The sequence below is a fragment of the Streptomyces sp. NPDC051310 genome (assembly GCF_044455245.1).
Lineage (GTDB): Bacteria > Actinomycetota > Actinomycetes > Streptomycetales > Streptomycetaceae > Streptomyces.
This window is the reverse complement of the sequence record NZ_JBITEO010000003.1, coordinates 172,532-393,650: the sequence shown is the minus strand read 5'-3', so window position 1 is coordinate 393,650 and position 221,119 is coordinate 172,532. Positions and strand designations below refer to the sequence as shown.

The 221,119-nt window shown below is 73.6% G+C and carries 215 protein-coding genes, 1 tRNA gene, 2 pseudogenes and 1 riboswitch (2 of these 219 cut by a window edge); of the genes and pseudogenes, 112 read left to right on the top strand and 106 right to left on the bottom strand.

The window, feature by feature from the left end; translation table 11 throughout:
- Window positions 1–404: the start of a tRNA-dependent cyclodipeptide synthase gene (locus tag ACIA79_RS06780; protein ID WP_399427070.1), read on the bottom strand. 409 nt of this gene lie to the left of the window's left edge; the window shows 404 of its 813 coding nt (coding positions 1–404); the start codon lies at window positions 402–404; the stop codon falls past the left edge of the window.
- A 201-nt stretch (window positions 405–605) separates the two neighbouring features.
- On the opposite strand from ACIA79_RS06780, the gene ACIA79_RS06775 reads away from it, so the two are divergent.
- Complete coding sequence (locus ACIA79_RS06775) at window positions 606–2,666, top strand: HelD family protein (RefSeq protein WP_399427069.1); 2,061 nt, start codon at window positions 606–608, stop codon at window positions 2,664–2,666.
- Here the strand turns inward: ACIA79_RS06775 and ACIA79_RS06770 are convergent.
- Window positions 2,650–3,054: a PPOX class F420-dependent oxidoreductase gene (locus ACIA79_RS06770; protein WP_399427068.1), complete on the bottom strand. Its 405-nt coding sequence runs from the start codon at window positions 3,052–3,054 to the stop codon at window positions 2,650–2,652. The two genes, ACIA79_RS06775 and ACIA79_RS06770, sit on opposite strands and share 17 nt — an antisense overlap.
- Window positions 3,055–3,239: 185 nt before the next feature.
- On the opposite strand from ACIA79_RS06770, the gene ACIA79_RS06765 reads away from it, so the two are divergent.
- The 5 genes from ACIA79_RS06765 (at window position 3,240) to ACIA79_RS06745 (ending at window position 6,701) form a co-directional block, all read left to right on the top strand.
- Entirely contained in the window at window positions 3,240–4,433 is a 1,194-nt protein-coding gene (locus ACIA79_RS06765; protein ID WP_399427067.1) for a MalY/PatB family protein, read from the top strand.
- Window positions 4,434–4,525: 92 nt separating this feature from the next.
- Window positions 4,526–5,134 (top strand): flavodoxin family protein, encoded by a 609-nt coding sequence (locus tag ACIA79_RS06760; RefSeq protein WP_399427066.1) that lies wholly within the window; start codon window positions 4,526–4,528, stop codon window positions 5,132–5,134.
- 113 nt (window positions 5,135–5,247) lie between these two features.
- A complete protein-coding gene (locus tag ACIA79_RS06755; protein ID WP_399427065.1) occupies window positions 5,248–5,652 on the top strand; it encodes a helix-turn-helix domain-containing protein in 405 nt (134 codons plus the stop codon).
- Window positions 5,653–5,681: 29 nt separating this feature from the next.
- Complete coding sequence (locus tag ACIA79_RS06750; RefSeq protein ID WP_399427064.1) at window positions 5,682–6,254, top strand: hypothetical protein; 573 nt, start codon at window positions 5,682–5,684, stop codon at window positions 6,252–6,254.
- Window positions 6,255–6,371: 117 nt separating this feature from the next.
- A complete protein-coding gene (locus tag ACIA79_RS06745; RefSeq protein ID WP_399427063.1) occupies window positions 6,372–6,701 on the top strand; it encodes a DUF2516 family protein in 330 nt (109 codons plus the stop codon).
- 110 nt (window positions 6,702–6,811) lie between these two features.
- Here the strand turns inward: ACIA79_RS06745 and ACIA79_RS06740 are convergent.
- From ACIA79_RS06740 to ACIA79_RS06725, 4 genes and pseudogenes are all read right to left on the bottom strand, one after another.
- Window positions 6,812–7,342 (bottom strand): annotated as a pseudogene (locus ACIA79_RS06740) (IS5 family transposase); the annotation flags it as partial.
- A 231-nt stretch (window positions 7,343–7,573) separates the two neighbouring features.
- Window positions 7,574–7,813 (bottom strand): transposase, encoded by a 240-nt coding sequence (locus tag ACIA79_RS06735; protein ID WP_399427062.1) that lies wholly within the window; start codon window positions 7,811–7,813, stop codon window positions 7,574–7,576.
- 70 nt (window positions 7,814–7,883) lie between these two features.
- A complete protein-coding gene (locus ACIA79_RS06730) occupies window positions 7,884–8,309 on the bottom strand; it encodes a DUF4267 domain-containing protein (protein ID WP_399427061.1) in 426 nt (141 codons plus the stop codon).
- Between the two features lie 326 nt (window positions 8,310–8,635).
- A complete protein-coding gene (locus ACIA79_RS06725; protein ID WP_399427060.1) occupies window positions 8,636–9,082 on the bottom strand; it encodes an anthrone oxygenase family protein in 447 nt (148 codons plus the stop codon).
- Between the two features lie 91 nt (window positions 9,083–9,173).
- Here ACIA79_RS06725 and ACIA79_RS06720 point away from each other — a divergent pair, with 91 nt between their 5' ends.
- A complete protein-coding gene (locus tag ACIA79_RS06720; RefSeq protein WP_399427059.1) occupies window positions 9,174–9,752 on the top strand; it encodes a TetR/AcrR family transcriptional regulator in 579 nt (192 codons plus the stop codon).
- Window positions 9,753–10,105: 353 nt separating this feature from the next.
- Here the strand turns inward: ACIA79_RS06720 and ACIA79_RS06715 are convergent, their stop codons facing one another.
- The 3 genes from ACIA79_RS06715 to ACIA79_RS06705 form a co-directional block, all read right to left on the bottom strand.
- Window positions 10,106–11,365, bottom strand: coding sequence for a PP2C family protein-serine/threonine phosphatase (locus ACIA79_RS06715; RefSeq protein ID WP_399427058.1), 1,260 nt, complete (start codon window positions 11,363–11,365; stop codon window positions 10,106–10,108).
- A gap of 265 nt (window positions 11,366–11,630) precedes the next feature.
- The gene (locus ACIA79_RS06710; protein WP_399427057.1) at window positions 11,631–12,674 is read right to left on the bottom strand and encodes an NlpC/P60 family protein; all 1,044 of its coding nucleotides are present in this window, start codon (window positions 12,672–12,674) and stop codon (window positions 11,631–11,633) included.
- Between the two features lie 154 nt (window positions 12,675–12,828).
- Window positions 12,829–13,623, bottom strand: coding sequence for a class I SAM-dependent methyltransferase (locus ACIA79_RS06705; RefSeq protein WP_399427056.1), 795 nt, complete (start codon window positions 13,621–13,623; stop codon window positions 12,829–12,831).
- 155 nt (window positions 13,624–13,778) lie between these two features.
- Between ACIA79_RS06705 and mshA the strand changes: the two genes are divergently transcribed.
- Both mshA and ACIA79_RS06695 read left to right on the top strand, forming a co-directional pair.
- Window positions 13,779–15,125, top strand: a complete 1,347-nt coding sequence (gene mshA / locus ACIA79_RS06700) for a D-inositol-3-phosphate glycosyltransferase (protein ID WP_399427055.1) — start codon at window positions 13,779–13,781, stop codon at window positions 15,123–15,125.
- Window positions 15,118–15,621 (top strand): YbjN domain-containing protein, encoded by a 504-nt coding sequence (locus ACIA79_RS06695; RefSeq protein ID WP_399427054.1) that lies wholly within the window; start codon window positions 15,118–15,120, stop codon window positions 15,619–15,621. Before mshA ends, ACIA79_RS06695 begins: the two co-directional genes overlap by 8 nt.
- Here ACIA79_RS06695 and ACIA79_RS06690 read toward each other — a convergent pair.
- The gene (locus tag ACIA79_RS06690) at window positions 15,593–16,528 is read right to left on the bottom strand and encodes an NlpC/P60 family protein (protein ID WP_399427053.1); all 936 of its coding nucleotides are present in this window, start codon (window positions 16,526–16,528) and stop codon (window positions 15,593–15,595) included. The two genes, ACIA79_RS06695 and ACIA79_RS06690, sit on opposite strands and share 29 nt — an antisense overlap.
- Before the next feature lie 324 nt (window positions 16,529–16,852).
- Here ACIA79_RS06690 and ACIA79_RS06685 point away from each other — a divergent pair, with 324 nt between their 5' ends.
- On the top strand, window positions 16,853–17,476 hold the full coding sequence (locus ACIA79_RS06685) for a hypothetical protein (protein WP_399427052.1): 624 nt from the start codon (window positions 16,853–16,855) through the stop codon (window positions 17,474–17,476).
- Window positions 17,477–17,501: 25 nt separating this feature from the next.
- On the opposite strand, the gene ACIA79_RS06680 is transcribed toward ACIA79_RS06685, so the two are convergent.
- Complete coding sequence (locus ACIA79_RS06680; RefSeq protein WP_399427051.1) at window positions 17,502–18,896, bottom strand: hypothetical protein; 1,395 nt, start codon at window positions 18,894–18,896, stop codon at window positions 17,502–17,504.
- A 270-nt stretch (window positions 18,897–19,166) separates the two neighbouring features.
- A complete protein-coding gene (locus ACIA79_RS06675; protein WP_399427050.1) occupies window positions 19,167–20,462 on the bottom strand; it encodes an MDR family MFS transporter in 1,296 nt (431 codons plus the stop codon).
- Between the two features lie 120 nt (window positions 20,463–20,582).
- Here ACIA79_RS06675 and ACIA79_RS06670 point away from each other — a divergent pair, with 120 nt between their 5' ends.
- Window positions 20,583–21,341 (top strand): phosphoglyceromutase, encoded by a 759-nt coding sequence (locus tag ACIA79_RS06670; protein WP_399427049.1) that lies wholly within the window; start codon window positions 20,583–20,585, stop codon window positions 21,339–21,341.
- Window positions 21,342–21,424: 83 nt separating this feature from the next.
- On the opposite strand, the gene ACIA79_RS06665 is transcribed toward ACIA79_RS06670, so the two are convergent.
- Together ACIA79_RS06665 and phoU are read right to left on the bottom strand one after the other, a co-directional pair.
- Window positions 21,425–21,577, bottom strand: a complete 153-nt coding sequence (locus tag ACIA79_RS06665; protein ID WP_199819751.1) for a hypothetical protein — start codon at window positions 21,575–21,577, stop codon at window positions 21,425–21,427.
- A 265-nt stretch (window positions 21,578–21,842) separates the two neighbouring features.
- Window positions 21,843–22,523, bottom strand: coding sequence for a phosphate signaling complex protein PhoU (gene phoU, locus ACIA79_RS06660; protein ID WP_399427048.1), 681 nt, complete (start codon window positions 22,521–22,523; stop codon window positions 21,843–21,845).
- Window positions 22,524–22,724: 201 nt separating this feature from the next.
- Between phoU and ACIA79_RS06655 the strand changes: the two genes are divergently transcribed.
- Together ACIA79_RS06655 and ACIA79_RS06650 are read left to right on the top strand one after the other, a co-directional pair.
- Complete coding sequence (locus ACIA79_RS06655; RefSeq protein ID WP_399427047.1) at window positions 22,725–23,963, top strand: sensor histidine kinase; 1,239 nt, start codon at window positions 22,725–22,727, stop codon at window positions 23,961–23,963.
- Entirely contained in the window at window positions 23,960–24,640 is a 681-nt protein-coding gene (locus ACIA79_RS06650; protein ID WP_399427046.1) for a response regulator, read from the top strand. The genes ACIA79_RS06655 and ACIA79_RS06650 overlap by 4 nt, the downstream gene beginning before the upstream one ends.
- Before the next feature lie 82 nt (window positions 24,641–24,722).
- On the opposite strand, the gene ACIA79_RS06645 is transcribed toward ACIA79_RS06650, so the two are convergent.
- The gene (locus ACIA79_RS06645; protein ID WP_399427045.1) at window positions 24,723–25,394 is read right to left on the bottom strand and encodes a DUF461 domain-containing protein; all 672 of its coding nucleotides are present in this window, start codon (window positions 25,392–25,394) and stop codon (window positions 24,723–24,725) included.
- Between the two features lie 591 nt (window positions 25,395–25,985).
- Here ACIA79_RS06645 and ACIA79_RS06640 point away from each other — a divergent pair.
- From ACIA79_RS06640 to ACIA79_RS06615, 6 genes are all read left to right on the top strand, one after another.
- A complete protein-coding gene (locus tag ACIA79_RS06640) occupies window positions 25,986–26,468 on the top strand; it encodes a CarD family transcriptional regulator (RefSeq protein ID WP_003953493.1) in 483 nt (160 codons plus the stop codon).
- A 292-nt stretch (window positions 26,469–26,760) separates the two neighbouring features.
- Window positions 26,761–27,507 (top strand): 2-C-methyl-D-erythritol 4-phosphate cytidylyltransferase, encoded by a 747-nt coding sequence (ispD, locus tag ACIA79_RS06635; protein WP_399427044.1) that lies wholly within the window; start codon window positions 26,761–26,763, stop codon window positions 27,505–27,507.
- Window positions 27,497–27,985 (top strand): 2-C-methyl-D-erythritol 2,4-cyclodiphosphate synthase, encoded by a 489-nt coding sequence (gene ispF / locus ACIA79_RS06630; protein ID WP_399427043.1) that lies wholly within the window; start codon window positions 27,497–27,499, stop codon window positions 27,983–27,985. The genes ispD and ispF overlap by 11 nt, the downstream gene beginning before the upstream one ends.
- Window positions 27,986–28,042: 57 nt before the next feature.
- Window positions 28,043–29,443 carry a cysteine--tRNA ligase gene (cysS, locus tag ACIA79_RS06625; RefSeq protein WP_399427042.1) on the top strand — a complete coding sequence of 467 codons (1,401 nt, stop codon included), beginning with the start codon at window positions 28,043–28,045 and terminating at the stop codon, window positions 29,441–29,443.
- Window positions 29,444–29,516: 73 nt separating this feature from the next.
- Complete coding sequence (gene rlmB, locus ACIA79_RS06620; protein WP_031073304.1) at window positions 29,517–30,467, top strand: 23S rRNA (guanosine(2251)-2'-O)-methyltransferase RlmB; 951 nt, start codon at window positions 29,517–29,519, stop codon at window positions 30,465–30,467.
- Between the two features lie 94 nt (window positions 30,468–30,561).
- Window positions 30,562–32,157, top strand: coding sequence for a DoxX family protein (locus ACIA79_RS06615; protein WP_399427041.1), 1,596 nt, complete (start codon window positions 30,562–30,564; stop codon window positions 32,155–32,157).
- A gap of 91 nt (window positions 32,158–32,248) precedes the next feature.
- On the opposite strand, the gene ACIA79_RS06610 is transcribed toward ACIA79_RS06615, so the two are convergent.
- The 3 genes from ACIA79_RS06610 to ACIA79_RS06600 form a co-directional block, all read right to left on the bottom strand.
- Entirely contained in the window at window positions 32,249–32,968 is a 720-nt protein-coding gene (locus tag ACIA79_RS06610) for an NDP-sugar synthase (RefSeq protein ID WP_399427040.1), read from the bottom strand.
- A complete protein-coding gene (locus ACIA79_RS06605; protein WP_399427039.1) occupies window positions 32,968–33,381 on the bottom strand; it encodes a hypothetical protein in 414 nt (137 codons plus the stop codon). Before ACIA79_RS06605 ends, ACIA79_RS06610 begins: the two co-directional genes overlap by 1 nt.
- Window positions 33,382–33,600: 219 nt before the next feature.
- Complete coding sequence (locus tag ACIA79_RS06600) at window positions 33,601–34,701, bottom strand: ABC transporter ATP-binding protein (protein ID WP_399427038.1); 1,101 nt, start codon at window positions 34,699–34,701, stop codon at window positions 33,601–33,603.
- Between the two features lie 184 nt (window positions 34,702–34,885).
- On the opposite strand from ACIA79_RS06600, the gene ACIA79_RS06595 reads away from it, so the two are divergent.
- Window positions 34,886–34,959, top strand: a tRNA-Thr gene (locus tag ACIA79_RS06595).
- A gap of 83 nt (window positions 34,960–35,042) precedes the next feature.
- Window positions 35,043–36,026, top strand: coding sequence for a phosphotransferase family protein (locus ACIA79_RS06590; protein ID WP_399427037.1), 984 nt, complete (start codon window positions 35,043–35,045; stop codon window positions 36,024–36,026).
- A 74-nt stretch (window positions 36,027–36,100) separates the two neighbouring features.
- Here ACIA79_RS06590 and ACIA79_RS06585 read toward each other — a convergent pair whose 3' ends face one another.
- Entirely contained in the window at window positions 36,101–37,492 is a 1,392-nt protein-coding gene (locus tag ACIA79_RS06585) for an NAD(P)/FAD-dependent oxidoreductase (RefSeq protein ID WP_399427036.1), read from the bottom strand.
- Window positions 37,493–37,696: 204 nt separating this feature from the next.
- Between ACIA79_RS06585 and ACIA79_RS06580 the strand changes: the two genes are divergently transcribed.
- Window positions 37,697–38,170 carry a GNAT family N-acetyltransferase gene (locus ACIA79_RS06580; protein ID WP_399427035.1) on the top strand — a complete coding sequence of 158 codons (474 nt, stop codon included), beginning with the start codon at window positions 37,697–37,699 and terminating at the stop codon, window positions 38,168–38,170.
- A gap of 163 nt (window positions 38,171–38,333) precedes the next feature.
- Here the strand turns inward: ACIA79_RS06580 and ACIA79_RS06575 are convergent, their stop codons facing one another.
- The 5 genes from ACIA79_RS06575 to ACIA79_RS06555 all read right to left on the bottom strand — a co-directional run bounded on the left by ACIA79_RS06575 (window position 38,334) and on the right by ACIA79_RS06555 (window position 43,218).
- Complete coding sequence (locus tag ACIA79_RS06575) at window positions 38,334–39,332, bottom strand: zinc-binding dehydrogenase (protein ID WP_399427034.1); 999 nt, start codon at window positions 39,330–39,332, stop codon at window positions 38,334–38,336.
- Between the two features lie 50 nt (window positions 39,333–39,382).
- Window positions 39,383–40,645, bottom strand: a complete 1,263-nt coding sequence (locus tag ACIA79_RS06570; RefSeq protein WP_399427033.1) for a phytoene desaturase family protein — start codon at window positions 40,643–40,645, stop codon at window positions 39,383–39,385.
- Between the two features lie 100 nt (window positions 40,646–40,745).
- Complete coding sequence (locus ACIA79_RS06565) at window positions 40,746–41,246, bottom strand: hypothetical protein (protein ID WP_399427137.1); 501 nt, start codon at window positions 41,244–41,246, stop codon at window positions 40,746–40,748.
- 314 nt (window positions 41,247–41,560) lie between these two features.
- Entirely contained in the window at window positions 41,561–42,157 is a 597-nt protein-coding gene (locus ACIA79_RS06560; protein WP_399427032.1) for a response regulator, read from the bottom strand.
- Complete coding sequence (locus ACIA79_RS06555) at window positions 42,154–43,218, bottom strand: sensor histidine kinase (RefSeq protein WP_399427136.1); 1,065 nt, start codon at window positions 43,216–43,218, stop codon at window positions 42,154–42,156. Before ACIA79_RS06555 ends, ACIA79_RS06560 begins: the two co-directional genes overlap by 4 nt.
- Before the next feature lie 211 nt (window positions 43,219–43,429).
- On the opposite strand from ACIA79_RS06555, the gene ACIA79_RS06550 reads away from it, so the two are divergent.
- Together ACIA79_RS06550 and ACIA79_RS06545 are read left to right on the top strand one after the other, a co-directional pair.
- Entirely contained in the window at window positions 43,430–43,987 is a 558-nt protein-coding gene (locus ACIA79_RS06550) for a heme-binding protein (RefSeq protein ID WP_399427031.1), read from the top strand.
- Window positions 43,988–44,068: 81 nt separating this feature from the next.
- Complete coding sequence (locus tag ACIA79_RS06545; protein WP_399427030.1) at window positions 44,069–45,472, top strand: M1 family metallopeptidase; 1,404 nt, start codon at window positions 44,069–44,071, stop codon at window positions 45,470–45,472.
- 54 nt (window positions 45,473–45,526) lie between these two features.
- Here ACIA79_RS06545 and ACIA79_RS06540 read toward each other — a convergent pair whose 3' ends face one another.
- Together ACIA79_RS06540 and ACIA79_RS06535 are read right to left on the bottom strand one after the other, a co-directional pair.
- Window positions 45,527–46,042: a GNAT family N-acetyltransferase gene (locus tag ACIA79_RS06540; RefSeq protein WP_399427029.1), complete on the bottom strand. Its 516-nt coding sequence runs from the start codon at window positions 46,040–46,042 to the stop codon at window positions 45,527–45,529.
- Window positions 46,043–46,103: 61 nt separating this feature from the next.
- Entirely contained in the window at window positions 46,104–46,679 is a 576-nt protein-coding gene (locus ACIA79_RS06535) for a TerD family protein (protein WP_399427028.1), read from the bottom strand.
- A 132-nt stretch (window positions 46,680–46,811) separates the two neighbouring features.
- Here ACIA79_RS06535 and arfB point away from each other — a divergent pair, with 132 nt between their 5' ends.
- Window positions 46,812–47,240, top strand: coding sequence for an alternative ribosome rescue aminoacyl-tRNA hydrolase ArfB (gene arfB, locus ACIA79_RS06530; protein ID WP_399427027.1), 429 nt, complete (start codon window positions 46,812–46,814; stop codon window positions 47,238–47,240).
- A 440-nt stretch (window positions 47,241–47,680) separates the two neighbouring features.
- Here arfB and ACIA79_RS06525 read toward each other — a convergent pair whose 3' ends face one another.
- Window positions 47,681–48,163: a flavin reductase family protein gene (locus tag ACIA79_RS06525; RefSeq protein WP_399427135.1), complete on the bottom strand. Its 483-nt coding sequence runs from the start codon at window positions 48,161–48,163 to the stop codon at window positions 47,681–47,683.
- Window positions 48,164–48,622: 459 nt separating this feature from the next.
- Here ACIA79_RS06525 and cdgB point away from each other — a divergent pair, with 459 nt between their 5' ends.
- A complete protein-coding gene (cdgB, locus tag ACIA79_RS06520) occupies window positions 48,623–50,317 on the top strand; it encodes a diguanylate cyclase CdgB (protein WP_399427026.1) in 1,695 nt (564 codons plus the stop codon).
- A 65-nt stretch (window positions 50,318–50,382) separates the two neighbouring features.
- Window positions 50,383–51,330 carry a CBM35 domain-containing protein gene (locus ACIA79_RS06515; RefSeq protein WP_399427025.1) on the top strand — a complete coding sequence of 316 codons (948 nt, stop codon included), beginning with the start codon at window positions 50,383–50,385 and terminating at the stop codon, window positions 51,328–51,330.
- A 54-nt stretch (window positions 51,331–51,384) separates the two neighbouring features.
- Here the strand turns inward: ACIA79_RS06515 and ACIA79_RS06510 are convergent, their stop codons facing one another.
- From ACIA79_RS06510 to ACIA79_RS06490, 5 genes are all read right to left on the bottom strand, one after another.
- Window positions 51,385–52,248, bottom strand: a complete 864-nt coding sequence (locus ACIA79_RS06510; protein ID WP_399427024.1) for a ketose-bisphosphate aldolase — start codon at window positions 52,246–52,248, stop codon at window positions 51,385–51,387.
- A 56-nt stretch (window positions 52,249–52,304) separates the two neighbouring features.
- The gene (locus ACIA79_RS06505) at window positions 52,305–53,231 is read right to left on the bottom strand and encodes a 1-phosphofructokinase family hexose kinase (RefSeq protein ID WP_399427023.1); all 927 of its coding nucleotides are present in this window, start codon (window positions 53,229–53,231) and stop codon (window positions 52,305–52,307) included.
- Window positions 53,232–53,337: 106 nt separating this feature from the next.
- Entirely contained in the window at window positions 53,338–54,489 is a 1,152-nt protein-coding gene (gene nagA, locus ACIA79_RS06500) for an N-acetylglucosamine-6-phosphate deacetylase (RefSeq protein WP_399427022.1), read from the bottom strand.
- Complete coding sequence (locus ACIA79_RS06495) at window positions 54,489–55,424, bottom strand: ROK family protein (protein ID WP_399427021.1); 936 nt, start codon at window positions 55,422–55,424, stop codon at window positions 54,489–54,491. The genes nagA and ACIA79_RS06495 overlap by 1 nt, the downstream gene beginning before the upstream one ends.
- Window positions 55,425–55,533: 109 nt before the next feature.
- Window positions 55,534–56,430: an SIS domain-containing protein gene (locus ACIA79_RS06490; RefSeq protein WP_399427020.1), complete on the bottom strand. Its 897-nt coding sequence runs from the start codon at window positions 56,428–56,430 to the stop codon at window positions 55,534–55,536.
- A 177-nt stretch (window positions 56,431–56,607) separates the two neighbouring features.
- Here ACIA79_RS06490 and ACIA79_RS06485 point away from each other — a divergent pair, with 177 nt between their 5' ends.
- From ACIA79_RS06485 to otsB, 3 genes are read left to right on the top strand one after another with little or no spacing between them, the layout of a single operon-like run.
- Complete coding sequence (locus ACIA79_RS06485; protein WP_399427134.1) at window positions 56,608–57,825, top strand: extracellular solute-binding protein; 1,218 nt, start codon at window positions 56,608–56,610, stop codon at window positions 57,823–57,825.
- Window positions 57,826–57,838: 13 nt separating this feature from the next.
- Window positions 57,839–58,069, top strand: coding sequence for a DUF3263 domain-containing protein (locus tag ACIA79_RS06480; RefSeq protein WP_399427019.1), 231 nt, complete (start codon window positions 57,839–57,841; stop codon window positions 58,067–58,069).
- A gap of 36 nt (window positions 58,070–58,105) precedes the next feature.
- On the top strand, window positions 58,106–58,957 hold the full coding sequence (otsB, locus tag ACIA79_RS06475) for a trehalose-phosphatase (RefSeq protein ID WP_399427018.1): 852 nt from the start codon (window positions 58,106–58,108) through the stop codon (window positions 58,955–58,957).
- 55 nt (window positions 58,958–59,012) lie between these two features.
- Here otsB and ACIA79_RS06470 read toward each other — a convergent pair whose 3' ends face one another.
- The 3 genes from ACIA79_RS06470 to ACIA79_RS06460 all read right to left on the bottom strand — a co-directional run bounded on the left by ACIA79_RS06470 (window position 59,013) and on the right by ACIA79_RS06460 (window position 63,079).
- Window positions 59,013–60,407 (bottom strand): erythromycin esterase family protein, encoded by a 1,395-nt coding sequence (locus ACIA79_RS06470; RefSeq protein WP_399427017.1) that lies wholly within the window; start codon window positions 60,405–60,407, stop codon window positions 59,013–59,015.
- Window positions 60,408–60,640: 233 nt separating this feature from the next.
- Window positions 60,641–62,089 carry a trehalose-6-phosphate synthase gene (locus ACIA79_RS06465; RefSeq protein WP_399427016.1) on the bottom strand — a complete coding sequence of 483 codons (1,449 nt, stop codon included), beginning with the start codon at window positions 62,087–62,089 and terminating at the stop codon, window positions 60,641–60,643.
- A 45-nt stretch (window positions 62,090–62,134) separates the two neighbouring features.
- Window positions 62,135–63,079: a glucosyl-3-phosphoglycerate synthase gene (locus ACIA79_RS06460; protein WP_399427015.1), complete on the bottom strand. Its 945-nt coding sequence runs from the start codon at window positions 63,077–63,079 to the stop codon at window positions 62,135–62,137.
- 116 nt (window positions 63,080–63,195) lie between these two features.
- A riboswitch (SAM riboswitch) is annotated at window positions 63,196–63,342 on the top strand.
- On the opposite strand from ACIA79_RS06460, the gene thrC reads away from it, so the two are divergent.
- The 7 genes from thrC to ACIA79_RS06425 all read left to right on the top strand — a co-directional run bounded on the left by thrC (window position 63,327) and on the right by ACIA79_RS06425 (window position 68,825).
- On the top strand, window positions 63,327–64,643 hold the full coding sequence (gene thrC, locus ACIA79_RS06455) for a threonine synthase (RefSeq protein WP_399427014.1): 1,317 nt from the start codon (window positions 63,327–63,329) through the stop codon (window positions 64,641–64,643). (Overlaps the previous riboswitch by 16 nt.)
- Before the next feature lie 32 nt (window positions 64,644–64,675).
- Window positions 64,676–64,951 (top strand): ubiquitin-like small modifier protein 1, encoded by a 276-nt coding sequence (locus ACIA79_RS06450; protein ID WP_399427013.1) that lies wholly within the window; start codon window positions 64,676–64,678, stop codon window positions 64,949–64,951.
- A gap of 405 nt (window positions 64,952–65,356) precedes the next feature.
- Window positions 65,357–65,560 carry a cold-shock protein gene (locus tag ACIA79_RS06445; protein ID WP_031073244.1) on the top strand — a complete coding sequence of 68 codons (204 nt, stop codon included), beginning with the start codon at window positions 65,357–65,359 and terminating at the stop codon, window positions 65,558–65,560.
- A gap of 455 nt (window positions 65,561–66,015) precedes the next feature.
- Window positions 66,016–67,638, top strand: a complete 1,623-nt coding sequence (gene groL, locus ACIA79_RS06440; RefSeq protein WP_399427012.1) for a chaperonin GroEL — start codon at window positions 66,016–66,018, stop codon at window positions 67,636–67,638.
- A 154-nt stretch (window positions 67,639–67,792) separates the two neighbouring features.
- Window positions 67,793–68,236: an SRPBCC family protein gene (locus ACIA79_RS06435; RefSeq protein ID WP_399427011.1), complete on the top strand. Its 444-nt coding sequence runs from the start codon at window positions 67,793–67,795 to the stop codon at window positions 68,234–68,236.
- Window positions 68,237–68,397: 161 nt separating this feature from the next.
- The gene (locus ACIA79_RS06430; protein ID WP_399427010.1) at window positions 68,398–68,616 is read left to right on the top strand and encodes a hypothetical protein; all 219 of its coding nucleotides are present in this window, start codon (window positions 68,398–68,400) and stop codon (window positions 68,614–68,616) included.
- Window positions 68,613–68,825, top strand: a complete 213-nt coding sequence (locus ACIA79_RS06425) for a hypothetical protein (protein WP_399427009.1) — start codon at window positions 68,613–68,615, stop codon at window positions 68,823–68,825. The genes ACIA79_RS06430 and ACIA79_RS06425 overlap by 4 nt, the downstream gene beginning before the upstream one ends.
- An 80-nt stretch (window positions 68,826–68,905) precedes the next feature.
- Here ACIA79_RS06425 and ACIA79_RS06420 read toward each other — a convergent pair whose 3' ends face one another.
- From ACIA79_RS06420 to ACIA79_RS06405, 4 genes are all read right to left on the bottom strand, one after another.
- Complete coding sequence (locus ACIA79_RS06420) at window positions 68,906–69,163, bottom strand: WhiB family transcriptional regulator (RefSeq protein WP_399427008.1); 258 nt, start codon at window positions 69,161–69,163, stop codon at window positions 68,906–68,908.
- Between the two features lie 192 nt (window positions 69,164–69,355).
- The gene (locus tag ACIA79_RS06415) at window positions 69,356–70,756 is read right to left on the bottom strand and encodes a PTS transporter subunit EIIC (protein ID WP_399427007.1); all 1,401 of its coding nucleotides are present in this window, start codon (window positions 70,754–70,756) and stop codon (window positions 69,356–69,358) included.
- A gap of 122 nt (window positions 70,757–70,878) precedes the next feature.
- Window positions 70,879–71,787, bottom strand: a complete 909-nt coding sequence (murQ, locus tag ACIA79_RS06410; protein ID WP_399427006.1) for an N-acetylmuramic acid 6-phosphate etherase — start codon at window positions 71,785–71,787, stop codon at window positions 70,879–70,881.
- A 22-nt stretch (window positions 71,788–71,809) separates the two neighbouring features.
- On the bottom strand, window positions 71,810–72,745 hold the full coding sequence (locus ACIA79_RS06405; protein WP_399427005.1) for a MurR/RpiR family transcriptional regulator: 936 nt from the start codon (window positions 72,743–72,745) through the stop codon (window positions 71,810–71,812).
- Window positions 72,746–72,838: 93 nt separating this feature from the next.
- On the opposite strand from ACIA79_RS06405, the gene ACIA79_RS06400 reads away from it, so the two are divergent.
- Both ACIA79_RS06400 and ACIA79_RS06395 read left to right on the top strand, forming a co-directional pair.
- Window positions 72,839–73,195 (top strand): hypothetical protein, encoded by a 357-nt coding sequence (locus ACIA79_RS06400; protein WP_399427004.1) that lies wholly within the window; start codon window positions 72,839–72,841, stop codon window positions 73,193–73,195.
- Window positions 73,192–73,464, top strand: coding sequence for a DUF4031 domain-containing protein (locus ACIA79_RS06395; protein WP_399427003.1), 273 nt, complete (start codon window positions 73,192–73,194; stop codon window positions 73,462–73,464). The genes ACIA79_RS06400 and ACIA79_RS06395 overlap by 4 nt, the downstream gene beginning before the upstream one ends.
- Here ACIA79_RS06395 and ACIA79_RS06390 read toward each other — a convergent pair.
- Both ACIA79_RS06390 and ACIA79_RS06385 read right to left on the bottom strand, forming a co-directional pair.
- Complete coding sequence (locus tag ACIA79_RS06390; RefSeq protein ID WP_399427133.1) at window positions 73,415–74,707, bottom strand: Cmx/CmrA family chloramphenicol efflux MFS transporter; 1,293 nt, start codon at window positions 74,705–74,707, stop codon at window positions 73,415–73,417. The genes ACIA79_RS06395 and ACIA79_RS06390 overlap by 50 nt on opposite strands.
- Window positions 74,708–74,761: 54 nt before the next feature.
- Window positions 74,762–75,409 carry a hypothetical protein gene (locus tag ACIA79_RS06385; protein WP_399427002.1) on the bottom strand — a complete coding sequence of 216 codons (648 nt, stop codon included), beginning with the start codon at window positions 75,407–75,409 and terminating at the stop codon, window positions 74,762–74,764.
- Window positions 75,410–75,518: 109 nt separating this feature from the next.
- On the opposite strand from ACIA79_RS06385, the gene ACIA79_RS06380 reads away from it, so the two are divergent.
- Window positions 75,519–76,196 carry a maleylpyruvate isomerase family mycothiol-dependent enzyme gene (locus ACIA79_RS06380; RefSeq protein WP_399427001.1) on the top strand — a complete coding sequence of 226 codons (678 nt, stop codon included), beginning with the start codon at window positions 75,519–75,521 and terminating at the stop codon, window positions 76,194–76,196.
- Between the two features lie 179 nt (window positions 76,197–76,375).
- Window positions 76,376–77,080 carry a copper homeostasis protein CutC gene (locus tag ACIA79_RS06375; RefSeq protein WP_399427000.1) on the top strand — a complete coding sequence of 235 codons (705 nt, stop codon included), beginning with the start codon at window positions 76,376–76,378 and terminating at the stop codon, window positions 77,078–77,080.
- Window positions 77,081–77,175: 95 nt separating this feature from the next.
- Here the strand turns inward: ACIA79_RS06375 and ACIA79_RS06370 are convergent, their stop codons facing one another.
- Window positions 77,176–79,128 (bottom strand): HelD family protein, encoded by a 1,953-nt coding sequence (locus ACIA79_RS06370; protein WP_399426999.1) that lies wholly within the window; start codon window positions 79,126–79,128, stop codon window positions 77,176–77,178.
- Window positions 79,129–79,454: 326 nt separating this feature from the next.
- On the opposite strand from ACIA79_RS06370, the gene ACIA79_RS06365 reads away from it, so the two are divergent.
- Window positions 79,455–79,631, top strand: a complete 177-nt coding sequence (locus ACIA79_RS06365) for a hypothetical protein (protein ID WP_399426998.1) — start codon at window positions 79,455–79,457, stop codon at window positions 79,629–79,631.
- Between the two features lie 99 nt (window positions 79,632–79,730).
- Here the strand turns inward: ACIA79_RS06365 and ACIA79_RS06360 are convergent, their stop codons facing one another.
- The 3 genes from ACIA79_RS06360 to ACIA79_RS06350 all read right to left on the bottom strand — a co-directional run bounded on the left by ACIA79_RS06360 (window position 79,731) and on the right by ACIA79_RS06350 (window position 84,628).
- Window positions 79,731–81,398, bottom strand: a complete 1,668-nt coding sequence (locus tag ACIA79_RS06360; RefSeq protein WP_399426997.1) for a DNA repair helicase XPB — start codon at window positions 81,396–81,398, stop codon at window positions 79,731–79,733.
- A 127-nt stretch (window positions 81,399–81,525) separates the two neighbouring features.
- The gene (locus tag ACIA79_RS06355) at window positions 81,526–81,687 is read right to left on the bottom strand and encodes a hypothetical protein (RefSeq protein ID WP_399426996.1); all 162 of its coding nucleotides are present in this window, start codon (window positions 81,685–81,687) and stop codon (window positions 81,526–81,528) included.
- A 223-nt stretch (window positions 81,688–81,910) separates the two neighbouring features.
- Entirely contained in the window at window positions 81,911–84,628 is a 2,718-nt protein-coding gene (locus tag ACIA79_RS06350) for a helicase-associated domain-containing protein (RefSeq protein WP_399426995.1), read from the bottom strand.
- Window positions 84,629–84,669: 41 nt separating this feature from the next.
- On the opposite strand from ACIA79_RS06350, the gene ACIA79_RS06345 reads away from it, so the two are divergent.
- Both ACIA79_RS06345 and ACIA79_RS06340 read left to right on the top strand, forming a co-directional pair.
- Complete coding sequence (locus ACIA79_RS06345) at window positions 84,670–85,611, top strand: hypothetical protein (RefSeq protein ID WP_399426994.1); 942 nt, start codon at window positions 84,670–84,672, stop codon at window positions 85,609–85,611.
- Between the two features lie 253 nt (window positions 85,612–85,864).
- On the top strand, window positions 85,865–86,509 hold the full coding sequence (locus tag ACIA79_RS06340) for an HAD family hydrolase (RefSeq protein ID WP_399426993.1): 645 nt from the start codon (window positions 85,865–85,867) through the stop codon (window positions 86,507–86,509).
- Here ACIA79_RS06340 and ACIA79_RS06335 read toward each other — a convergent pair.
- Window positions 86,476–86,748, bottom strand: a complete 273-nt coding sequence (locus tag ACIA79_RS06335) for a hypothetical protein (protein WP_399426992.1) — start codon at window positions 86,746–86,748, stop codon at window positions 86,476–86,478. The genes ACIA79_RS06340 and ACIA79_RS06335 overlap by 34 nt on opposite strands.
- 195 nt (window positions 86,749–86,943) lie before the next feature.
- Between ACIA79_RS06335 and ACIA79_RS06330 the strand changes: the two genes are divergently transcribed.
- Complete coding sequence (locus ACIA79_RS06330) at window positions 86,944–87,327, top strand: cold-shock protein (RefSeq protein WP_399426991.1); 384 nt, start codon at window positions 86,944–86,946, stop codon at window positions 87,325–87,327.
- 81 nt (window positions 87,328–87,408) lie between these two features.
- Here ACIA79_RS06330 and ACIA79_RS06325 read toward each other — a convergent pair whose 3' ends face one another.
- The 4 genes from ACIA79_RS06325 to ACIA79_RS06310 are packed head-to-tail and all read right to left on the bottom strand — an operon-like array spanning window position 87,409 to window position 91,021.
- Window positions 87,409–88,296 carry a 1,4-dihydroxy-6-naphthoate synthase gene (locus ACIA79_RS06325; RefSeq protein ID WP_399426990.1) on the bottom strand — a complete coding sequence of 296 codons (888 nt, stop codon included), beginning with the start codon at window positions 88,294–88,296 and terminating at the stop codon, window positions 87,409–87,411.
- Window positions 88,293–89,159: a futalosine hydrolase gene (locus ACIA79_RS06320; protein WP_399427132.1), complete on the bottom strand. Its 867-nt coding sequence runs from the start codon at window positions 89,157–89,159 to the stop codon at window positions 88,293–88,295. Before ACIA79_RS06320 ends, ACIA79_RS06325 begins: the two co-directional genes overlap by 4 nt.
- Before the next feature lie 2 nt (window positions 89,160–89,161).
- Window positions 89,162–89,644, bottom strand: a complete 483-nt coding sequence (locus tag ACIA79_RS06315; protein ID WP_399426989.1) for a DUF2771 domain-containing protein — start codon at window positions 89,642–89,644, stop codon at window positions 89,162–89,164.
- A 27-nt stretch (window positions 89,645–89,671) separates the two neighbouring features.
- Entirely contained in the window at window positions 89,672–91,021 is a 1,350-nt protein-coding gene (locus tag ACIA79_RS06310) for an MFS transporter (RefSeq protein ID WP_399426988.1), read from the bottom strand.
- A 350-nt stretch (window positions 91,022–91,371) separates the two neighbouring features.
- Here ACIA79_RS06310 and ACIA79_RS06305 point away from each other — a divergent pair, with 350 nt between their 5' ends.
- A complete protein-coding gene (locus ACIA79_RS06305) occupies window positions 91,372–92,295 on the top strand; it encodes a DUF3027 domain-containing protein (RefSeq protein ID WP_399426987.1) in 924 nt (307 codons plus the stop codon).
- A 578-nt stretch (window positions 92,296–92,873) separates the two neighbouring features.
- Window positions 92,874–95,996: a sacsin N-terminal ATP-binding-like domain-containing protein gene (locus tag ACIA79_RS06300; RefSeq protein WP_399426986.1), complete on the top strand. Its 3,123-nt coding sequence runs from the start codon at window positions 92,874–92,876 to the stop codon at window positions 95,994–95,996.
- Between the two features lie 69 nt (window positions 95,997–96,065).
- On the opposite strand, the gene ACIA79_RS06295 is transcribed toward ACIA79_RS06300, so the two are convergent.
- Complete coding sequence (locus ACIA79_RS06295; protein WP_399426985.1) at window positions 96,066–98,540, bottom strand: HAD-IC family P-type ATPase; 2,475 nt, start codon at window positions 98,538–98,540, stop codon at window positions 96,066–96,068.
- Between the two features lie 176 nt (window positions 98,541–98,716).
- Window positions 98,717–99,019, bottom strand: a complete 303-nt coding sequence (locus tag ACIA79_RS06290) for a DUF2530 domain-containing protein (protein ID WP_399426984.1) — start codon at window positions 99,017–99,019, stop codon at window positions 98,717–98,719.
- Window positions 99,020–99,212: 193 nt separating this feature from the next.
- On the opposite strand from ACIA79_RS06290, the gene ACIA79_RS06285 reads away from it, so the two are divergent.
- Window positions 99,213–100,664: an NCS2 family permease gene (locus ACIA79_RS06285; protein ID WP_399426983.1), complete on the top strand. Its 1,452-nt coding sequence runs from the start codon at window positions 99,213–99,215 to the stop codon at window positions 100,662–100,664.
- 99 nt (window positions 100,665–100,763) lie between these two features.
- Here the strand turns inward: ACIA79_RS06285 and ACIA79_RS06280 are convergent, their stop codons facing one another.
- Window positions 100,764–100,946, bottom strand: a complete 183-nt coding sequence (locus ACIA79_RS06280) for a ribbon-helix-helix protein, CopG family (RefSeq protein ID WP_399426982.1) — start codon at window positions 100,944–100,946, stop codon at window positions 100,764–100,766.
- Window positions 100,947–101,058: 112 nt separating this feature from the next.
- Between ACIA79_RS06280 and ACIA79_RS06275 the strand changes: the two genes are divergently transcribed.
- Together ACIA79_RS06275 and ACIA79_RS06270 are read left to right on the top strand one after the other, a co-directional pair.
- A complete protein-coding gene (locus ACIA79_RS06275; RefSeq protein ID WP_399426981.1) occupies window positions 101,059–101,502 on the top strand; it encodes a MarR family winged helix-turn-helix transcriptional regulator in 444 nt (147 codons plus the stop codon).
- Between the two features lie 25 nt (window positions 101,503–101,527).
- Window positions 101,528–102,868, top strand: a complete 1,341-nt coding sequence (locus tag ACIA79_RS06270; RefSeq protein ID WP_399426980.1) for an MFS transporter — start codon at window positions 101,528–101,530, stop codon at window positions 102,866–102,868.
- 63 nt (window positions 102,869–102,931) lie between these two features.
- Here ACIA79_RS06270 and ACIA79_RS06265 read toward each other — a convergent pair whose 3' ends face one another.
- Window positions 102,932–103,423, bottom strand: a complete 492-nt coding sequence (locus tag ACIA79_RS06265; RefSeq protein ID WP_399426979.1) for a hypothetical protein — start codon at window positions 103,421–103,423, stop codon at window positions 102,932–102,934.
- Window positions 103,424–103,624: 201 nt separating this feature from the next.
- Between ACIA79_RS06265 and thpR the strand changes: the two genes are divergently transcribed.
- Complete coding sequence (thpR, locus tag ACIA79_RS06260) at window positions 103,625–104,191, top strand: RNA 2',3'-cyclic phosphodiesterase (protein ID WP_399426978.1); 567 nt, start codon at window positions 103,625–103,627, stop codon at window positions 104,189–104,191.
- Window positions 104,192–104,415: 224 nt separating this feature from the next.
- Here thpR and ACIA79_RS06255 read toward each other — a convergent pair whose 3' ends face one another.
- The 3 genes from ACIA79_RS06255 to ACIA79_RS06245 form a co-directional block, all read right to left on the bottom strand.
- Window positions 104,416–105,405, bottom strand: coding sequence for an aldo/keto reductase (locus tag ACIA79_RS06255; protein ID WP_399426977.1), 990 nt, complete (start codon window positions 105,403–105,405; stop codon window positions 104,416–104,418).
- A gap of 67 nt (window positions 105,406–105,472) precedes the next feature.
- Window positions 105,473–105,649, bottom strand: coding sequence for a hypothetical protein (locus tag ACIA79_RS06250; protein ID WP_399426976.1), 177 nt, complete (start codon window positions 105,647–105,649; stop codon window positions 105,473–105,475).
- A 111-nt stretch (window positions 105,650–105,760) separates the two neighbouring features.
- Window positions 105,761–106,276, bottom strand: coding sequence for a MarR family winged helix-turn-helix transcriptional regulator (locus ACIA79_RS06245; protein ID WP_399426975.1), 516 nt, complete (start codon window positions 106,274–106,276; stop codon window positions 105,761–105,763).
- 78 nt (window positions 106,277–106,354) lie between these two features.
- Here ACIA79_RS06245 and ACIA79_RS06240 point away from each other — a divergent pair, with 78 nt between their 5' ends.
- Entirely contained in the window at window positions 106,355–106,807 is a 453-nt protein-coding gene (locus ACIA79_RS06240; protein ID WP_399427131.1) for a carboxymuconolactone decarboxylase family protein, read from the top strand.
- A gap of 46 nt (window positions 106,808–106,853) precedes the next feature.
- Window positions 106,854–107,135, top strand: coding sequence for a ribosomal protein L7/L12 (locus ACIA79_RS06235; protein WP_399426974.1), 282 nt, complete (start codon window positions 106,854–106,856; stop codon window positions 107,133–107,135).
- A gap of 73 nt (window positions 107,136–107,208) precedes the next feature.
- Here the strand turns inward: ACIA79_RS06235 and ACIA79_RS06230 are convergent, their stop codons facing one another.
- Window positions 107,209–108,096 carry a LysR family transcriptional regulator gene (locus ACIA79_RS06230; protein ID WP_399426973.1) on the bottom strand — a complete coding sequence of 296 codons (888 nt, stop codon included), beginning with the start codon at window positions 108,094–108,096 and terminating at the stop codon, window positions 107,209–107,211.
- 76 nt (window positions 108,097–108,172) lie between these two features.
- Here ACIA79_RS06230 and ACIA79_RS06225 point away from each other — a divergent pair, with 76 nt between their 5' ends.
- Window positions 108,173–109,039, top strand: a complete 867-nt coding sequence (locus ACIA79_RS06225; RefSeq protein ID WP_399426972.1) for a PhzF family phenazine biosynthesis isomerase — start codon at window positions 108,173–108,175, stop codon at window positions 109,037–109,039.
- A 70-nt stretch (window positions 109,040–109,109) separates the two neighbouring features.
- Complete coding sequence (locus tag ACIA79_RS06220) at window positions 109,110–109,595, top strand: hypothetical protein (RefSeq protein WP_399426971.1); 486 nt, start codon at window positions 109,110–109,112, stop codon at window positions 109,593–109,595.
- Window positions 109,596–109,690: 95 nt separating this feature from the next.
- Here the strand turns inward: ACIA79_RS06220 and ACIA79_RS06215 are convergent, their stop codons facing one another.
- The 3 genes from ACIA79_RS06215 to ACIA79_RS06205 all read right to left on the bottom strand — a co-directional run bounded on the left by ACIA79_RS06215 (window position 109,691) and on the right by ACIA79_RS06205 (window position 112,257).
- Window positions 109,691–110,509 (bottom strand): alpha/beta fold hydrolase, encoded by an 819-nt coding sequence (locus ACIA79_RS06215; RefSeq protein WP_399426970.1) that lies wholly within the window; start codon window positions 110,507–110,509, stop codon window positions 109,691–109,693.
- Between the two features lie 75 nt (window positions 110,510–110,584).
- Window positions 110,585–111,250 carry a DUF4097 family beta strand repeat-containing protein gene (locus tag ACIA79_RS06210; RefSeq protein ID WP_399426969.1) on the bottom strand — a complete coding sequence of 222 codons (666 nt, stop codon included), beginning with the start codon at window positions 111,248–111,250 and terminating at the stop codon, window positions 110,585–110,587.
- A 272-nt stretch (window positions 111,251–111,522) separates the two neighbouring features.
- Window positions 111,523–112,257 carry a helix-turn-helix domain-containing protein gene (locus tag ACIA79_RS06205; protein ID WP_399426968.1) on the bottom strand — a complete coding sequence of 245 codons (735 nt, stop codon included), beginning with the start codon at window positions 112,255–112,257 and terminating at the stop codon, window positions 111,523–111,525.
- A gap of 254 nt (window positions 112,258–112,511) precedes the next feature.
- On the opposite strand from ACIA79_RS06205, the gene ACIA79_RS06200 reads away from it, so the two are divergent.
- Complete coding sequence (locus tag ACIA79_RS06200; RefSeq protein WP_399426967.1) at window positions 112,512–113,618, top strand: serine hydrolase domain-containing protein; 1,107 nt, start codon at window positions 112,512–112,514, stop codon at window positions 113,616–113,618.
- 15 nt (window positions 113,619–113,633) lie between these two features.
- Here ACIA79_RS06200 and ACIA79_RS06195 read toward each other — a convergent pair whose 3' ends face one another.
- On the bottom strand, window positions 113,634–113,870 hold the full coding sequence (locus ACIA79_RS06195) for a DUF397 domain-containing protein (protein ID WP_399426966.1): 237 nt from the start codon (window positions 113,868–113,870) through the stop codon (window positions 113,634–113,636).
- Entirely contained in the window at window positions 113,867–114,685 is an 819-nt protein-coding gene (locus tag ACIA79_RS06190) for a helix-turn-helix domain-containing protein (RefSeq protein WP_399426965.1), read from the bottom strand. Before ACIA79_RS06190 ends, ACIA79_RS06195 begins: the two co-directional genes overlap by 4 nt.
- An 82-nt stretch (window positions 114,686–114,767) precedes the next feature.
- On the opposite strand from ACIA79_RS06190, the gene ACIA79_RS06185 reads away from it, so the two are divergent.
- Window positions 114,768–115,178 carry a hypothetical protein gene (locus tag ACIA79_RS06185; RefSeq protein ID WP_399426964.1) on the top strand — a complete coding sequence of 137 codons (411 nt, stop codon included), beginning with the start codon at window positions 114,768–114,770 and terminating at the stop codon, window positions 115,176–115,178.
- A 100-nt stretch (window positions 115,179–115,278) separates the two neighbouring features.
- A complete protein-coding gene (locus ACIA79_RS06180; protein ID WP_399426963.1) occupies window positions 115,279–116,262 on the top strand; it encodes a hypothetical protein in 984 nt (327 codons plus the stop codon).
- 64 nt (window positions 116,263–116,326) lie between these two features.
- Here ACIA79_RS06180 and ACIA79_RS06175 read toward each other — a convergent pair whose 3' ends face one another.
- On the bottom strand, window positions 116,327–117,295 hold the full coding sequence (locus ACIA79_RS06175; protein WP_399426962.1) for a TIGR04222 domain-containing membrane protein: 969 nt from the start codon (window positions 117,293–117,295) through the stop codon (window positions 116,327–116,329).
- 183 nt (window positions 117,296–117,478) lie between these two features.
- On the opposite strand from ACIA79_RS06175, the gene ACIA79_RS06170 reads away from it, so the two are divergent.
- Entirely contained in the window at window positions 117,479–117,973 is a 495-nt protein-coding gene (locus ACIA79_RS06170) for an SgcJ/EcaC family oxidoreductase (protein WP_399426961.1), read from the top strand.
- Here ACIA79_RS06170 and ACIA79_RS06165 read toward each other — a convergent pair.
- Window positions 117,945–118,652 (bottom strand): GDSL-type esterase/lipase family protein, encoded by a 708-nt coding sequence (locus ACIA79_RS06165; protein ID WP_399426960.1) that lies wholly within the window; start codon window positions 118,650–118,652, stop codon window positions 117,945–117,947. The two genes, ACIA79_RS06170 and ACIA79_RS06165, sit on opposite strands and share 29 nt — an antisense overlap.
- Before the next feature lie 59 nt (window positions 118,653–118,711).
- Here ACIA79_RS06165 and ACIA79_RS06160 point away from each other — a divergent pair, with 59 nt between their 5' ends.
- Entirely contained in the window at window positions 118,712–119,725 is a 1,014-nt protein-coding gene (locus tag ACIA79_RS06160) for a WD40 repeat domain-containing protein (RefSeq protein WP_399426959.1), read from the top strand.
- Between the two features lie 4 nt (window positions 119,726–119,729).
- On the opposite strand, the gene ACIA79_RS06155 is transcribed toward ACIA79_RS06160, so the two are convergent.
- Entirely contained in the window at window positions 119,730–121,115 is a 1,386-nt protein-coding gene (locus tag ACIA79_RS06155; protein WP_399426958.1) for a PLP-dependent aminotransferase family protein, read from the bottom strand.
- A 48-nt stretch (window positions 121,116–121,163) separates the two neighbouring features.
- On the opposite strand from ACIA79_RS06155, the gene ACIA79_RS06150 reads away from it, so the two are divergent.
- Window positions 121,164–122,336: an MFS transporter gene (locus ACIA79_RS06150; protein ID WP_399426957.1), complete on the top strand. Its 1,173-nt coding sequence runs from the start codon at window positions 121,164–121,166 to the stop codon at window positions 122,334–122,336.
- A complete protein-coding gene (locus ACIA79_RS06145; protein WP_399426956.1) occupies window positions 122,333–122,989 on the top strand; it encodes an HAD family hydrolase in 657 nt (218 codons plus the stop codon). Before ACIA79_RS06150 ends, ACIA79_RS06145 begins: the two co-directional genes overlap by 4 nt.
- Before the next feature lie 245 nt (window positions 122,990–123,234).
- On the opposite strand, the pseudogene ACIA79_RS06140 reads toward ACIA79_RS06145, so the two are convergent.
- The 3 genes and pseudogenes from ACIA79_RS06140 to ACIA79_RS06130 all read right to left on the bottom strand — a co-directional run.
- Window positions 123,235–123,390, bottom strand: a pseudogene (locus ACIA79_RS06140) (transposase); the annotation flags it as partial.
- A 63-nt stretch (window positions 123,391–123,453) separates the two neighbouring features.
- The gene (locus ACIA79_RS06135) at window positions 123,454–123,864 is read right to left on the bottom strand and encodes a RidA family protein (protein WP_399426955.1); all 411 of its coding nucleotides are present in this window, start codon (window positions 123,862–123,864) and stop codon (window positions 123,454–123,456) included.
- Between the two features lie 89 nt (window positions 123,865–123,953).
- A complete protein-coding gene (locus ACIA79_RS06130; protein WP_399426954.1) occupies window positions 123,954–124,763 on the bottom strand; it encodes a TetR/AcrR family transcriptional regulator in 810 nt (269 codons plus the stop codon).
- Window positions 124,764–124,861: 98 nt separating this feature from the next.
- Here ACIA79_RS06130 and ACIA79_RS06125 point away from each other — a divergent pair, with 98 nt between their 5' ends.
- Both ACIA79_RS06125 and ACIA79_RS06120 read left to right on the top strand, forming a co-directional pair.
- The gene (locus tag ACIA79_RS06125; protein ID WP_399426953.1) at window positions 124,862–125,884 is read left to right on the top strand and encodes an ATP-binding cassette domain-containing protein; all 1,023 of its coding nucleotides are present in this window, start codon (window positions 124,862–124,864) and stop codon (window positions 125,882–125,884) included.
- A complete protein-coding gene (locus tag ACIA79_RS06120) occupies window positions 125,881–126,744 on the top strand; it encodes an ABC transporter permease (RefSeq protein ID WP_399426952.1) in 864 nt (287 codons plus the stop codon). The genes ACIA79_RS06125 and ACIA79_RS06120 overlap by 4 nt, the downstream gene beginning before the upstream one ends.
- Before the next feature lie 56 nt (window positions 126,745–126,800).
- Here ACIA79_RS06120 and ACIA79_RS06115 read toward each other — a convergent pair whose 3' ends face one another.
- On the bottom strand, window positions 126,801–127,469 hold the full coding sequence (locus ACIA79_RS06115; RefSeq protein WP_399426951.1) for a DUF4360 domain-containing protein: 669 nt from the start codon (window positions 127,467–127,469) through the stop codon (window positions 126,801–126,803).
- 242 nt (window positions 127,470–127,711) lie between these two features.
- Window positions 127,712–128,830 (bottom strand): phosphoserine transaminase, encoded by a 1,119-nt coding sequence (gene serC, locus ACIA79_RS06110; RefSeq protein WP_399426950.1) that lies wholly within the window; start codon window positions 128,828–128,830, stop codon window positions 127,712–127,714.
- 303 nt (window positions 128,831–129,133) lie between these two features.
- On the opposite strand from serC, the gene ACIA79_RS06105 reads away from it, so the two are divergent.
- The 9 genes from ACIA79_RS06105 to ACIA79_RS06065 all read left to right on the top strand — a co-directional run bounded on the left by ACIA79_RS06105 (window position 129,134) and on the right by ACIA79_RS06065 (window position 140,208).
- Window positions 129,134–130,093 (top strand): EamA family transporter, encoded by a 960-nt coding sequence (locus ACIA79_RS06105; protein WP_399426949.1) that lies wholly within the window; start codon window positions 129,134–129,136, stop codon window positions 130,091–130,093.
- Window positions 130,094–130,177: 84 nt separating this feature from the next.
- Window positions 130,178–130,966: a TIGR03084 family metal-binding protein gene (locus ACIA79_RS06100; RefSeq protein WP_399426948.1), complete on the top strand. Its 789-nt coding sequence runs from the start codon at window positions 130,178–130,180 to the stop codon at window positions 130,964–130,966.
- A complete protein-coding gene (locus ACIA79_RS06095) occupies window positions 130,963–132,636 on the top strand; it encodes an acyclic terpene utilization AtuA family protein (protein ID WP_399426947.1) in 1,674 nt (557 codons plus the stop codon). Before ACIA79_RS06100 ends, ACIA79_RS06095 begins: the two co-directional genes overlap by 4 nt.
- Entirely contained in the window at window positions 132,633–134,231 is a 1,599-nt protein-coding gene (locus ACIA79_RS06090) for an acyl-CoA carboxylase subunit beta (RefSeq protein WP_399426946.1), read from the top strand. The genes ACIA79_RS06095 and ACIA79_RS06090 overlap by 4 nt, the downstream gene beginning before the upstream one ends.
- Window positions 134,232–134,241: 10 nt before the next feature.
- Window positions 134,242–136,134, top strand: coding sequence for an acetyl/propionyl/methylcrotonyl-CoA carboxylase subunit alpha (locus tag ACIA79_RS06085; protein WP_399426945.1), 1,893 nt, complete (start codon window positions 134,242–134,244; stop codon window positions 136,132–136,134).
- The gene (locus tag ACIA79_RS06080) at window positions 136,131–137,273 is read left to right on the top strand and encodes an acyl-CoA dehydrogenase family protein (protein WP_399426944.1); all 1,143 of its coding nucleotides are present in this window, start codon (window positions 136,131–136,133) and stop codon (window positions 137,271–137,273) included. The genes ACIA79_RS06085 and ACIA79_RS06080 overlap by 4 nt, the downstream gene beginning before the upstream one ends.
- Window positions 137,274–137,315: 42 nt before the next feature.
- The gene (locus ACIA79_RS06075; protein ID WP_399426943.1) at window positions 137,316–138,893 is read left to right on the top strand and encodes a 4-coumarate--CoA ligase family protein; all 1,578 of its coding nucleotides are present in this window, start codon (window positions 137,316–137,318) and stop codon (window positions 138,891–138,893) included.
- On the top strand, window positions 138,890–139,627 hold the full coding sequence (locus tag ACIA79_RS06070) for an enoyl-CoA hydratase family protein (RefSeq protein ID WP_399426942.1): 738 nt from the start codon (window positions 138,890–138,892) through the stop codon (window positions 139,625–139,627). Before ACIA79_RS06075 ends, ACIA79_RS06070 begins: the two co-directional genes overlap by 4 nt.
- Window positions 139,615–140,208 carry a TetR/AcrR family transcriptional regulator gene (locus tag ACIA79_RS06065; protein ID WP_399426941.1) on the top strand — a complete coding sequence of 198 codons (594 nt, stop codon included), beginning with the start codon at window positions 139,615–139,617 and terminating at the stop codon, window positions 140,206–140,208. Before ACIA79_RS06070 ends, ACIA79_RS06065 begins: the two co-directional genes overlap by 13 nt.
- Before the next feature lie 88 nt (window positions 140,209–140,296).
- On the opposite strand, the gene ACIA79_RS06060 is transcribed toward ACIA79_RS06065, so the two are convergent.
- Window positions 140,297–141,397 (bottom strand): citrate synthase 2, encoded by a 1,101-nt coding sequence (locus ACIA79_RS06060; protein ID WP_399426940.1) that lies wholly within the window; start codon window positions 141,395–141,397, stop codon window positions 140,297–140,299.
- A 266-nt stretch (window positions 141,398–141,663) separates the two neighbouring features.
- Between ACIA79_RS06060 and pdxH the strand changes: the two genes are divergently transcribed.
- Window positions 141,664–142,332, top strand: a complete 669-nt coding sequence (gene pdxH / locus ACIA79_RS06055) for a pyridoxamine 5'-phosphate oxidase (protein ID WP_399426939.1) — start codon at window positions 141,664–141,666, stop codon at window positions 142,330–142,332.
- Window positions 142,333–142,368: 36 nt separating this feature from the next.
- On the opposite strand, the gene ACIA79_RS06050 is transcribed toward pdxH, so the two are convergent.
- A complete protein-coding gene (locus ACIA79_RS06050; RefSeq protein WP_399426938.1) occupies window positions 142,369–142,686 on the bottom strand; it encodes a hypothetical protein in 318 nt (105 codons plus the stop codon).
- Between the two features lie 476 nt (window positions 142,687–143,162).
- Here ACIA79_RS06050 and ACIA79_RS06045 point away from each other — a divergent pair, with 476 nt between their 5' ends.
- On the top strand, window positions 143,163–144,470 hold the full coding sequence (locus ACIA79_RS06045) for a PAS domain-containing protein (protein WP_399426937.1): 1,308 nt from the start codon (window positions 143,163–143,165) through the stop codon (window positions 144,468–144,470).
- Window positions 144,471–144,515: 45 nt separating this feature from the next.
- Here the strand turns inward: ACIA79_RS06045 and ACIA79_RS06040 are convergent, their stop codons facing one another.
- Window positions 144,516–145,271, bottom strand: coding sequence for an SIS domain-containing protein (locus ACIA79_RS06040; protein WP_399426936.1), 756 nt, complete (start codon window positions 145,269–145,271; stop codon window positions 144,516–144,518).
- Window positions 145,272–145,441: 170 nt separating this feature from the next.
- Between ACIA79_RS06040 and ACIA79_RS06035 the strand changes: the two genes are divergently transcribed.
- Both ACIA79_RS06035 and ACIA79_RS06030 read left to right on the top strand, forming a co-directional pair.
- Window positions 145,442–146,134, top strand: coding sequence for a metal-dependent transcriptional regulator (locus ACIA79_RS06035; protein WP_031073063.1), 693 nt, complete (start codon window positions 145,442–145,444; stop codon window positions 146,132–146,134).
- Window positions 146,135–146,738: 604 nt separating this feature from the next.
- On the top strand, window positions 146,739–147,608 hold the full coding sequence (locus tag ACIA79_RS06030; protein WP_399426935.1) for an alpha/beta fold hydrolase: 870 nt from the start codon (window positions 146,739–146,741) through the stop codon (window positions 147,606–147,608).
- Between the two features lie 6 nt (window positions 147,609–147,614).
- Here ACIA79_RS06030 and ACIA79_RS06025 read toward each other — a convergent pair whose 3' ends face one another.
- From ACIA79_RS06025 to ACIA79_RS06015, 3 genes are all read right to left on the bottom strand, one after another.
- Window positions 147,615–149,204, bottom strand: coding sequence for a transporter (locus ACIA79_RS06025; RefSeq protein ID WP_399426934.1), 1,590 nt, complete (start codon window positions 149,202–149,204; stop codon window positions 147,615–147,617).
- The gene (locus ACIA79_RS06020) at window positions 149,201–149,989 is read right to left on the bottom strand and encodes an ABC transporter ATP-binding protein (RefSeq protein WP_399426933.1); all 789 of its coding nucleotides are present in this window, start codon (window positions 149,987–149,989) and stop codon (window positions 149,201–149,203) included. The genes ACIA79_RS06025 and ACIA79_RS06020 overlap by 4 nt, the downstream gene beginning before the upstream one ends.
- A gap of 118 nt (window positions 149,990–150,107) precedes the next feature.
- The gene (locus ACIA79_RS06015; RefSeq protein ID WP_399426932.1) at window positions 150,108–150,803 is read right to left on the bottom strand and encodes a bifunctional DNA primase/polymerase; all 696 of its coding nucleotides are present in this window, start codon (window positions 150,801–150,803) and stop codon (window positions 150,108–150,110) included.
- Window positions 150,804–151,106: 303 nt separating this feature from the next.
- On the opposite strand from ACIA79_RS06015, the gene ACIA79_RS06010 reads away from it, so the two are divergent.
- Window positions 151,107–152,489 carry a transcriptional regulator gene (locus ACIA79_RS06010; RefSeq protein ID WP_399426931.1) on the top strand — a complete coding sequence of 461 codons (1,383 nt, stop codon included), beginning with the start codon at window positions 151,107–151,109 and terminating at the stop codon, window positions 152,487–152,489.
- Between the two features lie 136 nt (window positions 152,490–152,625).
- A complete protein-coding gene (locus ACIA79_RS06005; RefSeq protein ID WP_399426930.1) occupies window positions 152,626–154,029 on the top strand; it encodes a hypothetical protein in 1,404 nt (467 codons plus the stop codon).
- 60 nt (window positions 154,030–154,089) lie between these two features.
- On the opposite strand, the gene ACIA79_RS06000 is transcribed toward ACIA79_RS06005, so the two are convergent.
- A complete protein-coding gene (locus ACIA79_RS06000) occupies window positions 154,090–155,379 on the bottom strand; it encodes an ABC transporter substrate-binding protein (RefSeq protein WP_399426929.1) in 1,290 nt (429 codons plus the stop codon).
- A gap of 169 nt (window positions 155,380–155,548) precedes the next feature.
- Between ACIA79_RS06000 and ACIA79_RS05995 the strand changes: the two genes are divergently transcribed.
- A complete protein-coding gene (locus tag ACIA79_RS05995) occupies window positions 155,549–155,995 on the top strand; it encodes a hypothetical protein (RefSeq protein ID WP_031073047.1) in 447 nt (148 codons plus the stop codon).
- 46 nt (window positions 155,996–156,041) lie between these two features.
- The gene (purU, locus tag ACIA79_RS05990) at window positions 156,042–156,893 is read left to right on the top strand and encodes a formyltetrahydrofolate deformylase (protein WP_399426928.1); all 852 of its coding nucleotides are present in this window, start codon (window positions 156,042–156,044) and stop codon (window positions 156,891–156,893) included.
- Between the two features lie 83 nt (window positions 156,894–156,976).
- On the opposite strand, the gene ACIA79_RS05985 is transcribed toward purU, so the two are convergent.
- The gene (locus ACIA79_RS05985) at window positions 156,977–158,311 is read right to left on the bottom strand and encodes a zf-HC2 domain-containing protein (RefSeq protein ID WP_399426927.1); all 1,335 of its coding nucleotides are present in this window, start codon (window positions 158,309–158,311) and stop codon (window positions 156,977–156,979) included.
- Complete coding sequence (locus ACIA79_RS05980) at window positions 158,308–158,871, bottom strand: sigma-70 family RNA polymerase sigma factor (protein ID WP_399426926.1); 564 nt, start codon at window positions 158,869–158,871, stop codon at window positions 158,308–158,310. The genes ACIA79_RS05985 and ACIA79_RS05980 overlap by 4 nt, the downstream gene beginning before the upstream one ends.
- A 195-nt stretch (window positions 158,872–159,066) precedes the next feature.
- Between ACIA79_RS05980 and ACIA79_RS05975 the strand changes: the two genes are divergently transcribed.
- Both ACIA79_RS05975 and ACIA79_RS05970 read left to right on the top strand, forming a co-directional pair.
- On the top strand, window positions 159,067–159,450 hold the full coding sequence (locus ACIA79_RS05975; RefSeq protein ID WP_399426925.1) for an STAS domain-containing protein: 384 nt from the start codon (window positions 159,067–159,069) through the stop codon (window positions 159,448–159,450).
- 32 nt (window positions 159,451–159,482) lie between these two features.
- Window positions 159,483–160,010, top strand: a complete 528-nt coding sequence (locus ACIA79_RS05970) for an EF-hand domain-containing protein (RefSeq protein WP_399426924.1) — start codon at window positions 159,483–159,485, stop codon at window positions 160,008–160,010.
- Window positions 160,011–160,027: 17 nt separating this feature from the next.
- Here ACIA79_RS05970 and ACIA79_RS05965 read toward each other — a convergent pair whose 3' ends face one another.
- Window positions 160,028–161,536, bottom strand: coding sequence for a class I adenylate-forming enzyme family protein (locus ACIA79_RS05965; RefSeq protein ID WP_399426923.1), 1,509 nt, complete (start codon window positions 161,534–161,536; stop codon window positions 160,028–160,030).
- 122 nt (window positions 161,537–161,658) lie between these two features.
- On the opposite strand from ACIA79_RS05965, the gene ACIA79_RS05960 reads away from it, so the two are divergent.
- From ACIA79_RS05960 to ACIA79_RS05945, 4 genes are all read left to right on the top strand, one after another.
- Complete coding sequence (locus ACIA79_RS05960) at window positions 161,659–162,849, top strand: amidohydrolase family protein (protein ID WP_399426922.1); 1,191 nt, start codon at window positions 161,659–161,661, stop codon at window positions 162,847–162,849.
- Window positions 162,849–163,982, top strand: coding sequence for an acyl-CoA dehydrogenase family protein (locus ACIA79_RS05955; protein WP_399426921.1), 1,134 nt, complete (start codon window positions 162,849–162,851; stop codon window positions 163,980–163,982). Before ACIA79_RS05960 ends, ACIA79_RS05955 begins: the two co-directional genes overlap by 1 nt.
- Before the next feature lie 8 nt (window positions 163,983–163,990).
- Window positions 163,991–164,953, top strand: a complete 963-nt coding sequence (locus tag ACIA79_RS05950) for an acyl-CoA dehydrogenase family protein (protein WP_399427130.1) — start codon at window positions 163,991–163,993, stop codon at window positions 164,951–164,953.
- A 331-nt stretch (window positions 164,954–165,284) separates the two neighbouring features.
- Entirely contained in the window at window positions 165,285–165,758 is a 474-nt protein-coding gene (locus tag ACIA79_RS05945; protein ID WP_399426920.1) for an ATP-binding protein, read from the top strand.
- Window positions 165,759–165,977: 219 nt separating this feature from the next.
- Here ACIA79_RS05945 and ACIA79_RS05940 read toward each other — a convergent pair whose 3' ends face one another.
- Window positions 165,978–166,904 carry a cyclase family protein gene (locus ACIA79_RS05940; protein WP_399426919.1) on the bottom strand — a complete coding sequence of 309 codons (927 nt, stop codon included), beginning with the start codon at window positions 166,902–166,904 and terminating at the stop codon, window positions 165,978–165,980.
- 89 nt (window positions 166,905–166,993) lie between these two features.
- Here ACIA79_RS05940 and ACIA79_RS05935 point away from each other — a divergent pair, with 89 nt between their 5' ends.
- Genes ACIA79_RS05935 through ACIA79_RS05920 form a run of 4 tightly spaced genes read left to right on the top strand, consistent with a single transcriptional unit; the run spans window position 166,994 to window position 171,453 of the window.
- Window positions 166,994–167,905: an SDR family oxidoreductase gene (locus ACIA79_RS05935; RefSeq protein ID WP_399426918.1), complete on the top strand. Its 912-nt coding sequence runs from the start codon at window positions 166,994–166,996 to the stop codon at window positions 167,903–167,905.
- 13 nt (window positions 167,906–167,918) lie between these two features.
- The gene (locus ACIA79_RS05930; RefSeq protein ID WP_399426917.1) at window positions 167,919–169,070 is read left to right on the top strand and encodes an acyl-CoA dehydrogenase family protein; all 1,152 of its coding nucleotides are present in this window, start codon (window positions 167,919–167,921) and stop codon (window positions 169,068–169,070) included.
- Complete coding sequence (locus tag ACIA79_RS05925; protein ID WP_399426916.1) at window positions 169,067–170,149, top strand: Zn-dependent alcohol dehydrogenase; 1,083 nt, start codon at window positions 169,067–169,069, stop codon at window positions 170,147–170,149. Before ACIA79_RS05930 ends, ACIA79_RS05925 begins: the two co-directional genes overlap by 4 nt.
- A 50-nt stretch (window positions 170,150–170,199) precedes the next feature.
- A complete protein-coding gene (locus ACIA79_RS05920) occupies window positions 170,200–171,453 on the top strand; it encodes an MFS transporter (RefSeq protein ID WP_399426915.1) in 1,254 nt (417 codons plus the stop codon).
- On the opposite strand, the gene ACIA79_RS05915 is transcribed toward ACIA79_RS05920, so the two are convergent.
- The gene (locus tag ACIA79_RS05915; protein ID WP_399426914.1) at window positions 171,355–172,410 is read right to left on the bottom strand and encodes a GlxA family transcriptional regulator; all 1,056 of its coding nucleotides are present in this window, start codon (window positions 172,408–172,410) and stop codon (window positions 171,355–171,357) included. The genes ACIA79_RS05920 and ACIA79_RS05915 overlap by 99 nt on opposite strands.
- A gap of 70 nt (window positions 172,411–172,480) precedes the next feature.
- Here ACIA79_RS05915 and ACIA79_RS05910 point away from each other — a divergent pair, with 70 nt between their 5' ends.
- Complete coding sequence (locus ACIA79_RS05910; protein WP_399426913.1) at window positions 172,481–173,791, top strand: MFS transporter; 1,311 nt, start codon at window positions 172,481–172,483, stop codon at window positions 173,789–173,791.
- An 11-nt stretch (window positions 173,792–173,802) separates the two neighbouring features.
- On the opposite strand, the gene ACIA79_RS05905 is transcribed toward ACIA79_RS05910, so the two are convergent.
- From ACIA79_RS05905 to ACIA79_RS05895, 3 genes are all read right to left on the bottom strand, one after another.
- Window positions 173,803–174,393, bottom strand: a complete 591-nt coding sequence (locus ACIA79_RS05905; RefSeq protein ID WP_399427129.1) for a flavin reductase family protein — start codon at window positions 174,391–174,393, stop codon at window positions 173,803–173,805.
- Between the two features lie 19 nt (window positions 174,394–174,412).
- A complete protein-coding gene (locus ACIA79_RS05900) occupies window positions 174,413–175,135 on the bottom strand; it encodes an enoyl-CoA hydratase/isomerase family protein (RefSeq protein ID WP_399427128.1) in 723 nt (240 codons plus the stop codon).
- Window positions 175,136–175,200: 65 nt separating this feature from the next.
- Window positions 175,201–177,423 carry an acetate--CoA ligase family protein gene (locus ACIA79_RS05895; protein ID WP_399426912.1) on the bottom strand — a complete coding sequence of 741 codons (2,223 nt, stop codon included), beginning with the start codon at window positions 177,421–177,423 and terminating at the stop codon, window positions 175,201–175,203.
- A gap of 199 nt (window positions 177,424–177,622) precedes the next feature.
- Here ACIA79_RS05895 and ACIA79_RS05890 point away from each other — a divergent pair, with 199 nt between their 5' ends.
- Entirely contained in the window at window positions 177,623–178,981 is a 1,359-nt protein-coding gene (locus ACIA79_RS05890; RefSeq protein ID WP_399426911.1) for a hypothetical protein, read from the top strand.
- Between the two features lie 190 nt (window positions 178,982–179,171).
- A complete protein-coding gene (locus tag ACIA79_RS05885; protein WP_399426910.1) occupies window positions 179,172–179,630 on the top strand; it encodes a Zn-ribbon domain-containing OB-fold protein in 459 nt (152 codons plus the stop codon).
- Here the strand turns inward: ACIA79_RS05885 and ACIA79_RS05880 are convergent.
- Window positions 179,593–179,898, bottom strand: coding sequence for a hypothetical protein (locus ACIA79_RS05880; protein WP_399426909.1), 306 nt, complete (start codon window positions 179,896–179,898; stop codon window positions 179,593–179,595). The two genes, ACIA79_RS05885 and ACIA79_RS05880, sit on opposite strands and share 38 nt — an antisense overlap.
- Window positions 179,899–179,983: 85 nt before the next feature.
- A complete protein-coding gene (locus tag ACIA79_RS05875; RefSeq protein WP_399426908.1) occupies window positions 179,984–180,394 on the bottom strand; it encodes a hypothetical protein in 411 nt (136 codons plus the stop codon).
- Between the two features lie 123 nt (window positions 180,395–180,517).
- On the opposite strand from ACIA79_RS05875, the gene ACIA79_RS05870 reads away from it, so the two are divergent.
- Window positions 180,518–181,294, top strand: a complete 777-nt coding sequence (locus ACIA79_RS05870) for a helix-turn-helix domain-containing protein (RefSeq protein WP_399426907.1) — start codon at window positions 180,518–180,520, stop codon at window positions 181,292–181,294.
- A complete protein-coding gene (locus tag ACIA79_RS05865) occupies window positions 181,291–181,533 on the top strand; it encodes a DUF397 domain-containing protein (RefSeq protein ID WP_399426906.1) in 243 nt (80 codons plus the stop codon). Before ACIA79_RS05870 ends, ACIA79_RS05865 begins: the two co-directional genes overlap by 4 nt.
- A 1-nt stretch (window position 181,534) precedes the next feature.
- On the opposite strand, the gene ACIA79_RS05860 is transcribed toward ACIA79_RS05865, so the two are convergent.
- The 4 genes from ACIA79_RS05860 to ACIA79_RS05845 form a co-directional block, all read right to left on the bottom strand.
- Complete coding sequence (locus tag ACIA79_RS05860; RefSeq protein WP_399426905.1) at window positions 181,535–182,197, bottom strand: GPP34 family phosphoprotein; 663 nt, start codon at window positions 182,195–182,197, stop codon at window positions 181,535–181,537.
- Window positions 182,198–182,294: 97 nt separating this feature from the next.
- Window positions 182,295–182,969, bottom strand: coding sequence for a hypothetical protein (locus tag ACIA79_RS05855; RefSeq protein ID WP_399426904.1), 675 nt, complete (start codon window positions 182,967–182,969; stop codon window positions 182,295–182,297).
- Window positions 182,970–183,045: 76 nt separating this feature from the next.
- Complete coding sequence (locus tag ACIA79_RS05850) at window positions 183,046–183,714, bottom strand: pyridoxal 5'-phosphate synthase (RefSeq protein ID WP_399426903.1); 669 nt, start codon at window positions 183,712–183,714, stop codon at window positions 183,046–183,048.
- A 136-nt stretch (window positions 183,715–183,850) separates the two neighbouring features.
- Window positions 183,851–184,981, bottom strand: coding sequence for a thiolase C-terminal domain-containing protein (locus ACIA79_RS05845; protein ID WP_399426902.1), 1,131 nt, complete (start codon window positions 184,979–184,981; stop codon window positions 183,851–183,853).
- 85 nt (window positions 184,982–185,066) lie between these two features.
- Here ACIA79_RS05845 and ACIA79_RS05840 point away from each other — a divergent pair, with 85 nt between their 5' ends.
- The gene (locus tag ACIA79_RS05840) at window positions 185,067–186,254 is read left to right on the top strand and encodes an acyl-CoA dehydrogenase family protein (protein WP_399426901.1); all 1,188 of its coding nucleotides are present in this window, start codon (window positions 185,067–185,069) and stop codon (window positions 186,252–186,254) included.
- Window positions 186,251–186,733 (top strand): nitroreductase family deazaflavin-dependent oxidoreductase, encoded by a 483-nt coding sequence (locus tag ACIA79_RS05835; RefSeq protein ID WP_399426900.1) that lies wholly within the window; start codon window positions 186,251–186,253, stop codon window positions 186,731–186,733. Before ACIA79_RS05840 ends, ACIA79_RS05835 begins: the two co-directional genes overlap by 4 nt.
- A 75-nt stretch (window positions 186,734–186,808) precedes the next feature.
- On the opposite strand, the gene ACIA79_RS05830 is transcribed toward ACIA79_RS05835, so the two are convergent.
- Window positions 186,809–187,456 carry a TetR family transcriptional regulator gene (locus ACIA79_RS05830; protein ID WP_399426899.1) on the bottom strand — a complete coding sequence of 216 codons (648 nt, stop codon included), beginning with the start codon at window positions 187,454–187,456 and terminating at the stop codon, window positions 186,809–186,811.
- A gap of 287 nt (window positions 187,457–187,743) precedes the next feature.
- Here ACIA79_RS05830 and ACIA79_RS05825 point away from each other — a divergent pair, with 287 nt between their 5' ends.
- Window positions 187,744–188,526, top strand: a complete 783-nt coding sequence (locus ACIA79_RS05825; RefSeq protein WP_399426898.1) for a VOC family protein — start codon at window positions 187,744–187,746, stop codon at window positions 188,524–188,526.
- Between the two features lie 139 nt (window positions 188,527–188,665).
- Window positions 188,666–191,098: a PQQ-binding-like beta-propeller repeat protein gene (locus ACIA79_RS05820; protein ID WP_399426896.1), complete on the top strand. Its 2,433-nt coding sequence runs from the start codon at window positions 188,666–188,668 to the stop codon at window positions 191,096–191,098.
- A gap of 36 nt (window positions 191,099–191,134) precedes the next feature.
- Here ACIA79_RS05820 and ACIA79_RS05815 read toward each other — a convergent pair whose 3' ends face one another.
- The 4 genes from ACIA79_RS05815 to ACIA79_RS05800 form a co-directional block, all read right to left on the bottom strand.
- A complete protein-coding gene (locus ACIA79_RS05815) occupies window positions 191,135–191,770 on the bottom strand; it encodes a hypothetical protein (protein WP_399426895.1) in 636 nt (211 codons plus the stop codon).
- A 93-nt stretch (window positions 191,771–191,863) separates the two neighbouring features.
- Complete coding sequence (locus tag ACIA79_RS05810; RefSeq protein ID WP_399426894.1) at window positions 191,864–192,634, bottom strand: enoyl-CoA hydratase/isomerase family protein; 771 nt, start codon at window positions 192,632–192,634, stop codon at window positions 191,864–191,866.
- Window positions 192,631–193,050 (bottom strand): Zn-ribbon domain-containing OB-fold protein, encoded by a 420-nt coding sequence (locus ACIA79_RS05805; protein ID WP_399426893.1) that lies wholly within the window; start codon window positions 193,048–193,050, stop codon window positions 192,631–192,633. Before ACIA79_RS05805 ends, ACIA79_RS05810 begins: the two co-directional genes overlap by 4 nt.
- Before the next feature lie 4 nt (window positions 193,051–193,054).
- On the bottom strand, window positions 193,055–194,209 hold the full coding sequence (locus ACIA79_RS05800) for a lipid-transfer protein (protein WP_399426892.1): 1,155 nt from the start codon (window positions 194,207–194,209) through the stop codon (window positions 193,055–193,057).
- A 63-nt stretch (window positions 194,210–194,272) separates the two neighbouring features.
- Here ACIA79_RS05800 and ACIA79_RS05795 point away from each other — a divergent pair, with 63 nt between their 5' ends.
- Entirely contained in the window at window positions 194,273–195,820 is a 1,548-nt protein-coding gene (locus ACIA79_RS05795) for a FadD3 family acyl-CoA ligase (protein WP_399426891.1), read from the top strand.
- 141 nt (window positions 195,821–195,961) lie between these two features.
- On the opposite strand, the gene ACIA79_RS05790 is transcribed toward ACIA79_RS05795, so the two are convergent.
- Both ACIA79_RS05790 and ACIA79_RS05785 read right to left on the bottom strand, forming a co-directional pair.
- Window positions 195,962–196,189: a hypothetical protein gene (locus ACIA79_RS05790; protein WP_399426890.1), complete on the bottom strand. Its 228-nt coding sequence runs from the start codon at window positions 196,187–196,189 to the stop codon at window positions 195,962–195,964.
- 275 nt (window positions 196,190–196,464) lie between these two features.
- Window positions 196,465–199,422: an AfsR/SARP family transcriptional regulator gene (locus ACIA79_RS05785; protein ID WP_399426889.1), complete on the bottom strand. Its 2,958-nt coding sequence runs from the start codon at window positions 199,420–199,422 to the stop codon at window positions 196,465–196,467.
- Window positions 199,423–199,565: 143 nt separating this feature from the next.
- On the opposite strand from ACIA79_RS05785, the gene ACIA79_RS05780 reads away from it, so the two are divergent.
- A complete protein-coding gene (locus ACIA79_RS05780; protein ID WP_399426888.1) occupies window positions 199,566–200,795 on the top strand; it encodes an amidohydrolase family protein in 1,230 nt (409 codons plus the stop codon).
- A 51-nt stretch (window positions 200,796–200,846) separates the two neighbouring features.
- On the opposite strand, the gene ACIA79_RS05775 is transcribed toward ACIA79_RS05780, so the two are convergent.
- Together ACIA79_RS05775 and ACIA79_RS05770 are read right to left on the bottom strand one after the other, a co-directional pair.
- Complete coding sequence (locus tag ACIA79_RS05775; protein WP_399426887.1) at window positions 200,847–201,725, bottom strand: MBL fold metallo-hydrolase; 879 nt, start codon at window positions 201,723–201,725, stop codon at window positions 200,847–200,849.
- 85 nt (window positions 201,726–201,810) lie between these two features.
- On the bottom strand, window positions 201,811–202,404 hold the full coding sequence (locus tag ACIA79_RS05770) for a helix-turn-helix domain-containing protein (RefSeq protein ID WP_399426886.1): 594 nt from the start codon (window positions 202,402–202,404) through the stop codon (window positions 201,811–201,813).
- 226 nt (window positions 202,405–202,630) lie between these two features.
- Here ACIA79_RS05770 and ACIA79_RS05765 point away from each other — a divergent pair, with 226 nt between their 5' ends.
- The 7 genes from ACIA79_RS05765 to ACIA79_RS05735 all read left to right on the top strand — a co-directional run bounded on the left by ACIA79_RS05765 (window position 202,631) and on the right by ACIA79_RS05735 (window position 211,000).
- A complete protein-coding gene (locus ACIA79_RS05765) occupies window positions 202,631–203,044 on the top strand; it encodes a PaaI family thioesterase (protein ID WP_399426885.1) in 414 nt (137 codons plus the stop codon).
- A gap of 94 nt (window positions 203,045–203,138) precedes the next feature.
- Window positions 203,139–204,059 (top strand): LLM class F420-dependent oxidoreductase, encoded by a 921-nt coding sequence (locus ACIA79_RS05760; RefSeq protein WP_399427127.1) that lies wholly within the window; start codon window positions 203,139–203,141, stop codon window positions 204,057–204,059.
- A gap of 156 nt (window positions 204,060–204,215) precedes the next feature.
- Window positions 204,216–205,337 carry an LLM class flavin-dependent oxidoreductase gene (locus ACIA79_RS05755; protein WP_399427126.1) on the top strand — a complete coding sequence of 374 codons (1,122 nt, stop codon included), beginning with the start codon at window positions 204,216–204,218 and terminating at the stop codon, window positions 205,335–205,337.
- A 205-nt stretch (window positions 205,338–205,542) separates the two neighbouring features.
- Window positions 205,543–207,282, top strand: a complete 1,740-nt coding sequence (locus ACIA79_RS05750; protein ID WP_399426884.1) for an amidohydrolase family protein — start codon at window positions 205,543–205,545, stop codon at window positions 207,280–207,282.
- Window positions 207,279–208,733 carry an aldehyde dehydrogenase family protein gene (locus ACIA79_RS05745; RefSeq protein ID WP_399426883.1) on the top strand — a complete coding sequence of 485 codons (1,455 nt, stop codon included), beginning with the start codon at window positions 207,279–207,281 and terminating at the stop codon, window positions 208,731–208,733. The genes ACIA79_RS05750 and ACIA79_RS05745 overlap by 4 nt, the downstream gene beginning before the upstream one ends.
- 271 nt (window positions 208,734–209,004) lie before the next feature.
- Window positions 209,005–210,576 (top strand): APC family permease, encoded by a 1,572-nt coding sequence (locus ACIA79_RS05740; RefSeq protein ID WP_399426882.1) that lies wholly within the window; start codon window positions 209,005–209,007, stop codon window positions 210,574–210,576.
- 106 nt (window positions 210,577–210,682) lie between these two features.
- Window positions 210,683–211,000, top strand: a complete 318-nt coding sequence (locus ACIA79_RS05735) for a cupin (protein WP_391812223.1) — start codon at window positions 210,683–210,685, stop codon at window positions 210,998–211,000.
- A 36-nt stretch (window positions 211,001–211,036) separates the two neighbouring features.
- On the opposite strand, the gene ACIA79_RS05730 is transcribed toward ACIA79_RS05735, so the two are convergent.
- The gene (locus ACIA79_RS05730) at window positions 211,037–212,497 is read right to left on the bottom strand and encodes a CehA/McbA family metallohydrolase (protein ID WP_399426881.1); all 1,461 of its coding nucleotides are present in this window, start codon (window positions 212,495–212,497) and stop codon (window positions 211,037–211,039) included.
- 88 nt (window positions 212,498–212,585) lie between these two features.
- Here ACIA79_RS05730 and ACIA79_RS05725 point away from each other — a divergent pair, with 88 nt between their 5' ends.
- The 3 genes from ACIA79_RS05725 to ACIA79_RS05715 all read left to right on the top strand — a co-directional run bounded on the left by ACIA79_RS05725 (window position 212,586) and on the right by ACIA79_RS05715 (window position 217,274).
- Window positions 212,586–213,413, top strand: coding sequence for a TIGR03619 family F420-dependent LLM class oxidoreductase (locus tag ACIA79_RS05725; RefSeq protein WP_399426880.1), 828 nt, complete (start codon window positions 212,586–212,588; stop codon window positions 213,411–213,413).
- 26 nt (window positions 213,414–213,439) lie between these two features.
- A complete protein-coding gene (locus ACIA79_RS05720; protein WP_399426879.1) occupies window positions 213,440–216,028 on the top strand; it encodes a bifunctional FO biosynthesis protein CofGH in 2,589 nt (862 codons plus the stop codon).
- Between the two features lie 124 nt (window positions 216,029–216,152).
- On the top strand, window positions 216,153–217,274 hold the full coding sequence (locus ACIA79_RS05715) for an ADP-ribosylglycohydrolase family protein (RefSeq protein ID WP_399426878.1): 1,122 nt from the start codon (window positions 216,153–216,155) through the stop codon (window positions 217,272–217,274).
- Here ACIA79_RS05715 and ACIA79_RS05710 read toward each other — a convergent pair.
- The 4 genes from ACIA79_RS05710 to ACIA79_RS05695 form a co-directional block, all read right to left on the bottom strand.
- Entirely contained in the window at window positions 217,259–218,830 is a 1,572-nt protein-coding gene (locus ACIA79_RS05710) for a sodium:solute symporter family protein (RefSeq protein ID WP_399426877.1), read from the bottom strand. The genes ACIA79_RS05715 and ACIA79_RS05710 overlap by 16 nt on opposite strands.
- A 326-nt stretch (window positions 218,831–219,156) precedes the next feature.
- Entirely contained in the window at window positions 219,157–219,357 is a 201-nt protein-coding gene (locus ACIA79_RS05705; RefSeq protein WP_399426876.1) for a DUF397 domain-containing protein, read from the bottom strand.
- A 185-nt stretch (window positions 219,358–219,542) separates the two neighbouring features.
- Window positions 219,543–220,400 carry a helix-turn-helix domain-containing protein gene (locus ACIA79_RS05700; protein WP_399426875.1) on the bottom strand — a complete coding sequence of 286 codons (858 nt, stop codon included), beginning with the start codon at window positions 220,398–220,400 and terminating at the stop codon, window positions 219,543–219,545.
- 205 nt (window positions 220,401–220,605) lie between these two features.
- Window positions 220,606–221,119: the 3' portion of a GPP34 family phosphoprotein gene (locus tag ACIA79_RS05695; protein ID WP_399426874.1), read on the bottom strand. 227 nt of this gene lie beyond the right edge of the window; 514 of the gene's 741 nt are visible here — the last part of the coding sequence; its start codon lies beyond the right edge, outside the window; the stop codon is at window positions 220,606–220,608.

Below are 221,119 nucleotides of genomic sequence, written 5' to 3'. Positions count from 1 at the left end.
GACATGGGGTGGGCGCGCAGGCGCCGGCCCCCGGGGTCGACGGCCGCGACGGCTCCGGTGACCTTGGCGCGCACGCCGCGCAGGTTCTTGACGGCTTTGCGGCGGGCGTCGTCGGCGGTGTAGCCGGACGCCTCGTACATCTCCGCCACGTGGAGGTCGGTGTAGACGAAGTCCACCTGGTCGAAGCGGGCGACGCCCCAGCAGGCCAGATCGGTGACGCGCCGGGCGGAGAAGTAGCTGTTGCCGGGTGACACGCCGATCACGGCGTGGGCGCCCTCGGCGTGGATCACCCGGCAGTGGGCGGTGTAGGGCCGGACGGTGAAGAGTCCGGCAGCGGTGTCCCTGCCCGTGTCCGTGTCCGGGGGAGTGAAGGGCTGAATCGCGAAGACGGTCTCAGTCGTCAACTGGAAGGAAGTCCTTCGCGTCGCTAGTCCCTGAGGAGCCTCGTGCTCCCGGTGTGGCGACGACGCCGTGAAGTTAGCTTCCGACCACGGAGAGTGTCAACGAAGGCCGAGGCGCGTCGATTTCCGGACGCCTGGAATTCATGATTCCGCCATCTTGAGGCTCGGTTAAAAATGTTACTCGGTTGCGTTATCCTCGGTGGAATGACGTCACTCGACCATGAACTGAGCACGGAACGGACCTACCACGACACCTGCCGCGCAGCCCTGGCCCGCATGGTCGAGGGCGCCGCCCACCACGTCGTCACCGGTGAGGACGTCTCCGCGTCGGGCGCGGACGCCGAGGTCCTCGGCCACCGGCTGCGCAGCCGCGCCAAGGAGCTGCGCGAGGAGCGGCCGGGCCCGCTCTTCTTCGGCCGGCTCGAGCTGGCGGACGGCCGGCGCCACTACATCGGCCGCCGCCGTATCGGGGAGCACCCCGCGGCCCCGCCGCTCGTCGTCGACTGGCGCGCCCCCGTCGCGCGCACCTTCTACCAGGCGAGCACCCGCGACCCGCAGGGCGTGCGCGTACGGCGGCGGTTCGGCTGGGCGCCCCACAGCGACGGCGACCCGGCGGACCTGACGGGCCTGGAGGACGAGCACCTGGTCACGGCCGAGCCGGGGGCGGCCGGCCCGACGGGCGTCCGCGGCGCGAGCGCGATCCTCGCCGGGGAGATCGAGCGGCCCCGCGTGGGGCCCATGCGGGACATCGCCGCCACCCTCCAGCCCGAGCAGGACGACCTCGTACGGGCCGACCCGGCCGGCTCCGTCTGCGTGCAGGGGGCGCCCGGCACCGGCAAGACGGCCGTCGGACTGCACCGGGCCGCCTACCTGCTCTACACCTACCCGCACCGCATGCGCCGCGGCGGGCTGCTGTTCCTCGGGCCGAACCGCGCGTTCCTGTCGTACATCGCCGAAGTGCTGCCCGCGCTCGGCGAGTCGGAGGTCCGCCAGTCGACGGTCGAGGAGGAGGTCGCGCGGGGGCACGAGGTGAGGGCGTACGACTCCCCGGAGGCCGAGGCCCTCAAGCACGACGCCCGCATGGCGGACGTCCTGCGCCGGGCACTGTACGGACGCGTCACCCGCCCCGCCGAGCCGCTCGCCGTGCCGGACGGCTCGTACCGGTGGCGGGTGCCGGTGGCCGAGCTGGAGCGCATCGTCGGGGACGTACTGGCCGAGGCACCGCCGTACGCGGTGGGGCGCGAGCGGGTGCGCAGCCGGGTGGTGCGGGCGGTGCAGGCGCAGGCCGAGCGCCGCGCCGGGCCGCGGAGCGACGCGTGGGTGCGCAGGACCGGACGGACCCGGGCGGTGTCGGCGTTCGTCGACGCGTGCTGGCCCAGGGTGACGCCCGAGGAGGTGCTGGCGGAACTGCTGGCCGATCCGCGCGACGCGGCGCTGACCCCCGGCGAGCGGGCCGCTCTGCGCTGGGCGAAGCCGCCGCGCTCGTACCGCTCGGCGCGGTGGACGGCGGCGGACCTGGTGCTGCTGGACGAGCTCGCGGGGCTCGTCGAACGCCCCGAGGGCTACGGCCACATCGTCGTCGACGAGGCGCAGGACCTGTCGCCGATGCAGTGCCGCGCCATCGCCCGCCGGGCCCGCTCCGGATCGCTCACCGTGCTGGGCGACCTCGCGCAGGGCACCACGCCGTGGGCCGCCCGCGGGTGGGCCGCGCAACTGGCGCACCTGGGCAAGCCGTCGGCGCCCGTGGTGCCCCTGACCGCCGGGTACCGCGTCCCGGCGAACGTCATGGAGCTGGCCGGCGGGCTGCTCGCCACCCTGGACGTCGACGTGCCGCGGCCCCGGTCGCTGCGGGCCGGGGGCGAGGTGACCGTCCGCCGGGTGCCGTCCGCCGGTCTCGCGGCGGCGGCGGTCGGGGCGGTACGGGCCGCGCTCGCCCGGGAGGGCTCGATCGGCGTGATCGCCGCCGTTCCGACGGCCGCGCTGCTGCGCGAGGCGCTCACCCGGGCGGGGATCGGCACGGGCGCACCGGGTGAGGAGCCGGACGGGCCGGACGCCCGCGTCACCGTCGTGCCGGCGGTCCTGGCGACGGGCCTGGAGTACGACCACGTCGTGGTCGCCGAGCCCGCCGGCATCGTGGCGGCCGAACCGCGCGGCGCGCACCGCCTCTACGTCGTGCTCACCCGGGCGGTCTCCCGCCTGGACGTCCTGCACACCGGTGAGCTGCCGCCGGGACTCGCCCCGGCCGGCCTCAGAAGCGCCCGGTGATCCTGGCCGGGGTCACCCGCACGACGACGCGGTCGCCGTCCGCCCTGCCCTGCAGGTAGGAGGCGAAGTCCTGGCCCGTGTACTTGTACGACAGCTCGTCCGCGAGCTTCCCGTCCGGGTCCGGCGTGAGGGTGGCGGCGCCGCGGACGGCAGCGTACGTGTACGGGTCGTCGGGCGGATTGATCATCACGGTGATCCGCGGGTCGCGGGCGAGGTTCCTGCCCTGCAGGCGCTGCGCGGTGGTGGAGAACAGCAGGTCCTCGCCGTCGCGCTTGATCCAGACGACCGTCAGGTGCGGCTGCCCGTCGGGCAGGACCGTCGCCACGGTGGCGAACGCCTTGGCCTCGTCGATGAACTTCTTGAGCTGCTCCGGGAGGGTGGCTGCCACGGTCGCGGTCTCCGTTCGGGTCGCGGTGCACGGTTCTCCGTACGCCCCAACACACCGCCCCCGTACGGGAATTCCCGCTGCCTGCACCCGTCCCGGGCCGGGTTGCGCCCGCCTGCCCGCGGAGCCGCGGCCCGGACGGGGCAGGCGGGGGTGCTTCCCCGCGGTGCGCGGCCTACGGTGTGCCCATGGCCGACATACCGCAGGCGTACGCCGCACCCGGCGAACCGGTACCGAACCCGCTGCGTGTGCTCTCCCTCGACCGGCTCCGCCGGCGCACCAGCGTCAAGTGGCGCGCGCATCCCGAGGACGTGCTGCCACTGTGGGTCGCCGAGATGGACGTACCCCTGGCGGAGCCCGTCGCGCGGGCGCTCCACGAGGCGATCTCGCTCGGCGACACCGGCTATCCGGCCGGCACGGGGTACGCCGAGGCGCTCGCGGAGTTCGCCGTGAAGCGCTGGGGCTGGGACGGCGTGGCCGTGGAGCGTACGGCCCTGGTGCCCGACGTGATGCTCGGCGCCGTGGAGCTGCTGAAGCTCGTCACCGGCCCCGGCGACGCGGTCGTCGTCAACAACCCCGTCTACCCGCCGTTCTACCAGTTCGTGACGCACCTGGGCCGGCGCGTCGTCGAGGTGCCCCTCGGCGCCGGCCTGCGCATCGACCTCGCCGCGCTGGACGAGGCGTTCGGCCGGGTCACGGCGGGCGGGCGGCGGGCCGCGTACCTGCTGTGCAGCCCGCACAACCCGACCGGCACGCTGCACACCGCCGAGGAGCTCTCCGCGGTCGCCGCCCTGGCCGGCCGCCACGGCGTACGGGTCGTGGCGGACGAGATCCACGCCCCGATCGTGGCCGGCGGGTCGGCCTTCGTGCCGTACCTGAGCGTGCCGGGCGCGGAGAACGGCATGTCCCTCATGTCGGCGTCCAAGGCGTGGAACCTCGCCGGGCTCAAGGCGGCCCTCGCGGTCTTCGGACCGGCGGCCGCCGGCGACCTGGCACGCCTGCCGGAGGAGGTGAGCCACGGCCCGAGCCACCTGGGCGTGATGGCGCACACCGTCGCCCTGCGCGAGGGGACCGGCTGGCTCGACGCCCTGCTCGCGGGGCTCGACGCCAACCGGCGCCTGTTCGCGGACCTGTTGGCCCGGCACCTGCCCGGCGTCTCCCACCGCCCGGGCGAGGCGACGTACCTCGCCTGGCTGGACTGCCGCGCCCTCGACCTCGGCGGCGCCGACCCCGCCGCCTTCTTCCTCGAGCGCGGCCGGGTCGCGCTGGTCTCCGGCACGGCGTTCGGCACGGGCGGCGCCGGGCACGTCCGGCTCAACCTGGCGGCCTCGCCGGAGCTGCTCACCGAGGCGGTGCGGCGCATGGCGGCGGCACTGACCTGACCGGACGCGGAATAGCCGGGCCGGGCCCGGGAGTTGGAGCCGGTACCTCACCGACCGCCCCGGGTGACCCCGGGGCCGAGACCGGAGCACACATGACCAGCGACACCACCCCCGGCCCGGACCGCTCGTTCCTCTTCGTCCTCGGCAGCTCCCGCAGCGACGGCAACACGGAGATACTCGCCCGGGCCGCCGCCGAGCAGTTGCCGGCGGACGTCCCGCAGCGCTGGATCGACCTGGCCCGGGTGCCGCTGCCCGACTTCCAGGACGGGCGCCACGAGAGCGAGGCGTGGCAGGCGGCGGAGCCCGAGGAGACGCTGCGGCAGGCCACCCTGGAGGCCACCGACATCGTCATCGCCTCGCCCCTGTACTGGTACTCGCTGTCCGCGCACACCAAGCGCTACCTCGACTACTGGTCGGGCTGGCTGACGGTCCCCGGCTCCGACTTCAAGCAGCGCATGGCGGGCCGCACGCTGTGGGGCGTGACGGTCATGGCGGACCGCGGCGAGGCCCGGGCCGAGGGGCTGGTCACCACCCTGAACCACACGGCGGCCTACCTGGGGATGCGGTTCGGCGGGGTGCTCCTCGGCAACGGCTCCCGTCCGGGCCAGGTGCGGGCCGACGAGCGGGCGTTGATCCGCGCGAAGACCTTCTTCCAGCGCGACGCCCCGCTCGCGCGCTTCCCGCACGACGGGGAGGCGTGAGGCAGCGCGGCCGGGGAAGGGGCGGAAACGGGCACACCGGCGGGCGTGCGAGGTGCAACACACCAGCAAGCATTTGCTTGCAATAGTTAGCAGGGTGGTGCAGCATCGGTGGCATGGCATCACTCAACGTCGGCAATCTCGGTGAGTACCTCCGCGAGCAGCGGCGCACCGCGCAGCTGTCCCTGCGGCAGCTCGCCGATGCCGCCGGGGTGTCCAATCCGTATCTGAGCCAGATCGAGCGCGGGCTGCGCAAGCCCAGCGCGGAGGTGCTGCAGCAGGTCGCCAAGGCGCTGCGGATCTCCGCCGAGACGCTGTACGTACGAGCCGGGATCCTCGAGGAGCGGGAGCGCGAGGAGCTGGAGACGCGTGCCGTGATCGTCGCCGATCCGTCGATCAACGAGCGGCAGAAGCAGGTGCTGCTCCAGATCTACGACTCCTTCCGCAAGGAGAACGGGCTCGATGCGGAGACCAGAGGCGCCGATGACATCACCGAGGACGGCACCTCAACCGACGACTGACATCCGCGACCCCTCCCGGAGGACCCACAGTGGCCATCATCGAAGAACTGCGTACGCCCCTCTACTTCGCCGCCGGTACGGCGGACCTCGCCGTGCAGCAGGCCAAGAAGGTGCCCGGTCTGATCGAGCAGCTCAAGACGGAGGCGCCGGCGCGGATCGACGCGGTGCGCAACACCGACCCCAAGGTCGTGCAGGAGAAGGTGACCGCGCAGGCCAAGGAGGCGCAGGCCAAGGTCACCGAGGTGCTCGGGTCGCTGGACACGGACCTGAAGAAGCTGGGCGAGACCGCCCAGGACCTCGCCCTGCGCAGCGTCGGCGTGGCCGCCGAGTACGCGGTCAGGGCGCGGGAGACCTACGAGCGCGTCGCCGAGCACGGTGAGCAGGCCGTGCGGCAGTGGCGCGGCGAGGCCGCCGAGGAGCTGACCGAGATCGCGGTGGCGGTGGAGCCGGACTTCCCGGCCGGCCCGTCGTCCGCGTCGGCGTCCACGGCCGCTTCCCCGGCGGGCGCCGAGACCGGGGCGAAGAAGCCCGCCCCGGCGAAGAAGCCCCCGGTGGCCCGCAAGCCCGCGGCGAAGAAGCCCACCGCGCCGGCCGACCAGTAAGTCCCCGGCCCCCACACGCTCGCCCCGGGCACCTTCGGCGCGGGGCAGGCGTTGTGGGGGTACCTTGGCCGCGAGGGGCCCTCAGCGGCCTACGTCACTGGTGAGGCGGTGCTCAGCATGTTGCTCGAGGGATTCAGCTCCTTCCTGTCCCTGCTCTACCTGGCCATGCTCGCGATCGCGGTGGTCGCCTTCGTCGTCGCCATGACGGCCCGCGAGGACGCGTACCGCGCCGCCGACAAGCAGACCAAGACGTTCTGGCTGATCATCCTGGGCGTCACGATCGCGGTGAACCTGCTCGTCCCCATGCTGTTCCTCCAGCTCGCCGGACTCGTCGCGTCGATCGTGTTCATGGTCGACGTCCGTCCCGCGCTGCGGCACGTGTCGGGCGGCCGCCGCGGCGGCTCCAGCAGCGACGGACCCTACGGCCCCTACAACGGCGGGCGCTGACCCGCGGCCGTCGCACCGGCACGGATCCGCTCCCCGGGCTGCCCGCGGCTGTGCCGCACCGTCCGCGGCCCGGCGGCCCCACAGGGCCTAGGGCGCGTATCGGGTTGTGATCAGTGAGTCGCTCTGGTGAGGTCCTTGATCCAGATCATCGAGGCGCGCAGGTATAGGCCGGCGAGGTAGCTGTCCGGGGTCTTGTCGTATCGAGTGGCGACGCCCCGCCATGCCTTGAGCTTGTTGATCAGCCGCTCGACGGTGTTCCTCTCCTTGTAGAGGCCGGCGTCGTGGCCGACGGGCCGGCCACCCCCGGAACCCTTCCTCTTCCTGTTGGCGGCCTGGTCGGCCTTCTCCGGGATGACCGCCTTGATGTGGCGTTTGCGCAGGTGGGTGCGATTACCGCGGGAGGAGTAGGCCTTGTCCCCGGCGACGGCGTCCGGCCGGGTGCGGGGGCGGCCGACGGGCCCGCGGACCCGGATCTTCCGCAGGGCGGGGATGAACTGCGGGCTGTCGGCAGCCTGTCCGGCGGTCAGCACGAACGCCAGCGGGCGGCACCTGCGGTCGGTGGCGAGGTGGACCTTGCTGGTCTGCCCGCCCCGCGAGCGTCCCAAGAGGGCGGTCTTCAGGCGGAGCTTCGCCGGCGGCGGACCCGTCGTCGTTCCTCCCGCTCGGGGGCCGCTTCGGCCGCGTGTCCGCTTTGTTCTTCGGGGCTGCCCCCTTTGGCGGGGCCTTCTCCTCTTCGGCGGCGGTCTTCTCCAGGGCGGCGAGGACCTCCTGGCCCAGGTGCATCCAGGCGGCGTCGTGGTGGGCGCGTGTGATGGTGGAGTCGATGCTGACCAGGGACAGGTCCACCTCGCCCCGCTTCGCCGCCTCCGCGATCAGGTCCTCCAGCAGGGCTTGAACACTCCCGCGTCACGCCACTGGCGGAAGCGGTTGGAGACGGTTGACCAGGCACCGAACTCGCTCGGCATCTCCCGCCACTGCCCGCCGGTCCGGAACCGCCAGATCACGCCCTCGAACTGCTGCCGCAGGGTCTTGGGGTACGGGCCGTACTCGCCGATCGGCAGGTGCGGCTCGATGAACTGCCACTCTTCATCCGTCAGTTGCGCGCGCGTCACGCACGACGGTCTACCGGGCCAGGGCCTGGAACGGGGCGAAACCCACAGATTGATCACGACCCGATCCGCGCTAGGCGGGCTGCGGGGCGGGCGTTTCCGGAGCGGCCGCGACGTTGCGGGTCTCACGCATGATCAGCAGGCCGTTGACCACCATCAGTGTCGCGGTCAGGCCGTGGACGCCGAGCGCGGTGGCCACGGAGCCGTGGTGGGCCAGCACCGTAGTCATGTCGCCGTACGCGGCGAGGGCCTCCACCAGCAGCACCCAGCCCAGCGCCCGGCGGTGGCCCGTCACCAGCAGGATGCCCAGGACCAGGGCCAGGACGACGTCGCGGATTCCCTTGATGATCAGGAAGCCGTCGCCGTCGCCGGACGGCCAGCTCGGCAGGCCGAAGCCCGGCGCCGTCGTTTCCGGGCTCAGGATGAACTCCGTCCCGAACCAGAGGATGAAGAGGATGAAGGCGGCGGCCAGTACGGTATTGATCTTCTTCAGCGACACTGTTCTTCTCCTTGCGAGACTTCGTCAGCTTGGTGAGCTTCGTGGAGCTTGCTGTGTTGCATGGGGCCTGATCAGGCCGCGCGGACGCGGCTGATCGAGGGACGTGGCTTGCCGGGATCGCAGTTGTGGGATCTGAGCGGCAGCTGCATTTCCAGATGCCGGGATTTCGGTGGTCAGCAGCCGCCCGGGGAGTGGGGATTGTGCGGCCACCGGCGCGGCGTCGGCCCGCGGGGTCAGAAATCCGAAGCCCTCTCGGGCTCACGCCGACGGGGCAAAAGCCGTTGATATACAGGGGCGAACCAGTGCATACCGGGACAGCGGTGGTATCAGGCGAGGGCGGCGACCAGCAGGGCGAACGCGGTGATGATGACGGCGACGCGGACGTAGTGGTAGCGGCCCCAGCGGTGCAGCTGCTGCTTCCAGTCGGCGGGCCGGTTGTCGGGTGTCCAGGTCTTGTTTCGGTTGTTGATCGGGACGAGCAGCAGCATCGACATGATCACGCTGAGGATCAGCAGCGCGCCGGCGGTGGCGACGAGTCCGGCGCCGTCGTGGTGCCATCCGGCGACGGCCCAGATCGCGACGAGGACGAGCGAGCCGATGTACCAGAACGGCATCAGGGCGCCGAGCATCCGGCCGCCGTGGGCATGGCCGAGCTGGCCGCTGTCCTCGGGAAGCGCGTCCAGGATCCGGTTCATGATGAAGGCGACGGAGAACTCCACCCCCACCATCAGGCCGACGGCGACGGTGGTGACGACCTCGAGTGCGTTGAGCATGACGATCCCTCCGTTGAACTAGCATTGCTAGCTGGCGAGGCAACGCTAATGCTGCCACCGCCCGATTGTCTAGCGATGCTAGGATCGATTCATGTCGGTACAGGAACGCAAGCAGCGCGAACGGGCGGCCCGCGAGCGCCTCATCGTGGCGACAGCCCGCGAACTCGCCGAGCAGCAGGGCTGGGACGCTGTCACCACCCGCCGGCTCGCCGAGCGCATCGAATACAGCCAGCCCGTCCTCTACAGCCACTTCCGAGGCAAGCGCGAGATCATCGGCGCCGTCGCCCTTCAGGGGGCCGCCGAACTGGCCACGGCGGTGCGGGCCGCGACCTCCGCCGCGGACGGCCCGCGCGCCCGGGTCGCCGCCCTGGCCCGCGCTTACCTCGACTTCGCCGCACGCAACCCGGCGGTCTACGACGCCTTGTTCCAGCTCGACGGCGGCCTGGCGTACGCGCAGGAGGACACCCCGGAACCTCTCAAGGACGCCTTCGCCGCGCTGCTGGAGACTCTCGCCGAGGTCGCCGGCGACGGCGTCCACCCCGGGCTGTTCACCGAGACGTTCTGGGCGGCCCTGCACGGCCTGGCCACCCTGACCCGAGCGGGCCGCCTGCTGCCCGAGGACGCTGAGCCGAGGGTGGAGCTGTTGGTGGACCGGCTCGCCATGGTCTGACACACCGTCCCGGTGGGCACGTAGCCGGGGCCCTCGGGCCCCGCCGCCACCTGCCTGCGGCCACGCTTCCGGTCACCCGCGCCCGCACGGCGCAGCCGCAGACCGCCGGGCCCCGCACCCAGACGGGGCACCCACCCCGGAGGCTGCGATGCTCATTGATCACGACTCGATACGCGCCCCAGGCCCTGTCGTCACATTCCCGTCTGCCCCGCGACGCCATGCACGCACTCTCGCCGCACCGGGCCCGGACCCGAGTACATCCAGTACGAGGGTCAGGGCCCGGCACACCGAGAGCACGCACCAAACGCCGCAGGGCCGCCCTTCGGGCGACGACGGGAATGTGACGACAGGGCCTAGGCGCCGCGCGGGGCGCGGTCCAGCAGGAGGACCGCCACGTCGTCGGTCAGCTCGCCGCCGTTCAGCTCACGCACCTGCGTCACCGCGGCCTCCAGCAGCTCCTCGCCCTGCAGACCCCGCGCCAGCTGGTCGTTGATCATCGCGACCATGCCGTCCTGGCCGAGCCGCGGCGAGCCGGGGCCGGCCGAGCGGCCCTCGATCAGGCCGTCCGTGTACATCATCAGGCTCCATGAGCCACCCAGCTCCACCTGCCGGCGCGGCCAGCGGGCGCGCGGCAGCAGACCCAGCGCCGGGCCGCCGTCCTCGTACGGGAGCAGCTGCGCCGCGCGGCCCCGGCGGGCGATCAGCGGGGAGGGGTGGCCCGCCAGGCACAGCCCGGCACGGCGTCCGTCCGGCGCGATGTCCACCGTGCAGAGGGTCGCGAAGATCTCGTCGTTGGCGCGCTCGTGCTCCAGGACCTGCTGGAGGGTGGAGAGCAACTCGTCCCCGCAGAGCCCGGCGAACGTCAGCGCGCGCCACGCGATCCGCAGCTCCACGCCCAGCGCCGCCTCGTCCGGTCCGTGGCCGCACACGTCGCCGATCATGGCGTGCACGGTGCCGTCCGGTGTGCGCACCGTGTCGTAGAAGTCGCCGCCGAGCAGCGCGCGCGAGCGCCCGGGCCGGTAGCGGGCCGCGAAGCGCAGGTCGGAGCCCTGGAGCAGCGGCGTCGGCAGCAGGCCCCGCTCCAGGCGGGCGTTCTCCTGCGCGCGCAGCCGTGACTCGGCCAGCTTCACCTGCACCGAGTCGGCGCGCTTGCGCTCCACGGCGTACCGGATGGCCCGGCTGAGCAGCGGGCCGTCGAGCTCCTCGCGGAAGAGGTGGTCCTGGGCCCCGGCGCGTACCGCCTCGGCGGCCAGCTCGGGCTCGCCGGAGCCGGCCAGCACCAGGACGGCGTGGCGCGGCGCGATGCGCAGCACGTGGCGGAGAGCGGCGAGCGGGTCGTCGCCGCCGGACGGGCCGGTGGGCAGCGCGAGGTCCACGAGGACGCAGTGGACGTCGTCGGTGAGCAGCCGCTCGGCCTCGGTGAGGTTCCGGGCGGTCCGGATGCGGACCCGGGTGCCGGAGGCGTCCACCAGCTCCGGGACGGTGAAGGTGCCCGCCGGGTCGTCCTCGATCACCAGGAGCACGAGGTCCGTGGCCCCGGCGGTGTCCGCGACGGTGGTGGCGGCGGCCGGAGCGGGACTGCTCACCCTCTGTCGCGGTACGGGTACGGGCATCGGTCTGTTTCCTTCCCTCCCCCCGAGGGCGCGGTGGCGCGTCGGGCGACGCACCGCCAGACGGGGACCATAGCGGTCCCCGGCGGCCGAGCGGAATGGTGATCGGCGAAGAGCCGATGGCATATGCCGCGCAGCGGGAGGTAGTTGGGCAACGGCCCATGACGAACGTCACGCACGGTGTGTCAGCCGGGTCACACCGGGCCGGGCCCGGGGCGGCGGGGGCGCCGGGCGCGCACGGCGCCGGGGGCCCCTCGCCCGGGATGCGTTACTTGTCCGGGCGTACGACGCCGAGGATCCGCATCGAGCCGGCCCCCGCGATCGTCACGTTCCGTCCCGGCCGGGGGGCGTGCACGATCGCCCCGTCCCCGATGTACATGCCCACGTGACTGGCGTCCTCGTGGTAGATGATCAGGTCACCGGGGCGCATGTCCCTGATGTCGATCCGGGGCAGCAGCCGCCACTGCTCCTGCGAGGTGCGCGGGATCGCCTTCCCGGCCGAGCCCCACGAGCGCTGCGTGAGCCCCGAGCAGTCGTACGACCCGGGACCCTCCGCGCCCCACACGTACGGCTTGCCGATCTGCGCGGTGGCGAACTCGATGGCCTTGCGGCCCTGCTCGCTCGCGCTGCCGGCGATGTCCTTGAGCACGCCCGAGCCGATCCACGCCGTCTGGGCCTGGGTCTGCTCCTGCTGTTCGAGCTGGAGCAGCCGCTCGCGCTCCTCGGCCTCCAGCTGCGACTCCAGCTTCTCGGCCGCGGCGATCTTGGTCTCGATCTCCTTCTTGGCCTTCGCCTGCCGCACCCGGCTGGTCTCCAGCCGGGTCCACTCGCTGCTGGCGGTCCGGGTGTACGCCTCCAGGTCCGCCTGGGTGCGGTTGAGCTCGCCGAGCAGGTCCCGGGTCGCCTTCTGGCCCTGCTGGAGGCGCCCGGCGCCGTCGAGGAAGCGGCGGGGGTCGTCGGTGAGGACGAACTTGGCCTCGTCCGGTACGCCGCCGTTGCGGTACTGCGCGCGGGCGGCCGCCCCGGCCCGCTTCTTCAGGTCGTCGATGCGGGCCCGGCCGTCGACGATGGCCTGCGCGAGCCGGACGATCTCGGCCGACTGCTTCTCGGCCCGCTCCTCGGCGAGGTTGAACGCGTCGGTGGCGGACGCGGCCTGCCGGTACAGGCCGTCGATCTCCTTGCGCACCTCTTCGAGGCTCTTCTCCGGCCGCGGAGGGGCCGGGGGAGCGGGAGCGGCGTACGCGGGTGAGGCGAGCACCGTCAGGGCGCAGACCACCGTGATCGCGGCTGTGGCGCAACGGCGTCGGGTCACGAGCTCCCCCTCAACGGTCCATCCTTTTCACTCGACCTGATTTACCGTCAGTAACTTCCGGCCGACTCCGAGATGGTGCCATGCCGATCCGCAAAGTAACAGGGGTCGGGGAGCACGCCGGCCGCGCCCGCGGCGCGAGCGCCGCGCGTACCCCTCAGGCGCCCGGCGCGAGCGCCCGCCACGCCACCGTGAGCTCGCCCTGCCGCCACCGCCGCCGCCCGTCCGCCACCGGCCAGTCGGCCGCCAGCGCCGTCGCCGCCGCGATCCACCGCTGCCGGGCCCCCAGCGACGCGTACGGCGACGCCGCCGCCCACGCCCGGTCGAAGTCCCGCAGGAAGGCGTGCACCGGCTCCCCCGGCACATTGCGGTGGATCAGCGCCTTCGGCAGCCGCTCCGCCAGGTCCGAGGGACGCTCCAGCGACCCCAGCCGGGTGGCGAACGTCACGGTGCGCGGACCCTCCGGCCCGAGCGCCACCCACACGTGCCGCCGCCCGATCTCGTCGCAGGTCCCCTCCACCAGCAGCCCGTCCGGGGCGAGCCGCGCGCACAGCCGCCGCCACACGGCGGCGACCTCGTCCTCGTCGTACTGGCGCAGCACGTTCGCCGCCCGGATCAGCGCGGGCGCGCCGTCCACCGGTACCTCGAAGCCGCCGTGGACGAAGCGGAGCCCGTCGCGCTCGTACGGCCGGGCGGCCTCGACCCGCGCAAGCTCGATCTCCACGCCCACGACCCGGGTACGGGGGTCGGCCGTGCGCAGCCGCGCCAGGAGCTCGACGGCGGTCCACGGCGCGGCGCCGTACCCGAGGTCCACCGCGACCGGGGCCGCGGCACCGCGGCGCAGGGCCGGGCCGTGCACGGCGGCGATCCAGCGGTCCATGCGGCGCAGCCGGTTCGGGTGGGTGGTCCCGCGTGTCGTGGTGCCCACGGGGCGGGTGATGCGCGGGGCCATGCGGACGAGGGTAAATGATTTGGCAAAACGGAAATGAAGGGGCGCATTCCGCTGTTGTGGAGCGCTGGAGAGGATCGGCCAGCGCATCCTCCCTTCGGCATGCCGCAGCGCCCGGCGTGCACGAGGACCCCGAAGGACTGCGGAAGGACGCCGACGTGAGCCAGTACGTGTCCCGGTTCGCCGGCACCCTGGCGGCCACGCCGTCCCGGCTCCGGCTCCCCGGCCGGCCCCGGACGCCCCGCCGGGTCGCCATGCTCAGCGTCCACACCTCGCCGCTGCACCAGCCCGGCACGGGGGACGCGGGCGGCATGAACGTCTACATCGTCGAGCTCGCCAGGCGCCTCGCCGCGATCAACATCGACGTCGAGATCTTCACCCGGGCCACCGCCGGCGGCCTGCCCCCGGCCGTCGAGCTCGCCCCCGGCGTCCTCGTGCGCCACGTGGACGCCGGCCCCTACGAAGGGCTCGCCAAGGAGGAGCTGCCGGCCCAGCTGTGCGCCTTCACGCACGGCGTCATGCAGGCCTGGGCGCGCCACCGGCCCGGCCACTACGATCTGGTCCACTCCCACTACTGGCTGTCCGGCCACGTCGGCTGGCTCGCCGCCGAGCGCTGGGGCGTACCGCTCGTGCACGCCATGCACACCATGGCCAAGGTCAAGAACGCCGCCCTGGCGGAGGGGGACACCCCAGAGCCCGCGGCCCGCGTGATCGGCGAGACGCAGATCGTGCGCGCCGCCGACCGGCTGATCGCCAACACCGCGGAGGAGGCCGACGAGCTCGCCCGCTTCTACGACGCCGACCCGTCGAAGGTCGCCGTCGTGCACCCCGGCGTGAACCTGGACCGCTTCCGCCCCGCCGACGGCCGCGCCGCCGCCCGGGCCCGGCTCGGGCTGCCCGCCGACGCCTTCGTCCCCGTCTTCGCCGGGCGCATACAGCCCCTGAAGGCCCCCGACATCCTGCTGCGCGCCGCCGCCCTGATGCTGGAGCGGGACCCCTCGCTGCGTGCCCGCATGGTCGTCCCGGTCGTCGGCGGGCCGAGCGGCAGCGGTCTCGCCAAGCCGGAGGGGCTGCAGAAGCTCGCCGCGCGCCTCGGCATCGCCGACATCGTGCGGTTCCACCCGCCGGTGGTGCAGGAGCGGCTCGCGGACTGGTTCCGTGCGGCGTCGGTGCTCGTCATGCCCTCGTACAGCGAGTCCTTCGGGCTGGTCGCCATCGAGGCGCAGGCGGCCGGCACCCCGGTCGTCGCGGCGGCCGTCGGCGGATTGCCGGTGGCGGTGCGGGACGGCGAGACCGGCTTCCTCGTACCGGGCCACGACCCGGCCGCGTACGCCGCCGTGCTGCACCGCTTCGCCGGCGATCCCGCGCTCACCGCCCGCATGGGGGACGCTGCGGCGCGGCACGCCGGGTCCTTCGGATGGGACGCGGCGGCATCGGCGACGGCGGACGTCTACACCGCTGCGATGCACGAGCGACGGCGTCACGTACGCTCCCACCATGGCTGACGCAGGGCACGCAGACGCACGGCAGATCATCGAATCGACGCTGGACGACGCCGAACTGACCTGGGAGTCCCCGTCCCCCGGGACGTACGTCGTCACGCTCCCCGGCACCCGCAAGCTCTCGACCACCGTCTCGCTGAAGCTGGGCAACCACTCCCTCTCCGTCAACGCCTTCGTGATCCGCCACCCCGACGAGAACGAGGCGGGCGTCCACCGCTGGCTGCTGGAGCGCAACCTCAAGCTGTACGGGGTCGGTTACGCGATCGACGGACTCGGCGACATCTACCTGACCGGCAAGCTGCCCCTCTCCGCGGTCACCCCGGAGGAGCTGGACCGGCTGCTCGGCTCGGTCCTGGAGGCGGCGGACGGCGCGTTCAACACGCTGCTGGAGCTGGGCTTCGCGACGGCGATCCGCAAGGAGTACGAGTGGCGCGTCGCGCGCGGCGAGTCCACCCGGAACCTCGACGCGTTCACCCACCTGACCGCTCCGAAGCGCTGATGTGCCGGTAGGCGACCACCTGTGAGTGCGGCGGCAGCGGCGCGACCGTGATGTCGCTGCCCGTGCGCGGCGCGTGGATGACCGTGCCGCCGCCCGCGTACATCTGCACGTGGCCGCCCTTCGCCGTGATCAGCAGATCCCCCGGCACCAGCGCGGAGCGCGTCGTGGCCCGCCCCGAACGGACCTGGTCCCAGGTGGTGCGCGGCAGGCGGACGCCGGCCGCCTCCCACGCGCGCATCACCAGGCCCGAACAGTCGTAGCCGCGCGGCCCCGTGCCGCCCCAGACGTACGGCTTGCCCAGCTGCGCCCGGGCGTACGCGACCGCCTGCGCGGCGCCGACGGACCCGCCTCCGCCCCCGCCCCCGCCACCGTCCCCGTCTCCGCCGCCGGTTCCTCCCGGTGCTGCTGCGGCCCCCGCGACGCGGAAGCTCTCGCCGGCGTAGATGAGGGTCGAGGTGCCGAGGCCGTTGAGCCGCTGGAGCTCGCCCACGGTGGTGCGGTGGCGGGCGGCGAGCTCCGAGAGGGTGTCGCCGGGTACGAGGACGATGCTGCGCGCCGACGGCGCGGGCGTGCCCGGCTTCCGCGGCTGCCCGGGCTTCTGCGTCCCGGGTTTCCCCGGCTGCTCGGGTGCCGGCGACGGCCCCGGGGTCTGCGGCTGCGGGGTCCCGGGCGCCGCCGGCGGAGCGGCCGGGGGCCGCAGGACCGCCGGCGCGTCCGACGCGGGGCCGTGCACGGCCAGGACCGCGCCCAGCACGACGGCGAGCAGGGCGAGCACGCTGACGGCGGCGGTGCGCAGCGCGGTCGTCGCCACCGCCGCCGTACCCGGCCGCTGCCACCACGTGTGCGGCCGCGGCGCCCGGTGCACCCCGCGCGCACGCCACACATCGAGCCGTACCTGACCGAACATCGAAGCCTCCTTCACTCGCCCGGGAGTGGGCTTCCGAGGAGGCTGCTGCGACCCGCGGGTCTCCGGCAAGATCGTCGGCGGTCCGGTACAGTCCGAGACGTCTTCGCAGGTCAGGCGGGGTTCGCCGGACTGTCCCGGCCACCCGGAACCCTTGCCGGACGGTCCGCGGACCCGGCACGCTCATGCCATCGACCGGCCCGCCCGCCGCCTCGCAACGTCGAATGCGAGCGGTGGTGCCCGCCGGGGCGCTCCTCGCCTTTCCGCCGGTGTCGACGACCGGGGCGAGCCCTCGTTTCCTTCCTTCCGCGAGAAGAGGACACCCTGATGAGCAACGCCCGTTCAGCCCGCCGCCCCCGTACGACCCGCGCCCTCGTGGCCGCTGCGGCCGCCGGCGCCCTCCTGGCCGGCGGGGCCCTCGCCCTCCCCGGCGACCCGGAGGCGCCGTCCACGACCACCCTGGCCGGCTCGGCCCAGCGGAGCCTCGCCTGCCCCGACGCGGGGCAGACCTTCCACAGGTTCGGCAAGCCGACCACCAAGTGGGTGGCCACCGGTGTCCGCAGCGACTGGGCCAAGCCCAAGGTGACCATCAACTACACCAAGAGCAGGAGCGCGGCGGTCAGCGCGACGCTGAGCGCCTCGGCGTCGGCCGAGGCCGGCGTGATCTTCGCCAAGGCGAGCGTCGAGATCGGCGTCTCGGTGGGCTCGCAGTGGACCTGGACGGACCAGTGGTCCTACCAGGCCACCGTGCCCACCAAGGCGGGTGGCAAGAAGGTCAGGAAGGCACGGCTGGTGATGTTCCACGAGGCGAAGAAGTTCGGCGTCACCAAGAAGCGCTTCGCCACGGGGCCGCGCGGCGGCTGCGTGACGCGGACCGTCTGGAAGACCACCGTCACGGCCCCGGTGAAGAAGAACAGCAACACGTGGGGCCTGCAGTACCAGTACAAGTAGGCGGCCTCCGGCGGCCCTCCCGGCGTCACACGCAGTCGTTGGTGGCGTCCCAGCACGTCTCCTCCGGGAACGGGTCGCCACCGCCGCCGCCGCCGCTGCCGCCGCCGGACGGGCCCTCCGGCGTCGGCGACGGGGTCCAGGGCGGCGGCTCGTACGGCGTGGGGCCGGGTTCGTACGGCGGCGGCGCCGTGGGGGCCGGCCGCTCGGGCACGGGCCGCTTGCTGCTCCTGGCCGGCGTGGGCTTCGGGGACGGGGCCGTGGACACCTCCGGGGCCCGGGTGGCGGGCCGCGGGGAGCTCGCGGCCGCGGACGGCCGGGACACCGGGCGCGCGCCGGTGCCGGACGGGCTCGCGCCTGCCGGGGTCCGGACGGCCGGGCTTCCGCCGGGCGTCCCGGCGGGCGCCCGGCCCTCGCCGTCGGGCAGCAGCGCCACCCCGGTCACCCCGGCCGCGAGCAGCACCAGCACGGCGGCGGCCCCCGCCACGACCCGTCCGCGCCCCCGCTGCCGCTTCCCTTCGCCCGCGCGGCGCCGACCCTTGCGGTGCGCCGGCCGGCTCCGGTCGCCCGCCGACGGGTCGGTGGGTGCCTTCCCGGGTCCGGCGGGCTGCTCGGGTCCGGCGGGTTCTTCGGACGGCTGGTGCGGCTCGGGTCGGGCGAGCTCTTGGTGTCCGGCGGGCTCTTCGGACGGCTCGTGCGGCTCGGGTCCGGCGGGCTCTTGGTGTCCGGCGGGGTCGGAGGGGACGGCTCCCTGCGCCGGGGTGACGCCGACTGTGATGCCGGGCCTGTCCGGTGAGGCGTCCGACCGGCAAGGGGAGGCGGTGCACGGGTCGGTGTCCGGCCGGCAAGGCGGCTCGGTGTGCGGGTCGGTGTCCGACCGGGGCAGCGGCTCCACGTCGAACTGCTGCCTCTCCGGCGCCGGTTCGGTTCCGTCCGGAGAGGCCTCCGGCTCGTGGGGCCGGGCTTCCCCGGACGGGGTGTCCGGCCCGGAAGGTCCGGTCGCGTTTGAGCGAGACTCCGGCTGAGCCGACGGGACCCCGCCCAGCCGGTGCTCCCCTTCCGCCGGTTGGGCCCCACCGAACCGGGCCTCCGGCTCCGCCGGCCGGGCTCCGTCGAACCGGACGACGTCCGGCTCCCCCTCCGCCGGGGGCGCCGCTGTGGCGGCCCCGGGGCGGGGCGGGGGAGGCCCCTCCAGGGCGGCCGCGAGGCGCTTGCGCGTACGGATCCAGGCCGCGGTCGTCGCGTCGTCGCCCCCGCACGCGCGGACGAACGCCGCGAGGAGCTCCTCCCTGGGGAGCTCCTCGCGGTTCAGCGCGCCCGCGAGCGTCGCGCGGGGCAGTACGTCGCCGGCCTCCTGCGCGCGGCGCTCCAGCGCGCGGTAGCTCAGGTGCGCCCACTGGCGCAGCGCGCGCATCGCCGCCACGAACTCTCCCGGAGTCGTGGCCGCATCCGGCTGTGGTGCCCCGCTGTCCACTGTTCGCCCCCGTGCGGTTGTCGGTGCTCAGCCATGCTTCCCGGCAGCTTAGGAAGAGCCCGGCCCACGCGGGGCCGGAACCAGCCGATTCCCCGGTCGCCGGGGCCCGCACCCGCGCGGGGCCCGCCACGAGGCCACCGGCCACACCGGCCCGCTCGCGCACGACCGGGGGCGTACGGCACCCCCGTGGCCGTACGCCCCCAGCGGGTCTCTTGCCGATCAGGCGGCGGTGACCTTCTCCCCCTCGACGGGGGCCCGCGGGACCGCGATCTCTCCGGCCACGACCTCCCCGACCGGGGCGTCCTCCTCCGGCAGCGCCCGCATCAGCAGCCAGGAGCCGAGCGCGGCCACCGTGCCCAGCACCGCGCACATCCCCCACAGCCACGGTGCACCGAACCGGTCGATCACCCAGCCCGACAGCAGCGGGGCGACGAGCGCGGCGACGGACCACGACATCGTGTAGACGCCCTGGTAGCGCCCGCGCCCGTGCACCGGGGACAGCCGCACCACCAGACCGGTCTGGGTCGGCGCGTTGATCATCTCGCCGACCGTCCAGACGCAGACGGTCAGCGCGTACACGGCGACCGAACCGGCGAAGGCGGTGAGCCCGAAGCCGTACCCGGCGAGCAGCGCGGAGAGGACCAGCAGCGAACGCGGGTCGCGGTGCTCGATGTAGCGGGTCAGCGGTATCTGGAGGGCCACGATCAGCACACCGTTCACGGCGATGGCCGTGCCGAAGTCCGCGCTGGTGAAGCCGTCCGCGCCCATGGCGACCGGGAGGCCCACGTACCCCTGCTGGAAGATCAGCGAGATGAGGAAGGACAGGCCGACCACGCCCATGAACCGTCCGTCGCGCAGGACGGCCCCCAGGCCGACCTCCGGCCCGGCCGCCGCCTTCCCGGCCGTCCCCGAAGCCTGCTCGGGCCGCGACTCCGGGATCTTGACGAAGATCAGCACGGCGCAGGCCAGGGTCATCGCGGCCTCGGCCAGGAAGCCGGCGCGGTAGCTGTACTCGGCGAGGAAGCCGGCGCCGGCGGAGGAGATGGCGAAGCCCAGGTTGATGGCCCAGTAGTTGAGCGAGAAGGCCCGTACGCGGTCCTCGGGCGGTACGAGGTCGGCCAGCATCGCCTGCACCGCCGGGCGGGAGGCGTTCGACGCGGCACCGACGAGGAAGGCCACGGCGGCGATGGCGACCGGGTGCTCCATGAAGCCGAGGACGGCGACGGACAGCGCGGTCGACGACTGCGCGATCAGCATGGTGGGCCGCCGGCCCAGCCGGTCGGTCATGACGCCCGCGCCGAGCGAGGAGATGACGCCGCCGAGGCCGTGCAGGGTGGCGACGAGCCCGGCGTACGTCGCCGAGTACCCGCGGTCGAGGGTCAGGTAGAGCGCCATGAAGGTGGCGACGAACGCCCCGAGCCGGTTGACCAGCGTGCTGGTCCACAGCCACCAGAACTCCCGGGGCAGGCCCGAGACGCTCTCCCTCGCCGCGCGCCTGAGCGTGGCCATCGACATGAACCCATCCCCCTGTAAGTGGCGTTGCCAGCAGAGGGAACTTACAAGGGTTCTGCTCCCGGCGGCCAGTCAATTGACGGGAGCCGTCAAGCGTCAGCGGCGTCCATTAATCTCGTACGCATGGCCGACGCACCGTACAAGCTGATCCTCCTCCGCCACGGCGAGAGCGAATGGAACGCGAAGAACCTGTTCACCGGCTGGGTGGACGTCAACCTCACCGAGAAGGGCGAGAAGGAGGCGGTCCGCGGCGGTGAGCTGCTCAAGGACGCCGGTCTGCTCCCCGACGTCCTGCACACCTCCCTCCAGAAGCGCGCCATCCGCACCGCGCAGCTGGCCCTGGAGGCCGCCGACCGCCACTGGATCCCGGTCCACCGCTCGTGGCGCCTGAACGAGCGCCACTACGGTGCGCTGCAGGGCAAGGACAAGGCGCAGACGCTCGCCGAGTTCGGCGAGGAGCAGTTCATGCTGTGGCGCCGCTCGTACGACACCCCGCCGCCGGTCCTCGCCGACGACAACGAGTTCTCGCAGGCCGGCGACGCGCGCTACGCCACCATCCCGCCGGAGCTGCGCCCCCGTACGGAGTGCCTGAAGGACGTCGTCGTCCGCATGCTGCCGTACTGGTACGACGGCATCGTCCCGGACCTCCTGGCCGGCCGCACGGTCCTGGTCGCCGCCCACGGCAACAGCCTGCGCGCCCTGGTGAAGCACCTGGACGGCATCTCCGACGCCGACATCGCGGGCCTCAACATCCCGACGGGCATCCCGCTGGTGTACGAGCTCGACGCCGAGTTCAAGCCGCTGACCAAGGGCGGCCGGTACCTCGACGCGGAAGCGGCCAAGGCGGCCATCGAGGCGGTCAAGAACCAGGGCAAGAAGTAACCCTGCCCCGCGCATCCCGCGCGGAGAAGGGCCCCGCCCGGTCCGCCCGGGCGGGGCCCTTCCGCGTACGTACGGGGCGCCGGTCAGCCGCAGCAGCCGCCGCACTGGCAAGGGGCGCCCGACTGGCACCCGCAGCCGCAGCCCGAGCCGCATCCGCAGGCGCCGAGGACGGGCAGGTGGACCACTTCGACCGGTGCTGCTTCCTGCTGGACGTCGGTCACGGGGGAATCTGCCATGGGGTCCCTCCTCAAAGGCGTACGTTCGAAGGCGTACGTCACCTCTCCCCATTGCATGCCCAGCCGACAGGGCGCATCAACGGCGCACAGAGGCCCGCCCCGCCCGTCGGGCGCCGCCTTCCGTGGACGGGACCAGCGGGTGACGCCGTCAGGTCCTTCGACCGGGCCTCCGCCTGCCGGAGTTCGTCCGCGACCCCTTCTTTCCGGCGGCCCCCGCACTGTTGCGCAGGCTTCGGGCCGCGAGCCGGACTGCGTCCGGCACCCCTCAGGCCCCCTCGACCGGGGCCTCCGCCTGCTGGAGTTCGTCGGCGTGCTCGCCCGTCACCAGGTAGACCACGCGCTTGGCGACCGACACCGCGTGGTCGGCGAAGCGCTCGTAGTAGCGGCCCAGCAGCGTCACGTCGACCGCCGTCTCGATGCCGTGCTTCCAGCGGTCGTCCATCAGGTGCTGGAAGAGCGTGCGGTGCAGGCGGTCCATCTCGTCGTCGTCGTGCTCCAGCTGCAGCGCCAGGTCGACGTCCTTCGTGATGATGACCTCCGCCGCCTTCGCCATCAGGCGCTGCGCCAGCTGCCCCATCTCCAGGATCGTCGCGTGCAGGTCGTGCGGCACCGCGCGGTCCGGGAAGCGCAGCCGGGCCAGCTTGGCGACGTGCTGCGCCAGGTCGCCCGAGCGCTCCAGGTCGGCGCTCATGCGCAGCGAGGTCACCACGATCCGCAGGTCCGTCGCGACGGGCTGCTGGCGCGCCAGCAGGGCTATCGCCCGCGCCTCCAGGTCGTGCTGAAGGTCGTCGACCTTCTGGTCGGCCGCGATCACGGCCTCCGCCAGCTTCAGATCCGCGTCGAGCATCGCCGTCGTGGCGCGCCCGATCGCCGACCCGACCAGACGGGCCATCTCGACCAGGCCCTCGCCGATCGAGTCCAGTTCCTCGTGGTACGCGTCCCGCATGGATGTCCCTCTCTCAGTACGACCAACAGGGGTCCGGGTGGGGCTCGGACCCCCACGCTCCCACGGTCCGAGTCCAAAAAGTCCGGGGCCTCCCTCCCAAGTGAACCGTCACTATCCCCTCGGTGAACTCTGGGCGACGACTGTTCGAGCACCCACTCGGATGGCTGGGAGAGTGTCGGAGACCCCGCATAACCTGGATGCATGGACGTGAACGCGGCGGTCGCCGCATTGGCAGCGATCGCCGGGGCGTGCACCGGCGTGATCGCCATGCTGGCGTTCCGCTGGAGCGAGCGGGACCAGGCCAGGCCCACCCGTACCTCGCTGCACACGGACGCGGTGCTGCCGCCGGGCGTGGACACGGTCCTGTCGGTCCTGCGCTCCTCCGCCGTCGTGCTCGACGAGAGCGATTCCGTCGTCAAGGCAAGCTCCGCGGCATACGCGCTGGGCCTGGTCCGCGGCGGCAAGCTCGCCGTCGAGCCGATGCTCCACATGGCCCGCGACACCCGCCGCGACGGGGAGATACGCCAGGTCGAGCTCGACCTGCCCCGGCGCGGCACCGGCCGCGGCGAAGCCCTCGCCGTGTCCGCCCGCGTCGCCCCGCTCGGCTCCCGCCTCGTCCTGCTCCTCGTGGAGGACCTGACGGAGGCGCGCCGCATAGAGGCCGTGCGCCGCGACTTCGTCGCCAACGTCAGCCACGAGCTCAAGACACCCGTCGGCGCGCTCTCGCTGCTCTCCGAGGCCGTCATGGACGCCTCCGACGACCCCGAGGCGGTCACCCGCTTCGCCGGCCGCATGCAGATCGAGGCGACCCGGCTCACCAACCTCGTGCAGGAGCTCATCGACCTCTCCCGGGTGCAGAACGACGACCCGCTGGACGACGCCGAGCCGGTGCGGGTCGACGAGCTGGTCGCCGAGGCCGTCGACCGCTCCCGGCACACGGCCGGCACCAAGCAGATCACCATGGCCGCCGGAGGCACCCACGACCTGCACGTGTGGGGCCATCGCGGCCAGCTCGCCGCCGCCCTCGGCAACCTCGTCGAGAACGCCGTCAACTACTCACCCGCCCACACCCGCGTCGGCATCGCCGCCCGCCGCGTCTCCGCGCCCGGGGGCGACCTGATAGAGATCGCCGTCACCGACCAGGGCATCGGCATCCCCGACAAGGACAAGGAGCGCATCTTCGAGCGCTTCTACCGCGTCGACCCGGCGCGCTCCCGCGCCACCGGTGGTACGGGCCTGGGCCTGGCCATCGTCAAGCACGTGGCCGCCTCGCACGGCGGGGAGGTCACGGTGTGGAGCACCGAGGGTCAGGGCTCCACCTTCACACTCCGGCTGCCCGAGGCCGGCGCCGTACGGGACCGCTCCGCCGGGTCCCGCCCGCGGCACCACGACTCAGAGACCACCACAGAACCGCTCACCGCCCCGGAGGTCCTTCCGTGACCCGAGTCCTTGTCGTCGAGGATGAGGAATCCTTCAGCGACGCCCTGTCCTACATGCTCCGCAAGGAGGGCTTCGAAGTCGCCGTCGCGTCGACCGGGCCCGAGGGGCTGGACGAGTTCGAGCGCAACGGCGCCGACCTGGTCCTGCTCGACCTCATGCTGCCCGGCCTGCCCGGCACGGAGGTCTGCCGTCAGCTGCGCGGCCGCTCGAACGTCCCCGTCATCATGGTCACGGCCAAGGACAGCGAGATCGACAAGGTGGTCGGGCTGGAGATAGGAGCCGACGACTACGTCACCAAGCCGTTCTCCTCCCGCGAGCTGGTCGCCCGCATCCGCGCGGTGCTGCGCCGCCGCGGCGAGCCGGAGGAGGTCACGCCGGCGGCCCTGGAGGCCGGCCCGGTGCGGATGGACGTGGACCGCCACGTCGTCACGGTCTCGGGTGCCAAGGTCGACCTGCCGCTGAAGGAGTTCGACCTGCTGGAGATGCTCCTGCGCAACGCGGGCCGCGTGCTCACGCGCATGCAGCTCATCGACCGTGTGTGGGGCGCGGACTACGTCGGTGACACCAAGACCCTCGACGTCCACGTCAAGCGCCTGCGCGCGAAGATCGAGCCGGACCCGGGCGCGCCGCGCTACCTGGTGACGGTCCGGGGCCTGGGGTACAAGTTCGAGCCGTAGGCCGGCCCGCACGGGACGTGCGTGCGAACACGAGGGCGCCCCGCCGGAAAGCTCCGGCGGGGCGCCCTCGTGCGGCTGCGGGTCAGTGACCGGCGGCGTGCGACTGCTCGCCGCCCGTCGCCGGGGTGCCGCCGTCCTGGCCGTGCGTACCGGCCGGCGATCCCGAGGGGGAGCCGGTCGGCGAGCCGGAGGGCGACGCGGCCGGCGAGCCCGACGGCGAGGCGGCGGGCGCCTCGGGCGCGCCGGTGGGACCGAAGTCCGCGTAGTAGCCGTGCGCCGTGACGACGAACGCGTCGAGCTTCACGTCACCGGTCTCGCTGAGCTGGAAGACGACCTCGCGGGCGCTGCCGAGCTCGGCCTTGTCCACGCCCTGCTCCAGGACGGCCGAGGCGTTGCCCTTGCCGCCGATGACGACGGAGCCGAACGCGGGGACGGTGATGGCGCCGGAGCCGCCCGCGGGCGTGAGCTTCACGGTGGCGTCGGAGCCCGGGAGCTGGATGGCCTCCAGCTTCTCCTCCTTGTCGCCGGCGTTGAAGAGGGTCGCCGAGACGACGGCCGGGCCCTCGGCGCCGGGCTTCTCCTGCGCGATCACCGTGGCGTTCTGGATCTTGATGTCGCCGACGGTGGTGGCCGCGTTGTCCGGCCTGATCTGCAGCGTCTGGGCGTCATTGCCCGCGCCGCAGGCGGAGAGCGAGGCGATCGAGAACACGATGGCGGTGGCGGCGAGGACGCCGCGTCGAAGGCTGCGGCTCACGGCGGCGGCAACTCCTAGGACGTACGGACGGACGGGCGACGGACGACCGTTGACCGAAGACGGACGGCTAAGACCGAGCTAAGGATCACTCAGCGGGCTCAGGTTACCGACCCCTCGAGCCGCTCCCGCACCCGACCCGCCCCCTGCCACGTGTCGGCCTGCGCGGCACGCCTCCGGCGTGCGGCTTCGGACGCCGTTCACATAACCGCCCTTGATCAATTCCGCGGGCGCCATGCATTCCTCACCGAAAACACACCGGTGATCATCGGCGTGTCAATTCGGGAATCCTCCGGCGCGCGCGTCCGAGCGGGTGACCGACATCCGAACGGAGTACGGGAACTTCACCGCTTCGAACCAGACATAAGTGGATGTTTCACCCCCGCCGCGCCGTCGTCGGGTGGGTGTGGCGGGCCCGTTTCCTCCCGGCCGCGCAGCGGCTCCCACCTGCGAATACCTCGTTCCGCAAGCCCTCCGCAGCACGTTCCTGTCCGTGTTGTCAAGCCCCGAGATATGCCCTGACCTGCGAAAACGCCATTCAGAAGAAGCCGTTCTCGTGTTACCCTGGATAGCCACGGAAGGGGTACCTGTCACATGACGTTCAAGGTTGGCGACACCGTGGTCTATCCCCATCACGGGGCCGCGCTGATCGAGGCCATCGAAACTCGCCAGATCAAAGGCGTGGACAAGACCTACTTGGTGCTCAAGGTCGCCCAGGGCGACTTGACGGTTCGTGTGCCAGCGGACAATGCGGAGTTCGTCGGCGTGCGCGATGTGGTCGGACAGGACGGGCTGGACCGGGTCTTCGAGGTGCTTCGTGCACCGTACGCCGAAGAGCCGACGAACTGGTCCCGTCGCTACAAGGCAAATCTCGAGAAGCTCGCCTCCGGCGATGTCATCAAGGTCGCCGAAGTGGTGCGCGACCTGTGGCGCCGCGAGCGCGAGCGGGGTCTCTCCGCCGGAGAGAAGCGCATGCTGGCCAAGGCGCGCCAGATCCTGGTGAGCGAACTCGCACTCGCCGAGAACACCAACGAGGACAAGGCCGAGGCCCTGCTCGACGAGGTCCTCGCGTCCTGACGCTGACGCCAAGCGATGCCGCGGTGCCCGCTGACCTGCTGTGATCCACGCCGATCCACAGCTTCGTCGCCGGGCGCTGCGGCATGTCCGGCCCCCGGATCCCTCCCGGATACACCCGTACCCCACCGCGCATGGCTCATGCCGGGGGCACCACACCACGCGGGCGACACCGAAGGACCCGCGCGGTCCGGCCCGCTCGACCAGGGTCACGGAAGGGTCCGGTCAAGGCGTCGCCGTCGCTTGAGGCCATACCCAGAACGGCCGAGTCAACAAACCTGCCGGAGTGCAACCAATGTCAGACGAAGCACGCCCCGCACCCGTGGCCCGCACCGCCGCCGTGATCCCCGCGGCGGGCCGGGGCGTACGGCTCGGCCCCGGCGCGCCCAAAGCGCTGCGCGCGCTGAACGGCACCCCCATGCTCATCCACGCGGTCCGCGCCATGGCGGCCTCCCGCGCGGTCTCCCTCGTCGTCGTGGTCGCCCCGCCCGACGGGGCCGGCGAGGTCAAGAACCTCCTGGACACGCACGCGCTGCCCGAGAGGACCGACTACCTCGTCGTGCCCGGCGGGGAGACCCGCCGGGAATCGGTCAGCCTCGGCCTGGACGCCCTGCCCGACGGCATCACCACCGTCCTCGTCCACGACGCCGCCCGCCCCCTCGTGCCCGTGGACACCGTCGACGCCGTCATCGAGGCCGTACGGGACGGTGCCGTCGCCGTCGTGCCCGCGCTCCCGCTCGCCGACACCGTCAAGCAGGTCGAGCCGCGCGGGAAGGGCGAGCCGGAACCGGTCGTCGCCACCCCCGAGCGGGCCACCCTGCGCGCCGTGCAGACCCCGCAGGGCTTCGAGCGCGACACGCTCGTGCGCGCGCACGGGAGCGTCACCGGCGACGTCACCGACGACGCCGGCATGGTCGAGAAGCTCGGCCTGCCCGTCGTGGTCGTCCCCGGCCACGAGGAGGCGTTCAAGGTGACCCGCCCGCTCGACCTCGTCCTCGCCGAGGCCGTACTCGCCCGCAGGAGGGCCACCGATGGCTTCTAGCCTCCCCAGCGTCGGCATCGGCACCGACGTCCACGCCTTCGAGGAGGGCCGCGAGCTGTGGTGCGCGGGCCTGCTCTGGGAGGACTCCGACGGCTACGGGCTCGCCGGGCACTCCGACGGCGACGTCGCCGCCCACGCCGCCTGCGACGCCCTCTTCTCCGCCGCCGGCATCGGCGACCTCGGCGCCCACTTCGGCACCTCCCGCCCCGAGTGGTCCGGCGCCTCCGGCGTCACGCTGCTCGCCGAGGCCGCCCGGATCGTCCGCGCCGAGGGCTTCGAGATCGGCAACATCGCCGTCCAGGTCATCGGGGTACGCCCGAAGATCGGCAAGCGGCGCGACGAGGCGCAGAAGGCCCTGAGCGCGGCGGCCGGCGCCCCCGTGGCCGTCTCCGGCACGACGACCGACGGCCTCGGGCTGACCGGCCGCGCCGAAGGGCTCGCCGCCATCGCCACCGCACTCCTCGTGCGCAACGCCTGAGCCACCTGTTCGCCGTACGGGCACAGGGCACTGGCCCCGGCCCACTACCCTGGAGTGGTGACTATTCGTCTGTACGACACCAGCGCCCGGCAGATTCGCGACTTCACCCCGCTCACGCCGGGCCATGTCTCGATCTACCTCTGTGGCGCCACCGTGCAGGCGGCCCCCCACATCGGGCACATCCGGTCGGGGCTGAACTTCGACATCCTGCGCCGCTGGTTCGAGTACCGCGGGCACACCGTCACGTTCATCCGCAACGTCACGGACATCGACGACAAGATCATCGCCAAGTCGGCCGACCAGGGCCGCCCCTGGTGGGCGATCGGCTACGACAACGAGCGCGCGTTCAACGACGGCTACCAGGCCCTCGGATGCCTGCCGCCCACCTACGAACCGCGCGCCACGGGCCACGTCCCCGAGATGATCGAGATGATGCGCGGCCTCATCGAGCGCGGCCACGCCTACGTCGCCGACGGCAGCGTCTACTTCGACGTCCGCTCCTTCCCCGGCTACCTCGCGCTGTCCAACCAGGACATCGACGACCTGCGCCAGCCCACCGAGGAAGGCATCACCGGCAAGCGCGACCCGCGCGACTTCGCCATGTGGAAGGCGACCAAGCCCGGCGAGCCCGACTGGGAGACACCGTGGGGCCGCGGCCGCCCCGGCTGGCACCTGGAGTGCTCGGCCATGGCGCACAAGTACCTCGGCTCCGCCTTCGACATCCACGGCGGCGGACTCGACCTGGTCTTCCCGCACCACGAGAACGAGATCGCCCAGGCCAAGGCGTACGGCGACGACTTCGCCCGCTACTGGGTGCACAACGCCTGGGTGACCATGAGCGGCGAGAAGATGTCGAAGTCGCTCGGCAACTCCGTCCTCGTCGGCGAGATGGTCAAGCAGTGGCGCCCCATCGTGCTGCGCTACTACCTGGGCACCCCGCACTACCGGTCGATGATCGAGTACAGCGAGGAGGCCCTGCGCGAGGCCGAGTCCGCCTTCGCGCGCATCGAGGGCTTCATCCAGCGCGTCGTGGAGAAGACCGGCAAGTCCGTCGAGCCCGCCGCCGAGGTCCCGCCCGCCTTCGCCGAGGCGATGGACGACGACCTGGGCGTCCCGCAGGCGCTCGCCGTCATCCACACCACCGTCCGCCAGGGCAACAGCGCCCTGGCCGCCGACGACAAGGAAGCCGCCGTGGAGCGCCTCGCCGAGGTCCGCGCCATGCTCGGCGTCCTCGGCCTCGACCCGCTCGACCCGCACTGGGCCGGGGAGTCCGACCGCGGCGAGGACCTGCACGGCGTGGTCGACAGCCTCGTCCGCATGGTCCTCGACCAGCGTGAGTCCGCCCGGGCCCGCAAGGACTGGGCGACGGCCGACGCGATCCGCGACCAGCTCGGCCAGTCCGGGCTCGTCATCGAGGACGGCCCCGACGGCCCGCGGTGGACGCTCGGCACCCGCTGAGCCCACGCGGCACACTTCATAGAGACGTACGTACGCACCACCCGCACCCGCGGACACACGAAGTAGGTAGCTCATGGCCGGGAACAGCCAGCGCAGGAACCGCCGCACGTCCAACAAGAAGGGCGCGACGGTCGGCAGCGGTGGCCAGCGGCGCCGGGGCCTGGAAGGCAAGGGCCCCACGCCGCCCGCGTCCGCCCGCAAGGGCCATGTGAAGAACCGTGTCGCCAACGCCAAGGCCAAGCAGGCGCACCGCCGCCAGGTCGCCCGGCGCGGCGGCAAGGGCCTGTCCGAGATGGTCGTCGGCCGCAACCCGGTCTTCGAGGCCCTGCGCGACGGCGTCCCCGCGACGACCCTGTACGTCCAGCAGTTCATCGACAACGACGAGCGGGTGCGCGACGCGCTCAAGCTCGCGGCCGACCGCGGCGGGATCAACCTCATGGAGGCCCCCCGCGCCGAGCTCGACCGGATGACGAACGGCCTCAACCACCAGGGCCTCGTCCTCCAGGTCCCGCCGTACGAGTACGCCCACCCCGAGGACCTGGCCGCCGCGGCCTTCGACGACGGCGAGGACCCGCTGATCGTCGCCCTCGACGGCGTCACCGACCCGCGCAACCTCGGCGCCGTCGTCCGCTCCGTCTCCGCCTTCGGCGGCCACGGCGTGGTCGTCCCCGAGCGCCGCGCGGCCGGCATGACCGCCGGTGCCTGGAAGACCGCCGCGGGCACCGCCGCCCGCACCCCCGTCGCCCGCGCGACCAACCTCACCCGCGCCCTGGAGGCGTACCAGAAGGCCGGCATCACCGTCGTCGGCCTCGCCGCGGACGGCGACACCGAGGTCGGCGAGCTGGAGGCCCTCGGCGGCCCGGTCGTCATCGTCGTCGGCAGCGAGGGCAAGGGCCTGTCCCGCCTGGTCGGCGAGACCTGCGACTTCCTCGTCCGCATCCCGATGCCCGGTGGCGCCGAGTCCCTCAACGCGGGCGTCGCGGCCGGCGTCGTGCTCTACGAGGCGGCCCGCCGCCGCGCCTGATCCGAGCCATCCCCGGGACCCGTCATGATCTTGACGGGTCTCGGACATTTCTCCTGCGTCAAGGCAGTGTCCTAACCGCGCATCACTCGGTTAGATGAGTGTGGACACCAGAACGCCCCGGCCCGGGTTCGACGATCAGCCTGCGTTGAGCATGGTCAAGGTGGATTGCGATCCCGCGCAGGTCATCGTGAACCACGCCAGTTTCCGGGTGCAGCTCGCCCCGGCAAGGAAGCCTCGGTTCGCCGAAACCAGCCGCGTACCCGCCATGAGCACGGGCGGCGCGGGGGGACGACGGCGGGCGCCCGTCGTGTGGAGCGGCAAGTCCTCGCCCGGGGACCCCGGAGCGACCGGCCTGCTCCAAGCCGTACGCGACTCCGCCACCGTGGACACCCTCGAACCGTCGCTCGACGCCGGCTCCACCCAGGTCATCCCGCGCGTCGACCTCACCGACGACACCATGCCCACACCGCTCCTGCCGCCCATGCGGCGCGCCGAGAGCTCCTACGACGAGTACCACCGCGCCCCCTACGGCCGGCGCGACGAGGACCGCACCCCACCCCACGGCTACGCGCCGGAGCCGGAGCGCGACGTCCCGCCTCCCGTCACCCGCGCCGCGGCGCGCGCCGCCGAGTACGCCGACAGCGCCGCCACCCAGCGGCACGCGTACTACCCCGGCCGCCGCATGAACCTCGGTGTCGTCCTCCTGCCGCTGCGCGTCTTCCTCGGCTTCATCTCCATCTACGCCGGCATGGGCAAGCTCTGCGACCCGGTCTACTTCGACGGCGGCAAGCGCGGCTCCATGGTCAGCTGGCTGACCTCCCTCCACCCCTGGCCCGCCGCCGAACCGCTGCGCGACTTCGCCCTCGCCCACCCCGTCGGCGCCGGACTGACCGTGGCCTTCGCCCAGGTCGTCGTCGGCGTGCTGACCGTCCTCGGCCTCTGGCAGCGGGTGGCCGCCGTCTTCGGCGCGGCCCTGTCCGCCGCTCTCATCCTCACCGTCAGCTGGCGCACCGTCCCCGCGTACGACGCACCCGACATCGTCTACCTCGCCGCCTGGTCGCCGCTGATCATCGCGGGCGCGCCCGTCTACTCCATCGACGGCCGCCTCGCGGGCGAGGCATGGCGCACGCTGGGCCCGCGCTCCGCCCTGTGGGACCTGCGCCGGCGCGTCCTGCGGCGCGGCGCCGTCGTGGCGGCCGTCGTGGTCGGCCTGACCCTGCTCATCGGCTCGGTGCTCGGCGGAGCCGTCCGCTCCACGGAGATGGTCACCGTGCCCGGCCCGAACGACGACCCGACCAACCACCTCCCCGGCCAGCCCCTCCCGCAGGAGCCCGGCACCCGGTCCCCCTCCTCCCGCGAGAGTGCGAGCCGGCAGCCCGAGCCCTCGGCGTCGACCTCCACGAGCCCGTCGGCCGACGAGTCGTCACCGGCCGGGACCGTACGGGAGACCGAGCCGGTGGAAGAGCAGCGGCCGACCGCCACGCAGGGCACCGGCCAGCGGCCCCCACAGCAGCCCCAGCCCGTGGACCCGCCGTCCAGCAGCGCCGGCCCGTCCTCCAGCGGCAGCACCGGCAGCTCCGGCGGCGGCGGTGGCACCGGCGGCTCCGACGACAACGGCTCGGGTGGCTCCGACGACGGCGGCAGCTCGACCGGCGGGAACCGCAACCCGATCGGCGGCCTGCTCGGCTGAGCCGTACATACCCCCCCAGCAGGAGGGCCGGTCACCCCCCGGGTGACCGGCCCTCCCGCCGTACTGTGCGCCCCGCGCCGGGAGCGCGCTCTCACGAGCCGTACGAAGCCAGCTCCTTCGCCGCCTCCGCGAGGTCCTTCGCGGTGTCGATGGCCCGCCAGTACGCGCCCTGCGGCAGCGGAAAGCCCGCCAGGCGGCGGTCGCGCGCCAACCAAGGGAACGTGGTGCGCTCGTGGTCGCCCACCTCCGGCAACAGACCGGTGAAGGCGGGGGAGAAGACGTACACCCCCGCATTGATCAGATACGGGGACGGCGGCGACTCGATGAAGTCGGTGATGTGCCCGAAGGCGTCGGTCTCCACGGCTCCCCAGGGGATGCGGGGCCGTGCCAGCGCCAGTGTGGCGGTGGCGTCCCGCTCGGTGTGGAACGCGGCCATCTCACGCAGCGAGAAGCGTGTCCAGATGTCCCCGTTCGTCGCGTACCACGCCTCGTCGGGCAGCGGCAGGTGCGCGGCCGCGTACCTCAGGCCGCCGCCCCGGCCCAGCGGCTCGGGTTCGACGACCGTGGTGACGCGCAACGGCAGTTCGGCCGTCTCCAGCCACTGCTGGAGGACGGCCGCGAGATGGCCGCAGGAGACGACGGCGTGCGTGACGCCCTCGGCGGCCAGCCAGGAAAGCTGATGGCCGATGATCGGGGTCCCGGTTCCCGGGATCTCGACCATCGGCTTGGGGCGGTCATCGGTGTACGGGCGCAGGCGCGAGCCCTGACCTCCGGCCAGGATCACGGCCTGCGTCGGAGGAGCGTGGTCCATCAGCTCTCGCGCGCTACACCGGACGCGTACGACGTGTCACAGACGGGGCGGGAGAACGACTGGGCGCGTACGGGCCCGTAGTGCAGGACGGCGGCGCGGCCGAGCGCGCGGGCGATCGACATGCAGTGACGGGCGAGCGACGGGCGCTCCTCCACCGCGCGCTGCAGGCCGGTGAGCGCGACACCGGGGCTTTCCTCCTGAAGCTGTGCGAGGAGGCGGTCCCGCAGAATATCCTGCGGGGCACGGGACTTGGCCCGTACCGAGACGTTCTCCGAGGACGCGGTGAGCAACTGCGACTCGGGGCGGCTGCCGGCCCACGGGACACTGGTGACCGCGAGAGTTCCGGAGAGCACCAGGACGACGGGCAGGACGAGGGCGAGAGTGCGGCCGATGCGGCGTGCTGTGTGGGTCACGGACGTGAGCGTAGCGGCCAGTGATGATTTGGAGACATTTAGTCACCCTCCCGGGGGATGGTTCGATGCTCCTTTTCGAATCACCGGTTGACGAACGCGTCCGAATTGACCGAAGTGCCGGGGTATTTGTCGACACCGTGATCAAGGTACGGCCACGGCCCCGCACCGAAGTGCGGGGCCGTGTACGAGTTTTACCCGCGGCGGTGCCGCGGTGCGGCGTCAGTCGCTGAGGCGCTCGCCCGTCGAGGTCGAGAAGACGTGCATCTCGCTCGGGCGCGGCACGACGTGCAGCGTGGCGCCCTTCTCCGGGACGGAGCGGCCGCCGACGCGGACCACCAGCTCCTTGTCGTCCGCACCGCCGACGCGCGCCGAGCCGTACACGTAACCGTCGGCGCCGAGCTCCTCGACGACGTTCACGAGGACGGCGACACCCTGGTCGCTGTCGGCGCCGGACACGTCGAAGTGCTCGGGCCGGATGCCGACCGTCACCGTCTTGTCGCCCCGGGCGGAGGCGGCGGCCAGCGCCTCGCGGGACACCGGGACCACGCTGTTGCCGAACTTCACGCCGCCGTCGGTGATCGGCACCTCGACCAGGTTCATGGCGGGGGAGCCGATGAACCCGGCGACGAAGACGTTCGCCGGCCGGTCGTACATGTTGCGCGGGCTGTCGACCTGCTGGAGCAGGCCGTCCTTGAGCACGGCGACCCGGTCGCCCATGGTCAGGGCCTCGACCTGGTCGTGCGTGACGTACACCGTGGTGATGCCCAGACGGCGCTGGAGGCTCGCGATCTGCGTGCGGGTGGACACACGCAGCTTGGCGTCGAGGTTCGACAGCGGCTCGTCCATGAGGAATACCTGCGGCTCGCGCACGATGGCACGGCCCATCGCGACACGCTGCCGCTGACCGCCGGAGAGCGCCTTCGGCTTGCGGTCCAGGTACTCGGTCAGGTCGAGGATCTTCGCGGCCTCCTCGACCTTCTTGCGGATCTCCGCCTTGTTGACGCCGGCGATCTTGAGCGCGAAGCCCATGTTGTCGGCGACGGTCATGTGCGGGTACAGCGCGTAGTTCTGGAACACCATGGCGATGTCCCGGTCCTTCGGCGGCAGGTGCGTGACGTCCCGGTCCCCGATGCGGATGGCGCCGCCGTTGACGTCCTCCAGGCCGGCGAGCATGCGCAGCGAGGTGGACTTGCCGCAGCCGGACGGACCGACGAGGACGAGGAACTCGCCGTCCGCGATCTCGATCTCGAGCTGGTCGACGGCGGGCTTGGTGGACCCCGGGTAGATCCGGGTCGCCTTGTCGAACGTGACAGTGGCCATGGTGATGCGGTCCCTTCACCGGCAGGAACGTGCCGGACGATCCGAGTGGAAGGAATGGATGGGTCTAGTCCACGCGAGTGAACTCCGGGTGACGCTACCTGGCGGGATAGCGTCTGTCAGTAGTTCGAGGACGGCGAATTTCCCACCCGGAGGGTCGCGGTGTCCGGTTACACTCGTGCGGAGCGCCTCCTTAGCTCAGCTGGCCAGAGCACCGCTCTTGTAAAGCGGGGGTCGTCGGTTCGAACCCGACAGGGGGCTCCGGAAAGAAGGCCCCCCGCCGTTCATGGCGGGGGGCCTTCGGCTGTCCCAGCGGGGCTCGCGTCGCTCACTACGCTGCTCGCATGGCAGAGGGCGAGGGCGCCGCAGGCGTGAAGGCCGCCGCGAACGCGCGCAATTGGGGCAGGACCCGCGCATGGGTGGAGAGGAAACTGCCTCCCGGGGACCGCATCCGCGCGGTCGTGGCGCTGCGGGGCGGTTGGACGTCGCGGATGCGGCGTCTCGACATCGAGGGGCCGGGAGCGCCGTATTCGCTGGTGCTGCGGTCGTTCGTCAAGCCCTTCTACGTGAAGCACGCGGCCGGGCTGCTCACACGCGAGGCCGGGATCCTGGGGCTGCTCGCCGGTACGGACGTGCCGGTGGCGACCCTGTGGGGCGTGGACGCCACGGCGGAGCACTGTGATCATCCTTCGCTGCTGATGTCGCTGCTTCCGGGGAGCGTGCGGCTGGACGTGGACGACGTCGAGCGGAGGACCGGGTTGCTGGCCCGGCAGCTGGCGGCGTTGCACGCGATGCACGTACCGGAGCGCGACCGGCCGCGGGCGTACGAGGCGTGGACGAGTCCCGAGCGGGTGCGGGTCCCCGTCGGCACGGCGCGGCCGGAGCTGTGGTCGCGTGCCGTGGACGTCATCCGGCGGGAGCCGCCTGCCCACCGGCCCCGCTTCCTGCACCGCGACTTCCACCCCGGCAACGTGCTGTTCGGCGCGGACGGCGACCGCCCGGTGATCACCGGGGTCGTCGACTGGGTCGAGACGTCCTGGGGGCCCGCCGATCTGGACGTGGCCCACTGCGCCACCGCACTGGCGCTGCTGCATGGCGTCCCCGCCGGTATGCGGCTGGTGGACGACTACCTGGCGGCCGGAGGGGTGATCAGCGAAAACCCGGCCGATCACCTGTACTGGCGCCTGCTGGACGCGCTCGCCTTCGCGCCGGATGCGGAGAAGGTGGCCGGGCCCTGGCGGGAGCTGGGGCGGGAGGACCTGACCCCGGCCGTGCTCGCCCACCGCTTGGAGGAGTACCTGCAGGCGCTGTTCGGCCGGTACGGCTGAGGGCAGCGGGGCCGGCTGCCCGGGGTGGGGCCCCGGGCCCGTCGGGGTCGGGGCCCTTCGGGTGCCGGGCGGGGTCAGTGGCGGCCCGAGATGCGGTCGGCGAGGGTGCCCAGGCGGTGGGTGGCGGGGGTGTGGGCGGTGGCTTCGCGGTGGTCGGCGGCGCGGTAGGCGGCGTAGAGGGTGTGGACGCCGAGCCAGCGCAGCGGTTCGGGTTCCCAGGCGCGGACCTTGTGGTTCACCCAGGGGAGAGTGGTCAGGTCGGTGGGGCCCGACTGGCCGGAGTCCTGCTGTATCAGGTCGCGCAGGGTGCGGGCGGCGAGGTTGGCGGTGGCGACGCCCGAGCCGACGTAGCCGCCGGCCCAGCCGAGGCCGGTGGAGCGGTCGAGGGTGACGGTGGCGCACCAGTCGCGGGGGACGCCGAGGACGCCGGACCAGGCGTGGGCGATCCCGACGCCGGCGAGCCGGGGGAAGAAGCGGACGAGGATCTCGCGCAGGGCTTCGACCGTGGCGGGCTGGGTGCGGCCGTCGTTGTCGGTCTTCGATCCGTAGCGGTACGGGATGCCGCGGCCGCCGAGGGCGATGCGGTCGTCGGCGGTGCGCTGGGCGTACATGTAGGCGTGGGCCATGTCGCCGAGGGTCTCGCGGCCGCTCCAGCCGATCTCGTCCCAGACGGCGGCGGGGAGGGGCTCGGTGGCGATCATGGAGGAGTTCATGGGGAGCCAGGTGCGCTTGTGGCCCTTGATGTTCGCGGTGAAGCCTTCGGTGCAGCGCAGGACGTAGGGGGCGCGCACGGTGCCGTAGGGGGTGATGGCGTGCTTGGGCTTGATCTCGGTGACGGGCGTCGACTCGTGGACGGTGACCCCGAGGGCTTCGACGGCCGCGGCGAGGCCCTTGACCAGCTTGACGGGGTGGATGCGGGCGCCGTGCGGGGTCCAGCCGGAGCCGACGGCACCGGTGACGCGGACGCGCTCGGCGGTTTCCCGGGCGCCGAGCAGCCGGCGGTCGGTCTCGCCGAAGGCCACCTCGACGGAGTGGTGGGCCTTGAGCCGGGCCAGCTGGGCGGGGGTGTACGCGATCTCGAGGACGCCGCCCTGGTGGATGTCGGCGTCGATGTGTTCGTCGGCGGCGACCCTGACGACCTCGGTGACGGTGTCGTTCATGGCCTGCTGGAGGCGTACGGCGGCGTCGTGGCCGTGGCGCCGGGCGTAGCGGGCGCGGCCGGCGATGCCGTTGTAGAGCCAGCCGCCGTTGCGGCCCGATGCGCCGTAGCCGCAGAACTTCCCCTCCAGGACGACGATGTTGAGGAAGGGGACGGCTTTCTTCAGGTAGTACGCGGTCCACAGGCCGGTGTATCCGCCGCCGACGATGCAGACGTCTGCCGTGGTGTCGCCGGGCAGTGGCTCCCGGGGTGCGGGGGTGCCCTCCTGTGCGTACCAGAACGATATGCCGCCGTTGACGGTGTTCATGTGGTTCCTTGGGTGCTTCCGGTGGGTGGGGACCGTGTGGCGGGACGTTACTGGATGCGGTGTGCGGTGATCGAGGTCCGTGCGGGGCGGTGCGGATCCGCAGGTTCCGCCGGGGTGACAGCGGCCCCCGGGGAGCGTTCGCGGCGTCGCGTGGACGGGCGGACGGGCGGATGGGACTGCGCGGGCACGACCTAGGCTGCGCTCATGATTCGTACAGCTGTGGTCGACGACGTCCCCGTCATTCATGCGATGGTCCGCGAGCTCGCCGAGTACGAGAAGGCGCTCGACGAGGTGCGGGCGAGTGAGGATCACCTGCGGGAGGCGCTGTTCGGCGAGCGCCCGGCGGCGTACGCGCACATCGCCGAGAACGAGGAGGGCGAGGTCGTCGGCTTCGTGCTGTGGTTCCTCAACTTCTCGACGTGGCGCGGGGTGCACGGCATCTACCTGGAGGACCTGTACGTGCGGCCCGAGGCGCGGGGCGGCGGGCACGGCAAGGCGCTGCTGCGGGAGCTGGCGCGGATCTGTGTGGAGCGGGGGTACGAGCGGCTGGAGTGGGCCGTACTGAACTGGAACGCGCCGTCGATCGCCTTCTACGAGTCGCTGGGCGCGCGGCCGCAGGACGAGTGGACGGTGTACCGGCTGACCGACGGGGCGCTGGCGCGGCTGGGTGCCGCGTAGGCGCCGTCGGCTCCGTCGGTCGTCGTGAGGCGGTCGGCGCCGGCCGGCCTTCCTGCTCGGTCGCCTTCCTGTCCGGTCGGTTCGGAGCCGGTCCGGTCGGCTCCGTACCGGTCCGGCCGGCCGGTGCGTCAGGTGTGACGTCCCGCGGGTGCCGTCCCGGTCGTCACGGGACGAGGACGACCTTGCCCATCGTCGCCCTGCTCTCCAGGGCGCGGTGGGCGGCCGCCGCTTCGGCGAGCGGGAAGCGCTGGACGGCGGGGCGCAGCCTGCCCGCGGCGGCCTCGGCGAGGGAGCGCAGCTCCAGGGTGCGGATGTCGCCGCCGGCCCGGGCGAGCATCGCGGGGCCGAGCACGGACTCGGAGGTGATGCGGCGTTCGGCGAGCTCCTCGTCGGTGAAGGTGAGCGGCTCGCCGTCGTGCGGGCCGCGGCCGGCCCAGCCGTACACGAGGTGCTGTCCGCCCGGGCCGAGGAGACCGACGGCGGCGCGGCCGGTGGGGCCGCCGACGCCGTCGAAGACGACCGTGGCCGCGCGGTCCCCGAGGTACGCGCGGACCTGCTCCGGCCAGTCGGGGCGCGTGTAGTCGACGGCGAGGTCGGCGCCCTCGGCCGTGACCCGGGCGGTCTTCCGGGGGCCGCCGGCGAGGCCGATGGCGGTGGCGCCGGCGTTCTTGGCGTACTGGACGAGGAGCGTGCCGATGCCGCCCGCGGCCGCGGTGATCAGGGCGACGCTGTCCGGGCCCAGGTCGGTGAACCCGAGGATGCCCAGGGTGGTGCGGCCCGTGCCGATCATGGCGACCGCCGCCGCGTCGTCGAGGGCCGGGGGTATCTCGTGGAGCCGGGCGGCGTCGGTGACGGCGAGTTCGGCGTAGCCCCCGGGTGCCATGCCGAGGTGGACCACGACGCGCTTGCCGAGCCAGGCGGGGGCGGTGCCCTCGCCGAGGGCGTCGACGGTGCCGGCGACCTCGCGGCCGGGGATGGTCGGCAGGTCGGGGAGTGCCGGGAAGGGGCCCGGCATCCCCTGCCGCAGCGCGGTGTCGAGGAGGTGCACGCCGGCAGCCGTGACGGCGATCCGGACCTGCCCGGGTCCGGGGGCGGGATCGCCGGTCTCCTCGTACACGAGGTTCTCGGCGGGGCCGTAGGCGTGGAGGCGGATGGCGTGCATGGCTCTCTCCTGTGTCTCCTGCGGTGGAACGACACGGTGATGCTTCAGCCTCAAGCGCGCTTGAGGTCAAGGCCGGGAGCGGGCGCGAGGGAGGGGGAGGGAGCGGACGTGGGATCGGGCGCGGGGGAGGGGGCGCCGGCGCGGGCGGGCCGGGTGGTCCTGCTGTCCCTGAGCGCGAGGGTCACGGCTTCGATGGCGCTGGTGAAGGACACCTCGGCGAGCACGCCGGGTGCGGCGACCCGGTCGCCTGCCAGGTAGACGCCGTCGCCGCGGGCGATGGCGGGGCGGTCGCGCCACGTGGTGCCGGGGTGGTCGACCGCGCCGGTACGCCCCTGGGCGAGCGCTTCGCGGCGCCAGGTCGTGCGCTCGCGCCAGTCCGGGAAGCCGGCGTCCAGGAGGCGCTCGGCGTGGGCGACGCCGTCGGCCTTCGACCGGTCCGGGGCGAGGGGGAACTGGCCCTGGAGGAGCTGCTCGCCGGCGGGGGCGAGGGTGGGGTCCTGCGCGGTGAAGCGCTCGAGCCAGCCGGGTGCGTCGAGGTCGGAGACGATGAACGGGTCCTTGCGGTGGGTGCGCAGGGCCAGGTCGAACAGGACCGTGCGGCCGCTGGGCCAGTCGAGGGCCGGGTCCTTCAGGAGCCGGCGGGCCGCGTCGAGGGAGGTGGCGACGATGACGGGTCCCGCGCGGTCCGGGAGGGCGTCGACGCGGGCGGAGGTCTCGATGCGGACGCCGAGGTTCCAGGCGCGGGCGACCATGCGGTCGATGACCTCGCCCCAGCCGCCGCGCGGGTAGTGCGCCTCGGGCGGCAGGGCGGTGGCCCGGCGCAGCCGCTCCTGCACGAACCGGGCGGACAGGGATCCGGGGTCGTGGTGGAAAAGCGCGACGGCCGCGTAGTGGGCGGCGGCGCGGGCGGCGGCGGGCCCGGCGTGGGCGGTCGCCCAGGTGGTGAAGTCGCTGTCGACGGGGGCCTGTTCCGGGGTGCGGCGGGCCAGGCGCAGCAGGGCCGGGGGCGGGGTGCGGCGCAGGGCGCCGTCCCGGTGGAACCGGAACCGGGCTGCTGCGCCGAGGGGGACGGCGGCCATCGGCCCGAGCAGGCCCCGCTGCTTCAGCCAGGCCCAGTGCGGCCCGCGACAGTACAGCGCGTGGGGGCCTTCGTTCGTCCGGTACGGCCCTGCGGCGGTCCGGGCCCGGCCGCCGGGGGTGCGGTGCGCCTCGTACAGCGTGACCTGGGCGCCGGACTCGGCGGCGGTGATGGCGGCGGTGAGTCCGGCGAATCCGGCGCCGATGACGGTGATGGTGGTGGTGGTGCTGGACATGTACGCGTCCCTCCGGGCTTCCGATGCTCTCGGAAGGTCGACGGACGGGGGCTGCCGATGTGTGACATCGGTGCGGACGCGCCGGTGCCCGACGCGCCCGTCAGGGCAGCCGGGGGAAGCGGGACTGGAGCGTCCAGATCGCGGGGTTGTCCGCCAGGCCCTCGTGCATGTCCGCGAGGTCGGCGATCAGGTCGTGGAGGAAGTCCCGGGCCTCGCGGCGCAGGGTGGCGTGGCTGAAGGTGAGCGGGGGTTCGTCGGCCGGCATCCAGTCGGCCTCGACGTCCACCCAGCCGAAGCGGCGCTCGAAGAGCATGCGGTCCGAGGACTCGGTGAAGTCGAGCTCGGCCTGCTGGGGCCGTGCGGAGCGGCTGCCGAGCGGGTCGCGGTCGAGCTGCTCGACGATGTCGCACAGCGCCCACGCGAAGTCGAGCACCGGGACCCATCCCCAGGCTGTGGACACCTCACGATCGGTCTTGGTGTCCGCGAGGTAGACGTCGCCGCAGAACAGGTCGTGCCGCAGGGCGTGGACGTCCGCGTGGCGGTAGTCCGTCTGCGGAGGGTCGGGGAAGCGGCGGGAGAGGGAGTAGCCGATGTCGAGCACGTGGTCGATGGTGTCACGCCCGGGGCGTGCGCTCACCCGTGCGAGTGCACGATGTGCGGTCCTCCGGGCTCCGCGGCGGCGCCCGCGGCGGCATCCCGGTCGATCTGCTCGCCGACGCGAGGCGCCTGTCGTTGCCGGTTCCGGCCTGCCGGTTCGGACGTGGCGGTCCGACCTGCTGGTTCCGGCCTGCCGGCCCCCGTCCGGTCCGGCCTGCCGGTTCGGACGTGCCGGTTCCGGCCTGCCCCTGACTGCCGGTTCCGGCCTGCCGGCCCCCGTCCGGTCCGGCCTGCCGGTTCCGGCGCCCGCGCGGGCGATCAGGGCAGCAGCCGCTGTTCCTTCGCCACCGCCACCGCTCCCGCGCGCGTGTCGACGCCGAGCTTGGCGTAGATGCGGCCCAGGTGCGTCTTGACGGTCGCCTCGCTGATGAACAGCGCCCGCGCGATCTCCCGGTTGCCCAGCCCGCGGGCCAGCTGGCCGAGGATGTCCAGCTCGCGGTCGGTCAGGGCCGGGGCGCGTCTGCGGTGGACGACACGGCTGAGGGCCGTGCGGCCCTCGGCGGCCGCGTGGATGGCGGCGAACAGCTCCTCGGGGCGCTCCGCCTTCAGCAGGTAGCCGGCGGCACCGGCGTCGACGGCCCGGGTGATGTCGGCGTCCGTGTCGTACGTGGTGAGGACCAGCACTTGTACGCCGGGCGCGGCGATCCGCCGCGTCGCCTCGGCGCCGTCGATGCCCGCGCCGAGCTGGAGGTCCATCAGGACGACGTCCGGCCGCAGTTTGGCGGCCATCGCGACCGCCTCCTCGCCGCTGCCCGCCTCGCCGACGACCTCGATGCCGGGGGCGCTGCCGAGCAGCGCGCGCAGCCCGGCGCGTACGACGGCGTGGTCGTCGCACAGCAGGAGCCGTACGGTCATGGCTGTTCCAGGGGGATCGACACGGACAGGACGGTGCCCTCGCCGGGCGCGGACTCGACGGTCAGGGTGCCGCCGAGCTGCTCCGCGCGGGCCCGGATCGCGCGCAGTCCGTGGCCGCGGCCGTCGCCGGGCGGCGGCGGGGCGGCCGGGTCGAAGCCGCGGCCGTCGTCGGCGATGTCCAGGACGACCTGGTCGTCCAGGTAGGTGAGGGTCAGCGCGGCCGAGGCGGCGTCGGCGTGCTCCCGTACGTTCGCCAGCGCGCCCTGCGCGATCCGGAGCAGCGCCGAGCGCACCCGGTCGGGCAGGGCGACCGGTGTGCCGTCGACCCGGAAGCCGACGGGCAGCCGGCCCGGTTCGCGGGCGGCGAGGGCGGCGAGCGCCTCCGCGAGTCCCGCGCCCTCCGCCAGGTCGGCCGGTGCCAGGTCGTGGACGAAGCGGCGCGCCTCGGCGAGGTTGCGCTCGGCGATCGACGCGGCCGTACGGACATGGCGGCGCGCGGTGGCGGGGTCGGCGTCCCAGGTGCGGTCGGCGGCCTGCAGCAGCATGCGCTGGCTGGACAGGCCCTGGGCGAGGGTGTCGTGGATCTCCATGGACAGCCGCTGCCGTTCCGCCAGCGTGCCTTCGCGCCGCTCGGTGGCGGCGAGCCGGTCCGCCTGCCGCTGCGCGTGCACGAACACGGCGGTGGCGACGGCCGCGACGGCGGGCGGCGCGACCAGCAGGTTCGGGTCGACGCCGCCGTCCGCGAGCTGGAGCTGCGCGGCCATGACGAACGCCGTGAGCAGGGCCACCAGCACGAGCGCGGCGCGGGGCGGCAGCGTCCGCAGCCCCGTGTAGAACAGCGGCACCGCGCACCACGCGAAGCTCGGTGCCAGCACCACGAGCACCACCCACACGGCGACGACGGTGCTCAGCCAGGCGAGGCGGCGCGGTACGGGCGCCACGTACAGCGCGGCGAGCGCCACCGACAGGGCCACGACCCACGGGCCGAGCTCCGCCCACGGGTGGCGCAGCAGGAACCGCGCCAGCGAGGCGCCGAGCAGCGCGAAGAACGCGGCGTGCATCACCCGGGCCAGCCAGCGGGCGTCGGGGTCCTGGTCCACGGCGCTCCTCTCGACCGTCGTACGTCGTCTCCGTGTCCGTACGCGCACCTGCGTCCGTACGCCGCCATCCTCACCCGGGCGCGGGGGCGCGGCATCAACCGATCGGCTGACCCCGGGGCCCGGAGGGCGGCCCCAGGATCGGAAGCACAAGCCCCTTCGCCAAGGAGTCCCCGTGAAGAAGATGTCGCTGCGCGCCCGTGTCCTGACCGGTGGCGTGGCCGCCGCCGCCCTGTCCGCCGGTACGTTCGGCGCGATGTCGGCCACCGCCGCTCCGGCCGCCGCCCCTGCCGCTCCGGCGCGGACGGCCGACGCCTCCGGGCACCACCTGCGCACCACCTCCCACCTCACCGTCGACGCGGCCACCCGGGCCGCGCAGGCCGCCCTCAAGGCCGCCGAGAAGGACGGCCGGCACGTCACCGTCGCCGTCGTGGACCGCAACGGGACCCCGCTCGTCACGCTGCGCGGCGACGGCGCCGGCCCGCAGTCGTACGAGTCGGCCATCCGGAAGGGCTTCACCGCCGTCTCCTGGAACGCTCCGACGTCCGAGCTGGTCAAGCGCCTGCAGAGCGCGCCGAACCTGAAGGACATCCCCGGCACGCTGTTCCTGGGCGGCGGCGCCCCGGTCGCGGCCGACGGCGCGCCGGTCGCGGGCATCGGCGTGGCGGGTGCGCCCAGCGGCGACCTCGACGAGAAGTACGCGCAGGCGGGCGTTGCCTCCCTCGGCCACTGACCACCCCGGGCGGCACGCACGCCCCCCCCCGGGGCCGCCGGCTCCTCCCCCCGGGCCGCCGGCGGTCCCTAGGATCGGTGCGTGGACCACCGATCGTTTCGGCAGCGCCTGCGTGCCGTCGCCGCCCCGCTGCTCGCCTGCGTCCTCGCCGCCGGGTGCACGAGCGGCGACGGCCGTTCCGGATCCGGTGGGGCCGGGGCGGCGGGGCTGGACGACCCGTACTTCCCCCGGCTGGGCAACGGCGGCTACGACGTGCGCCACTACGACCTCGCCCTCGACTACGACCCGGCCACCGGGCGCCTGACCGGCACCGCGACCATCACCGCCCGTGCCACCCAGGAGCTCAGCGCCTTCAACCTGGACCTCACCGGGCTGACGGTCGACGCCGCGAGCGTGGACGGCGAGCCGGCGGCGGTGCGGCGCGCGGGCCCGGAGCTGACCGTGCGCCCCGCGGCCGGCGTCGCCGACGGCGCCACCTTTCGCACGGTCATCCGCTACTCGGGCACCCCGCGGACCCTGACCGGTGACGACGGCGCGCAGGAGGGCTGGCTCAGGACCTCCGACGGTGCGCTGGCGCTCGGCCAGCCGACCGGTTCGACGGCCTGGTTCCCGGGCAACCACCACCCGTCCGACAAGGCCTCGTACGCGGTGGCCGTCACCGTGCCGCAGGGTCTGCAGGCGGTGTCGAACGGCGAGTTGCGGGAGCAGCGGACCCGCGGCGGCCGCACCACGTTCGTGTGGCGGTCCGCCGAGCCGATGGCGAGCTACCTCGCGACGGTCGCGATCGGCCGGTACGACACGAAGGTCTCGCGCACGCCGTCCGGACTGCCCGTGCACACCGCGACCAAGGGGGCGGAGGCCGACCCGGAGCTGCTGGCCCGCATCCCGGAGCTACTGGCGTGGGAGGTGGAGAACTTCGGTCCGTACCCCTTCTCCTCCGTCGGCGCGATCGTCGACCCGACCGTCGACGTCCAGTACGCGCTGGAGACGCAGACGAGGCCCTTCTACGCCAAGGACACCTTCACCGTGGAGTTCGTCGTCCACGAGCTGGCCCACCAGTGGTACGGCAACTCGGTGTCGCCCGAGTCGTGGCGCGACATGTGGCTGAACGAGAGCTTCGCGCAGTACGCCGAGTGGCTGTACGCGGAGGACTTCGAGGACACCCCGGCGCAGAAGAGCTTCGAGGAGGCCTTCGCCGACCCGGACAACTGGGCATTCGCGCCGGCCGAGCCGCCGTCGGCGGCGGACATCTCCGCCGACCCCGTCTACTACCGGGGCGCGATGGTCCTCCACAAGGTGCGGCTGGCCGTCGGTGACGACACCTTCTGGGAGATCCTGCGGGGCTGGCCGGCGAAGTACCGGCACGCCAACGCCTCGACGGAGGACTTCACGCGGTACGTGGAGGAGGTGGCGGGGGAGGACCTGGACGCGCTGTGGGACACCTGGCTGTACGGCGAGGAGCGGCCCGCCGGCCCTTCCGCGTGAGGCCCGGCCGGCCGGACGGCCCCCGCGCGGTGACGCCCGGCCCCGCCGGCGGCCCTACAGGTCCTTGCGCATCACGACGCAGTCGCGGCCGAGCCGCTGGTCGGGGCGCCGGTCGATCTCCTCGTAGCCGAGGCTGCCCCAGAAAGCGAGGGCGTTGGTGTTGTTCTCCAGGACGGCCAGCTTGATGCCGCGCCGGCCCAGCCCCCTGTACCGCTTCTCGATGATCTCGGCGAGCTCGCGGCCGAAGCCGACCCGGTGGTCCCGGGCGTGCACCATCAGCAGCCCGATCCAGGGGTCCGGGTCGTCCGGGTCGGTGGGGTGGTGCGCCCGTGTCACCGAGATGCCGATGACGTGACCCGCCGAACGGGCCAGCAGCACCTCGGCGTCCGGGTGCGCCAGCTCCTCGGCGAGCGAGGCGGCCACCTGCTCGGGCCGGATGTCGTCGGGGTCCGGGAAGTCCCCGCTGAGCTGCTGGAACTCCCGGTTCGACGCGTACAGCTCGGTCAGCTCGGTGAGGAGCGGCCCGGGCAGGGCCGCTTCCCCGCCCACTTCCAGGGGTTCGACGATCATGCGCAGAACAGTAGGGCCCCGGCGCGGGGTTCGCCGCCGGGGCCGCCGCCGTGCGCGTACGTCAGATGTTGACGCCGAAGTCGCGGGCGATGCCCTCCAGGCCCGCGGCGTAGCCCTGGCCGACCGCGCGGAACTTCCACTCGGCGCCGTGGCGGTACAGCTCGCCGAAGACCATGGCGGTCTCGGTGGCGGCGTCCTCGCTGAGGTCGTAGCGGGCGATCTCGGTGCCGCCGGCCTGGTTCACGATGCGGATGTAGGCGTTGCGCACCTGGCCGAAGTTCTGCGAGCGATTGACCGCGTCGTAGATGGAGACCGGGAAGACGATCTTCTCGACGCCGGCGGGGAGGCCCGCGAGGTTGACGTTGATCTGCTCGTCGTCACCGCCGCCCTCGCCGGTGCGGTTGTCACCGGTGTGGACGATGGTCTGGTCCGGCGTCGACTTGTTGTTGAAGAAGACGAAGTGGCCGTCGGAGACGACCTTGCCGGAGGCGTCGACGCCGATGGCGGAGGCGTCGAGGTCGAAGTCGGTGCCGGTGGTCGTGCGGACGTCCCAGCCGAGGCCCACCGTCACGGCGGTCAGGCCCGGCGCCTCCTTGGTCAGCGAGACGTTGCCGCCCTTGGACAGGCTTACAGCCATGGGAAGTCCCCTTCGTCGATCTACGTCGTGTGACGTCATGGTGTCACTGCAGATAACGCGCCGGGCGGTGCGCTGGTTCCGCGCGGCGAAAAGCGGGTGACGTGAGCGCGCCAGGCGCGCGACCATGGGGGCATGTCCGGTCCCTATGTCATCCGTGGTGCGGTCTCCCTGCCGGAGGCCGAGCTCATGTGGCGTTTCTCCAGGTCGTCCGGGCCGGGCGGGCAGCACGTCAACACCAGCGACTCGCAGGTGGAGCTGCGTTTCGACCTGGCGCGGACGGTGGCGCTGCCGCCGGTGTGGAAGGAGCGGGCGCTGCAGCGGCTGGCGGGGCGGCTGGTGAGCGGTGTGATCACCGTTCGCGCTTCGGAGCACCGCTCGCAGTGGCGCAACCGCGAGACGGCGGCGGTCCGCCTGGCGTCCCTGCTGGCCGAGGCGACGGCGCCGCCGCCGAAGCCGCGGCGCCCGACGAAGATCCCTCGCGGGATCAACGAGCGCCGCCTCCGGGAGAAGAAGCAGCGCGCCGAGACCAAGCGTGGCCGCTCGCCCCGCGACTGGGCGTAGCGCCGCGCGACACCGCACGGCTCCGCACCGCGGGCCGTGCCGGGTGACGCCGCGGGGGGTACGGGGGTACCGCCGCGGCGTCGCCGCAGACTTCCGCCGCCGGGCGGGGCCGCGGCCTGCGCCGGGTGGCGGTACCGCGTACCGCCTGCGCCGGCGGGCGGTGGCGCGCGACCTGCGCCGGGTGGCGGTACCGCGTACCGCTTGCGTCAGCGGGAAGTAGCGCGCGACCTGCGCGCAGGTACCGCGTACCGCGTACCGCGTACCGCCCTGCGCCCGCGCGGGCGGCAGCGCGCGGCCTGCGCCCAGGTGGCCGTACCGCGTACCGCCTGCGCCCGCGCCCGGGTAGCGCGTACCGGGCCGCGCGAGCGGGGTAGCGCGTACCGGGCCGCGCGAGCGGGGTAGCGCGTACCGGGCCGCGCGAGCGGGGTAGCGCGTACCGCCTACGCCAGGTGGCGGTAGCGGCCGCGGAAGTACGTCAGGGGGCCGCCCTGCGGGCTGGGGAAGTCCGCCGTCAGGACGCGGCCGATCACCAGCGTGTGGTCGCCCGCCTCCACGCGCTGCTCCGTGCGGCACTCCAGGACCGCCAGGGCCCCGCCCACCAGCGGCGCGCCGCTCGCCTCGCCGCGCGTGTACGGGATGTCCGCGAACAGCAGCCGGTCGCTGATCCGGCCCTTCATCGCGAAGCGGCCCGCGATGTGCCGCTGGCTCTCGGCCAGCACCGACACCGCCCACAGCGGCTGCTCGGCGAGCAGGTCGTCCATGCGGGAGCCGTTGCGCAGGCTCACCAGGACCAGGGGCGGGTCCAGCGAGACGGACATGAAGGCGGTGGCCGTCATGCCGACGTCCTCGCCGCGCGGACCGCCCGCGCCCAGCGGCGGTTCGACGGCCGTCACCAGCACCACGCCCGCGGCCAGCCGGGACATGGCGGCGCGGAACTCGTCGTTGCTCACCCCCTCAGGATGGGGGACGGCAGGGGCTGAGGGCTGGGTCGTCGGCAACACACCGGGAACGCTAACCTTCCCGCCTGTCGCCCACATCGGGCCAGGGGACCAGCCAGGTCCTAGGACCATCCGCCCACCTGTCCGCCCGCCCGTCCGTCCCCGCCGGACCCGGACCGGCCGCCGGTCCGGCCCCGTGCCGGGCCCGGACGGACGTCGACACCATCGGTTTGCTGGACGTTGCCGGAAGCAAAGGGATACGGCGCCGCGGGGCCTTCCGCGCGGCCCAACATCATCTGTTGTGACTTGAGTCACAGAGCCGGGGAATTGTTGACCCTGTGTACCGAGTGCGCAGCTCGCTGTGATTCAGTGGCCGGTGACAGTGCAACACGAGCGCCGATGAGAACCCTGGAGTTGCTGTCGAGGTCTCGGGGAGAGCGAGCAATGGAGACCGAGTCGGAGCCGTACGTCCGTCTTGCGACCCTGCGGCAGCTGCATCAGGTCGTCGCCAATCTCAACACGGCCCGCAGTCTGGCCGACACGCTGCAGACCGTCGCCGACGGAGTCGTCCAAGGCCTCGGGTACGAGCTGGCCTGCGTCAATCTCGTACGCCCCGACGGTGACCTGGTCGTCGCCGCCTTCGCCGGCAGCCCCGCCGCCGAAGCCCTGATCACCGGCCGTGTCGGCTCCCGCTCCTCCTGGGAGCGCCGGCTGTCCATGGGCGAGTCGTGGGGCGACCTGCGCTTCATCCCGCACACCGAGGGCTGGGTCCTCATCGAGGACGACGTACCGCAGTGGCACACCGAAGGGCCCGAGCCGCGCTTCGAGGACGAGTGGCACCCCCGCGACCGGCTCTACGCCCCGATGTACGCCTCCGGCAACGGCCGCGAGCTCCTCGGCGTCATCTCCGTGGACCGGCCCCGCAACGGCCGCCGGCCCGGCCCCTGGGGCCAGGAGGCCCTGCAGATGTACGCCTCGCAGGCCGCGATTGCCATCAGCAACGCCCGGCTGCGAGCAAACATGCAGCGGGCGCTGGTGCGTCTGGAGCGCGAACAGCAGGCGCTGCGGGCCAGTGAAGAGTCGTTCCGCCAGGCCTTCGAGTACGCGCCCTCCGGCATGGCCATCGCCGAGATGGGCGGCGACCAGCACGGCCGGCTGCTGCGCGCCAACGACGCGCTGTGCCGGCTCCTCAACCGCCCGGCCTCCGTCATGCGCCGCTACTCCTTCGCCGACCTGGTCCACCCGGAGGACATCGGCACCCTGCTGCGCACCTCGGCGGAGGGGGGCCGCGCCGAGCTGCGCCTCGGCCGCCGCGACGGCACGTACGTGTGGGTGTCGCTGCGGAACTCGGTGGTGGCGGACACCGCCGACGGGCCGCGCTTCCTGCTGACCCACGTCGAGGACATCGAGGAGCGCAAGCGGCACGAGCTGCAGCTCGCGCACCGGGCCTCGCACGACGCGCTGACCGGCCTGCCGAACAGCGCCGAGCTGCGGGCCCGCCTCAGCGCCCGGCTCTGCGCGCGCCCGCAGGCGGTGCGCACCGCGGCCGGCCCCGACGCGTACGAGCCGGAGGCCACCGCCTACGAGTACGAGTACGAGTACGAATACGAGCAGGGGCACGCGCACACCCACCCCCACCCGCACGGGCACGGCTTCGACTTCGGCGCGGACGCCGCCGGGCCGTACGACCACCACGTCCACACCGTCGCGCCGCCGGCCGAGGGGGAGGCGGACGACGGGACGAAGGGGCTCGCGGTCCTCTTCTGCGATCTCGACGGCTTCAAGTCGATCAACGACCGGTTCGGGCACCACACCGGCGACGCCGTGCTCATCGAGGTGGCCCGCCGCCTGAGCGCCGGCGTGCGGGACGGGGACACGGTCGCGCGCCTCGGCGGTGACGAGTTCGTCGTTCTCGCCGACGGGCTGGGCGCGGCCGACGCCGCCGACCTCGCCGTACGGCTGCGCAACGCGATCATCCCGCCGATCCGCGTGGACGGGCGCGCGGTGCGCGTGGGGGCCAGTTTCGGCATCGGCTGGGCCGAATGCGGGATGTCCGTCGAAGAGGTCCTGAACTCCGCTGACCAGCGCATGTACATCGAGAAGCGCTCCCGTTCCAAGGTTCACCGCCGGGCGGGCTAGTCCGTTCGGGGTAGGCTCGCCCGGGTCGGTGACCGCTGGCGAGCAGGGATGAGGAGTGACCAGGGATGGCTGCCGGTAACCACGGCAACGGCGCGGGCACGCCCGAGGACGACGATCCGTTCGGCTACCTGTACGCGGACGGGCAGGCGACGGGCGCGCAGGCGCCCCGCCAGGGCGGCTACGGCTATCCGGGTCCGGTCGGCGCGGCGCAGCCCGGCGTGCCGAGAACGTCGTACAACCAGGTCCGCGCGGTCGGCGAACGCCAGTACGGCGGCGGCCAGCTGCCGCCGCAGCGGCCCGCCCCGCAGTACGCGGCCCCCGAGACGTACGGTTCGCCGCCCCAGGCGCACCCCGCCGTCCCGCCCCAGGCCCAGCAGCGCGGCGGCCGCGGTGGCGGGCCCAACACCAAGGGCCTGCTGATCGGGGCGATCGCGGTCGTGCTGGTCGTGGTGACCGGTATCACCGTCGCCCTGCTGACGAACAACGGCGACAAGGACAAGAACACCGGCGCGGTCCCGTCCGGCGCCGCCTCCCCGGTCCAGGAGTCCCCGGACCCCGGGGCCTCCGAGGGCGGCGGCGAGGGCGAGGAGCCGGCCGCGCTGCCCAAGCAGGACGCGGCAACGCTCCAGCTGGGCGCGCCCGCCGTCCTGGCCAAGGACGTGAAGGGCGCCGAGGGCGCCGACGGCGCGTACGTGACCGGGTTCAACGCGGTGGGCGCCGCTGTGACCTGGAAGGCGGACGTGCCGGAGGCGGGCGAGTACAAGCTGTACGTGCGCTACGCCATCCCGGCGCAGGACGCCAACGCCACGCTGACCGTGAACGGCAAGGCCAACTCCAACCCCATCGGTCTGAAGAACTTCATCCACTCCACGGACCCGAACTGGGAGAAGAACTGGCAGACCACCTGGGCGCCCATCACGCTGCAGAAGGGCGCGAACGAGATCAAGATCTCGTGCGAGCAGGGCAACCAGTGCAACGCCATCCTGGACTGGCTGGAGGTCAAGCCCGCCTGACCGGCGCGTGAGCGGCGGGTGAGGCCGCGGCCCCTGGGCCGCGGTCCCGCCGTGTCAGGTGTGCCGGCCGGCGGACACCGCCCGCAGGAACCGCACCACCGTCCCCGTCATCGCCTCGCGAGCGGGGGCGAGGTATTTCCGGGGGTCCACCACGTCCGGGTGGGCGGCCAGGAAGTCCCGTACGGCGGCGGTGAAGGCCGTGTTCAGGGCCGTGCCGATGTTGATCTTGGTCATGCCGGCGGCGATCGCGGCGCGCAGCTCGGCGTCCGGGACGCCCGAGGAGCCGTGGAGGACCAGCGGGACCGGGACGGCGTCGCGCAGGGCGGCGATCAGGGTGTGGTCGAGGGCCGCCGTGCGTGCGGTCATCGCGTGCGTGGAGCCGACCGCGACGGCCAGCGCGTCCACGCCGGTGTCGCCCACGAACGCGGCCGCCTCGGCCGGGTCGGTGCGTACGCCCGGGGCGTGGGCGTCGAGCGGCGGCTCGCCGTCCTTGCCGCCGACCCTGCCCAGCTCGGCCTCCACCCACATGCCGCGCTCGTGGCCCCACCGGACGGCCTCGGCGGTCGCCTTGACGTTGTCGCCGTAGGGCAGCTTCGACGCGTCGAACATCACCGAGCCGAAGCCCTCGGCGTACGCGGCGTGCAGCAGTGCGGGGGAGACCACGTGGTCGAGGTGGAGGCCGAGCGGGGCGGTCGAGGCGCGGGCGACGGCCGACGCGGCGGCGGCGACGGCGGACAGGTCGCCGCCGTGGAACCGTACGGCGTTCTCGGAGATCTGGAGGATCGCGGGTGTCCCGGCCCGCTCGGCCCCGGCCGCGATGGCCTCGGCGTGCTCCAGGGTGATGACGTTGAACGCGGCGATCGCCTGCCGCTCCGTCCTCGCCTGGGTGATCAGGTCTCCGGTGGGGACGAGCGGCATGTGCACTACCTCCGTTGCGGGGCCGGACTGGGGGGAGTCTTGCCGATCACGCCGGGCTAGGCGGCAGGTGCGAGCTCCGTCACCGTGATGCGGTCCAGGAGCTCCCGGTACGTGTGGTCGTCGAACTCGCCGGCCGTGGGCGCCGGCACGGTGGCCGCCGACAGGGCGGCGGCGCGGCGCAGGCGCTCGGGCCAGTCGAGGCCCTCGACCAGCCCGGACAGCAGGCCGGCCACCGCGGAGTCGCCGGCGCCCGTCGGGTTGCCCCTGACCGGCGCGGGCGGCGCGGCCCGCCAGGTGCCGTCGGGGGTGACGGCGAGCAGCCCGTCAGGGCCGAGGGAGGCGGCCACGGCGCGGGCGCCGCGGCGGCGGGCGTCGAGGGCGGCGCGCAGCGGCTCGCGGGACCCGGTGAGGTGGGCCAGCTCGTCGGCGTTGGGCTTGACGAGGTCGGGGCGGGCGGCGATGCCCCGGCGCAGCGCATCGCCGCTGGTGTCCAGCAGGACGGGTACGCCCGCGGCGCGGGCGCGGCGGATCAGCTCGGCGTACGTGCCGACGCGGATGCCCGGCGGCAGGCTGCCGCACAGGGCGACGGCCCTGGCCTGGTGCACGAGGGTGTCGTACGCGGTGAGGAAGGCCGCCCACTCGGCGGGGGTGACGAGGGGGCCGGGCTCGTTGAGCTGGGTGGTGCCGCCGGTGGAGGCGTCGACGACGGCGACCGTGCGGCGGGTGGGGCCGCCGACCGGGACGAGCGCGTCGCGTACCGGCAGCGGGGCGAGCAGCTCGCGGAGCATGTCGCCGGTGGCGCCGCCCGCGAAGCCGGTCACCACGGTCTCGTGGCCGAGCGCGGCCAGCACGCGGGCGACGTTGAGGCCCTTGCCGCCGGGGCGTTCGGCGACGTCGGTGACGCGGTGCGAGGTGTGCGGCACCAGAGCGCCGACCTGGTACGTGAGGTCGAGGGCGGTGTTCAGCGTGACCGTCAGGATCACTCGTCCACCACCCCCCGTCAGGTGACGCTCGTTCCGGTTGCCTGCGGGTTCTGATCATGCCAAACGGAAGGCGGTTGGCCCAGACCCCCTCGGGCGATCGGCGGTCTCAGCGCACGGGGGGCTCGATGACCCATTCGCCCTTGCGCATCACGCCCTTGAGGGCGAAGCCGGCGTCGAGGACCACCAGGTCGGCGTCCTTGCCCGGTTCGAGCGAGCCGACCTTGTCGTAGACCCCGAGGAGCTTGGCCGGGTTGGCGGAGATGGCCTGGACGATCGCCTCGACGGGGAGCTTGTCGACGGTCGCGGCGCGCTGGAAGGCGGTGTCGAGGGTGAGGGTGGAGCCGGCGATGGAGCCGCCCTCGACCAGTCGCGCGACGCCCTCGCGCACCTCGACCTCCAGCGGCCCGAGGTGGTACACGCCGTCGCCGAAGCCGGCCGCGTCCATCGCGTCCGTGATGAACGCGACCCGCTCGGGCCCGGCGTGATGGAACGCCAGTTCCAGGGCGGCGGGGTGCAGATGGGTGCCGTCGTTGATCAGCTCGACGGTGATCCGCTCGTCCTCCAGCAGCGCGGCGATCGGGCCGGGGGCGCGGTGGCCGAGCGCGGGCATGGCGTTGAAGAGGTGCGTGGCGACGGTGGCGCCCGCCTCGATGGCCTCGACCGTCTGCTCGTACGTGGCGTCGGTGTGCCCGATCGCGGCGATGACGCCGTGCTCGGCGAGCAGCCGTACGGAGTCGATGCCGCCGGGCAGTTCGGTGGCGAGGGTGACCATGCTGGCGTGGCCGCGGGCCGCGTCGATGAGCTTGCGGACCTCGGCCGGGTCCGGGTCGCGCAGCAGCTCCTCGCTGTGGGCGCCCTTGCGGCACGGCGAGATGAAGGGGCCCTCGAAGTGGATGCCCGCGATGTCGCCCTGTTCGGCCAGTTCCGACAGCTCCCCGGCGCGGTGCGCCAGGAAGTCCATGTCGCCGGTGACGGTGGAGGCGACGACGGTGGTGGTTCCGTGCAGCCGGTGGGTGTGGACGCCCTGGAGGACCTCCTCGACGGTGCCGGAGGTGAAGGAGGCGCCACCGCCGCCGTGGTTGTGCATGTCGACGAAGCCGGGGACGACCCAGTGCCCGGTCAGGTCGATCTCCAGCGCGGGCGCTCCGGAGGGGGTGCGGCCGGCGATCCGGCCGTCCTCGACGGTCACCCGCCCGCTGTCGACGATCCCGGTCGGCAGCACCACGCGGGCGCCGGCGAGAACCTTGCGATCGGCCATCAGGCGGATACCTCCGAACTGGCGAGTAGGTCCCAGGCGAGGAGGCCCGCGCCCAGGCATCCGGCGGTGTCCCCGAGGGCCGCCGGCACGATGGCGGGCAGCTTCTGGAACGTCACCCGCTCCTCGACGGCCGCCCGCAAAGGTGTGAACAACGTTTCCCCCGCCTCGGCGAGACCGCCACCGATGATGAGCGTGCGGGGGTCCAGCAGGGTGAGTGCGGTGACGAGCCCGTCGGCGAGTGCGTCGACGGCGTCCCGCCACACCCGTACGGCCCGCTCGTCGCCCGAGGCGACGGCCTCGGCGCAGTCCGCCGCGTCGGCGTCCGGGTCGCCGCTCGCCTCCGACCAGGCGCGGCTGACGGCGGCGGCCGAGGCGAGGGTCTCCAGGCAGCCGCGCTGCCCGCAGCCGCAGACGGGTCCGCCGGGGCGGACCACGATGTGGCCGATCTCGCCGGCGCAGCCGTGCGCGCCGGCCTCGATGGCGCCGCCGATGCCGATGGCGCCCGCGATGCCGGTGCCCAGCGGCACGAAGAGGAACCGGTCCGCGCCCCGGCCGGCCCCGACGCGGCCCTCGGCGAGCCCGCCGGTGCGCACGTCGTGCCCGAGGGCGACCGGCAGGCCGCCGAGGCGCTCGCCCAGCAGGGCGCGCAGCGGGACGTCGCGCCAGCCGAGGTTGGCGGCGTAGACGGCGGTGCCGCCGTCGGGGTCGACGATCCCGGGCACGGCGACGCCGGCGGCGACGGCTCCGGTGCCGTACCGCGCGCGGCCGTGGGCGTGCAGCTCGGCGGCGAAGCCGAGGATGGTCTCCACGACCGCGTCCGGTCCGCGCTCCCGGCCGGTGGGGCGGCGCGCCTCGTGCAGCAGCGCGCCGTCCTCCGCGACCAGGGCGGCCTTCATCCCGGTGCCGCCCACATCGAGGGCGATGACGTGTCTCACGGAGACAGTGTGGCTGGTGCACCCGTGAAAGGTCTAGTCCACTTCGAGGATTGTTGTTCACGCATACAAAATGCTTTTCCCGTGCGTCCCGGGGGTGCCTCGACACCCCCTACGACGACAGGATCACGCTCCGCGTCAGGTTGCGCGGCCGGTCCGGGTCGTACCCCTTCGCCTCCGCCAGCGCCACCGCGAGCCGCTGGGCGCGCACCAGGTCCGCCATCGGGTCCGCCGTCGCGTGCGCGTGCAGCGTGCCGCCGACCCGTGCCACATCGGCCGCCAGGCCCTCCGGCAGCGCGCCGAAGACCCAGGCGACCCGCCCGGGACCGGTGATCGAGATCGGCCCGTGGCGGTACTCCATCGCCGGGTACGCCTCCGTCCAGGCACCCGCCGCCTCGCGCATCTTCAAGCCCGCCTCCAGCGCCAGCCCGTACGTCCAGCCCGTCCCCAGGAACGTCCACTGCTCCGCCCCGACCACCGCCTCCGGCAGCGGCTCGGTCACCGCCAGCTCCGCGTCGACCGCCGCGGCGCCGACCGGCTTCACGCCCTCGACGTCCCCCAGCCCGGCCCGCAGGAACGCGAGCGCGGTCGTGGCGAACCGGGTCTGCACCACCGACTCCTCGTCGGCCCAGTCCAGCACCGCCACCGTGTCCGCCGCGTCCTTCACGGGCGTCGCCGGGTCGGCCGTGAGGGCCAGCGTCGGCACCCGGCCGCGCAGGGCGCCCAGCAGCCGCAGCACCTCCGTCGTCGTCCCCGACCGGGTGATCGCCACCACGCGGTCGTACGGGCGCGACAGCGGGAACTCCGACGAGGCGAAGGCGTCGGTCTCGCCCTGCCCCGCCGCCTCGCGCAGCGCGGCGTACGCGATCGCCATGAACCACGACGTGCCGCACCCGGTCACCGCCACCCGCTCCCCGGGCCTCGGCAGCCCCTCGGATCCGGCGGCGGCCTCGGCGGCACGGCGCCAGCAGGCCGGCTGGGTGGCGATCTCTGCTGCGGTACGGGACATGCGAGGAACTCCTACGGCGTCGTACGCGTACAGGACCAGGCCGGTCTAGCAGACCCGAGTTGGCGAAGCGAGACCAAGTGGTGTAGACCTCATGCTCTCCGTAGGAAGCGAAAGTGGGACGAGGCCGTGCAGCGACGCCGCACTCTGGGAACGACCGCGGCGGTGGCCGCACTGGGCATGCTGGCGACCCTGACCGCCTGCGGCAGCGGCGGCTCGGGGGACGTGACCCTCAAGCTGGTCGCCGCCGACTACGGCAGCTCCGGCAGCAACACGTCGAAGACGTACTGGGACAACGTTGCCAGGGCCTTCGAGAAGAGCCACCCCGGCGTCACGGTCGACGTCCGGGTGCTGTCCTGGAAGGACGTCGACCGCGAGGTCGCCGAGATGGTCGCCCGCGACGAGGCCCCGGACCTGGCGCAGATCGGCGCGTACGCCGACTACGCCAAGGCCGACAAGCTCTACGACGTCGACAGCCTGCTGTCCGTCCCCACCCAGGCCAACTTCCTGCCCCTGCTCAGCCAGGCCGGCGAGATGAACCGGGTCCAGTACGGGATGCCGTTCGCCGCCAGCACCCGGCTGCTCTTCTTCAACGAGGAGCTGTTCGACAAGGCCGGCGTGGAGCCGCCCCGGACGTGGGCCGAGCTCAAGAAGGCCGCCCAGGCGCTGAAGGCCGAGGGCGTGAAGTACCCCTTCGCGCTGCCCCTCGGCTCCGAGGAGGCCCAGGCCGAGACCATGCAGTGGCTGCTCAGCGGGGGCGGCGGATACCGCGACGCCGGCGGCTCCTCGTACGAGATCGACTCGGCCGCCAACGTCCGGACCTTCCAGTGGCTCAAGGACGAGCTGGTCACCCCCGGGCTGACCGGCCCCGTGGCGCCCGGCAAGCTCGACCGGCAGCAGGCGTTCGACGCCTTCGCGCGCGGTGAGGTCGGCATGCTCAACGGCCACCCCACGCTGATGGAGACCGCGGAGGAGGCGGGCGTGAAGGTCGGCAAGGTGCCGCTGCCCGGCATCGAGGGCAAGGCCAAGGCCACCATGGGCGTCGCCGACTGGATGATGGCGTTCAAGCAGAACGGCCACCGCAAGGAGGCCGGCGCCTTCCTGGACTTCGTGTACCAGGACAAGAACGTCCTGGACTTCTCCGACCGGTACGACATCCTCCCGGTCACCGTCACCGCCAGCAACGCCATGGCGGAGGACCGCAAGCACGCCGGCCTGAAGGAGTTCCTGGCGGCCCTGCCGTCGAGCGAGCTGTACCCGGTGGGCGAGACGTCCTGGGCGAAGGTCAGCGAGAGCGTCAAGAAGAACATCGGCAAGGCCGTCGCCCCCGACACCGACCCCGAGTCCGTGCTCCAGCAGATAGCGCAGGACGCCCGGGACGCCGAAGCGGCCGAGTAGCTATGTTCTTCATATGACCGCCGACCTCACCGCCCGGGACAAGGCCGTCCTCGCCATGGAGCGCCGCTCGTGGCCGGGCCCCGGCGCCAAGGAGCGCGCGATCAGGGAGCAGCTCGCCATGTCGCCGACGCGCTACTACCAGCTGCTCAACGCCCTGCTCGACGATCCGAGGGCCCTGGAGCACGACCCCGTCACGGTCAACCGCCTGCGCCGCGTGCGCGCGTCGCGGGAGGCGCGGCGGTAGGTGTGGGCGCCGAGCGGCCGGGATAGTGAAAACCCCATGGGTACCGAACCGAACGCACTGCCGCATCCGCGCACGCCCGCCGGCCGCGAGGGCCTGGACGCCTTCCTGGCCCACCCCGAGCGGGCGGTCGTGGGCCTCGACTTCGACGGCACCCTCGCCGAGATCGTCGACGACCCCGAGCAGGCCCGCGCCCACCGCGGCGCCGTCGCCGCCCTCGCCGCGCTCGCGCCGCGCGTCGCCTCCATCGCCGTGATCACCGGCCGCCCGGCCGGCGTGGCGGTGCGGTACGGCGGCTTCGCGGGCGTCCCGGGCCTGGAGCACCTCGTGGTCCTCGGCCACTACGGCGCCGAACGCTGGGACGCCGTCACCGGCGCGGTCCGCGCCGCCCCCGAGCACCCCGGCGTCGCCGCCGTCCGCGCGGAGCTGCCCGGGGTCCTGGACCGGGCGGGCGCCTGGCGCGGCACGTGGATCGAGGAGAAGGGCCGCGCGGTCGCCGTCCACACCCGCCGCGCCGAGGACCCGCAGGCCGCGTTCGACGCGCTGCGCGCCCCGCTGGCCGACCTCGCCACCCGGCACGGCCTGGTCCTGGAACCCGGCCGCATGGTCCTCGAACTGCGCCCCCCCGGCATCGACAAGGGCGTCGCCCTCACCGACCACGTCCGTGAGACCGGCGCCGGCACGGTGGTGTACGCGGGTGACGACCTCGGGGACCTGCCCGCTTTCGCGGCCGTCGACAAACTCCGCGCCGACGGCACGCCGGGCCTGCTGATCTGCAGCGCCAGCGCCGAGGTCCCCGACCTCGCCACCCGCGCCGACCTCGCCCTCCCGGGCCCGGCCGCGGTGGTGGACTTCCTCACGCGGCTGGCGGAGCGGGTCACTCCGGCGTAGATCGACACCGTCTGCGGACGGTGGGGCCCACGCGGTCGCCGCCGCCGGGTGGGGTTCAGAGCCTGTCGGCCGCCCGGACCCGGTGGAGGTGGACGAGGACGTCGTAGGCCCGGCCGATCGCGAGGGCGGGCAGGGGGTCGGGGGTGAAGGTCGAACCGGCGTCATACACCGGCCGGGGCCGGTTGAGCCAGGCCCGGGCCTCGGCGGGCGCCGCCCGCAGGTCCAGGTAGAAGTCCCGGTACCCGACCCGGTCCAGGGTGTGCTCGTGCATGCCGGGGCGCGCCGCCGGAACGGTGACCGGCTTCCAGTCGCCGTCGAGGGAGGCGTCCTTGGTGAGGAAGGAGCCGCCGGCGAAGGTGAGGCCGATCGCCGCGTAGTCGCGGCCCAGGCGGTCGCGCAGCACGGCGCCCTGGGTGCGCGGGTACATGTCGGGATGGGCGGACAGGTAGCCGACGTGGCCGTTGTGGGCGGACAGCAGCATCCTGTGGCCGGTCCGGCGCTGCCACCACAGCACGTTGTCGGCCATGGCCTGGTCGCGCAGGCGCTCCGCGGCCGTGACCGAGGCCGGGTCCGCGAGGTCGACGGTGGCGAAGGCGAAGGTCCGGGCGATGTTCCGGGCGTGCTGCACGGTCCACGCGTAGTCCTCGTCACCGGCCCCTTGGTGCCCGGCGACCAGGTCGAGGGCCTCCTGGGCCTGCGCGGCGTTCTCCCTGCGTTCCGACAGCGGCTTGCGCAGGTGGGCGAAGATGTCGTCGAAGGGGCGCAGCCCCGCGTACAACTCCTCGAGCCGGGGCAGTGCCTCCGGACTGGTCGTACCGACGGACGACAGGACGCGTTCGAAGATGTGGTCGCCGAGCTTCGGTGCCCCGAGGTCGTCGCCCATGAAGTGGACCCGGCGGTCGGGGTGGCGGCTGTTGTGCTCGCGCATCCAGCCGATCAGACGGACGAACTCCTCGCGCTCCCAGGGGGATCCGGCCAGCGTCTCCCGCGCGATCCGCCGCGGATCGCCGGGGCCGCCCTGGAGGTACTCGTCGATCCTGAGCCCGGCCGACCAGCTCATCTCCAGGGCGAAGGTGGTGAAGCCGCGTTTCTCGACGAGGTACTGGAAGACGCGGTGCTTCATGGCGAAGAACTCGTGCGAGCCGTGCGTGGCCTCGCCGAGGCCCACCACTGCCGCGCCTCCGACCATGGCGTCCAGCGCCCGCAGGTCCGCCGTCGAACCGCCGGGATCCGTGGAGCGCAGCGGGTGCGCGGCCCGCTCCAGGGAGCGTACGACGCCTGCGGGGGACGCGGGGGACGCGGGGGACGCGGGGGGTGCGCCGGGTGCGTCGGGTTGGAAGGGTGGGGACGGGCCCGCGGAAGCCACCGGGGCGGCCACCGCCGTGGCGGCGAGCGCCGCCGTGAGCGCGAGCAGTCCTCGCCGGCCGATCGACTTCCTGTACCCGTGCATGGTGATCACTCCTCGTGTGCGGCGGCTCCCCGAACCGATGCAGTGATCTTCATGCGCCGCGGCGCGGAGCGCACTGAGGCAGCCCACCGTCCCGGTCCGGGGGTCCTCCCCCGCAGCCGGCGGGGGTACGTCCCGCCGTTTCCGGTGCCGACCGGATGGTCCGGCCGGCACCGGAACGAACAGGGTCGAACCACCAAGAGGACCTCGGGTCCGGGAACCGCTGGTGAGAGGGGCTAGCCCTCCCGCAGCGCGTTCAGCTGGTCCAGGAACCAGCGCTGCGGCGGCAGGGCCGTGGCCGCCGCGGCGAGGCGCTTGGTGCGTTCGGTGCGTTCCGCGGGCGGCATGGTCAGGGCCTCGTGGAGCGCGGCGGCCGTGCCCGTCACGTCGTACGGGTTGACCGTCAGCGCCTCGTCGCGCAGCTCCTCGTACGCGCCCGCCTCCCGCGACAGCACCAGCGCGCAGCCCGCGTCGGAGACCACCGGGACCTCCTTGGCGACCAGGTTCATGCCGTCGCGGATGGGGTTGACCAGCGCCACGTCCGCCAGCCGGTACGCCGCGAGGGAGCGGGCGAAGTCGTCCTCCACGTGGAGGATCACCGGGGTCCAGCCGTCGGTGGCGAACTCCGCGTTGATCTCGTCGGCGAGCTGCGACACCCGCGCCGTGTACTCCCGGTACACCGGCAGGTCCTGCCGCGAGGGGTAGGCGAACGCCAGGTGCACCACCCGCTCGCGCCACTCCGGGCGCTCCTCCAGCAGCGCCCGGTACGCCAGCAGGCCGCGCACGATGTTCTTCGACAGCTCCGTGCGGTCCACCCGGACGATGACCTTCCGGTCCGTTCCGCCGATCTGCTCGCGCAGCGCCGCCATCCGGTCGTCCACGTCCGCGCGCCGCGACCGCTCCCGCAGGAAGTCCGCATCGGCGCCCAGCCCGTGCACGCCCAGGAAGGTCCGCCGCCGCTGGTGGCCCGGGATGCGGTACTCGAAGCTCGGCTCCTGGTCGCGCGGCCAGTACGCCATCCCGTCGAAGTGCCCCAGCACCGACTGGCAGCAGTTCTGGAAGGCGCGCAGCCATCGCTGCGTGAGGAACCCCAGGCGGTCCGCGCCCAGCATCCCGAGCAGCAGCTCCTCGGCGATGTCGTCCGGCAGCATCCGGAAGTACTCCGGCGGCGCCCACGGCGTGTGCGAGAAGTGCCCGATGCGCAGGTCGGGCCGCAGCTCCCGCAGCATGCCCGGGGCCAGCGCCAGGTGGTAGTCCTGGATCAGCACCGTCGCGTTCCGGTCCGCCTCGTCCGCCAGGGCCGCCGCGAACGCCCGGTTGTACAGCCGGTAGGCGTCCCACTCCCGGCGGAACTCCGCGTCGTAGACCGGCTCCAGCGGCGTCTGGTACAGCATGTGGTGCACGAACCACAGCACCGAGTTCGCGATCCCGTTGTACGCCGCCGAGTGGGTCGCCGCGTCGATGTCCAGCATCCGCACGCCCGGCTCGGCGATCCCGCGTCGCACGGCCTCGCGGTCGCCGTCGCCCAGCGCCGCGCAGACCCACAGGGCGCCCGCGTCCGGCCCGATCGCGGAGAGGCCGGAGACCAGACCGCCGCCTCCCCTGCGGGCGTCGAGCGTGCCGTCCGCGCGGGGCACGTAGCTGACCGGACCTCTGTTCGAAGCAACGAGAATCTGGGGCGCCATGGAGACGAACCTAGCCCGTACCGGAAACGCTCAAACGTACGGCCCTCACGCCGCGCGCCGGCGCCGCGCGTACTCGGCCACGCTCACCATCGGCGGCCGCTCCTCCGTGTCCACCGGGTAGGTACGCGGGACGAAGCCGTCCGCGCCCCGGTCGAACTGGGTCAGCTCCGGCCGCACCAGGTGCGCCCGCGACAGCCGCAGCTGCGCCGTCCGGTAGATCGCCGCCGCCATCCGCCCCAGCGCCCGGTCGTCCTGGTGCCGGTGCCTGCGTACGCCCACGTCCACCTGCGCCAGCGCGTCCAGCCCGGCCAGGTGCAGCGCGTCCACCAGGAGTCCCAGCTCCACCCCGTACCCCACCGGGAACGGCAGCCGCTCCAGCAGCGAGCGGCGCGCCGCGTACTCCCCGCCCAGCGGCTGCACGAACCCGGCGAGCTGCGGCCAGTGCAGGTTCAGCAGCGGCCGGGCCACCAGCTCGGTCACCCGCCCGCCCTGCCCGGCCGAGCCCGCCATCGGCCGGTCGTACATCGCCTTGACGAACTGCACGGACGGGTCCGTCAGCAGCGGGCCGACGATCCCCGACACGAAGTCGGCCGAGAAGTCCCGCAGGTCCGCGTCGACGAAGCACACCACGTCCCCGCGGGTCACCAGCAGCGACCGCCACAGCACCTCGCCCTTGCCGGGCAGCGCGGGTATCCGGGGCAGGATCGCGTCCCGGTGCACCACGCGCGCCCCGGCCGCGGCCGCCACCCGCGCCGTGCGGTCCGCCGACCCCGAGTCGACGACCACCAGCTCGTCCACGAGCGGCACGGACGGCGTCATCAGCTCGCGGCGGATGACGGTGACGATCTCGCCGACCGTCGCCTCCTCGTTCAGCGCGGGGAGCACCACACTCACGGTCGTACCCTGCTTCGCCGCGAGCAGCTGGTCGAGCGGTCGCTCCGTCACGGACCAGGACCGCCGGTCCAGCCAGCGCTCCACCTCTTCCAGCACGTGATCTCCATCTCGCGTATCGGACGACCATCTCAAGCGTCCGGGGGTTCGGTTACAGTCTTGAGCAACGCGGATGACCGTCGCATGTCGGGTCCCCCGCGATCACAATCGAATACCGCTCATCCAGAGGGGCAGAGGGACACGGCCCGTTGAAGCCCCGGCAACCCTCCAGTCGGCACTCGCAGACGCATGCGCGCGAGGCCCCGGCTAGGGAAGGTGCCAAATCCGTCTCATGGCGAAGTGCGCCATGAGGAAGATGAGGAGAAAGGGCCTCGCCTCCATGGCTGTACAGACTGTCGCCACCGCCAAGAACGTCGATCTCGGCCCCGCCGCCGCCCTCTCCTGTCGCGAATGCGGCGAGCGCTTCCCGCTCGGCCCGATCTTCGCCTGTGAGCTGTGTTTCGGCCCGCTCGAGATCGCCTACGACCTTCCGGCGGGTGACCCCGAGGCCCTGCGCAAGCGGATCGAGGCCGGGCCCGCCAACATCTGGCGCTACGCGCCGCTGCTGCCCGTCCCCGCGGACGTCGCGGACAAGCCGAACCTGAACCCGGGCTGGACCAAGCTCGTCCAGGCCGACAACCTCGCCCGCGAGCTCGGGGTCGAGCCGGGCAGGCTGTTCGTGAAGGACGACTCCGGCAACCCGACGCACTCCTTCAAGGACCGCGTCGTCGCCCAGGCACTGGAGGCCGCCCGCGCCTTCGGCTTCACCACCCTGTCCTGCTCCTCCACCGGCAACCTGGCCGGCGCGGTCGGCGCCGCCGCCGCCCGGGCCGGCTTCCGCTCCTGCGTGTTCATCCCGCACGACCTGGAGCAGGGCAAGGTCGTCATGGCCGCGGTCTACGGCGGCGACCTCGTGGGCATCGAGGGCACGTACGACGACGTCAACCGCTTCTGCTCCGAGCTCATCGGCGACCCGCTCGGCGAGGGCTGGGGCTTCGTCAACGTCAACCTCCGCCCCTACTACGCGGAGGGCTCCAAGACCCTCGCGTACGAGATCTGCGAGCAGCTCGGCTGGCGGCTGCCCGACCAGCTCGTCATCCCGATCGCGTCCGGCTCGCAGCTGACGAAGATCGACAAGGGGCTCCAGGAGCTCATCGAGCTGGGCCTGGTCGAGGACAAGCCGTACAAGATCTTCGGCGCCCAGGCGGAGGGCTGCTCCCCGGTGTCGGCCGCCTTCAAGGCCGGTCACGACGTCGTACGGCCCCAGAAGCCGAACACCATCGCCAAGTCGCTCGCCATCGGCAACCCGGCCGACGGCCCCTACGTCCTGGACATCGCCCGCCGCACGGGCGGCGCGGTGGAGGACGTCGACGACGAGCAGATCGTCGACGCGATCAAGCTGCTGGCCCGTACCGAGGGCATCTTCGCCGAGACGGCGGGCGGTGTGACCGTCGGCGTGACCAGGAAGCTGATCGAGGCGGGCCTCCTGGACCCGGCCCTCACCACCGTCGTGCTCAACACGGGCGACGGCCTGAAGACCCTCGACGCCGTCGCGCCGACCACCGGCCCGACCGCGACGATCCGCCCGAGCCTGGACGCGTTCCGCGACGCCGGCCTGGCCTGACCCGTACCGGCTGCACCGAAAGGCATCACGACATGAGCGTCAACGTGCGCATCCCCACCATCCTCCGCACGTACACGGGCGGCCAGGCCGAGGTCACGGCCGAGGGCGCGACCCTCTCCGAGGTCATCGAGTCGCTGGAGAAGAACCACCCGGGAATCGCCGCCCGCGTCCTGGACGACCAGGGCAAGCTGCGCCGCTTCGTCAACGTCTACGTCAACGACGACGACGTGCGTTTCGAGCAGGGCCTGCAGACCGCCACGCCGGACGGCGCGGGCGTCTCGATCATTCCGGCCGTCGCCGGCGGCTGACACCGATTTCTGGAATTGCCCCCTCCGCAGCACGAAGCGGAGGGGGCAATTCTGCATGGTTGAGCGCGGTAGAGTTGGGGAAGTCCCCGCCACCGTCCGTGCCACGCGCATATGAATTCGCGCCCGCGCACGACGAGATGCAGTCAAAGTGTCCGTGCATGTTGCGCCGAATGTGCGTTTTGCCGGGCCCGACTTGCCCGGGATTCTGGCCAATTCGGCCAACTTTTCCGTTCACGCCTGCTCGGAATTCTCGTCCGATTGACCTGTTGCAGACGGCAGTTGGACAGATACATTCAGCGGCGGTCGACGCGTTCCGGCGCACGCCCGCACCTGTCAGCGGGTGAGGTCTGACCCGGGTCCGCGAAGTGCGGTCTCGTGCAAGGGCCAGTAATAGGGGAGTTAGGCATGGCTCAGGGCACCGTCAAGTGGTTCAACGCGGAGAAGGGGTACGGCTTCATCGCGGTCGACGGTGGTGCGGATGTTTTCGTCCACTACAGCGCGATCCAGATGGACGGCTACCGCACCCTGGAAGAAGGTCAGCGAGTCGAGTTCGAGATCTCGCAGGGCCAGAAGGGTCCGCAGGCGGACATGGTCAAGCTCGCCGGCTAGCACTGAGCAGAACAGCCAGAGCGGCACGGCGCGTCCGGCCAGTGACTTCTGTGTGCCGAGGGGCTCGCATCCGAGGAGGGTGCGGGCCCCTCGCGCATGCCCGCGCCCGTGTCCCCGGGGCCGCCCCTCGGCCCGTCCCGCGCAGGCTCGCGTCCGTGTCGCCGGGGGTCTGTCGGCCCGTTCCGCGCATGCCCCGCGCACGCGCCGCGCGTACCCCCGGAGGCTGCCGCGCCCGGATCCGGGACCCGTGGCCCGAACCCCGAGAGGCGCTTGCACTCTCGGGGGTCGAGTGCTAATCATTGGCGTTAGCACTCTGCAGGTGAGAGTGACAACGTAGGACCGGGTCGGTGAGGTCTGCAGGCCGTGTGGGGCAAGGAACCACAAGGCTGCGGGCCGTCCGTCGCGGGCGCCAGCGCGGTCCGGCTTTTCCACCCCGTCCGGGAGGACCACTTCACATGGCCAAGATCATCGCGTTCGACGAGGAGGCACGGCGCGGCCTCGAGCGCGGCATGAACCAGCTCGCCGACGCCGTCAAGGTGACCCTGGGCCCCAAGGGTCGCAACGTCGTCCTCGAGAAGAAGTGGGGCGCCCCCACGATCACCAACGACGGTGTTTCCATCGCCAAGGAGATCGAGCTCGAGGACCCGTACGAGAAGATCGGCGCCGAGCTGGTCAAGGAAGTCGCCAAGAAGACGGACGACGTCGCCGGTGACGGTACGACCACCGCGACCGTCCTCGCCCAGGCGCTCGTCCGCGAGGGTCTGCGCAACGTCGCCGCCGGCGCCAACCCGATGGCCCTGAAGCGCGGCATCGAGAAGGCCGTCGAGGCCGTCTCCGGTGCGCTGCTCGACCAGGCGAAGGAGGTCGAGACCAAGGAGCAGATCGCCTCGACCGCCTCCATCTCCGCCGCCGACACCCAGATCGGCGAGCTCATCGCCGAGGCCATGGACAAGGTCGGCAAGGAAGGCGTCATCACCGTCGAGGAGTCCCAGACCTTCGGTCTGGAGCTGGAGCTCACCGAGGGTATGCGCTTCGACAAGGGCTACATCTCGGCGTACTTCGCGACCGACATGGAGCGTATGGAGGCCTCCCTGGAGGACCCGTACATCCTGATCGTGAACTCCAAGATCTCCTCGGTGAAGGACCTCCTCCCGCTGCTGGAGAAGGTCATGCAGTCCGGCAAGCCGCTGCTGATCATCGCCGAGGACGTCGAGGGCGAGGCCCTGTCGACCCTGGTGGTCAACAAGATCCGCGGCACCTTCAAGTCCGTCGCCGTCAAGGCCCCGGGCTTCGGCGACCGCCGCAAGGCCATGCTGAACGACATCGCCATCCTCACCGGTGGCCAGGTCATCTCCGAGGAGGTCGGCCTCAAGCTCGAGAACGCCGGCCTGGACCTCCTGGGCCGCGCCCGCAAGGTCGTCATCACCAAGGACGAGACCACGATCGTCGACGGTGCCGGTGACAGCGACCAGGTCCAGGGCCGCGTCAACCAGATCCGTGCCGAGATCGAGAACTCCGACTCGGACTACGACCGCGAGAAGCTCCAGGAGCGTCTGGCGAAGCTGGCCGGCGGCGTGGCCGTCATCAAGGCCGGCGCCGCCACCGAGGTGGAGCTCAAGGAGCGCAAGCACCGCATCGAGGACGCGGTGCGCAACGCCAAGGCCGCCGTCGAGGAGGGCATCGTCGCCGGTGGTGGCGTGGCCCTGCTCCAGGCCTCCCAGGTCTTCGAGAAGCTGGAGCTCGAGGGTGACGAGGCCACCGGCGCCAACGCCGTGCGCCTGGCCCTGGAGGCCCCGCTGAAGCAGATCGCCGCCAACGGTGGCCTCGAGGGTGGCGTCATCGTCGAGAAGGTGCGCAACCTGCCCGTGGGTCACGGCCTGAACGCCGCGACCGGCGAGTACGTCGACATGATCGCCGAGGGCATCATCGACCCCGCCAAGGTGACCCGTTCCGCTCTGCAGAACGCGGCCTCCATCGCGGCGCTGTTCCTCACCACCGAGGCCGTCATCGCCGACAAGCCGGAGAAGGCGTCCGCGCCGGCCGGCGGCGGCATGCCGGGCGGTGACATGGACTTCTGATCCCTCGCGGATCGGTAGGCCCGGTTACGGAACCGAGGGCGGCACCCCCACTCCAGGGGGTGCCGCCCTCGGGCGTTCCCGGCTGCCCGCCGGCCGGCGGGCAGCCGGTACGGTGCAGGTCCCGCGGCTCGAGTACCGGGCCTACGCTGGGGTCATGGCCGTCGATGTGCTCACCGAGATCGTGATCGACGCCCCCGCCGACGAGGTCGCCGCGTACGCCGCCGATCCGTCGAACGCGCCCGAGTGGTACGTCAACATCGTCTCCGTCGCATGGCGGACCCCCTCGGTGGTCGAGGTCGGCGCGCGGGCGGACTTCGTGGCGCGGTTCCTCGGCCGGCGGCTGGTGTACACGTACGAGATCACCGCGTACGAGCCCGGGCGGCGCCTGGCCATGCGCGCCACCGGGGGGCCGTACCCGATGGAGACCACGTACACCTGGGAGCCGTACGGCACGGACGCGTCCCGTACGCGGATGACCCTCAGGAACCGCGGCGGGGCCGGGCACCGGTTCGCCGCGCTCGCGGTGCGGCGCGCGAACCGCAAGGACCTCGCCCTGCTGAAGTCCCTGATGGAGAAGCGGCCCCGCCCCGAGGCGTGAGCCCCGGGGCGGTTCCGGCCGGATCCGGACCCTTCCGATCGGCCGTGTGTCAACTCCCGTTACCACAGATGGGGTTGTTGGGCCCCATATCCGTCCAGGCCGGCCACGAGTCGACCACTCTGTGTGCAGAGGTCGAATACTCAGCGTGGAGGTGCCAGGTCATGGGGTTGCGCTCGGAGGAACGGCTGCGGGCGGCCGAGGAAGTGGTCGCCCGGTTGCGGGGGGAGCTGCGCCGGGCGGGTGTGGCCCTGCCGTCCCTGCGGCTGGATCCGGTGACGGCCGCCAGCGAGACGGCCGGGTACCCGCTGGTGGAGCTGGGGCGCTGCAACCTCGACACCGCGCTGCGGCTCGCCGCCGTCCTGCACGAGGTGCGCCGGTGAGGGCCGGGGAGTACGTGATCGACGGACGGGACGGGCGGGTCGGCGAGGTGAGGGGGTGCTCCGTGGGTGTCGTACGGCTGCGCCCGCCCGGCGGGGGCCGGGAGTGGGAGTGTCCGGCTCAGCTGCTGAGACCGGCGTCGCCGGGCGAGGTGCTGCGGGCGCGGGTGCGCCAGCTCAACCGGCAGGTGCGGCTGGGCCCTTGGGGTTAGGGGGTATCCGCGGCGCAGCGTCGTCCGCCCGCGGGGCAGGGCGGGCGCCGGTGGGGCGGCCGGGACGTCGCGGACACGGCCTACGACCGGGCGCGGGCCGCGGCGGCCCGGGAGCGGCGGCGCAGGGTGCGGCGTTCGGCCTCGCCCAGGCCGCCCCACACTCCTGTGTCCTGGTTGTTCTCCAGGGCCCACTCCAGGCACTGCTGCCGCACGGGGCAGCGGCGGCACACCGTCTTGGCGGCCTCGGTCTGGAGCATGGCGGGCCCGCCGGTCCCGATCGGGAAGAACAGGTCGGGGTCCTCGGTCCGGCACGCCGCGGCGTTGCGCCAGTTCTGCATGGGTGATTCCTCCTTTTCGTCTCCACTTCGGGTGACCGTCACTTCTCTCCCCAAACGGACCATCACCTTTCCTCCCCATCCAGGTCGCATCGCGGCCTCAACCGGGCATCGGCTCGCGCACCCGGCTCCCGGGGCGTGCTCCTGCCCTGTCCCCGGCGCGAGTTGGGCTGTCCGGCGAGGCTGCCCGCGCGGTCACGGAGCGGGCGGTGCGGTGGCGGCCGGCTCGGTCTGGACTGCTTCGCCGAGGCCGAAGAACCAGGTGGCGAGGAAGCCGGTGACGTACCCGGTGAGCAGGCCGCCCGCGTAGACGGCGACGGTGGTGAGGGCCGGCCCGCCGTCGCCGCCGTGGAGCAGCGGGAACAGCGCCCAGCCGGACGGGCCGATCGCCGTGGAGCCGACCGGGTCGCCCAGCATGCCGAGCAGCCCGATGAACCCGCCGCCGAAGGCACCGCCGACGCAGGCGGTGACGAAGGGGCGGCCGAGGGGCAGCGAGACGCCGTAGATGAGCGGCTCGCCCACGCCGAGGAGGCCGGCGGGCATCGCGGACCTGATGGTGCGGCGCAGGTCGGTGCGGTGGCGGAGCCGTACGTACACGGCGGCCGCCGCGCCGACCTGGCCCGCGCCCGCCATGGCGAGGATGGGGAGGAGGACGGTGGAGCCCTGCTGCTCGATGAGCGTGGTGTGGATGGGGATGAGGGCCTGGTGCAGGCCGAGCATGACGAGGGGGAGGAACAGGCCGCCGAGGACGAACCCGGCGGCGGCCCCGGCGTTGCCGAGCAGCCAGTCGGCGGCGTCGCCGATGGCGGTGGAGACCGCGCCGGCGACCAGCATCAGGCCGAAGAGGGTGACCAGGCCGGGGACGAGGACCGTCAGGGTCGGCGTCACCAGCACGTCCAGCGCCTCCGGCACCCGGCGGCGGCACCACTTCTCCACGCGGGTGGCGAGCGCGGCGGCGGCGAGCGCGCCGAGGACGCCGCCCTGGCCGGGGGCGAGCTGGTGGCCGAGGACGTGCACGTTCGACACGCCCGCGTAGACGATGACCGCGGCGACCGCGCCGCCGAGGACGGGCGTGCCGCCGAACTCCTTGGCGGTGTTGTAACCGACGAAGACGGCGATCAGCGCCATGAAGCCGGAGGCGACGGCGGTGAGGGCGGGGGTCAGGCCGGGCAGCCAGCGGAGGTTGATCAGCAGTCCGCCCAGGCCCGCGATGATGCCGCAGCCGATGAGGGCGGGGATCAGCGGGACGAAGACGTTCGCGACGCGGCGCAGGAACAGCTTGCCGGGGGTGGCGTTCCGTGCCTTCTGCGCCGCTCTGACGGCCTCGCCGCGGGCCGTGACGAGGAGCGTCTCGAACTCCGGGGTGACGCGGGCGACGGTGCCGGGGCCGAGGACGATCTGGTACGTGTCCTCGTCCTGGACCACGCCCAGGACGGCGGGGTGCGCCCGGACCTCGGCGTCCCGGACGCGCGTGCGGTCGCGCAGGCCGACGCGCAGGCGGGTCATGCAGTGGGCGACGGAGGTGATGTTGTCGGCGCCGCCGAGGAGGGGGAGGAGCGCGGCGGCGGTCGTACCGGGGTCGGTCGGTGCGGTCATGGCGCGGATGGTGCCAGCGGGCGGGCGCCGTGCGGCGGCCGCACGCCGGTGGGCGGGCCGTGCCCACCCGTTCCGCCCCCCGCGGCGCCGTCCCGAATGGCGGTGCCCGTCCTGACGTCGCGTCAGCGCGAGGTGTCGAGGGCGGCGCGGAGGTGGCCGCCGCTCCGCGCCAGCAGCCGGGTGGCCGTGGGGGCGTCCACGCCGGCAAGGAGCGTGAGGATGGCGGTCTTCACCTCGCCGTCCGCGTCCTTGAGCGCCGCCTCGATCGCGCCGTCGGGCGCGCCGGTGGCCAGAGCGACGATCCGGTGCGAGCGGGCCCGCAGCTTGGCGTTGGAGGCGCGCACGTCGACCATGAGGGTCCCGTACGTCTTGCCCAGGCGGATCATCGTGATCGTCGAGATCATGTTGAGGACCAGCTTCTGCGCCGTGCCCGCCTTCAGCCGGGTGGAGCCGGTGACCAGTTCGGGGCCGACCACGACCTCGATGCCGTGGTCCGCGGCGGCGACGAGCGCGCTGCCCGGGTTGCAGGCGAGGCCGACCGTGAGCGCGCCGGCCTTCCGTGCGTGCTCGACCGCGCCGACGGCGTACGGGGTGCGGCCGGAGGCGGAGACGCCCACCACCGTGTCGTCGGGGGTCAGCTCCAGCGCCGCCAGGTCCCCGGCCGCCAGCTCCGCGGAGTCCTCGGCGCCCTCGACGGCCTCCACCAGCGCCGCGCGGCCGCCCGCGATCAGACCGACGACCTGGCCGGGGGCGGTGTTGAAGGTGGGCGGGCACTCGCTGGCGTCCAGCACGCCGAGCCGGCCCGCCGTACCGGCGCCCGCGTAGACCAGCCGTCCGCCGCGCGCCATCCGCTCGGCGACGGCGTCGATGACGGCGGCGATCCGCGGGAGCTGGCCGGTGACGGCGGCGGGGACGGACCGGTCCTCGGCGTTCATCAGGCGCACGATCTCGGCGGTGGGCAGCCGGTCGATGTCCGCCAGCTCCGGGCGGAACGCTTCGGTGGTGAGGGCGGACAGTTCGGCAGGCTTCATCGTGCAGCGCTCTTTCGGCCGGTCAGCGGGTGCGGGTGCGGGGGGAGTGGCGATGGGCGAGGGCCTCGTACGACGCGGCGAGCGCGGGTGCGGCCGTGTCGTACGTGCGCTGGGTGACCCCGGTGAACAGGCAGTCGACGACGAGGAGTTGGCTCGTACGGGATGACATGGCGGCGGGGCGCAGCTCGCTCTCGCGGGCGATGGACGTGGTCAGTATGTGGTCGGCGTACTGCGTGACCGGGCCGTCCGGGCGGCCGGTGATCGCGACGGTCGTCGCGCCCTGGTCGAAGGCGACCCGCAGCGGCTCTATGACGTCGCCGGTGGAGCCCGAATGGGTGATGGCGATGGCGACGTCGCCGGAGCGGAGCTGCACGGCGTTGGTGACGGCGAGGTGCGGGTCGCTGTGGGCGTGCGCGACGAGGCCGATGCGGAGCAGCTTCTGGGCGAGGTCCTGGGCGACGAGCCCGGAGGCGCCGACGCCGTAGATGTCGGTGCGGCGGGCGGCGGCCAGTGCGGTGACGGCGGCGCCGAGCTGGGCGGTGTCGAGGCCCGCGGCCGTGTCGGCGAGGGTCTGCTGTTCGTCGTGGGCGAGTTTGGCGACGACGTCCGCGAGGGGGTCGTCGACCGCGATGTCGGCGGTGACGGACGGGGCCCGGCCGGACTGCTGCTGCGCGGCGAGCCCGGCGAGCGCGAGGCGCAGGTCGCGGTAGCCGGGGTAGCCCAGCAGGCGCGCGGTGCGCACGACGGTGGCCTCGCTGGTGCCGGTGAGCTCGGCCAGTCCGGTGACCGTGAGGGCGGCGCAGCCGGCCGGATCGGACGCGACGGCTTCGGCGACCCGCTGCATCGAGCGGGTCATGGAGGGCGCGAGGGTACGTACCTTGGCGGCGAGGGCGGCCGGGGCGGGTGGGGTGTGTCCGGCCGGACCCGGGGTGAAACTTTCCTTCACGTCATTGGTCACACAGTGAAAGGTATTTTCAGCCGGGGAGAGCGTCAACCCCTGGTCACCACCGGGGCCATGGGGCCGCGGGAGCCGTGGGGGGACAATGGCTGCATGAACGCCGTAGACCCCCTGGAGCAGGCGCTGCACGCCGCCCGTGCGCTGGTCCTCGCCGACCTGGTCGCGCGGGACGTCGCGCAGGCCGAGGTCGTCTCGCTGGTCGAGGACGCGGTGACGCACCGCCGGTGGTGGGTCGAGCAGTGGCCGGAGGGCGTCTCGTACCTCGCCGGGCTCGTCGCCCAGGACGTGCAGGACGCGCTGCTGGAGCGGTACGGGCGCTGGCCGCTGTGCCCGGTGTGCGACGCGGGCGACCCGCACGCGCTGGACGTGGAGCCCGAGCTGGGTCCCGACCCGCACTGGGTGTGCGGCAAGGCGGGGGTCGTGGTCGCTCCCGTGGGCGGCCTCACATGACGCTCTACATCGACCCGCCGAGCTGGCCCGGCCACGGCCGGATGTGGTCGCACCTGATCAGCGACGCGTCCTTCGAGGAGCTCCACGTCTTCGCCGAGAAGCTCGGCGCCCCGCCCCGCGCCTTCGACGGCGACCACTACGACTGGCCGTCGCACCGGTACGGGGACGCGGTGGCGGCCGGGGCGGTCGAGGTGTCCTCCAAGGAGATCGTGCGCCTCCTCAAGGCGGCGGGCCTGCGTCGCCCGAAGCGCCGCGGGGCGGCGGACTGAGGGCGGCGGTCACACGCGGGTTGCTCGGGTCGCGGCCGGGGTCCCGGTCGCGGTCCTGCCGGGACCCGGTCGCGCCCGCCACCACCCGGGAGGCCGGGGACCGGCCGTGCAGGCGCAGGGCCAGGGCCGCGGTCGCCAGGGCCAGCAGGGTCATCGCCGCGCCCGCCCAGGCCGGGGACTGGAAGCCGAGGCGCAGGTCGATGACCGTGCCGCCGAGCCAGGGGCCGCCGGTGTTGCCCAGGTTGAAGGCGGCGGTCGTCGTGGCGCCCGCGAGGGTCGGGGCCGCTCCCGCGACGTTGAACATGCGGGCGTTGAGCGCCGGAGCCGTGTAGAACGCGGAGACGCCGAGCAGGAACGAGAGCGCGATCACCGCGGCCGGGCTGGACGCGAACACCGCCAGCGCGACCAGGAACAGCGTCGACGCCGCGATGCCGCTCAGCAGGACCCCGAACAGGTGCGCGTCCGCGACCCGCCCGCCGATCGTCGTACCGATCAGGGCGCCGAGGCCGAAGAGCGCCAGCACCGTCGGGACCCAGCCCGCGTCGAGGCCGGCGACGTCCGTCAGCAGCGGGGCGAGGTAGGAGAAGGCGCAGAAGACGCCGCCCGCGGCGAGCGCGGTGACGGCGACGGCCAGCCAGACGTGCCGGTCGCGGTAGATGGACAGCTCGCGCCGCAGCCGCGGCTTCTGCTCCGGCAGCGGGATGCGCGGGATGAGCGTCAGCACGCCGACCAGCGCGACCGCGGAGGCCGCGCCGACCGCCCAGAAGGCCGACCGCCACCCCAGGTGCTCGCCGAGGAAGGCGCCCGCGGGGACGCCGAGGACGTTCGCGATCGACAGCCCGCCGATCATCACGGCCATCGCGCGGGCCCGCGCCCCGAAGGGCACCATGGCGATGGCGACCGCCGCGCCCACGGCCCAGAATCCGGCGCAGGCGAGCGCGCTCACCACGCGGGACGCGAAGAGGACGCCGTACGAAGGGGCCAGCGCGCCCGCGACCTGTCCGGCGCCGAACACCGTGATCAGCGTGATGAGCGTCGTCCGGCGGGGCAGTCGCAGCGTCGCCACCGCCAGCAGCGGGGCACCGATCACCATGCCGATCGCGAACGCCGAGATCAGCAGCCCGGCGCGCGGGATCGAGACGTCCATGTCGTCGGCGATCGGCGGCAGCAGCCCCGACAGCATGAACTCGCTCGTACCGAGCGCGAAGACGGACAGGCCGAGGATGTAGACGGCCACGGGCATGCGGGTGCGTTCGGTGTGCGGCGGCATGACAGGGGTCAACGCCTGCCTGGCGGCTTACATTCCCGTCTCCAGCAGCTTCAGCTCCGTCGTGAGGTTCTGCCGGGCCCGCTCCTCCCACTCCCGGCGCCCGTGCGGTGTGCGGAACAGGCACGGCAGCCCGAGCAGATGGCGCAGCACCGCGGCCCGGCCCTCGCGGAACGCGTCGTCCGGGACGAAGGCGTACTCCTCGCGTACCGCCGCCGCGTACGCCGCGTACCGCTCCGGCGCGGCGGCCAGGACCGCGAGGTCCGCGTCGCACAGGACCTCGCCGTTGCGGTCGCCGTCGGCCGGGTCGTGCGTGACGGTCAGCCGGACGAGCCGGGCGACCTCCGCCGTACGGGCCTCGTCGAAGCCGAGCTCGGGCAGGGCGCGTTCCGCGAGGCGGGCGCTGCGGTCCTCGTTGGTGGAGCGCTCGGGGAGGTAGACCGCGTCGTGGAACCACGCGGCCAGGCGCACCAGGTCGGGATCCTCGGCGTACCGCGCGAGCTCGTCGACGCGGTCGAGGACGGCGACCAGGTGATCGGTGGTGTGGTAGCGGCGCTGCGGTTCGGCCCAGCGGGCGAGCAGGTCGTCCGCGTACCGCTCGGTGCCGGGTGCGGGCGCGGCGGCCGCCCAGCGGCGGCGCAGGTCGTCGTGGGCGGGGTGCTGCGGGGGTGCGGCCATGGCCTCATTGTGCCGCCGCGCGCCCGCTGCCCCGCCGGCAGGCTCCTCGCGCCGCCGCGCGCGGCCGGACCGTTGCCCCGGGCGGCGCCGGCCGCTTTGCTGGGGGACCATGACGGATGTACGCGACACCACGGACGGACGAGACCCCGAACTGCCCGGGCTGCTGCTGCGGACCGAGCGCGACGCCCTGATCCCCCTGCTCCGCAAGCTCCCTGACGAGGCGTTCGCGCTGCGCACGTGCTGTCCCGGCTGGACCGTGCGGCACGTCCTGGCGCACTGCTCGGCCGCGCTCACGCGGCTGGTGGAGGACCGTTTCGAGGACGGCGTCTTCAGCCCCGAGGCCAACGACCGGGACATCGCCGAGCGCGCCGACCGGGCCGACGCCGCGGTCGTCGACGAGCTGGAGCGCGGCCTGACCGAGGCCGGCCCGGTCATCGCCGCGGCCCCGGACGGGCGGTACGACGGTCTCGCGCTCGGCGAGTGGGTGCACGCGGGCGACGTACGGGACGCCCTCGGCGAGCCGGGGGCGTACGCGGGACCGGCCCTCGCCCCGGCGCTGGAGCTGCTCGCCTCGGTGACCCGGTCCCGCGGCGCGCTGCCGCTCCACGCGGACCTCGACGACCGGGACGACCCGCTGCTGCTGGGCGCGGCGACGGGCGAGCACCCGCCCGCCCGGTACCTGGGGCCCGCCGCGACGCTGGTCCGCCTGTACGCGGCCCGCCCCCTCACGGGCACGCGCTACGACCTGGCGGGCGCGAAGGAGGCGGACCTGGTGCTGTTCGGCTAGGCGGGGGCGGGCGGGGCGGGCGTTCGGCACGGGCGACGCGAGCGGGCGCTCGCTGTTCCGCGGGGCGGTGGCGTACGGGGGCGGGCCTTCCGCGCGGGCTACGGCGAGCTGGGCGCTGCTTTTAGGGGCCCGCGCATTAGGCTGGCCATTGGACTAGACCTGTAGCGAATGGAGCCCCAGTGAGCAACCGTGCAGTCCTGGAGGTGATCGCCCTCGACGCGGAGGACGCGATCGCCGCACAGGCCGGAGGAGCGGACCGCCTCGAACTGGTCACCGACATGGCGGCCGACGGGCTCACCCCGTCCCGCGAGACCTACGGGCGGATCCGCGCCGCCGTGGACATCCCGCTGCGCGTGATGCTCCGGCTGGCCGACGGGTTCGCCGCGGGTGACATCGACGCGCTCGTACGGGTGGCGCGGGAGATGCGCGCGGAGGGCGCGGACGAGTTCGTCCTGGGATTCCTGGACGAGGCCGGGCACGTGGACCTCGTCGCGGTCGAGCGGCTGGTCGCCGAACTCGACGGCTGCCGCTGGACGTTCCACCGCGCGCTGGACCGCGCCGTGGACCGGGACGCCGCGCGCAAGCAGCTCGCGGACCTGCCGGGCCTCGACACCTACCTGACGGCCGGCTCCCCGGCGGGCGTCGACGAGGGGCTCGCGACGCTGCTCGCCGAGGCCGCCGCGGCGCGGCGCGGCGAACCCGGTTACGCGCCGCGGCTGCTGGTGGGCGGCGGGCTCCGGCTCGACCACGTGCCCGCGCTGCTGGCGGGCGGTGTGGCGGGCTTCCACATCGGCGGCGCGGCGCGCCCGGCGGGCTGGTCGGCGCCGGTCTCGCCGACGGCGGTCCGCGCGTGGCGCACGGCCCTGGACGAGGGCGCCCGCTGACCCGGCCGGGGGCCGGGAGCGGCGGGTGCGGGCCCGTCCGGGGCGGCGCGCCGCGGAAGGGTGCCGTCCCCGGCGGGGGCGGTGCCCCGTGACCGTCAGGCCAGGGGAGCGGGCAGCGGCGCCGCGTGGAGGAGGGTGAGGCCCGAGACCGCCCGGGTCAGGCAGACGTAGAGGCGGCGCAGGCCGGTGCGCTCGTCGGGCTCGCCGTCGACGATCGCCGAGGGCTCGTCGAGGACCACGTAGTCGTACTCCAGGCCCTTCGCCAGCGAGGCCGGGACCAGGGTCAGGCGGGACTCGGACGTGGTCTCCTCGCCCGGGGCGAGGTACGGCAGGCCCGCCGAGGCCAGCGCCTCCGCCAGCACCTCGACGCGCGCGTCCGCCACGATCAGGCCGATCGAGCCCTCGCGCCGCAGCGACGCGCGGCACGCCGACACCACCGACGCGGTCAGACCGTCCGCCGGGCACGGCACGATCTCCAGCGAGCCGGGCGACTCACGCACCGACCGCACCTCCGCCAGGCCCGGCGCGATGTGCGGCAGCAGCCGCGAGGCGTACGCGATCACCTCGCGCGGCACGCGGAAGCCGGACGTCAGCTCCTCCACCAGCGCGTCCGGCTTGCCCAGGTGCCGCAGCGCCTCCGCCCAGCCCGCCGTCGCCCACGGCGTGGTGCCCTGCGCCAGATCGCCCAGGACCGTCGCCGAGCCGGTCGTGCAGCGGCGCCCCACCGCCCGGTACTGCATCGGCGACAGGTCCTGCGCCTCGTCCAGCACCACGTGCCCCAGCGAGTGCGTGCGCTCCACCAGGTCCGACGCCTCGTCGATCAGCACCGCGTCGGCCGCCGACCACTTCGCCGACTTCACCGATCGGGGCGGCTTCGTCCACAGCACGGCCTTCTGCTCCTCCGCGGTGAGCAGGCCCTCGGCGTGCGCGGCGAGGAAGTCCGCGTCGGACAGCAGCCGGTGCACCAGCTTCGCCGGGTCGACCGGCGGCCACACCTCCTTGACCACCGCCTTCACCGCCGCGTTGCGCGCCACCGCGTTCTGCACGCGGTCGTCGGGCGCCTCGCCCGCCTGCTCCATGCGGACCAGCACCGCGTGCGCGATCCGCTGCGGCAGCGCCTCGCGCGCCGCGCCGTACCGGATGTCCCGGTCCAGCAACTCCCGCACCATCTCCTCGAGTTCGTGGGCGGGCACCCGCCACCGCCGCGAACCGCGCACCACCATCAGCGGCTCCGTGGGCAGCGTGACGTGCGCGTACAGCGCCCGCCGCAGCACCTCGGCCATCCGGGCGTCGCCCTTCACCAGGGCCGCCGCGGCCTCGTCCGCGCCGCGCACCTCGACGTGCGCCACCAGGTCGTCCACGGTCGCCTGCCGGACCTCCAGCTCGCCCAGCGCCGGCAGCACCTGCTCGATGTAGTGGAGGAAGGAGCGGTTCGGCCCGATGACGAGCGTGCCGGTGCGCGCCAGCCGTTCCCGGTGCGCGTACAGCAGGTACGCCACGCGGTGCAGGCCCACCGCCGTCTTGCCCGTCCCCGGGCCGCCCTGGACGCACACGGTGCCGGCCAGCCCCGACCGTACGATCTCGTCCTGCTCGGGCTGGATCGTCGCGACGATGTCCCGCATCGGGCCGACGCGCGGCCGTTCGATCTCCGCCTGGAGCAGCTTCGAGGTCCGCTCCGCCTCACCGGGGTCGGACAGGTGCTCGTCCTCGTACGCCGTGAGCTCGCCGCCGGTGTAGCCGAAGCGGCGCCGCAGCGCCACGTCCTGCGGGTCCTTCCTGGACGCCCGGTAGAACGGCTGCGACACCGGCGCACGCCAGTCGATCACCATCGGGTCGCCGTCCCCGTCGTGGACGTGCCGCCGCCCGATGTAGAAGCGCTGCCCCTCCTGCGTGGTGTGCAGGTAGTCGAGCCGCCCGAAGAACAGCGGTGTGTGGGACAGGTCGGCCAGCGCCTTGATGCGCTGCTCGATCTGCGCCTCCAGGACGACGGCGTTGACCCAGTTCGCGGTGACGTCGCGGATGTCGAGCGCCTCGACGTCCTCCCTCATCGCGCGCAGGGCCGCGCGCGAGGCGGCGAGGTGGGCCCTTTCGTGAGCCAGGGGGTCTGCTGGGGCGGGCGCGGGCACGGCGGAGCCTCCGTCGGTCGTACGGGCGGGGTGGCGGGGCCGTCCGGTTTCCGACCGGGCGGCGGCGCTCCACGGACGGGAGGCGGGCAAGGCGGGGGAGTCTAGCCAGCCGCCCCACCTACGGGCCACCGGATTACGACCCGTAGGGGATGCCCCGCCCGCCGTATGCCGGGAGTCGTACGCGGACGGCGGCCCGGTTCGGTCTGCGGACCGATGTACCGCTCGCGGACGGAAACCATCATGGAGACATGACCACAGCCGCCTTCCCCCCCGACAGCTCGGGCGCCACGGCCCTGGGCCCCGACCGGCACCCCTCCCACCGCCTCGGCAACGCCCTGCGTGCGATCAAGGTGTTCGCCGAAGCGGCGTTCGGGGTCGTCGTCCTCGGCGAGTACGGCCCGGAAGCGGGCGTCAGGCGCCGCTGAGACCGGCGTCGGGCGCCGCCGAGACGGGCGTCGGGCGCCGCCGAGACGGGCGTCGGGCGCGCCGGACCCCGCGGTCCCGCGACGCGGCCGGGCCCCGCGTCAGGCGCCGCTGAGACCCACGTCCGGGTCGGCGGCCAGCAGCTCGTCCGCGTCCATGATCCGGTACGCGTACCCCTGCTCGGCCAGGAACCGCTGCCGGTGCGCCGCGAAGTCCTGGTCGATCGTGTCCCGCGCGACCACCGAGTAGAACATCGCCTTGTGCCCGTCCGCCTTGGGCCGCAGCACCCGGCCCAGCCGCTGGGCCTCCTCCTGGCGCGAACCGAACGTGCCGGACACCTGGATGGCGACCGTCGCCTCCGGCAGGTCGATCGAGAAGTTCGCGACCTTCGACACCACCAGCACACCCAGCTCGCCGTTGCGGAACGCGTCGAACAGCTTCTCGCGCTGCGCGTTCGGCGTCTCCCCCTTGATGACCGGCGCGTCCAGGTGCTCGCCCAGCTCGTCGAGCTGGTCGATGTACTGGCCGATCACCAGGGTCTGCTGGCCCCGGTGCTTCTCGACCAGCGCCTCCGTCACCTTCCGCTTCGTCGCGGTCGTCGCGCAGAAGCGGTACTTCTCCTCCGTCTCGGCCGTCGCGTACGCGAGCCGCTCCGCGTCGGTGAGGTTCACGCGGACCTCGACGCAGTCGGCGGGCGCGATGTAGCCCTGCGCCTCGATCTCCTTCCACGGCGCGTCGAACCGCTTCGGCCCGATCAGCGAGAACACGTCCGACTCGCGGCCGTCCTCGCGCACCAGGGTCGCGGTCAGCCCGAGGCGCCGCCGGGCCTGGAGGTCGGCGGTGAACTTGAACACCGGCGCCGGCAGCAGGTGGACCTCGTCGTAGAGGATCAGGCCCCAGTCGCGGGAGTCGAAGAGCTCCAGGTGCGGGTAGACGCCCTTCCGCCTGGTCGTCAGCACCTGGTAGGTGGCGATGGTGACCGGGCGGATCTCCTTCTTCGTACCGCTGTACTCGCCGATCTCGTCCTCGGTGAGCGAGGTCCGCTTCACCAGCTCGTGCTTCCACTGGCGGGCCGAGACGGTGTTCGTGACGAGGATGAGCGTGGTGGCCTTGGCCTGCGCCATGGCCCCCGCGCCGACCAGCGTCTTGCCGGCGCCGCAGGGCAGCACGACCACGCCGGAACCGCCGTGCCAGAAGCCCTCGACGGCCTGCTTCTGGTACGGGCGCAGCGCCCAGCCGTTCTCGTCCAGGTCGATGGTGTGCGCCTCGCCGTCGACGTAGCCGGCGTGGTCCTCGGCCGGCCAGCCCAGCTTCAGCAGCGTCTGCTTGATCTGCCCGCGCTCGGAGGGGTGCACGACGACCGTGTCGGGGTCGATGCGCTGCCCGACCAGCGGCTGCACCTTCTTGGAACGGAGGATCTCCTCCAGGACGGGCCGGTCGGTGGTGGTGAGCACCAGTCCGTGCGTGGGGTGCTTGGAGAGCGTGAGCCGCCCGTAGCGGGCCATCGTCTCGGCGACGTCGACGAGCAGCGCGTGCGGCACCGGGTAGCGCGAGAACTCGACGAGCGCGTCGACGACCTGCTCGGCGTCGTGCCCGGCGGCCCGGGCGTTCCACAGGCCGAGCGGCGTGACGCGGTAGGTGTGGATGTGCTCGGGAGCCCGCTCCAGCTCCGCGAACGGAGCGATGGCGCGACGGCACGCGTCGGCCTGCTCGTGGTCGACTTCGAGCAGGAGTGTCTTGTCGCTCTGGACGATCAGTGGTCCGTTCACGCCTCACCCTTTCCTGGCGTTCCTGGTGTGGCCTCGGGACGCGGCCAAACATCCAGTGTTACGCATCGGCGGGGCGAGTGGCGGAGCCGTGGCGGACCGGGGGGTGCCCGCGGGCGGGTGGCGGTGGTCACAGTGGGGGCAGCGAGATGGTCTGGATCAAGGGGCCCTCGATCTGGAGGTCGCTCAGCGGGCCGCTGATCGGCGGCAGCCCGATCGCGCTCGCGGGGGTGGCGAGGGCGGTGAAGAAGATCGTGACGGCGGTCAGGACGAGGGCGAGGCGACGGCTCATGGGTGGGTCCTTCCACGCGGCGCGGGGAGGCGGCGGGCCCGCGCCGCATGGGGCGGGACGGGCCCGGTCACCTCGTTCCGTGCGGTGCCTGAGGTGGCCGGCCGGACGCCTCGTGGCTGCCCGCGGCGCGCCGCGGGGATGCGGACCGTCCCCCGGGAGTGGGGACTTGCTCACTCCGGGGAGGGAAACCGCGGCGCCGGGCGCATGGGTGGGGCGCGCCCCGTCAGAGCTGGTCCTCCGCCACTTCCGCCACACCCGTGATGCGGTGCAGCGGGTACGTGCGGACCTCGTCCGCGGTGTGGTCGTACGCCGTGACGAAGCCGCCCTCGACGCGCACGGGGGCGATGACGCGCTGGCTGGCGGCGCCGTCGGCGTTGACGTAGCCGATCCAGACGGCGGAGCCGGTCATGGCGGCGGCCTGGACGGTGGCGAGGGTCTCGGCGGGGGAGGTGCGGGGCAGGTCGCCGCCGCCGTGCCCGCCGCTCTCCTCCTTGCGTACGACCGTCGCGGCCTGGTCCCCGGCGCGGATCGCGCGGACGGCCGCGCCGAGGAGCGTCGCGTCGGGCACGGGCGGGCCGTCCGGCACGGGCGCGGGCGGCGTACGCGGCGGCGTGCGGCGGGCGTGCGCCCGGGTGATGAGGACGTCGCCCTCGGCGGACTCGGCGGCCGGCGCGAAGCCCATCGCCCGCAGCCCCTCCAGCAGTGCCGCCGGGTCGGCCTGCGCGGCCAGCACGGTGGGCGCGAGGCGGCGCAGCCGCAGGGACGCCGACCGCTTGTCGGCGAGGATCTCGCCGAGCACCGCGTCGTCGTCGCACCGCACGTAGGCGGACGCGGCCCCCACGCGCAGGTGGCCGTGTCTGCGGGCGACGTCGTCGATGAGGTACGCGAGGGGCTGGGGTACCGGCGTGCGCGAGTGCGCCGCGAGGAAGGCGTGCAGGTCGGCCGCGGCCTGTCCGGCGTCGAGGGCGCGGCGCACGGAGGCGGGCGTGAACCGGTAGACGGTGGCGCCGCCCTTGGACTCGACGTCCGCGAGCACGGCGAGCATCTCGGCGAGCGGCCGCTGGAGGGGGCCGGGGGCGACGGCGGTGAGGTCGGCCTGGAGCAGGACGTGGTCGACGGGCTCGGGCAGCAGCGGCGCGAGCAGCGCGGCGGCCCGCGCGGCGCCCTCGGCCGCCTCGGCGACGGAGATCCCGCCGTCGGCGCCGCGCTCGCGCGCGCCGGCGTCCGCGGCGGGCCGGGAGCCGGCGGTCGCGGCGGGGGCCGGGCCGGTGGTGGGGGCGGTGGTCGCGGCCGGGGTGCTCGCGGCCGGGGCGGGGCTGGTCGCGGTGGGGCCGGTGGTGGGGGTGAGGCCGGCGGGCGTGTCGGGGCCGGTGGGCGTGTCGGGCGTCCCGGTGCCGGGGGCCGGCGTGTCCCCGTACGCCTCCGCGGGCGTGAGCAGGGCGCGGCCGGGGGAGGAGAGGGCGCCCCGGCCCGTGATGCCGAGCAGCTCCGCCTCGGCGAGCGTCCAGGTCGCGAGGCGCGCCCGCAGGTCGGTGCCCGCGGCCGCGGCGGAGCCGCGCAGGGGACGCTCCCAGCGCAGGCGGGCCAGCAGTGTGTCCGGGTCGGGGGACGCCCCGGCGGGCAGCCCGGCGAGCAGGGTCAGCACGCGGCGGCGTACCTCCGGGGCCGCGCCGCGGTCCAGGTCGGGGCCGAGCGCCGAGAGCGTACGGCCCTTCGCGTCCTGGCCGCCGGCCAGGCCCGGGGTGCGCGTCGCGGGCAGCCACGCGGCGACCAGCCGGGCCCACCGCTCGGCCGCCGGCAGTTCGAGCCACTCGTCGTAGGCGGGCGTCGGGGCGTACCGTTCGTCCGCCTCGCCGTCCGAGGCGATCAGCCCCGCCGCGTACGCGAGCTCCACCCAGAACGCCGCCACCGGCTCCGGCACGTCCAGGGCGACCGCCGTGCGCTTCAGGTCCCGTACCGCCAGGCCACCGGACCGCAGTACCGGCGGCCCGCCCTCGTGCCACTCCCCGAGCAGTTCCTCGACGGTCGCCAGCGCCGTGTACGCCTGGCCCGCCGCCGCGCTGTCCACGACCTTCGGACGGCCTTCGGCCGTCGCCACGGACCGCGCCGGGGCGACCACCGGCGGCACCGGCTCCGGCACCCGGTGCGCCCGCCCGCCGCGCAGGTGCAGCGCCGCCTCCCGGGGCAGCACCACCGTGCGGGCGGTCGCGGGCAGCAGCAGGCCCCGGTCCAGCAGCCAGCGCACCGGCGGCGCCGGGTTCGGCGTCACCTCGCCGTACGGCGGCCCCCACACCAGGCGGTCCAGCACCCCCAGCGCCTCCGTCGGCGCGCCGTCGAGGAGCGCGGCCATCCGCTCCCGGTCGGTGAACAGCTCCGTGAGCGCCGCCACCGCCGACACCGGGTCGTGCGTGGTGGGCAGACCCGCCGTGGCGAGGATCTCCTGGATGCGGGTCGGGGACATGCCCGCCGTCGCCTCCGCGACCGTCGGCCCGAGGCCCGTCGGCGACGGGTGCTGCGGCGACGGCGCGAGCAGCTCGCGCGCCGTGCGCACCAGCCGCAGCCGTTCGTCGTCGCCCCACACCAGTGCCTGGTCGCGCAGGAGCGCCACCGCGCCGGGGAGCGCCGCCTCGATGGCGGGGTCGCCCTCGTCGCCGGCCATCAGGCCGAGGAGCACGGGGTACGGCGCCGGGTCCGGTGCCACCGCGAGCGCCTCCGCCGTCTGCAACGAGAAGCGGTCGAGCCGCTCCAGCGCCCGCACCACCGAGGCGCGCGTACCGGCGCGCGTGGCCAGCTGGGTCAGGTCGCCCGGTACGGGCACGAGGAGGTCCGGCCGGGCCCGCAGCAGCACGGCCAGGCCCTCGTCGCCGCGCGCGCGGAGCGCCTCCGCGAGGGTGCGGGGAGCGGACGTGCCGCCCTTGCCTTCGTTGCCTTCGGTCCCCATCCGCACCACGTTAGCCCCTGCGCGCACGCTAACGTCGGGACGTGGGGATCGAGAGCGACCAACTGGTCTTCGACTACCTGAGCCGGGTCGGCGACCTGGCCCAGCAGCAACAGCTGCCGTCCCAGGCGCGGATGAGGCTCGTGGCGTCGCTGCGCGGCGAGATCGAGCGGCGGCGCGGGAAGAGCGACACCCCGGACTCGGTGCGGCGGATCCTGACGCGTCTGGGCACGCCGGACGAGGTGGTGGCGGCGGCCTCGTCGGGCGGCGGCCTGGCGGTGCCGTCGCAGCGGACGGCCGCCTCACCGGAGTCCCCGGCCGAGGCCCCCGCCGCGCCTCCCGCGGAGCCCGGTGTCAGCCCGCACCTGGCGGGCATGGACGAGATCGGCTCCGGGGACTTCCAGCCCGACTGGTGGCGCGTCGAGGACGTGCCGGCGGGCTTCCACGGCGGCGTGGAGATCCCGGAGATGCTGAAGCCTCCGCCCACGGAGGAGGAGGCGGCGGAGGCCGCGAAGGCCGGCCCGCCGGCGGATGCGGCCCCTTCCCGGGCGCGCCGCCTGCTGCGGTTCCGTGCGCGCCGCGGCCGCAAGGCCGCCGCGGAGGCGGCCCCCGTGGCCCCGCCCGTGGCCGCCGCCCCGGTGCGGGCCCGGGTGTCGCACCCGATGCTGCTGCTCGCGGCGGTGCTGCTGGTCGCCGGTGCCGTCCTCGGCTCCTGGCTGCCGCTCGCGGGCGGCTGGCTCCTCGCGTACGGCTCGCGCCGCCTCAGCCCCCGGGAGGCGAAGTGGGTGGTCATGGGCCTGCCGGGCCTGGTCGCGGCGGCCGCGGTGGTCTGGCTGTGGGGCCGGGCGGACGGCCGCTGGGGCGAGCCCATCCCCGCGGGCGGCGGCGGTATGAGCCAGGCGCTGGCCGGAACGTGGCCGTGGGTCATCCGCGGCGCGGCGGTGGCGTCGGCGCTCTACCTGGCGTGGCGCGCCCGCCGCGCCTGAGGCGACCGGCCGGGAGGGACGCGACCCGGGGAGCGGGGCCGTCCGCCCACGAGGTGCGCGCCCGCGCGGTGTTCGCCCGCGAGGTGTCCGTCCGCTGGGTGTTCGCCCGCGAGGTCTGCGTCCGCTCGCGAGGTCTCCGTCCGCGAGGCGTACGCCGCCAGGTCTCCGCCCGCGAGGTGCGCGCCCGCGAGGGGGCCGTCCGGCAGGTGGCCGTCACGGTGGCGTCGAGCGGCCGGCGGGCACAATGGCCCCCATGGCCTCGTACCCGTCCGCCGCCCCCACCGTCGGCTTCGACCTCGACATGACGCTCATCGACTCGCGCCCCGGCATCCGGGCCGCCTTCCGCGCGCTCTCCGCCGAGACCGGTGTGCGGATCGACGCCGACCTGGCCGTCACCCGGCTCGGGCCGCCGCTCGAACAGGAGCTCGCGCACTGGTTCCCGGCGCACCGGATCCCGGAGATGGGCGACCGGTACCGCGAGATCTACCCCGCCTACGCGATCGAACCGACGCTCGCGATGCCCGGCGCGAGGGATGCGATTCAAGCCGTTCGCGCGGCAGGCGGCCGGGCCGTCGTCGTGACCGCCAAGTACCAGCCCAACGCCCGGCTGCACCTCGCCCACCTGGGCATGGAGCCCGACGCCGTGATCGGCTCGCTCTGGGCCGAGGCCAAGGCGGAGGCCCTGCGCGAACACGGCGCGAGCGTGTACGTCGGCGACCACACAGGCGATGTGCGCGGTGCCCGCACGGCGGGCGCCCTCGCCGTCTCCGTACCGACGGGTCCGTGCGACGCGGACGAGCTGCGGGCGGCCGGCGCGGATGTCGTGCTGGACGACCTGACGGCCTTTCCTGCCTGGTGGGACGCCTACCGGGTGTCGCCGGCGGCCGTCCTGGCCTGACGGCGCTGCGCCGCGATCGACCGCAGCACACCCGCAGCGGCGACGGCGAACCCGACGCCCATCAGCATGCACACGGCGTACGCCACGGGCGGGAACGGATCCGTGCCCAGGAACAGCGGGGCAACGGTGACGAGGGTGGCGACGGCGCCGATGACGAAGACGATCCCGCCGGCGCGGACGAGACCGTCACCTGGGGCGGAGCCGGTGGCGGCCCCGCCGGTGGGGGTTTCACTATGCATTCGGCCAGGGTAGTTCCCAGGCCGGAGGAACAGACCGGCGACGTCTTGTCACCAGCCCCTGGACCATTAGCCTTGCTGGGGGTACCCCCTGCTCGAGCAAAGCGAGGGCTTGGGGGAGGGTCCGGGCGACCCGCTGCAGTGCCATCCAGAGCCGTTTTTCGGCGTCATACAACGAGTACGAGGACGAGGACAGACGTGCCTACCGGCAAGGTCAAGTGGTTCAACAGCGAGAAGGGCTTCGGCTTTCTCTCCCGCGACGACGGCGGCGACGTCTTCGTGCACTCGTCGGTGCTCCCTGCCGGGGTGGACGCCCTCAAGCCCGGCCAGCGCGTGGAGTTCGGCGTCGTCGCCGGCCAGCGCGGTGACCAGGCGCTGTCCGTGACGGTCCTCGAGCCGACCCCGTCCGTGGCGGCGGCGCAGCGCCGCAAGCCGGACGAGCTGGCGTCGATCGTGCAGGATCTGACGACCCTCCTGGAGAACATCACGCCCATGCTGGAGCGCGGCCGCTACCCCGACAAGGTCCACGGCAAGAAGATCGCGGGCCTGCTGCGGGCGGTCGCCGACCAACTGGACGTGTAGACCCGGCGGAACACGGATTCCCGGCCGGAGACGGATTCCCGGCCGGGGGTGCCACGGCCGGGGATCGTCACCACGGGGGCGTCACGGGAACGACAGCGCGTCGGGCTTCAGGGGCGGAACCAGCCCCTCGGCCGCCGCGCGCGTCAGCAGTCCCCGCACCGCCGCGTAGCCGTTCTCGCCGAGGTCGGCCGTGAACTCGTTGACGTACAGGCCGATGTGCTGATCGGCCACCGCCGGGTCCATCTCCTGCGCGTGGGCGCGCACGTACGCGCGCGACGCCTCCGGGTCGTCCCACGCCCTGCGCACCGAGGCGCGCGCCGACTCGGCGAGCAGCCGCAGCGTGTCCGCGCCCAGCGAGCGCTTCGCGATGATCGCACCGAGCGGGATCGGCAGGCCGGTCGTCGACTCCCAGTGCTCCCCCATGTCCGCGAGCCGGTGCAACCCGTAGTCCTGGTACGTGAAGCGGGCCTCGTGGATGACGAGCCCCGCGTCGACCCTGCCGTCCCGCACCGCCGGCATGATCTCGTGGAACGGCAGCACCACGACCTCGCCGACGCCGTCCGGAACGACGTCCGCCGCCCACAGGCGGAAGAGCAGGTACGCGGTCGACCGTTCGCTCGGCACCGCGACCGTACGGCCCGTCAGGTCCAGCCCCGGCTCGCGGGTGAGGACCAGGGGGCCGCAGCCGCGGCCCAGCGCGCCGCCGCAGGGCAGCAGCGCGTACTCGTCCAGCACCCACGGCAGCGCGGCGTACGACACCTTCAGGACGTCCAGCTCGCCGCGCTCCGCCATGCCGTTGGTGAGGTCGATGTCCGCGAAGGTCACGTCCAGCGGGGGCGCGCCGGGCACCTCGCCGTGCGCCCAGGCGTGGAAGACGAACGTGTCGTTGGGGCACGGCGAGTACGCGATCCGCACCGGGCCGGGAACGGGGCTCGCGCTCGGGGCGCTCGGGGACGTCTCGGACGTCATAGCTCCTCCAGGAAGACGGTGGTGCTGAGCAGCTGGACGGCGTACCGCAGCGAGTCCATCGCCTGCCCGATCCGCCAGGCGGCGCGGTCGCGCGGGCCGACCGTGTTGGAGACGGCGCGGATCTCGACGGCGGGCACACCGTGCGCCGCGGCCGCCTCGGCGACCCCGAAGCCCTCCATCGCCTCCGCGGCCGCCCGCGGGTGCCGGGCGCCGAGCTCGGCCGTGCGGGCGGCGGTGCCGGTGACCGTCGAGACCGTGAGGACGGGCGCGACGACGTGCCGCTGCCGGCCCTCGTGCAGGGTCTTCGCGATCCGGTCCGTCAGCGCGGGGGGCGGCAGGTGGACGGAGCGGCCGAAGCCGAGCTCCTCGACGGCGAGGTAGCCGTCGGGGGTGTCGGCGCCCAGGTCGGCGGCGATGATCGCGTCGGAGACGACGACCGCCCCCAGGGGCGCGTGGGCGGCGAAACCGCCACCGATCCCGGCCGACACGACCAGGTCGTACGCGTACGGCGACGCGGCCAGCGCGCTGGTGGTCGCCACGGCCGCGGCGGCGGGGCCGACACCGCCGACGACCACGTCGACCAGCCCCTCGGCGGCACCGGCCGCGGGCGCGGGTGCGGCACCTGGCGCGGTACCGGGAGCGGGTGCGGGCGGTGGCAGGGGCGCTGCACCGGGCGGGGGTGCGGGCGGGAGCGGGGACGCGGCACCGGGCGGCGGCGGGGCGCCGTACCGGGCACCGCGCGCGTGGTGGCCGAGCGCGTGGCCGCTCGGCAGGGTGCGGCGGGCGGGGCCCGCGTACCCGACGAGGCCGGCGGCGACGGCGTCCGCTTCGGCCGCCACCGCCGTCACCACCAGGACGCGCAGGGTCAGGACGCCTTCTTCAGCTCGAAGTGCCAGATGCCGGTCAGCTTCTTGCCGCTCGTCTCGACGATGCTGATCTGGGCCGTGTTCGACATCTCACCGGTCTGGCTCGACAGGAACGCGCTGGCCGGGATCGTCCGGTACGTCTTCTTGTACGGCTCCTGCTCGGCCTGCTGGCCGCCGATGAACAGCGTCCAGCCGCGCTCGGCGATCTCCGGGTCGACCCCGAAGTGGATCTTGTCGTCGAGGGTGACCTCGATGGTCTTGCCGGACTTCTTGTCCAGGCACTTCTTGATCTCCGACTCCTTGATCGGGTCGCCGCCGTTGTAGCAGGTCGCTTCGGAGTTGACGGAGTCGGACCCGACCGTCACGGTCGCGAGCGGGGTCGGCTTGTCGCCGCAGGCGGAGAGTACGAGGAGTCCCGCGGAGACGGCACCCAGAGCGACGCCGGCCCGGCGGGCCTTACCGGAATTGAACGCAACGGTCATGGCTCGAAGGCTATACGCCGCCCGGCATCACGCCACGCGGGGGTGCGGCGTGCCGCCGCGCCGGGCCGCCGTCAGCAGGCCCCGGACGGTCAGGACCGCCCCGGCGGCCAGTATCGACGCCGCGACCGACATGCCCAGCGGGCCGTTCAGCGGCAGCGCGATCCCGATGGCGCCGCCCACCACCCAGGCCATCTGCAGCAGCGTCTCGGAGCGGGCGAAGGCCGAGGTGCGTACCACTTCCGGCACGTCCCGCTGGATCATCGCGTCCAGCGACAGCTTCGCCAGGGCCTGTGTCAGCCCGGCCACCGCGCCCAGGACCGCCACGGCGATCCCGCCGAAGAACACCGCCGCGACGATCGTCGCCGACAGCGCCAGCGCCAGCATCGTCGCCACGATCAGCTCGGGCGCCCGCGACCGCAGCCACGCCCCCACCGCCGTACCGCAGGCGTTCCCGACCCCGGCGGCCACGCCGACGATGCCGAGCGACACCGCCGCGCTCTGCCCGGACAGCGGGTGCTCGCGCAGCAGGAAGGCGAGGAAGAAGATCAGGAACCCGGAGAGCGCCCGGTGCGCGGCGTTCGCCTGGAGCCCGTGCAGGACGGACGGGCCGACCGTGCGCAGGCTCGGCCGCTTCTCGCCGTGCGTCAGCATGTGGGCCTTGCGCTCACCCCGCGCCGAGTCCACCTTCGGCGGCATCGACAGCGCCAGGAACGTTCCGCCGACGAAGAGCGCGCACGCCCCGTACAGCGGCCACTGCGGCCCGACCAGCTGCAGCGCGGCCCCGATGGGCGCGGCGGCACCCGTCGCCAGCAGCCCCGCCAGGGTCACGCGCGAGTTCGCCTTCACGAGCGAGAAGCCGGGCGGCAGCAGCCGCGGCACGACGGCGCTGCGGACGACGCCGTACGCCTTGGACGCGACGAGCACGCCCAGCGCCGCCGGGTACAGCTCCAGGCCGCCGGTGGCCACCGCCCCCGACAGGGCCACGGCGAGGAGCGCGCGCGTGAGCATGGCGCCCGCCATCGCGGCGCGCCGTCCGTGGGGGATGTGGTCCAGGAGCGGCCCGATGACCGGTGCGAGGAGCGTGAACGGGGCCATGGTGATCGCGAGGTACAGCGCGACGCGGCCGCGGGCCTCGTCCGTCGGCACGGAGAAGAAGACGGTGGAGGCGAGCGCCACGGTGATCATCACGTCGCCGGCGCCGTTGACGGCGTGCAGTTCGATCAGTTTGCCGAGGCCGGACTCGCCCGCGCCGTGCGCGTGCGTGGCGCGGCGGATGCCGCGGGCGGGGCCGGTGATCGGCAGGTGCAGGACACGGCCGATCCGCCCGGCCGCCCTGCGGAGCGGCCCGGCGTCGTCGGACGACCTCGCGGCTGCCACCCCGTCATAGTGCCCCACGTGCCACTTCGATGAACCGCTATGACGGCTACTTGGGGCGGGCAGGTGGGCGGCGGGCTGCGGAAGGCGATGAACCGCTATGACGGCTACTTGGGGCGGGCAGGTGGGCGGCGGGCTGCGGAAGGGGTAGCGTGCGTAGCGCGCCACCGGCGGTAGTTCTCGGCCGCGCGCCTCTTCGGCATCCCGCAGAATGGATGACGATAGGTGTGCCCGGGAAACGGAAACGTCGGGCGCGGACGTCGATGCGGCCCCCTGGTCCGCTCCGCCCGCCGCCCGTACATCGCGACTCGGCCGGCGCATCTGTGAGACGGCGTAGGAGAGAAGCGAGACCTGTGAGTGCTGCGACGACGCGAAGCCGTACTACGCGTACCCCCGCCCCCGACCGCCTGTGCGCCGAGGCGGTAGACCTCGCCCGGGAGGCGGCCGCGGAGGCCGCGGCGCCGGGTGTCGTCGGAGAGCACGTGGGGCTGGTCGCCGAGGGTGACCGGGTCGTCACGCACTTCTTCGAGTGCCGCGAGTTCGCGTACCGGGGCTGGCGGTGGGCCGTCACCGTGGCCCGGGCGTCCCGTGCCAAGAACGTCACGCTCGACGAGGCGGTGCTGCTGCCGGGCCCCGACGCGCTCCTGGCGCCCGAGTGGGTGCCGTGGAGCGAGCGGCTGCGGCCCGGTGACCTCGGGCCCGGCGACCTGCTGCCGACCGAGCAGGACGACCTGCGGCTGGAACCGGGGTACACCGGCGAGGACGAGCCGCCGCCGAACTCCCCGGTGTCGGAGGACATGGCGGACCACCTGGAGGCCGAGGACGCCGACCTCGTCTCCCGCACGCCCTCGCGCGGCGCCATCGCGGCGGTCGCCGAGGAACTCGGCATGCGCCGGGCGCGGGTGCTGTCCCGGTACGGGCTCCACGTCGCGGCGGACCGCTGGGAGGAGTCCTTCGGGGCGAAGACCCCGATGGCGCAGGCGGCGCCCGCGACCTGTGTGAGCTGCGCGTTCCTCGTGCCGCTGGCGGGTTCGCTGCGGCTGGCCTTCGGCGTGTGCGCGAACGAGTTCTCCCCGGCGGACGGCCGGGTGGTGTCGCTGGCGTACGGCTGCGGCGGGCACTCGGAGGCCGCGGTCATGCCGAAGCCGCCGCGTCCGGCGCCGCCGGTGCTCGACTCGATGGGCGCCGACGAGTTCCCGCTGCGCCCCTCCCGCGACCAGGGCTCGGTCCCCCCGGCCTCCCCGGACGCGGCCTCCGAGGACCTGGGCCACAGCTGACGCTCCCGCGCGCGGGGGGAGCCCTCCGGGGCGGCACCTCCGCGCGCCGGTGCGGGAGCCGGCGGCGGGCCCGTGCCCCCGCCGCCGCAAAGCGGCGGGGTGAGCCGTCCCGGGCACTTCGCCGCTTCGCGGCGGCGTGCGGTGCGCGGGCCCCGGCCGACCCCGACCCGCGCTGCGCGCCGGCCGTGCGTGATCCCTGCCGCTTCGCGGCGGTACCGCCGGTCCGCGTGATCCCTGCCGCTTCGCGGCGATACGCGGTGGTGTGCGGGGCTCCGCCCCGAGCCCGGGCGCTGCGCGCCCGGAGGGGTGATGCGTGCCGCGTGCGGGCGACAGGCAGGGCTGCCGGGACTTCGTCCCGGATCCGGATCGGAGTGTGATCCTTGCCGCTTCGCGGCGGCATGCGGGCCGGAGCTTCGGCCCTCCGGCCGCCGTGCGCCGGGCCCCGGGTGACGGGTGACGGGTGCGGGGGCCGGGGCGGGCCCGGTCGTGGCGAGGGGCGGGGTGGGGGAAATGGCTCCGGTCCGGCACGCGGTACCTTCGGGCGTCGTACAGGCACAGCCGAGAGAGCGGAGCACGACGTGAGCGTGAGGGCTACGGCGACCGAGGGGGCGGCCGACCCGTTCGGGACCGCGCGGCTGAGGCGCGGAGTGCTCGACGCGTGGGGCGCCGGACCCGCGCGGTTCCGGGAGGACGCGAACGCCGAGGAGGACCTGGCGCTCGGGGGCTACCGCGACCGGCTGGTCGTGGAGCTCGCGCAGAACGCCGCCGATGCCGCAGCCCGCGCCGGAGTCCCCGGACGCCTCCGGCTGACGCTGCACCCCGCGGGGGCGACGGGCGACGGCCGTGCCGTGCTCGCCGCCGCCAACACCGGCGCGCCGCTCGACGCCGCGGGCGTCGAGTCGCTGAGCACGCTGCGCGCCTCGGCCAAGCGGGAGGGCCACGAGCGCGCGGTGGGCCGCTTCGGCGTCGGCTTCGCCGCGGTGCTCGCGGTGAGCGACGAGCCGGCGGTCGTGGGCCGGCACGGCGGTGTGCGCTGGTCGCTGCGCGAGGCGCGGGAGATGGCCGCCGACGCCTCGCTGGGCAGCCCCGGTCTCGGTGACGAACTGCGCCGCCGCGAGGGTCACGTACCGCTGCTGCGGCTCCCGCTGCCCGCGGAGGGCACGGCGCCGGAGGGGTACGACACCGTCGTCATCCTGCCGCTGCGGGATGCCGCCGCCGAGGACCTGGTCGGGCGGTTGCTCGACGCCGTGGACGACGCGCTGCTGCTCACCCTGCCCGGCCTGACGGAGATCGTCGTGGAGGGCCCGAAGGGCACCCGTACGCTCGTGCGCCGCGAGCAGGACGGGTACGTGCACATCGAGGACAGCGGGAGCGGGACGCACCGCTGGCGGACGGTCAGCCGCGGCGGCGCCATCGACGCCGCGCTGCTGAAGGACCGGCCGGTCGAGGAGCGGCTGCGGCCGCACTGGTCGGTGACGTGGGCGGTGCCCGTGGACGGGGAGGGTGCGCCGGCCCGGCCGCGTACCGCGCCCGTCGTGCACGCCCCGACGCCCACGGACGAGCCGCTGGGCATCCCGGCGCTGCTGATCGCGACGTTCCCGCTGGACACCACCCGGCGGCACCCGGCGCCGGGGCCGCTGACCGACTTCCTGGTGGAGCGCGCGGCCGAGGCGTACGCCGAACTGCTCGCCGACTGGCGGCCGGTGACGGCCGGCACGATCGATCTCGTCCCGGGCCCGCTGGGCAAGGGGGTCCTCGACGGGGCGATCCGCGGTGCCGTCCTGCAGCGGCTGCCGCGGGTGGCGTTCCTGGCTCCCGCGGCCGGGCCGTCCGGGGACGAGGAGCCGCACGCCCTGCGCCCGTTCGAGGCGGAGGTCGTCGAAGGGGCGGGGGCCGATACCGTGCGGGTGCTGGCGGAGGTCCTGCCGACGCTGCTGCCCGCCGGCCTGGAGCGCCGTACCGAGCTGCGCGCGCTGGGTGTGGCGCGGCTGTCGCTGGGGGAGGCGATCGACCGGCTCGCGGGCGTGGAGCGGGCGCCGGAGTGGTGGTACCGGCTGTACGACTCGCTCGCGGGGGTGGATCCGGACCGGCTGACCGGTCTGCCGGTGCCGCTGGCCGGCGGCCGTACCGCGATCGGCCCGCGCCAGGTGCTGCTGCCGTTGCCGGACACGCCGGCGGAACTGTCCCGCCTGGGGCTGAAGGTGGCGCACCCGGATGCCGCGCACCCGGTGCTGGAGAAGCTGGGTGCCCTCCCGGCGACGCCGCGCGCGGTGCTGACGACCCCGCAGGTGCGGGCGGCGGTGGCGGCGTCGCTGGACGCCGGGGACGTGTGGGACGACGACGCCCCGGACGCGGAGGAGCTCGCCGACCTGGTGCTCGCGCTGGTGCGCGACGCGGGCCTGGAGCCGGGTGACGAGCCGTGGCTGGGTGCGCTGGCGCTGCCCGACGAGGACGGCGAGCCGGCGCCGGCCGCGGAACTGGTGCTGCCGGGCAGCCCGTTCGCCGCCGTGATGCGCGAGGACGAACTGGCCCTGGTGGACGCGGAGACGGCCGAGCGCTGGGGCGAGCAGCCGCTCGCGGCCTGCGGGGTGCTCGCCGGCTTCGCCCTCGTACGGGCCACCGACGTCGTTCTCGACCCGGACGAACTGGAGCCGCGCGAGGGGGACTTCCCCGAGCCGGACGACGTGGGGATGCTCGACGCGGTCGACGTGTGGTGCGAGGACGTCCTGGACCGGCTGCCGGACGCGCCGGTGCCGCCGGTGGCGACGGAGATCGTCGCCGTGCGGGACCTGGAACTGGTCGACGACGACGCCTGGCCGCGGGCGCTCGCGCTGCTCGCGCAGCCGCCGCTGCGGGACGCGCTCACGCAGCCGGTACGGATCCTGATGCCCGACGGCACGACCGAGACGGTCCGCTCGTACACGGCCTGGTGGCTGCGCGGCCATCCGGTGCTGGACGGCCGCCGCCCGGCCGGTCTGCGTGCCGCGGGGGCCGATCCGCTGCTGGAGGGCCTGTACGACCCGGCGGACACGACGGGTTTCGCGGACGCGCAGGTGCTGCGGGCGCTGGGCGTGCGGACGTCGGTCGCCGCGCTGCTGGACGAGCCGGGCGGGGCGGCCGAGCTGCTGGCGCGCCTCGCGGACCCGGAGCGAGTGGTGACGGCCGCGCAGTTGCACGGCTTGTACACCGCGCTCGCCGAGCTGGACCCGGAGCAGGTGACGCTGCCGGACGAGCTGCGCGCGGTGGTCGACGGCGAGGTGCGGGTGGTGGACGCGGCGGACGCGCTGGTGGCCGACGCACCGGACCTGCTGCCGCTCACCGCGGGCCGTCCGCTGCTGCCGGTGGCGCCGGCGCGGGCGGCGGACCTGGCCGAGCTGTTCCAGGTGCCGCGGCTGAGCGAGGAGGTCGACGCCGAGGTCACGACGGACGGGGAGGAGCACGACGTCCCGGAGTCCGTGCACGCCCTGCTCGGTCCCGCCACACCGGCCACGTACGTGGAGCACGAGGAGCTGCGCGCCGGGGGCGTCGAGCTGGACTGGCGCCGTACCCCGGACGGCACGCTGCACGCGGCGACGCTGGAGGGCGTGGCGGCGGGCCTGGCGTGGGCGGCGGGCCAGTGGCCGCGCCGCTTCGAGGTGGCGGCGCTGCTGGAGGACCCGTCGCGTACGGAGGAGCTGGCCCGGGACCGCTGGTTCGACTAGGAGATAGGGCGTGGTCGGGCCGCGTCGGGCGGGCCTGCTTCCCGGACCGGGCGTGGCGGTGGGGCCGGATCAGGCGTCCGCGGCCGCCTTCCGGTCCACCCACCGCCACGCCAGCTCCAGCACCGCGGCGCCCACGGCGGCGATCGCCGCCGCCGTCCACGGCATCGTCGTGCCCACCAGCCGCAGCGCGAAGAAGTTCTGCAGCCAGGGCACGACGAGGACGACGAGGAACGCCCCGCCCATGACCGCGACCAGTGCGATGCGCCACCAGGTGTAGGGGCGGGCGATGATCGCCAGGACCCAGATGGAGACCAGGAACAGCGTGAGCGTCGCCGCGCTGGTCTCGGCCGCGAGGGCGCCGGGCCCGCTGTAGTGGTGGGCGGCGAGCAGGTAGGTGGTGAAGGTCGCCGCCGCGGCGATGATCCCGCCGGGGATCGCGTACCGCATGACGCGGCGGACGAAGTGGGGCCTGGCGCGCTCCTTGTTGGGGGCGAGGGCCAGGAAGAAGGCCGGGACGCCGATGGTCAGCGTGGACAGCAGGGTCAGGTGCCGGGGGAGGAAGGGGTACTCCATCCCGAAGCACACCACGAGGATCGCCAGCAGCACCGAGTAGACCGTCTTGGTCAGGAACAGGGTGGCGACGCGGGTGATGTTGCCGATGACGCGGCGTCCCTCGGCGACCACCGACGGCAGGGTGGCGAAGCTGTTGTCGAGCAGCACGATCTGGGCGACGGCCTTCGTCGCCTCCGATCCGGAGCCCATGGAGACGCCGATGTCGGCGTCCTTGAGCGCGAGGACGTCGTTGACGCCGTCGCCGGTCATGGCGACGGTGTGCCCGTGCGCCTGGAGCGCGCCGACCATGTCGCGTTTCTGCTGCGGCGTGACGCGCCCGAAGACGGCCCCCTCGTCGAGGACCGTCGCCATCGCGCCGCGCTCGGCGGGCAGGCGGCGGGCGTCGACGGTCCGGTCGGCGCCGGGCAGGCCGAGCTTGCTCGCCACGGCGCCGACCGAGACGGCGTTGTCACCGGAGAGGATCTTGGCGTCGACGTTCTGGTCGGCGAAGTAGGCGAGCGTGTCGGAGGCGTCGGGCCGCAGGCGCTGCTCCAGGACGACGAGCGCGGCGGCGCGGGCGTTCCCGGCGACGTCCGGGTCGTCCAGCTCGCCGTGGGCGCGGGAGAGCAGCAGCACGCGCAGGCCCTGCTGGTTCAGCTCCTCGATCTCGTCGAGGACCGGGTCGCCGTCCGGGAGGAGCACGTCGGGCGCGCCCAGCAGCCAGGTGCTGCTCTGCCCGTCGCCCTCGCTGAAGGTGGCGCCGCTGTACTTGCGCGCCGACGAGAAGGGCAGTGCCTGTGTGCACCGCCAGTCCCCGCCGTCGGGGTAGGTGTCGATGATCGCCTGGAGTGAGGCGTTGGGCCGGGGGTCGGACTCGCCGAGCGCGCCCAGCACGGCGCGTACGTACGCCTCGTCGGCGCCGTCGAGGGTGCGCAGCTCGGTGACGTCCATGCCGCCCTCGGTGAGGGTGCCGGTCTTGTCGAGGCAGACGACGTCGACGCGGGCGAGGCCCTCGATGGCGGGCAGCTCCTGCACCAGGCAGTGCTTGCGGCCGAGCCGGATGACGCCGATGGCGAAGGCGACGGACGTCAGCAGGACCAGCCCTTCGGGGATCATCGGCACGATCCCGCCGACCGTGCGGGCGACGGACCGCTTGAAGTCGGTGTCCTTGACGACGAGCTGGCTGATGATGAGCGCGATCGAGGTCGGCACCATCATCCACGTCACGTACTTGAGGATCATCGAGATGCCGGACCGCAGCTCGGAGTGGACGAGCGTGAAGCGGGACGCCTCCTCGGCGAGCTGCGCGGCGTACGCCTCGCGCCCCACCTTGGTGGCGGTGAACGCGCCGGTGCCCGCGACGACGAAGCTGCCGGACATGACCTGGTCGCCGCGCTTCTTCAGGACGGGGTCGGCCTCGCCGGTGAGCAGCGACTCGTCGATCTCCAGGCCGTCGGCCTCGGCGACCTCGCCGTCCACGACGACCTTGTCGCCGGGGCCGAGTTCGATGCAGTCGCCGAGCACGATCTCGGAGGTGTGGACCTCGGCCGCGGTGCCGTCGCGGCGGACGGTGGGTTTCGTCTCGCCGATGACGGCGAGCCCGTCGAGGGTCTTCTTGGCGCGCAGCTCCTGGATGATGCCGATGCCGGTGTTGGCGACGATGACGAACCCGAACAGGCTGTCCTGGATCGGCGCGACGATCAGCATGATCACCCACAGGATGCCGATGATGGCGTTGAAGCGGGTGAAGACGTTGCCGCGGATGATGTCGACGGCGGAGCGGGAGCTGCGGACGGGTACGTCGTTGACCTCGCCGCGCGCGACCCGTTCGGCCACCTCGGCCGCGGTCAGCCCGCCGGACCGGTGCTGGACGGGAGGCGGTACGGGGTGGACGGGGTCGAGCTCGGCCCCGGCGTCGATGAGCGGCCCGCCCTGCCCGCCGGCGCCCGGCGGCTCGGGCCCATCGGTGTGGATCTTCGCCCGCTGCGTCATGTCTCCGACGGTACGACCGGAAGCGCGGGCGCACCCGGTGAGCGGGGGAAGATCCGACCGGAGGAGGAGGCGGACCCTCCCCGCGCCGTACGGGTGCCCCGTGGGGGAGTCCCGTCGGTCGTGCCGGGGCGGGGCCCCGTCGGTCGTGCCGGGCGGGCTCCCGCCCCGGCCGGGGGTCAGCGGTGCGCGGCGTCCGGGTTGTCGCCGGCGTGCTCGTCCGGGCCGGCCGCGGCCTCCGCGCGGGCGCGCTTGATCGCCGCGTCGCGCCGGCGGACGTACCAGATGCCGAGCAGCCCGAGGCCGCCGCCGGCGAGGCAGGTCCACACCCACCAGGTGAGGTCGCGGTCGGCGAACCAGCCGTAGAAGGGGACCTGCACGAGGAAGAGGACGAACCAGATGATCGTGCCGCCGGTGATGGTGGCGACGACGGGCCCCTCCAGGGGCTCGGGCGCCTCGTGCTTGGGGGTCCACTTCGCCATGCGGCGAGTCTATGCCGGACGTGCCGGCGGTGGCCCGGGCCCCGGTCGCCACCGGCGTCTACGCGCGGAGATACCGATCTTCGCATGATGCGTTCATACTGAAACGGCTTGTGCCTGACCGGTTTCTTTCGTGCGAATGAACGAAAATGACCGGTCGAGCCCCCATCCCACCCCCCGCACCCTGAGGTTTCGCATGCCCTCCTCGGTCACCGCCGTGGACCCCGGCGCCACGCCGCCGTCCTCGCAGCAGCCGATCAGCGGCCTGGACCGCTTCTTCAAGATCTCCGAACGCGGCTCCACGGTCGCCCGGGAGGTACGCGGCGGATTCGCGACCTTCTTCGCGATGGCCTACATCATCGTGCTGAACCCGATCATCCTCGGCAGCGCCAAGGACATGTACGGTCACCAGCTCGACAGCGGCCAGCTCGTCACCGCGACCGTCCTGACCGCCGCCTTCACGACGCTGCTCATGGGTGTCATCGGCAACGTCCCCATCGCCCTCGCCGCGGGCCTCGGCGTCAACACGGTGGTCGCCCTCCAGCTCGCGCCGCGCATGTCGTGGCCCGACGCCATGGGCATGGTGGTGCTCGCAGGCCTCGTCGTGATGCTCCTCGTCGCGTCCGGCCTGCGCGAGCGGGTGATGAACGCCGTGCCCGTCGGCCTGCGCAAGGGCATCGCCATCGGCATCGGCCTGTTCATCATGCTGATCGGCCTGGTGGACTCGGGCTTCGTCTCGCGCATCCCGGACGCCGCCCACACCACCGTGCCGCTCCAGCTCGGTGCCGACGGCCACCTCACCGGCTGGCCGGTCCTGATCTTCGCCCTGGGCGTCCTGCTCACGCTCGCGCTGATCATCCGCAAGGTGCCCGGCGCCATCCTCATCTCGATCGTGGTCATGACGATCGTCGCGATGGTCGTCCACGCGGTGGCGACCGTCCCGTCCTGGGGCCTGACGACCCCCGAATGGCCCGGCAACCCGCTCGCCACCCCCGACTTCGGGCTCGTCGGCGAGGTCAGCGTCTTCGGCGGCTTCGAGAAGGTGGGCCTGCTCACCGGCTGCCTGTTCGTCTTCACCGTGCTGCTGTCCTGCTTCTTCGACGCGATGGGCACCATCCTCGGCGTGGGTGACGAGGCCAAGCTGATGGACAAGGACGGCAACTTCCCCGGCATCAACAAGGTGCTCCTCGTCGACGGCCTCGCCGTCGCCTCCGGCGGCGCCACCTCGTCCTCCGCCACCACCTGCTTCGTGGAGTCCACGGCGGGCGTCGGCGAGGGCGCGCGCACCGGTCTGGCATCCGTCGTCACCGGCGGGCTGTTCTCGGTGGCGCTGTTCCTCACGCCGCTCGCGACGATGGTGCCGTCCCAGGCCGCCACGCCCGCGCTGCTCGCCGTCGGCTTCCTGATCCTGGCCGGCTCCGTCCGGGACATCGACTGGAGCGACTTCACCATCGCCGTGCCCGCGTTCCTCGCCATGGTGATGATGCCGTTCACGTACTCGATCACCAACGGCATCGGCATCGGCTTCATCGCGTTCAGCGTCCTGCGGCTGGCGGCCGGCCGGGGCCGCGAGGTGCCGGCGGCGATGTACGCCGTCTCGGCGGTCTTCGTCTTCTACTACGCGATGCCCGCGCTCGGACTGACCTGAGCCGCGTGACCTCCCCGACCCCCGCGCGCCGGGCTGCCCGCGCCCGAGCCCCGCGATGCCGGTGCCGGGGGGCCGCCCGTGCCGCCCGCGCGGCGGGCGTCAGGTGAGGCCGTAGAACCTCTCCGTCTCGTCGACCGCCGCTTCGAAGCGTTCGTCGAAATCCTCGCGAATGAGCGTCCGGACCACATAGTCCTGGACGCTCATTCCGCTTCTCGCCGCATGCTGCCTGACCCGGTCGGGCAGCTCCCTGTCCATCCGCAGGCTGAGCACTGTCGATGCCATGCGGGTCAGGGTGACCGCGCTCCGGGCCCGAGCGCGGGGCTTTCCGCGCATCTCTCACCCCTTCGAGTGAAGCGTTGGTCTTTAGTCAGGGTAATGAGTTATGCTAAAGAACATGCCTGACCTCTCCCACGGCGACCCGGCTGACGCAGCCGCCGTGAATGCGCTCCGCTCGGCCGTCATGCGGCTGGGCCGACGCCTGAAGCACCAGCGCGTCGACGAATCGCTGAGTCCCACCGAGATGTCGGTCCTCGGCACCCTCGCCCGATGCGGCTCCGCCACCCCCGGTGAGCTGGCCCGCAAGGAGCACGTCCAGCCGCCCTCGATGACCCGCATCGTGGCGCTGCTCGAAGCCAAGGGACTGGTCCGGCTGGAGCCGCACCCCGACGACCGCCGGCAGAAGGTGGTCAGCCGGACCGAGACGGCCGAGGTCATGCTGGAGGAGTCCCGCCGCAAGCGGAACGCCTGGCTGGCCTCGCTCGCCGAGGGCCTGGACGAGGAGGAGTGGGCCAAGCTGCGTGCCGCGGCTCCCGTGCTGGAGAAGCTCGCGCACTTGTAAGCACACGACGAGGAGGGGAACCCCTTTGAGTACGGGAAACGGAGCAGACTCCGCACCCGCACGCATATCCGATACCACTGTTACCACCACCCGGAAGTCGACCTTCGCCTCCCTGAGGGTCCGCAACTACCGGCTGTTCTTCACCGGTGCCATCGTGTCCAACACGGGCACCTGGATGGCCCGCATCACCCAGGACTGGCTGGTCCTCAGCCTCACCGGTTCCGCCGCCGCCGTCGGCATCACCACGGCGCTGCAGTTCCTGCCGATGCTGCTCTTCGCCCTGTACGGCGGGGTGATCGCCGACCGCTACCCCAAGCGGCGCCTGCTGCTCCTCAGCCAGGGAGCGCTCGGCCTGTGCGGTCTGGCCCTCGCCGTCCTCACGCTCTCCGGGCACGTCCAGGTCTGGCACGTGTACCTGATCGCGTTCCTGCTGGGCATGGTCACGGTCGTCGACAACCCGGCCCGCCAGTCCTTCGTCTCGGAGATGGTCGGCCCCGCGCAGCTGCGCAACGCCGTCAGCCTGAACTCCGCCAACTTCCAGTCGGCGCGGCTCGTCGGCCCCGCGGCCGCGGGTCTGCTGATCGCCTCGGTCGGCAGCGGCTGGGCCTTCCTCGTCAACGGCCTGTCCTTCCTCGCGCCGGTGGCCGCCCTGCTGATGATGCGCACGAGCGAGCTGCACCGGGCCGAGCGCGCCCCGCGCGGCAAGGGGCAGCTGCGGGAGGGACTGCGGTACGTCGCCGGGCGCCCGGAGCTGATCTGGCCGATCGCCCTCGTCGGGTTCGTCGGCACGTTCGGCTTCAACTTCCCGATCTGGCTGACCGCCTTCGCCGACGGCGTCTTCCACGTCGGCCCGGGCGCGTACGGCTTCCTCAACACGCTCATGGCCGTCGGCTCGCTCGTCGGCGCGCTGCTCTCCGCCCGCCGCGGCACGTCGCGGCTGCGGACGCTGGTCGGCGCGGCGGTGGCCTTCGGCGTCCTGGAGATCGCCGCGGCGCTCTCCCCGGCGTTCTGGCTGTTCGCCCTGCTGCTGGTGCCCATCGGCATGCTCGGCCTGACGGTGAACGTGACCGCGAACTCGTCGGTCCAGATGGCGACGGACCCGGTCATGCGGGGCCGGGTGATGAGCCTGTACATGATGGTGTTCGTCGGCGGCACGCCGCTGGGCGCGCCCCTGGTCGGCTGGATCACCGACACGTACGGCGCGCGCGTCGGCTTCGCCGCCGGTGGCGCCGTCTCGCTGGCCGCGGCGGTGCTGATCGGCCTGGTGCTGGCCCGGGTGGGCGGGCTGCGCCTGCGCGTGGACCTGCGCCGCGGGCACCCGCACGTGCGGTTCGTACCGCGCGAGCAGCTCGCGACGGCCGCCTAGGGTCTTCTTCCCGCGCGGGACGGGCACGGGCCGGGCCGCTGAGCGGCCCGGCCCTTCAGCGGATCAGGCGTGGACCGGGCGCCAGGGGGTGCACATGCGCTCGCTGCCCTTCACGACGCATCCGCGCAGCTTGTACGCGCGTCCCTCGGGCAGGTTGCCGGACACGACCTTGATGTAGATCGCCTTGTGGCCGCGCGTGGAGGCGATGCGGCCGTTGCTCAGCTCGGCCTCGACCGCCCAGCCGTCGGGGCTGATGTCCTTGGCGATGAGGGAGTCGCCCGGGATGTCGGGCGCGGGCTGCGGGTCCGCGTTCCACCGGACGAAGCCCATGTCGTGGCCGTCCCGCGGGCTGGTGATGTGGACCGTCAGCGACCCGTCCGCCGACATCGCGGCACGCTCCCTGACCCCGGTCGCGGACACGGAGACATCGACGTCGGACGCGAGGTCACCCGTCTCGTCGGCGCTGGCGGTCCCGGCCCCGGCCGTGAGCGCCACCCCGACGAACAGGGCGGCCGAACCGGTGACCGCGCCGATGCGCTTGTGTATCGAACCCATGGTTTCCTTCGTTCTCGCGCGCGACGTCACACCGCCGCGCGCACGTTCCCCCGCCAACCTCGAACGGTGCTGGCAGTCAGTCAAAGCCACTGTATCCAGGGCGCTTTGAACGACTACTGGTGGGTAGCTTCTCGGGGCGGCGGCGCGACCCCGGCCCGCAACCGGGGCCGGCGGGGCGGCCGGCCGTGCCAGACTCGCGGCATGAGGCTTTTCGCTGCCGTGCTGCCGCCCCCGGCGGCCGTCGAGGAACTGGCCCGTGAGGTGGACCGGTTGAAGGCCCTGCCGGGTGCGGAGGCGCTGCGCTGGACCGGGCGGCCCGGCTGGCACTTCACCCTCGCGTTCATGGGGGAGGTCGACGAGCGGCTCCTTCCGGAGCTGCGCGAGCGGCTGGCCCGCGCCGCCCACCGCACGCCGTCCTTCCCCCTGCGTCTGCACGGGGGCGGCCGGTTCGCCCACCGCGCCCTGTGGACGGGCGCGGCGGGTGCCCTCGACGACCTGCGGCTGCTCGCCGAGCGGGCGGAGGCGGCGGCCCGCCGCGCGGGTGTCGCGATGGAGGACCACCGCCGCTACACACCCCACCTGACGCTGGCCCGCAGCCGCGGCGCGGACGCGGACATGCGCCCGTTCGTCGACGAGCTCCAGCACTTCGAGGGCGCGCGCTGGCAGGTCGCCGAGCTGCACCTGGTGCGCAGCAACCTGCCCGTGCGCGGCGAGCCGGGCACCGCGCCGCGGTACGAGACCGCCGGCTCCTGGCCCCTCGGCGAGTGAGCGGGGCGGGGCCTGCGGGGCGTCGCGGACACGGCCGGGGGCCGCGGGTGTGAGCACCCGCACTGCCCCCGCACGGCGGGGCGGTCCCGGCGGGCGGTTAACCTCGGAGCGTGGACCCGAAGACCCGTAACCGGATCATGGCCGGTGCCCTCGTGCTGATGTTCGTGATCATCGCCGTGGCCTCGGTGGTCTGACCCGTACCCGCCCGCCGGTGCGGCACCGGCCTACCAGGCGAACGCCTCCGGCGACGGCCCCGGTCCCGGGAAGACCGCGTCCAGCTCGGTCAGCACCTCGTCCGGCAGCTCCAGCTCCACCGCCCGCAGCGCGGAGTCGAGCTGCTCGGCCGTGCGCGGCCCCACGATCGGCCCGGTGACGCCGGGCCGGGTGAGCAGCCAGGCCAGGGCGACCTCGCCGGGCGCCAGCCCGTGCTTGTCCAGGAGGTCCTCGTACGCCTGGACCTGCCGGCGTACGGAGGTGTCGGCGAGCGCGTCCGCCGAGCGGCCCTGTGCGCGGCGGACCCCTTCCGCCTCCTTCTTCAGCACGCCTCCGAGCAGTCCGCCGTGGAGCGGGGACCACGGGATGACGCCGAGGCCGTACTCCTGCGCGGCCGGGATGACCTCCATCTCGGCGCGGCGCTCGGCGAGGTTGTAGAGGCACTGCTCGCTGACGAGGCCGAGCATGCCGCGCCGGGCGGCCGTCTCGTTCGCCTGGGCGATCTTGTAGCCGGGGAAGTTGCTCGACCCGGCGTAGAGGATCTTGCCCTGCTGGACGAGTACGTCGATGGCCTGCCAGATCTCCTCGAAGGGGGTGCGGCGGTCGACGTGGTGGAACTGGTACAGGTCGATGTAGTCGGTGTTGAGCCGCTGGAGGCTCGCCTCGACGGCCCGCCGGATGTTGACGGCCGAGAGCCGGTCGTGGTTGGGCCACACGTTCCCGTCGGGCGCCATGTTCCCGTACACCTTGGTGGCCAGGACGACCTTGTCCCGCCGGCCGCTGTTCCGGCCGAACCAGGAGCCGATGATCTTCTCCGTCCGGCCCTTGTTCTCGCCCCAGCCGTAGACGTTGGCGGTGTCGAAGAAGTTGATGCCCGCGTCGAGCGCGGCGTTCATGATCGCGTGGCTGCCGGCTTCGTCGGTCTGGGGCCCGAAGTTCATGGTGCCGAGGACGATGCGGCTGACCTTGAGTCCGGTGCGTCCGAGCTGCGTGTACTTCATGGACGTACAGCCAACGCCTTGGAGCGCGCTCGAAGCAAGGGGGCGCCGGGCGGCGCGGCGGTGCGCGTCAGTCGAGCGGGAACTCGGAGGTGTCGAGCTCAGACATGAAGATGTGCCCCCCGACGATCTCGGCCTGGTAACCCTCGGGGACGGGCATCCGCTCAAGCCCCTCGAACATGTCGTCCAGGGTGCGCTCGTCGTCGCTCTTGGCCATGTGGATCCTGTCGCTCTCTACGACGGTCATCGTGGCGCTCCTCCCCGCTGCCGCGTGATCGCATGCGGGCGCGCGTCTCAACGACAGGCGGGCGAGGGCCGGCACGCGGGTGGCGAGAAGTCGCCGGGGTGCCGGTGGGGGCTACGCGCCGCCCAGCCAGTTCGCGGCGTCCAGGCGGTAGGCCGTCCCGGGCGGGACGGCGGTGCGCAGGGCGTCCTCCAGGTCGTGGAGGCGTTCCGGCCCGAGGGTCCGCGCCCAGTCCGTGCGCAGTTCGTCGAAGACCGTGGCGGACAGGGCGAGGCAGTCCAGGCCGCGCGGGGTGAGGCGGACGAGCTTGCGGCGGGCGTCGGCCGGGTCGTCGGCGCGCTCGGCGTACCCGAGGGAGACGAGCCGGTCGACCGTCTTGCCGGCCGCCTGCTTCGACACGCCGAGGCGTCGCCCCACCTCGCTGGCGGTGGTGCCGCCCGCGCCGATGGCCTGCAGGGCGAAGCCGTACGCGGGGCGGACGTCCGGGTGGCCCCGGCGGGCGAGTTCGGCGTGGAGCCGGTCGATGAGGGTGCGGAACCCCGCGAACAGGAGCAACGGCAGTTCGTAGCCCGGCGTGCCGTCGCCCTTGCCCGGTTCGACAACCTGGTTTACCTTCCTATCGTCAACCATGTTGTCCATCTTACGAAGGGGACGGCCGTGTTCGTCGACCACACCCTCGATTCCGCTCCCGCCGAGGCGCGCCCCACCATGGAGGCCATCGCCCGCCGCGCGGGCCACCTCCCGCCCGCCGTGGCGCGCCTCGCCACCTCGCCGCACCTGCTGAACGGCTTCATGCACCTCACGGCCCTGTTCGACCGCGCGACCCTGGACCCCGTCGCCCGCGAGGTCGTCGTGATGTCCGTCGCCACGCGCAACACCTGTCACGTCTGCATCGACCTGCACTCGGCGAAACTCCGCGCCCTCGGGGCCGGCGAGCCGCTGATCGCCGCCCTCACGGACGGCACACCGCTCCCCGACGAGCGCCTCGAAGCGGTACGGCTTTTCGTCACCCGCGTCTACGCGACGTCGGGCGCCGTCCCGGACGACGACCTGCGCGCCTTCCTGGCCCACGGCTTCACGCACCAGCACGCCCTGGAGGTGGTGATGGGCATCGGCACCTACACGCTCTCCACCTTCGCCAACCGCCTCACGCGCGTGTGACCCGACGGGACGTACCGTCCGCGCCCGCGACCTAGGATCGACGATCATGGACATAGCACTCATCGCGCTGCTCATCGTCGGTGTCGCCCTCGCCGTCTCCGGCCTCGAAGTGAAGCTCAAGCGCACCGACCGCCGCATCGCCCGCCTCGAGACGAAGGTCGACCTCATCCTCGACCACCTCGGGATCGAGCACACCGACCCGCGGCTCGGCCGGGTCGGCGAGTTGCTGCGGCAGGGGAAGAGGATCGAAGCGATCAAGGCGTACCGCGAGATCACCGGCGCGGGGCTGAAGGAAGCCAAGGACGCGGTCGACGCGATGGCCTCCTGAGCCGCGTCCGTGGCGGCAAGCCGGTGGCGGGGTGAGGGTGGGTGAGGGCGGCTGAGGGCGCGCGCTCCGGGGATCAGCCGGAGACCTGCCGCCGCACCTCCCGCGTGAAGGCATCCGCTGCCGGCCCGACCCAGCGCCTGCGGTGCCTGGCCACATGGAGGGGGACGTCCGCGAAGTGGGGGCCGCGGACCTGTGCCAGGCGCCCCGTCCGCAGGTGCTCCTCCACCGTCGTGAGCGGCAGTACGGCCAGCCCGAGCCCGGCGGCGACGCAGTTGCGGGCCGCGTCCACGCTCCCGAACCGGGTCAGCCGCGGCCGGGCCCCGGGCACGGCGAGCAACCGCCGCTCCAGCTCGTCGCTGTAGGAGCAGCCCTGCTCCAGCAGGAAGAAGCTCTCGCCGGCGAGGTCCTCCCAGGAGACCGCCTCCGTCCGCGAGGCGAGCGGGTGCCCGGCCGCGCACAGGAGCGCCAGCGGTTCGCGGGCGACCGGCTCGGCCGTCACCTCGGGGAAGCCGGCCTCGCGCTCCAGAAACAGCGCCAGATCGAGGCGCCCGGACCGCAGGCCGTCGACGCACTCCGCGGTACCGGCGGCGTAGAGGTGGACGTCGACCTCGGGGTGGCGCGTCCGCAGGGCCGCGACGACGCCGGGCAGCCGCCCGGCGCACAGCGACTCGGGGGCGCCCACCACCACCCGTCCCCGCACGGCGCCGTCGCTGTCGCAGCCGGCGCGCAGCCGCGCCACGGCGTCGAGGACGTTCTCCGCCTCGGCCAGCAAACGTCTTCCGGTCTCGGTGAGGAGCGCGCCCGTGGGGACGCGGTCGAAGAGCCGGGTCCCCAGCTCCCGTTCCAGGGCCTTGATGTGCACGGTGACCGTGGACTGGGCCAGGTGCAGCTCCGCGGCCGCGGCGGTGAAGCTGCCCGTACGGGCGAGGGTGGTGAAGGTGAGCAGCAGGCGGGTGTCCACGCTCCCCAGGGTATGCGCACTGCCGATGGATCCGATCGATATTCATCGTTGGACGCGATGGTCCGGCCGGGGAACCATGGGAGCCATGACCACCGAAGCGAACAAGGCCCTCCGATACTCCGCCTTCACGACCGGCCCCCACGGCGGCAACCCCGCCGGGATAGTCCTCGACGCCTCCGGGCTCGACGACTCCGCGATGCTCGCGATCGCCGCGGAGATCGGGTACTCGGAGACCGCGTTCGTGACGCGCCGCGACGACGCGGCGCGACGGTTCCGGGTCCGCTACTTCAGCCCCCTGGCGGAGGTGGCCTTCTGCGGGCACGCCACCATCGCCCTGTCCGTAGCGCTCGCCGAGCGCCTCGGCGCCGGTGACCTCCTCCTCGACACCCCGGCGGGTGAGATCCCGGTCGCCACGACGGAGGACGCGGAGGGGGCGGTCCTGGCCACGCTCACCAGCGTCCCGACCCGCAGCCGGCCCGCCACGGGCGGCGAACTCGACGCCGCCCTTGCCTCCTTGCGCTGGCCGGCCGCCGACCTCGACCCGGCCCTGCCCCCGCACGTCGCCTTCGGCGGCAACGACCACCTCGTCCTGGCCGCCGCCTCCCGCGAGCGCCTCGCCGACCTGGACTACGACGTCGACGCCCTGACCGCGGTGATGCGGCAGCACGGCTGGACGACCGTGAACCTGGTCTGGCGCGAGTCCCCGCAGCGCTTCCACGCCCGCAACCCGTTCCCGGTCGGCGGTGTCGTGGAGGACCCGGCCACCGGAGCGGCGGCCGCCGCGCTCGGCGGCTACCTCCGCGCGCTGGGCCTGGTCACCGCCCCCACGACGATCGCGATCCGCCAGGGCGAGGACATGGGCCGCCCCAGCGACCTGCTGATCGACCTCTCCCCGGACGACGACCGCACGCGCGTGACGGGACGGGCCGTACGTATGGGATAAGGCCGCGCACTTGTTGATCTTGCTCGCGTAAGGTGTCCGTGTCCTTCAACCCCCATCAAAGGAACAGCACATGAGCTCTCGGCGTGCCCGGAACCTGACGGCCACCGCGGTGGCGGCCATATCCTTCGTCTTCGCCGGCGCCATCCCGGCGCACGCGGCCCCGGACTGGCAGACCTACAAGGCCACCTCCAACTGGACGTGCGGAGACGACAAGTCCCACAAGGTCTCCAGGGACCTCATCTTCCAGACGTGCATCGTCAAGGGGGACCGCAAGGCGCAGGCCGTCCTGGTCGTGTCCAACCGCAGCACGAAGGACGTCGTCCTCCCCATGGCCAGGGTCCACTCCAACGGCCTGTACGGGGCCGGTCACGAGAACGAGGTCCAGTGCGGCGGCATGTTCGGCGGCGCCTACACGCTCAAGGGCGGCCAGGCCCGCGCGTGCTTCGCCCCGACCGTCCCCGTGCACTGCGCCGACATCATCGCCTTCGGCAAGCTGTGGGCCAACAGCGTCGGTGAGGACGCGACGTACAACGTCGTCGCCAGGCCCGGCTGCTGAGACGCGGTCGCCGGTCTCCGGCTGTCGCCGGCCCGGCTGAGCCCGGGCGCGCACCGGCCGGAGGTGCGCCCGGGCCCCCGGGCGCACCCACCTCCTCAGCGGCTCGCCTCTCCGAGGGCGGCGACCTCGCGTACGGCTCCGGCGACCGCCGGGTAGTCCTTGCGCAGGATGGCCCCGTGGTTGCTCGGGACCTTCGCGCTCACCCGGATGTGCGGGTTGCGGGCGGTCACCGCGTCCAGGCCGGCGCGGATCCGCTCCTGCTCGTCATCGCGGCTTCCGAAGGACGTCCCCGAGGCGACCACGTACCGCACCGGGACGGTGATGCCGTCCAGCACGGGGCCCAGTTCGCGCTCGCGGCTGAGCCTGCCGAGCTCGATGTTGCTGTCGGCCTGCTGCGCGGCGGTCATGCGCGGGGCCAGGCCCATCGGGCGGGCCAGCGGCATGACCCAGCTCAGCCGCCGGAACAGCGTGCGGATCCGCTGCTCCATGGCCTCGTCGAGCCAGTCGTACGGGAAGGCGCCGTCGACCAGGACCGCGCCCAGAGCACGGTCCGGGTTCCGGTCGGCCCAGTGCGCCGCGACGACCGCTCCGTAGGACCAGCCCACCACCAGCGCCCGGTCCACGCCCCGGGCCGCGAGAACGGCGTCGACGTCCCGGACGGCGGCCTCGAAGGAATAGTCCGCCGAACGCTTCGACTTGCCGCGGGCCCGCTCGTCGTAGGTGATGTGCCGCCACCCCGACCCCAGGTCGGCGATGACCCGCCGCCAGTACCCCTGGGTGGCGAACTGGCCGTTGAGGTAGACCACGGGGATACCCGGACCGCCCGTGTCGGTGACCGCGAGGGCCGTGTCCTCGACCGGCACCATGCCGGTCCACGCCGAACCGGCCGAGGCCGTGCTGCTGTTCTTCGTCATGTGTTCCCCCTGGTCGTGTGTGGTGGGTGCGGTGTGCGGTGTGCGGTGCCGGTCGCGCCGGTCCGAGCGGTGGGCTCAGAGGCTGCGGGCGGTGATGTCGCCGTGGGAGGTGGTGGCGCGGATGTCGAGCTCCGCCGTGCCGTCGTTCTTGAGGGCGTTGCTGATGCGGCCGTGGCCGGTGCCCGCGTCCAGGGCGGCCGAGGCGCCGGCGGCGGCGCCGACCGAGATGTCACCGGACTGGGTGCTGAGCACCACAGCGCCGCGCACGGCCTCGCCGATCCGGATGTCGCCCCGCGCGGTGCTGATCTCCGCGGGGCCGCCCAGCCGGCCGACCTCGACGTCGCCGTCGATCGCGGTGAGGCGGACGCTCGCCGCTTCGTCGATCTTGATCTGGCGGTACGCGCCCTCGAAGGCGACGTCACCGGCGCGGCCGACGACGCGGAGTTCGGAGCTGGCGGTCTTGGCCTCGACATGGGAGCCGGCGGGCAGCTTGACGGTGACCTCCAGGGATCCGAACGGGCCGAAGAGCTGGTTCTTGGGGCTCTGGGTGTGGATCCGCAGGACGCCGTCGGCGTAGGCGACGGTGGTCTGCTCGGCGGCCCGGACGTCGCGGCTCTTGGCCGGGTCGGCGGGCCGGACCTCGACGGTGGTGTCGGCGCGGTCGGCGGCGATGATCTGGACCCGTCCGGCGGGGATGGCGAGGACGGTGGAGATCGGGGACGGGGTGCTGAACTGCTGCATGGTGTGCTCCGGTGCTTGCCGTTTGTTTCTGACACCGGAAACGCTACGTAGCTTTCCAGGGGCGTGCAACACAGCCATTGCACTCGGAGAGCATTTATGCAGCTCAACGGCATTAAAACGTTGCAACGGAGTTGGATGGTAATGCAACGATGGACCTCGAGCGTTGCAATGAAGGAGAAGTGAACGCTATGGCGAGGGGGAGGAAGCGGGCCGGAACGGACCGACGCCCCGGCGGTGGTCGCCGGGGCGTCGGTCCGTGAACTCGGTGTGGGTCAGGTGTTGTTGCCCGGGGTCGTTCCGGAGCTCGTGTGGAGGATCTCGCGGGCCTGGTCCGCGGCGCGTGCGATGCTCTCGGAGACGAAGTCGATGAAGCGGGCGATGTTTTCCAGGCGGGTGGCGGCCGGGGTGCCGGCTCCGAGGATGCTCACGCCCTGCCGGGCGATCTCGCCGAGATGGGCGGTGGACCGAGCACTGGCCATCGTGGACTGGTACATGACGTCGTCGTCGACGACATAGCGCTCGCGGCGGCGTTCGTCGCGTTCCCGGCGGATGAGGCCCTGGCTTTCGAGGAACGTGATCGCTTTGGAGACGGACGCCGGGCTGACCTGGAGGTGCGCGGCGAGTTCGGAGGCGGTGAGGCTGCCGGCATCGGTGGTGAAGAGGCCGGCCAGCACCCGGGCCGTCATCTTCGGCAGGCCCGACTGCATGAAGACGGTGGTGAACGTCTCCTCGTACTCGCGTACGGCGTCGGCGTCGCGTCCGTGCGCCTGCGGGGGCGCGTTGCGGTCCCGGGACGCGACCTTCCTGCGGCGGTGGGCACGGCGCTCGGTGGCGCGGTGGGCGAGGTCGGCGCGGTAGGCGGTGGGGCCGCCGTTGCGCATGACCTCGCGCGTGACGGTCGAGGTCGGGCGGTCCAGCCGCCTGGCGATCTCCGCGTACGCGAGGCCGTCGGCCAGTCCCAGCGCGATCTGCTGGCGTTCCTGCTGGGTGAGCCTGCCTCCCGGCATCGCGGTCTCCTTCGTGGTCCGTGGTGCGCCCACCATAGCGTTCAAACCAGCTCATTGCAATGAAGCGCCCTGGGGGCTGTTGCGTTGATACTCGGTCCGTTGCAATGAAAAACCCACAGTGAGCTGCCAAGACGCAGCCATCGCGCAACGACTTCCTTGCTGCACAAGTAAAGGCAACGTAGCGTTTCTCTCGTCAGAAACCGACGGGCGGTCATGGCGACATCACCGCCCACAGCCTGTGGAGGGCACAGCTCATGACCGACGCGACCATGTCCGGTACGGACCGCCCGGAACTGCAGAAGGCCATCGAGGTGTTCGTCGACGCCGGCTTCGCCGGGATACAGATGCGGGTGCACGACGAGCAGGGTGAGTGGGTCGGCAGCGCCGGGGTGCGCAAGCTGGGCGAGACCGCCGAGCCGCCGATGGACGGGCACTTCTGGGCGGGCAGTGTCGCCAAGACCTTCACCGCGACCGCCGTCCTGCTCCTGGTGGACGAGGGAACGCTCGCGCTGGACGCCCCGGTGGCCGACCACCTGCCCGAGCTGGGGCTGGACCGGCGGATCACGGTGCGGATGCTGCTCCAGCACACCAGCGGCCTGTTCAACTACACCGGTGAGTACTACGAGGACGGCACATTCGTGCCGGGCATCCCCGCCACGGGGAAGGAGTGGGTGGACAACCGGCTGCGCGGCTACCGGCCCCAGGAACTGGTGGGGCTGGCGCTGTCCAAGCCGGCGCGGTTCGAGCCGGGGGCGGGCTTCAGTTACTCCAACACCAACTACACCCTGGCCGCGCTGCTGATCGAGCGGGTCACCGGCCGCACCTACGGCGAGGAGATGCAGCGGCGGATCCTCGGGCCGCTCGGGCTGCGCGACACCGTGCTGGCGGGTGACGTCACCGAGCTCCCCGAGCCGCACGCCCACGGCTACTACCGCTACGAGGACGACGGCGAGTGGAAGGTCGTCGACGTCTCCCGCCAGAACCTCACCATGCTGCTCGCGGCCGGCGGCATGATCACGACCACCCGGGACCTCCACACGTTCTTCTCCGCGCTGAACGGCGGCAGGCTCCTGCCGGCCCCGCTGCTCGCCGAGATGCGTACGCCCTACGGGCCGCTCGCGTACGGCCTCGGGCTGTTCGTGCAGGATCTCGGCCCGGAGTGCGGCGGCACCGTCTACCACCACAACGGCGGTGCCCCCGGGGGCTACGGCGCGCTGATGTACAGCACGCCCGACGGCAGGAGGACCCTGACCGCCGGGCTGACCACCGGCGACGCCGCCGTCAACCCGGCGGAGGTGTTCCCGCAGGCGCTGGACAGGCTCGTCAAGGAGGTGTTCGCCGCCGCGCGGGCCACGGGCTGACGAGGAGCTCCGGTACTACCGGAGGTCGCTCAGGAACGCCGTCCATGCGGCGGGGGAGAGGTCCAGGGCGGGGCGGGCGATGTCCTTGGAGTCCCGGACGTGGACGGTGTGGGGGCAGGTGGCGACCTCGACGCAGTTGCCGCCCTGCTCGCTGCTGTACGAGGACTTCGTCCAGGTGAAGGCGACCTCGACGCAGTTGCCGCCCTGGTCGCCGCTGTAGCTGGACTTAAACCAGTTGTGGTCGCTGATCATAGTTTCCGTGCCACCTGTTCGATGAGTTCGGCGGAGTCTTCCGGGTCGAGGGCCTGTGCCCGCAAGGTCCCATAGCGTGCGTAGACGTCGCCCACGTCGGGCTGTTCGCTGAGAAAGTACCTCCCGCCCTGCCCCTCGACATAGACCAGTTGACTGCGGCGCTCGGCTGTGTCCAATAGGGCGAAGGGGCCGTTCAGCCCCGCATGCGTCTGGCGCTCCTCTGGCATCACCTGAATCTCGACGTTGCGCAGCCGCCCAATGTGGAGGATGTGCAGGAGGTTGGCCTTGAGCACTGCCGGGCCACCAAGTGGCCTCGTCAGAGCGGTCTTCTCCAGGACGAACGTGATCAGCGGCTTGGGCTTTCGGTTGAACAACGTTTGCCTCGACAGGCGGGCTTTGACGCCTGCCTCGATTTCGTCGTCGTCCAAAGGCGGGCACGCGCAACCGAAGACGGCGCGTGCGTACGCGTCGGTCTGAAGGAGGCCGGGGATGAGGTGGTTCTCGTAGGTATGGACGCCCGCCGCCCGCGCCTCCTCCTCCAGGTAATCCTCGAACCACGCCGCCACCCCGCTCGCCTTCAGCTCCTTCGCCACCTCCAGCAGTGCACCTTGTGCACCCACCAGATCGTCCGCGAGCTCCACGAAATTGCCCCGCGGGCGGCGCTCCCCGCGCTCGATCATGGCCACTTGGGACTTGGAGTAACCCGTATGCCTGCCCAGTGCCTCCTGTGAGACCTTCGCTCGTTCGCGGTGGAAGCGCAGCAGCCTGCCGAACGCCTTGGCGGCGCCCGGAGTGCCGTTGTTTCCGATGTTCACGCCCGTCCTCCCCAGGTGCACAGCGCGGCACAAACAGCTTGTGGCGCTGGTCACAGTAGAGCCGGACCGCAAAGCTGGCCGCATGAATCCGCGCAATTCACTTGACACGGTGCCGTCCTGGGTTCCGGCGGCCGGGCATGCCCTGCGGCATGCGGGCATCCACTTCGACGCCGTCCGCATCGGCGGGATGCTCGGGGAGGAAGTGGCGTACGAACTGATGCAGTTCACCCACTTCGAGGCCGGGCCGATCGTCCGGGAGCTCGCAGGGGAGCAGAACCTCTACTTCCTCCTGCCGCCGCAGACCGCGGCCGCGTACTCCTGGCCGGCGGGGGCGCGGGCGCTGAGCCGCAGCGGGCGCAGTACCGCGTTCGTGGGAGTGCCCGCGCTGGACGGGCTGACGTGGCCGCTGGACTGGAGGTCGCGGCCCACCGAGGAAAGCCCCTTCGTGGAACCGGACTTGTTGTACGAAACGGTCCTCCGTGCTGTACGGTGACCGCGTCATCACGCTCCGTTGCGCAAATGGGGCGGTCCCCGGGGGTGCGCCAACACCGTCCGAGGACCTTCATCACCAGTGGAGAGGCAATCCACTAGAAATGCTTCGGCATGCTATCGCGCCCCTTCGGCGCTTCACCAAGGTCTCGCACGACCTCGTACGGCATCCGCGTCTGAACAGCGACGCGAAGCTGCTGCTCATCCACATCCAGGGGCTCCCGGACCACAAGGTCGGCAAGCCGCTCGGCGAGCACGCCACCGACCTCGGGATGAAGCCCCGGGCGTACCAGAAGGCCAAGCAACTGCTGGTGGAGTGCGGGTACTTCCACGAATGGCAGTGGCAGGACCGCCGGGGCCGCTGGAACACCGACCAGCTCTGCTCGAACGTCACCCTCACGAGGGAGGAGGCGAGCCGGGTGCGGCACGGTGTCCCGCCCGAGGGGCCACCGAGTGTGCCGGAACCGGCGGTCGGTGAAACGGCTCCCCGGAACCTCGGCGGCCCCCCTCCGGTAGAAGAAGACCAGAAGAAGAACGCTCCCCACCCCCCGCCCCAAGACCCCGACGCGGCCGAGGCGCCCGAGGTGCCGGAGCGGCCCGACGGTCCCGGGGCGTCCGGGGTGCCGGAGCGGCAGGAAGAACCCGGGGCGTCCGGGGCGCCGGAGGTCGCCCAGGCGGAACGCGTGCTGCTCTCGCTGCGGCACACGCACCCCGGCCTGCTGCTGGGCGTCCGGGAGGCACGCGGCCTCGCCGATGCCGCCGCGGAATGGCTGCGGCGCGGCCTGACGGCGAAGGACCTGCACCGGGCGCTGACGCAGGGCCTGCCGGCCGACGGTGTCCGCTCGGCGGTGGGCTTCGTACGCCACCGCCTCGTCGCCAAGCTCCCGGCGCCCGCGGAGCCGTCCCCGTCGCTGCCCGCCCGCGGCCCGGTGGCCTGCGGCGGGCCGGGTGACGAGCACTACTTCCGGCCCCTCGGCGACGAGACGCACTGCGGCCGCTGCCGCACCGCTGCCGCCGCAGCGCCACCCGCACGCCGCAGGGCCATCCCGTGGCGCGCCCTCGTCGAGCAGGAGGCCGCCCGTGCGTAGGTCATTCGCTGGAGGAGGGAGACGCCTGAAGCCCTGATGGCGGGCAGCGCTCAGGTCTGACGCCTCACGGTCCGCCCCCGCCGCCGCACCCCCCGCCCCCGCCCGCGCCGCAGGCCGCCCCGCCTCCGCCACCGGCGCCGCAGCCCGCCGGGCCCGCGCAGGAGGTGCCGCCCCAGTCGGAGGTCGTGCCGCACCAGTAGGCGGCGCCGAAGCCGGGGGAGCCGCTGCCGGAGCCGAAGGGGCTCGGGCGGCCGGACCAGGTCTCGGGGGTGACGAGGGCCGTGAACTCCGGTTCGCGCGAGGCGGCGAGGCCGTCGAGGGCGACGGCGCCCACCGGGGTGGCCGCCAGCGCGGTCAGGGTGTCGGCCGACCGGGAGGTGGGCGGCCGTTCCCGTTCGGCCCGCAGGGTGTTGAGCTTCCGGTGGACGTCGTGGGGCACCCGCGCGTGCACGGGCTTCAGCAGCCATGCCGGTACGGCGGCGATCGCGGACAGCAGCAGCCCGGCCCACCAGCGGTGTGGCGAGCCGAGCGCGAGCTCGCCCGCCGTGAGGGCGAGCGGCAGGACGGCCGCGATCCGCAGGAGGCGCCGCGCCCGGTACTGGCGGCGCAGCAGCGTCGGGCTGACCAGGACGCACTCGGCCTTCAGGCGGTCGCCGACCGACTGCACCGCGCGGGTCGAGGCCGCACGGGCCACCAGCTTCCCGAGGGCCTCTGAGCGGTGGATGCCCGCGGCCTCGATGAGCGCCTTCTCGACGGCGTCCGCAGCGCCGGAGGCGTCGGCGCCGTCGTGGAAGGTGACCGTGCCGTCCTCCGCGACCGACAGCAGGCCGCGCCGCTTCATCCGGTACAGCGCGATCGTCACCACGCGCCGTGGCCCGCCCGCCAGGAAGGCCAGCTCGTGGGCGGTCAGGTCCGCGCGGATCCGCACCGCGCGCCGCGTCTCCCGCCGGATCGCCGCCGCCACGAACAGGCGGCCGGCGAGCGCGCCGGCCACCACCACCAGTACCGCACCGTAGAACACACCGGGCCACATGGCCGTACCCCCGTCGTTCCCCCGTGATCCCCGTCGAGTGCGTTGTCCCCGCGCGGGGAGATCGGCAAGCGCGGCGAACACCCTTGACATCAAGTGTGGTTGAGGTCCGAGGCTGGGTCGCGTCGGCAGGAACCGACGGGAACGACAGGAACGACGGGAACGTCGGGAACAAGGAGAGTGGTCATGAGCCCGCAGATCGCAGGAGTCGGCGTCCCGCAGGCCGACGTGGACGCCATCGTCGCGCTGGTGGACCGGGTCCAGGAGGCGCAGCAAAAGGCCCTGCCCGAGGACTTCCTGAGTCTGTTCCGGCAGGACGCCATCTGGACCACCGGCCACGGCAAGCGGCTGTTCGGCCTGGACGAGATCGGCGCCTTCACCCGCACGGTGCTGCCGGGTTCGCTGGAGCATGACGTGACCGCCACCTTCGAGGTGGAGTACATCCTGTTCGTCCGCCCGGACATCGCGGCGGTCAAGGTGCGCCAGCTGCCGGTCACCAGGGACGGGCAGCGGCTCGACGAGGTGTTCCTGGGCAGCGGGGACCCGGCGGCCCTGGTGGCCGACCACCCCGACGCCGTGCCCGGCACGCCGATGTACGTCCTGGCGAAGGACGACGGCGTGTGGCGCATCGCCGCCGCTCAGAACACCAAGGTCATCGACCCCGGGAGCCTCGTCCGGTGAGTCCCGCGTAGGGGCCGCCGATGCCCCACGCCTGGTGCATGGCCGTCGCGAAGGCGGAGGCCAGCTTGTGTTCGCCCGACGGGCCGGGGTGGGTGCCGTCGTAGGTGTCGGTGTGGAGGTCGTACGACTCGGGGGGCGTCGCCAGCAGCAGGGGGGAGCCGGGCTCGTCGAGGTCGGCGACCGCCTTCGCCAGCAGTTCGTTGAAGCGGGCGCACTCGGCGGCGAAGGCGGCCTCGTCGCGGGCGCGGACGTTGGGTATGACGGGCAGCAGCACGGCGCGGACGTGCGGGTTGGCGGCGCGGGCCTCGCGGATGAAGGCGCGGGCGTTCCCGGCGGTCTGGTCGCTGTTGGTGTAGAAGCCGAGGTCGATCAGTCCGAGGGCGACCAGGAGGACGTCGGCCTTGGTCGCGGCGACCGTCTCGCGGATCAGCGGCGCCATGTGCAGCCAGCCCTCGCCCCAGCCGGCGAGGTGGCGGCGCGCCCTGTCGGGGAAGTCCGGGTCGCCGTAGTCGTACGAGACGGGCGCCTCGGCGGCGGTGTCGTACAGCTCGGTGCGGGGGCCGACGATGCGGTACGGGCCGCCGTACGTCGCGTTGAGGTGCTGCCACATGCGGTAGCGCCAGGTGTAGTCGCCGGCGCGCCCGATGGTTTGGCTGTCGCCGACGAACATGAAGCGCATGGGGGCCATCATCCCCGACCGGGGCGGTGGTGTGCGATGTGACCATGGACACTGGGGGCATGGCTTCGTGGCGTACGGCTCTGGGGGCGGCGGCCCTGGTGGTGGCGGGTGTGGTGTCCGCGGCGGCACCGGCGGCGGCCGAGGACGGCGGGTTCACGCTGGAGGACGGCAGGATCACCGAGTCCAGCGGCCTCGCCGCCAGCCGCGCCCACCCGGGGGTCTACTGGACGCACAACGACCAGGACGGGCCGCGGGTGTTCGCGGTCGACTCGCGCACCGGCCGGACGGTGGCGACGGTCACCCTGCGCGGGGTCGGCACGCCGCGCGACATGGAGGCGATCTCTGTCGGGCCGGACGGCGCGGTGTACGTCGGGGACATCGGGGACAACCTCGACGGCTCGTGGGACCACGTGTGGATCTACCGCTTCCCCGAGCCGAAGCGGCTGCGCGACCAGACGGTGGACGCCACGCAGTACGTGGTGCGGTACGCGGACGGGCCGCGCAACGCCGAGGCGCTGATGGTGCACCCGAAGACCGGCCGGGTCTACATCGCGTCGAAGAACGAGGACGGCGGCGGGCTGTACGAGGGGCCCGCGCGGCTGTCGGCGGGCGGCGCGAACGTGTTCCGGCGCGTCGGCGAGGTGCCGTGGGTGACGGACGGCGCGTTCTCGCCGGACGGGACGCGGCTGGTGCTGCGCGGCTACTTCAGCGCCCGGGTGTACGCGTGGGAGGACGGGCGGCTCGGGCGGCACGAGCCGGTGAACGCGCCGTTCCAGGGCCAGTCCGAGTCGGTGACGTACACGCCGGACGGCTCGGCGGTGCTGTTCGGCTCGGAGGGGGAGCGGAGCGGGGTCGTGAGCGTGGCGGTCGAGGGCGCGCCCACCGGGTCGCGGACGCCGTCCCCGGCGGGGGGCAAGCCCGGCGGGGACACCGCGGGCCGCGGGGACGGCGGCGCGGGCGGCGGGGGCGGGGGCGGGGACGCGACGCTCGGGGCGCTGGTGCTGGGCGGTGCGGTGGTCCTGTACCTGGGGTGGAAGCGGCTGCGGCGGGGCGCGCGGGGCGGGAGTTACTGATCGTTTAGCGGAAGCAGGCAGTGAAGGTAGCGGTCAGGGCGTCCAGGGCCGACGCGTAGGCGTGTTCGGGCGGACGGCCGTAGCCGATGATGACTCCCTGTGCGGTAGAGGGGAGCGCGCGGCGTTCCGACAGGTAGCCGAGGGCGAGGCCGCGTGCCTCCGCGGCCGTGCGGACGTCGGCCTCGGTGGGCCCGCCTGAGGGAAGGACGGCCAGGGCGTGCAGGCCCGCGGCGATGCCGGTCAGGGAGATGGGAACGTCCGCGATGCGGCGGCGGAGCTCGTCGCGGCGGCGGAGGTACCGCTGACGAGAGGCGCGGATGTGCCGGTCGTAGCCGTGACGAGTGATCAGGTCGGCCAGGGTCAGCTGGCCGAGATGTTCGGTGTGGTGGTCGACGTGCAGCTTGGCGTCGACCACCGGGTCGATCAGGCGGGGCGGCAGGACCATCCAGCCGATCCGCAGCGCCGGGCCGAGCGTCTTGGACGTCGTGCCCAGATAGGCCACGTCCTCGGGGCCGGCGCCTTGCAGCGCGCCGACGGGCTTGCGGTCGTAGCGGAACTCCGCGTCGTAGTCGTTCTCGACGATCAAGCCGCTGGACGAGCGCGCCCAGTCCAGCAGGGCGCGCCGTCGGCCGGGATGGAGCGTCCGGCCCGTCGGGTACTGATGGGCCGGGGTGACCTCCACCGCGTCCGCCGCCAGACCGTCGACGAGATCGGCGCGGGCTCCCAGATCGTCGACTGGCAGCGGCACCACTCGCGCCCCGGTACGGCGGACCGCCTCGCGATGCAAGGGAACACCTGGGTCCTCCATGGCGAAGGTCCCGCCGACGGCGGTGGCCAGCAGCGTCAGGCCCTGCAGATAGCCGTTGGTTATCACGATCGAATCCGGACGGGCCGACACGCCCCGTGCCCGCCCCAGATACCCGGCCAGTGCGGTCCGCAGCTCGGCGCGTCCCCGCGGATCGCCGTAGCCGAAGGCGTCGGCCGGAGCCGAGCCGAGGGCACGCCGCGACGACTCCAGCCACGCCGCCACCGGAAACGCCGATGCGTCCGGACTCCCCGGACGCAGATCATGCCGTGGCCGCTCCGCCCGCGCCGGCTCGGCCGTGGCCACCGGCACGACCCCTGGCCGTAGCGCCACCACGGTGCCCGAACCCTGACGCGCGGTCAGATACCCCTCCGCGATCAGCTGGTCGTACGCCGCTCGCACCGTGCCCCGCGCAAGCCCCAGGTCCTCCGCGAGCCTCCGCGTCGCCGGCAACCGCGTCCCGGGCGCCAGCCGCCCCGACCTCGCCGCAGCCCGCAACGCCCGCTCCAGACCCGTCCGGACCCCGTCGGCAGCGTCCAGTTCCAGATGCAGGTCCAGGCCAAGATTGGGCCACTGATCCGCCATACGATTGGATCTTAACCGCGGCCCAATCGGCTCTTTAGGTTCGTCCAAGTGACCTTGATCGAACCTCCACAGAGCGGCTCTCCCCGGACCGGCCGGCTGCTCGCGACGGCCTACGGACTGACGATCGCGAACCTCTACTACTGCCAGCCCCTCCTCCCGCAGATCTCCCGGTCCATCGGCCCCCACGCGGCCGACCATCTCATCGCCGTCGGCCAGCTCGGCTACGTCCTCGCCCTGATCCTGATCGTCCCGCTCGGCGACATCGTCCCCCGCCGCCCCCTCCTCGCCGTCCTGCTCTGCGCCAACGCCGCCGCCCTCGGCCTGACCGCCGCTGCCCGCACCACCGGCCTCCTCCTGGCCGCCGGATCACTCATCGGGCTCACCGCCGCCGCCTTCGTCAACACCCTCATCCCCTACGCCGCCACCATGGCCGCATCCCACGAACGCGGACGCGCCGTCGGGACGATGCTCACCGGCGGACTCACGGGCATCCTTCTGTCCCGCACCGTCGCCGGCCTGGTCTCGCAGGCCGTCGGCTGGCGTGCGCTGTTCACCGCGGCCGCGATCAGCACCCTGCTGCTCGCCGTCGTCCTCACCCGCGCCCTTCCACCCGCCCCACCCGATCTGCCCGTCCCGTACCGGTCCCAGCTTCACGCCACTCTTCGCCTCGCCGCCACCCACCGGCTGCTGCGACGCCGAGCCTTCATCGGAGGCTGCTCCTTCGCCGCCTTCGGCGTCTTCTGGTCGACCGCTGCCTTCCTCCTCTCCGAACCCCCCTACGGCTACGGCCCCGCCCAGATCGGGCTGCTGGCACTGGCCGGCGCCGCCGGAGCACTCACCGTCCGACCCATCGGCCGCGCCGCCGACCGAGCCGACCACCGACGGCTCACCAGGACGGCACTGGTCCTCGGTGTGGCGTCCTTCGCCGCTCTCTGGGCCGGCGGCCACCACCTGGTCTGGCTCCTCATCGGGCTCTTCGCCATGGACACCGCCATCCACGCCACCCACCTGCTGAACATGAGCGTCGTCTACGGCATCGACGACGCCCGCGCTCGCCTCGCCTCGGTCTACATGACCGGTTACACCCTCGGCGGTATCGCCGGCGCGGCCCTCGGACCCGCCGCCTACACAGCCGGCGGCTGGACCGCGACCTGCCTCCTCGGCGCCGCCTTCCTCGCGATCGCCCTCACCGCGACCTTCAACCGGACGGAGAACCCGTGACACCCCAGCTGATCATCTTCGACAACGACGGCGTCCTCGTCGACAGCGAGCCCATCGCACACGGCGTGCTCTCCGGATACCTCACAGAACTGGGCTTCCCCTTCACCCTGGAAGAGTCCTACCGACACTTCCTCGGCAATGCCGGCCGCACCGTCCACACGGTCGTCGCCCACAGATTCGGCGGCACACTGCCCGCGGACTTCACCACCCGCCTCCACGAGCGGGTGTTCGCCGCCTTCCGGGAACAGCTGGACGCCGTCCAGGGCGCCTCCACCGTGCTCACCGAACTACGGCGCCGCAGCATTCCCTACTGCCTGGCATCCTCCTCCGACCACGCCTGGATCGACCTCACCCTCGACCGGACCGGCCTGCGCCCCCTCCTGCCACCTGACGCGGTCTTCAGCGCCCAGGACGTCCGAGGCGTCGGCAAACCCGCACCCGACCTCTTCCTCCACGCCGCCGCCGCACTCCACACCGACCCGCACGACTGCCTCGTCATCGAGGACAGCCCAAACGGCATCCGTGCGGCGAAGGCCGCCGGCATGCCCGTGCTCGGCTACACCGCCCTCACCCCCGCGAGCAGCCTCATCGGAGCGACGTCCTACATCACCCACTTGACCGGACTCCTCGACCACCTCGACCAGGACCATTGAATCCCGTGCGCCGTGGTGAACTCGCGCGCTGGTCCCGCAGATGCGCGGGACCTGACGCCGATCACCCGGACCCGCCGGGACGGGGTTCATGTTTCGACCAAGCCTCGACTGCGGCCTTCACGAAATCGCGTGTCTGGTCCTCAGTGTCCGGTCCCCAAGGCTGGAAACGACAAGCCTCTGGGAGACAGGCCCACGCGTGAATGGCCTGCCAGTCATCAGACGCGATCTTGTCCAAGGACACCGAGTGCTGACGCATGGGTTGATCTTGTCGACCGGCGGAACTCCGGACCGTGCCTGGGCGGTCGGCCGCCCTTGGGGTCGTGGATTCGCGGCGGTTTCGGTAACCGCATCACGCGGTCACCGCGGATCCGCCCGATCAGCTCGACGGGCAGATTCCGCAGACCCAGGGCACATGACCATGTGGCCGAAGCGGTTCGAGGCGCTGTCCGAGGCGTGAGGGCCGCTCAGTCGGGCAGCGCGACGGTGAGGTCCACCTCGACCAGCTGCCCTGCGAAGCCCAGCTGCGCAACCCCCAGGAGCGTACTGGCGGACGTGAAGGCCGGCCCGAGGGCGGAAGCGGTGAGCCGGTGCCAGGCGAGGCCCAGGTCGTCCCTGTCATCGCTCCGCACGTAGATCACCGAACGCACCACGTGCTGCGGCTGAGCGTTCACCGCCGTAAGGGCAGCCAGTGCGTTCAGGACAACCTGATCGACCTGCACCTCGAGGGAGCCCGGGCCGACGAGAGAGCCGCCCTGGTCGAGGGGGCACTGCCCCGCCAGATAGGCCGTTCGGCCGGTCTCCACCACGGTGATGTGGTGGTAGCCCGGCGTCTCATGCAACTGATCGGGGTTGATGCGGCTGATCTTTGCTGTCATGCCGCGAGTCTGACGAGTCCGCCCCCGACACGCACCCGGATTTGCCCCACCGCGCGACCGTCCGACGCGGCGCCGGGTTGAAGAACAAACTAAGGTGCCGGTTCCGCGTCCCCGGGGGTCCCGGGGGCGGGGGTCGCGCCGGCGCGCCGGGCGACCAGGGCCTCGAAGCCGCCGATCAGGGCGCGCAGGCCGAAGGCGAAGTGGTCGAAGTCGGCCCGGAAGGTGTCCTCGGCGAGCCCTGCCATCAGGGGGTAGTCGCCGCTCTCCAGGGCGCGGACGAGGAAGGGCTCCTGGCGCTTCCAGAACTCCGCGTCGCTGACGCCCGTCTCCTTCGCGGCCTCGACGGTCTCGGCCTCCATGCGTGCGATGCCGGTGACGAAGCTCTGGACGGCGATGAGCACCGAGATGGTCTCGGGGTCGCTCAGACCCATCCCCCTGAGTCCCGCCAGGGCCAGCTCCAGGCCGCGCAGGGCGCTCGGGCCGAGGACCGTGCGGGTCTGGTTGACCTTCAGCAGCCAGGGGTGGCGGCGGTACTGGTCGAGCTGGGTGCGGGCGATGGTCTCCACGGCCGCGTGCCAGTCGCAGGGGAGGGGTGCGCCGGGTGCGAGCGGGGGCCGCTGGACGTGGTCGAGCATCAGGTCCAGCAGCTCGGCCTTGCCGGGGACGTACCGGTAGAGCGACATGGTGCCGACGCCCAGTTCGGTGGAGAGGCGGCGCATCGAGACGGCGTCCAGGCCCTCGGCGTCGGCGACCTTCACGGCGGCGGTGACGATCCGGCCGAGGGTGAGGCCGCGCTTGGGGCCCCGGGAGGGCGGCTCGCCGGTCCCCCACAGCAGCTCCAGGCTGCGCACGATGTCGCCGCTGCCGGTGGTCACCGTCGTCTTGTCACTGCTGGCCATGGCGTCAGCGTAGTCGTCGGGGATATCCGCTGGACAAAAACTGGGTACGCTGTACGCTCGCTTGGGTACGGTGTACTCAGTTTCAGCGGGGAGGGCGCATGGACGACTGGGCGGTACGGGCCGAGGGCCTGGAGAAGCGGTACGGGGAGAAGCACGCGCTGGACGGGTTCGACCTCGCCGTCCGCGCCGGGACCGTCCACGGGCTGCTCGGCCCGAACGGAGCCGGGAAGACCACCGCCGTGCGGGTGCTGGCCACGCTCCGCCGCTTCGACGGCGGCCGCGCCGAGGTCGCCGGGGTCGACGTGGCGCGCGACCCGCGGCGGGTGCGCGGGCTGATCGGGCTCACCGGGCAGTACGCCGCGGTCGACGAGGTCCTCACCGGCCGGCAGAACCTGGAGATGTTCGGGCGGCTGTTCCACCTGGGCGGGCGGCGGGCGCGCCTGCGCGCCGGCGAACTGCTGGAGCGGTTCGACCTGGTGGCGGCCGCCGACAAAGGTGTCGAGGGGTACAGCGGCGGCATGCGCCGGCGCCTGGACCTGGCGGCCTCGATGATCCTGGCGCCCCGGGTGCTGTTCCTCGACGAGCCGACGACCGGCCTCGACCCGCGCGGGCGGGGCGAGGTGTGGGACGCGGTGCGGGACCTGGTCGCGGGCGGCACGACCGTCCTGCTGACCACGCAGTACCTGGAGGAGGCCGACCGGCTGGCCTCGCGCGTCACCGTCATCGACCGGGGCCGGGCCATCGCCGACGACACCCCCGAGGCGCTGAAGGACCGCGTCGGCGGGGACCGTATCGAGGTCGTCGCCGCCGAGGCCGCCGACCTGCCGCGCATCGCCCGGACCGTCGCCCGCGTGTGCAACGGCGAGCCGCGCGTCGCCGCCGCCGAGCGCCGCGTCCACGCGCCGGTGAGCGACCGGGTCGCGGCGCTCACGGAGGTGGCCAGGACGCTCCAGGACGAGGGGATCGCCGTCGAGGACATCGGACTGCGCCGGCCCAGCCTGGACGACGTGTTCCTGCGCCTGACCGGTCACGCGACCGAAGACGGCGACGGCGGCGGCACGGAGCCGCGGGAAAAGAAGGAGCAGGCCGCGGACAAGGACAAGGAGGTGGCGGCGGCATGAGCGCGGACGTGCTGAGCCCGGGCGCCCCGGGGGCGGAGGCCCCGCAACCGATCGCGGGCCGCGGGCGCGCCTACTGGGCGGTCGCCGACTGCTGGAACGTCGTACGCCGCCAGCTGACGCACTACCGGCGCAAGCCCGTCTACATCGCCTGGCAGCTCGGCTTCCCGATCCTGTCGGTGCTGCTGTACGGGTACGTCTTCGGTGGCGCGATGAAGCCGCCGGGGGGCGGCGGGGCCGCGGACTACCGGGACTTCCTCATGCCGGGCATGTTCGTGATGACGATGGCGTTCGGCTTCATCAACACGGCGACGGCCGTGGTCACCGACGCCAACAAGGGGGTCATCGACCGGTTCCGCTCCATGCCCATGGCGCCGTCGGCGGTGGTCACCGGGCGCGGTGTCACCGACGTGATCCTGGCCTGCGCCGAGCTGACCATCCTCGCGGCGACGGCGTTCGCGATGGGCTGGCGCTCGGACGGCGGGTTCCTCGCGACGGCGGGCGCCTTCGGACTCCTGCTGCTCCTGCGCTACTGCCTGACCTGGGTGGGCATCTGGCTCGGGCTGCTGGTGTCGGACCCCGAGGCGGCCGGCGGGCTCTTCGCGGTGGCGTTCCCGCTGACCATGATCTCCAGCGTCTTCGTCCAGCCCGGCACGATGCCCGGCTGGCTGGGCACGCTCGCCGCGTGGAACCCGATCTCCTCGACGGCGGCGGCGACCCGCGAGCTGTTCGGCAATCCGGTGGGCAGCGACGGGAGCTGGATCCAGGAGCACGCGCTGCTGATGGCGGTGGTGTGGCCGCTGGCGATCACGGCGGTCTTCCTGCCGCTGGCGGTACGGCGGTTCCAGCGGCTGAGCCGGTAGGACCGCGAGGGCGGGCCCGCGGAGGGGGCGCGGGCCCGCCCGGTCACGGGACCGGCTTACGCCGGGCACTCCTTCCACGCCAGGCGGTACACCGTCTTGATGTCACCGTCGGTGGAGTCCATCGCGATGAAGCTGTTCGTCTTCGAGGTGTCCGAGGTGCCCGCGTTGACCCGCAGCTCGGTGTTGATGTTGAAGTTGCGCTTCACCCCGCAGGGCGCCCAGACGAGCTGGCCCCAGTCGGTGGAGTCGGTCGCCTGCCAGTTGTTGTCGTAGGGGCCCTTGTAGGGGTGGGTCCGGGTCGCGGTGTCGGGCGAGCCCTGGAAGTAGTACGACGCCCGCTGCACCGCCGAGGCGCCCGGGGCCAGGTGGGCGTAGCCGCGGTAGTCGGCGCTGGCGACGGCGTAGGTGAAGCCGTGCGGGACGTGGACGACCAGGTTGAGCTGGCAGTTCTTGCGGAAGTCGGTCGGGTCGGCGCCCACGCCCACCTGGGCGAGGTAGTCGCTGTAGGTGACGGTGAAGGCCGTGTTGTCCGGGGCGACGGCGACCGCGGCGGTGCCCAGCGGGCAGCCGGATCCGTTGACGGTCGCGATCTCGATGACGATCTTGTCGGGCGGGGCGACGATGCCGCCGGCGGTGGCCGCGGAGGCGCCGGGGGACAGGGCGATCGAGGCGACTAACGCCGCGGCCGCGCCGATGACGGCGCCGGTACGGGATGCTCTGGGCATGGGTCTCCGATCGGTTGCCTGGCGGTCGAAGTGGGGGGTCCAACCGTGGATGGTGTGCGCATGCCGTCTGCGCGCTACGGATGGTAAGGACGGGCACCGGGGGCCGATAGAGCGGTTATCGGCCGCGTGTGCCGGGCGGTGGAAGGTATACGAAAAGGGCCCGGCGCCTGCGCGCCGGGCCCTTCTCCTGCCTCATGCCTGCTGAGCGTGCCCCGGACCGTGCGTCCGGGGCACGCGGGGGGTCAGAGCTTCTCGATGACGTGGTCGATGCACTTCGTCAGCGCCTCGACGTCGGACGGCTCGACCGCCGGGAACATCGCGATCCGCAGCTGGTTGCGGCCCAGCTTGCGGTACGGCTCGGTGTCCACGATCCCGTTGGCGCGCAGCACCTTGGCGACGGCCGCCGCGTCGACCTCGTCCGAGAAGTCGATGGTGCCGATGACCTGCGAGCGCTTCGCCGGGTCGGAGACGAACGGCGTCGCGTACTTGGACTCCTCGGCCCAGCCGTACAGCGTGCGCGCGGAGGCGGCGGTGCGGCGCACCGACCAGTCCAGGCCGCCCTGGCCGTTGATCCACTTCAGCTGCTCGTTGAGCAGGAAGAGGGTGGCGAGGGCCGGGGTGTTGTACGTCTGGTTCTTCAGCGAGTTGTCGATCGCCGTCGGCAGGGAGAAGAACTCCGGGATGTGCCGGCCCGAGGCGTGCACCCGCTGTGCGCGCTCCAGCGCCGCCGGGGAGAACACGCCGATCCACAGGCCGCCGTCCGAGGCGAAGGACTTCTGCGGCGCGAAGTAGTAGACGTCGGACTGGGTGATGTCGACCGGCAGGCCGCCCGCGCCGGAGGTCGCGTCGACCAGGACCAGCGCGCCCTCGTCCGCGCCCTCGACGCGCTCGACCGGGGCGGCGACACCGGTGGAGGTCTCGTTGTGGGTGAAGGCGTAGACGTCGGTGCCGGCCTCCGCGCGCGGCTCCGGGTGCGTGCCGGGGTCGGAGGAGATCACGGTCGGCTCCTCCAGCCACGGGGCCAGCTTGGCCGCCTTCGCGAACTTGGAGGAGAACTCGCCGAAGGTCAGGTGCTGCGACTTCGACTCGATGAGCCCGTGGGTCGCGATGTCCCAGAAGGCGGTGGAGCCGCCGTTGCCGAGGATCACCTCGTACCCGTCGGGCAGCGAGAAGAGCGCGCGTACGCCCTCGCGGACCTCGCCGACCAGGTTCTTGACCGGGGCCTGGCGGTGCGACGTACCGAGAAGGGACGTGCCGGTGGCGGCCAGGGCGTCCAGCGCCTCCGTACGCACCTTGGAGGGGCCCGCGCCGAAACGGCCGTCGGCGGGCTTGATGTCGGTGGGAATCTGGATCTCAGCCACGGCCGGAGCCTAGCCGCTCGGGGACGGGGCCGAGGAGCCTGTCCGTCGGGTGAGACGTCGTGATGAGACGCCCGTGCCGCCGCTCCGGGCGGTCCGGCGGGCCGGCGGAGCCGGGGCGCAGGGGCGGGCCGCGGCGTTGACGGGGGCCGGGGCGGGCCGCTCGTGGGCGGCGGGCTGCGCGCTTACGGTGGACGTACGGGCCCCGGTGGGGCCGCCTGGAAGCCACCGCCGACGGTGCAGTACATTTGACTTCAAGTTCAATGCAATGCACTCGCTGCTCACGGAAGTCATGAGGGTCTCCCGGTGAACGACACCGCCCGTACGGACGCCGCCGCCGTCGCGCTGCCCGAGGCCGCCGCCGCGCATCCCGCCGCCGCGCCCCCGCGGGGCGGTCTCCTCCGGCGCGGGGCGCTCGGGCCCGTGGCGCTGGTCGTCGCGGGCGGGCTGTCCGTGCAGTTCGGGGCGGCCATCGCGGTCATGCTCATGCCCCGGGCCGGGGCGCTCGGCGTCGTCACGCTGCGGCTCGTCCTCTCCGCCGTCGTGCTGCTGGCGGTCTGCCGGCCCCGGCTGCGGGGGCACACACGCGCCGACTGGGGCACGGTCGTCGCCTTCGGCGCCGTGATGGCCGCCATGAACGTGCTCTTCTACCAGGCCGCCGACCGGATCCCGCTCGGCGTGGCCGTCACCCTGGAGGTGCTCGGGCCGCTCGCCCTGTCGGTGATCGCCTCCCGCCGGCTGGTCAGCCTGGTCTGGGCCGGGCTCGCGCTCGCCGGGGTGGCGCTGCTCAGCGGGGGCGGGTTCGACCGGCTCGATCCGGTGGGCGCGGCCTTCGCGCTGTCGGCGGGCGCGATGTGGGCCGGGTACATCGTCTTCAGCGCGCGCACCGGGCGGCGCTTCCCGCAGGCCGACGGGCTCGCCCTGGCGATGGCCGTGGGCGCGGTCCTCACGCTGCCGCTGGGCATCGCGGAGGCCGGGTCCAAGCTGCTCGTGCCCTCGACGCTCGGCCTCGCCCTCGGGGTCGCCCTGCTGTCGTCCGTCCTGCCGTACACCCTCGAACTGCTCGCGCTGCGCCGGCTGCCCGCGCCCACCTTCGCGATCCTGATGAGCCTGGAGCCGGCGATCGCGGCGGCGGCCGGATTCTTCCTGCTGAGCCAAGCGCTGTCCGCCACCGACGCGTTGGCGATCGCGCTGGTCATCGCGGCGAGCATGGGCGCGGTGCGCTCGCAGGCGGCCCGGGGGTCCGTGCCGGACCCCGAAAAGTAAAGCAAGCACGCTTGCTTGTTTCTCCGGGCGCTGCCATGCTCCGGGGCACGCACTGCCGTGTCCGTGCCCCGGAGGGAGCGCTCCGTGTCCGATGCCCTGCTGGATGACCTGCGCGACGAGAGCGAGGAGCTCGACCGGCTGGTCGCGGGCCTGAGACCGGACGGCTGGGCCCGCCCCACCCCCGCGCCCGGCTGGACGGTCGCCCACCAGATCGCCCACCTGGCCTGGACCGACGACGCGGCCCTGCGCGCGGTCACGGACCCGGAGGGCTTCGCGGCGCACGTCACCGAAGCCCTGGCCGCCCCCGGCACCTTCGTCGACGAGGGAGCCGCCAAGGGCGCCGCCGTACCGCCCGGCGAGCTCCTCGCCCGCTGGCGGGAGGGCCGGGAACGGCTCCTCTCCGCCCTGCGCGCCGCCCCCGCCGGGGCCCGCTTCCCCTGGTACGGGCCGCCCATGAGCGCCGCCTCCATGGCCACCGCCCGCCTGATGGAGACCTGGGCGCACGGCCAGGACGTCGCCGACGCCCTGGGAGCCGTCCGCACCCCGACCGCCCGGCTGCGGCACGTCGCCTGGATCGGCATCCGGGCGCGGGACTACGCCTACGCGGTCCGGGGACTCCAGCCGCCCGCCGAGCCCTTCCGCGTGGAGCTGACCGCACCGGACGGCGCGGACGTGTGGGCGTACGGGCCGCAGGACGCGGCGCAGCGGATCACCGGCCCCGCCCTGGACTTCTGCCTCCTCGTGACCCAGCGGGCCCACCGCGACGACCTGGCGGTACGGGCGGAGGGCGCCGACGCCGACACCTGGCTCTCCCTCGCCCAGGCGTTCGCCGGACCGGCGGGCCCGGGCCGCGCTCCGAAGGGGGCCGCGTGAGGCGGCCGCTGCGCATCGGCAACGCCTCCGGCTTCTACGGCGACCGCTTCGACGCCGTGCGCGAGATGCTCACCGGCGGCGGACTCGACGTCCTGACCGGCGACTACCTCGCCGAGCTGACCATGCTGATCCTGGGCCGGGACCGCCTGAAGGACCCGGGACTCGGCTACGCCAGGACCTTCCTGCGCCAGATGGAGGAGGGCCTCGGCCTCGCCCGCGAGCGCGGGGTGCGGATCGTGGCCAACGCCGGGGGCCTCAACCCGGCCGGGCTCGCCGGCGCGCTGCGCGCCCTCGCGGAGCGGCTCGGGCTGCCGGAGGTGCGCGTCGCCCACGTGGAGGGCGACCGGCTGCCGGTGCCCGAAGGGGCGCTGACGGCCAACGCCTACCTCGGCGGCGCCGGCATCACCGCCTGCCTGCGCGCCGGGGCCGACGTGGTGGTCACCGGGCGCGTCACGGACGCGGCGCTCGTCAGCGGCCCGGCGGCGTGGTGGTTCGGGTGGGGCCCCGAGGAGTACGACCGGCTGGCGGGCGCAGTGGTCGCCGGGCACGTCCTGGAGTGCGGGACGCAGGCGACCGGCGGCAACTACGCCTTCTTCACCCGCCACGACGTCCGCAGGCCCGGCTTCCCCCTCGCCGAACTGCACGAGGACGGCTCGTGCGTCATCACCAAGCACCCCGGCACCGGCGGCGTCGTCGACACCGGCACGGTCACCGCGCAACTGCTGTACGAGACGGCGGGCGCGCGGTACCCGGGGCCGGACGTGACGGCCCGGCTCGACACGGTGGCTCTGGCGGCGGACGGCCCCGACCGGGTGCGGATCTCCGGCGTCCGGGGCGAGCCGCCGCCCCCCACGCTGAAGGCCGGGGTGAACCGGCTCGGCGGCTGGCGCAACGAGGTCGTGTTCGTGCTGACCGGACTGGACATCGAGGCCAAGGCGCGGCTGGTGCGCGAGCAGCTGGAGGGCTCCTTCGCCGGGACCACCGACGTGCGGTGGGAGCTCGCCCGCACCGACCGGCCGGACGCCGCCACCGAGGAGACGGCCAGCGCCCTGCTGCGGCTGGTGGTCCGGGACACCGACCCCGACGCGGTGGGCCGGGCCGTCAGCGGCGCGGCCGTCGAACTGGCCCTCGGCAGTTACCCGGGCTTCCACGTGACCGCCCCGCCCGGAAAGGGCACGCCCTACGGGGTGTTCGAGGCCGTGTACGTCGACCCCGGCACCGTCGCGCACACCGCCGTACTCCCGGACGGCCGGCGCGAGGTGATCCCGCCCGCCGCCCGCACCCGCGCCCCCGCACCCGTCCCGCAGCCGCCGCTGCCCGAGCCGCTGCCCGAGGGGCCCGTCCGGCGCGCCCCGCTCGGCCTGGTCGCCGGGGCCCGCAGCGGCGACAAGGGCGGCGACGCCAACGTGGGCGTGTGGGCCCGCTCCGAGGAGGCGTGGCGCTGGCTCGCCCGCGAACTGACCGCCGAGCGGCTGCGCGAGCTGCTGCCCGAGACCCGGGACCTGCCGGTCGCCCGGCACGTCCTGCCGAACCTGCGCGCGCTGAACTTCGTGGTGACCGGCCTGCTCGGCGAGGGCGTCGCGGCCCAGGCCCGCTTCGACCCCCAGGCCAAGGCCCTCGGCGAATGGCTGCGCGCCCGCCACCTCGACATCCCGGAGGTCCTGCTGTGACCGTGCTCGCCTCGGCCCTCGACACCGCCGGCGCCGACTACGCGGCCCACCGCGAGGCCATGCTCGCCAAGCTCGCCGCCCTCGACGCCGAACACGCCAAGGCCCTGGCGGGCGGCGGCGAGAAGTACACCGACCGCCACCGCGGGCGCGGCAAGCTCCTCGCCCGCGAGCGCATCGAGCTGCTCCTCGACCCCGACGCGCCGTTCCTGGAGCTGTCGCCGCTCGCCGCCTGGGGCAGCGACTACCCGGTCGGCGCGTCGCTCGTCACCGGCATCGGCGTCGTCGAGGGCGTCGAGTGCCTGATCACCGCCAACGACCCCACCGTGCGCGGCGGCGCCTCCAACCCCTGGACGCTGAAGAAGGCCCTGCGCGCCAACGAGATCGCGTACGCCAACCGGCTGCCCTGCATCAGCCTGGTCGAGTCCGGTGGCGCCGACCTCCCCTCGCAGAAGGAGATCTTCATCCCCGGCGGGGCGCTGTTCCGCGACCTCACCCGGCTGTCCGCCGCCGGGATCCCCACGATCGCCGTGGTCTTCGGCAACTCCACGGCGGGCGGGGCGTACGTCCCCGGCATGTCCGACCACACCGTGATGATCAAGGAGCGGTCGAAGGTCTTCCTCGGCGGACCGCCGCTGGTCAGGATGGCCACCGGCGAGGAGAGCGACGACGAGTCCCTCGGCGGCGCCGAGATGCACGCGCGCGTGTCCGGGCTCGCCGACCACTACGCTCTCGACGAGCCCGACGCGATCCGCCGCGCCCGCCGGATCGTCGCCCGCCTCAACCACCGCAAGGCGCACCCCGATCCCGGCCCCGCCGAGCCCCCGAAGTACGACCCGGAGGAGCTCCTCGGGATCGTCCCCGGCGACCTGCGGACCCCCTTCGACCCGCGCGAGGTCATCGCCCGGATCGTCGACGGCTCCGACTTCGACGAGTTCAAGCCGCTGTACGGACCCTCGCTCACCACCGGCTGGGCGAGCCTGCACGGCTACCCGGTCGGCATCCTCGCCAACGCGCAAGGGGTGCTGTTCTCCGCCGAGTCGCAGAAGGCCGCGCAGTTCATCCAGCTCGCCGACCAGCGGGACATCCCGCTGCTGTTCCTGCACAACACCACCGGCTACATGGTCGGCAGGGAGTACGAGCAGGGCGGCATCATCAAGCACGGCGCGATGATGATCAACGCGGTGTCCAACTCGAAGGTCCCGCACCTGTCGGTCCTCATGGGAGCGTCGTACGGCGCCGGGCACTACGGCATGTGCGGCCGGGCCTACGACCCGCGCTTCCTGTTCGCCTGGCCGAGCGCCAAGTCCGCCGTCATGGGCCCGCAGCAGCTCGCCGGCGTCCTGTCGATCGTCGCCCGCGCCTCGGCCGCCGCCAAGGGCCGGCCGTACGACGAGGAGGGCGACGCCGCACTGCGCGCCATGGTCGAGGGGCAGATCGAGGCCGAGTCGCTGCCGGTGTTCCTGTCGGGACGGCTGTACGACGACGGCGTCATCGACCCGCGCGACACCCGCACCGTCCTCGGCCTGTGCCTGTCGGCGATCCACACCGCCCCGGTCGAAGGCGCACGCGGCGGCTTCGGCGTCTTCCGGATGTGAGGAGCACTCCATGATCTCTGCTGTCCTCGTCGCCAACCGGGCCGAGATCGCCTGCCGGGTCTTCCGCACCTGCCGCCTCCTCGGCATCGACACGGTGGCCGTGCACTCCGACCCCGACGCGCGCGCCCTGCACGTCCGCGAGGCCGACGCGGCCGTACGGCTGCCGGGCACCGCGCCCGCCGACACGTACCTGCGCGGCGACCTGATCGTGCGGGCCGCGCTCGCCGCCGGCGCGGACGCGGTGCACCCCGGGTACGGCTTCCTGTCCGAGAACGCCGACTTCGCACGGGCCGTCACCGACGCCGGACTCACCTGGATCGGGCCGCCGCCCAAGGCGATCGAGACGATGGCGTCCAAGACGCGGGCCAAGGAGCTGATGGCGGCGGCGGGCGTCCCGCTGCTGGACCCCGTCGACCCCGCCACCGCCACCGCGTCCGACCTGCCCCTGCTGCTGAAGGCGGCGGCGGGCGGCGGCGGGCGGGGCATGCGGGTCGTCCGGGACCTGGCCGCGCTGCCCGGCGAGCTGGCGGCGGCGACGGCCGAGGCGCGCTCGGCGTTCGGAGACGGCGAGGTGTTCGCGGAGCCGTACGTCGAACGGGGCCGCCACGTCGAGGTGCAGGTCCTCGCCGACGCGCACGGCACGGTGTGGGCGCTGGGCACCCGGGACTGCTCGCTCCAGCGGCGCCACCAGAAGGTCATCGAGGAGGCCCCGGCCCCCGGCCTGAGCCCGGCCCTGCGCGAGACGCTGCACACCGCGGCCGTGGCCGCCGCCACGGCGGTGGGATACGTCGGCGCCGGCACCGTCGAGTTCCTGGTCGCCGGCGACCGGGCGTACTTCCTGGAGATGAACACCCGCCTCCAGGTCGAACACCCCGTCACCGAGGCGGTCTTCGGCCTGGACCTGGTGGCCCTGCAGATCCGGGTCGCCGAGGGCGCCGCGCTGCCCCCGGAGCCGCCGGCCGCCTCCGGCCACGCCGTGGAGGCCCGCCTCTACGCGGAGGACCCGGCCCGCGACTGGTCGCCCCAGACGGGGGTCCTGCACGCCCTGGAGCTGCCCGCCGGGCTCCGCGTCGACGCCGGGTACGCCGCCGGCGACACGATCGGCGTCCACTACGACGCCATGCTCGCCAAGGTGATCGCCCACGCGCCCACCCGGGACGAAGCCGTACGGAAGCTGGCGCACGCCCTCGCTCGGGCCCGGGTGCACGGGCCCGTCACCAACCGGGACCTGCTCGTACGATCGCTGCGGCACCCCGACTTCACGGCCGGGCGGCTCGACACCGGCTTCTACGAGCGCCACCTCGACGGGCTGACCGCGCCCGCGCCCGGCGAGCCCGAGGCGGCCGTCGCCGCCGCGCTCGCCGCCGCCGCACGCCGCGGCGGCCGCTTCGGCGGCTTCCGCAACGTGCCCTCGCAGCCGCAGAGCGCCCGGTACGGCACGCACGAGGTCCGCTACCGGTCCACCCGCGACGGCGGGTGGACCGTCGAGTCCCACCCGCACCTGCAGGTGCTCGACGTGACGCCCGGGCGCGTCCGCCTCGCCGGCGACGGCGTCGTACGCGCCTACGAGGTCGCCGCGTACGGCGACGGCACCGTGCACGTGACGGCGCCGGGCACCGCGCACCGGCTGGCCGAGCACCCCCGGTTCACCGACCCCGCCGAGCGCACCGCGCCCGGCTCGCTGCTCGCGCCCATGCCCGGCACCGTCGTCCGCGTCGCGGACGTGGCGCCCGGCGACCGGGTCGCCGCCGGGCAGCCGCTCGTCTGGCTGGAGGCGATGAAGATGGAGCACAAGGTCACCGCTCCCGCCCCCGGCACGCTCACCGCGCTCCACGCCGCCCCCGGCCACCAGGTCGAGGTCGGCGCCCTGCTCGCCGTCGTGGAAGAGGAGACAGAGGAATGAGCACCGTCATCGAGAGCGAAGAGCAGTCCGCCCTGCGCGCCGCCGTCGCCGCCCTCGGCCGGCGCCACGGCCGCCCCCACGACCCCGCCTCCCGCGACGCCCTGTGGGCCGAGGCCGGCAAGCTCGGCTACCTCGGCGTGAACCTCCCCGAGGAGTACGGCGGCGGGGGCGGCGGCATGGCCGAACTGTCCATCGTGCTGGAGGAGCTGGGCGCGGCCGGCTGCCCGCTGCTGATGATGGTGGTCTCCCCGGCGATCTGCGGCACGGTCATCGCCCGGTTCGGCACCGCCGCGCAGCGGGACCGCTGGCTGCCGGGCCTGGCCGACGGCACCCGCACCATGGCATTCGGCATCACCGAGCCCGACGCCGGCTCCAACTCCCACCGCATCACCACCACCGCCCGCCGGGCCGGCGACGGCTGGTCCCTGACCGGCCGGAAGGTCTTCGTCTCCGGTGTCGACATCGCCGACGCCACCCTCGTGGTGGGCCGCACGGAGGACGCCCGCACCGGCAGGCTCAAGCCGTGCCTGTTCATCGTCCCACGCGACGCGCCGGGCTTCGGGCGGCGCCCGATCGAGATGGAACTGCACGCCCACGAGAAGCAGTTCGAGCTCACGCTGGACGACGTACGGCTCCCCGCCGACGCCCTCGTGGGCGAGGAGGACGCGGGACTGCTGCAGCTGTTCGCCGGGCTCAACCCCGAACGCATCATGACCGCCGCCTTCGCCGTCGGCATGGGCCGGTACGCGCTCGGACGGGCCGTCGCGTACGCGAAGGACCGCCAGGTGTGGCAGGCCCCGATCGGCGCCCACCAGGCCATCGCCCACCCGCTCGCCCAGGCGCACATCGAGCTGGAGCTGGCCCGCCTGATGATGCAGAAGGCCGCCCACCTGTACGACGCGGGCGACGACACCGGCGCGGGCGAGGCCGCCAACATGGCCAAGTACGCCGCCGCCGAGGCGTGCGTGAAGGCCGTCGACCAGTCCGTCCACACCCTCGGCGGCAACGGCCTCACGCGCGAGTTCGGCCTCGCCTCGCTCATCACCGCCTCGCGGGTGGCACGCATCGCTCCGGTCAGCCGGGAAATGATTCTGAACTACGTGTCCCACCAATCGCTCGGTCTGCCCAAGTCGTACTGAGTACGCCCGTACTCGGTACCGCCGTACCGACAGGAGCCGTCAATGGTGTTCCACAGCGAGTACGCGGACGTCCCGGCCCTCTCCCTGCCCATCCACGACGCCGTACTGGGCCGTGCGGCCGACGTGTACGGCGACGCCGTCGCCCTCGTGGACGGGGCGGGCGAGCTGACCGTCACCTACAGCCAGCTCGACACGTACCACCGCCGCATCGCCGGCGCGCTCGCCGCTGCGGGGCTGCGCAAGGGGGACGTGCTGGCGCTCCACAGCCCGAACACCGTGGTCTACCCGGCCGTCTTCTACGCGGCGACGCGCGCCGGCGCGGCCGTCACCACCGTCCACCCGCTGGTCACCGCGGAGGAGTTCGCCACGCAGCTGCGCGACTCCTCCGCCCGCTGGATCGTCACCGTCTCGCCGCTGCTGGAGGTGGCGCGGCGGGCCGCCGAACTGGTCGGCGGGGTGCGGGAGATCTTCGTCTGCGACCAGGCCGACGGCCACCGCTCGATCCTCGACATGCTCGGTTCGACCGCGCCCGAGCCGGCCGTCGCCGTCGACCCGGACGAGGACGTCGCGGCCCTGCCGTACTCCTCCGGCACCACCGGCGTCCCCAAGGGCGTCATGCTCACGCACCGCTCCATCGCCACCAACCTGGCCCAGCTCGAACCGCTGATCCGGATGGGACCGGGCGACCGGATCCTCGCCGTGCTGCCGTTCTTCCACATCTACGGACTCACCGCGCTGATGAACGTCCCACTGCGGCTGGGGGCAACCGTGGTGGTGCTGCCGCGCTTCGAACTCGACCAGTTCCTCGGGGCGATCGAGAAGCACCGCATCAACGGCCTGTTCGTCGCCCCGCCGATCGTGCTGGCCCTCGCCAAGCACCCGGCGGTCGCCCGCTACGACCTGTCGTCCCTGGAGTACATCGTCAGCGCCGCCGCCCCGCTCGACGCGGAACTCGCCCGGGCGTGCTCGGCGCGGCTCGGCCTGCCGCCGGTGCGGCAGGCGTACGGCATGACGGAGCTGTCGCCCGGCACGCACGTGGTGCCGCTGTCCGCCGAGGACCCCCCGGCGGGCACCGTCGGCAAGCTGCTGCCGGGCACCGACATGCGGATCGTCTCCCTCGACCAGCCCGGCAAGGACCTCGGCGTGGGGGAGGAGGGGGAGATCCTCATCCGGGGGCCGCAGATGATGAAGGGCTACCTGGGGCGACCGTCGGAGACCGCCGCGATGATCGACCCGGACGGCTGGCTGCACACCGGGGACATCGGGTACGCCGACGCCGACGGGTGGCTGTTCGTCGTCGACCGGGTCAAGGAACTGATCAAGTACAAGGGGTTCCAGGTGGCCCCCGCCGAACTGGAGGCCGTGCTGCTGACCCACGACGGCATCGCCGACGCGGCGGTGATCGGCGTGTACGACGAGGACGGCAACGAGGTCCCCAAGGCGTACGTCGTACGGCAGCCCGACGCGACCGGTCTGAGCGGCGAGGACATCATGGCCTTCGTGGCCGGGAAGGTCGCCCCGTACAAGAAGATCCGGCGCGTGGAGTTCATCGGCGGTGTGCCCAGGGCGGCCTCGGGGAAGATCCTCCGGCGGGAACTGAGGGAGCGGGAGGGCGCATGACCGGCCTCGTCACCACCGCGCACGAGCGCGGTATCACCACCCTGACGCTGGACTCCCCCGACAACCGCAACGCCCTGTCGGCGCGGCTCGTCGGGGAGCTGGCCGAGGCGCTGGACGGCTGCGGCAAGGACCCGGCGGTGCGGGCCGTGGTGCTCACGCACACCGGGCCGACGTTCAGCGCGGGGGCGGACCTGAAGGCGCCGCCCAGCCCGTACACCTTCGTGGCGCTGCTGCGGGCCATCGTGGAGCTGCCCAAGCCGGTGGTGGCGCGGGTGACCGGGCAGGTCAGGGCCGGCGGCCTGGGCCTGGTCGGGGCGTGCGACATCGTGGCGGCGCAGGAGGGCGCGGACTTCGCGCTGACCGAGGCCCGGATCGGCGTGGCCCCCTCGGTCATCTCGCTGACCCTGCTGCCGCGCCTGGACGCGCGCGGGGCGGGCCGCTACTACCTGACCGGTGAGCGGTTCGACGCGGCGGAGGCGGCCCGGATCGGGCTGGTGACGGTGGTCGGCGACGACGTCGACACCGCCCTGGCGCCCGTGCTGGACGGGCTGCGCAAGGCGTCGCCGCAGGGGCTGGCGGAGGCCAAGCGGCTGGTCACGGCTAGGGTGCTGGAGACCTTCGAGCGCGACGCGGAGGACCTCGTCCAGCGCTCGGCCTCGCTCTTCGCCTCGGCGGAGGCCCGCGAGGGGATGACGGCCTTTCTGGAGCGACGGGACGCTGCATGGGTGTTGTGACCTCGACGGCCGCGAAGGCGCCGAAGCAGGACCGCAGCCGGGCCACCCGGCAGCGGCTCCTGGAGGCGGCCGTGGCCTGCCTCGCGGAACGCGGCTGGGCGGGCTCGACCGTCTCCGTCGTCGCCGAGCGCGCCGGGGTCTCGCGCGGCGCCGCGCAGCACCATTTCCCGACCCGGGAGGACCTGTTCACGGCCGCGGTCGAGTACGTCGCCGAGGAGCGCTCGCAGGCCCTGCGCGCCCTGCCCGTGCAGAGCCGCGCGGCGGTCGTCGCGGCCCTGGTCGACCTCTACACGGGCCCGCTGTTCCGGGCGGCGCTGCACCTGTGGGTGGCCGCGTCGGACGAGGAGCAGCTGCGGCCCCGGGTGACCGAGCTGGAGGCCCGCGTCGGCCGCGAGACCCACCGCATCGCGGTCGAGCTGCTCGGCGCGGACGAGTCCCGCCCGGGCGTCCGCGAAACCGTCCAGGGCCTGCTGGACATGGCCCGCGGCCTGGGCCTGGCGAACCTGCTCACCGACGACCGCACCCGGCGCGACCGGGTGGTGGCGCAGTGGGCGGCGCTGCTGGACGAGGCGCTGGGCTGAGCCGTCCGCCCCGGGCGGGTACGCGCCACGGGAACGGCGCCGCACCCGCGGGGTGCGGCGCCGCATCCGGTGTCCGGCGGGACCGGGGTCAGCCGGCGATGTCCTCGTAGCCGGCGATCTCGCGCGGGCTGCGCGAGCCGGGACCCACGTAGCGGGCCGACGGGCGGACCAGGCGGCCGGTGCGCTTCTGCTCCAGGATGTGGGCGCTCCAGCCGGCCGTGCGGGCGCAGGTGAACATCGAGGTGAACATGTGCGCCGGGACCTCCGCGAAGTCCAGCACGATCGCCGCCCAGAACTCGACGTTCGTCGCCAGGACGCGGTCCGGGCGGCGGGCGTGCAGCTCCTCCAGGGCGGCCTTCTCCAGGGCCTCGGCCACCTCGAAGCGCGGCGCGCCGAGCTCCTTGGCGGTGCGGCGCAGGACGCGGGCGCGCGGGTCCTCGGCGCGGTAGACGCGGTGGCCGAAGCCCATCAGGCGCTCGCCCTTGTCCAGGGCCTGCTTGACGTACGCCGTGGCGTCACCGGTGCGCTCGATCTCCTCGATCATGCCCAGCACGCGGGACGGCGCGCCGCCGTGCAGCGGGCCCGACATGGCGCCGACCGCGCCGGACAGCGCGGCGGCCACGTCGGCGCCGGTGGAGGCGATGACGCGGGCGGTGAAGGTGGAGGCGTTCATGCCGTGCTCGGCGGCGGACGTCCAGTACGCGTCGACGGCCTTGACGTGCTTGGGGTCCGGCTCGCCGCGCCAGCGGATCATGAACCGCTCGACGACGGACTGGGCCTTGTCGATCTCGCTCTGCGGCACCATCGGCAGGCCCTGGCCGCGCGCCGACTGGGCGACGTACGACAGCGCCATGACCGCGGCGCGGGCCAGGTCGTCGCGGGCCTGCTCGATGTCGATGTCGAGCAGCGGCCGCAGGCCCCACACCGGGGCGAGCATGGCCAGCGCGGACTGCACGTCGACGCGGATGTCACCGGAGTGGACCGGGATCGGGAACGGCTCGGCGGGCGGCAGCCCGGGGTTGAACGCGCCGTCGACCAGCAGGCCCCACACGTTGCCGAAGGAGACGTGACCGACCAGATCCTCGATGTCGACGCCGCGGTACCGCAGCGCGCCGCCTTCCTTGTCCGGTTCGGCGATCTCCGTCTCGAACGCGACGACTCCTTCGAGTCCGGGTACGAAGTCGGACATCAGGCGGCTCCTCGTGAGGTGTGCGTGCGACAGCTCGGGTGTCTTCCGGTGTCGTTCCGGTACTTCGGGTGGTGCGGTGATGCCCCGTACGGCCGGTGGTCATCCCGCCACCGTCGTCGGGAGGGAACAGTGACCCAGCGCATGAGTCTGTCGGGTTCCCCCGATGCGGGGAAGCGTGACATCCGGCACACTGCGCCGAACCGGTCAGGGAGGGTTAGTGGCACTCCGTGCCGGGAAAACTGGGGTGCTACGGCAGGATGGCCCTCGTGACAGACGCTCTCGACCCAGCAGCTCTCGATCCCGCCGACATGCGCGAGCAGTACCGCACGCCGTTGTTCCGCAAGGCGGACCTCGCGGCCGAGCCGATGGAGCAGTTCGCGCGCTGGTTCAAGGAAGTCGCGGCCGGCGGCGTGATCCACGAGCCGAACGCCATGGTCGTCTCGACGGCCTCCCCCGACGGCCGGCCCTCCTCGCGCACGGTGCTGCTGAAGCACTACGACGCGCGGGGATTCGTCTTCTTCACCAATTACGGCTCCCGCAAGGGCATGGAGCTGGAGACCAACCCGTACGTCTCACTGCTCTTCCCGTGGCACCCGGTGGCACGCCAGGTCATCGTCACGGGCGTCGCGGAGCGGGTCGGGCGCGACGAGACCGCGGCGTACTTCCGCAGCCGGCCGCACGGCTCGCAGCTGGGCGCCTGGGCCAGCGAGCAGTCGTCGGTGATCGCCTCGCGGGCGGAGCTGCTGGCCCGGTACGAGGAGCTCGCGGCGCGCTACCCGGAGGGCGAGCAGGTCCCGGTGCCGCCGCACTGGGGCGGGTTCCGGGTCGTCCCGGAGGCGGTCGAGTTCTGGCAGGGCCACGAGAACCGGCTGCACGACCGGCTCCGGTACGTCGGGGAGGGCGGCGCCTGGCGCACCGAGCGCCTGTCGCCCTGAGCCCGCGCGGGGCGTGACGCGCGGGGGCGCCCACGGTCAGCCGAAGTCGACGGCGGCCAGGAGCGGGCAGGCCAGGGCCAGCGCGTACTGGACGCACACGGCTCCGCGGCGCACCGCGTGGCCCACGGCGTCGCGGGGGAGGGACAGCGCCCAGAGCCCCAGCAGACCGGAGAAGCCCAGGGACCACAGGGCCGGTTCGCCCAGGGGGCCGCTCGCGCCGTCACCGGAGTAGGCCTGCTGCAGCACGATCACGCCCCAGGCGACGAGGGCCACGGGGAGGAGCAGCAGCCCGGCCCCGGCGAAGACGCGCACGGGCCGGGTCGAGGGGGCGGGGGTCGTCTCGGACGCGGTCATCGCCCCATGCTGCGGGCCGGACCGCGGCGGCGGCACCGTGCCGGGTACTCAGGCCGGCCCCGGTCGGGTACTCGGGCGCGGGCCCGCCGCACGCCCGCCCCGCGCCCGTCCGGTTGCGGAACCGGGCCCGAACGAGCCTCTTAAGACACGCAGAAGCCCGCGGGCTCTGGTCTCTCCTGACGGAGAGGTCGGCCGGATGTGCCGACGAGCCCGCGGGCCGGTGACTGCTGGGATTGCGGCAGGAGGCCTGCCGCCTTTGCACAGAGTGCGACGGCAGGCGTCAGCCCGCAGTCACCTCACGCATCCGAAAAGAAACCACTTCCGGATCACCTCCTTTCCTGTGTGGCCACAGATTAGGAAGCGGCCCCGCGGCGGCACAACGCATTTTCCGGAACCGGCTGTGTCCTGGGTCACGTTCCAGTTGAATGACCGGTACGTGAACACACGTGAGTACACGTCCTGCAGGGGGTGCCGGGATGAGTGCGTCCAGGAGCGAGACCGCGAGCGAACGCGGTTCGGATCTGCTCGCCGCGTTGCTGGACGGGATGGACGCGGCGCTGTGTGCGTTCGACGCCGACGGGGTGGTGACCCACTGGAACCGGGAGGCGGAGCGGATCCTCGGCTGGGCCCCGGAGGAGGCCGTCGGGCGGCGCGGGTTCGGCGGGTGGGCCGCGCGGGCCGAGGACGCCGACGACGTGCAGGCGCGGCTGATGGGAGCGATGCGGGCGGCCGGGCGGCAGGTGCACGAGTTCGCGCTGCTGCGCAAGGACGGCGGGCGGGTGCTCGTGCGGACGCAGTCGGCGGGCGTGCGGGGCGCCGACGGGCGGCCGGCCGGGGTGTACTGCGCGTTCAGCGAGGTGCACGCGCAGATCGACCTGGAGCGCTCCATCGCGCTGAGCGAGGCGCTGTTCGAGGACGCGCCGTGGGGCGTCGTACTGGTCGACGTCGACCTGCGGCCCGCCCTGGTGAACGCCCACGCCGCGCGGGCCTTCGGGTCCGGGCGCACGACCCTGCTGGGGCGGCCGCTCGGCGAACCGCTCGTGCAGGGCGTGGAGGAGCTGGAGGGGGCGCTCCAGCACGTCCTGGTGCAGGGCCCGCCGCGGGCGCCGGTCGAGCTGTGGGTGACCGTGCGGACACCGGAGGGCGAGCGCAGGCGCTGCTGGCGCAGCGGGTTCGTACGGCTGGCCTCGCCGCTCGCGGAGGAGCCGGTCCCGCTGGGCGTGGGCTGGCTGTTCCAGGACGTGACGGAGGAGAAGCTCGCCGGGCAGCAGGCCGACCGGATGCGGTTCCGCGCCAGCCAGCTGCACCGCGCGGGCTGCGCGGCGGCGGAGTGCGAGGACCCGATGGAGGCGGCGGCCGTCCTCCTGGACTTCGCGCTCGCCGGCTTCGCCGACCACGTGGTGCTCGACCTGGTGGGGGACGACGACCGGCTGGTGCGCGCGGCGGCGTCGCCCTCCGGCGGGCCCGGCCCCGTCACCCGGGTGGGCGGATGCCTCCCCGCGCGGTACGGCCCGGGCCATCCGGCCCTCCAGGCGGTGGACCGCGCGGGCTCCGTGCGGGCGAGCGCCTCCTCGGGGGCCTGGGCGGCGGAGCGCCAGTGGCCGGCGGACGCGGCGCACGCGCTGTGCGCGGTCCTGCGCAGCCGGGGCCGCACCCTCGGGGTGCTCACGTTCCTGCGCTCCTCGGCCCGCCCCGCCTTCGAGCGCCAGGACGCGACGTACGCGGAGAGCGTGGCGGCCCGGGTGGCGGCCTCGGTGGACCTGGCGGGGGCGGCGGGCGGCTGAGGGCGGCCGCCCCGGCCGGGAGCGGCGCCGGGGAGGCGCGGGGTCTCAGTGGCGGAAGAAGATCCGGTCCGCGTACTCGGTCATGACCCGGCCGTTCCACTCGTGCCCGCCGTCCACGTTTCCCGAGCGCAGCAGCGGGGGCTCGATGCCGCGCGCCACCAGGGCCTCGGTCGCGGCGGCCATCGTCGCCTGCATGAGCGCGCTGGTGACCACCGTGGACGCCGGGGCGAACGGCGCCGCCACGCCGTCGTGGGTGAGCTCCGCGTCCCCCACCGCGATCTTGGAGTCCAGGACGACGTCGCAGTGGTCCTTCAGGAACGTGCCCGACGCGTGCCGGGACTTCGTCTCCCGCGCGTACGCCACCGACGTCACGCCGATGACCTTCAGGCCGAGGGCCCGGGCGTTCATCGCCATCTCCACGGGCAGCGCGTTGCGGCCGGACAGCGAGACGACGATCAGGACGTCGCCGGATCGCGCCGGCGAGGAGTCGAGCACCGCGCCCGCCAGGCCGTCGACCCGCTCCAGAGCGGAGCCGAGGGTCGCGGGCATGACGTCGACGCCGACGACGCCGGGCACGGCGAGGAGGTTGACCAGCGCGAGCCCGCCGGCCCGGTAGACCACGTCCTGGGCGGCCAGCGACGAATGGCCGGCCCCGAAGGCGAACAGCCGGCCGCCCGCGGCGACGGTGTCGGCGATCGTGTTCCCGGCGGCGGCGATGTTCTCCGCCTCCTCGTCGCGCACCTTCCGCAGGAGGCCGACGGCGGCGTCGAAGAACCGGCCGGCCAGCTCGCTCTCGCCCATGCTCCCGGGCTCCTTCTCCTCGTGCCGCTCACGTGTCGCGGATCACGTTGCGGTCTGGACCATTGCTCTGTCAATACGCCCCCGGCACCGGCTGCGGCCCGACGCGGCACGGTTGTCAGCCGGATGCGCAAGAATTGAGGCAGGGCCAGCGCACGAATCGAGGGGCATGAATGTCCGGACTGATCGACACCACGGAGATGTATCTCCGCACCATCCTCGAGCTGGAAGAGGAGGGTGTGGTGCCCATGCGCGCCCGCATCGCCGAGCGGCTCGACCAGAGCGGCCCGACGGTCAGCCAGACCGTCGCCCGCATGGAGCGCGACGGCCTGGTGCAGGTGGCGGGTGACCGCCACCTGGAGCTCACCGAGGAGGGCCGCCGCCTGGCCACGCGCGTGATGCGCAAGCACCGGCTGGCCGAATGCCTCCTCGTCGATGTGATCGGCCTGGAGTGGGAGCAGGTCCACGCCGAGGCCTGCCGCTGGGAGCACGTGATGAGCGAGGCGGTGGAGCGCCGCGTCCTGGAGCTGCTGCGCCACCCCACCGAGTCGCCCTACGGCAACCCGATCCCCGGGCTGGAGGAGCTGGGCGAGAAGGCGGACGCCGGGGCGTTCCTCGACGAGGGCATGGTGTCGCTGGCCGAGCTCGACGCGGGCACGGAGGGCAAGACGGTGGTGGTGCGCCGGATCGGCGAACCGATCCAGACGGACGCCCAGCTGATGTACACGCTGCGCCGCGCGGGCGTGCAGCCCGGCTCGGTGGTGAGCGTGACCGAGTCGCCCGGCGGCGTGCTGGTCGGCAGCAGCGGCGAGGCCGCGGAACTGGGCGCGGACGTCGCGTCCCACGTGTTCGTCGCCAAGCGCTGACGCCACCCCTCGCGCGCACCGGCCGCGGCCCTTGCGCCCGTGCCCGGGGCGCGGTCCGCGCCCCGGGGCGCGGTGCACGGTTCGCTCCGCGAGAGCCGCGGTCCGTAGCAGCCCCCACCGCCGGCCGGGCCGGCCCCCGCACGGCGCCCGCTCGCTCGCTCACCGGTCCGGCGGGGCGCTCGTCCGGGGGCGAATTCCGGACGGAAGGGAGCGCCCGGGCGCCCGCGCGTGCCAGTCTTGGCTCAGGCATATGACCTGAGGGCGTGAGCCGGGGCTGCGCGCCCGGGGCGGCGGGAGGGCCGGGTCGTGGGGAGGAGCAGGCCGGTGCACCCTGCGCGTACGCACATGGAGAGCCCCGGCGCCGTACGGCGCCGGGGCCTCACCTCCCCTGTTCTGACCCGGAGCCCCGAGCTCTCAGGGTCAACCCCCTCGGACCGATTTCCCCGAGCGGCCCGCCTCCCGATGAAGATCTCCCCTCGGTCACGCCCGTCAATCCTTGAGCAGGGTCACTCGAACGAGCGGTGTTGGACGCCAGAACCCGGTTTTCGAATATGGGTTCGATAGTCTGGGCATCGGCACGAGACAGAAGGGGGTGCCAGGACACATGGTGCGCCGCATCGACCTGACCGCAGCCGACGGCTTACGCCTCGCGGCCTGGGAGTTCGCCGACCCGCCCAAGGAGCAGGGCGCCGAGCCCGCGCGGGCGGCCCCCGGGATCCTGCTTCTCCACGGCCTGATGGGCCGCGCCTCCCACTGGGCCCCCACCGCCCGCTGGCTCGCCGAGCGGCACCGTGCGATCGCGCTCGACCAGCGCGGGCACGGCCGCAGCGACAAGCCCGCCGAGGGCCCCTTCACCCGCGAGGCGTACGTCGCGGACGCGGCCGCCGCGGTCGAGCAGCTCGGCCTCGCGCCCGCCGTCCTGATCGGCCATTCCATGGGCGCCCTGACGGCCTGGCAGCTCGCCGCCGAGCGTCCCGACCTCGTCCGCGCCCTCGTCATCTGCGACATGCGCGCCTCCGCGCTGGGCGCCGCGTCCCAGCGCGAGTGGGAGCAGTGGTTCCGCTCCTGGCCCGTCCCGTTCGCCACGCTCGCCGACGTCCGCAAGTGGTTCGGCGAGGACGACCCCCGGCTGGAGCGCCCCAGCCCCGCCCGCGGCGAGTTCTTCGCCGAGGTGATGGCCGAGCGGGCCGACGGCTGGTACCCCGTCTTCTCCCGCCGCCAGATGCTCGTCTCCCGCGAGACCTGGGTCCACGACGCCCACTGGGACTTCCTCGCCCAGGTCCGCTGCCCCACGCTCGTGGTCCGCGGCCTGGACGGCGAACTGGGCCGCGCGGAGGCCCAGGAAATGGTCCGGGTCCTGCCGCGCGGCCAGTACGCCGAAGTGGCCGACGCCGGCCATCTCGTCCACTACGACCGGCCGGACGGCTGGCGCGCCGCCGTGGAGCCGTTCCTCGACAGCGTCATGACGCCCTGACGGCGGTCAGCCCTTGCTGACCGCCGACAGGATCTCCGGCAGCCGCGCCGCCGTCCGCGGTGCCGCGATCCGCAGCCCCGCCCAGGTGAGCAGCGCGCCCCACAGCGTGCCGAGCGGAAGGAGCAGCCACAGCCAGTACGTGGCGCCGGCCAGGTGCAGGGCGACCGTCAGCGCGATCAGCGGGGAGCTCAGCACCGCCGCCGACAGCAGTCCGCCGCCGAGGGACATCCACGCCAGCCCCGCCTGCCCCGGGGCCACGTTCTTGTAGCCGCTGTCCTGCGGGATCGAGTACGGGAAGTACGCCGACGCCACCGCCCCCGTGCCGAGCATCGCGCCCAGCACCGCGAACGACAGCCCCAGCGCGTCCGGCAGCGCCTCCCAGTCGCCCAGCAGCGCCGCCGTCGCCGCCGACACCAGCACCACGTACGGCAGCGTGATCACCAGCAGCGCCCCGGCCCGCGCCCGCAGCTCCTCGTAGGCGTCGCGGGGCGCGGAGATCGTCATCGCCACCATCCAGAAGGCGGAGGTGTCCTGCCCGAACTGGTTGTACATCAGGATGCCGAGCATCCCGGCCGCGAAGCACGCGAAGTAGACCGAGCCCGTGCCCTGCAGTGCGTTGAACAGCGGCACGATCAGGCCGACCGCCAGCGACGTCACCCACGCCGCCTTGGTCTTGGGGTCCCGCAGCACGTAGCGCAGACTGCGCTGCATCACCGTGCCCGCCCGCCCCTGCGGCCACAGCCGCCCCGCCGGGCCGGAGGACGCCGCCGTCTCCCGCCGCGACGGGCGGGAGGCCGCCGCCAGCGTCGAACCGTCCGGCGCCGTCATCAGCTTCACCAGGCTGCGCCGCCACCCGTACAACAGGCCGCCCAGGGCCGCCGCCGACAGCAGCAGCCCGGCCGCCGCCTCGCCGTACGCACCCTCGCCGGCCGCGTCCACCGCGCCGACCGCCGACGCTGGAGGGATCCACCGCACCACGTCCGCCACCGGATCCAGCGCCGACAGACCACCCGTCCGGCTGAGGCGCTGCACACCGAAGTTGACGACCTGGATGCCCACCGCGATCACCAGACCGCTCAGCACGGCCAGATCCCGCCCCTTGCGCGACGTCAGCAGCCGGATGTTCGCCGCCGCGACCGCCCGTGCCAGCGCCACGCACACCAGCAGCACCAGCGGCACGGCGAGCACCGCCACGACCACCGCCGCCGCCCCGCGCGCCAGGGCCACCGCCGCACCGATCCCCAGGCACAGCGTGAACAGCGGTCCGATGCCCACCAGCGACGACACCAGCAACGCCCGCACCAGCGGCCCCGGGCGCAGCGGCAGCATCACCAGCCGCGTCGGATCCAGCGTCTCGTCCCCGCTCGGGAAGAACAGCGGCATCACCGCCCACCCCAGCGCCAGTACCGCCGTGAGCAGCACCACCACCGAGTCCGCCCGCTCCGCGCCGCGCAGCAGCACCAGGCCGAACAGCAGCCCCACCGCACACAGCACGGTCAGCACCACGGACGTGATGTACGCGGCCGCCCGCCCCGCCGACTGCCGCAGCCCGTTGCGCAGCAGCGACAGTTTCAGCCGTACGAAGACCGCGATCACCGGCCACCGCCCAGCCAGTCCAGCGACTCACCGGCGTCCCGGCCCTGCGCGCCCACCAGCTCCAGGAACGCCGTCTGGAGCGACGGGGCACCGCCGCGCACCTCCGCCAGCGTGCCCTGCGCCCGGATCCGGCCCGCCGCCATCACCGCGACCCAGTCGCACAACGACTCCACCAGCTCCATCACATGGCTGGAGAACACCACCGTCGCCCCCGACGAGGTGTACCGCTCCAGCACCCCGCGGATCGTCTGCGCCGACACCGGGTCGACGCCCTCGAACGGCTCGTCCAGGAACAGCACTTCCGGGTTGTGCAGCAGCGCCGCCGCCAGCCCGATCTTCTTGCGCATACCGGTCGAGTAGTCCACGACCAGCTTGTGCTGCGCCCCCGCCAGGTCCAGGACGTCCAGCAGCTGTGCCGCCCGCTTGTCCACCTCGTCGCCCGGCAGCCCCCGCAACCGCCCGGTGTACGCGAGGAGTTCGCGGCCCGACAGGCGCTCGAACAGCCGCAGCCCCTCGGGCAGCACGCCGATCCGGGCCTTCACCTCGGCCGGATCGCGCCACACGTCGTGGCCGACGACCTCGACCCGGCCCTGATCGGGCCGCAGCAGCCCCGTCACCATCGACAGCGTCGTGGTCTTGCCCGCGCCGTTCGGCCCGACGAGCCCGATGAACCGGCCCGCCGGCAGCAACAGGTCGATCCCGGCGACGGCGACCTGTTCGCCGAACCGCTTCCACAGCCCCTCGACCCGAACGGCCGGCGCGGCTCCCTGCACATGGTCCGGCATGCTCACTGTCTCCCCTGGTCCCCGTTCCGTCCCCGCCGATCGGCCGACGGGGCACGGTCGTACGGTCGTACGGGAGCCAGCCTACGGACGCGCCGGTGCGCCCGCAGGGAACGAGGGGTCAGCCCTTCCGGGCCCGTGCGGCGGCGGCCTCCCGGGCGGCGGCCGCCTCGCGTCCGCACGCGTACGCCAGCGGACTGATCAGCTCCTCCGCGTCCGGCAGCCAGCGGTTCGCCGGTGTGGGACGGCGGGCCCACTGCACCGCGCCGTGCCCGCCCACCCGGGTCGGCGGCGCCGCCACGTACTGGCCCTCGCCCAGCGCCACCAGATCGAGGGAGGCCGGGGACCAGCCCAGCTTCCGCACCAGGTCGGCCACCTTGGCGGCGCCGCCCGGCAGGACGAAGAACTGCATCCGGCGGGCCGGGGTGCAGGTGACCGGGCCGAGGGTGAGGTCCATCCGCTCCATCCGCGCCAACGCCAGGAACCCCGCCGACTCGGGGACGTCCAGCGCGTCGAAGGTGCGTCCCGTGGGCAGCAGGATCGAGGCCCTGGGCTGCTTTCCCCACATGCGGCGGGCCGCGACGGCGCTGCCGGTGGCCTGGGTCGCCCAGTCCGGCCTCGCCGGGTGCGCGCCGGGCGCCGGGCACGCGGCGTCGCCGCAGGAGCACCGCTCCGCACCGTCCACCGGCTCCAGCCAGGTGCCGGGGAACACGTCCCAGTGCCGCTCTTCCGCATACCGCACGGCGCTGTCCAGCAGCTGCTCACCTCGCTGCTTGGGGATCTGTGCGGCTTCCGTGACTCCGATGGTCTCTTCCACGGACAGCTCAACTACCGGCCCCACGACGGGTTACGGGGGGCGGACAGAGAGGCGGAGGAGCATCGATTCGGCATCCGGGGCGCATGGATGCACGGGCGGGGGCGCGCGGGAGGGCGGGGAGCAGTCCGCGGGTAGCCACAGTCGGGTGGGCGACATGCCATGAATATGGCAGTCTCCCGTCATTGCACGTCATGGCGCGATGTTTCGGCACATGTCAGCGATCCGACGTCAACTTTTCGCATTCTCCGCATATTCGCCGGGCAGTGATCAGGCGACTGATCACCGCGGCAACAGGGGGTAGTCATGGCAGCGAGGCCGCTCGTCGCCCGACAGCCGAACGAACGGCTGCAGGCTCTCATCCAGGAAGCGGGGTGTTCCAACGCCGGGCTCGCCCGCCGCGTCAACATGGTCGGGCAGGAGCGCGGACTCGACCTGCGCTACGACAAGACCTCCGTGGCGCGCTGGCTGCGCGGCCAGCAGCCGCGGGGACGGGCACCCGGCATCATCGCCGAGGCGCTGGGCCGCAAGCTGGGGCGTACGGTCACGATCGACGAGATCGGCATGGCCAACGGCAAGAACCTCGCCTCGGGCGTGGGCCTGCAGTTCGCGCCGACGGTGCTCGGCGCCATCGAGCAGGTCTGCGAACTGTGGCGCAGCGACGTGGGCCGGCGCGACTTCCTCTCCGGCACGACGGTCGCCGCCTCGGCGCTGGTCGAGCCGAGCCGCGACTGGCTGATCACGGGTGCCGACCCGCAGGTGGCGCGGCAGGCCGGGGCCCGGGTCGGGGCGTCGGACGTCGACGCCGTACGGGCGATGACGGACGCGCTCGTGGACCTGGACCACCGGTTCGGCAGCGGGCACGTGCGGCCCGTCGTCGTGCACTACCTCAACAGTGTGGTGTCCGGGCTGCTGTCGGGCTCGTACCGGGACGCCGTCGGGCGCCGGCTCTTCGCGGCGGTGGCCCGGCTGACCGAGCTGGCCGGGTACATGGCCGTGGACACCGGGCAGCCGGGGCTGGCGCAGCGGTACTACATCCAGGCGCTGCGGCTCGCCCAGGCGGCCGGGGACCGCGGGTACGGCGGGTACGTCCTGGCCGCGTCCATGAGCCACTTGGCGGCCCAGCTCGGCAACCCGCGGGAGATCGCGCAACTGGCGCGGGCCGCGCAGGAGGGCGCGCGGGGGCACGTGACACCGCGGGCCGAGGCGATGTTCCTGGCGGCCGAGGCGCGCGGGTACGCGCTGCTCGGCGACGCGCGCCTGTGCCGGGAGGTGGCGGGCCGCGCGGTCGCCGCGATGGACCGGGCCGACCCGGACGCGGGCGACGACCCGGCGTGGATCGCCCACTTCGACCACGCGTACCTCGCCGACGAACTGGCGCACTGTCACCGCGACCTGGGAGAGCCCGAGTTGTTGGCTCGGGCGGCGCGCGAGGCGCTGGACGGCCACCCGGAGACGCGGGCGCGGCGGCGCGCGATCGGGCTGGTGCTGCTGGCCACGGCCCAGGCGCAGCAGCGCGAGGTGGAGCTGGCCTGCCACACGGGCACGCGCGCGGTGGAGTTGCTGGGCACCCTGCGCTCGACGCGGGGCGCGGAGTACCTGGACGACCTCCAGGGCCGCCTGGAGCCGTACGCGAACGAGCCGTCGGTGCGGGAGTTCGGCGCCCGTCTGGACGTCCAGGCCGCCTAGGGTCTTGTGTTCGGTCCGCCCCTCAACAGCGTCCTGAAGGAGGTTCTTGTTACTGCTGCCACACACGTGTGCGCGGGCCGGGAGTCACCCGGTAGCGTGAACCGACGATTCCGTAGGTACACACGTAGGAGTCCCGGTGACGCAGAGCGGACAGGGTCAGGAGCCGCACCTTCCGGCGGCGCGGCCCGCGCACGAAGGTGTCGTGCTGCCCGCCGAGGGCGGCGAGACCTGGGGCGCGGGCGGCCAGGGCGCGGGACCCGCGGGTGCCGGTCCGGCCGGCGGCCGGCCGTGGGGCGGCCCATGGGGTCCTCCGGACGGCGGCGGGCAGGCGCAGCCGGGCGACCACGGGCAGCCGCAGCAGCCGGGGGCCTACCCGCAGTACCCGGCCACCGCGCAGTACCCGCAGCAGCACCAGCAGCCGCACGCGCAGCCGCCGCTCGGACAGCAGCACCAGGCGCACCAGCAGCCGCAGCAGCACCAGCCGTCGCAGCACCAGCAGTACGGGACCGTCGCCCAGCCGCTGCCGCCGGAGATGCCCGCCGGGGCGGCGTCCGCTCCGGCGGGGGCGGACGCCGACGCCACGCAGTACATACCGCCGGTCGCGGGGCACCCCGGCCCGGTGGCGCCGCCCGCCGGGGGTGACGCCGAGGCCACCCAGTACCTGCCGCCCGTGCCGCCGCAGCCGACCGGTGCGCCGTACGGCATCCGGCCCGGCACCCCGGACGAGCGCCAGCCGCCCGCGGAGTTCGACAGCCTCTTCCGCAGCGACGCGGGCGCCACACAGCACATGCCGCGCTACGACGCGCCGCAGCAGCAGTACCCACAGCACCAACAGCACCAACAGCACCAACAGCACCAGTCGTACGAGCAGCAGTACGACGAGCCGCAGCGGCCCGCGCCGCGGCGGTCGGCGAAGGTGACGCTCATCACCGCGGTCATCGTGGGCTGCACCGTCGTCGGCCTCGGCGCCGGGGCGCTGCTCAGCGGCGGCGGGGACAACCCCGACGCCAAGAAGGACACCACGGATGTCGCCGCGGCGAGCTCACCGGCGCCCGGCGGCAGCGGGGCACCGACCGCCGCCGACCCGGTCCGGACGCAGGCGGAGGCGCTCGACAAGCTGCTCGCCGAGAGCAACGACAGCCGGGCCGCGGTGATCCGCTCCGTCGAGAACATCAAGCGGTGCAAGAGCCTGGACCAGGCGGCCACCGATCTGCTCGACGCCGCCAAGCAGCGCCGCGGGCTGGTGACCAAGCTGCAGGCCATGCAGGTCGACAAGCTGCCGGACCACACCACGCTGACCGCGTCCCTCACGAAGGCGTGGCAGGCGTCCGCGTCCGCCGACGACCACTACGCGATCTGGGCCAAGCAGGTCGACAGCAAGAAGGGCTGCAAGGGCGGCCAGGCGCGCACCACCAGCCACACCGCCCAGGCCAACCGGGCCAGCGGGGAGGCGACGGCCGCCAAGCAGCAGGCGTCCGCCCTCTGGAACAAGATCGCCACCAGCTACGGTCTGACGCTGCGGCAGCCGACCCAGCTCTGAGTCCGACCCAGCTCCGAGCTCGATCCGGCTCCGGGCCGGCGGCCGGGCCGTCGGCGTGCCTCAGGCGGTGGACAGGCTGCTGAGCGTCGGACCGGTGTCGACGAAGCCGTCCTTCTGGGCGACGAGGCGTCCCTGGCGCACGACCTGGAAGGTGACGTCCCGGTTCACTATGCGCGGGAAGCCGGGCGTGCCGAGCATGTCCTCGTAGCGCCAGCGCAGCGGGGGTGTGAGGCCGCCGGTGTCGACCTTGACGCCGCGGTCGAGGGCGTGGGCGATCGCGCTCGCGGTGATGTCGTCGGTGCCGAGCGCCTCGATCACCCGGCGCAGCACGGTGTAGGCGATCCAGGTGGTCTGGACCCCCGCGTCGGCCGGGTCGATCCGGTCGTCGTCGAAGGCGTGCTCGCGGATGACCTGCTTCATCGCGTCCCAGCGGGGATCGTCCGCCTCCGGGTACCACCCGGTGATGTAGGCCCCTTCGAAGGGGCTGCTGGCGCCGCCGGTGCGGTCCACGAGCGGCTGGTCGACGCTGCCGAGGACCGAGGAAACCTTCACCGAGCGCCCGTCGGGCGGCAGGCGGCGGAAGGAGTCGAAGAAGTTCGCGGTGCGCTCGCCGAGGGCGGCGGTGACGCAGCCGCCCGCGTCGCCCGCCCGGTTGCGGGACTGCCGGGCCGTGGCCGTGTACTCGCCGGCGTCCTCGGCGGCCGGGATGTCGGCCGCGGTGCCGTGACTGCGGTGCGCGAGGCCGGAGTTGAGGAGGTGGGGGAGGCTGTCGCCGTTGACGGAGTCGGGCCGGACGAGCGAGACCCGCTCGCAGGCGTCGGCGAGCTGCATGCCGTTGCCCGCGAGCAGCGCGGGCTGGCCGCCGTTGACGGGGTAGGAGAGGAAGCTGGTGAACTCGTCGTCGGTGAGGCCGTACCCGCCGATGTAGGGGATGCCGGCCGCCTCCAGCGGGGCCATGAAGGCCCTCCCGTTCTGGCTGTACGAGCCGACGACCGCGACCACCTTCTGCTCGGCGGCGCGGCGGGCGCAGTCGGCGGCGCCCCCGGGATCGTTGCGCTCGTTGCAGGTGAGGACGCGCAGCTCGTGGCCGTCGATGCCGCCGCGGGCGTTGACCCAGCGGGCGTACGCCTCCGCCATGGCGGGCATTCCGGGCATGTTGGTGGCGCGGGTGCCTTCCGGCGCCCAGGTCATCACCGTGACGGGCTCCCTGGAGCCCCCCGTGGCTCCAGGGAGGGCTCCGCAGCCGGCGAGGAGACAGGCCGAGACAAGTGCCGTCGTGGCCCGGGAGGGGAGGGTCCTGGGGAAACGTCGCGTGCTGGGCCTGCCGTTACCGCTACCGCTACCGGTCATGTTCACGCACACTTCCGCCTCATGGGTAACGCGGTTGTGAGGAAGGTTCAACGCTGGGTGACGAGGAGGTGAATTGCGGGGTGCGGTCCACCCGTACCGGAGGGGAACGTACGATCGAAACGTGTCCAGTTCCGTGAACTCTTCCCGTCGCGGCCGTCGCTCCTCCACCATGGGCGGCATGCCGCTCAATGACATGCCCTGGTGGCGCTGGCGCAGCAATGTGCGCTCGGCGCTGCACATGCTTTCGGACCCGGTGTTCCACCAGGAGTGCTGGCTGGCCGGCCGGGAGGGGTACGGGGACGTCACCGACGCCGTGTACCGGCTGGTCGAGGACACGTGGCTGGACAACTGGTCCGCCGAGAAGTACGTCGGGACGATATTCCGGGACTCGGCCGAGGCCGCGCTGGTGGACGTCGCCGTGCTGCGGGTGCTGCGGATCATGCATCAGGTGGGACCGGACGCCCCGGTCACGGACTACATGGCGCACCACGGCTGGCCGGAGGCGGTGCGGGCGGCGCGGGACGCGCACGTGCGGCTGGCGGCGAACGACGGGGAGGACCCGGACGAGCCGCCGCGGTCGCTGGACGTGCTGCGGATCATGACCCGGTCCGCCTGACGGACCCTCGGGCCGGGGTGTCGCCCGAATGTGGCATCCTGCGAGGATGACTGACCAGTATGTCCTCACCCTCTCGTGCCCGGACAAAAAGGGCATTGTGCACGCCGTGTCGAGCTACCTCTTCATCACGGGATGCAACATCGAGGACAGTCAGCAGTTCGGGGACGGGGACACGGGCCTGTTCTTCATGCGGGTCCACTTCTCGGCCGAGGCGCCGGTGACGGTGGAGAAGCTGCGGGCCAGCTTCGCGGCGGTCGGGGACTCCTTCGGCATGGAGTGGCAGATCCACCGCGCGGACGAGCGCATGCGGGTGGTGCTGATGGTGTCGAAGTTCGGGCACTGCCTCAACGACCTGCTGTTCCGCACGCGGATCGGGGCGCTGCCCATCGACATCGTGGGCGTGGTCTCCAACCACACGGACTTCGCGGAGCTCGCCGCCTCGTACGACGTCCCGTTCCACCACATCCCGGTCACCAAGGACACCAAGGCGCAGGCGGAGGCCGAGCTGCTGGAGCTGGTGCGCGGCGAGAACGTCGAGCTGGTGGTGCTCGCCCGGTACATGCAGGTCCTCTCGGACGACCTGTGCAAGCAGCTCAGCGGCCGCGTGATCAACATCCACCACTCCTTCCTGCCGAGCTTCAAGGGCGCCAAGCCCTACCACCAGGCGCACGCGCGCGGTGTGAAGCTGATCGGCGCGACGGCCCACTACGTCACGGCCGACCTCGACGAGGGCCCGATCATCGAGCAGGAGGTCGAGCGGGTCGGCCACCGGGTCACCCCCGAGCAGCTCGTGGCGATCGGCCGGGACGTCGAGTGCCAGGCGCTGGCCCGCGCGGTCAAGTGGCACGCGGAACGCCGCATCCTGCTGAACGGCCGCCGCACCGTCGTCTTCGGCTGAGGCGGCGCGCGCACCCGAGCGGCCGCCACCCCGGCCCGGCGCGAACCCCGGCCCGGCGCGAACCCGCTCCGGCGCCGCCGCCGCTACATGCGGCTCAGCGAGGCGGCGGCGAAGAGGACGTCCTTGATGGCCTCCCGGTCGCCGTCCTGGCCCGCGGCAGCCTCCTCCGGGGGCACGTGGCCCGCCACCAGCTGGCAGAACTCCTCCGCGTCCAGGGCCACCTGCGCGACGGTCTCGTCGGGGGTGCCGACCGCCGCCGGGGAGTCCAGGGCGATGTACCAGTGGCCGCCGCCCGAGCCCTCGACCTCCAGGTGCAGCGAGCGGCCCGGCGAGCCCGCCGCGACCAGGTGCCGGGGCGGGGCCGCGAGCCCCGCGCGCCGGCGGTCGGCGAGCGCGGCCGGCAACTGGCGGGCCGCGAGGTCGATCATGCCGTGCAGATGCGCGCCGCTGGGCGCCTCGTACGGGTAGTCCACGGCGTTCGCGATGTCCTCGGCGTGCACCCAGCACTCGAAGGCCCGGTCCAGCAGCGAGTCCCGCAGCGGCAGGGCGAAGTCGCCGTACGACACGGACAGTTCCGCCACCCCGCGGCCCGCGAACGAGACCGTGCGGATCAGGGTGTGGCTCTGCTCGCGCCACGGCTCGCGGATCGTCCGCGTCGGCGGGTGGTGCGCGGCGCGCCAGTACGCCTCCGTACGGTCCGTCGGGACGACCGGCGCGGCCGGTCCCGGCGGTGCGCCCGCGTCCCCGGCGGCCAGCGGGTCGCCCAGCCCGAGCGCCGACGCGACCAGGCCGTCCACCGCGAGGAGGTGGCCGATCACCCCGGCCACGGTGGTCCGGCGGCTGACCGCCCCCTCGCCGTCGAACCACTTCAGCCGCACCGGGGCGTGCCACTCCGCGTCCGCGATGTCCCGCAGCAGCGCGTCCAGCCGCGCGGTCTCCGCGTCGTACGGCCCGGCCCAGTCCGGCACCGGGATACGGGCCGGGCGGCGGCCCAGGCAGTTCTCCAGCACCCGCGACCGCAGCAGCGGATCGAGGTCCAGATCGCGCTCGTGGTGCAGCAGCGCCACCGCGTCGCGCAGCCGCAGCGCCTCGTCCGCGCACGGGGCGCACTCGGTCAGGTGATCCTCGACGGCCGCGGTCTCCTCGGCCGAGCACGCCGAGAGCGCCCACGCGCCCAGCAGGGACTTCAGGACCGTGTGCGGCAGGACCGGCGGCGTCCGGGCCGCCGCGGCGCCCGGCCGCGGTTCGGATGCCGGACCGGACGCCGGTCCGGACGCCGGTTCCGGTTCCGGAGCGGGCGCGGGCGGCATCGGGTCGAAGTCGTCGACGGCCCGCCGCGGCGCCGGTATGCGGCGGGCGCCCCGCACCTCGTCCTCCCCGCCGTCCCGGCCGCCGCCGCCGTCCAGGGGCCCGGTCACGGCGTCCGCCCGTCCGCCGGCCGGGTGTTCGCGGTGGACAGCAGCTGCAGGCCCAGCCGCAGCCGGCGCCGCGCCTCGTCCTCCGTCACCCCGAGGTCCACCGCGGTCTGGCGGTAGTCGCGGCGCTGGAAGTACGCCAGTTCCAGCGCCTGCCGCAGCGGCGTCGGCATCGACTGGACGATGTAGTCCGCGCGGGCGGCCGCCGCCGCGCGCCGGACCTTCTGCTCCAGCTCCTCCTGCGTGCCCCCGCCGCGCTCGGTGAACGCCGCCGCCTCCGCCTGGCGCAGCCGGTGCACGGCCTGGCTGCGGGTGAGCCGGGCTACCCAGGACCGCAGGGAGCCCTCGCGGCGCGGGTCGTACGCGTCGGGGTTCTCCCACACGTAGCCGAACACCTCGCGCGTGACCTGGTCGGCGGCCTCCTCGTCGTCCAGCACGCGGTGCGCGGTGCTGTGCACGAGCGAGGCGAACCGGTCGTACAGCTCACCGAGCGCCGCGGCCTCGCCGCGCGCGAGGCGCTGCTGCATCCTGCGGTCCCAGCGCGGTGGTGTGTCCTTCGCCATACGGAGCCTCCGGAGTCCGCCGACCCGACCCTCTCGAATGTAGTGGGCGCACCGGCCGCGTACCTCTCTTTGGGGAGGAAAACCCCACACCGCGGGAATGGTGTTTCATGGCGGGGCGGTGGGGCAGCAGCCCGCGAAAGCATTCGACGCCTCGGGTTCGGCGAACCTGGCGGTTCCCTGACGAAAGGTGCGCGCGTGACGACGCTCACGGTGGACGCAGCCGAGCACGGCGCCTGGTCCGTGCTGCGCATCAGCGGGGAACTGGACCTGGTCACCTCGCCCGTCGTGCGGCGGCACGTCCACGACGCCGTCGCCGCCGGCCGCCACGACGTGGTCCTGGACCTGTCCCGGGTGCGGTTCTGCGACTCCAGCGGCGTCGGCGTGCTCATCGCCGCCCGCCGTCTGCTGCACTCCTGCCGCGGCAGGCTGCGCCTGATACTCCCCGCCCAGGGCGCCGCCACGGGGGAGGGCTCGCACGTCAACCGGGTCCTCGCCGCCCTCGGCGTACGGCGGCTGTTCGCCGTGTACGCCGACCTGGAGTCGGCCACCGCCGACGGGGCGGAACCGCTCTCCGCGTGACGGCGCACCCCGCGCGACGTACCCTCCCGGTCATGGACGCAGAGGACTTGTACGAGCGCCGGATCGCCGCCCGGTTCGACGCCTTCGACCAGGACGGCAACGGGTATATCTCCCGCGAGGACTTCACCACCGCGGCCTCCAGGCTGCTGGAGGCGTTCGGCACGCCGTTCCGCTCAGACAAGGGCCAGGCCCTGTCGGGCGGCGCCGAGGCCTTCTGGCAGGGCCTGGCCGGCATCGCCGACGTGGACGGCGACCAGCGGGTGACCCGGGGCGAGTTCGTCGGCGGCGCCGTCAAGCGGCTGCGCGACAACCCCGACCGGTTCGCCGAGATCGCCCGCCCCTTCGTCCGTGCCGTGCTCGCGGTCGCCGACCGGGACGGCGACGGCCGTACGGAGGTGGCGGAGCTGGAGCGGGCCCTGCGGGCGCTGGGCGTCGATTCCCACACCGCGGCGCTCGCGGCGGAGTCGCTGGACGTGGACCGCAGCGGATGCGTCGACGAGGAGGAGGCGGTCACCGCCTTCGCCCGCTACTGCATGACCGAGAACCATCCGCACGGCTGACAGCGGCCGGGGGCGGTTCAGGAGAACCGCTCCCGCAGCCGGTACTTGAGCACCTTGCGCAGGGTGTCGTTGCGGGGCAGCGCGTCCACCACTTCGAGCCGTTCGGGCAGTTTGTGCACGGAGAGACCCTGGGCGCGCAGATGGGCGGTGACGTCCTCCAGCGTGAGCCCGGCGGCGCCGTCGGGCTGCTCCACGACCGCGCACACCAGTTCGCCGCGCGCGGCGTCCGGCAGCCCGATCACCGCCACGTCCCGGACCGCCGGGTGCCGGTGGAGCAGGTCCTCGATCTCCCGGGCGGAGATGTTCTCGCCCTTGCGGATGATGACGTCCTTGCGGCGCCCGGTGAGCACCAGGTGCCCCGAGCCGGTGAGGTGCCCGAGGTCACCGGTGCGCAGGAACCCGTCGGCGTCGAACGCCGCGGCGGTCTGCGCGGGGTCGAGGTAGCCGCGGCACACCGCCTCGCCGCGGAGCCGGACCTCCCCGTCGACGATGCGTATCTCCATCCCGGCCGGGGGCCTGCCCTCGGTGGTGGCCAGGTTCTCGTCGGTGTCGTCCGGCGACCCCATGGTGATCATCGGGGCCTCGGTCATGCCGTACCCGTGGGCGAGCCGGCACCCCATCTCCCGGACGACCGCGTGGTACAGCTCCGGCGGCCTGGGCGCGCCGCCGCCCGCGAGCAGCCGCAGCGTGGGGATCAGCTTCCGGCCCGGCGGCAGGGCGCGCTGCGCGGCGAGGAATATCGAGTAGAAGGCGGTGGACCCGCCGGCCGTGGTCACGCCGTGCCCGCGGTACTCGGCCAGCGCGCCGGGCAGGGCGAACGTCTCGAAGAGCACGGCGGGGAAGCCGTACAGCAGCAGCATCACCAGGTAGTCCAGCCCGCCGACGTGCGCGAAGGGAAAGGCGATCGAGCCGACGTCGTCCCCGGACAGGCGCAGCGCGTGGGCGAGGCACGCGCCGCCCGCGAGGAGCGAGCGGTCGGTGTGCAGGACGCCCTTGGGGTCGGAGGTGGTGCCCGAGGTCCAGTACACCCAGCGGACGTCGGTGCCCGAGGCGGGCGGGGCGGGCAGGACGGCCGGGTCGTCGTCCGGGAGGCTCCGATACGCCTCGAAGACACCGCGCGCGCCGATCCGCCAGGCCATCGCGCCGTGGTCGAAGCCGCGCCACGGGCCCGGCCCGGGCACGGCGAAGAAGGCGGCCCCGGACGCGCGCAGGGCGAAGCCCACCTCGCGGTCCCGGTAGAAGGGGATCAGCGGGGTCTGCACCGCGCCGAGGCGGGCCAGCGCCACGCACAGCACCACCGTCTCGATCCGGGTGGGCAGCTGCCAGCCGACGACCGTCCCGGGCCGGACGCCCATCCGCCACAGCCCGGCCGCGGTCCGCTCGGCGCGGTCGCGCAGCCCGGCGAAGGTGAGGGTGCGTCCGCCCTGGAGGAGGACGGGCCGGCCGGGGGTGAGCCGCGCCCGGCGTTCGACGAGCTCCCACAGGGTCGTGGAGGCGTCCAGGGTGTGCGGGGTGTCCGGCGGCACGGCGCCCTCCTCGGCTGACGGAATGTCAGATCGGTGCGGTGAGCGTAGGGCGGCGCGCCTTGTCGGTCCAGGGGGCCGGGGTTAGGCTCATATCTGACGGCCCATCAGAAACGGGAGGCGTCATGCCGGACCTGCCCCGGATCATCAGCGTCGACGACCACGTGATCGAGCCGCCCCACCTCTTCGAGACCTGGCTGCCGGCGAAGTACCGCGACCGCGGCCCGAAGCCGCTGACGGCCGGCATCGGCGAGCTCGCCTACGTCGGCGGGGCGTACCGGATCACGATGGACCCGGACGGCCCGCCCGCGGACTGGTGGATCTACGAGGACCTCCAGTTCCCGTACAAGCGCAACATCGCCGCCGCCGGCTTCGACCGCGACGAGATGACCCTCGAAGGGATCACCCGCGAGGAGATGCGGCGCGGCTGCTGGGACCCGAAGGCGCGGCTGGAGGACATGGACCTCAACCACGTCGAGGCGTCCCTGTGCTTCCCCACCTTCCCCCGGTTCTGCGGCCAGACCTTCGCCGAGGCCAAGGACAAGGAGGTGGCCCTGGCCTGCGTCCGCGCGTACAACGACTGGATGGTGGAGGAGTGGTGCGGCGACAGCGGCGGCCGGCTGATCCCGCTCTGCCTCATCCCCCTCTGGGACATCGGCCTCGCCGTCGCGGAGGTCCGGCGCAACGCCGCCCGCGGCGTGCGGGCGGTGACCTTCTCCGAGATCCCCCCGTACCTGGGACTGCCCTCCATCCACTCCGGCTACTGGGACCCCTTCTTCGCGGTGTGCGAGGAGACCGGCACGGTCGTCAACATGCACATCGGGTCGTCCTCGCAGATGCCGGCGGCCTCCCCGGACGCCCCGCCCGCCGTGCAGGCGTCGCTCAGCTTCAACAACGCCATGGCGTCGATGACGGACTTCCTCTTCAGCGGCGTCCTGGTGAGGTTCCCGCGGCTGAAGCTCGCCTACAGCGAGGGCCAGATGGGCTGGATCCCCTACGCCCTGGAGCGGGCCGACGACGTGTGGGCGGAGCACCGCGCCTGGGGCGGGGTGCGCGACCTGGTGCCCGAGCCCCCGTCCACGTACTACTACCGGCAGGTCTTCTGCTGCTTCTTCCGCGACAAGCACGGCATCGCGTCCCTCGACGTCGTGGGCCGGGACAACGCCACCTTCGAGACCGACTACCCGCACGTCGACTCCACCTTCCCGCACACCAAGGAGGTGGCCCTCGACCACGTGGCGGGCCTGGACGACGAGACCGTCCACAAGCTGATGCGCGGCAACGCGATCCGCATGCTGGGCCTGGACCTCGACTGATGGACCTGGCGTACGGCGAGGCCGAGGAGGACTTCCGGCGCCGGCTGCGGCGCTGGCTCGTCGGCGCCCTGCCGGCCCTGCCGCCGAAGCCCGCCCCCGACGACTGGCCGGCCCGGCGGGCGTACGACACCGGCTGGCAGCGCATGCTGTACGACGCCGGGTACGCGGACGTCCACTGGGGGGCCTCCCCGACCCTGCGGCTGATCTTCCTGGAGGAGACCGAGCTCGCCGGAGCGCCGTACGTGGGCGCCAACTTCGTCGGCCTGCTGCACGCCGGGCCCACGATCGCGGCGGAGGGCACGGCCGCGCAGCGCGAGCGGTGGCTCGGCCCGATCCTGCGGGGCGACGAGGTGTGGTGCCAGGGGTTCAGCGAGCCCGGCGCGGGCTCGGACCTGGCGTCCCTGTGCACGCGCGCGCGGCGGGACGGCGACGCGTACGTGGTCACCGGCAGCAAGATCTGGACCTCGCACGCGGAGGTCGCCGACTGGTGCGAGCTGCTGGTGCGGACGGACCCGGACGCCCCCCGGCACCGGGGCATCAGCTGGCTCGCCCTGCCCATGGACGCCCCCGGGGTGACGGTGCGGCCGCTGCGCACGCTCGCCGGGCCGGCGGAGTTCGCGGAGGTCTTCCTGGACGAGGTGCGGGTGCCGGTGGCCCACCGGGTGGGGGAGGAGAACGACGGCTGGCGGGTCACGATGGTCACGCTCTCGTACGAGCGGGGCACCGCCTTCGCGGGCGAGGTCGTCGCCTGCCGCCGGGTGCTCGGCGAGCTGGCCCGCGAGGCGCGCGGGAACGGCCGCTGGGCCGATGACGCACTGCGGCGCCGGCTCGGACGGCTGGCCGCCGAGTTCCGTGCCCTGTGGCGGCTGACGCAGTGGAACGTCAGCGAGGCGGAGGCGGCCGGCGCGGTGCCCGGCACCGGCGGCTCGGTGTTCAAGCTGCGCTACTCGCACGCCCGGCAGGAGCTGTACGAGGCGGCGGCCGAGGTGCTGGGGCCCGGCAGCCTGGACCTGGACGGCGCGTGGACGGCGGACCGGCTCTCCTCGCTCTCGTACACCATCGCCGCCGGGACCTCGCAGATCCAGCGGAACATCGTCGCCGAGCGGATCCTCGGCCTCCCGAAGGGCAGGTGACCGGTGCCGTGCGCTTCCGGCTGACGGACGACCAGAGGACCCTGCGGCGCGGTGTGCGCGAGGTGCTGGCGAAGCGGTTCGGGAGGGACGCGCTGCGGGCGGCGGTGGATTCGGGGACGCTCGACCGCGGTCTGTGGCGGGAGCTGGGGCGGGCCGGCTTCTTCGCGCTGCGGCTGCCGGAGGCGGACGGCGGGGCCGGGCTCGGGCTGCCGGAGGCGGTGCTGGCCTTCGAGGAGGCGGGGCGGGTGCTGCTGCCGGGGCCGCTGGTGGCGACGCACCTGGCGGCGGGGCGGATCCCGGGCGCCGGGCGGGGGGAGGCGGTCGTCTCGGCCGTGACCGGGGAGCTGGTGGAGTGGCTGGACGCCGCCGACGTCGTCGAGGGCGACGCCACGGGCGCCGAACCGGTCCGCTCGGTGGACCCTCTGACGCCGCTCCACCGCCTCCCGGCGGGCCGGGCCCGTACGACGGGCACGGCTCAGGCGACGGGCACGGCTCACGCGACGGCCGGGACGGGCTGGGCGGACGCGACGGACGCGGTGGCCGTGACCGCCGTGCTGCTCACGGCCGCCGAGCAGCTCGGCAGCGCGGGGCGGACGACGGAGCTGGCGGCGCGGTACGCGTGCGACCGGGAGCAGTTCGGGTCGCCCATCGGGGCCTTCCAGGCGGTCAAGCACCTGTGTGCCGACATGCTGGTGCGGGTGGAGGTGGCCCGTGCCGCGGTGTACGCCGCGGCTGTCACCGGTGATCCGGTGGACGTCGCCGCCGCCAAGCTGCTGGCCGACGAGGCCGCGGTGCGCGGTGCGCGGGACTGCCTCCAGGTGTACGGGGGCATGGGCTTCACCTGGGAGGCCGATGTCCACCTGCACCTCAAGCGCGCGTGGGTGCGGGCGGAGCGCGGGATGACGGCGCGGGCGGCGGAGGAGGTGTGCGCGGCCGGGCTCCGGCCGGACGCCGCCGCTCACAGCGAGTGACGGCGCGTCGATACCGGGTTGTGTCCTTGGGCGCACCCGTCACGGCCCGTCGCGGGCATCCCGCTCCGGTACTCTCCGTGGGATGCGAGTGCTGACCGGACCGGGGTGTTCCCGTGCTGAAGCGCGCCCCTGTTCGACTCCCCGCAGCGTGCGTCGCACAGTATGCCCCAGGCGTACTCCCTTGCGCTGGAATATGCCCGAAGCGCTTGTTGCGGTGACTGTACGTCAACCATGCTGTCCCACAGGGAAATCACGTTCAGTGACGACTGTTTCGGCTGTGGTCGCTGTGAGGCGCGAGGCGATGTGTCCGCCGGTTCGGATGGTGTGAGCGGTGCAGGTGCTTCAAGTTCAGTTGGAAATCGGCCCCGACCCCGCGGAGGTGGGGCGTGCCCGTAGATGGGCTCGGTCGCGTCTCGCCGGCTCCGGGATAGGGGAGGACGAACCCCTGGCCGAGACGCTGGTGCTGCTCATCTCGGAGCTCGTCACCAACGCCGTGGTGCACACGGGCTGTCCGGCCGTGCTGCGGATGCTCTTCGGGGCGGGCGCCGCCGAGGCGGGGACGGTGCGGGTGGAGGTCGCCGACCGCAGCGCCCGCGCGCCGCAGCCCCGGCACGCGGATGGTGACGACACCAACGGGCGGGGCCTGGAGCTCGTCGACGGGCTCGCCGACCGGTGGGGCTGGCAGCGCGAGGGCGCCGGCAAGAGCATCTGGTGCGAGGTGGACCGCGGCGCACCCGTCATGACGAGGGCGGCGCGCGAGCCCGGGGCGTACGAGCCGTCGTGCGCCGTCACCCACCGCCTGTGATCGAACCGCCCCCCTGACGGGGTGTTGACGTGCCGTGGCCGGTTGATCACCCTTGGAGCAGCGATTCGTGGCGAGGGGACGCCGAGGGCTTGACGCCCTCGGCGAGTGCGGGTCGCGGCGGTGGCGGCCCGCCGTGCCGTGCTCGGGGCGCGCATGAGTGCGCGCCGCCACCTTCATCCACCCCGCCCTGCGCCGGCCTCCGCGCCGGTCGTGCGCGGGTCACAGGACGGCGACCGGTGCGACCGGCGTCCCCGTCCCGCCCACGAAGGGCTCGGGCATCGCGGCCAGCAGGAAGGTGTACCGCCCGCTCCGCGCACAGGCTGTGGACAACTTTTCGAGGTTCCAGTTCTGGCCCTGGAGCAGGCCCATCTCGACCAGGTGCAGGGCGTGGACCGGCAACCACAGCCCCTCGACCTCGGGCGGGAAGATCTCGAAGGTGAGCGTGTCGTTCGCGACGGCCGCCACGTCGTGCGCGTGGAACCACTCGGGCGTCCGGACCGACAGGCCCGGTGACGGGTACCCGTACCCGTGCCGGTCGCCCGCGAGGTACACCCGCACCTGACCCGTCCGGACGAGCACGACATCGCCCGCGCGCACCTCCACGCCGCCGAACTCCGCGGCCGCGTCCAGGTCTTCCGGCGTCACCGCATGGCCCCCGGCCAGCCGCTCCACCCCCCGGGCGCGGGCCACGTCCAGCAGCACTCCGCGCGAGACCACGTGCCGGGCCTTGTCGATGCCGCAGTACGCGCTGCGGCCGTGCGGGGTGATGGAGGCGGCGGGGCGGCCGTTGTAGATGCGGCCGGAGTGCGACACATGGGTCAGGGCGTCCCAGTGGGTGGCCGCCTGCAGGCCCATGGTGACGATGTCGTCGCTGGTGGCGACCGTGCCCGGCCCGAACAGCTCCTGGTTGACCTGGACCATGGCGTGCAGTGGGTTCACCCGGCCCGGGACGAGCCCGGTCTGCACGCCGTCGTGGCGCAGGTCCAGCGCGAGCGGCACCCGCAGCCCGGTGCGCACGGAGGCGACCGCCCCGCGGACGACCTCGTCGGTGATCAGGTTCAGGGTGCCCCGTTCGTCCTCGGCGCCCCAGCGGCCCCAGTTGTTGACGCGCTCGGCGATGTCGTGGAAGACGGCCGGCAGTGACATGGGGCCTCCCCGGGGCTTGTGCTCGTCCGTCCGTCGGACCATAGAATCTAACGATCCGTCAGATACGGCTGGCGCGGGAAGGGGACGGCATGGGGAACTTCTTGGCGGGCAAGGTCGTCGCCGTGACCGGTGCCGGGCGGGGCATCGGCCGTGCCGTCGCCCTCGCCTGCGCCGCAGAGGGCGCCCGGGTCGTCGTCAACGACCACGGCGTGTCCGTGGCGGGCGCGCAGCCCACGTCGGAGGTCGCGGCCGCCGTCGTCGAGGAGATCGCCGCGGCCGGCGGGGACGCGGTCGCCGTCGCCGACGACATCTCCACCATGGCCGGCGGGCAGCGCGTCGTGGACACCGCCCTCACCGCGTACGGGCGCATCGACGGGGTGGTGTGCGTCGCCGGCATCCTGCGCGAGCGGATGCTGTTCAACATGTCCGAGGAGGAGTGGGACGCGGTCGTCGCCACCCACCTCAAGGGCACGTTCACCGTCTTCCGCGCCGCCTCCGCCGTCATGCGCGCCCGGGGCGGCGGCACGCTCATCGGCTTCACCAGCGGCAACCACCAGGGCTCCGTCGCCCAGGCCAACTACTCCGCCGCCAAGGGCGGCATCATCTCGCTGGTGCGCAGCGCCGCCCTCGGGCTGCACAAGTACGGCGTCACCGCCAACGCCGTCGCTCCCGTCGCCCGGACGCGCATGTCCGCGGGCGTCCCCATGGAGCTCAAGGAGATCGGCGAACCCGAGGACGTCGCCGCGCTCGTCGTCTACCTGCTCTCCGACCGGGCGCGCGACGACGAGGTGACCGGTCAGGTGTACACGGTCGCCGGACCCAAGATCGCGGTGTGGGCCCAGCCCCGGGAGCTGCGCGCCGCCTACGCGGAGACGCCCTGGACGCCGGAGCGGATCGCCGACTTCCTGCCGGGGACCGTCGGCACCGACCCGATGCCCCTGCTGGCACGGCTGGAGGAGATGGCCAGGGCGGCCGCCTCCTCGGCCCGGCCGAACGCGTAAGGGGGCGGCGGCCGTGGACTTCGCGTTCGGGGCGGAGGACGAGTCCTTCCGGGCCGAGGCCCGCGAGTGGCTCGCGCGGGAGTGGCCCGCGCGGCACCGGACCGCCGACGACGGCGGGCGGGCGTGGGAGCGGACGCTCGGCGCGGGCGGCTGGATCGGCCTCGGCTGGGGCACGGCGGCGTACGGCAACCGGTGCGCCACCCTCACCCAGCAGGTCGTGTGGGCCGAGGAGTACGCCCGCGCGGGCGCGCCCGGCAGGATCGGGCACATCGGCGAGAAGCTCCTCGCCCCGACCCTGCTCGCCCACGGCGACGAGAACCAGCAGGCCCGGTTCCTGCCCGGCATCGCGCGCGGCGAGGAGGTGTGGTGCCAGGGCTACAGCGAGCCGGACGCGGGCTCCGACCTCGCCGCCCTGCGCACCCGCGCGGTGCGCGACGGCGCCGGCTACCGGATCAGCGGACGGAAGATCTGGACCTCGCTGGCCCACCAGGCCGACTGGTGCTTCGTCCTGGCCAGGACGGGGGAGGGCACGCGCCGCCACCACGGCCTGTCGTTCCTGCTGGTGCCGATGGACCAGCCCGGCCGGATCGAGGTGCGGCCCATCCGCCAGATGACCGGGACCAGCGAGTTCAACGAGGTGCTCTTCGACGGGGCGGTCGCCCGCGCCCGTGACCTCGTCGGGGGCGAGGGCAACGGCTGGCGCGTCGCCCTTAGCCTGCTCGCGGTGGAGCGCGGGGTGTCGACCCTCGCCCAGCAGATCGGGTTCGAGGCGGAACTGCGCCGCGTGGTGCGGCTGGCCGTCGACAGCGGCGCCGCCGCCGACCCCGTGCTCCGGGACCGCCTCGTACGGCAGTGGGCACAGCTGCGCACCATGCGGTGGCACGCCCTGCGCACGCTGGGGGGCGCCGCCGACGCGGGGGCGCCGAGCGTGGCGAAGCTGCTGTGGGGGCAGTGGCACCGGCGGCTCGGCGAGCTGGCCCTGCAGGTGCGGGGCGCGGCCGCCGCGACGGGCCCGGGTGCCTGGTCGCCGGGCGCGTACGAACTGGACGACCTGCAGCGCTCGTTCCTGTTCAGCCGGGCCGACACCATCTACGGCGGTTCGGACGAGATCCAGCGCGGCATCATCGCCGAGCGCGTGCTCGGCCTGCCGAGGGAGCAGGGATGAAGGGTGTCGTGTTCGACGGCGAACGGGCCCGGGTCGTCGACGACCTGGTCGTCCGGGACCCGGGGCCGGGCGAGGTCCTGGTGGCGGTCGCGGCGGCCGGGCTGTGCCACAGCGACCTGTCGGTGATCGACGGCACGATCCCCTTCCCGGTGCCCGTGGTGCTGGGGCACGAGGGCGCGGGTGTCGTCGAGGCCGTCGGGGCCGGGGTGACGCACGTGGCGCCCGGGGACCACGTCGCCCTGTCGACGCTCGCCGGCTGCGGCGCCTGCGCCGACTGCGACCGGGGGCGGCCGACCATGTGCCGCAGCGCGATCGGACGGCCGGGCACACCGTTCGCGCGCGGCGACGGGCGGCCCGTGCACCAGTTCGCGTCGACCTCCGTCTTCGCCGAACGCACCGTCGTCCGCGCCGTCCAGGCCGTGCGGATCCCGCCGTCCCTCCCCCTCACCTCGGCCGCCCTCATCGGCTGCGGCGTCCTCACGGGCGTCGGGGCCGTACTGCACCGCGCCCGCGTCCGGTACGGCGACACCGTCGTCGTCATCGGCGCCGGCGGCATCGGCCTCAACGTCCTGCAGGGCGCACGGCTCGCCGCCGCCTCCGTGATCGTCGCCGTGGACGCCAACCCCGCCAAGGAGCAGGCCGCCCGGCGGTTCGGCGCCACGCACTTCCTCACGGACACCGGCGCCGTACGCGACGTCCTGCCCTCCGGTGCCGATCACGTCTTCGAATGCGTGGGCCGCACCGCCCTGGTGCGCGCGGCCGTCGACCTGCTCGACCGGCACGGCCAGGCGGTCCTGCTCGGCATGACCGCACCCAGTGCCGAGGCCGCCTTCCCGCCCGCCTCGCTGTTCCTCGACAAGTCCATCCTGGGGTGCCGGTACGGCAGTTCACGCCCGCAGCACGACATCCCTCGCTACGCCCGGCTGTACGAGGAGGGCAGGCTGCTGCTCGACGAACTGGTCACCGCCGTCTATCCGGTCGAGGACTTCGCCAGGGCGGCGGACGACGCCCGCCACGGCCGGGTGGCGCGCGGCGTGCTGACGACGCGTCCGCGGCCGGCCGGGGACACGCGGGGCTGACCGGTGGAATCGAGGTGGGGCGCGCCCGGTTCCTGGTTACGGTCGGGGCCATGCCCTACCGTTCCGTGCTCACCCGGCCCGTCCTGGCCTGGGGCGCCGTCACCATCGCCGCCCGGCTGCCGGTGGCCATGGCGCCGCTCGCCCTGGTGTTCTTCGTCCGCGAGCGGCCGGGCGGCTACAGCCTCGGCGCCGTCCTCGCCGCCGTGTACGTCGTCGGCGAGATACTCGGCGCGCCGGTCTTCGGCACCCGGCTGCGCCCCGAGCGGGCGCGGTCGCAGCTGGCGGCGGGGCTCGTGGGCGGCGGGGTGGCGTTCACGGGGCTCGGCCTGGCACCCCAGGCACCGCCCCTGGTGCTGGGCGTGCTGGCGTTCGTCGCGGGCGGGGCGCCGGGCGCCGTGTCCGGCGGGATGCGAGCCCTGCTGACCGGCATGGTCCCGGCGGGCGCGGCCGGCCAGGCGATGAGCCTGGAGTCCGTCCTCACCTCCGCCGTCTGGGCCGTCGCGCCCGCCCTGACGACCTGGCTGGCGCTCGGGGCCGCGCCGTACGTACCGCTGCTGCTCGCGGGCGGGCTGATGGGCGCGGCGGTCGCCGGGCTGTGGGCGCTGCCCACCGGGTGGGCCGCCGACGACGGCGACCGGAACGGCGTGCCCATGCGGCGGCTGCTGGCCCGGGCGTGGCCGGTGTACGTCACCGGCGCGGCGAGCCTGACGCTGCTCGCGCTCGCCGAACTCGTCCTGCCCGCGCTGCTGGAGCAGCGCTCCATCGGGCTGGGCTGGGCGGGGCCGCTGCTGGCCGGATTCTCCCTCGGGTCGGCGGCCGGGGCGTTCGTGTACGGGCTGCGCGCCTGGCCCGGGCGGTTGCCGGCGCAGAGCGTGGTGCTGCTGCTCGGCGTGTCCGGCTGCGTGGCGCTCGTCGCGCTGCTGCCGTGGCTGGCGGCCGTCGCGGCGGGCCTGGTCGTGGCGGGCGTGCTCCAGGCGGGGGCGATGCTCACCCGGAACCTGCGGCTGCGGGAGGTGCTGCCGCCGAGCGCCCTGGCGGCCGGGTACGCGGTGATGTACGCGGCCATCGGCGCCGGGTACGCGGCGAGCGGGACGCTCGCTGGCGGACTGCTGCGGGTGGTGTCGCCGTCGGCCGCGATCCTCGCCGGGGTCGGGCTCACCCTGGTGCTCACCGTGATCGGCGCGCTGGGCGAGCGGCGGCTGACGTCAGGCGGGCGGGACGCCGCCCACGGTGCCGCCGGGGACGCGGTCGGCGCGGAAGGTGCGCCGGTAGACGGTCGGCGGGACCCCGAGCGCAGCCTGTAGGTGCTGGCGCATCGACTGGGCGGTGCCGAAGCCGGCCTCCGCGGCGACCCGGTCCATGGACAGCTCGGTGGACTCCAGCAGGTGGCGGGCGCGTTCGACGCGCTGCTGGGTGAGCCACTGGCCGGGGCTGACACCGACCTCCTCGCGGAAGCGGCGCGTGAAGGTCCGTACGCTCATCGACTCCTGCCGCGCGAGGTCGCGCAGCCGCAGCGGCTCGTGGAGGCGGGCCAGCGCCCAGGCGCGGGCGGCGGTCGTCGTCGCGCGCTGCGCCGGCTCGGGGACGGGGCGCTGGATGTACTGGGCCTGGCCGCCGTCGCGGTGCGGCGGTACGACGGTGCGGCGCGCCACCTCGTTGGCGACGGCCGCGCCGTGGTCGCGGCGCACGATGTGCAGGCACAGGTCCACCCCCGCGGCCACTCCGGCGGAGGTGAGGACGTCGCCGTCGTCGACGAACAGGACGCCGGGGTCGACCGCGACGGCGGGGAAGAGCCGCTGGAAGTGCGCCGCGGACGCCCAGTGGGTGGTGGCGGGCCGCCCGTCGAGCCAGCCGGCGGCGGCCAGCACGTACCCGCCGGTGCAGATGGAGACCATCCGGGTGCCGGGGCGGATGTGGGCGAGCGCGGCCGCCAGCTCGTCGGTGAGCCGGCCCTCCTCGTACACCGGGCCCAGTTCGTACGAGGCGGGGACGACGACGGTGTCGGCGCCGGCGAGCGCCTCGGGGCCGTGGGCGACGTGGATGTCGAAGTCGGCGTCGGTGCGCACGGGGCCCGGGGCGACGCCGCAGGTGACGATCTCGTACAGCGGGTGGCCCTCCGGGGAGGCGGCCCGGCCGAAGATGCGGTGCGGGATGCCGAGTTCGAAGGGCAGCAGGCCGGCGAGGGCCAGGATCACCACGCGGTGGGGCCGGCCGGCGGCGGCCTGTGCCGCAGCGACGTCCTTCCCCGTCCCGTTGTCCATGGCCCGATCCTAGCGAAAGCTGTCATCCCGGCCAGTGGTTGAGCGGTCACCGTCACGACAGGGTGGTGACGTGGCCCAGACGACTCCCGCTTCCGACGTGTCCGGCACCCCCGCTGCCGGGGCTCCCGTCCGCCGTCCCCGCATCCACCGCGCGTGGTCCGTCGCGGCCGTCACCTTCGTGACGATCGTCGGCGCGGCCGCCTTCGCCTCCCTGCCCGGCCTGCTCATCGAGCCGCTGCACCGGGAGTTCGACTGGTCGCGCGGCACGATCGGCTTCGCCGTCTCGGTCAACCTCGCGCTGTACGGCCTGACGGCGCCCTTCGCGGCCGCCCTGATGGACCGCTTCGGCATCCGCCGGGTCGTCGCCCTCGCGCTGACCGTCATCGCGGCCGGCTCGCTGGCCACGGTGTGGATGACCGCGGCGTGGCAGCTCGTGCTGTTCTGGGGCGTCCTCGTGGGACTCGGCAGCGGCTCGATGGCGCTCGCCTTCGCCGCGACGGTGACGAACCGGTGGTTCCTGGCCCGCCGCGGGCTGGTCACCGGTGTCCTGACCGCCGCCGGCGCCTCCGGGCAGCTCGTCTTCCTGCCGCTGCTGTCCTGGCTGGTCGAGGACCACGGCTGGCGCCCCGCCGCGGTCACCGTCGCCCTCTCCGCGCTCGCCGTCGTGCCCTTCGTCTGGCTGCTGCTGCGCGACCACCCGGCGGACGTCGGGCTCGCGCCGTACGGCGCCGCCGAGGCCGTACCGAAGCCCGCACCGGTGCGGGGCGCGGCGCGCCGCGCGGTCACCGTCCTCGCGTCGGCGGCCCGCACCGGCCCCTTCTGGCTGCTCGCCGGCACCTTCGCCATCTGCGGCGCCTCGACCAACGGCCTGGTGAAGACCCACTTCGTCCCGGCGGCGCACGACCACGGCATGCCCATCACGGCCGCCGCCTCGCTCCTCGCCGTGATCGGTGTCTTCGACGTGGTCGGCACGATCGCCTCCGGCTGGTTCACCGACCGCTTCGAGGCCCGGCGCCTGCTGGCCGTGTACTACGCGCTGCGCGGCGTCTCGCTGCTCTTCCTGCCGATGCTGCTCGCCCCGTCCGTGCAGCCGCCCATGGTGTTCTTCATCGTCTTCTACGGCCTGGACTGGGTGGCCACCGTCCCGCCGACGATCGCCCTGTGCCGCGAGCACTACGGCGAGGACAGCGCCATCGTCTTCGGCTGGGTCCTCGCCTCCCACCAGGTGGGCGCCGCGGTGGTGGCCTTCGCGGGCGGCGTGGCCCGTGACGTCTTCGGCTCGTACGACGTGGTCTGGTACGCCTCGGGCGCGCTGTGCGCGGCGGCGGCCCTGATGTCCCTGGTGATCCGCCGCCGGAGGGTGCCGGCGCCGGCGCTCTGAGGCGGCCGCGGTCAGGTCGTGAACCGGCCGAAGCGGCCCCGGTGGAAGAGGAGGGGCTCGCCGTCGTCGCGGGCGCCCAGGGCCGCCACGCGGCCCACCACGATCAGGTGGTCGCCGCCGGTGTGGACCGCGTGGATCGTGCAGTCGGTCCACGCGGGGACGGCGGCGAGGCGGGGGGAGCCCGTCGCCGGGGCCGGGTCGTACGGGACGCCCGCGAACTTGTCGGCGCCCGTCGCGCCGCTCACCGCGAACGCCCCGCACAGGTCCGCCTGGTCCGCGCCCAGGACGTTCACGCAGAAGGCGCCCGCGCGGGCGATGCGCGGCCAGGTCGTCGACGTGCGGGACACCATGAAGGCGACGAGCGGCGGGTCGAGCGAGAGAGAGGCGAAGGACTGGCAGGCGAACCCCGCGGGACCGCCGCCCTCCTCGTCGTACGCCGTGACGACCGTGACGCCGGTCGCGAAGTGGCCCAGCACGCGCCGGAACACGGCCTGGTCGACGGGCAGGCGCGCGTCCTCGCGCACCGCCCGCAGCCGCGGCGGCGGCGCCCCGGTGGCGGGCGCCCCGGCGGACCTCAGGTAGCGGACGGCCGCGGCCGCCATCCCGGCGTGTCCCATCACGTCACTCACCCCTGAAGCGGGGCGTGCGGCGCTCCACGAAGCCCGCCACGCCCTCGTTCGCGTCGTACGTCGTCATGGTGATCTCCTGGGCGGCCGCCTCGGCGGCGAACGCGGTCGCGCGGTCGCTGTCGAGCGACGCGTTGACCAGCTGCTTGGTGAGCGCGAGGGTCCGCGTCGGCCCGTGCGCCAGGCGCTCCGCCCAGGCGCGGGCCGTCTCCTCCAGCTCGCCGTCCGGCACCACCCGGTTGACCAGGCCGAGGCGCGCCGCGTCCGCCGCGGCCAGCGCGTCGCCGAAGAACATCAGCTCCTTCGCGCGCTGCGGCCCCACCAGACGGGTCAGGAGGTACGCGCCGCCGCCGTCCGGGACCAGGCCCCGCCGCACGAACACCTCGACGAACCGGGCCGACGCGGCCGCCAGGACCAGGTCGCACGCGAACGCGAGGTGCGCCCCCAGCCCGGCGGCCGTGCCGTTGACCGCCGCGATCACCGGCTTCTCGCAGTCGAGCACGGCGGCGACGAGGCGCTGCGCCCCGAGCCGGATGGTCCGCGCCACGTCCCCGGCGACCCGCTCCCGGCCCGCCGGTCCGGCACCGCGCAGATCGGCGCCCGCGCAGAAGCCCCTGCCGGTGGCGGTCAGGACGACGGCCCGGACGGCCGGGTCGGCGGAGGCGTCGGCGAGCAGCGCGATGAGCCGGTCCCGCTGGCCGGGCGTGAGCGCGTTCATCGCCTCCGGGCGGTCGAGGGTGATCCACGTGACGCCGTCGCCGGTGGCGTGCAGGACCTGCCCGGTCACCGGCACACCGCCAGCGCGTCCAGCGCCACCGCGCCCTGGCCGCGCCCCAGCACCATCAGCGGGTTGATGTCCAGCTCCGCCAGGTCGTCGCCCAACTCCAGCGCCATCCGCTGCACCCGCAGCACCACCTCGACCAGCGCGTCAACGTCCCGGGGAGGCGCTCCGCGCACGCCGTCGAGGAGGGCCCGCCCGCGCAGTTCACCGAGCATCGCCCGCGCCTGGTCCTCGCCGAAGGGCGGCACGCGCACGGCGGTGTCCCGCAGCACCTCCACCAGCACGCCGCCCAGGCCCACCGTCACCGTCGGACCGAAGAGCGCGTCGTGCGTCATGCCCACCACCATCTCGACGCCCCGCTCGACCATCTGGCACACCAGTACGCCGTCCAGGGCGACGTCCTCGAAGCGGGCGATGTCGATGAGCTCGCGGTACGCGTCGCGGACCTGGCTGGCGGAGGTCAGCCCGATCTTGACCAGGCCCAGTTCCGTCTTGTGGGCGAGCTGCGGGGCCGACGCCTTCATCACGACCGGGTAGCCGACCTGGCCGGCCGCCCGGACCGCCGCCGCCGCGCTGGTCACGAGCTGCTCGCGCGGTACGCGGATGCCGTACGCGCGCAGCAGCTGCTTCGCCGCGTGCTCGCTCAGGCGGTGGCCCGGGCGCACCAGGGCCTGCGCCTTGCGGTACGAGGGGGACGGGGTGCGCGGCGCCTCGTCGAAGGGCGAGCGGTACGCCCGCGTGAACCGGTGGTGGTCCAGGTACGCCTTGACGGCGGTGAGGCAGTTGCCGACCGTACGGAAGGTCGCCACGCGCGAGGAGCCGAGCAGCGTCTCGCGGTAGGCGGGCTCGGTGCCGACCGGCGAGCCCCACACCACGCACACCGGCTTGTCGGTGGTCTCCGCCGCGTCCACCAGGTCCTGCGCCAGCCGGTCGCTCATCGGCGGGAAGGGGCCGGTGATGGGGCAGATGAGCACCCCGACGTCCGGGTCGGCCAGGATCGCGTCGATGATCAGCCGGCCGCGCCGGTCGCCGACCGGGTGTCCGCCGCTGTCGACGGGGTTCGCGACGCTCAGGTGGTCCGGTATCCACTGGTGCAGCTCGTCCTGCCGGGCCCGGGACAGTGTCGGCAGCGTCAGCCCGGCGGCCGTCGCGAGGTCGGCCACGTGCGCGCCCGTGCCGCCCGAGATCGAGTAGACCACCACGCCGTCGGCGGCCGGCCGGCGCGCCCTCGCCAGCAGGGCGGCGGTGTCCTGGAGTTCGTCGAGGGCGTCCACCCGGACCACGCCGAACTGGCGCATCGCCGCGTCCACCACCTGGTCCGCGCCGGTGAGCTTGCCGGTGTGGGACGCGGCGGTCCGCGACCCGGTGCCGGTGCGCCCGACCTTCACGGCGACGACCGGCACCCCGCGCCGCGCCGCGCGGTCGGCGGCCAGCAGGAAGGAGCGTCCGTCCTTCAGCCCTTCCAGGTAGCAGGCGACGGCCCCGACCTCGGGCCGCTCGGCGAAGTACGACAGGAAGTCGGCGGCCTCCAGGTCGGCCTCGTTCCCGGTGGGCGCCCAGTGGGAGACGCGGATGCCGAGCTGCTGGAGGGCGTGGAGCGGGCGGCCCTGGTGGCCGGACTGGGTGATGAGCGCGATCGCCGGGCCGGGGAGGTCCTCGCGGAACTCCTCGAAGGCGTTGAGGTTGGTGTTCGGCCCCAGCAGCCGCAGCCCGGACCGCTCGGCGGCGGCGGCGAGCCGGGCCTGGGCGGCGGCCCCCGCCGCGCCGGTCTCGGCGTACCCGGAGGCGAAGACGACGGCGAACCTCACTTTCGCGGCGCCGAGCTCCTCGATCACCGGCAGGGGGTCGGCGACCAGCAGCACGGCCAGGTCGACGGGCTCGGGCAGCCGGGCGACCGACGGCACGCAGTCGAGGCCGAAGACGGACGACCGGCCGGGGTGGACGGGGTACAGCCGGGCGCCGACCCGCCCGGCCCAGTGGAGCAGCTGCCTGGTGATGCCGGTGCCGGGCCGCCCCTCGGTGTCCGAGGCCCCGACGACGGCCAGGGACCCGGGCCGGAACAGCCGGTCCAGGTCGGGAACGGGTGCGTGGAGGGGCCGGCCGCTGACGTCCAGGTCTCCTGCGCGCGCGGCGGTTCCGTGGACGGCCGGCCCGGCGGCCTGTCCGCAGGCCACCACGCGGGCGCGGAGATCGGTGGTGAGGGTGCCGTGGGTCGATCCAAGCATCGTTCCGCCGCCCCTGCTCGTCGGAGACACACAACTGACGCTCAGTCAGGTTACCGAACTGACGGTTTGTCAGGAACAGGTGTGCGTCGGCCGTGCAACTTTCACCGGCCCCCGGTGGTCGATCTCGTCGACCCGGGAAACCGGTCCGGGGACCGCTCCGGCCGGCGGGTCCCGAGAGAACGCCATGAGGGGGAGACCCATGAGAACGCCTTCCGTCAACCGCCGGTCCCGCGGCGCCGTGCGCTTCGGCGCCGCGTGCGTGGCCACGGCGGGACTGGTCACGCTGGCCGCGGCCACCCCGGCCGCCGCCGACAGCGATCAGCTGTGGATCCAGGCCCCGTACCGCTCCACCGTCCCGAAGGCGGCCGACAGCGGCCCGCAGCCCCCGGCGAGCACCCTCGCCCTGGGGCTCTACCACGACAACGACACCTTCACCGTGACCGACGGCCGCCTCACCGTCGACGTCTCCGGGCTGGCCGGCGTGGCCGAGGTGACCTGGCCGGAGAACTGCGCACCGGCCGGCACCACCGCCGTGTGCACCGTCCCGAAGGTGCCGTCGAGCTACACCGAGCAGGTGCCGCTCCAGGTCCGCGCGGCGGCCGGCGCGGGCGTCGGCGCCACCGGCCGCATCACCTACACCGCCAAGGCCGCCACGACGATGCCGGGCGGCGAACTCACCGCCCCCGAGGGGTACGAGACCACGATCACGGTCGGCTCGGGCCCCGACCTCGTCCTCGACCAGCCCGCCCGCGTGGAGGGGGTCCGGCCGGGGAGCACCGTCCCCGTGCCGTTCTCCGTCGTCAACCGCGGCAACGAGCCGGCGCGCGGCGTCCACGTCACCCTGTACGTGACCCGCGGCCTCGACGTGGGCGCCGTCGCCCCGCAGTGCACCGCCGGCCCGGCCGGCGAGGACGGGCCGGTCCGGCCCGTGACCAAGCTGGAGTGCGCCTTCGACACCGTGGTGGAGCCCGGCGGCACCTTCGCGCTGCCGCAGCCGCTGAACGCCGTGGTGGCGCGGCACGCCCTCTACGAGCGCGTGGACATGGGCGTCGCGCCCGGGGCCGGCGCCGAGGACCTGACGCCGGAGGACAACGGAGCGCTCGTCGAGATCGAGGCGGCCAACACGGCGGACTTCGCGGTCCGCGGAGCCCGCGTGAGCGGCGCGGCGGGCGCGACCGTCACGGCGGACCTGACCTTCCGCAACCGCGGCCCGGCCTGGGTGGCGAACCTCGGCGCCGGCGACCCCGTCGCCCGGGTCGACCTCGTCGTCCCCGAGGGTGCCACCGTCACGGGCGTCCCCGCGGACTGCGAGGCCCGCACGCTGCAGGGCGAGTGGTACGACGGCACGACCGGCGCCCCGCGCTACGTGTGCAACCTGCCGATGTGGGTGGCGGAGAAGCAGACCGCGACGTTCCGCTTCCAGCTGCGGATCGACACCGTCGTACCCCGCGCCACCGGTGCGGTGCGGCTGATGCCGTCGTACGGCGACGGGGCGCTGTCGTTCGACCCGGACACCGGCAACAACACGGCCGCGCTCGTCCTGAACCCGCGGGCCTGACCGCGGCGGCCCACCGCCCGGGCCTCTTGCGCCCGGACCCCCGACGCGCTGAACTGACGTACCGTCAGTCAATGCGGAGGGGGTCCGGCATGCGGACGACGCAGACCGTACGGCGCGGTGGCGCGGTGCCGTGGGGGCCGGCGGGCCGGCGGACCCGCCCCCGCGGAGCCGCGAACGGACGGTGCGGGGCATGAGCGCCGCACCGGACGCCGACGCCTTCACCCGCCCCTACTGGGAAGCCGCCGCCGAGGGCCTGCTCCTGATCAGACGGTGCGGCGCCTGCGGCCGCGCGCACCACTACCCGCGCGAGTTCTGCCCGCGCTGCTGGAGCGAGGACGTCACCTGGGAGCGGGCGAGCGGCCGCGCCACGCTCTACACCTGGTCCGTCGTCCACCGCAACGACCTCGCGCCGTTCTCCGGCCGTACGCCCTACACCGCGGCCGTGGTCGACCTCGCCGAGGGCCCGCGCATGATGACCGAGGTCGTGGACGGCGCCGGGGACGCCCTGCGGATCGGCATGGACCTGGTGGTCGCCTTCCGCACGGAGGGCGAGGGCGGCCTCGCGGTGCCCGTGTTCCGCCCCGCGGGCGCCGCCGCTCCCGGAAGCGCGGTCAGCGCTCCAGGTCCGGGTACTCCCAGTCCAGGGTGAGCTTCGCCGCGGGCGCGGCCTCGTCCACCGCGTACTTCATGGAGCTCTCGAACGCGGGCTGCCAGAGGTGGAAGCGGGTGATGCTCAGCGGGAAGTCGGTCTCGCCGGAGACGAACGCCACCCCGTCGTCCCATGCGACCCCGAGGTTCACCTGGTCCTGGATCCGCTCGTCCCGCATGACCTCGTCGAGGGAGCGTACGACCTCCCGGGCCTGCTGCTCGTCCTGGAGGTCGGTGACGGTGAAGCTGAACGCGATGTTGACGGACATGGCTGAAGCGTACGGCGCGGGTCCGACAGCCGGACCACCGTGGGTGCCGCGTCCTGGGACCGGCCGCGCGGAGTGCGACGATCGCTCACGCCTCGGGCACCACGCACAACTGCGCCGTCACCACCTCGTGCAGCAGCTGCACGTCCACGAACTCGCCCTCCACCGGCGCGCCGCAGCGCCACGACAGCGGGTACGTGTTGCCGTCCGGCGCCGGGATTCCCACGTACTGGTCCCGCACGGCCGGCCCGAAGCACGTGGCCCCCGGCGGCCAGGTGTGCTCCCTGCTGCTGCCCGGCGGCACGAGGAAGTACGTCCACCGCCCGCGCGCGACCTCCCGCACGACGGGCCCCGGCCGCCCGCCGGTCGCCTCGGCCAGGTGGTGCAGCACGGCCTCACCGCGTACTCCGCGCACCCGGATGGCGTCGAAGTGGACACCCGCGAGGTGGAGTTGCAGCCCGGAGACCGGGACCCAATCGGGGAGTTTGTTGCTCGTCATGGCTACGAGGATCGGGGTGGTTGCGTAGCGTGACCAGGGGGACACGATCCACTTCGGGGCGGTGTGGGAAGGACGGTGGCGGTTGTGGGGTCGAGTGGGGAGCCCTCGCCGGCGCGGCGGCACGTGGGCGAGCTGGTGAAGAAGTTCCGCGCCATGGCGGACCTGACGCAGAAGGACCTGGCTGACCGGCTGCTCATGTCGGAGTCGCTGGTCGGCGCGTACGAGCGGGCGGAACGCATCCCGACGACGGCGTTCCTGGTCGACGCGGACGCGGCGCTGGGCGCGCAGGGCGTGCTGCGGTCGTGCGTGGAGCTGATGGAGGAGGAGAAGTACTCGCCGAAGTTCCTCAACTGGAAGCGCACGGAGGCGGACGCGGCGAGCATCAGCGCGTACGAAAACATGCTGATGCCCGGCCTGTTGCAGACTCCGGCCTATGCGCGAGCGTTGTACGAGACGCGGGTGCCGATGTACGAGCCGGACGAGATCGACCGGCATGTGCAGGCGAGGCTGGAGCGGCAGGGGGTTTTGGACCGCAGGCCGAGGCCGATCGTCAGTTACGTGGTGGAGGAGTCGGTCCTGCAGCGGCCGATCGGCGGGGAGTCGGTACTCAAGGAGCAACTGGTCCATGTCCTGGAATCCGTCCGCACCAGGAACCACCTGACCGTGCAGGTAATGCCGACTCGGCGGTCCGTGCACGCAGGGCTCAACGGTTTGCTGCACCTGGTGAGTACCCGAGAAGGACGGAATCTGGGGTACACGGAGGGGCAGGGTGGAGCTACCTTGATCTCAAAACCGGAAGAGGTGAACCGGCTCAACGACCTCTTCGGCGCACTGCGGGCCCAGGCTCTTACACCCTGGGAATCCGTGGAAATGATCGAGAGGATTGCGGCGCAGCTATGACCCCCGACCTCGTCTGGTTCAAGAGCAGTCACAGCAACAATGAGGGCGGCGCCTGCATCGAGGTCGCCTACGACTGGCACAAGTCCAGCTACAGCCCCGACGAGGAAGGCGACTGCGTCGAGGTCGCCGCCTGCCCGCATGCCGTGCACGTCCGGGACTCCAAGCTCGCCGACGGGCCCGCCTTCGCGGTGGGGCCCGCCGCCTGGGCCGCTTTCGTCGCGGGGGCGGCGGGCGCCTGAGTCACATCACCACGGTGGCGGCCGTCACCGCGGTGATGGCCGCCAGTGCGGCCTGCATGTTGCGGATCGCCTCGCGGACGCCGTCGCCCGCCCACTGGCCCTCGCCGATCTCCGCCATGCGGGTCCGGACCTGCTTGCGCGGCAGCTCGGGGAAGGCCAGGCGGTGCAGCTTGGCGGCGTGCAGCAAGGCGATCAGCCCGGACGTGCGGTCGTCCGGCTCGGTGCCCTCCAGGACCACCGACGCGAGGCGCTCGCGCAGTTCGCGCTCCACCGAGCCGTCGGCCTCCGGGTAGCGGCGTACCGGGAAGAGCCCGAGCGCCCGGTGGCGCTCCTCGGTGACGAGGCCGCGCTCGCACAGGCTCTCCACCGTGGCCCGTACCGCCGTCGACTGGTCCTTGGTCAGCCAGTCCACCACCTTGCGGCGGCCGTTGCGCCGCGTCCACTCGTCGAGCTTGGCCAGCCGGCCGTCGAGCAGCGCGGTGCCGGTCGGCGTCGCGTCGGCCACGGTGAGCCGCCCGTCGGCCACCGTGAGGCGCTCGGCCAGGACGAGCTCCAGCAGGATGCCGCCCGCGACGGCCCAGCCGGCCGACGACCGCTCCTTCGCGGCTCCCGACTCGTCGTCCAGCGAGAGCAGCGCTATTTCCTCGGCCAGTGTCACGGCCATGCCCGTCCCCCTTGATCGTTACGGTCATAGGTGTCGACGCGGAAAACCGGCCCGCGGTTGCTCCGGGGCCGGCCGGAGGACGGGTTCTCGCCGTGTCTCAGCCGCACTCGCCGACCGGGCACAGGTCGACGTGGCCGATGCCGGGGATGCGGGCGATCTCGGCCTTCAGGCGGGCGCGCCGCTCCTCCGGGAGGTCGTCGGGGAAGCGGACCTCCCAGTACGAGCCGTCGTCCGACCGGACGCCGGTCACGCTCGTCGCCCCGGCCTCCCGGAGGCGGTCGTCGGCGTCGCCGATGCCGTCGCGGAGCCGGCCGGGGTCGGTCTCCGCGCGGAAGGCGTGGGGTTCGGCGAGGGCGGGGCCGATGTGGGCGTGCCACGTGTGGACGGCGGAGGCCGTGAGGGCCGCCGCCAGGACGAGGGCGCCGGCGCCGCCCGCGATCCGCGCGGTGAGCGGGCGTCTGCGGGGGTCGGCCCAGGCGGCCAGCAGCAGGAGGATCCCCGCGGGCCAGAACAGGAACAGGCCCAGGAAGACGCCCAGCACGCCCCAGGCCAGCAGGGCGGAGCCCACGAGGACGCAGGCGCGGGTGAAGGCGGCCGGGCGGCGCAGGAGGAAGAGGGGGACGGCGACCGGGACGGCGGTCAGGACGTGGAGCGGGGCGAAGTACGTCGGCAGGCTCCAGGCGACCACCAGCAGGGCGGCCACCGCCGCGCCCGCGGCGAGGGCGCGCTGTACCCGGTGGATGTCCGTACGTCTGTCCTGCGTGGCCGCCATGACGCCCCCAGCTTGTTGAACGCGTTCAATTGAACGCGTTCAACCTAGCAGGTGGCCGCGCCGTGGCGCGCAGGTCCTACGGCCAGAGCAGCTCCCGCGCCCAGCCGCCCGTGGTGCACGCGCCGGCGCTGCGCCGGTAGCGGAGGCGGATGTGGCGGCGGCGCCCGTCGCCCTGGAAGAACTCGACCTCCCGCGGGTCGAGCACGTACAGCGTCCAGGTCTTCGACTCCGCGTCCGGCTCCGCCTCCGCCCGCGCCCAGGCGGCGTCGCTCGCGGCCGCCAGGGAGCCGAGGGAGTCCAGTACCTCGCTCTGGCGTCCCACCAGCGCGGCGGCCAGCGCACCCGTGGTGCGGGCGTGCAGATCGGCGTACGCCTCTTCGGGGGCGGCCGTCGTGACGCGGCCCCGGAGCCGCACCTGCCGGCCCTGCACGGGCCAGTAGAAGTGCAGCGCGGCCTGCGGGGCGGCGGCGAGCTGGCGGCCCTTGGCGCTGGTGGCGTGGGACGCGAAGTGCCAGCCGCGCTCGTCCGCGTCGTGCAGCATCACCGTCCGCACGTCGGGCCGACCGTCGGCGTCGACGGTCGCCAGCGCCATGGTGTGCGGCTCCGCCTGCCCGGCTTCCGCCGCGGCCACGAGCCACGAGCGGAACAGCTCCAGCGGTGCGCCGGGCGCGGACGCGGGGTCGAAGGCGGGCAGGTCCGTGTCCCAGACGCGCAGCGAGCGCAGGGTGTCGTGGAAGGTGCTCATGGGGACATCATCCGGGCGGCCGGAGCGGACGTCGCGACCACACGGTGCGGGAAACGGTTCGGGATGAAGCTGCCGTACCGCAGCGTGAGCCGGCGGACGGAGGCCGGCGGCAGTGCGCCGCACCGAATGCCCCCCCTCACCGCTCCCGCCCCAGCACCACCGTCCCCGACGAGCAGAACCAGCCGCCCGTGCCCGACACCACGCCGAGCCGGGCGTCCGGGACCTGGCGGCCGGGGGCCTCGGCGCGGAGCTGGCGGGCGGCCTCGACCAGGAGGAACAGGCCCCGCATGCCGGGGTGGCAGGCGGAGAGGCCGCCTCCGTCGGTGTTGACGGGCAGGGTGCCCTGCTCGACGTACGGCCCGCCCTCACCCTTCGCGCAGAAACCCAGGTCCTCCAGCGTCACCAGGGTCATGTACGTGAAGGCGTCGTAGACCTGCGCGAAGTCCATGTCGGCGGGGGTCAGCCCGGCCCGCTCGAAGGCGAGGCGGCCGCTCACCGCCGCCGGGGAGACCGTGAAGTCCTCCCACTCGGACATGGTGGTGTGCGAGGCGTACTCGCCGGTGCCGAGGATCCACACCGGCGGTTTCGCGAGGTCGGGCCCGTACTCCTCGGCCGCCAGCAGCACCGCGCAGCCGCCGTCGCTGCGGATGCAGCAGTGGAGCTTGGTGAAGGGGTCGGCGATCATCGGCCCGGAGAGCACGTCCTCGACCGTGACCGGGTCACGGAACATCGCCTCCGGGTTGTGCGCGGCGTTCGCCCGCGCCTGGACGGCGACCGCGGCGAGCTGCTCCAGGGTGGTGCCGTACGCGTGCATGTGGCGGCGCGCGGCCATCGCGTACTTGGCGATCAGGGTGTGCCCGTACGGGGCCTCGAACTGGAGCGGGCCGCGGGTGCCGTACGACAGGTCCGAGGTGCGGCGCCCGGCCCTGATGTCGGCGCGGGCGGTCGAGCCGTAGACGAGGAGGACGGCGTTCGCGCGGCCCGCGGCGATCGCGTCCACCGCGTGCGCCGTCATGACCTCCCAGGTCGCGCCGCCCACGGCGGTGGAGTCCACCCACCGGGGCCGCAGCCCCAGGTACTCGGCGACCTCGATCGGGGCGAGCGTGCCGAGCCCGGCGGAAGCGAGCCCGTCGACGACGGACCGGTCGAGCCCCGCGTCGGCGAGCGCCCGCCGGGCGGCCTGGGCGTGGAGCGTGTAGGGGGTGGCCGTGTCGACACGGCCGCAGTCCGCGAGGGCGACACCGGCTATGGCGACGGAACGGCGCATGGATCTGACGGTACATCAGACCTGGGCCCTGGGCACCGGGGGCGGCCCGGCCTAATATGACGCTCCGTCAGTTAAGGAGTGGCCCATGGACGCCGCCTTCACCGCCGAACAGGACGAGATGCGCCGCACGCTGCGCGACCTGCTCGCCAAGCACTGCGGGACGGACGAGGTCCGCGCCGCCGCCGGCACCGCCACCGGACACGACCCCGCCCTCTGGGCACTGCTCGCGCAGCGGCTCGGCCTGCCCGGACTCGCGCTCCCCGAGGCGTACGGCGGCGCCGGCTGCGGCCTCACCGAACTCGCTCTCGCCTGCGAGGAGACCGGCCGCGCCCTGGCGCCCTCGCCGCTCCTCGCCACGGCCGTGCTGGCCGCCCCGCTGATCGCCCGGCTCGGCACCGGCGCGCAGCGCACCGCCCTGCTGCCGCGGATCGCCGGCGGCTCGCTCACCGCCACCCTCGCCGCCGCCCCCCTCGCCCGCGCCCTCGGCCTGACCGGCACCGGCGCGGACGGCGCCTGGGCCGGGGGCGGGCGCGCCGGCGGCGTGCAGGCGCGCCGGGCGGCGGACGGCACGTGGACGCTGTACGGCGAGGTCGGCCAGGTCCTCGACGGGCACAGCGCCGCCCTGCTGCTGGTCGCCGCGCACGCGGGCGGCTACCCGCGCTCGCGCACGCTGCTGTTCCTCGTGCGGCCGGAGGTGGCCGGCCTCCGGCGCGTACGCCTCACGTCGCTGGACGTGACGAGACCCCTCGCCCGGCTGGAACTGCGGGACGCGCCGGCGGAGTTGCTGGGCCGGGACGGCGGGGACACGGCGGACGGCGAGGTGCTCGGGGCGCTCGCCGCCACCGGCTGCCGCGCCGCCGCCGTGCTCGCCGCGGAGGCCGTGGGCGCGGCGGCCCGGGCCCTGGAGCGCACGGTGGACCACGTCCGCGTCCGCGAGCAGTTCGGGCGGCCCATCGGATCGTTCCAGGCGGTCCGGCACCGGCTGGCGGACCTGTACGTCCACGTGCAGGCGGCCCGCTCCGCGGCGTACTACGCCGCCTGGGACCCCGCCGCCGGGGGACTGGCCCTCGCCCAGTGCCTGGAGGCGCTGCGCACCGTGGCCGGTGAGGCCATCCAGCTGCACGGCGGCATCGGTTTCACCTGGGAGCACGAGGCCCACCTGTACTTCAAGCGCGCGACCGCCGACGAGCTGCTCCTCGGGCCCGTGCACGCGCTGCGCTCGCACGCGGCGCGGACGGCCGGGCTGTTCCTCGCGGCGGGGGCGGCGGCATGACGGGGGCGGGCGTACGGCTCGTCCGGAAGGTCTCCTCGACCCGGACCTTCGCGCGGCTGGCGCCGCACGTCATCCCCGCCCTGGACCGCGCGGTCCACCGCCTGACCGGTGGGAAAGTGCTGCTCAGCGCCCGGATGCTGCCGGGGCTGGTGCTCATCTGCCGCGGCGCCCGCTCGGGCCGGGAGCGCCGTGTCCCGCTGGCCTGCCTGCCGGAGGGACCCGGGGCCGCGAGCTGGCTGCTGGTGGGATCGAACTTCGGCCGGCCCGGCCACCCCGCCTGGACCGCCAATCTGCTCGCCCACCCGGACGCCGAGGTCAGCTGGCGCGGCGCCACGGTGCCGGTGCGGGCCCGGCTGCTCACGGGGGAGGAGCGGGCGGCGGCGTGGTCCGCGGCGGTGCGGTTCTGGCCGCCGTACGCGACCTACCAGGCGAGGATCGAGCGCGAGATCCGTCTCTTCCGGGTGACGCGCAGGGGGTGAGCGGTCCCGCGGGGAAACGGAATGCCGGCGGCGGTCCGGGGACCGCCGCCGGCGCGACAGGACGTGCGGGGGGTGCTACTTCGTCGGCTTCTTGCCCGTGATGCCGAGGTGGACCAACAGGGCCAGGTGCGGCCTCAGTTCGGCCTGCTTCACGCCCCAGGCCGAGAAGCCCTTCTGGTGCGAGGCGACCGCCGCGAGCATCGCGACCAGGGCGCCGGCCATCGCCGCCGGGTTGACGTCCTTGTCGACCCGGCCCTTCGACTGGAGCTCCTTCACGGAGTCGGTGAGGGAGTTGGTGACCGAGTTCAGGATCTTCATGCGGATCTTGTAGAACCGCTTGTCGCCCTCCGCGGCCCCCAGGTCCACCACCCGCAGGATGGCGTCGTTCCTGCGCCAGAAGTCGAGGAAGCCCTCGACGAGTTCCTCCGCTGTCTGCCACCCCGCCTTGCCGACCCACGCCCGTCCGGAGACGAGGTCGGTCAACGCCGCGCCCTCCTTCGCCATTTCCTCGGCGATCTCCAGGACGGCGCCTTCGACGTCGGGGAAGTACTGATAGAAGGTCGCGGGTGACGTGCCCGCTTTCCGGGCCACGTCGATGACTTTGACGTCCCGGTACGGCGAGGAGCTGAGCATCTCGCTGAGGCAGTCGAGCAGCTTCTGCCGCGTCGCCTGTCCGCGTCGGCCGGCCACACGGCCGTCGACGGTGCGTACTTGTCCTGTCATGTCGTCAGCTTACCGAGGGGGGATCTGCGCGCGATTCGGCCGACTGCAAATGGGGTGCGCGGCCCCCGGCGGCTCTCCGGGGCCCGTACCAGGCGTGTACCCGCCCGCGGGCCCGGCACCACACCGATCGTTTCCGGCCAGTGGGATGATCAACAGCCTGTGGAAAACTTCGGCGGACCACCCCGACGAACACGCGTTCGGTTTCTTTCCCTGCGCCGCGCGGCCCGCGCCGTTAACTTGACTGTGACGGGTACCACACCACCCGTACGAGGAAAGGGAACAGCTCCATGGCCGCATTCACAGAGGGCACGCCGTGCTGGGTGGACGTGCTGCTCCCCGACCTCGCGGCGGGCAGGCGCTTCTACGGCGAGCTCTTCGGCTGGACGTTCGACAGCGGTGACGAGGCCCACGGCAACTACACCAACGCCTTCAGCGAGGGACGGCGCGTCGCCGGCCTCGCGCCCAAGCGGGACGGCCGCATGCCCACCGTGTGGGGGGTCTACTTCGCCACCCCCGACGCCGCCGCCACCAGCCGGCGGATCGCGGAGGCGGGCGGGCGGATGGTGATGGACCCCATGCCGATCGGCCCGTACGGGACCATGGCACTCGCCGTCGACCCCGGCGGCGCGGTCTTCGGCCTGTGGGAGGCCGGCGAGCACAACGGCTTCGAGAAGCAGGGCGAGCCGGACTCCTTCTGCTGGACCGAGGTCTACACCCGGCAGAAGGACCCCGTCGACGCCTTCTACGAGACCGTCTTCGGCTTCCAGGTGCGCGACCTGGACGACGCCTCGATCGACTTCCGCGTCTGGTCGCCCGCCGGTACGCAGGCGAGCGACGACAACGCCATCGGCGGCCGCAGCGTGATCACCGACGCCTTCCCGGCCGAGATGCCCGCCCACTTCCTGGTCTACTTCGCGGTCGAGGACTGCGACGACACCGTGGCCGTCGCGCAGCGGCTGGGCGGCCGCGTCACCGAGCCGCCGTTCGACACCCCCTACGGCAGGATCGCCGTCCTGGCGGACAACCAGGGCGCCGTCTTCGCCGTGCTGGCCGAGCCGAAGGCCGCCTGAGCCGTCCTCACCGCCGTGTCCGGATCGGGGTGAGACACCCCGATCCGCCCCCGGGTTCGCAACCACCGCTCCGGACAGGAACAATCAGGGGGCGACTGGGGCCGTACTTTCATGGCCCCTACGGGGAGGTGGCAGGCAAGTGGAGCAGCTCACGCAGCACGACCCGAGGCGGATCGGCCCCTTCGAGGTGCTGGGCCGGCTCGGTGCCGGTGGCATGGGCCTCGTCTATCTCGCACGCTCGGCATCCGGCCGGCGCGTGGCGATCAAGACGGTACGGACCGAGCTCGCCGAGGACCAGCTGTTCCGCGTCCGCTTCACGCGCGAGGTGGAGGCCGCACGGGCGGTGTCCGGCTTCTACACGGCCGCCGTGGTGGACGCCGACCCGCGGGCGGCGGTGCCGTGGCTGGCCACCGCCTACGTCCCGGCACCCTCCCTCGAGGAGATAGTGAACGAGTGCGGGCCGCTGCCCGCCCAGGCCGTGCGGTGGCTGGCCGCCGGCATCGCCGAGGCCCTCCAGTCCATCCACGGCGCGGGCCTCGTCCACCGCGACCTCAAGCCCTCGAACGTCCTGGTCGTGGAGGACGGGCCGCGCGTGATCGACTTCGGCATCGCGTCCGGCGTCTCCAACACCCGGCTGACGATGACCAACGTCGCCGTCGGGACGCCCGCGTACATGTCACCCGAGCAGGCGAAGGACTCGCGCAGCGTGACCGGCGCGAGCGACGTCTTCTCACTGGGCTCCACGCTGGTCTTCGCGGCCACCGGACACGCGCCGTACCACGGTGCCAATCCGGTGGAGACCGTCTTCATGCTGCTGCGCGAGGGCCCGGACCTGGAGGGGCTGCCGGACGAGCTGCGGCCGCTGATCGAGTCCTGCATGCAGATCGAGGCCGGGCTGCGGCCCACCCCCGCCGATCTCCAGGCCCAGCTCGCGCCGCACCTGTTCTCCGGGAGCGACGACAGCGGCACCGCGTCGGCGTGGCTGCCCTCGCGGGCCACCGCGATGATCGAGACCCGCCGCGGCGGCCGCCCGAGCCCCCCGCCGCCTCCCGCGGCACCGCCCGCGCCCCCGGCCCCGCCCGCCGGTCCGCCGAACGGAGCCCCCGCCCCCGGCCGCGACTGGGACGCCGCCTGGCGCGGCGGCAGCGCGGGCGACGACCCCCGCACCGCCCCGATGGCGCCGCCCGGCCCCGCCGCGGGTGGCTCCCCCGTCCGCCTGCCCGGCGCCCGGGTGCCCATCGGCCCCGGCCCCCGGGTCGCCGACACCCGCGCCGCGCTCGTGGCGACGGACCCCGCCGGGCCGGCCACCACCGGCTGGGTGCGCCCGCCCGCGGGCGGGCCGAACGGCTCCGAGCCCGCCCCGGCCGGCCCGCCGGCCCCGGCGCCCGCGCCGCCCGGACCCGCGCCCGCGGCGGAGAGCGACGGACCGGGGCACTGGCGCCCGTGGCGCTTCCGCATGTCGAACGACGTGTGGGGCACGCCCGTCGTCGAGGGCGACCTGCTCTACGTCACCTCCTTCGAGGTGCACGCCCTCGACGTGGCCAGCGGACGTCGCCGCTTCAAGACGCGGGACGTCGCCTGGTCCATGGCGGTCGCCGGGGGCCGCATCCACGCCTCGGACGGGCCGTCGCTGTACGCGCTCGACGCGCTGGACGGCAGCGAGCGCTGGCGCCTGCAGACCGACGCCTGGGTGTACGCCCTCGCGGTGGACCGCGGCACCGTCGTCACCGCCACCCGCGGCGGCGGCGTCCAGGGGTGGGAGGCATCCAACGGCGCCAGACTCTGGGAGATCACCGGCGCCCAGACGGACTTCGAGTCGCCGGAGGGCGGCCCCGTGGTCCACGGCGACACCGTGTACGTCTGGCAGGACGCCCGGCTGCGGGCCCTGGACGCCCGGACCGGCACCGAGCGCTGGTCGTACCCGATCGGCGACGCCGCCTCCTGCGGCGGGGTGCCGGTGCGCCTCACCCCGGCCGAGGACGGGTACGTCTACGTCGCGGCAGGCACCCGGGTGCTGTCCGTCGACATCATGTCCGGGCACGTGCGCTGGCACTTCGAGGCCCCGGCGGTCTTCCTGTCACCGCCCGCCTTCGCCCCCGGCCCGGCCGTCACCGGCGGCGGGGTGTACCTCGCCGACTACCTCGGCACGGTGTACGCGCTCGACGCGACGACCGGCAAGGACCGCTGGCGCATCGCCACCGAGTCCCGGCAGTCCACCGAGCCGGTGCTGGTCGCCGACGGCAACGTGCACGTCGGCAGCGGCAGCGCGGTCTACACGCTGGACGCGGTCACCGGCACCCCGAAGTGGCGCTTCCCGGCGGGCGGCAGCATCATCGGCGCGCCCGTCGTCGCCGACGGCCGGCTGCACTTCGGGTCCGCCGACCACGTGCTGTACACGCTGGACGCGAGCGGTGGCCAGCTCCGCTGGAAGCTGACGACCGGCGGGGAGATCACCGGCTCGCTGGTGGCCCGCGCGGGCGTGGTCTACGCGTGCAGCAAGGACCGCTGCGTGTACGCGCTCGACGCGGTCAAGGGCACGGCCACCGGGCGCGGCGCCGGCGCCGCCCGGTAGACAGCCGGGACCGCCCGGCAGCCGGGGCCGTCCGGTTCAGAAGCGGGGCGGAGGACCCTGGCCCGGGCCCGGAGGCGGGCCCTGCTGGCCGTGGTCGCCGTAGTCGTCGGGGCGCCCGTAGGGGTCGGGCGGGCGCCCGTAGTCGCCGTCGTACTCGTCCCGCCCGCCGTGGGAGGCGCCGTACCGGCCGCCCTCGTGGTCGTCGTACGGGCCGCCCGCGTACGCCTCCGCCTCCCGGGGCCCGTGGCGCGGACGGCGCGGGCGCCCGCTCATCACGGCGGCGCCCAGCAGCAGGAGCACCCCGCCGGCCAGCGCCAGCGCCAGGCCCCAGCCGAGTCCTGAGCCGTCGGCGCCGTCGAAGGTCAGCCCGTCCGAGACCTGGGACTGGCGGACCATCCACAGGACGGTGAAGCCCAGCACGATCACCCCGGCGAGGGCCACCAGCAGCCGGGAGCGCAGGGCCAGGCCGAGGAGCGTCACCAGCGCGGCGAACGCGAGCGGCAGCAGGACCGACGTCCACAGCTCCGCCTGGCCGGCGGTGATGCCTCCGAAGAGATCGGCGATGCGGTAGTGGCGTCCCAGGCGTCCGTCGTGCCACGCATGGAACGGACTCCAGACGGCGGCGATCGCTCCGGCGAGAGCGAGGATGCTGCCGATGACATTGCGGACCATCGTCGGCCTCCCTGCGGTCCGGATTCTCTGTCCGGCCCTCGGTCCCGACGCTACGCCGGGCCCGGGAGCCCCGCCACAGGACGCGGACGCCGGTCAGCGCAGGCGGTGGCCGCCCCGGCGGCGCTCCGCGAACAGCCGCGCCTGGCGCCCGGGCGGCAGGTTGCCGAGCGCGATCAGGTGCGGTGCCTGGGCGAGGGCCTGGGACCTGGACGCCTCCCGGGCCGCCCACACCGCCCGGACCGTGCCCTCGACGGCGCCGGCGGGGTACCCGGCGATCACGGCCGCGGCCTCCCGGGCGGCGGCCAGCGCGCCGCCCGGCTCCGTCAGCTCCGAGACCAGGCCGGTCTCGTAGGCCCGCTGCGCGCCGACCCGTTCGGCCGTACCCATCAGGGACATCCGGGCGACCTCCCCGAACGGCATCCGCTGGGCCATCGTGATCGCCTCGTAGGCGGAGACCATCCCGTACGTCGTGTGCGGGTCGAAGAAGGCCGCGTCGCGGGCGGCGACGACGAACTCGCACTCGCCGAGGAGGTAGAACGCCCCGCCGCAGGCCAGCCCCTCCACGGCGGCGATCACCGGCTTCCACAGGTCGTTCGCCTTCGGCCCGACGGTGAGGAGCGGGTCGTCGATGCTGTACGGGGAGGGTGGCTGGGGCACGTCCGCCGCGCGGTCGATGCCGGTGCAGAAGGCCCGCCCGCCCGCGCCGGTGAGCACCGCGGCGCGAACGCCGCCGTCGTACCGCAGCCCGCGCCAGACGGCGGCGAGCTCCGCGGCCATGGCGAGGTCGAGGGCGTTGAGCTTCCCGGGCCGGTCGAGGGTGACCACGGCGACGCCGTCGCCGCCGCGCTCCACGGTGACGGTCACGGCCGCTCCAGCACCCAGCGCGGCAGGCCGTCGTCGCCGAAGACCGCGCGGACCGGGGCGCCGATGCGCAGCCGCGCCGGGTCGACGGAGTCGATGGGGGCGCCGGGGCCGGCGACGACGTTGCCCACGAGCCGGATGCGGGGGGCGTCCGCGAGCTCGACGACGACGACGTTGTAGCGGGGGGCGTGGGCGGCGTACGCGGGCAGCAGCGGCGGGTGCGGGACGACGAACGACCAGATGCGGCCGCGGCCGCTCGCCGGGCGCCACTCGCCGGCGAACGACTGGCAGTGCGGGCAGCAGGGGCGGGGCGGGAAGCGCGGCTCGGCGCAGCCGGTGCAGGTCTGCACCCGCAGCTCGCCGCGGGCCGCGAACTCCCAGAAGGGGGCGCCGTCGTCGTCGGGGACGGGTGTGAGCATCGGCTCAGCTCCTCAGCAGCAGGGCGGACGTGGGGACGCCTTCACCCGCGGTGACCAGGCACGTCCGGGCGCCCGGTACCTGGGCGGTGCTCGTGCCGCGCAGTTGCCTGACCCCTTCGGTGATGAGGTTGAAGCCGTGGACGTACGCCTCGCTGAGCCCGCCGCCCGCGGTGTTGAGGGGCAGCCGCCCGCCGGTCTCCAGCGCTCCGCCCTCGGTGAAGGCGCCGCCCTCGCCGCGGCCGCAGAAGCCGTAGCCCTCCAGGGAGAGGGGGATGAGCGGGGTGAACGCGTCGTAGATCTGGGCGACGTCGACGTCCTGCGGGCCGAAGTCGGCCTGCTTCCACAGGTGGCGGGCCGCGGTCCAGGCCGGCCCGGTGAGCGGGTCGTCGTTCCAGTAGTTGACCATGCCGTGGTGCTGGGCGGGCAGGCCCTGGGCGACGGCGTGGATGTACACCGGCGGGCGGCGGCAGTCCCGGGCGCGCTCGGCGGGGACGACGACGCAGGCGAGGGCGCCGTCCGTCTCCAGGCAGTTGTCGAAGAGGCAGAGCGGCTCGCTGATCCAGCGGGAGGTCATGTACATCTCGCGGGTCAGCGGCCGGTCGTACATCACCGCGCCGGGGTTCTGGTTGGCGCGGTTGCGGCAGGCGAGGGCCACGTTGAAGAAGTGGTCGCGGGTGGCGCCGTACTCGTGCATGTAGCGGCGGGCGAGCATGCCGATCTCGTCGGCGGGCCGCAGCAGTCCCCAGGGGCGGGTCCACTGGGCGGGGGTCGGCAGCTGGGCGCGGGTGTTCGTCCAGGGGCGGGGGCCCGAGCCGCGCTTGCGGGACCGCCAGGCCACGCCGACGTGCGCCTGGCCGGTGGCGACGGCGGCGGCGAGGTGCGCGACGGTGGCGCAGGAGCCGCCGCCCCCGTACCCCGCCTTGGCGAAGAAGGTCACGTCGCCCGCGCCGATGGCCTTGGCGAGCTCGACCTCGTCGGTCTCCTCCATCGTGTACGAGGCGAAGGCGTCGACCTCCGCGGGCGCGATGCCGGCGTCGGCGAGGGCGGCGAGGACGGCCCGGCAGGCCAGGGCCTTCTCCGACTCGGGCAGGTGCCGGGCGAATCGGGTCTGCCCGATCCCGGCGATGGCAGCGGCGTCCTTGAGTCGTCCACCTGTCATGTCCGCGAGGGTACCGCTAATCTGACGGATAGTCAGCTACGGGGCGGGCGGCGGAGGTGCGGCATGCACGGCGACCTGGACGGGTGCTCCATCCCGGGACTGGTCCGGTGGGCGGCCCGGCGGTACGGCCCCCGCGAGGCCGTCGTCGAGGGCCGTACGCGCGTGACGTACGCGGAGCTCGGCGACCGGATCGAGCGCGCCGCCGCCGCGTGCGCCGCCGCGGGCGTGGCCCCCGGCGACCGGGTCGCGGTCTGGGCGCCCAACACCCTGGACTGGATCGTCTCCGCCCTCGGCGCGGTCACCGCCGGCGCGGTGCTCGTGCCGCTCAACACCCGCTTCAAGGGCGCCGAGGCCGCGTACGTCCTGGAACGCAGCCGGGCGAAGCTGCTGTTCGTCACCGGCACGTTCCTGGGCACCTCGTACGTGGCGTCCCTGCGCCGCACCGGGCGCGTGCTGCCGGCGCTGGAGCAGGTGGTGGTGCTGGCGGACAGCGCGCCGGAGGACTTCCGCACCTGGAAGGAGTTCCTGGCGGGCGGGGACGGTGTCCCGGCGGCCCGGGTCCGCGCCCGCGCGGACGCGGTCGACCCGTCCGGCCCGTCGGACATCGTGTTCACGTCCGGCACGACGGGCCGGCCCAAGGGCGCCGTGATCAGCCATGCCCAGTCCCTGCGCTGCTACGGGGCCTGGGCGGACCTCGCCGGCCTGCGGGAGGGCGACCGCTACCTGATCGTGAACCCCTTCTTCCACACCTTCGGCTACAAGGCGGGGATCCTCGCCTGCCTGATGCGGGGCGCGGTGATGGTGCCGCAGCCGGTCTTCAGCGCCGGCACGGTCCTGGCGAACGTCACGGCGGAGCGCATCTCCGTGCTGCCCGGCCCGCCCACGCTCCTGCAGTCCGTACTGGACCACCCGGCGCGGTCGTCCTACGACCTGTCGACCCTGCGGCTGGTGGTCACGGGCGCGGCGGTGGTGCCGCTGCGGCTCGTGGAGCGGCTGCGCGGCGAGCTGGGCGTCCCCACGGTCCTGACGGCGTACGGCCTGTCCGAGGCGAGCGGCATCGTCACGATGTGCCGCCGGGGCGACCCCGACGCGACGATCGCCGCGACCTCGGGCCGCCCCATCCCGGGCACCGAGGTGCGCATCGAGGCGGGCGAGGTCCTGGTGCGCGGCCCCAACGTGATGAGCGGCTACTTCGAGGACCCGGACGGCACGGCGGAGGTCATCGACGCGGACGGCTGGCTCCACACCGGCGACGTGGGGGTCCTGGACGAGGCGGGCAACCTGCGCATCACCGACCGGATCAAGGACATGTTCATCGTCGGCGGCTTCAACGCCTACCCCGCCGAGATCGAACAGCTCCTCGGCGTCCACCCCGATCTGCTGGACGTCGCCGTCATCGGCGTCCCGGACCCGCGGCTGGGCGAAGTGGCCATGGCCTTCGCGGTCCGCCGCCCGGGGTCGACGCTGACGGCGGACGACCTGATCGCCTGGGCGCGGCGGGAGATGGCCAACTACAAGGTGCCGCGCCGGGTCGCGTTCCTGACGGAGCTCCCGCGCAACGCGAGCGGCAAGGTGGTGAAGGGCGAACTCCGCGCCCGGGCACGCGGATGAGGCCCGCCGGGGCGGAACCCCGTACGGGCCGGGCGGACATGCCGCGGCCGCAGCGGCTCCCCCTCCGCGCCGCCGCGGCCGCACCCCGTGGGTGAAGGTCCAGGTGGGACCAGGTCCTCCGTCCGGATCGGACGAGAGACGCTAGTTCGCCGGCTCCGTGGTGGCATGGATGTTCTCGGTCGACACGGCGCCCTCGTCCGCGGGCTCGGTCGTGGCGTGGATGTTCTTGGTGATGATCCGGTCCGCCGGCGACCCGGTCGCGTGGATGTTCTTGGTCTCGATCTGCTCCGCCGCGGCGGTCGGCTTCGTGCCGGTGGCGTGGATGTTCGTCGGCTTGACGACGGGCTCGGTGGTGCTGGCGTCGCTCATGATCATCTCCCGTTGAAGTCACTCGGTCCGGTGTTCGGCGAGGCCCGCCCGGCTGTTCCCCCGAGGACGGCCGGACGGGCCTCTACAGGGCCGTTCACCCTAGTGCCTGGGAGCGACGGCCTCACCGGTGGCCCGCCTGCCCCCCGACGCGACGGGTCCGTGGAAAAGAGCATGGCCCGCGGCCATAAACGAACGATGAACGCCCAGCCCACGGCCCGGGGGCCCGGCTTTCCGGACCTTTCCGCGTTCGTGCGGCCCGGTCCCGAGGACGGCTCTCAGGCGGCCCGCACCGGCTTCAGCAGCGCCCGCACCTCGCCCGCCTCGGGCGAGTCCAGCTCCTCGTAGATGCCGAGGGCCTCCTGCCAGCACACCTGGGCACGGCCGCTCTGGCCGATGCCCGCCAGCGCCCGGCCGAGCACCGTCAGGACGTTCCCGCGCCGCCACTCGCCACCGATGCCGCGCAGCACCGTCAGCGCCATCTCCGCGTTGGCCGCGGCCTGCGCGTGCCGTCCCGCGGCGATGTCGACCTCGGCCAGGCGGAACAGCGTCATGCCCTCCCACAGGCGCTGGCGGCTGTCCCGGAAGACCTCCAGCGCCTCCCCGAGCCGGTCCGCCGCCGCGGCCAGCCGGCCGCTCTGCGTCAGCGCCAGGCCCAGGGCGTAGCGGCCGTTCGCCCCCTTGAGGGCATGGCCCATCCCGTCGTACATGGCCGTGCCCTCCTGGGCGAGGGTGACCGCGCTCGCGGTGCGGCCCATGGCCAGGTGGATGCGGGAGAGGTTGCACAGGGCGCTGGCCTCGCCCGCCCGGTCCTCGCACGCCCGGAAGTCCCGGATGGCCTCGGCGAGGTGGTTCTCGCCGGCGGCGTGGTGGTTCTGGTAGAGCGCGATGACCCCGCGGGTGTTCGCCGCCCAGCAGCGCGGCAGCGGGTCGTCGGCCTCCAGGGCCAGCGCCATCGCCTCGCGCGCCTCCTGGTCCGCCTGGTCGAACCGCCCGGAGACGTGGTGGACGTAGGCCAGGGCGATGGCGGCGCGCGCCTCCGCCCTGCCGTCCCCGGAGCTGCGGGAGTCCTGCCGCAGGGCCGTCGCGACGGTCTCGTACCCCTTGGAGTTCGCCCCGGACTCCGCCAGGTCCAGCGCCGCCCACAGCAGGTCCACCGCCCGCCGCAGGGAGTCGCCGCCGGCCGACCGGCGCGCGCAGGCCAGCAGGCAGTCCGCCTCGGCGTACAGCCAGTCCTGGGCCGCGTGCCGGTCCGCGAAGGTCAGGCCGCGGTACGTCGTCGGCTCCAGGTGGTCGACCAGGCGGTCGCCCGGGCGCTCGATCGCGTACACCCGCGCCGCCGTCGCCAGGTAGAAGTCGAGCAGCCGGGAGAGCGCCAGGTCCCGCTCCCCGGGCGGCTGTTCGTCCCGCTCCGCGCACGCCCGCGCGTAGAGGCGGACCAGGTCGTGGAAGCGGTAGCGGCCGGGGGCCGCGGACTCCAGGAGGGAGGCGTCCACGAGGGACTCCAGCAGGTCCTCGGCGTCGTGGAGCGGCAGGTCCAGGACGGCCGCCGCGGCCGCGAGGGAGATGTCCGGGCCGTCGGCGAGGCCCAGCAGGCGGAACGCGCGGGCCTGCGCCGGCTCCAGCTGCCCGTAGCCCAGCTCGAACGTCGCCTTCACCGCGAGGTCGCCCGCCTGGAGCTCATCGAGGCGGCGGCGCTCGTCGGCGAGCTTGGCCGCGAGGACCGAGACCGTCCAGGTGCGCCGCGCCGCCAGCCGCGAGGCGGCGATGCGGATCGCCAGGGGCAGGAAACCGCACGCGGCGACCACGTCCAGGGCCGCCTCGCGCTCCGCCCGGACCCGCTCGGCGCCCACGATCCTGGTGAAGAGCTGGAGCGCCTCCTCCGGCGACATCACGTCCAGGTCGACCAGGTGCGCGCCGGCGAGGTCCACCATCCGCACGCGGCTGGTGACCAGGGCCGCGCACCCCGCCGTCCCCGGCAGCAGCGGGCGGACCTGCGCCGCGTCCCGCGCGTTGTCCAGCAGGACCAGCACCCGCCGCCCGGCCAGCGTCGAGCGGTACAGGGCGGCGCGCTCGTCGAGCGAGTCGGGGATGGCCGAGTCGGCCGTACCGAGGGCCCGCAGGAAGGCGCCGAGCACGGTCTCCGGCTCCGCGGCCCGCGCGCCCGCGCCCTGGAGGTCCACGTACAGCTGGCCGTCCGGGAAGTGCGGCCGGGCGTCGTGCGCGACGTGCACGGCGAGCGTCGTCTTGCCGACCCCGCCGATGCCCGCGAGTGCCGACACCGCCATGACCGAGCCCTCGGCGGTGGCCAGCCGGTCGCGCAGCTCCCGCACGAACGCGGTCCGGCCGGTGAAGTCCGGGACCGTGGCCGGCAGCTGCGCCGGGCGGGACGGCTTGGGCGCGGCGGGCGGCTCCTCCACCGGGCGCGCCAGTTCCACGTCGGCCTGGAGGATGCGCTGCTGGAGCCGGGAGAGCTCCGGCGCGGGGTCGACGCCCAGCTCGTCGGCGAGGAGCCGGCGCGTGTCCGCGTACACCGCCAGCGCCTCGGCCTGCCGGCCGCTGCGGTACAGGGCCAGCATCAGCAGCTCCCGCAGCCGCTCGCGCAGCGGGTGCGCGGCGGTCAGGGCGGTCAGCTCGGACACCGCCTCCGCGTGGTGGCCGCAGTCCAGGTCCAGGTCGAGCCGGGTCTCCAGGAGCGACAGCCGCCACTCCTCCAGCCGGGCGCGCTGCGTCTCGGCGTACGGCCCGGGCACGGAGGCGAGCGGCTCGCCGTTCCACAGGCCCAGCGACTTGTTGATGAGGACCCGGGCCTGGCCGCGCTCGCCCGCAGCCCGCGCCTTCTCGGCCTCGGCGGCCAGCTCCTGGGCGACGTTGAGGTCCAGGGCGTCGGCGCGGCCGCGGATCGCGTACCCGCCGGACTCGCTGACCAGCACCCCCGGCGGCAGCACCTTGCGCAGGCGCGAGGCGTACGTGCGGACCGCGGCGAGCGCCTGCGAGGGCGGTTCGTCGCCCCAGATGGCGTCGATGAGCTCGGCGGCCGTCGCCGTGCGCCCGTCGCGCAGCAGCAGTGCGGCGAGCAGGGCCCGCTGCTGGGGGGACCCGGAGGGCAGGGGGTCGCCGTCGTACCAGGCGCGGACCGGGCCGAGCACGCCGAAGCGCAGGTCGCCGCCGCCGGCGGGGGCCGGACGCGGCGCGCTCCGCTGCCCCGGCACTCGCGGCCCGTCTTCACGGTCCATAGCTCCCCCTGCCCGTACCGCTGGTCTCGCCCCGGACAGTCTGCCTTGTCGACGCCGTATGCGTCAGCAGGGGGTGACGCTCTGCACAAGCTCCCCCCACCGTGTAGCTGACGGACCGTCAGTTCAGCGCTACGGTGGTGCGCATGGAGACCCAGGCGACCTTCCCGCGGATCATCTCGGTCGACGACCACACGGTGGAGCCCCCGCACGTCTGGCGGGACCGGCTCCCCGCCAGGTACCGGGACACCGGCCCGCGCGTGGTCCGGGCCCCCCTGAAGGAGATGACCTTCCTGGGCGGGAAGTTCGCCCCGGTCATGGGCGGCCCGGGCGACGAGGGGCCCGTGGGGGACTGGTGGGTCTACGAGGACCTGCACCGGCCCCTCACCCGCCTCGACACCGCCGTCGGCTACGACCGCGACGAGATACGCCTGGAGGTCATCACCTACGAGCAGATGCGCCCCGGCTCGTACCGCGTCCCCGACCGCCTCGCCGACATGGACGTCAACCACGTCCAGTCCGCGCTCTGCTTCCCCACCTTCCCGCGCTTCTGCGGCCAGACCTTCACCGAGGCCGCCGACCGCGAACTCGGCCTGCTGGGCGTGCGCGCGTACAACGACTGGATGGTCGAGGAGTGGTGCGGCCCCGAGGCCCACGGCCGGCTCATCCCGCTGACCCTCGTCCCCCTGTGGGACGCCGGTCTCGCGGCGGCGGAGGTGCGGCGCAACGCCGCGCGGGGCGTGCGGGCGGTCGCCTTCTCGGAGATCCCGCCGCGCCTCGGGCTGCCGTCGGTCCACACCGACGCCTGGGACCCCTTCCTCGCGGCGTGCGACGAGACCGGCACGGTCATCGCGATGCACATCGGCTCGTCGTCGACGATGCCGTCGACCTCGGCGGACGCCCCGCCGGCCGTCGGCTCCACCATCACCTTCGCCAACTGCTGCTTCTCCCTGGTCGACTGGCTCATGAGCGGGAAGTTCGAGCGCTTCCCCGGGCTGAAGGTGATGTACGCCGAGGGCCAGATCGGCTGGATCCCGTACATCCTGGAACGGGCGGACGTCGTGTGGGAGGAGAACCGCGCGTGGGGCGGCGTCGCCGGCAAGGTGACGCGGCCGCCGTCGGAACTGTTCGCCGAGCACGTCCACGGCTGCTTCTTCGACGACGCGTTCGGGCTGCGGAACCTCGACGCCATCGGCGCGGGCAACGTCCTGTACGAGACGGACTACCCGCACTCCGACTCGACCTGGCCGAAGTCGCGGGAGGTCGGCGAGGCGCAGATGGCCCACCTGGCCCCGGACGTGGTCGAGCGGATCGTACGGGGCAACGCGATCGAGCTGCTGGGCCTGACGGAGGACGGGCTCTGGGCCGGGGCGTGAGGCCCCCCGGGGGCCACCCTGCCAGGGTCCTCAGGTCACCGCCAGGGGTGCTCAGGTCACCGCGGGGCCGACGGCGGGCCTCGCCTCACCGGCGGCCTGCCCGGCCGCGGGGGCGGGCTGCCCGGGTCCTCCGGGCGGCTCGAAGCCGGCGAGCATCTCCTCCAGCCCGCGCTGGTCGGGCCCGACGAACGGGTCCGCGCCGGGCGCGGAGGCCACCAGATCCAGGAACTCCGGTGCGCGGCCCGCGGCGGGCGGCAGGTGCGTGCTCAGGATCCGCTCGGGCGCCATGGTGCGCAGCGGCTCCACCGTGGCGAGGAACGCCTCCCGGTCCACCAGGTGCACCCACGGGCTGTCGACCGTCGCCCACAGCATCTGGCCCGCCCGCAGCGCGTCCGGCGGTACGTCGCCCACGTCGCCCGCCGTGGCCATCTCCGGGCTGGGCAGCGGGGCCCCGAAGCAGTCGGAGCTGAAGCAGGTTCCCGAGCCGGTGTCGTAGAACCCGACCGTCGCGGGGTTGTCGAACAGCGGCGGGCGGAACCCGACCAGCGTCCGGTCGCCGACGTCGAGGCTCTGGCCGGGGTTGAGCAGGTACACCCGGTCCAGGGGCAGCGGGCGGTACGTCGACATGATCCCCGCGCCCAGGAAGGTGGTCACCACCCGCGCCTTCGGCGCCGCCGCGAGGAGGTCGAAGATCGCCCCCGTGTGGTCGCGGTCCGGGTGGGTCAGCCAGATCCACCGGACGTCGGGCACATCGACCGCCGATCCCAGCGCGTCCATGAAGCCCCGGTCGGGCAGGCTGAGCCCGGTGTCGACGACGACGGGTTCCGCGGCGTGCAGCACGAAGGCGTTGACCGTCAGGAAACCGATGCCCGGCACGGGGAGGTGGTCGTTGAGGACGGTGACGTCACGTCCGAGGCGATGAAGGATCATGCGATCGGGCCTCCTCCCTCCCGAGTCTCCTCGCGACGGAGCCCGACATCAAGGGAGGAACCGGTACGCAACCGCCACTTCTTCGTCAAATCTCCCGGGGACGCGGCCTGGCCCGGAAGTGCATCCGCTCCCCCTGGCGGCCCAGGAGGCTCAGGAACTCGACGGGACCGTCCCCGGCGCTGCCGAACCAGTGCGGCACGCGCGTGTCGAACTCGGCCGCCTCGCCGGGCCCCAGCACCAGGTCGTGCTCGCCCAGCACCAGCCGCAGCCGCCCGGCGAGGACGTACATCCACTCGTACCCCTCGTGCACGCGCGGCTCCGGCTCGCCGCGGTCCGCGGGGATGACCACCTTCAGCGCCTGGAGCGGCCCCGGCTGCCGGGTCAGCGGCACGATCACCTTGTCGCCCGCGCGCCGGGGCGCGAGCCGGACGCGCGGGTCGCCGACCTCGGGAGCGCCCACCAGCTCGTCCAGGGGGACCTGGTGCGCCTGCGCGATGGGCAGCAGCAGCTCCAGGCTGGGACGGCGCTGGCCGCTCTCCAGGCGGGACAGCGTGCTCTTGGAGATGCCGGTGGCCTCGGCGAGGGCGGTGAGGGTGACGCCGCGCCGGGTGCGCAGGCGCTTGAGGCGGGGCCCGACATCGGCCAGGACATCGGCGATCTTCGACGGCTGCTGCTCCATGGCTCCACTCCACCCCCTCATCCCGTCCCCGGCAATTCCTGTTGCCGTTTCGGCAACGCGCGCGGGCGGCCGGGCGGGCGCTGTCGGTGGCCGGCTGTTCAGCTGTCCCCTGGGTCGCATGCCGAACGAACGCGCCCTCGTCGCGACGGCGCTCGGGTACGACATGGGGTGACCCCCGGCCGGCCCCGGGGGTTTCGCGGGGGCGGGGCGGCGGGAGCATCCCGGCATGACTCTTGAGATCGCCGAGGCGGAGAAGATCCTCGCCGGCAACTTCGCGCCCTGGGTGCTGGAGCTCGGACTGAGCGTCGTGGAGACGGGGGACGCGCACGCGGTGCTGCGGCTGCCGTGGGACGAGCGGCTCGCCCGGGAAGGGGGCGGCCTGTCCGGGCAGGCCCTGATGGCGGCGGCCGACACGGCGACCGTGATCGCGGTGTCCTCGGCACGCGGCGCCTTCGTGCCCATGACCACGGTGCAGCAGTCGACCAGCTTCCAGCGGATGGTGGCCGGTGCCGACGTGCTGGTGGACGCGCGGATCACCAAGCTGGGCAGGCGGATGGCGTTCGCCGAGATCACCCTGACCGCCGAAGGGGAGGCCGGGCCGGCCGCGCGGGCGTCCACGGTGTACGCGCTGCTCGGCTGAGGCCGGGGCGCCGCGGGGCTTGTCCGGCGGGGTGCCGGGCGCGACGATGGACCGGCCGCAAGTAACTGACACACTGTCAGATATGAGGTGGGGCATGGTCGCGTACGGGATCCAGCTGCCGGTCCAGTCGCTGAGCACCCTCTTCGCCGAGCCCTGGGAAGCGGCCGCCGGACCGGAGGACCTCGCGGAGGTCGCCCGGACCGCGGACCGGTGCGGCTTCGCGTACGTCGCCTGCTGCGACCACGTGGCGATACCGCGGCGGCTCGCCGGCGCGATGAGCACCGTGTGGTACGACCCCGTGGCCACCCTCGCCCACCTCGCGGCGGTCACCCGCCGGGTGCGGCTGCTCAGCCACGTCGCCGTCGTCGGGCTGCGCCATCCGCTGCTGACGGCGAAGCAGTACGCGACCCTGGACCACCTGAGCGGGGGGCGGCTGGTCCTGGGCGTCGGCGCCGGGCACGTACGGGAGGAGTTCGACGCGCTCGGCGTGGACTTCGAGCGGCGGGGGGCGGTGCTGGACGAGGTCGTGGACGCGCTGCGGGCGGCGCTCGGCGAGGAGGAGTTCCCCGTGTTCCACGGGGAGCGGTACGCCTTCCGGGACCTCGGGCAGCGGCCCCGTCCGGCGCAGCCGCGGGTGCCGGTCTGGGTCGGCGGCTCGTCGCCCGCCGCGGTGCGCCGCGCCGCGCTCAGGGGCGACGGGTGGCTGCCCGAGGGCGACCCGCGCGACCGGCTCCCCGCGCGGATCTCCCGGCTGCGGCGGCTGCGCGAGGAGGCGGGCGCCACCGGGCCGTTCACGGTCGGGGCCATCACCGAGGCGTTGTACGTGGGGACCGCGGCCTGGGACGTCGGCCGGCGCACGCTCAGCGGCCCGCCGGACGCCCTCGCCGAGTCGCTGCGCGCGTACGGGGCGATGGGCGTGGACCAGCTGCAGGTGCGGTTCCGCTCCCGGAGCCGCGAGGAGCTGACCGACCAGATGGGGGCGTTCGCCGCGGGCGTCGCCCCGCACCTGGGCTGAGGGGCCGGCGCGGGGAGGACATCCGATTTTCCTGACGCACCGTCAGCTATTGACGGTGCGGGGGCCCGGTGGAACAGTCGAGGGCTGACGGAGCGTCAGATAACGCGCAGGCAGCGCGCGCCGTGGGCGTCGCGTGCCGTAGGGACGGTGAACCCCTTGGAATTCGGGCTCTTTGTACAGGGATACGTACCGGCCGAGCGGGCCCGGGCCGATCCCGAGGCGGAACACAAGGCGCTGATCGAGGAGACCGAGTACGTCATCCAGGCCGACAAGTCCGGCTTCAAGTACGCCTGGGCCTCCGAGCACCACTTCCTGGAGGAGTACTCGCACCTGTCGGCCAACGACGTGTACCTCGGGTACCTGGCGCACGCGACGGAGCGGATCCACCTCGGGTCCGGCATCTTCAACCCGCTCGCCCCGGTCAACCACCCGGTGAAGGTCGCCGAGAAGGCCGCCATGCTCGATCACCTCTCGCGCGGCCGCTTCGAGTTCGGCACCGGACGCGGCGCCGGGTCCCACGAGATCCTCGGCTTCCTGCCGGGCATCACCGACATGAACCACACCAAGGAGATCTGGGAAGAGACCATCGCCGAGTTCCCCAGGATGTGGCTCCAGGACGAGTACCAGGGCTTCCGGGGGAAGCACTGGTCCCTGCCGCCCCGCAAGGTGCTGCCCAAGCCGTACGGCAGGGCCCACCCCGCCATGTGGTACGCGGCCGGCTCGCCGTCGTCGTACGCCATGGCCGGGAAAAAGGGGCTGGGCGTCCTCGGCTTCAGCGTGCAGAAGGTCTCCGACATGGAGTGGGTCGTCGACGCGTACAAGACGGCGGTGAAGGACGCCGACCCGGTCGGGGCGTTCGTCAACGACAACGTGATGGTGACGTCGACGGCGATCTGCGCGGAGACGCACGCGAAGGCCGTCGAGATCGCGGTCGGGGGCGGGCTGCACTACCTCCAGTCGCTGCTGTTCCGGTACCACGACACCTTCCCGCGGCCCGAGGGCATACCCCGGTGGCCCGAGCTGCTGCCCGAGTACACCGAGGAGATCATCGAGCTGCTCATCGCGGAGGAGCTGATGATCTGCGGCGACCCGGACGAGGTGCTGCGGCAGTGCAGGCGGTGGGAGCAGGCGGGGGCGGACCAGCTCTCCTTCGGGCTGCCGATCGGGGTGTCGTACGAGGACACGATGACGACGATCCGGCTGATCGGGGAGCACGTGATCCCCGAGATCGACGCGGATCCGGTCCACCGCACCACCCGCTTCCGCGCCTCCGCTTAGCGCCGCGGGCCCGGCTCGGCCCGGCGGGCGGGAGAAGGGCGCGAGGCGGGCGGAAGGCGGGCGGGAGACGGACGGGGCAGGGACGCGGGGGCGCGGCATCCCGGGCCGCGCGCCCCGTACCGGCCCCGGCCGGAGGGCGCCCGCGGCCCCCTCCGGCCGGGGCGCACACCGAGGGCCGCAAGGGCCCGTGGGAGGAAGGGACGCCATGCTCGACCACCTGATCCGGGGCGCCGCCCTCGTCGACGGCACCGGTGCCCCCGCCCGCCCTGCGGACGTCGGGCTCCGGGACGGCCGCGTCGCGGTCGTCGCGCCCGCCGGCACCGTCACCGAAGCCGCCCGCGGCAGCGAGGACGCCGACGGGCTCGTCCTCGCGCCCGGGTTCGTCGACCCGCACACCCACTACGACGCCCAGCTCTTCTGGGACCCGTACGCCACGCCCTCCATGAACCACGGCGTCACCACCGTCGTCGGCGGCAACTGCGGCTTCACCCTCGCGCCGCTCCACCCCGGCCGGCCCGGGGACGCCGACTACACGCGCCGCATGATGGCCAAGGTCGAGGGCATGTCCCTCCGGGCGCTGGAGGAGGGCGTCGACTGGGGCTGGCACGGCTTCGGGGAGTACCTGGACGCCCTGGAGGGGCGCATCGCCGTGAACGCGGGGTTCATGGTGGGGCACTGCGCCCTGCGCCGGTACGTCATGGGCGCGGACGCCGTCGGCGGGCAGCCCGCGCCCGGGCAGCTGCGGGAGATGGTACGGCTGCTGCACGACGCCATGGACGCCGGCGCCTGGGGCCTGTCCACCACCCGGTCGTCCACGCACGCGGACGGCGACGGCCGGCCCGTCCCGTCCCGGCACGCCACGCCCGCCGAGCTCCTCGCCCTCTGCCGGGCGGTCGGCGAGCACGAGGGGACGCAGATCGAAGCGATCGTCGCCGGGTGCCTCGACCGGTTCGAGGACGCCGAGATAGACCTGCTCGTCGAGATGAGCGCCGCCGCCGGGCGGCCGCTCAACTGGAACGTCCTCACCATCGACGCCGCCGTCCCCGACCGCGTCCCCCGGCAGCTGCTCGCGAGCGAGCGGGCCCGCAAGGCCGGCGGGCGGGTCGTGGCGCTGACGATGCCCATCCTGACCCCGATGAACATGTCCCTCGGGACCTTCTGCGCGCTCAACCTGATCCCCGGCTGGGGAGAGGTCCTGGGGCTGCCGGTGCCCGAGCGGACCGCCCTGCTCCGCGACCCGGCCGTCCGGGCGGAGATGCTGCGGCGCGCCCGCTCCGAGGAGGCCGGGGTCTTCCGGCGGCTCGCCGACTTCGGCCGGTACGTCATCGGTGACACGTACAGCCCGGCGAACGAGGGGCTGACCGGGAGGATCGTGCGGGACGTCGCACAGGAGCGGGGACAGGACCCCTTCCAGTGCCTGGTCGAGATCTGCGCGCAGGACGGCCTGCGCACCGTGCTGTGGCCCATGCCCCCCGACAACGACCCGGCCTCCTGGGCGCTGCGCCGGGAGACCTGGGCGCACGAGGACGTGCTGCTCGGCGGCTCGGACGCGGGGGCGCACCTGGACCGGATGTGCGGCGCCCCCTACACCACGCGGTTCATCGGGGACTGTCTGCGCGGCCGCCGGCTGGTCGGCCTGGAGCGGGCGGTGCGGATGCTCACCGACGACCCGGCGCGTCTCTTCGGGCTGCGCGGGCGCGGGCGCGTCGCCGAGGGCCACCACGCCGACCTGGTGCTCTTCGACCCCGGGCGGATCGACGCCGGGCCCGCCGCCCTCGTCCACGACCTGCCGGGCGGCAGCCCGCGCCTGGACTCGCGAGCCGTGGGGATCGTGTCGGTGCGGGTCAACGGCGTCGAGACGGTACGGGACGACCGGATCACCGGCGCGGTCCCGGGCACGGTCCTGCGGTCCGGCCGGGACACCCGGACGGTGTCCACGCGATGACGCCGGAGCGGCTGTACATAGGGGGAGAGTGGGTCGATCCGGACGGCGGGCACTACGAGGTCACGGACCCCGCCACCGAGGAGGTCGTCGGCCTCGCCCCGGAGGCGAGCCCGGCCCAGGTGCACGAGGCCGCGCGCGCCGCCCGCGAGGCCTTCGCGAGCTGGTCGCGCACCCGCCCCGAGGAGCGCGCCGCCGTGCTGGACCGGGCCGCCGACCTCATGGCGCGGGACGCCCGGGCGCACGCCCGCCTCGCGCAGGCCGAGAGCGGAGCCACCCCCGCCACCGCGCGGGGCATGCAGGTCGCGGTGGGGATCGCGCGGTTCCGGCGGTACGCGAAGGGCGCGCTGGAGCCGGTCGAGCAGGCGGTCCCGCCGCAGATCAACGAGGCGGGGCCGATGGGGCGGGCCGGTGTCTTCGGTGCCGTGGCGGTGCGCCGCCCGGTGGGCGTGGTCACCTGCATCACCTCGTACAACAACCCCTGGGCCAACCCGGCCGGCAAGATCGCTCCGGCGCTCGCCATGGGCAACACGGTGGTCGTGAAGCCCGCCCCGCAGGACCCGCTCTCCGTGTACGCCATGGCCCGTGCCCTCGCGGAGGCCGGGGCGCCGCCGGGCGTCGTCAATGTCGTCACGGGCTCGGGGCCGGAGGCCGGCGCGGCGGCGGTGGCCTCTCGGGACGTCGACATGGTCAGCTTCACCGGTTCGACGGCGGTCGGGCAGCGCATCGGCGAGGTCTGCGGGCGCGAGCTGAAGCGGCAGCTGCTGGAGCTCGGCGGCAAGGGCGCGGCGCTGGTCTTCGACGACGCCGACCTGTCCGCGGCGATCGGCGGCATCGGCACGACGTTCTCCTTCTACAGCGGCCAGATCTGCACGGCTCCGACGCGGGTGCTGGCGCAGCGCCGGGTGTACGGCCGGCTGGTGGAGGGGCTGGCCGCGTACCTGGGCCGGATGACGGTGGGGGACCCGGCCGACCCGGGGACGGTCGTCGGTCCGGTGATCTCGGCCGCGCACCGCGACCGGGTGGAGTCGTACGTCGAGCTGGGCCGCGAGGAGGGGGCGCGGGTCCTGCGGCACGGCCGTGCGCCGGCGCACGGAAAGGGCTTCTACGTCCCCCCGGCGCTGCTGACCGAGTGCACGAGCGGCATGCGGGTGGTCCGGGAGGAGATCTTCGGGCCGGTGGTGGTGGTCGTGCCGTTCGACGACGAGGAGGAGGGCATCGCGCTCGCCGGCGACACCGACTACGGCCTGATCGACTACGTCTGGTCGGCGGATGTGGCCCGTGCCTTCAGGGTGGCGGCCCGGCTGCGGGCCGGCGGCGTCGGCGTGAACACCGTCGGGCGCAACATGGAGGCCCCGTTCGGCGGCTTCCGCAAGAGCGGGGTGGGGCGGGACGTCGGCTCCTACGCGCTGCACGCCTACAGCGAGTTGCAGGCGGTCGTCTGGCCCGGGTGACACCCGTACGGAGCACGGTCAGCGGCGCGCCGGGAGGCGTCCCGGTAGCGGCCCCAAAAAGTCTTGGGAAAATTTGAAAAACGACAAAACGGACACCGCTGCGGTTCCCGCATATCGAACGGCGGGCCGGGTGCCTACCAAATCGAACGGCTGGACGCTGACAAGTCTTTGAATCCTTGACCAATAAGCGGCCGACACCTGGCAAAGCAAGGGAAAGATCGCGGAGTTCCGTGCTCCGGATGTGGAAACCGCAGCACCTAACGTCCTTCGCATGACTCAGGTGGAAGCACGGCCCCAGGCCGGAGACACGGTAAGGGGCGTCGCCGGGATGGGCGACTCCGACGACATCAGGAGCAAGGGGCTCGGCGGGAACTCCGTCGGCCTGGTGGGCAGCGCCGTCATCGGCATCTCGACCGTTGCCCCCGTCTACTGCCTGACCTCGACCCTCGGCTCGACGGCCGGCGAGGTCGGCCTCCGGATGCCCGCCGTCTTCCTGGCGGGGTTCCTCCCCATGCTCCTCGTCGCCTTCGCGTACCGGGAGCTCAACAAGGTGATGCCGGACTGCGGCACCTCCTTCACCTGGACCGTGAAGGCCTTCGGCCCCAGGATCGGCTGGATGTGCGGCTGGGGCCTGGTGATCGCCACGATCATCGTCCTCTCCAACCTCGCCGGCGTCGCCACCTCCTACTTCTGGCTGCTGGCCGGTGAGATCGCCGGCAACCCGGACGTCGCCGCACTGGACGACAACAAGGCCGTCCACATCCTCACCTGCCTCACCCTCATCGCCATCGCGACCGCCATCAGCTACCGCGGCATGACCGCCACCAAGGGCGTGCAGTACGCCCTGGTCGGCCTCCAGCTCGTGGTCCTCGCCGTCTTCGTCGTCATGGCCTTCTCCAAGGTGGGCAGCCCGGAGTTCACCACCGGCGCCGACTTCTCCTGGTCGTGGCTGAACCCCTTCGCGGTCGAGTCCTTCTCCGCCTTCACCGCCGGCCTCTCCCTCGCGATCTTCATCTACTGGGGCTGGGACGCCTGCATGGCGACCAACGAGGAGACCACCGGCAGCGCACGGACCCCCGGCCGCGCCGCGCTCATCACCATGGTGGTGCTGGTCGGCTCGTACCTCGCCACCGGCATCGCCGCGCAGATGGTCGCCGGCTCCGGCGACAAGGGCCTCGGCCTGGCCAACCCGGACACCTCCGACAACGTCTTCGCCGCCCTCGCCGGCCCCGTCATGGGCGGCGTCCTCGGCGTCACCCTCTTCGTCGCCGTCCTCGCCTCCGCCGCCGCGAGCCTCCAGACCACCTTCATCCCGGTGGCGCGCACGGTCCTCGCGATGTCGACGTACGAGGCCCTGCCCCACTCCTTCACCAAGGTCCACCCCCGCTTCAAGACCCCGGGCCTGGCGACGGTCGTCGCCGGCGTCGCCACCGGCGTCTTCTACACGGTGATGACGCTGGTCAGCGAGAACGTCCTGGTCGACACCATCTACGCGCTCGGCCTGATGATCTGCTTCTACTACGCCCTGACGGCCTTCGCCTGCGTCCGGTACTTCCGCAAGGAGCTCACCCGCTCCGCCCGGGACGCCGTGTTCAAGGGCGTCCTGCCGGCCCTCGGCGGCCTCATGCTGACCGCGGTCTTCGGCAAGACCCTGTACGACATGTGGGACCCGGCCTACGGCTCCGGCTCCGCCGTCCTCGGCATGGGCTCCGTCTTCGTGATCGGCGTCGGCCTGCTCCTCCTGGGCGTGGTGATCATGCTCGTGATGCAGCGCCGCAGCCCCGCGTTCTTCCGGGGCGAGGTCCTCACCAAGGACACCCCCTCGCTGGTGGTCGCCGACTGACGGCGCACCCGGGCAACACCTGAGCCGGAAGGGCGGCCACCGTGGGACGGCACGGCGGCCGCCCTTCCGTATGCGTGGAACGCGCCCACGCGGCAAGGTGGAGCGTATGTACGACCTCAACGACATCGCCGAGGAACACCTCAAGGCCGCCCACGCCGACGAACACGGCCGCAGCGCCAACCTGATCCTGCGCGACCCGCCGCTGCGCCAGACCGTCATCGCACTCACCGCCGGCACCGCCCTGGACGAGCACACCCCGCCGCCCGCCTCCTCGATCCAGGTCCTGCGGGGCGTGGTGAAGGTGACGGGCCCGTCCGGGGACAAGGAACTGACCATGGGCTCCCTGTACCTGATGCCGCACGAGCGGCACGGCCTGAAGGCCGTGACGGACGCGGCCGTCCTGCTCACCGCCGTCAACGACTGACGCCGACACCGGACGGCGCGGCACCGGACGAGGTGCTCACCCCAGGAACACCGGGTTCGTGAAGGCCGCGAGCGCGCCCGGCAGGCCCGTCGCCGGCGCGGCCGCCGGATGGCGGACCTCCGCGCGGACGTACGCGGCGTACGCCGGGGCCGTCGTCCACTCCGCACCGCCCGTGCCCGACGCGGGCAGCGCCGCCGTGTGCAGCACGCCCTGGTCGGTGACGAAGCGGACCGTGCAGCCCGGCGCACCGGTCACCTCCAGGCGGACCGTCACCGGGGCGTCCCGCGCCACCCGCAGCCGCTCGCCGATCCCCGCGTGCGCCCCGCGCCCGCCCGCCGCGGAGAACGCCAGCGAGACGGCCGACGACTCGGCGACGTACGAGCGCCCGGCCCGCAGCCCGTCCAGGACCGCCTCCCGCGTCAGGTCGTCCGCCAGCACCACGGTCTGCGGCTCGCCCACCCGCTGCGGCTCGCGGTGCGCGTCACTGCTGCCCATCGCCGGCGTCCAGCGGCCCCGGCCCGCGCCCAGCGTGCCGTCCCAGTCGGCCAGCGCCACCTCGTCGTCCGGGGTCCACGGGCCGTTCCAGACCTCCACCGCATCGGCCTCGGCGAAGCCGAACTTCCACGAGCAGCCGACGCACGTGGCGTGCGGGTGCGCCGGTACGACCAGCCCGCCGGCGCGCCGGATCTCCCGGGCGTACCGCGCGAACCGGTTGTCGCGCGCCCGGTAGCGCCAGTCGACGAACGTGCCGGGGTCGGTGCCGAGCGCCACGACGTGACCGGTGCGCGTCGTCACCTCCTCGCCGGTGAGGACGAGCAGGTCATCGCCCCACAGGCCCTCCCACGCGCCGTGCGCCGCGTGCGTGTTGTGCTCGGAGGTGTTGATGAAGTCCAGCCCGGCGGCCCGTGCGGCCGCGGCGATCTCCGCCGGCGTGCGCCGGCCGTCCGAGTACACCGAGTGCAGGTGGCAGTCGCCGCGGTACCAGGCCCGCCCGCGCCCCCGGGCCCGCTGCGGCGGGTACACCGGCCGCGGCGTCGCCCCCGCGGGCCCGTACACGACCCCGACCGTCACCGTGTACGCCAGGCCCTGCGGGGCCACCGTGTACGGCCCGAGGACGAGGTGCCAGGTCCCGGCGCGCACGGGCCCCGGCAGGTAGCCCGGTGTCGCCGCGTCCGCCCGCAGGAAGAACGTTGACCGCGCGCCGCCCGACCAGCCGCGGAAGCCGGGCCCGCCGGGGCCGGTCCCGCGCTCGTCGAAGATGCCGATGTCGAGGGCGTTGCCCTGCGTCCCCGCGGGCACGGCGGGCCGTTCGTACGCGTACGCCACCCGCAGCTCGCGCACCCCGCGCGGGACCTCGACCGGCACGTACACGTAGTCGGGCGAACCGGGCGGCAGCGTGCCGCGCACGACCACCTCCGCACGCCCGCCCGCGAAGCTCACGCCCGGCAGCGCCAACGCCCCCGCCGCCCCCGCCACGAACTCCCGCCTGTCCAGCATGGACCCACCTTCCCCGCACGAGGTGAACGCGCCGACACCGTACGCCGACGGTCTCGGAATCCGCCGCCGTACGCCATACGTTGGCCGCATGCGCATCGCGACCACGATCTTCCTGACCGATCAGACGATCACGCCCGTACGGCTCGCACGCGAGCTGGAGCAGCGCGGATTCGCGGGCCTCTACCTGCCCGAGCACAGCCACATCCCCGTCGAGCGCACCAGCCCCTACCCGGCCGGCGGTGTCCTGCCACCCGAGTACGGCCGCTGCCTCGACGCGTTCATGGCGCTCGGCCAGGCCGCCGCCGTCACCGAACGGCTCGGCCTCGGCACCGGCATCACCCTCGTCGCCCAGCACGACCCGATCGACCTGGCCAAGCAGGTCGCCACCCTCGACCACCTCTCCGGCGGCCGCTTCACCCTCGGCGTCGGCTACGGCTGGAACCGCGAGGAGGCCGAGGACCACGGCGTGGTCTGGCGCACCCGGCGCGACCGCACCCACGACGCACTGGCCCTCATGCGGGCCCTGTGGGCGGCCGAACCGACCGCCCACCACGGGCAGTTCCACTCGGTACGCGCCTCCGCCGCCTGGCCCAAACCGGCGGGCGGCGCCCCCCGGATCCTGCTCGGCGGCGCGGCGGGCCCCAAGCTGTTCGCCGCCGTCGCCGCGCACGCCGACGGATGGATGCCCATCGGAGGCCGCGGCCTGAGCGAGACCGTCCCCGCCCTGCGCGCGGCCTGGGAGAAGGCGGACCGCGACCCCGCCGCCCTGCGGGTCGTGCCCTACGCGGTCCGCCCGAGCGCCGGCAAGCTCGACCGCTTCGCGGAGCTCGGCATCACCGAGGTGGTGGCGCAACTCCCCGCCGCCCCCGAGCCGGAGGTGCTGCGCACGCTGGATGACTATGCCCAGTATCTGTAGGGATCCCGCCCTCGTATGCTCGGTCCATGACCGTTGACCAGCACGGAAGCCCCACCCGGAACGCCATGCGCCGCGCCCTCAAGCGGGCCCGGGACGGGGTGGCGCTGGACGCCGCCGAGGCCGCCGTGCTGCTGCGGGCGCGCGGGGAGGACCTGCGCGACCTCACCGCGTCCGCCGCCCGCGTGCGGGACGCCGGGCTGGAGGCGGCCGGGCGCGGCGGGGTCATCACGTACTCGAAGAGCGTCTTCGTCCCGCTGACCCGGCTGTGCCGCGACAAGTGCCACTACTGCACCTTCGCGACCGTGCCCGGCAAGCTGCGGCGGGCCGGACACGGCCTCTACATGTCGCCGGACGAGGTGCTGGACATCGCGCGGCGCGGCGCCGAACTCGGCTGCAAGGAAGCGCTCATCACGCTGGGGGACAAGCCCGAGGACCGCTGGCCCGAGGCCCGCGAGTGGCTGGACGCGCACGGCTACGACGACACCCTCGCGTACGTACGGGCCATGGCGATCCGCATCCTGGAGGAGACCGGGCTGCTGCCGCACCTCAACCCGGGCGTCATGTCGTGGACCGACTTCCAGCGGCTCAAGCCCGTCGCCCCCTCCATGGGCATGATGCTGGAGACCACCGCGACCCGGCTCTGGTCCGAGCCGGGCGGCCCGCACCACGGCTCCCCGGACAAGGAGCCCGCCGTGCGGCTGCGCGTCCTGGAGGACGCCGGGCGCTCCTCCGTGCCCTTCACCACCGGGCTGCTCATCGGCATCGGCGAGACGTACGAGGAGCGCGCCGAGTCCCTCTTCGCGCTGCGCCGCGTCGCCCGCGCCTACCACGGCATCCAGGAACTCATCATCCAGAACTTCCGCGCCAAGCCGGACACGGCGATGCGCGGCATGCCGGACGCCGAGCTCGACGACCTGGTCGCCACGATCGCCGTCGCCCGGCACATCATGGGCCCCTCCGCCTGCCTGCAGGCCCCGCCGAACCTGGTCGACGGGGAGTACGAGCGGATCGTCGCCGCCGGCATCGACGACTGGGGCGGGGTCTCCCCGGTCACCATCGACCACGTGAACCCGGAGCGGCCCTGGCCGCAGATCGACACCCTCGCCGAACGGTCCGCCGCCGCGGGCTTCGCACTGCGCGAACGCCTCTGCGTCTACCCCGAGTTCGTCCGCCGCGGCGAACCGTGGCTCGACCCGCGGCTGCTGCCGCACGTGACCGCGCTCGCCGACCCCGCGACCGGGCTGGCGAACCCCGACGCACCCGTCCGCGGCCTGCCCTGGCAGGAACCCGACGAGACCTTCACCGGATCGGGCCGCACCGACCTGCACCGCACCATCGACACCACCGGACGCACCCACGACCGGCGGGACGACTTCGACGAGGTGTACGGCGACTGGGAGGCGCTGCGCGAGGCCGCCGCGCCCGGCATGGTGCCGCAGCGCATCGACACGGACGCGCGGGCCGCGCTGCGCCAGGCCGCCGACGACCCGACCGGGCTGACCGACGACCAGGCCCTGGCCCTGCTGCACGCCGACGGACCCGCGCTGGACGCCCTCACCCGCATCGCCGACGACGTCCGCCGCGACACGGTCGGCGACGACGTCACCTACGTCGTCACGCGCAACATCAACTTCACCAACGTCTGCTACACCGGCTGCCGCTTCTGCGCCTTCGCCCAGCGCCGCACCGACGCCGACGCGTACACCCTCTCCCTGGACCAGGTCGCCGACCGCGCGCAGCAGGCGTGGGACGTCGGCGCGGTCGAGGTGTGCATGCAGGGCGGCATCCACCCGGACCTGCCGGGCACGGCGTACTTCGACATCGCGCGGGCCGTGAAGCAGCGCGTGCCGGACCTGCACGTCCACGCCTTCTCGCCGATGGAGGTCGTCAACGGCGCCACCCGGACCGGACTGTCGATCCGCGAGTGGCTGACGGCGGCCAAGGAGGCCGGCCTGGACTCCATCCCGGGAACCGCCGCCGAGATCCTCGACGACGAGGTGCGCTGGGTCCTCACCAAGGGCAAACTGCCGGCCGCCACCTGGATCGAGGTGGTGCGGACCGCGCACGAGCTCGGCATCCGCTCCTCCTCGACCATGATGTACGGGCACGTCGACCAGCCCCGCCACTGGCTCGGCCACTTGCGCACGCTCTCCCGCATCCAGCAGGAGACCGGCGGCTTCACCGAGTTCGTCACGCTGCCGTTCATCCACACCAACGCCCCCGTGTACCTGGCGGGCATCGCCCGCCCCGGCCCCACGGTCCGCGACAACCGCGCCGTCACCGCCATGGCCCGCCTCCTGCTCCACCCGCACATCCCCCACATCCAGACGAGCTGGGTCAAGCTCGGCGCGGACGGCGCCGCCGAGATGCTCCGCTCCGGCGCCGACGACCTCGGCGGCACGCTGATGGAGGAGACCATCTCCCGGATGGCCGGCTCCCGGTACGGCTCCTACCGCTCCGTCCGGGACCTCGTCGCCATCGCGGAGTCGGCGGGCCGCCCGGCCCGTCCCCGTACGACGTTGTACGGCGAGGTGCCCGAGGAGCGCATCCGCACGGCGGCCGCCTCCGACGGGCACCTGCCGGAGCTGTTGCCGGTGCTGGACGCCCCGGTATGAACCCGCCCAGAAGCCGCCTGGAGGGGGAACCGGCCACATAGCACGCGGCCCCCGGACGCCCGGCACCCGTTCCATTACAGTGCTGCGCGCCGGACGCAGGTGACAGGGACGGGAGGGGCGCGAGGTGTGTGCAGCAGCCGCGGCTGTCTGGGGCCGGGCCGAGCAGCAGGACTTCCGCGCCCGGGTGCGGGGCTGTCTCCTCGGCGGCGCCATCGGTGACGCCCTGGGGGCCGGGGTCTCGCAGCTGTCGGTGGAGGCGATCCGCGCCGCGCACGGCGCCGAGGGCCTGGCCGACCTGGCGCCCGCGTACGGGCGGCGCGGGGCCGTGACGGCGGCCACACAGCTCACGCTCTTCACGGTCGACGGGCTGATACGCGCCCAGGTGCGCCGCGACACCGGCGCCTGGCACCCGCCGACCGACGTGCACCGCGCGCACCTGCGGTGGGCGGCGACCCAGCGGGACTGGGGCCCGGACGAGCGCCGCAAGGACAACGGCTGGCTCGCCTGCGAGGAGTGGCTCTACACCCGCCGCGACCCGGGCCGCGCCACGCTCACCGGGCTCGCCGACGAGACCCCGGGCACGCTGGACCGGCCGAAGAACCCCGCCGCCCGGGACGCCGGCGCGCTGGTGCGCTCCGCGCCCTTCGGGCTGCTGGTGGGCTGGGAGCCGCAGCTGGTGTGCCAGCTCGCCGTGGAGTGCGCGGTCCAGACGCACGGCCATCCCGCCGCGTACCTGGCGGCCGGTGCCTTCGCCGTCATCGTGCACGGCCTGGCCCGCGGCGAGACCGTCGACGGCTCCGTCCAGCGGGCGCTGGCCCAGCTCGCGCCCCGGCCCGGCCACGAGCCGGTGGCCGAGGCGCTGAAGCACGCCCTCGGCGCCGTACGCCAGGGCATCCCGAGCCCTGCCCGGATCGCCTCGCTCGGCGACACCGACGGCGAGCACGCGGAGGACGCGCTGGCCATCGCCGTGTACTGCACGCTGGTCGGCGAGGACATCCGGCACGGGCTGCGCCTGGCGGTCAACCACGACGGGCCCTCGGAGGCCACCGGCGCGCTCACCGGCGCGCTGCTGGGCGCCCTGCACGGCGAGACCGCCCTCCCGCCCGGCTGGCTGGCCGAGCTGGAAGGGCGGCCGACGATCCTGGAACTGGCGGACGACTTCGCCATGGAGATGACGCAGGGCCCGGCCCTGCACGGACCGGGCGCCTCCGCGCCGGGCTGGCTCGCCCGCTACCCGAGGGGCTGACGGGCGGGTGCCTCCGGTGCCTCCGGGTCCGGGGCCCCGGGCTCCGCGAGGGCGCCCGCCCCGGACGCCGGAGTGCCGTCGTCGGAGTGGAGCCGGTCCAGCACCCGGTCCCGCTCCGGGGTGTCCTCCGGCTTGACGAACCCGATCAGCACGTACAGCACCAGCGAGGTCGCCACCGGCGAGACGATCTGGATCTGCAGCTCGACGCCGTCCAGGCCGTAGTTCGTCAGCCAGAAGGCGAACAGGCCCGCCGCCCAGGACACCAGCGCCGCCGTCGGCCCCGACTTCCTGAAGGCCCGCAGCAGCCCCAGCATGAAGGGGATCGCGATCGGCCCCATCAGCCCGGCCACCCACTTGATGACGACCGTGATGATGTCCTTGAAGGTGGGGGAGTTGACCTGGGTGGCCACCGCCATGGACAGGGCGAGGAAGGCGACCGTGGACCAGCGTGCCGCCAGCAGCCCCGCGCGGTGCGTCCAGCCGCGCGCCGCCTTCGACAGGGCGGGTGCGATGTCCCGGGTGAAGACGGAGGCGATGGCGTTGGCATCCGAGGAGCACATGGCCATCGTGTGCGAGAAGAACCCGACGATGACCAGGCCCAGCAGCCCGTGCGGCAGCAGTTGCGCGGTCATCAGCGCGTACGCGTCCGACGCGTCCGGCTTCTCCGGAGTGATCAGCAGCGGGGCGCACCACATGGGGAAGAAGAGGACCAGCGGCCACACCAGCCACAGGATGGCCGACAGCCGGCCGGAGCGGGTGGCTTCACGGGCGGTGGGCGTGGCCATGTAGCGCTGCGCCTGGTTCCACATGCCGCCGCTGTACTCGAAGGTCTTGATGAAGAGGTAGGCGAGGAGGAAGGTCAGCGTGTACGGGCCGGCCGTGGGAGCCGTGTGGCCCTGGAGCTCGGGCCGGTCCCACACCGTCCACAGCGCGCTGAAGCCGCCGAGCTCGGCCATGACGGCGGCGAGCATCGCGATGCCCGCGAAGAACTGGATGATGAACTGCCCCAGTTCGGTCAGGGCGTCCGCCCACAGGCCGCCCACCGTGCAGTAGATGCCGGTGATGACACCGGTGATGAGGATGCCCTCGTTGAGCGAGATCCCGGTGAAGACGGACAGCAGCGTCGCGATCGCCGCCCACTTCGCGCCCACGTCCACGATCTTGAGGAGCACCCCGGACCAGGCGAGTGCCTGCTGCGTCGGCAGGTTGTAGCGGTTCTTCAGGTACTCCAGGGGCGAGGCGACGTGGAGCCGGGAGCGCAGCCGGTTGAGCCGGGGCGCGAAGAGGTGCGCCCCGACGGCGATGCCGATGGCGATGGGGAAGGACCAGGTGACGTACGAGGTGACGCCGTACGTGTACGCGATGCCCGCGTAGCCGGTGAACATCACCGCGCTGTAGCCGGACATGTGGTGCGAGATCCCGGACAGCCACCACGGCATCTTGCCGCCCGCGGTGAAGAAGTCGCTCACGTCGTCCACGCGTTTGTGGGACCAGAGCCCGATCGCCACCATCACGCCGAAGTAGCCGATCAGCACAGCCCAGTCGAGACTGTTCATGTGTGTCCCCTCCAGGGGTGCGGTCCGGGTCCTCCTTGTGAACGCGGTTCATGGTGTGGTGAGTTGAGGCCCGGCGACAACGCGCGGTCGGGTCAAGAGAGGGTAAAAACCGTTCTCTGTCTTGTCCTCCGTTCAAGGACATGAACTACCGCGGTGCACGAAAGGGGCCACACGGGGAGGCTTCGCCCGTGCGGCCCGAGATGGTCCGGCGGCTGCGTGCGCCGGACACGACCGAGCCCCCTCGGCCGGGACGGCGGACCAGTCGAGAGGGCTCATGCGGTGGTGCGGTGGTGCGGTGATGCAGTGGTGCCGAGCGGCGGACAGGCTCAGAGGGCCCCCGCGCTCACTTCCCGGACGAACGCGTTCCACGACGAGGGGACGAACGTGATCGACGGTCCGGCCGGCACCTTGGAGTCCCGCACCGCGATCTCCTGGACCACCGGGGACTTCACCTCGACACACGCACCGTTCCCGCCCGAGTACGAGGATTTGGTCCAGGTGTCCGTGGCGCCCTGAATGATTGCCATCTTCTTCGCTCCGGTTTCTGCCGTAGGGGGCCGCGAATGGGCCGTGCTGGCGTGATCGACGCTACTCGTCGGCTTCGGAGCGCGGGCCGGTCGTTCACTCGACCGGATGGCATATTCCAAGGGGCCTTACGTGGAAGGCCGGTGGGGGTGTACCGTACCGGCCTTCTCGTCCGGACCGGTGTACGTCAGCGTGCGTAGTCCTTCATCACACCCGTGATGAACTGCCGTGTCTGGTCGGCGTTGAGCGCCTGCGCGCGCAGGTGCTCGTACATGACGCTGTACTTCTGGACGTCGTTCGCCTTCTCCAGGTAGAGGTCGCTGGTGACCCCCTCGATGTAGACGACGGAGGAGTCGGCGGCGTCCGGGAACTCCAGGATCGCGTAGTGCCCGCTGATGCCCGGATGCGCACCCATCTCGAACGGCAGCACCTGGACCGTGACGTGGGGCTGCTGCGACTGCTCGACGAGGTGCTCCAGCTGCTCGATCATCAGCTGCTTGTCACCGACCACGCGGCGCAGCGCCGACTCGTCGATCACCGCCCACAGGCGCAGCGGCTGCTCGGCGTCCTTGATGCGCTCCTGGCGCCGGGCGCGCACGTTGACCCGTTTCTCGATGTCCGCCGCCGAACTCTCCGGCAGCGCGCCGCTGATCAGCGCCTCCGCGTACCGCCGGGTCTGCAGCAGCCCGGGCACCACCTGCGGCTCGTACACCCGCAGCGACGCGGCGTCCGTCTCCAGACCGATGTACACGCTGTACGGGATGTCGCCGAACGCGTGCCACCAGCCCTGCTGGCGCGAGTCCTTCGCCATCTGCATCAGCGAATCGACGATCCGGTGGTCCTCGACCTCGTAGACCCCGCACAGGTCGCGGACGTCGCGCTGACTGATGGAGCGGCGGCCGTTCTCCAGGCGGCTGATCTTCGACTGTGACACCAGCAGCCGCTCCGCCACCTCCTCCGCCGTCATGCCCTTGAGCTCACGCAGTCGCCGCAGCTCCTGGCCCAATCTGCGTCGCCTGACGGTGGGGTTGACGTTGGACGCCACGGAAACTGCACCTCCGGCTGCCTAGCTGAAACTGGCGTAGCTCTGCGTATCTACGTCTCAGCAGACTGCCACCAATGCGCCGGGCGCGCTGGGAAATGGCCACACACGCGGCGTGCGCGCGGGGCTGACGCGAGCGCGCGGGACGGCCCCCTGAAGGCTGCCCCGCGCGCTCCCGTGCGGCTCCGTACAGGTGGTGCGTGGTGCGTTACGCGCTGACGACGCGGGCCATCGGCCCGGCGGCGCGCGACCGCTGCTGCATCGGTACGCCCGCGGCCTGCCGGCCGCCGCCGCCCGGTGCGGTGGGACTGCGGCGGGGCTGTGCGGCCGCGCCGTTCTGGACGTCCATCACGGCGTGCGCCACGAGTCCGCCCATGGGGTCGTGCCTGATCAGGTCCCGCAGCCGGGAGCGGGACGAACGTCCCTCGTTCCCCGGGTACAGGTGCTTGCCGAGTCCGACCGCGTGGGCCAGCGCGGCGAGCGCCGCGGTCCGCGGGTCCGGCGGCACACCGGTGCGGATCGCGCTGTCCAGCCGGGCCCTGATCTCCCGGCTGATGGCCGTGTCCGTCGCCTGGTAGCGAGTCGTCGGCAGCACCCCGCACATCTGGCCCTCGACGGCATGCACCATGCCGCACCGTTCCAGATGCGAGAGATACGTCTGGCGCAGCCCCAGCCGGGGCCCGCCGATCCAGTGGACGGCCCGCACCGGGCTGCCACGCCTG

Coding starts and splice junctions, on each gene's coding strand:
- ACIA79_RS06755 (WP_399427065.1), top strand. CDS start 5,248: ATGGCATCACTCAACGTCGGCAATCTCGGTGAGTACCTCCGCGAGCAG.
- ACIA79_RS06220 (WP_399426971.1), top strand. CDS start 109,110: ATGAGCTCTCGGCGTGCCCGGAACCTGACGGCCACCGCGGTGGCGGCC.
- ACIA79_RS06280 (WP_399426982.1), bottom strand. CDS start 100,946: ATGGCATCGACAGTGCTCAGCCTGCGGATGGACAGGGAGCTGCCCGAC.
- ACIA79_RS05920 (WP_399426915.1), top strand. CDS start 170,200: ATGCCCTACCGTTCCGTGCTCACCCGGCCCGTCCTGGCCTGGGGCGCC.
- ACIA79_RS06040 (WP_399426936.1), bottom strand. CDS start 145,271: ATGGGCGAGAGCGAGCTGGCCGGCCGGTTCTTCGACGCCGCCGTCGGC.
- ACIA79_RS06655 (WP_399427047.1), top strand. CDS start 22,725: ATGGACGTGAACGCGGCGGTCGCCGCATTGGCAGCGATCGCCGGGGCG.
- ACIA79_RS06665 (WP_199819751.1), bottom strand. CDS start 21,577: ATGGCAGATTCCCCCGTGACCGACGTCCAGCAGGAAGCAGCACCGGTC.
- ACIA79_RS05795 (WP_399426891.1), top strand. CDS start 194,273: ATGCACGGCGACCTGGACGGGTGCTCCATCCCGGGACTGGTCCGGTGG.
- ACIA79_RS05825 (WP_399426898.1), top strand. CDS start 187,744: ATGGCCGCATTCACAGAGGGCACGCCGTGCTGGGTGGACGTGCTGCTC.
- ACIA79_RS05790 (WP_399426890.1), bottom strand. CDS start 196,189: ATGAGCGACGCCAGCACCACCGAGCCCGTCGTCAAGCCGACGAACATC.
- purU (WP_399426928.1), top strand. CDS start 156,042: ATGACTGACCAGTATGTCCTCACCCTCTCGTGCCCGGACAAAAAGGGC.
- ACIA79_RS06285 (WP_399426983.1), top strand. CDS start 99,213: ATGCCCTCCTCGGTCACCGCCGTGGACCCCGGCGCCACGCCGCCGTCC.
- ACIA79_RS05725 (WP_399426880.1), top strand. CDS start 212,586: ATGCGCATCGCGACCACGATCTTCCTGACCGATCAGACGATCACGCCC.
- ACIA79_RS06185 (WP_399426964.1), top strand. CDS start 114,768: ATGAATCCGCGCAATTCACTTGACACGGTGCCGTCCTGGGTTCCGGCG.
- ACIA79_RS06705 (WP_399427056.1), bottom strand. CDS start 13,623: ATGGCCCCGCGCATCACCCGCCCCGTGGGCACCACGACACGCGGGACC.
- ACIA79_RS06000 (WP_399426929.1), bottom strand. CDS start 155,379: ATGACCGGTAGCGGTAGCGGTAACGGCAGGCCCAGCACGCGACGTTTC.
- ACIA79_RS05775 (WP_399426887.1), bottom strand. CDS start 201,725: ATGATCCTTCATCGCCTCGGACGTGACGTCACCGTCCTCAACGACCAC.
- ACIA79_RS06020 (WP_399426933.1), bottom strand. CDS start 149,989: ATGCCGGACCATGTGCAGGGAGCCGCGCCGGCCGTTCGGGTCGAGGGG.
- ACIA79_RS06420 (WP_399427008.1), bottom strand. CDS start 69,163: ATGCAGAACTGGCGCAACGCCGCGGCGTGCCGGACCGAGGACCCCGAC.
- ACIA79_RS05730 (WP_399426881.1), bottom strand. CDS start 212,497: ATGCTGGACAGGCGGGAGTTCGTGGCGGGGGCGGCGGGGGCGTTGGCG.
- ACIA79_RS06235 (WP_399426974.1), top strand. CDS start 106,854: ATGGACATAGCACTCATCGCGCTGCTCATCGTCGGTGTCGCCCTCGCC.
- ACIA79_RS06205 (WP_399426968.1), bottom strand. CDS start 112,257: ATGCCGGGAGGCAGGCTCACCCAGCAGGAACGCCAGCAGATCGCGCTG.
- ACIA79_RS06180 (WP_399426963.1), top strand. CDS start 115,279: ATGCTTCGGCATGCTATCGCGCCCCTTCGGCGCTTCACCAAGGTCTCG.
- ACIA79_RS06250 (WP_399426976.1), bottom strand. CDS start 105,649: ATGACCGTCGTAGAGAGCGACAGGATCCACATGGCCAAGAGCGACGAC.
- ACIA79_RS06365 (WP_399426998.1), top strand. CDS start 79,455: ATGACCACAGCCGCCTTCCCCCCCGACAGCTCGGGCGCCACGGCCCTG.
- ACIA79_RS06615 (WP_399427041.1), top strand. CDS start 30,562: ATGAGTGTGGACACCAGAACGCCCCGGCCCGGGTTCGACGATCAGCCT.
- ACIA79_RS06370 (WP_399426999.1), bottom strand. CDS start 79,128: ATGAGGGAGGACGTCGAGGCGCTCGACATCCGCGACGTCACCGCGAAC.
- ACIA79_RS06725 (WP_399427060.1), bottom strand. CDS start 9,082: ATGCTCAACGCACTCGAGGTCGTCACCACCGTCGCCGTCGGCCTGATG.
- ACIA79_RS06165 (WP_399426960.1), bottom strand. CDS start 118,652: ATGCGCTTCATGTTCGTCGGCGACAGCCAAACCATCGGGCGCGCCGGC.
- thrC (WP_399427014.1), top strand. CDS start 63,327: ATGAGGAAGATGAGGAGAAAGGGCCTCGCCTCCATGGCTGTACAGACT.
- ACIA79_RS05860 (WP_399426905.1), bottom strand. CDS start 182,197: ATGGCCGTGACACTGGCCGAGGAAATAGCGCTGCTCTCGCTGGACGAC.
- ACIA79_RS06720 (WP_399427059.1), top strand. CDS start 9,174: ATGTCGGTACAGGAACGCAAGCAGCGCGAACGGGCGGCCCGCGAGCGC.
- ACIA79_RS05740 (WP_399426882.1), top strand. CDS start 209,005: ATGACTCAGGTGGAAGCACGGCCCCAGGCCGGAGACACGGTAAGGGGC.
- ACIA79_RS06245 (WP_399426975.1), bottom strand. CDS start 106,276: ATGGTTGACGATAGGAAGGTAAACCAGGTTGTCGAACCGGGCAAGGGC.
- ACIA79_RS06340 (WP_399426993.1), top strand. CDS start 85,865: ATGGCCTCGTACCCGTCCGCCGCCCCCACCGTCGGCTTCGACCTCGAC.
- ACIA79_RS05960 (WP_399426922.1), top strand. CDS start 161,659: ATGCCGGACCTGCCCCGGATCATCAGCGTCGACGACCACGTGATCGAG.
- ACIA79_RS06060 (WP_399426940.1), bottom strand. CDS start 141,397: ATGTCCGACTTCGTACCCGGACTCGAAGGAGTCGTCGCGTTCGAGACG.
- ACIA79_RS06445 (WP_031073244.1), top strand. CDS start 65,357: ATGGCTCAGGGCACCGTCAAGTGGTTCAACGCGGAGAAGGGGTACGGC.
- ACIA79_RS06560 (WP_399427032.1), bottom strand. CDS start 42,157: ATGACCGTACGGCTCCTGCTGTGCGACGACCACGCCGTCGTACGCGCC.
- ACIA79_RS06115 (WP_399426951.1), bottom strand. CDS start 127,469: ATGCCCAGAGCATCCCGTACCGGCGCCGTCATCGGCGCGGCCGCGGCG.
- ACIA79_RS05815 (WP_399426895.1), bottom strand. CDS start 191,770: ATGGTCCGCAATGTCATCGGCAGCATCCTCGCTCTCGCCGGAGCGATC.
- ACIA79_RS06325 (WP_399426990.1), bottom strand. CDS start 88,296: ATGACGTCCGAGACGTCCCCGAGCGCCCCGAGCGCGAGCCCCGTTCCC.
- ACIA79_RS05750 (WP_399426884.1), top strand. CDS start 205,543: ATGCTCGACCACCTGATCCGGGGCGCCGCCCTCGTCGACGGCACCGGT.
- ACIA79_RS05980 (WP_399426926.1), bottom strand. CDS start 158,871: ATGGCGAAGGACACACCACCGCGCTGGGACCGCAGGATGCAGCAGCGC.
- ACIA79_RS06585 (WP_399427036.1), bottom strand. CDS start 37,492: ATGAACACCGTCAACGGCGGCATATCGTTCTGGTACGCACAGGAGGGC.
- ACIA79_RS06590 (WP_399427037.1), top strand. CDS start 35,043: ATGGCAGAGGGCGAGGGCGCCGCAGGCGTGAAGGCCGCCGCGAACGCG.
- ACIA79_RS05745 (WP_399426883.1), top strand. CDS start 207,279: ATGACGCCGGAGCGGCTGTACATAGGGGGAGAGTGGGTCGATCCGGAC.
- ACIA79_RS06240 (WP_399427131.1), top strand. CDS start 106,355: ATGGAGGCCATCGCCCGCCGCGCGGGCCACCTCCCGCCCGCCGTGGCG.
- ACIA79_RS05785 (WP_399426889.1), bottom strand. CDS start 199,422: ATGGACCGTGAAGACGGGCCGCGAGTGCCGGGGCAGCGGAGCGCGCCG.
- ACIA79_RS06030 (WP_399426935.1), top strand. CDS start 146,739: ATGGTGCGCCGCATCGACCTGACCGCAGCCGACGGCTTACGCCTCGCG.
- ACIA79_RS05780 (WP_399426888.1), top strand. CDS start 199,566: ATGGAGACCCAGGCGACCTTCCCGCGGATCATCTCGGTCGACGACCAC.
- ACIA79_RS05850 (WP_399426903.1), bottom strand. CDS start 183,714: ATGAGCACCTTCCACGACACCCTGCGCTCGCTGCGCGTCTGGGACACG.
- ACIA79_RS06120 (WP_399426952.1), top strand. CDS start 125,881: ATGAGCGCGGACGTGCTGAGCCCGGGCGCCCCGGGGGCGGAGGCCCCG.
- ispF (WP_399427043.1), top strand. CDS start 27,497: ATGGCTTCTAGCCTCCCCAGCGTCGGCATCGGCACCGACGTCCACGCC.
- ACIA79_RS06430 (WP_399427010.1), top strand. CDS start 68,398: ATGGGGTTGCGCTCGGAGGAACGGCTGCGGGCGGCCGAGGAAGTGGTC.
- ACIA79_RS06390 (WP_399427133.1), bottom strand. CDS start 74,707: ATGCCCGTGGCCGTCTACATCCTCGGCCTGTCCGTCTTCGCGCTCGGT.
- ACIA79_RS06170 (WP_399426961.1), top strand. CDS start 117,479: ATGAGCCCGCAGATCGCAGGAGTCGGCGTCCCGCAGGCCGACGTGGAC.
- ACIA79_RS06435 (WP_399427011.1), top strand. CDS start 67,793: ATGGCCGTCGATGTGCTCACCGAGATCGTGATCGACGCCCCCGCCGAC.
- ACIA79_RS05890 (WP_399426911.1), top strand. CDS start 177,623: ATGAGAACGCCTTCCGTCAACCGCCGGTCCCGCGGCGCCGTGCGCTTC.
- ACIA79_RS05720 (WP_399426879.1), top strand. CDS start 213,440: ATGACCGTTGACCAGCACGGAAGCCCCACCCGGAACGCCATGCGCCGC.
- ACIA79_RS06130 (WP_399426954.1), bottom strand. CDS start 124,763: ATGGCCAGCAGTGACAAGACGACGGTGACCACCGGCAGCGGCGACATC.
- ACIA79_RS05940 (WP_399426919.1), bottom strand. CDS start 166,904: ATGTCACTGCCGGCCGTCTTCCACGACATCGCCGAGCGCGTCAACAAC.
- thpR (WP_399426978.1), top strand. CDS start 103,625: ATGAGGCTTTTCGCTGCCGTGCTGCCGCCCCCGGCGGCCGTCGAGGAA.
- ACIA79_RS06450 (WP_399427013.1), top strand. CDS start 64,676: ATGAGCGTCAACGTGCGCATCCCCACCATCCTCCGCACGTACACGGGC.
- ACIA79_RS05845 (WP_399426902.1), bottom strand. CDS start 184,981: ATGCGCCGTTCCGTCGCCATAGCCGGTGTCGCCCTCGCGGACTGCGGC.
- ACIA79_RS05955 (WP_399426921.1), top strand. CDS start 162,849: ATGGACCTGGCGTACGGCGAGGCCGAGGAGGACTTCCGGCGCCGGCTG.
- ACIA79_RS06480 (WP_399427019.1), top strand. CDS start 57,839: ATGACCGCCGACCTCACCGCCCGGGACAAGGCCGTCCTCGCCATGGAG.
- ACIA79_RS06535 (WP_399427028.1), bottom strand. CDS start 46,679: ATGGCTGTAAGCCTGTCCAAGGGCGGCAACGTCTCGCTGACCAAGGAG.
- ACIA79_RS06355 (WP_399426996.1), bottom strand. CDS start 81,687: ATGAGCCGTCGCCTCGCCCTCGTCCTGACCGCCGTCACGATCTTCTTC.
- ACIA79_RS05875 (WP_399426908.1), bottom strand. CDS start 180,394: ATGACGAGCAACAAACTCCCCGATTGGGTCCCGGTCTCCGGGCTGCAA.
- ACIA79_RS06575 (WP_399427034.1), bottom strand. CDS start 39,332: ATGCACGCCATCCGCCTCCACGCCTACGGCCCCGCCGAGAACCTCGTG.
- ACIA79_RS05880 (WP_399426909.1), bottom strand. CDS start 179,898: ATGTCCGTCAACATCGCGTTCAGCTTCACCGTCACCGACCTCCAGGAC.
- ACIA79_RS06640 (WP_003953493.1), top strand. CDS start 25,986: ATGACGTTCAAGGTTGGCGACACCGTGGTCTATCCCCATCACGGGGCC.
- ACIA79_RS06155 (WP_399426958.1), bottom strand. CDS start 121,115: ATGGCGGATCAGTGGCCCAATCTTGGCCTGGACCTGCATCTGGAACTG.
- ACIA79_RS05905 (WP_399427129.1), bottom strand. CDS start 174,393: ATGGCGGCCGCGGCCGTCCGCTACCTGAGGTCCGCCGGGGCGCCCGCC.
- ACIA79_RS06175 (WP_399426962.1), bottom strand. CDS start 117,295: ATGTGGCCCGGTGTGTTCTACGGTGCGGTACTGGTGGTGGTGGCCGGC.
- ACIA79_RS05885 (WP_399426910.1), top strand. CDS start 179,172: ATGAGCGCCGCACCGGACGCCGACGCCTTCACCCGCCCCTACTGGGAA.
- ACIA79_RS06125 (WP_399426953.1), top strand. CDS start 124,862: ATGGACGACTGGGCGGTACGGGCCGAGGGCCTGGAGAAGCGGTACGGG.
- ACIA79_RS05770 (WP_399426886.1), bottom strand. CDS start 202,404: ATGGAGCAGCAGCCGTCGAAGATCGCCGATGTCCTGGCCGATGTCGGG.
- ACIA79_RS06295 (WP_399426985.1), bottom strand. CDS start 98,540: ATGACGCAGCGGGCGAAGATCCACACCGATGGGCCCGAGCCGCCGGGC.
- cdgB (WP_399427026.1), top strand. CDS start 48,623: ATGGAGACCGAGTCGGAGCCGTACGTCCGTCTTGCGACCCTGCGGCAG.
- ACIA79_RS06675 (WP_399427050.1), bottom strand. CDS start 20,462: ATGTCGATGGCCACGCTCAGGCGCGCGGCGAGGGAGAGCGTCTCGGGC.
- ACIA79_RS06775 (WP_399427069.1), top strand. CDS start 606: ATGACGTCACTCGACCATGAACTGAGCACGGAACGGACCTACCACGAC.
- ACIA79_RS06485 (WP_399427134.1), top strand. CDS start 56,608: ATGCTGGCGACCCTGACCGCCTGCGGCAGCGGCGGCTCGGGGGACGTG.
- ACIA79_RS06395 (WP_399427003.1), top strand. CDS start 73,192: ATGACGCTCTACATCGACCCGCCGAGCTGGCCCGGCCACGGCCGGATG.
- otsB (WP_399427018.1), top strand. CDS start 58,106: ATGGGTACCGAACCGAACGCACTGCCGCATCCGCGCACGCCCGCCGGC.
- ACIA79_RS06200 (WP_399426967.1), top strand. CDS start 112,512: ATGACCGACGCGACCATGTCCGGTACGGACCGCCCGGAACTGCAGAAG.
- ACIA79_RS06385 (WP_399427002.1), bottom strand. CDS start 75,409: ATGGCCGCACCCCCGCAGCACCCCGCCCACGACGACCTGCGCCGCCGC.
- ACIA79_RS06695 (WP_399427054.1), top strand. CDS start 15,118: ATGGCTGACGCAGGGCACGCAGACGCACGGCAGATCATCGAATCGACG.
- ispD (WP_399427044.1), top strand. CDS start 26,761: ATGTCAGACGAAGCACGCCCCGCACCCGTGGCCCGCACCGCCGCCGTG.
- ACIA79_RS06255 (WP_399426977.1), bottom strand. CDS start 105,405: ATGAAGTACACGCAGCTCGGACGCACCGGACTCAAGGTCAGCCGCATC.
- ACIA79_RS06195 (WP_399426966.1), bottom strand. CDS start 113,870: ATGATCAGCGACCACAACTGGTTTAAGTCCAGCTACAGCGGCGACCAG.
- ACIA79_RS06580 (WP_399427035.1), top strand. CDS start 37,697: ATGATTCGTACAGCTGTGGTCGACGACGTCCCCGTCATTCATGCGATG.
- ACIA79_RS05800 (WP_399426892.1), bottom strand. CDS start 194,209: ATGACAGGTGGACGACTCAAGGACGCCGCTGCCATCGCCGGGATCGGG.
- ACIA79_RS06275 (WP_399426981.1), top strand. CDS start 101,059: ATGCCTGACCTCTCCCACGGCGACCCGGCTGACGCAGCCGCCGTGAAT.
- ACIA79_RS06400 (WP_399427004.1), top strand. CDS start 72,839: ATGAACGCCGTAGACCCCCTGGAGCAGGCGCTGCACGCCGCCCGTGCG.
- ACIA79_RS05925 (WP_399426916.1), top strand. CDS start 169,067: ATGAAGGGTGTCGTGTTCGACGGCGAACGGGCCCGGGTCGTCGACGAC.
- ACIA79_RS06035 (WP_031073063.1), top strand. CDS start 145,442: ATGTCCGGACTGATCGACACCACGGAGATGTATCTCCGCACCATCCTC.
- ACIA79_RS05705 (WP_399426876.1), bottom strand. CDS start 219,357: ATGGCAATCATTCAGGGCGCCACGGACACCTGGACCAAATCCTCGTAC.
- ACIA79_RS06085 (WP_399426945.1), top strand. CDS start 134,242: ATGATCTCTGCTGTCCTCGTCGCCAACCGGGCCGAGATCGCCTGCCGG.
- ACIA79_RS06515 (WP_399427025.1), top strand. CDS start 50,383: ATGGCTGCCGGTAACCACGGCAACGGCGCGGGCACGCCCGAGGACGAC.
- ACIA79_RS06350 (WP_399426995.1), bottom strand. CDS start 84,628: ATGGGGACCGAAGGCAACGAAGGCAAGGGCGGCACGTCCGCTCCCCGC.
- ACIA79_RS06525 (WP_399427135.1), bottom strand. CDS start 48,163: ATGTCCCGGCTGGCCGCGGGCGTGGTGCTGGTGACGGCCGTCGAACCG.
- ACIA79_RS06210 (WP_399426969.1), bottom strand. CDS start 111,250: ATGCAGCAGTTCAGCACCCCGTCCCCGATCTCCACCGTCCTCGCCATC.
- ACIA79_RS05805 (WP_399426893.1), bottom strand. CDS start 193,050: ATGCTCACACCCGTCCCCGACGACGACGGCGCCCCCTTCTGGGAGTTC.
- ACIA79_RS06760 (WP_399427066.1), top strand. CDS start 4,526: ATGACCAGCGACACCACCCCCGGCCCGGACCGCTCGTTCCTCTTCGTC.
- ACIA79_RS05855 (WP_399426904.1), bottom strand. CDS start 182,969: ATGGCGGCCACGCAGGACAGACGTACGGACATCCACCGGGTACAGCGC.
- ACIA79_RS05900 (WP_399427128.1), bottom strand. CDS start 175,135: ATGAACGCGCTCACGCCCGGCCAGCGGGACCGGCTCATCGCGCTGCTC.
- ACIA79_RS05970 (WP_399426924.1), top strand. CDS start 159,483: ATGGACGCAGAGGACTTGTACGAGCGCCGGATCGCCGCCCGGTTCGAC.
- arfB (WP_399427027.1), top strand. CDS start 46,812: ATGTCCGGTCCCTATGTCATCCGTGGTGCGGTCTCCCTGCCGGAGGCC.
- ACIA79_RS05710 (WP_399426877.1), bottom strand. CDS start 218,830: ATGAACAGTCTCGACTGGGCTGTGCTGATCGGCTACTTCGGCGTGATG.
- ACIA79_RS06045 (WP_399426937.1), top strand. CDS start 143,163: ATGAGTGCGTCCAGGAGCGAGACCGCGAGCGAACGCGGTTCGGATCTG.
- ACIA79_RS06065 (WP_399426941.1), top strand. CDS start 139,615: ATGGGTGTTGTGACCTCGACGGCCGCGAAGGCGCCGAAGCAGGACCGC.
- ACIA79_RS06745 (WP_399427063.1), top strand. CDS start 6,372: ATGTTGCTCGAGGGATTCAGCTCCTTCCTGTCCCTGCTCTACCTGGCC.
- ACIA79_RS06510 (WP_399427024.1), bottom strand. CDS start 52,248: ATGCCGCTCGTCCCCACCGGAGACCTGATCACCCAGGCGAGGACGGAG.
- ACIA79_RS06290 (WP_399426984.1), bottom strand. CDS start 99,019: ATGGCGAAGTGGACCCCCAAGCACGAGGCGCCCGAGCCCCTGGAGGGG.
- ACIA79_RS05835 (WP_399426900.1), top strand. CDS start 186,251: ATGACGGGGGCGGGCGTACGGCTCGTCCGGAAGGTCTCCTCGACCCGG.
- ACIA79_RS06540 (WP_399427029.1), bottom strand. CDS start 46,042: ATGATCGTCGAACCCCTGGAAGTGGGCGGGGAAGCGGCCCTGCCCGGG.
- ACIA79_RS06610 (WP_399427040.1), bottom strand. CDS start 32,968: ATGGACCACGCTCCTCCGACGCAGGCCGTGATCCTGGCCGGAGGTCAG.
- groL (WP_399427012.1), top strand. CDS start 66,016: ATGGCCAAGATCATCGCGTTCGACGAGGAGGCACGGCGCGGCCTCGAG.
- ACIA79_RS05895 (WP_399426912.1), bottom strand. CDS start 177,423: ATGCTTGGATCGACCCACGGCACCCTCACCACCGATCTCCGCGCCCGC.
- ACIA79_RS06465 (WP_399427016.1), bottom strand. CDS start 62,089: ATGGCGCCCCAGATTCTCGTTGCTTCGAACAGAGGTCCGGTCAGCTAC.
- ACIA79_RS06690 (WP_399427053.1), bottom strand. CDS start 16,528: ATGTTCGGTCAGGTACGGCTCGATGTGTGGCGTGCGCGCGGGGTGCAC.
- nagA (WP_399427022.1), bottom strand. CDS start 54,489: ATGGCCGATCGCAAGGTTCTCGCCGGCGCCCGCGTGGTGCTGCCGACC.
- ACIA79_RS06135 (WP_399426955.1), bottom strand. CDS start 123,864: ATGACAGCAAAGATCAGCCGCATCAACCCCGATCAGTTGCATGAGACG.
- rlmB (WP_031073304.1), top strand. CDS start 29,517: ATGGCCGGGAACAGCCAGCGCAGGAACCGCCGCACGTCCAACAAGAAG.
- ACIA79_RS06470 (WP_399427017.1), bottom strand. CDS start 60,407: ATGCACGGGTACAGGAAGTCGATCGGCCGGCGAGGACTGCTCGCGCTC.
- ACIA79_RS06490 (WP_399427020.1), bottom strand. CDS start 56,430: ATGTCCCGTACCGCAGCAGAGATCGCCACCCAGCCGGCCTGCTGGCGC.
- ACIA79_RS06225 (WP_399426972.1), top strand. CDS start 108,173: ATGGGAGCCATGACCACCGAAGCGAACAAGGCCCTCCGATACTCCGCC.
- ACIA79_RS06265 (WP_399426979.1), bottom strand. CDS start 103,423: ATGGGTTCGATACACAAGCGCATCGGCGCGGTCACCGGTTCGGCCGCC.
- ACIA79_RS05735 (WP_391812223.1), top strand. CDS start 210,683: ATGTACGACCTCAACGACATCGCCGAGGAACACCTCAAGGCCGCCCAC.
- ACIA79_RS05765 (WP_399426885.1), top strand. CDS start 202,631: ATGACTCTTGAGATCGCCGAGGCGGAGAAGATCCTCGCCGGCAACTTC.
- ACIA79_RS06570 (WP_399427033.1), bottom strand. CDS start 40,645: ATGTCCAGCACCACCACCACCATCACCGTCATCGGCGCCGGATTCGCC.
- ACIA79_RS06215 (WP_399426970.1), bottom strand. CDS start 110,509: ATGACGAAGAACAGCAGCACGGCCTCGGCCGGTTCGGCGTGGACCGGC.
- ACIA79_RS06010 (WP_399426931.1), top strand. CDS start 151,107: ATGGCAGCGAGGCCGCTCGTCGCCCGACAGCCGAACGAACGGCTGCAG.
- ACIA79_RS06380 (WP_399427001.1), top strand. CDS start 75,519: ATGACGGATGTACGCGACACCACGGACGGACGAGACCCCGAACTGCCC.
- ACIA79_RS06715 (WP_399427058.1), bottom strand. CDS start 11,365: ATGCCCGTACCCGTACCGCGACAGAGGGTGAGCAGTCCCGCTCCGGCC.
- ACIA79_RS06685 (WP_399427052.1), top strand. CDS start 16,853: ATGAGCAACGCCCGTTCAGCCCGCCGCCCCCGTACGACCCGCGCCCTC.
- phoU (WP_399427048.1), bottom strand. CDS start 22,523: ATGCGGGACGCGTACCACGAGGAACTGGACTCGATCGGCGAGGGCCTG.
- ACIA79_RS06315 (WP_399426989.1), bottom strand. CDS start 89,644: ATGACCGTTGCGTTCAATTCCGGTAAGGCCCGCCGGGCCGGCGTCGCT.
- ACIA79_RS06080 (WP_399426944.1), top strand. CDS start 136,131: ATGAGCACCGTCATCGAGAGCGAAGAGCAGTCCGCCCTGCGCGCCGCC.
- ACIA79_RS06335 (WP_399426992.1), bottom strand. CDS start 86,748: ATGCATAGTGAAACCCCCACCGGCGGGGCCGCCACCGGCTCCGCCCCA.
- ACIA79_RS06160 (WP_399426959.1), top strand. CDS start 118,712: ATGGCTTCGTGGCGTACGGCTCTGGGGGCGGCGGCCCTGGTGGTGGCG.
- ACIA79_RS05865 (WP_399426906.1), top strand. CDS start 181,291: ATGACCCCCGACCTCGTCTGGTTCAAGAGCAGTCACAGCAACAATGAG.
- ACIA79_RS06670 (WP_399427049.1), top strand. CDS start 20,583: ATGGCCGACGCACCGTACAAGCTGATCCTCCTCCGCCACGGCGAGAGC.
- ACIA79_RS05935 (WP_399426918.1), top strand. CDS start 166,994: ATGGGGAACTTCTTGGCGGGCAAGGTCGTCGCCGTGACCGGTGCCGGG.
- ACIA79_RS06600 (WP_399427038.1), bottom strand. CDS start 34,701: ATGGCCACTGTCACGTTCGACAAGGCGACCCGGATCTACCCGGGGTCC.
- ACIA79_RS06555 (WP_399427136.1), bottom strand. CDS start 43,218: ATGCACGCCGCGTTCTTCGCGCTGCTCGGCGCCTCGCTGGCGCGGTTC.
- ACIA79_RS05915 (WP_399426914.1), bottom strand. CDS start 172,410: ATGGACAACGGGACGGGGAAGGACGTCGCTGCGGCACAGGCCGCCGCC.
- ACIA79_RS06075 (WP_399426943.1), top strand. CDS start 137,316: ATGGTGTTCCACAGCGAGTACGCGGACGTCCCGGCCCTCTCCCTGCCC.
- ACIA79_RS05760 (WP_399427127.1), top strand. CDS start 203,139: ATGGTCGCGTACGGGATCCAGCTGCCGGTCCAGTCGCTGAGCACCCTC.
- murQ (WP_399427006.1), bottom strand. CDS start 71,787: ATGAAGCCTGCCGAACTGTCCGCCCTCACCACCGAAGCGTTCCGCCCG.
- ACIA79_RS06070 (WP_399426942.1), top strand. CDS start 138,890: ATGACCGGCCTCGTCACCACCGCGCACGAGCGCGGTATCACCACCCTG.
- ACIA79_RS06050 (WP_399426938.1), bottom strand. CDS start 142,686: ATGACCGCGTCCGAGACGACCCCCGCCCCCTCGACCCGGCCCGTGCGC.
- ACIA79_RS05995 (WP_031073047.1), top strand. CDS start 155,549: ATGGGCGGCATGCCGCTCAATGACATGCCCTGGTGGCGCTGGCGCAGC.
- ACIA79_RS05840 (WP_399426901.1), top strand. CDS start 185,067: ATGGACGCCGCCTTCACCGCCGAACAGGACGAGATGCGCCGCACGCTG.
- ACIA79_RS05830 (WP_399426899.1), bottom strand. CDS start 187,456: ATGACAGGACAAGTACGCACCGTCGACGGCCGTGTGGCCGGCCGACGC.
- ACIA79_RS06765 (WP_399427067.1), top strand. CDS start 3,240: ATGGCCGACATACCGCAGGCGTACGCCGCACCCGGCGAACCGGTACCG.
- ACIA79_RS06415 (WP_399427007.1), bottom strand. CDS start 70,756: ATGACCGCACCGACCGACCCCGGTACGACCGCCGCCGCGCTCCTCCCC.